At 63.2% G+C, this 228,382-nt stretch carries 204 protein-coding genes; 97 read left to right on the top strand and 107 right to left on the bottom strand.

Annotated elements, in window-relative coordinates; genetic code table 11:
• Positions 1 to 15: 15 nt before the first annotated feature.
• The 7 genes from ACP7DW_RS13610 to rpsF all read right to left on the bottom strand — a co-directional run bounded on the left by ACP7DW_RS13610 (position 16) and on the right by rpsF (position 4,817).
• Positions 16 to 1,026: an inorganic phosphate transporter gene (locus ACP7DW_RS13610; RefSeq protein WP_298401638.1), complete on the bottom strand. Its 1,011-nt coding sequence runs from the start codon at positions 1,024 to 1,026 to the stop codon at positions 16 to 18.
• 41 nt (positions 1,027 to 1,067) lie between these two features.
• Complete coding sequence (locus ACP7DW_RS13605) at positions 1,068 to 1,694, bottom strand: DUF47 domain-containing protein (RefSeq protein ID WP_010400015.1); 627 nt, start codon at positions 1,692 to 1,694, stop codon at positions 1,068 to 1,070.
• Between the two features lie 93 nt (positions 1,695 to 1,787).
• Positions 1,788 to 3,173: a replicative DNA helicase gene (locus tag ACP7DW_RS13600; protein ID WP_071076107.1), complete on the bottom strand. Its 1,386-nt coding sequence runs from the start codon at positions 3,171 to 3,173 to the stop codon at positions 1,788 to 1,790.
• Between the two features lie 135 nt (positions 3,174 to 3,308).
• Positions 3,309 to 3,764, bottom strand: coding sequence for a 50S ribosomal protein L9 (gene rplI / locus ACP7DW_RS13595; RefSeq protein ID WP_034783456.1), 456 nt, complete (start codon positions 3,762 to 3,764; stop codon positions 3,309 to 3,311).
• Between the two features lie 27 nt (positions 3,765 to 3,791).
• The gene (gene rpsR, locus ACP7DW_RS13590; protein ID WP_010400024.1) at positions 3,792 to 4,082 is read right to left on the bottom strand and encodes a 30S ribosomal protein S18; all 291 of its coding nucleotides are present in this window, start codon (positions 4,080 to 4,082) and stop codon (positions 3,792 to 3,794) included.
• A gap of 25 nt (positions 4,083 to 4,107) precedes the next feature.
• Positions 4,108 to 4,407 (bottom strand): primosomal replication protein N, encoded by a 300-nt coding sequence (gene priB / locus ACP7DW_RS13585; RefSeq protein ID WP_034783455.1) that lies wholly within the window; start codon positions 4,405 to 4,407, stop codon positions 4,108 to 4,110.
• A 20-nt stretch (positions 4,408 to 4,427) separates the two neighbouring features.
• Complete coding sequence (rpsF, locus tag ACP7DW_RS13580) at positions 4,428 to 4,817, bottom strand: 30S ribosomal protein S6 (protein ID WP_034750499.1); 390 nt, start codon at positions 4,815 to 4,817, stop codon at positions 4,428 to 4,430.
• A 276-nt stretch (positions 4,818 to 5,093) separates the two neighbouring features.
• Between rpsF and lexA the strand changes: the two genes are divergently transcribed.
• Positions 5,094 to 5,729, top strand: coding sequence for a transcriptional repressor LexA (gene lexA / locus ACP7DW_RS13575; protein ID WP_035821024.1), 636 nt, complete (start codon positions 5,094 to 5,096; stop codon positions 5,727 to 5,729).
• Positions 5,730 to 5,799: 70 nt separating this feature from the next.
• Here lexA and ACP7DW_RS13570 read toward each other — a convergent pair whose 3' ends face one another.
• The 16 genes from ACP7DW_RS13570 to leuC form a co-directional block, all read right to left on the bottom strand.
• The gene (locus ACP7DW_RS13570) at positions 5,800 to 7,041 is read right to left on the bottom strand and encodes a cystathionine gamma-synthase family protein (protein ID WP_426055520.1); all 1,242 of its coding nucleotides are present in this window, start codon (positions 7,039 to 7,041) and stop codon (positions 5,800 to 5,802) included.
• A gap of 43 nt (positions 7,042 to 7,084) precedes the next feature.
• On the bottom strand, positions 7,085 to 8,608 hold the full coding sequence (gene purF / locus ACP7DW_RS13565) for an amidophosphoribosyltransferase (RefSeq protein ID WP_071076105.1): 1,524 nt from the start codon (positions 8,606 to 8,608) through the stop codon (positions 7,085 to 7,087).
• 39 nt (positions 8,609 to 8,647) lie between these two features.
• Complete coding sequence (locus ACP7DW_RS13560; RefSeq protein WP_071076104.1) at positions 8,648 to 9,136, bottom strand: CvpA family protein; 489 nt, start codon at positions 9,134 to 9,136, stop codon at positions 8,648 to 8,650.
• 20 nt (positions 9,137 to 9,156) lie between these two features.
• On the bottom strand, positions 9,157 to 10,167 hold the full coding sequence (locus ACP7DW_RS13555) for an SPOR domain-containing protein (protein ID WP_426055521.1): 1,011 nt from the start codon (positions 10,165 to 10,167) through the stop codon (positions 9,157 to 9,159).
• A 24-nt stretch (positions 10,168 to 10,191) separates the two neighbouring features.
• Positions 10,192 to 11,490 (bottom strand): bifunctional tetrahydrofolate synthase/dihydrofolate synthase, encoded by a 1,299-nt coding sequence (gene folC, locus ACP7DW_RS13550; protein WP_426055522.1) that lies wholly within the window; start codon positions 11,488 to 11,490, stop codon positions 10,192 to 10,194.
• A 108-nt stretch (positions 11,491 to 11,598) separates the two neighbouring features.
• A complete protein-coding gene (accD, locus tag ACP7DW_RS13545) occupies positions 11,599 to 12,471 on the bottom strand; it encodes an acetyl-CoA carboxylase, carboxyltransferase subunit beta (RefSeq protein ID WP_010400390.1) in 873 nt (290 codons plus the stop codon).
• A 197-nt stretch (positions 12,472 to 12,668) separates the two neighbouring features.
• A complete protein-coding gene (trpA, locus tag ACP7DW_RS13540) occupies positions 12,669 to 13,466 on the bottom strand; it encodes a tryptophan synthase subunit alpha (protein ID WP_289945065.1) in 798 nt (265 codons plus the stop codon).
• A gap of 88 nt (positions 13,467 to 13,554) precedes the next feature.
• Positions 13,555 to 14,805 carry a tryptophan synthase subunit beta gene (gene trpB, locus ACP7DW_RS13535; RefSeq protein WP_133989951.1) on the bottom strand — a complete coding sequence of 417 codons (1,251 nt, stop codon included), beginning with the start codon at positions 14,803 to 14,805 and terminating at the stop codon, positions 13,555 to 13,557.
• Positions 14,798 to 15,481: a phosphoribosylanthranilate isomerase gene (locus tag ACP7DW_RS13530; protein ID WP_298401763.1), complete on the bottom strand. Its 684-nt coding sequence runs from the start codon at positions 15,479 to 15,481 to the stop codon at positions 14,798 to 14,800. Before ACP7DW_RS13530 ends, trpB begins: the two co-directional genes overlap by 8 nt.
• A 34-nt stretch (positions 15,482 to 15,515) precedes the next feature.
• A complete protein-coding gene (gene truA / locus ACP7DW_RS13525) occupies positions 15,516 to 16,346 on the bottom strand; it encodes a tRNA pseudouridine(38-40) synthase TruA (protein WP_426055523.1) in 831 nt (276 codons plus the stop codon).
• 47 nt (positions 16,347 to 16,393) lie between these two features.
• Positions 16,394 to 18,883 carry a FimV/HubP family polar landmark protein gene (locus ACP7DW_RS13520; RefSeq protein ID WP_426085212.1) on the bottom strand — a complete coding sequence of 830 codons (2,490 nt, stop codon included), beginning with the start codon at positions 18,881 to 18,883 and terminating at the stop codon, positions 16,394 to 16,396.
• 261 nt (positions 18,884 to 19,144) lie between these two features.
• Positions 19,145 to 20,272: an aspartate-semialdehyde dehydrogenase gene (gene asd / locus ACP7DW_RS13515; RefSeq protein ID WP_426055525.1), complete on the bottom strand. Its 1,128-nt coding sequence runs from the start codon at positions 20,270 to 20,272 to the stop codon at positions 19,145 to 19,147.
• 45 nt (positions 20,273 to 20,317) lie between these two features.
• Complete coding sequence (gene leuB / locus ACP7DW_RS13510; RefSeq protein ID WP_298401774.1) at positions 20,318 to 21,388, bottom strand: 3-isopropylmalate dehydrogenase; 1,071 nt, start codon at positions 21,386 to 21,388, stop codon at positions 20,318 to 20,320.
• A 10-nt stretch (positions 21,389 to 21,398) separates the two neighbouring features.
• Positions 21,399 to 22,046 (bottom strand): 3-isopropylmalate dehydratase small subunit, encoded by a 648-nt coding sequence (gene leuD / locus ACP7DW_RS13505; RefSeq protein ID WP_426055526.1) that lies wholly within the window; start codon positions 22,044 to 22,046, stop codon positions 21,399 to 21,401.
• A gap of 51 nt (positions 22,047 to 22,097) precedes the next feature.
• Positions 22,098 to 22,220 (bottom strand): lipoprotein, encoded by a 123-nt coding sequence (locus ACP7DW_RS13500; RefSeq protein WP_010400408.1) that lies wholly within the window; start codon positions 22,218 to 22,220, stop codon positions 22,098 to 22,100.
• Between the two features lie 68 nt (positions 22,221 to 22,288).
• On the bottom strand, positions 22,289 to 23,692 hold the full coding sequence (gene leuC, locus ACP7DW_RS13495) for a 3-isopropylmalate dehydratase large subunit (RefSeq protein ID WP_426055527.1): 1,404 nt from the start codon (positions 23,690 to 23,692) through the stop codon (positions 22,289 to 22,291).
• 136 nt (positions 23,693 to 23,828) lie between these two features.
• On the opposite strand from leuC, the gene ACP7DW_RS13490 reads away from it, so the two are divergent.
• Positions 23,829 to 25,145, top strand: coding sequence for a S41 family peptidase (locus ACP7DW_RS13490; RefSeq protein ID WP_426055528.1), 1,317 nt, complete (start codon positions 23,829 to 23,831; stop codon positions 25,143 to 25,145).
• A gap of 88 nt (positions 25,146 to 25,233) precedes the next feature.
• Here ACP7DW_RS13490 and ACP7DW_RS13485 read toward each other — a convergent pair whose 3' ends face one another.
• Together ACP7DW_RS13485 and ACP7DW_RS13480 are read right to left on the bottom strand one after the other, a co-directional pair.
• Entirely contained in the window at positions 25,234 to 27,120 is a 1,887-nt protein-coding gene (locus ACP7DW_RS13485; protein ID WP_426055529.1) for a chemotaxis protein CheA, read from the bottom strand.
• On the bottom strand, positions 27,120 to 27,965 hold the full coding sequence (locus tag ACP7DW_RS13480; RefSeq protein ID WP_426055530.1) for a protein phosphatase CheZ: 846 nt from the start codon (positions 27,963 to 27,965) through the stop codon (positions 27,120 to 27,122). The genes ACP7DW_RS13485 and ACP7DW_RS13480 overlap by 1 nt, the downstream gene beginning before the upstream one ends.
• Positions 27,966 to 28,431: 466 nt before the next feature.
• Here ACP7DW_RS13480 and ACP7DW_RS13475 point away from each other — a divergent pair, with 466 nt between their 5' ends.
• From ACP7DW_RS13475 to ACP7DW_RS13450, 6 genes are all read left to right on the top strand, one after another.
• Complete coding sequence (locus ACP7DW_RS13475; protein ID WP_298401796.1) at positions 28,432 to 28,899, top strand: universal stress protein; 468 nt, start codon at positions 28,432 to 28,434, stop codon at positions 28,897 to 28,899.
• A gap of 159 nt (positions 28,900 to 29,058) precedes the next feature.
• Positions 29,059 to 29,703: a response regulator gene (locus ACP7DW_RS13470; RefSeq protein WP_034750556.1), complete on the top strand. Its 645-nt coding sequence runs from the start codon at positions 29,059 to 29,061 to the stop codon at positions 29,701 to 29,703.
• Between the two features lie 328 nt (positions 29,704 to 30,031).
• On the top strand, positions 30,032 to 30,838 hold the full coding sequence (locus ACP7DW_RS13465; RefSeq protein ID WP_426055763.1) for a Crp/Fnr family transcriptional regulator: 807 nt from the start codon (positions 30,032 to 30,034) through the stop codon (positions 30,836 to 30,838).
• A gap of 233 nt (positions 30,839 to 31,071) precedes the next feature.
• The gene (gene hemP, locus ACP7DW_RS13460) at positions 31,072 to 31,269 is read left to right on the top strand and encodes a hemin uptake protein HemP (RefSeq protein ID WP_071076091.1); all 198 of its coding nucleotides are present in this window, start codon (positions 31,072 to 31,074) and stop codon (positions 31,267 to 31,269) included.
• A gap of 86 nt (positions 31,270 to 31,355) precedes the next feature.
• A complete protein-coding gene (locus tag ACP7DW_RS13455; RefSeq protein WP_426055531.1) occupies positions 31,356 to 31,682 on the top strand; it encodes a hypothetical protein in 327 nt (108 codons plus the stop codon).
• 38 nt (positions 31,683 to 31,720) lie between these two features.
• Entirely contained in the window at positions 31,721 to 32,950 is a 1,230-nt protein-coding gene (locus tag ACP7DW_RS13450; RefSeq protein WP_426055532.1) for a DUF2325 domain-containing protein, read from the top strand.
• Between the two features lie 14 nt (positions 32,951 to 32,964).
• On the opposite strand, the gene ACP7DW_RS13445 is transcribed toward ACP7DW_RS13450, so the two are convergent.
• Genes ACP7DW_RS13445 through ACP7DW_RS13425 form a run of 5 tightly spaced genes read right to left on the bottom strand, consistent with a single transcriptional unit; the run spans position 32,965 to position 37,433 of the window.
• Positions 32,965 to 34,329: a sulfite reductase subunit alpha gene (locus ACP7DW_RS13445; RefSeq protein ID WP_426055533.1), complete on the bottom strand. Its 1,365-nt coding sequence runs from the start codon at positions 34,327 to 34,329 to the stop codon at positions 32,965 to 32,967.
• Positions 34,330 to 34,341: 12 nt separating this feature from the next.
• Complete coding sequence (locus ACP7DW_RS13440; protein ID WP_426055534.1) at positions 34,342 to 35,370, bottom strand: FAD:protein FMN transferase; 1,029 nt, start codon at positions 35,368 to 35,370, stop codon at positions 34,342 to 34,344.
• A gap of 26 nt (positions 35,371 to 35,396) precedes the next feature.
• Positions 35,397 to 36,221, bottom strand: a complete 825-nt coding sequence (locus ACP7DW_RS13435) for a DUF4198 domain-containing protein (RefSeq protein WP_426055535.1) — start codon at positions 36,219 to 36,221, stop codon at positions 35,397 to 35,399.
• Between the two features lie 10 nt (positions 36,222 to 36,231).
• A complete protein-coding gene (locus ACP7DW_RS13430; protein ID WP_034783417.1) occupies positions 36,232 to 36,747 on the bottom strand; it encodes a DUF2271 domain-containing protein in 516 nt (171 codons plus the stop codon).
• 32 nt (positions 36,748 to 36,779) lie between these two features.
• Positions 36,780 to 37,433 (bottom strand): PepSY-associated TM helix domain-containing protein, encoded by a 654-nt coding sequence (locus ACP7DW_RS13425; protein ID WP_426055536.1) that lies wholly within the window; start codon positions 37,431 to 37,433, stop codon positions 36,780 to 36,782.
• Between the two features lie 262 nt (positions 37,434 to 37,695).
• On the opposite strand from ACP7DW_RS13425, the gene ACP7DW_RS13420 reads away from it, so the two are divergent.
• Positions 37,696 to 38,193 carry a pyridoxamine 5'-phosphate oxidase family protein gene (locus tag ACP7DW_RS13420; protein ID WP_426055537.1) on the top strand — a complete coding sequence of 166 codons (498 nt, stop codon included), beginning with the start codon at positions 37,696 to 37,698 and terminating at the stop codon, positions 38,191 to 38,193.
• A gap of 116 nt (positions 38,194 to 38,309) precedes the next feature.
• On the opposite strand, the gene ACP7DW_RS13415 is transcribed toward ACP7DW_RS13420, so the two are convergent.
• The 12 genes from ACP7DW_RS13415 to ACP7DW_RS13360 all read right to left on the bottom strand — a co-directional run bounded on the left by ACP7DW_RS13415 (position 38,310) and on the right by ACP7DW_RS13360 (position 52,924).
• The gene (locus ACP7DW_RS13415) at positions 38,310 to 38,582 is read right to left on the bottom strand and encodes a hypothetical protein (protein ID WP_298401829.1); all 273 of its coding nucleotides are present in this window, start codon (positions 38,580 to 38,582) and stop codon (positions 38,310 to 38,312) included.
• Positions 38,583 to 38,756: 174 nt separating this feature from the next.
• On the bottom strand, positions 38,757 to 39,128 hold the full coding sequence (locus tag ACP7DW_RS13410) for a KGG domain-containing protein (RefSeq protein ID WP_426055538.1): 372 nt from the start codon (positions 39,126 to 39,128) through the stop codon (positions 38,757 to 38,759).
• 193 nt (positions 39,129 to 39,321) lie between these two features.
• On the bottom strand, positions 39,322 to 39,996 hold the full coding sequence (gene pdeM, locus ACP7DW_RS13405; RefSeq protein WP_426055539.1) for a ligase-associated DNA damage response endonuclease PdeM: 675 nt from the start codon (positions 39,994 to 39,996) through the stop codon (positions 39,322 to 39,324).
• Entirely contained in the window at positions 39,993 to 42,458 is a 2,466-nt protein-coding gene (locus ACP7DW_RS13400) for a ligase-associated DNA damage response DEXH box helicase (RefSeq protein WP_426055540.1), read from the bottom strand. Before ACP7DW_RS13400 ends, pdeM begins: the two co-directional genes overlap by 4 nt.
• Complete coding sequence (locus ACP7DW_RS13395) at positions 42,455 to 44,086, bottom strand: ATP-dependent DNA ligase (RefSeq protein ID WP_426055541.1); 1,632 nt, start codon at positions 44,084 to 44,086, stop codon at positions 42,455 to 42,457. The genes ACP7DW_RS13400 and ACP7DW_RS13395 overlap by 4 nt, the downstream gene beginning before the upstream one ends.
• A complete protein-coding gene (locus ACP7DW_RS13390; RefSeq protein ID WP_426055542.1) occupies positions 44,079 to 45,119 on the bottom strand; it encodes a ligase-associated DNA damage response exonuclease in 1,041 nt (346 codons plus the stop codon). The genes ACP7DW_RS13395 and ACP7DW_RS13390 overlap by 8 nt, the downstream gene beginning before the upstream one ends.
• A gap of 160 nt (positions 45,120 to 45,279) precedes the next feature.
• Entirely contained in the window at positions 45,280 to 45,678 is a 399-nt protein-coding gene (locus tag ACP7DW_RS13385; protein WP_099762835.1) for an MAPEG family protein, read from the bottom strand.
• Positions 45,679 to 45,725: 47 nt separating this feature from the next.
• The gene (locus ACP7DW_RS13380; protein WP_426055543.1) at positions 45,726 to 49,124 is read right to left on the bottom strand and encodes a PAS domain S-box protein; all 3,399 of its coding nucleotides are present in this window, start codon (positions 49,122 to 49,124) and stop codon (positions 45,726 to 45,728) included.
• On the bottom strand, positions 49,121 to 50,245 hold the full coding sequence (locus ACP7DW_RS13375) for a hybrid sensor histidine kinase/response regulator (RefSeq protein ID WP_426055544.1): 1,125 nt from the start codon (positions 50,243 to 50,245) through the stop codon (positions 49,121 to 49,123). The genes ACP7DW_RS13380 and ACP7DW_RS13375 overlap by 4 nt, the downstream gene beginning before the upstream one ends.
• Before the next feature lie 106 nt (positions 50,246 to 50,351).
• On the bottom strand, positions 50,352 to 50,960 hold the full coding sequence (locus ACP7DW_RS13370) for a chemotaxis protein CheB (RefSeq protein WP_426055545.1): 609 nt from the start codon (positions 50,958 to 50,960) through the stop codon (positions 50,352 to 50,354).
• A gap of 1 nt (position 50,961) precedes the next feature.
• On the bottom strand, positions 50,962 to 51,807 hold the full coding sequence (locus ACP7DW_RS13365) for a CheR family methyltransferase (protein WP_426055546.1): 846 nt from the start codon (positions 51,805 to 51,807) through the stop codon (positions 50,962 to 50,964).
• A gap of 130 nt (positions 51,808 to 51,937) precedes the next feature.
• A complete protein-coding gene (locus ACP7DW_RS13360) occupies positions 51,938 to 52,924 on the bottom strand; it encodes an aldo/keto reductase (RefSeq protein WP_426055547.1) in 987 nt (328 codons plus the stop codon).
• Between the two features lie 85 nt (positions 52,925 to 53,009).
• Here ACP7DW_RS13360 and ACP7DW_RS13355 point away from each other — a divergent pair, with 85 nt between their 5' ends.
• Both ACP7DW_RS13355 and ACP7DW_RS13350 read left to right on the top strand, forming a co-directional pair.
• Positions 53,010 to 53,900 carry a LysR family transcriptional regulator gene (locus tag ACP7DW_RS13355; RefSeq protein WP_426055548.1) on the top strand — a complete coding sequence of 297 codons (891 nt, stop codon included), beginning with the start codon at positions 53,010 to 53,012 and terminating at the stop codon, positions 53,898 to 53,900.
• 67 nt (positions 53,901 to 53,967) lie between these two features.
• Positions 53,968 to 54,477 carry a GAF domain-containing protein gene (locus tag ACP7DW_RS13350; RefSeq protein WP_426055549.1) on the top strand — a complete coding sequence of 170 codons (510 nt, stop codon included), beginning with the start codon at positions 53,968 to 53,970 and terminating at the stop codon, positions 54,475 to 54,477.
• 4 nt (positions 54,478 to 54,481) lie between these two features.
• On the opposite strand, the gene ACP7DW_RS13345 is transcribed toward ACP7DW_RS13350, so the two are convergent.
• Both ACP7DW_RS13345 and ACP7DW_RS13340 read right to left on the bottom strand, forming a co-directional pair.
• On the bottom strand, positions 54,482 to 55,078 hold the full coding sequence (locus ACP7DW_RS13345; protein WP_426055550.1) for an O-methyltransferase: 597 nt from the start codon (positions 55,076 to 55,078) through the stop codon (positions 54,482 to 54,484).
• Between the two features lie 37 nt (positions 55,079 to 55,115).
• Complete coding sequence (locus tag ACP7DW_RS13340; protein WP_426055551.1) at positions 55,116 to 56,006, bottom strand: DMT family transporter; 891 nt, start codon at positions 56,004 to 56,006, stop codon at positions 55,116 to 55,118.
• A gap of 96 nt (positions 56,007 to 56,102) precedes the next feature.
• On the opposite strand from ACP7DW_RS13340, the gene ACP7DW_RS13335 reads away from it, so the two are divergent.
• Both ACP7DW_RS13335 and ACP7DW_RS13330 read left to right on the top strand, forming a co-directional pair.
• Positions 56,103 to 56,882 carry an AraC family transcriptional regulator gene (locus tag ACP7DW_RS13335; RefSeq protein ID WP_426055552.1) on the top strand — a complete coding sequence of 260 codons (780 nt, stop codon included), beginning with the start codon at positions 56,103 to 56,105 and terminating at the stop codon, positions 56,880 to 56,882.
• An 81-nt stretch (positions 56,883 to 56,963) separates the two neighbouring features.
• Entirely contained in the window at positions 56,964 to 59,426 is a 2,463-nt protein-coding gene (locus ACP7DW_RS13330; protein WP_426055553.1) for a hypothetical protein, read from the top strand.
• On the opposite strand, the gene ACP7DW_RS13325 is transcribed toward ACP7DW_RS13330, so the two are convergent.
• Genes ACP7DW_RS13325 through ACP7DW_RS13310 form a run of 4 tightly spaced genes read right to left on the bottom strand, consistent with a single transcriptional unit; the run spans position 59,423 to position 61,948 of the window.
• Complete coding sequence (locus tag ACP7DW_RS13325; RefSeq protein ID WP_426055554.1) at positions 59,423 to 60,073, bottom strand: FABP family protein; 651 nt, start codon at positions 60,071 to 60,073, stop codon at positions 59,423 to 59,425. The two genes, ACP7DW_RS13330 and ACP7DW_RS13325, sit on opposite strands and share 4 nt — an antisense overlap.
• Before the next feature lie 56 nt (positions 60,074 to 60,129).
• Positions 60,130 to 60,528, bottom strand: coding sequence for a hypothetical protein (locus ACP7DW_RS13320; protein WP_426055555.1), 399 nt, complete (start codon positions 60,526 to 60,528; stop codon positions 60,130 to 60,132).
• Positions 60,529 to 60,530: 2 nt separating this feature from the next.
• Positions 60,531 to 61,334 carry a type I methionyl aminopeptidase gene (gene map, locus ACP7DW_RS13315; RefSeq protein ID WP_071076071.1) on the bottom strand — a complete coding sequence of 268 codons (804 nt, stop codon included), beginning with the start codon at positions 61,332 to 61,334 and terminating at the stop codon, positions 60,531 to 60,533.
• A gap of 14 nt (positions 61,335 to 61,348) precedes the next feature.
• The gene (locus tag ACP7DW_RS13310; RefSeq protein ID WP_426055556.1) at positions 61,349 to 61,948 is read right to left on the bottom strand and encodes a TetR/AcrR family transcriptional regulator; all 600 of its coding nucleotides are present in this window, start codon (positions 61,946 to 61,948) and stop codon (positions 61,349 to 61,351) included.
• A gap of 112 nt (positions 61,949 to 62,060) precedes the next feature.
• Here ACP7DW_RS13310 and ACP7DW_RS13305 point away from each other — a divergent pair, with 112 nt between their 5' ends.
• The gene (locus ACP7DW_RS13305; RefSeq protein ID WP_426055557.1) at positions 62,061 to 63,575 is read left to right on the top strand and encodes an AMP nucleosidase; all 1,515 of its coding nucleotides are present in this window, start codon (positions 62,061 to 62,063) and stop codon (positions 63,573 to 63,575) included.
• 7 nt (positions 63,576 to 63,582) lie between these two features.
• On the opposite strand, the gene ACP7DW_RS13300 is transcribed toward ACP7DW_RS13305, so the two are convergent.
• The 4 genes from ACP7DW_RS13300 to ACP7DW_RS13285 form a co-directional block, all read right to left on the bottom strand.
• Entirely contained in the window at positions 63,583 to 64,053 is a 471-nt protein-coding gene (locus ACP7DW_RS13300; protein WP_426055558.1) for an RES family NAD+ phosphorylase, read from the bottom strand.
• Positions 64,050 to 64,526 (bottom strand): antitoxin Xre-like helix-turn-helix domain-containing protein, encoded by a 477-nt coding sequence (locus tag ACP7DW_RS13295; protein WP_233516225.1) that lies wholly within the window; start codon positions 64,524 to 64,526, stop codon positions 64,050 to 64,052. Before ACP7DW_RS13295 ends, ACP7DW_RS13300 begins: the two co-directional genes overlap by 4 nt.
• A 134-nt stretch (positions 64,527 to 64,660) precedes the next feature.
• Positions 64,661 to 65,131, bottom strand: coding sequence for a DUF1854 domain-containing protein (locus ACP7DW_RS13290; protein WP_426055559.1), 471 nt, complete (start codon positions 65,129 to 65,131; stop codon positions 64,661 to 64,663).
• Between the two features lie 2 nt (positions 65,132 to 65,133).
• Positions 65,134 to 67,416: an ABC transporter ATP-binding protein gene (locus ACP7DW_RS13285; RefSeq protein ID WP_426055560.1), complete on the bottom strand. Its 2,283-nt coding sequence runs from the start codon at positions 67,414 to 67,416 to the stop codon at positions 65,134 to 65,136.
• A 467-nt stretch (positions 67,417 to 67,883) separates the two neighbouring features.
• Here ACP7DW_RS13285 and cphA (ACP7DW_RS13280) point away from each other — a divergent pair, with 467 nt between their 5' ends.
• From cphA (ACP7DW_RS13280) to ACP7DW_RS13250, 7 genes are all read left to right on the top strand, one after another.
• Positions 67,884 to 70,061: a cyanophycin synthetase gene (cphA, locus tag ACP7DW_RS13280; RefSeq protein WP_426055561.1), complete on the top strand. Its 2,178-nt coding sequence runs from the start codon at positions 67,884 to 67,886 to the stop codon at positions 70,059 to 70,061.
• 74 nt (positions 70,062 to 70,135) lie between these two features.
• On the top strand, positions 70,136 to 72,706 hold the full coding sequence (cphA, locus tag ACP7DW_RS13275; RefSeq protein WP_426055562.1) for a cyanophycin synthetase: 2,571 nt from the start codon (positions 70,136 to 70,138) through the stop codon (positions 72,704 to 72,706).
• Between the two features lie 192 nt (positions 72,707 to 72,898).
• Entirely contained in the window at positions 72,899 to 76,042 is a 3,144-nt protein-coding gene (locus tag ACP7DW_RS13270; protein ID WP_426085152.1) for an EAL domain-containing protein, read from the top strand.
• 224 nt (positions 76,043 to 76,266) lie between these two features.
• Positions 76,267 to 78,933 (top strand): TonB-dependent receptor, encoded by a 2,667-nt coding sequence (locus tag ACP7DW_RS13265; protein ID WP_426055564.1) that lies wholly within the window; start codon positions 76,267 to 76,269, stop codon positions 78,931 to 78,933.
• 170 nt (positions 78,934 to 79,103) lie between these two features.
• The gene (locus ACP7DW_RS13260; protein WP_426085211.1) at positions 79,104 to 79,388 is read left to right on the top strand and encodes a hypothetical protein; all 285 of its coding nucleotides are present in this window, start codon (positions 79,104 to 79,106) and stop codon (positions 79,386 to 79,388) included.
• 44 nt (positions 79,389 to 79,432) lie between these two features.
• Entirely contained in the window at positions 79,433 to 80,317 is an 885-nt protein-coding gene (locus ACP7DW_RS13255) for a MurR/RpiR family transcriptional regulator (RefSeq protein WP_426055566.1), read from the top strand.
• 81 nt (positions 80,318 to 80,398) lie between these two features.
• The gene (locus tag ACP7DW_RS13250; RefSeq protein ID WP_426055567.1) at positions 80,399 to 81,721 is read left to right on the top strand and encodes an aspartate aminotransferase family protein; all 1,323 of its coding nucleotides are present in this window, start codon (positions 80,399 to 80,401) and stop codon (positions 81,719 to 81,721) included.
• Here ACP7DW_RS13250 and ACP7DW_RS13245 read toward each other — a convergent pair.
• From ACP7DW_RS13245 to ACP7DW_RS13230, 4 genes are all read right to left on the bottom strand, one after another.
• The gene (locus ACP7DW_RS13245) at positions 81,718 to 81,981 is read right to left on the bottom strand and encodes a PAAR domain-containing protein (protein ID WP_426055568.1); all 264 of its coding nucleotides are present in this window, start codon (positions 81,979 to 81,981) and stop codon (positions 81,718 to 81,720) included. The genes ACP7DW_RS13250 and ACP7DW_RS13245 overlap by 4 nt on opposite strands.
• A 28-nt stretch (positions 81,982 to 82,009) precedes the next feature.
• A complete protein-coding gene (locus tag ACP7DW_RS13240; RefSeq protein ID WP_426055569.1) occupies positions 82,010 to 83,353 on the bottom strand; it encodes a hypothetical protein in 1,344 nt (447 codons plus the stop codon).
• Positions 83,354 to 83,427: 74 nt separating this feature from the next.
• Entirely contained in the window at positions 83,428 to 84,639 is a 1,212-nt protein-coding gene (locus ACP7DW_RS13235) for a hypothetical protein (RefSeq protein WP_426055570.1), read from the bottom strand.
• Complete coding sequence (locus tag ACP7DW_RS13230; RefSeq protein WP_426085215.1) at positions 84,623 to 84,889, bottom strand: type VI secretion system baseplate subunit TssF; 267 nt, start codon at positions 84,887 to 84,889, stop codon at positions 84,623 to 84,625. Before ACP7DW_RS13230 ends, ACP7DW_RS13235 begins: the two co-directional genes overlap by 17 nt.
• A gap of 191 nt (positions 84,890 to 85,080) precedes the next feature.
• On the opposite strand from ACP7DW_RS13230, the gene ACP7DW_RS13225 reads away from it, so the two are divergent.
• The 7 genes from ACP7DW_RS13225 (at position 85,081) to ACP7DW_RS13195 (ending at position 97,100) form a co-directional block, all read left to right on the top strand.
• The gene (locus ACP7DW_RS13225) at positions 85,081 to 87,321 is read left to right on the top strand and encodes a protein kinase domain-containing protein (protein WP_426055572.1); all 2,241 of its coding nucleotides are present in this window, start codon (positions 85,081 to 85,083) and stop codon (positions 87,319 to 87,321) included.
• Positions 87,318 to 87,887: a hypothetical protein gene (locus ACP7DW_RS13220; protein ID WP_131687475.1), complete on the top strand. Its 570-nt coding sequence runs from the start codon at positions 87,318 to 87,320 to the stop codon at positions 87,885 to 87,887. The genes ACP7DW_RS13225 and ACP7DW_RS13220 overlap by 4 nt, the downstream gene beginning before the upstream one ends.
• A gap of 6 nt (positions 87,888 to 87,893) precedes the next feature.
• Complete coding sequence (locus ACP7DW_RS13215) at positions 87,894 to 88,061, top strand: hypothetical protein (protein WP_426055573.1); 168 nt, start codon at positions 87,894 to 87,896, stop codon at positions 88,059 to 88,061.
• 1,402 nt (positions 88,062 to 89,463) lie between these two features.
• Positions 89,464 to 90,771, top strand: a complete 1,308-nt coding sequence (locus tag ACP7DW_RS13210) for an HlyD family secretion protein (protein WP_426055574.1) — start codon at positions 89,464 to 89,466, stop codon at positions 90,769 to 90,771.
• 28 nt (positions 90,772 to 90,799) lie between these two features.
• Positions 90,800 to 92,935, top strand: a complete 2,136-nt coding sequence (locus ACP7DW_RS13205) for a peptidase domain-containing ABC transporter (RefSeq protein WP_426055575.1) — start codon at positions 90,800 to 90,802, stop codon at positions 92,933 to 92,935.
• A gap of 422 nt (positions 92,936 to 93,357) precedes the next feature.
• On the top strand, positions 93,358 to 96,060 hold the full coding sequence (gene mutS / locus ACP7DW_RS13200; RefSeq protein ID WP_426055576.1) for a DNA mismatch repair protein MutS: 2,703 nt from the start codon (positions 93,358 to 93,360) through the stop codon (positions 96,058 to 96,060).
• Positions 96,057 to 97,100 (top strand): hypothetical protein, encoded by a 1,044-nt coding sequence (locus ACP7DW_RS13195; protein ID WP_426055577.1) that lies wholly within the window; start codon positions 96,057 to 96,059, stop codon positions 97,098 to 97,100. Before mutS ends, ACP7DW_RS13195 begins: the two co-directional genes overlap by 4 nt.
• 54 nt (positions 97,101 to 97,154) lie before the next feature.
• On the opposite strand, the gene ACP7DW_RS13190 is transcribed toward ACP7DW_RS13195, so the two are convergent.
• A complete protein-coding gene (locus ACP7DW_RS13190; protein ID WP_071075954.1) occupies positions 97,155 to 97,700 on the bottom strand; it encodes an FKBP-type peptidyl-prolyl cis-trans isomerase in 546 nt (181 codons plus the stop codon).
• Positions 97,701 to 97,793: 93 nt separating this feature from the next.
• Between ACP7DW_RS13190 and ACP7DW_RS13185 the strand changes: the two genes are divergently transcribed.
• A complete protein-coding gene (locus ACP7DW_RS13185) occupies positions 97,794 to 98,915 on the top strand; it encodes a cupin domain-containing protein (RefSeq protein ID WP_099762772.1) in 1,122 nt (373 codons plus the stop codon).
• 353 nt (positions 98,916 to 99,268) lie between these two features.
• Complete coding sequence (locus tag ACP7DW_RS13180) at positions 99,269 to 99,526, top strand: hypothetical protein (protein ID WP_426055578.1); 258 nt, start codon at positions 99,269 to 99,271, stop codon at positions 99,524 to 99,526.
• 159 nt (positions 99,527 to 99,685) lie between these two features.
• On the opposite strand, the gene bamC is transcribed toward ACP7DW_RS13180, so the two are convergent.
• The 8 genes from bamC to ACP7DW_RS13140 form a co-directional block, all read right to left on the bottom strand.
• Positions 99,686 to 100,879 carry an outer membrane protein assembly factor BamC gene (gene bamC, locus ACP7DW_RS13175; protein WP_426055579.1) on the bottom strand — a complete coding sequence of 398 codons (1,194 nt, stop codon included), beginning with the start codon at positions 100,877 to 100,879 and terminating at the stop codon, positions 99,686 to 99,688.
• An 80-nt stretch (positions 100,880 to 100,959) separates the two neighbouring features.
• Positions 100,960 to 101,838, bottom strand: a complete 879-nt coding sequence (dapA, locus tag ACP7DW_RS13170; protein WP_426055580.1) for a 4-hydroxy-tetrahydrodipicolinate synthase — start codon at positions 101,836 to 101,838, stop codon at positions 100,960 to 100,962.
• Between the two features lie 84 nt (positions 101,839 to 101,922).
• Positions 101,923 to 102,495: a class I SAM-dependent methyltransferase gene (locus ACP7DW_RS13165; RefSeq protein WP_099762769.1), complete on the bottom strand. Its 573-nt coding sequence runs from the start codon at positions 102,493 to 102,495 to the stop codon at positions 101,923 to 101,925.
• A 43-nt stretch (positions 102,496 to 102,538) separates the two neighbouring features.
• The gene (locus tag ACP7DW_RS13160; RefSeq protein ID WP_219136849.1) at positions 102,539 to 103,216 is read right to left on the bottom strand and encodes a site-2 protease family protein; all 678 of its coding nucleotides are present in this window, start codon (positions 103,214 to 103,216) and stop codon (positions 102,539 to 102,541) included.
• Positions 103,217 to 103,309: 93 nt separating this feature from the next.
• Positions 103,310 to 103,933: an L-threonylcarbamoyladenylate synthase gene (locus ACP7DW_RS13155; protein WP_298402406.1), complete on the bottom strand. Its 624-nt coding sequence runs from the start codon at positions 103,931 to 103,933 to the stop codon at positions 103,310 to 103,312.
• 36 nt (positions 103,934 to 103,969) lie between these two features.
• Positions 103,970 to 104,854 (bottom strand): protease HtpX, encoded by an 885-nt coding sequence (gene htpX, locus ACP7DW_RS13150; protein ID WP_426055581.1) that lies wholly within the window; start codon positions 104,852 to 104,854, stop codon positions 103,970 to 103,972.
• 92 nt (positions 104,855 to 104,946) lie between these two features.
• Positions 104,947 to 105,780 carry a 3',5'-nucleoside bisphosphate phosphatase gene (locus ACP7DW_RS13145; protein WP_101482317.1) on the bottom strand — a complete coding sequence of 278 codons (834 nt, stop codon included), beginning with the start codon at positions 105,778 to 105,780 and terminating at the stop codon, positions 104,947 to 104,949.
• Positions 105,781 to 105,870: 90 nt separating this feature from the next.
• Positions 105,871 to 106,746 carry an alpha/beta fold hydrolase gene (locus ACP7DW_RS13140; protein WP_426055582.1) on the bottom strand — a complete coding sequence of 292 codons (876 nt, stop codon included), beginning with the start codon at positions 106,744 to 106,746 and terminating at the stop codon, positions 105,871 to 105,873.
• A 219-nt stretch (positions 106,747 to 106,965) separates the two neighbouring features.
• On the opposite strand from ACP7DW_RS13140, the gene ACP7DW_RS13135 reads away from it, so the two are divergent.
• The 5 genes from ACP7DW_RS13135 (at position 106,966) to ACP7DW_RS13115 (ending at position 112,594) form a co-directional block, all read left to right on the top strand.
• Positions 106,966 to 107,490 carry a gamma carbonic anhydrase family protein gene (locus tag ACP7DW_RS13135; protein ID WP_426055764.1) on the top strand — a complete coding sequence of 175 codons (525 nt, stop codon included), beginning with the start codon at positions 106,966 to 106,968 and terminating at the stop codon, positions 107,488 to 107,490.
• Positions 107,491 to 107,494: 4 nt separating this feature from the next.
• Entirely contained in the window at positions 107,495 to 108,475 is a 981-nt protein-coding gene (hslO, locus tag ACP7DW_RS13130) for an Hsp33 family molecular chaperone HslO (RefSeq protein WP_141170363.1), read from the top strand.
• 140 nt (positions 108,476 to 108,615) lie between these two features.
• Positions 108,616 to 111,018, top strand: a complete 2,403-nt coding sequence (locus ACP7DW_RS13125) for a TonB-dependent receptor (RefSeq protein WP_426055583.1) — start codon at positions 108,616 to 108,618, stop codon at positions 111,016 to 111,018.
• Between the two features lie 23 nt (positions 111,019 to 111,041).
• A complete protein-coding gene (locus tag ACP7DW_RS13120; RefSeq protein WP_426055765.1) occupies positions 111,042 to 112,160 on the top strand; it encodes a glycerophosphodiester phosphodiesterase in 1,119 nt (372 codons plus the stop codon).
• Positions 112,161 to 112,312: 152 nt separating this feature from the next.
• On the top strand, positions 112,313 to 112,594 hold the full coding sequence (locus tag ACP7DW_RS13115; protein WP_071075942.1) for a hypothetical protein: 282 nt from the start codon (positions 112,313 to 112,315) through the stop codon (positions 112,592 to 112,594).
• A gap of 292 nt (positions 112,595 to 112,886) precedes the next feature.
• Here the strand turns inward: ACP7DW_RS13115 and ftsB are convergent, their stop codons facing one another.
• From ftsB to ACP7DW_RS13100, 3 genes are all read right to left on the bottom strand, one after another.
• Positions 112,887 to 113,210, bottom strand: coding sequence for a cell division protein FtsB (gene ftsB, locus ACP7DW_RS13110; protein ID WP_071075941.1), 324 nt, complete (start codon positions 113,208 to 113,210; stop codon positions 112,887 to 112,889).
• A 61-nt stretch (positions 113,211 to 113,271) separates the two neighbouring features.
• Positions 113,272 to 114,555: a phosphopyruvate hydratase gene (gene eno / locus ACP7DW_RS13105; protein WP_010400536.1), complete on the bottom strand. Its 1,284-nt coding sequence runs from the start codon at positions 114,553 to 114,555 to the stop codon at positions 113,272 to 113,274.
• Positions 114,556 to 114,695: 140 nt separating this feature from the next.
• Positions 114,696 to 116,348: a CTP synthase gene (locus ACP7DW_RS13100; protein WP_426055584.1), complete on the bottom strand. Its 1,653-nt coding sequence runs from the start codon at positions 116,346 to 116,348 to the stop codon at positions 114,696 to 114,698.
• Positions 116,349 to 116,595: 247 nt separating this feature from the next.
• Between ACP7DW_RS13100 and ACP7DW_RS13095 the strand changes: the two genes are divergently transcribed.
• A complete protein-coding gene (locus ACP7DW_RS13095) occupies positions 116,596 to 117,003 on the top strand; it encodes a PRC-barrel domain-containing protein (protein ID WP_071075939.1) in 408 nt (135 codons plus the stop codon).
• 109 nt (positions 117,004 to 117,112) lie between these two features.
• Here ACP7DW_RS13095 and ACP7DW_RS13090 read toward each other — a convergent pair whose 3' ends face one another.
• The 5 genes from ACP7DW_RS13090 to ACP7DW_RS13070 form a co-directional block, all read right to left on the bottom strand.
• Complete coding sequence (locus ACP7DW_RS13090) at positions 117,113 to 119,371, bottom strand: TonB-dependent receptor domain-containing protein (RefSeq protein WP_426055585.1); 2,259 nt, start codon at positions 119,369 to 119,371, stop codon at positions 117,113 to 117,115.
• Between the two features lie 32 nt (positions 119,372 to 119,403).
• The gene (locus tag ACP7DW_RS13085) at positions 119,404 to 120,183 is read right to left on the bottom strand and encodes a TonB family protein (RefSeq protein WP_426055586.1); all 780 of its coding nucleotides are present in this window, start codon (positions 120,181 to 120,183) and stop codon (positions 119,404 to 119,406) included.
• On the bottom strand, positions 120,180 to 120,608 hold the full coding sequence (gene exbD / locus ACP7DW_RS13080) for a TonB system transport protein ExbD (protein WP_426055587.1): 429 nt from the start codon (positions 120,606 to 120,608) through the stop codon (positions 120,180 to 120,182). The genes ACP7DW_RS13085 and exbD overlap by 4 nt, the downstream gene beginning before the upstream one ends.
• Before the next feature lie 3 nt (positions 120,609 to 120,611).
• Entirely contained in the window at positions 120,612 to 121,367 is a 756-nt protein-coding gene (gene exbB, locus ACP7DW_RS13075) for a tonB-system energizer ExbB (protein ID WP_426055588.1), read from the bottom strand.
• A gap of 105 nt (positions 121,368 to 121,472) precedes the next feature.
• The gene (locus tag ACP7DW_RS13070; protein WP_426055589.1) at positions 121,473 to 122,405 is read right to left on the bottom strand and encodes a ChaN family lipoprotein; all 933 of its coding nucleotides are present in this window, start codon (positions 122,403 to 122,405) and stop codon (positions 121,473 to 121,475) included.
• 188 nt (positions 122,406 to 122,593) lie between these two features.
• Between ACP7DW_RS13070 and ACP7DW_RS13065 the strand changes: the two genes are divergently transcribed.
• Positions 122,594 to 124,003, top strand: a complete 1,410-nt coding sequence (locus tag ACP7DW_RS13065) for an FAD-binding oxidoreductase (protein ID WP_426055590.1) — start codon at positions 122,594 to 122,596, stop codon at positions 124,001 to 124,003.
• Here ACP7DW_RS13065 and ACP7DW_RS13060 read toward each other — a convergent pair whose 3' ends face one another.
• Positions 124,004 to 124,486, bottom strand: a complete 483-nt coding sequence (locus ACP7DW_RS13060; RefSeq protein ID WP_426055591.1) for a GNAT family N-acetyltransferase — start codon at positions 124,484 to 124,486, stop codon at positions 124,004 to 124,006.
• A 36-nt stretch (positions 124,487 to 124,522) separates the two neighbouring features.
• Positions 124,523 to 127,663 carry an error-prone DNA polymerase gene (locus ACP7DW_RS13055; protein ID WP_426055592.1) on the bottom strand — a complete coding sequence of 1,047 codons (3,141 nt, stop codon included), beginning with the start codon at positions 127,661 to 127,663 and terminating at the stop codon, positions 124,523 to 124,525.
• Positions 127,664 to 127,760: 97 nt separating this feature from the next.
• Between ACP7DW_RS13055 and ACP7DW_RS13050 the strand changes: the two genes are divergently transcribed.
• Together ACP7DW_RS13050 and ACP7DW_RS13045 are read left to right on the top strand one after the other, a co-directional pair.
• Positions 127,761 to 128,546 carry a PhzF family phenazine biosynthesis protein gene (locus ACP7DW_RS13050; RefSeq protein ID WP_426055593.1) on the top strand — a complete coding sequence of 262 codons (786 nt, stop codon included), beginning with the start codon at positions 127,761 to 127,763 and terminating at the stop codon, positions 128,544 to 128,546.
• Positions 128,547 to 128,724: 178 nt separating this feature from the next.
• Positions 128,725 to 131,127, top strand: a complete 2,403-nt coding sequence (locus ACP7DW_RS13045) for a TonB-dependent receptor plug domain-containing protein (protein ID WP_426055594.1) — start codon at positions 128,725 to 128,727, stop codon at positions 131,125 to 131,127.
• A gap of 77 nt (positions 131,128 to 131,204) precedes the next feature.
• Here the strand turns inward: ACP7DW_RS13045 and ACP7DW_RS13040 are convergent, their stop codons facing one another.
• Positions 131,205 to 131,594 (bottom strand): GNAT family N-acetyltransferase, encoded by a 390-nt coding sequence (locus tag ACP7DW_RS13040; protein ID WP_426055595.1) that lies wholly within the window; start codon positions 131,592 to 131,594, stop codon positions 131,205 to 131,207.
• A gap of 127 nt (positions 131,595 to 131,721) precedes the next feature.
• On the bottom strand, positions 131,722 to 132,270 hold the full coding sequence (locus tag ACP7DW_RS13035; RefSeq protein WP_426055596.1) for a hypothetical protein: 549 nt from the start codon (positions 132,268 to 132,270) through the stop codon (positions 131,722 to 131,724).
• Positions 132,271 to 132,393: 123 nt separating this feature from the next.
• Here ACP7DW_RS13035 and ACP7DW_RS13030 point away from each other — a divergent pair, with 123 nt between their 5' ends.
• Together ACP7DW_RS13030 and ACP7DW_RS13025 are read left to right on the top strand one after the other, a co-directional pair.
• A complete protein-coding gene (locus tag ACP7DW_RS13030) occupies positions 132,394 to 134,592 on the top strand; it encodes an OsmC domain/YcaO domain-containing protein (protein WP_426055597.1) in 2,199 nt (732 codons plus the stop codon).
• 15 nt (positions 134,593 to 134,607) lie between these two features.
• Positions 134,608 to 135,204, top strand: a complete 597-nt coding sequence (locus ACP7DW_RS13025) for a 2-hydroxychromene-2-carboxylate isomerase (protein ID WP_426055598.1) — start codon at positions 134,608 to 134,610, stop codon at positions 135,202 to 135,204.
• A gap of 6 nt (positions 135,205 to 135,210) precedes the next feature.
• Here the strand turns inward: ACP7DW_RS13025 and coaD are convergent, their stop codons facing one another.
• The 6 genes from coaD to ACP7DW_RS12995 all read right to left on the bottom strand — a co-directional run bounded on the left by coaD (position 135,211) and on the right by ACP7DW_RS12995 (position 141,097).
• Complete coding sequence (coaD, locus tag ACP7DW_RS13020) at positions 135,211 to 136,356, bottom strand: pantetheine-phosphate adenylyltransferase (RefSeq protein ID WP_426055599.1); 1,146 nt, start codon at positions 136,354 to 136,356, stop codon at positions 135,211 to 135,213.
• 94 nt (positions 136,357 to 136,450) lie between these two features.
• Positions 136,451 to 137,785, bottom strand: a complete 1,335-nt coding sequence (locus tag ACP7DW_RS13015; RefSeq protein WP_099379071.1) for an ATP-binding protein — start codon at positions 137,783 to 137,785, stop codon at positions 136,451 to 136,453.
• Between the two features lie 2 nt (positions 137,786 to 137,787).
• On the bottom strand, positions 137,788 to 138,447 hold the full coding sequence (locus ACP7DW_RS13010; protein ID WP_010400558.1) for a response regulator: 660 nt from the start codon (positions 138,445 to 138,447) through the stop codon (positions 137,788 to 137,790).
• A gap of 31 nt (positions 138,448 to 138,478) precedes the next feature.
• Positions 138,479 to 139,990, bottom strand: coding sequence for a Do family serine endopeptidase (locus ACP7DW_RS13005; protein WP_426055600.1), 1,512 nt, complete (start codon positions 139,988 to 139,990; stop codon positions 138,479 to 138,481).
• Between the two features lie 266 nt (positions 139,991 to 140,256).
• Positions 140,257 to 140,715, bottom strand: coding sequence for an Hsp20 family protein (locus tag ACP7DW_RS13000; protein WP_099762738.1), 459 nt, complete (start codon positions 140,713 to 140,715; stop codon positions 140,257 to 140,259).
• A 160-nt stretch (positions 140,716 to 140,875) separates the two neighbouring features.
• On the bottom strand, positions 140,876 to 141,097 hold the full coding sequence (locus ACP7DW_RS12995) for a helix-turn-helix domain-containing protein (RefSeq protein ID WP_165829521.1): 222 nt from the start codon (positions 141,095 to 141,097) through the stop codon (positions 140,876 to 140,878).
• A 286-nt stretch (positions 141,098 to 141,383) separates the two neighbouring features.
• Between ACP7DW_RS12995 and ACP7DW_RS12990 the strand changes: the two genes are divergently transcribed.
• From ACP7DW_RS12990 to ACP7DW_RS12970, 5 genes are read left to right on the top strand one after another with little or no spacing between them, the layout of a single operon-like run.
• Positions 141,384 to 141,992 carry an RNA polymerase sigma factor gene (locus ACP7DW_RS12990; protein ID WP_426055601.1) on the top strand — a complete coding sequence of 203 codons (609 nt, stop codon included), beginning with the start codon at positions 141,384 to 141,386 and terminating at the stop codon, positions 141,990 to 141,992.
• Positions 141,985 to 142,599 carry a hypothetical protein gene (locus tag ACP7DW_RS12985; protein ID WP_426055602.1) on the top strand — a complete coding sequence of 205 codons (615 nt, stop codon included), beginning with the start codon at positions 141,985 to 141,987 and terminating at the stop codon, positions 142,597 to 142,599. The genes ACP7DW_RS12990 and ACP7DW_RS12985 overlap by 8 nt, the downstream gene beginning before the upstream one ends.
• Entirely contained in the window at positions 142,596 to 144,272 is a 1,677-nt protein-coding gene (locus ACP7DW_RS12980; RefSeq protein ID WP_426055603.1) for a caspase family protein, read from the top strand. Before ACP7DW_RS12985 ends, ACP7DW_RS12980 begins: the two co-directional genes overlap by 4 nt.
• Complete coding sequence (locus tag ACP7DW_RS12975) at positions 144,269 to 147,472, top strand: CHAT domain-containing protein (protein ID WP_426055604.1); 3,204 nt, start codon at positions 144,269 to 144,271, stop codon at positions 147,470 to 147,472. Before ACP7DW_RS12980 ends, ACP7DW_RS12975 begins: the two co-directional genes overlap by 4 nt.
• Before the next feature lie 42 nt (positions 147,473 to 147,514).
• Positions 147,515 to 147,865, top strand: a complete 351-nt coding sequence (locus tag ACP7DW_RS12970; protein ID WP_071076056.1) for a hypothetical protein — start codon at positions 147,515 to 147,517, stop codon at positions 147,863 to 147,865.
• A 67-nt stretch (positions 147,866 to 147,932) separates the two neighbouring features.
• On the opposite strand, the gene ACP7DW_RS12965 is transcribed toward ACP7DW_RS12970, so the two are convergent.
• The 4 genes from ACP7DW_RS12965 to imuA form a co-directional block, all read right to left on the bottom strand.
• A complete protein-coding gene (locus ACP7DW_RS12965; RefSeq protein ID WP_099762723.1) occupies positions 147,933 to 148,691 on the bottom strand; it encodes an alpha/beta hydrolase family protein in 759 nt (252 codons plus the stop codon).
• A gap of 69 nt (positions 148,692 to 148,760) precedes the next feature.
• Positions 148,761 to 149,465 (bottom strand): glutathione S-transferase N-terminal domain-containing protein, encoded by a 705-nt coding sequence (locus tag ACP7DW_RS12960; protein ID WP_426055605.1) that lies wholly within the window; start codon positions 149,463 to 149,465, stop codon positions 148,761 to 148,763.
• Positions 149,466 to 149,544: 79 nt separating this feature from the next.
• Positions 149,545 to 151,032, bottom strand: a complete 1,488-nt coding sequence (locus tag ACP7DW_RS12955; RefSeq protein WP_426055606.1) for a Y-family DNA polymerase — start codon at positions 151,030 to 151,032, stop codon at positions 149,545 to 149,547.
• Positions 150,962 to 151,672 (bottom strand): translesion DNA synthesis-associated protein ImuA, encoded by a 711-nt coding sequence (gene imuA, locus ACP7DW_RS12950; RefSeq protein ID WP_426055607.1) that lies wholly within the window; start codon positions 151,670 to 151,672, stop codon positions 150,962 to 150,964. The genes ACP7DW_RS12955 and imuA overlap by 71 nt, the downstream gene beginning before the upstream one ends.
• A gap of 206 nt (positions 151,673 to 151,878) precedes the next feature.
• Between imuA and ACP7DW_RS12945 the strand changes: the two genes are divergently transcribed.
• Entirely contained in the window at positions 151,879 to 153,144 is a 1,266-nt protein-coding gene (locus ACP7DW_RS12945) for a putative Na+/H+ antiporter (protein WP_426055608.1), read from the top strand.
• Between the two features lie 34 nt (positions 153,145 to 153,178).
• Here the strand turns inward: ACP7DW_RS12945 and ACP7DW_RS12940 are convergent, their stop codons facing one another.
• The 3 genes from ACP7DW_RS12940 to ACP7DW_RS12930 all read right to left on the bottom strand — a co-directional run bounded on the left by ACP7DW_RS12940 (position 153,179) and on the right by ACP7DW_RS12930 (position 157,996).
• Positions 153,179 to 155,218 carry a GNAT family N-acetyltransferase gene (locus tag ACP7DW_RS12940; RefSeq protein WP_426055609.1) on the bottom strand — a complete coding sequence of 680 codons (2,040 nt, stop codon included), beginning with the start codon at positions 155,216 to 155,218 and terminating at the stop codon, positions 153,179 to 153,181.
• An 89-nt stretch (positions 155,219 to 155,307) separates the two neighbouring features.
• Positions 155,308 to 156,522, bottom strand: a complete 1,215-nt coding sequence (locus tag ACP7DW_RS12935) for an MFS transporter (protein WP_426055610.1) — start codon at positions 156,520 to 156,522, stop codon at positions 155,308 to 155,310.
• 280 nt (positions 156,523 to 156,802) lie between these two features.
• The gene (locus ACP7DW_RS12930; protein WP_426055611.1) at positions 156,803 to 157,996 is read right to left on the bottom strand and encodes an extracellular catalytic domain type 1 short-chain-length polyhydroxyalkanoate depolymerase; all 1,194 of its coding nucleotides are present in this window, start codon (positions 157,994 to 157,996) and stop codon (positions 156,803 to 156,805) included.
• 239 nt (positions 157,997 to 158,235) lie between these two features.
• Between ACP7DW_RS12930 and ACP7DW_RS12925 the strand changes: the two genes are divergently transcribed.
• A complete protein-coding gene (locus tag ACP7DW_RS12925) occupies positions 158,236 to 158,805 on the top strand; it encodes a PRC-barrel domain-containing protein (RefSeq protein ID WP_426055612.1) in 570 nt (189 codons plus the stop codon).
• Positions 158,806 to 158,913: 108 nt separating this feature from the next.
• On the opposite strand, the gene hrpA is transcribed toward ACP7DW_RS12925, so the two are convergent.
• A complete protein-coding gene (gene hrpA, locus ACP7DW_RS12920) occupies positions 158,914 to 163,104 on the bottom strand; it encodes an ATP-dependent RNA helicase HrpA (protein ID WP_426055613.1) in 4,191 nt (1,396 codons plus the stop codon).
• A gap of 57 nt (positions 163,105 to 163,161) precedes the next feature.
• On the opposite strand from hrpA, the gene argA reads away from it, so the two are divergent.
• Positions 163,162 to 164,472, top strand: coding sequence for an amino-acid N-acetyltransferase (argA, locus tag ACP7DW_RS12915; RefSeq protein ID WP_046685875.1), 1,311 nt, complete (start codon positions 163,162 to 163,164; stop codon positions 164,470 to 164,472).
• Positions 164,473 to 164,520: 48 nt separating this feature from the next.
• On the opposite strand, the gene kdsA is transcribed toward argA, so the two are convergent.
• Entirely contained in the window at positions 164,521 to 165,366 is an 846-nt protein-coding gene (gene kdsA / locus ACP7DW_RS12910; protein WP_071075913.1) for a 3-deoxy-8-phosphooctulonate synthase, read from the bottom strand.
• Positions 165,367 to 165,585: 219 nt separating this feature from the next.
• On the opposite strand from kdsA, the gene ACP7DW_RS12905 reads away from it, so the two are divergent.
• Both ACP7DW_RS12905 and ACP7DW_RS12900 read left to right on the top strand, forming a co-directional pair.
• Positions 165,586 to 165,858, top strand: coding sequence for an oxidative damage protection protein (locus ACP7DW_RS12905; RefSeq protein WP_034750797.1), 273 nt, complete (start codon positions 165,586 to 165,588; stop codon positions 165,856 to 165,858).
• Entirely contained in the window at positions 165,777 to 166,556 is a 780-nt protein-coding gene (locus ACP7DW_RS12900; protein WP_426085156.1) for a DUF6622 family protein, read from the top strand. The genes ACP7DW_RS12905 and ACP7DW_RS12900 overlap by 82 nt, the downstream gene beginning before the upstream one ends.
• Positions 166,557 to 166,592: 36 nt before the next feature.
• Here ACP7DW_RS12900 and rpiA read toward each other — a convergent pair whose 3' ends face one another.
• Positions 166,593 to 167,270 (bottom strand): ribose-5-phosphate isomerase RpiA, encoded by a 678-nt coding sequence (rpiA, locus tag ACP7DW_RS12895; protein ID WP_426055614.1) that lies wholly within the window; start codon positions 167,268 to 167,270, stop codon positions 166,593 to 166,595.
• Positions 167,271 to 167,476: 206 nt separating this feature from the next.
• Between rpiA and ACP7DW_RS12890 the strand changes: the two genes are divergently transcribed.
• The 19 genes from ACP7DW_RS12890 (at position 167,477) to ACP7DW_RS12800 (ending at position 184,099) form a co-directional block, all read left to right on the top strand.
• Positions 167,477 to 167,845 (top strand): response regulator, encoded by a 369-nt coding sequence (locus tag ACP7DW_RS12890; protein ID WP_071075910.1) that lies wholly within the window; start codon positions 167,477 to 167,479, stop codon positions 167,843 to 167,845.
• 2 nt (positions 167,846 to 167,847) lie between these two features.
• Positions 167,848 to 168,474, top strand: a complete 627-nt coding sequence (locus tag ACP7DW_RS12885) for a chemotaxis protein CheC (protein WP_426055615.1) — start codon at positions 167,848 to 167,850, stop codon at positions 168,472 to 168,474.
• A gap of 5 nt (positions 168,475 to 168,479) precedes the next feature.
• Positions 168,480 to 169,451 (top strand): diguanylate cyclase, encoded by a 972-nt coding sequence (locus ACP7DW_RS12880; RefSeq protein ID WP_426055616.1) that lies wholly within the window; start codon positions 168,480 to 168,482, stop codon positions 169,449 to 169,451.
• Between the two features lie 150 nt (positions 169,452 to 169,601).
• Positions 169,602 to 171,269, top strand: a complete 1,668-nt coding sequence (locus tag ACP7DW_RS12875; RefSeq protein WP_426055617.1) for a sensor histidine kinase — start codon at positions 169,602 to 169,604, stop codon at positions 171,267 to 171,269.
• Positions 171,266 to 171,976: a response regulator gene (locus tag ACP7DW_RS12870; RefSeq protein WP_426055618.1), complete on the top strand. Its 711-nt coding sequence runs from the start codon at positions 171,266 to 171,268 to the stop codon at positions 171,974 to 171,976. The genes ACP7DW_RS12875 and ACP7DW_RS12870 overlap by 4 nt, the downstream gene beginning before the upstream one ends.
• Positions 171,977 to 172,219: 243 nt before the next feature.
• Positions 172,220 to 172,366 (top strand): hypothetical protein, encoded by a 147-nt coding sequence (locus tag ACP7DW_RS12865; RefSeq protein WP_157751248.1) that lies wholly within the window; start codon positions 172,220 to 172,222, stop codon positions 172,364 to 172,366.
• A gap of 80 nt (positions 172,367 to 172,446) precedes the next feature.
• A complete protein-coding gene (locus tag ACP7DW_RS12860; RefSeq protein ID WP_096237373.1) occupies positions 172,447 to 172,617 on the top strand; it encodes a Flp family type IVb pilin in 171 nt (56 codons plus the stop codon).
• Positions 172,618 to 172,685: 68 nt separating this feature from the next.
• The gene (locus ACP7DW_RS12855) at positions 172,686 to 172,859 is read left to right on the top strand and encodes a Flp family type IVb pilin (protein ID WP_426055619.1); all 174 of its coding nucleotides are present in this window, start codon (positions 172,686 to 172,688) and stop codon (positions 172,857 to 172,859) included.
• Complete coding sequence (locus ACP7DW_RS12850) at positions 172,856 to 173,914, top strand: phosphatase PAP2 family protein (protein ID WP_426055620.1); 1,059 nt, start codon at positions 172,856 to 172,858, stop codon at positions 173,912 to 173,914. Before ACP7DW_RS12855 ends, ACP7DW_RS12850 begins: the two co-directional genes overlap by 4 nt.
• Positions 173,911 to 174,498: an A24 family peptidase gene (locus ACP7DW_RS12845; RefSeq protein WP_426055621.1), complete on the top strand. Its 588-nt coding sequence runs from the start codon at positions 173,911 to 173,913 to the stop codon at positions 174,496 to 174,498. The genes ACP7DW_RS12850 and ACP7DW_RS12845 overlap by 4 nt, the downstream gene beginning before the upstream one ends.
• A 41-nt stretch (positions 174,499 to 174,539) precedes the next feature.
• On the top strand, positions 174,540 to 175,160 hold the full coding sequence (locus ACP7DW_RS12840) for a methyltransferase (protein WP_426055622.1): 621 nt from the start codon (positions 174,540 to 174,542) through the stop codon (positions 175,158 to 175,160).
• A gap of 36 nt (positions 175,161 to 175,196) precedes the next feature.
• Positions 175,197 to 176,543: an ATP-binding protein gene (locus ACP7DW_RS12835; RefSeq protein WP_426055623.1), complete on the top strand. Its 1,347-nt coding sequence runs from the start codon at positions 175,197 to 175,199 to the stop codon at positions 176,541 to 176,543.
• Positions 176,540 to 177,373 (top strand): Flp pilus assembly protein CpaB, encoded by an 834-nt coding sequence (gene cpaB / locus ACP7DW_RS12830; protein ID WP_426055624.1) that lies wholly within the window; start codon positions 176,540 to 176,542, stop codon positions 177,371 to 177,373. The genes ACP7DW_RS12835 and cpaB overlap by 4 nt, the downstream gene beginning before the upstream one ends.
• 43 nt (positions 177,374 to 177,416) lie before the next feature.
• Positions 177,417 to 179,240, top strand: a complete 1,824-nt coding sequence (locus ACP7DW_RS12825) for a type II and III secretion system protein family protein (RefSeq protein ID WP_426055625.1) — start codon at positions 177,417 to 177,419, stop codon at positions 179,238 to 179,240.
• A gap of 9 nt (positions 179,241 to 179,249) precedes the next feature.
• Positions 179,250 to 179,540: a hypothetical protein gene (locus tag ACP7DW_RS12820; protein WP_426055626.1), complete on the top strand. Its 291-nt coding sequence runs from the start codon at positions 179,250 to 179,252 to the stop codon at positions 179,538 to 179,540.
• A gap of 45 nt (positions 179,541 to 179,585) precedes the next feature.
• Entirely contained in the window at positions 179,586 to 180,776 is a 1,191-nt protein-coding gene (locus ACP7DW_RS12815; protein ID WP_426055627.1) for an AAA family ATPase, read from the top strand.
• Complete coding sequence (locus ACP7DW_RS12810; RefSeq protein WP_426055628.1) at positions 180,773 to 182,158, top strand: CpaF family protein; 1,386 nt, start codon at positions 180,773 to 180,775, stop codon at positions 182,156 to 182,158. The genes ACP7DW_RS12815 and ACP7DW_RS12810 overlap by 4 nt, the downstream gene beginning before the upstream one ends.
• 11 nt (positions 182,159 to 182,169) lie before the next feature.
• Positions 182,170 to 183,147 (top strand): type II secretion system F family protein, encoded by a 978-nt coding sequence (locus ACP7DW_RS12805; RefSeq protein WP_426055630.1) that lies wholly within the window; start codon positions 182,170 to 182,172, stop codon positions 183,145 to 183,147.
• A 19-nt stretch (positions 183,148 to 183,166) separates the two neighbouring features.
• Complete coding sequence (locus ACP7DW_RS12800) at positions 183,167 to 184,099, top strand: type II secretion system F family protein (RefSeq protein ID WP_426055631.1); 933 nt, start codon at positions 183,167 to 183,169, stop codon at positions 184,097 to 184,099.
• Positions 184,100 to 184,388: 289 nt separating this feature from the next.
• Here ACP7DW_RS12800 and ACP7DW_RS12795 read toward each other — a convergent pair whose 3' ends face one another.
• From ACP7DW_RS12795 to edd, 6 genes are all read right to left on the bottom strand, one after another.
• A complete protein-coding gene (locus ACP7DW_RS12795; RefSeq protein ID WP_426055632.1) occupies positions 184,389 to 185,789 on the bottom strand; it encodes a vWA domain-containing protein in 1,401 nt (466 codons plus the stop codon).
• Positions 185,790 to 185,825: 36 nt separating this feature from the next.
• Entirely contained in the window at positions 185,826 to 186,407 is a 582-nt protein-coding gene (locus ACP7DW_RS12790; RefSeq protein ID WP_426055633.1) for a TadE/TadG family type IV pilus assembly protein, read from the bottom strand.
• Complete coding sequence (locus tag ACP7DW_RS12785) at positions 186,407 to 186,886, bottom strand: TadE/TadG family type IV pilus assembly protein (protein ID WP_426085155.1); 480 nt, start codon at positions 186,884 to 186,886, stop codon at positions 186,407 to 186,409. The genes ACP7DW_RS12790 and ACP7DW_RS12785 overlap by 1 nt, the downstream gene beginning before the upstream one ends.
• Before the next feature lie 207 nt (positions 186,887 to 187,093).
• Positions 187,094 to 187,573: a Rhs element Vgr protein gene (locus ACP7DW_RS12780; RefSeq protein ID WP_426055635.1), complete on the bottom strand. Its 480-nt coding sequence runs from the start codon at positions 187,571 to 187,573 to the stop codon at positions 187,094 to 187,096.
• Between the two features lie 96 nt (positions 187,574 to 187,669).
• Positions 187,670 to 188,299, bottom strand: a complete 630-nt coding sequence (gene eda / locus ACP7DW_RS12775) for a bifunctional 4-hydroxy-2-oxoglutarate aldolase/2-dehydro-3-deoxy-phosphogluconate aldolase (RefSeq protein ID WP_070222407.1) — start codon at positions 188,297 to 188,299, stop codon at positions 187,670 to 187,672.
• Positions 188,300 to 188,302: 3 nt separating this feature from the next.
• Positions 188,303 to 190,216 carry a phosphogluconate dehydratase gene (gene edd / locus ACP7DW_RS12770; RefSeq protein WP_426055636.1) on the bottom strand — a complete coding sequence of 638 codons (1,914 nt, stop codon included), beginning with the start codon at positions 190,214 to 190,216 and terminating at the stop codon, positions 188,303 to 188,305.
• Positions 190,217 to 190,552: 336 nt separating this feature from the next.
• Here edd and pgi point away from each other — a divergent pair, with 336 nt between their 5' ends.
• Together pgi and ACP7DW_RS12760 are read left to right on the top strand one after the other, a co-directional pair.
• Positions 190,553 to 192,217 carry a glucose-6-phosphate isomerase gene (gene pgi, locus ACP7DW_RS12765; RefSeq protein ID WP_426055637.1) on the top strand — a complete coding sequence of 555 codons (1,665 nt, stop codon included), beginning with the start codon at positions 190,553 to 190,555 and terminating at the stop codon, positions 192,215 to 192,217.
• Positions 192,218 to 192,231: 14 nt separating this feature from the next.
• Entirely contained in the window at positions 192,232 to 193,128 is an 897-nt protein-coding gene (locus ACP7DW_RS12760; protein WP_426055638.1) for an SMP-30/gluconolactonase/LRE family protein, read from the top strand.
• A 4-nt stretch (positions 193,129 to 193,132) separates the two neighbouring features.
• Here the strand turns inward: ACP7DW_RS12760 and ACP7DW_RS12755 are convergent, their stop codons facing one another.
• Together ACP7DW_RS12755 and ACP7DW_RS12750 are read right to left on the bottom strand one after the other, a co-directional pair.
• The gene (locus ACP7DW_RS12755; protein ID WP_426055639.1) at positions 193,133 to 194,539 is read right to left on the bottom strand and encodes a methyl-accepting chemotaxis protein; all 1,407 of its coding nucleotides are present in this window, start codon (positions 194,537 to 194,539) and stop codon (positions 193,133 to 193,135) included.
• A 320-nt stretch (positions 194,540 to 194,859) separates the two neighbouring features.
• Complete coding sequence (locus ACP7DW_RS12750; RefSeq protein WP_426055640.1) at positions 194,860 to 195,813, bottom strand: chemotaxis protein; 954 nt, start codon at positions 195,811 to 195,813, stop codon at positions 194,860 to 194,862.
• A gap of 549 nt (positions 195,814 to 196,362) precedes the next feature.
• Here ACP7DW_RS12750 and zwf point away from each other — a divergent pair.
• The 5 genes from zwf to ACP7DW_RS12725 all read left to right on the top strand — a co-directional run bounded on the left by zwf (position 196,363) and on the right by ACP7DW_RS12725 (position 203,310).
• Positions 196,363 to 197,835, top strand: a complete 1,473-nt coding sequence (gene zwf / locus ACP7DW_RS12745) for a glucose-6-phosphate dehydrogenase (RefSeq protein WP_100874099.1) — start codon at positions 196,363 to 196,365, stop codon at positions 197,833 to 197,835.
• Between the two features lie 111 nt (positions 197,836 to 197,946).
• Entirely contained in the window at positions 197,947 to 198,801 is an 855-nt protein-coding gene (locus ACP7DW_RS12740) for an SIS domain-containing protein (RefSeq protein ID WP_034750862.1), read from the top strand.
• Between the two features lie 274 nt (positions 198,802 to 199,075).
• Positions 199,076 to 200,011, top strand: coding sequence for a transaldolase (gene tal / locus ACP7DW_RS12735; RefSeq protein WP_426055641.1), 936 nt, complete (start codon positions 199,076 to 199,078; stop codon positions 200,009 to 200,011).
• A 232-nt stretch (positions 200,012 to 200,243) separates the two neighbouring features.
• A complete protein-coding gene (locus ACP7DW_RS12730) occupies positions 200,244 to 201,983 on the top strand; it encodes a methyl-accepting chemotaxis protein (RefSeq protein ID WP_426055642.1) in 1,740 nt (579 codons plus the stop codon).
• A 151-nt stretch (positions 201,984 to 202,134) separates the two neighbouring features.
• A complete protein-coding gene (locus ACP7DW_RS12725) occupies positions 202,135 to 203,310 on the top strand; it encodes a tetratricopeptide repeat protein (RefSeq protein ID WP_426055643.1) in 1,176 nt (391 codons plus the stop codon).
• Here ACP7DW_RS12725 and hemW read toward each other — a convergent pair.
• The 3 genes from hemW to rph form a co-directional block, all read right to left on the bottom strand.
• Positions 203,307 to 204,581: a radical SAM family heme chaperone HemW gene (hemW, locus tag ACP7DW_RS12720; RefSeq protein ID WP_426055644.1), complete on the bottom strand. Its 1,275-nt coding sequence runs from the start codon at positions 204,579 to 204,581 to the stop codon at positions 203,307 to 203,309. The two genes, ACP7DW_RS12725 and hemW, sit on opposite strands and share 4 nt — an antisense overlap.
• Positions 204,578 to 205,162, bottom strand: coding sequence for an RdgB/HAM1 family non-canonical purine NTP pyrophosphatase (gene rdgB / locus ACP7DW_RS12715; protein WP_426055645.1), 585 nt, complete (start codon positions 205,160 to 205,162; stop codon positions 204,578 to 204,580). The genes hemW and rdgB overlap by 4 nt, the downstream gene beginning before the upstream one ends.
• Positions 205,163 to 205,300: 138 nt before the next feature.
• Positions 205,301 to 206,029, bottom strand: coding sequence for a ribonuclease PH (gene rph / locus ACP7DW_RS12710; protein WP_070259333.1), 729 nt, complete (start codon positions 206,027 to 206,029; stop codon positions 205,301 to 205,303).
• A gap of 277 nt (positions 206,030 to 206,306) precedes the next feature.
• On the opposite strand from rph, the gene ACP7DW_RS12705 reads away from it, so the two are divergent.
• The 4 genes from ACP7DW_RS12705 to ACP7DW_RS12690 all read left to right on the top strand — a co-directional run bounded on the left by ACP7DW_RS12705 (position 206,307) and on the right by ACP7DW_RS12690 (position 210,600).
• Positions 206,307 to 207,197 carry a YicC/YloC family endoribonuclease gene (locus tag ACP7DW_RS12705; protein ID WP_034787070.1) on the top strand — a complete coding sequence of 297 codons (891 nt, stop codon included), beginning with the start codon at positions 206,307 to 206,309 and terminating at the stop codon, positions 207,195 to 207,197.
• A 136-nt stretch (positions 207,198 to 207,333) separates the two neighbouring features.
• Positions 207,334 to 207,972, top strand: coding sequence for a guanylate kinase (gene gmk / locus ACP7DW_RS12700; protein WP_077407781.1), 639 nt, complete (start codon positions 207,334 to 207,336; stop codon positions 207,970 to 207,972).
• Between the two features lie 59 nt (positions 207,973 to 208,031).
• Positions 208,032 to 208,235: a DNA-directed RNA polymerase subunit omega gene (rpoZ, locus tag ACP7DW_RS12695; RefSeq protein ID WP_010400723.1), complete on the top strand. Its 204-nt coding sequence runs from the start codon at positions 208,032 to 208,034 to the stop codon at positions 208,233 to 208,235.
• Positions 208,236 to 208,317: 82 nt separating this feature from the next.
• On the top strand, positions 208,318 to 210,600 hold the full coding sequence (locus ACP7DW_RS12690) for a RelA/SpoT family protein (RefSeq protein ID WP_426055646.1): 2,283 nt from the start codon (positions 208,318 to 208,320) through the stop codon (positions 210,598 to 210,600).
• A gap of 55 nt (positions 210,601 to 210,655) precedes the next feature.
• On the opposite strand, the gene ACP7DW_RS12685 is transcribed toward ACP7DW_RS12690, so the two are convergent.
• Positions 210,656 to 211,297 (bottom strand): transposase, encoded by a 642-nt coding sequence (locus ACP7DW_RS12685; RefSeq protein ID WP_426055647.1) that lies wholly within the window; start codon positions 211,295 to 211,297, stop codon positions 210,656 to 210,658.
• Between the two features lie 69 nt (positions 211,298 to 211,366).
• Positions 211,367 to 211,936 carry a transcription elongation factor GreB gene (gene greB, locus ACP7DW_RS12680; protein ID WP_426055648.1) on the bottom strand — a complete coding sequence of 190 codons (570 nt, stop codon included), beginning with the start codon at positions 211,934 to 211,936 and terminating at the stop codon, positions 211,367 to 211,369.
• 115 nt (positions 211,937 to 212,051) lie between these two features.
• On the opposite strand from greB, the gene ACP7DW_RS12675 reads away from it, so the two are divergent.
• From ACP7DW_RS12675 to ACP7DW_RS12620, 12 genes are all read left to right on the top strand, one after another.
• Complete coding sequence (locus tag ACP7DW_RS12675) at positions 212,052 to 212,639, top strand: hypothetical protein (RefSeq protein ID WP_426055649.1); 588 nt, start codon at positions 212,052 to 212,054, stop codon at positions 212,637 to 212,639.
• Between the two features lie 17 nt (positions 212,640 to 212,656).
• A complete protein-coding gene (locus ACP7DW_RS12670) occupies positions 212,657 to 214,147 on the top strand; it encodes a histidine kinase (RefSeq protein WP_426055650.1) in 1,491 nt (496 codons plus the stop codon).
• A 52-nt stretch (positions 214,148 to 214,199) separates the two neighbouring features.
• Positions 214,200 to 214,847 (top strand): response regulator, encoded by a 648-nt coding sequence (locus tag ACP7DW_RS12665; protein WP_034753998.1) that lies wholly within the window; start codon positions 214,200 to 214,202, stop codon positions 214,845 to 214,847.
• A 198-nt stretch (positions 214,848 to 215,045) separates the two neighbouring features.
• Positions 215,046 to 216,617 carry a diguanylate cyclase gene (locus ACP7DW_RS12660; RefSeq protein ID WP_426055767.1) on the top strand — a complete coding sequence of 524 codons (1,572 nt, stop codon included), beginning with the start codon at positions 215,046 to 215,048 and terminating at the stop codon, positions 216,615 to 216,617.
• Positions 216,618 to 216,987: 370 nt separating this feature from the next.
• Positions 216,988 to 218,445, top strand: a complete 1,458-nt coding sequence (locus tag ACP7DW_RS12655; RefSeq protein ID WP_426055651.1) for a flagellin — start codon at positions 216,988 to 216,990, stop codon at positions 218,443 to 218,445.
• 93 nt (positions 218,446 to 218,538) lie between these two features.
• On the top strand, positions 218,539 to 218,916 hold the full coding sequence (locus ACP7DW_RS12650) for a flagellar protein FlaG (RefSeq protein WP_426055652.1): 378 nt from the start codon (positions 218,539 to 218,541) through the stop codon (positions 218,914 to 218,916).
• Between the two features lie 119 nt (positions 218,917 to 219,035).
• Positions 219,036 to 221,033, top strand: a complete 1,998-nt coding sequence (gene fliD / locus ACP7DW_RS12645) for a flagellar filament capping protein FliD (RefSeq protein WP_426055653.1) — start codon at positions 219,036 to 219,038, stop codon at positions 221,031 to 221,033.
• A 30-nt stretch (positions 221,034 to 221,063) separates the two neighbouring features.
• A complete protein-coding gene (fliS, locus tag ACP7DW_RS12640; protein ID WP_426055654.1) occupies positions 221,064 to 221,519 on the top strand; it encodes a flagellar export chaperone FliS in 456 nt (151 codons plus the stop codon).
• 3 nt (positions 221,520 to 221,522) lie between these two features.
• A complete protein-coding gene (locus ACP7DW_RS12635) occupies positions 221,523 to 221,849 on the top strand; it encodes a flagellar protein FliT (RefSeq protein ID WP_099762582.1) in 327 nt (108 codons plus the stop codon).
• Between the two features lie 26 nt (positions 221,850 to 221,875).
• Positions 221,876 to 223,060: a flagellar hook-length control protein FliK gene (locus ACP7DW_RS12630; protein ID WP_426055655.1), complete on the top strand. Its 1,185-nt coding sequence runs from the start codon at positions 221,876 to 221,878 to the stop codon at positions 223,058 to 223,060.
• Positions 223,053 to 223,379, top strand: coding sequence for an EscU/YscU/HrcU family type III secretion system export apparatus switch protein (locus ACP7DW_RS12625; protein WP_099764446.1), 327 nt, complete (start codon positions 223,053 to 223,055; stop codon positions 223,377 to 223,379). The genes ACP7DW_RS12630 and ACP7DW_RS12625 overlap by 8 nt, the downstream gene beginning before the upstream one ends.
• 25 nt (positions 223,380 to 223,404) lie before the next feature.
• Positions 223,405 to 224,151: a flagellar brake protein gene (locus ACP7DW_RS12620; protein WP_426085210.1), complete on the top strand. Its 747-nt coding sequence runs from the start codon at positions 223,405 to 223,407 to the stop codon at positions 224,149 to 224,151.
• 110 nt (positions 224,152 to 224,261) lie between these two features.
• On the opposite strand, the gene fliE is transcribed toward ACP7DW_RS12620, so the two are convergent.
• The gene (gene fliE / locus ACP7DW_RS12615) at positions 224,262 to 224,564 is read right to left on the bottom strand and encodes a flagellar hook-basal body complex protein FliE (protein ID WP_243420430.1); all 303 of its coding nucleotides are present in this window, start codon (positions 224,562 to 224,564) and stop codon (positions 224,262 to 224,264) included.
• Here fliE and ACP7DW_RS12610 point away from each other — a divergent pair.
• From ACP7DW_RS12610 to ACP7DW_RS12595, 4 genes are all read left to right on the top strand, one after another.
• A complete protein-coding gene (locus ACP7DW_RS12610; RefSeq protein ID WP_243136610.1) occupies positions 224,461 to 224,817 on the top strand; it encodes a hypothetical protein in 357 nt (118 codons plus the stop codon). The two genes, fliE and ACP7DW_RS12610, sit on opposite strands and share 104 nt — an antisense overlap.
• A gap of 84 nt (positions 224,818 to 224,901) precedes the next feature.
• Positions 224,902 to 226,617, top strand: coding sequence for a flagellar basal-body MS-ring/collar protein FliF (gene fliF, locus ACP7DW_RS12605; protein ID WP_426055657.1), 1,716 nt, complete (start codon positions 224,902 to 224,904; stop codon positions 226,615 to 226,617).
• Positions 226,610 to 227,608, top strand: coding sequence for a flagellar motor switch protein FliG (gene fliG, locus ACP7DW_RS12600; RefSeq protein WP_071075865.1), 999 nt, complete (start codon positions 226,610 to 226,612; stop codon positions 227,606 to 227,608). The genes fliF and fliG overlap by 8 nt, the downstream gene beginning before the upstream one ends.
• A gap of 43 nt (positions 227,609 to 227,651) precedes the next feature.
• A complete protein-coding gene (locus tag ACP7DW_RS12595; RefSeq protein ID WP_426055768.1) occupies positions 227,652 to 228,353 on the top strand; it encodes a flagellar assembly protein FliH in 702 nt (233 codons plus the stop codon).
• The last annotated feature ends 29 nt before the right edge of the window (positions 228,354 to 228,382 follow it).

Genomic DNA, 228,382 nt, shown 5'->3' with positions numbered 1-228,382 from the left:
CGTGACGGTACGTCATCACATGATATGGTGGCCAATCCACCAGGCGACCGCGGCGACAAACGCCGAAGCGGGAATCGTGAAGATCCAGGCCCAGACGATGTTGCCCGCGACACCCCAGCGCACGGCCGACATCTTTTGTGCCGAACCGACGCCGACGATGGCGCCCGTGATGGTGTGCGTGGTCGACACGGGAATGCCCAGCGCCGTCGAGACGAACAGGGTGATGGCACCGCCCGTTTCGGCGCAGAAGCCGCCGACGGGTTTCAACTTGGTGATCTTCTGGCCCATGGTCTTGACGATGCGCCAGCCGCCGAACAGCGTACCGAAGCTGATGGCCGTGTAGCACGAGATGATGACCCACAGCGGTGGCATGGCGTCGGCCGCGTTCGAGTAGCCGGCGGCGATCAAGAGCATCCAGATGATACCGATGGTCTTTTGCGCATCATTGCCGCCGTGACCCAGGCTGTAGGCGGCCGCCGATGCCAGTTGCAGCCGGCGGAACCATTTATCGACCTTGCGCGGCGTCGAGCGCACGAAGATCCACGACACCATCAGCATCATGATCGAGCCGAATACAAAGCCCAGCACGGGTGCGATGACGATGAAGGCGACGGTTTTCCACAGGCCGGCCGCGACCAGCGCGCCCGTGCCGGACTTGGCGACGGCGGCGCCCACCAGGCCGCCGATCAGGGCGTGCGAGGACGACGATGGAATGCCGTAGTACCAGGTAAACAGATTCCAGAAGATGGCGCCCATCAGCGCGCCGAAGATCACGTACTGGTCGATCACCGTCGGGTCAATGGTTCCTTTTCCCACCGTGGCGGCCACGGTCAGCTGGTGGAACACGAAGATGGCGACGAAGTTGAAGGTGGCGGCCATGGCAACCGCGGTCTGCGGTTTCAATACGCCCGTCGAGACCACCGTGGCGATCGCGTTGGCGGCATCGTGGAAGCCGTTCATGAAGTCAAACAGCAGCGCGAGGACGATCAACATGCCTAGCACGTAGATGCTGATTTGTATGGTCATTGTAGTTTCTTTTCTGATTCTGGTTCAGGACAGCCCAACGCTTACGCGTTCTCGACGATGATGCCTTCGATAATATTGGACACATCTTCGCAACGGTCGGTCACGGTTTCCAGAATTTCGTAGATCGCTTTCAGCTTGATCAGGTTGCGCACGTCCGGTTCGTCGCGGAACAGTTTGGACATGGCGGCGCGCATCACGTGGTCGGCGTCCGATTCCAGGCGGTCGATCTCTTCGCAGATGGCGACGATCTTGCGCGAGTTGTCCATGTTGTGCAGCATGGCGACGGCGTCGCGCACTTTTTCGGTACAGGCCAGCACCAGTTCGGCCAGGCGCTTGGCTTCCGGCGTGACGGCTTTCAGGTCGTACAGCGAGACGGTTTGCGCCGCATCTTCCAGCAGGTCGAGGATGTCGTCCTGGCGCGTGATCAGCTGATGGATGTCGTCGCGGTCGATCGGCGTGATGAAGGTCTTGTGCAGCATTTCCACGGTGGCGTAGGTGACTTTGTCCGCCTGTTTCTCGATGCTTTCGATCGCATGCACGCGGTTTTCCAGGTCATCGAAATTGGTCATCAGGCCGAGCATTTCTTTAGCGCCCTTGACGCACAGTTCCGCGTGCTGGTTAAACAATTCAAAAAACTTGCCCTCAGTGGGCATCAAGCGTCCAAACATGTCATTCTCCGTTAAGCATTGAGTCGTGTTATTTACTACAGAAAGCCGCCCCGTATGAGGGGGCGGCCAATGGAATATCAGTGCTGCTGAGTCTTAGTCGCCTTGGTAAAGCGCCAGGCCACCACTGTAATTGCCAAATTTGGTGTACTGCCCCATGAAGGTGAGGCGGATGCTGCCGATCGGACCGTTACGTTGTTTACCGATGATGATTTCGGCCGTTCCCTTGTCCGGCGAGTCGGGGTTATACACCTCGTCACGGTAAATGAACAGGATCACGTCGGCATCCTGTTCAATAGCGCCCGATTCGCGCAAGTCCGACATCACGGGACGCTTGTTCGGCCGCTGTTCCAGCGAGCGGTTCAGCTGCGACAACGCGATCACGGGGCAACCGAGTTCTTTCGCCAGGCCTTTCAAGCCCCGTGAAATCTCGGAAATCTCCGTGGCGCGGTTATCGCCCGGGCTATTGGCCGACATCAGCTGCAAGTAATCGACGATGATCAGGCCGAGCTTGCCGCATTGACGCGACAAACGGCGCGAGCGGGCGCGCAATTCGATCGAATTCAAGGCCGGCGTTTCATCGATGTACAACTGGGCGTCGTTCATCTTTTGAATCGCATTCGTCAGGCGTGGCCAGTCTTCGTCGTTCAGACGGCCCGTGCGCAGACGGTGCTGGTCGAGCTGGCCGACGGAACCGAGCATACGCATGGCCAGCTGGGCGCCGCCCATCTCCATCGAAAACACGGCCACGGGCAAGCCGCTGTCGATGGCCACGTTTTCGCCGATGTTGACGGAAAACGCCGTCTTGCCCATCGAAGGACGGCCCGCCACGATCACCAGATCGCCCGGCTGCAGACCGGAGGTCATGCGGTCGAGGTCGATGAAACCGGTGGGCACGCCCGTGATTTCACTCTGGTTGTCGCGGCTGTACAGCTCGTCGATGCGTTCGACCACCTGCGTCAGCAGGGGCTGGATGGCGGTCCAGCCCTGGGCGCCGCGCGCGCCTTCTTCGGCGATGGCGAAAATCTTCGATTCGGCCTCGTCAAGCATCTGCTTGACTTCCTTGCCTTGCGGGCTGAAGGCCGTGCCGGAGATATCGTCGGCGACGGTGATGAGTTTGCGCAGCACGCCGCGGTCGCGCACGATCTCGGCATAACGCCGGATGTTCGCGGCCGATGGCGTGTTTTGCGCCATGGCGTTCAGGTAAGCGAGTCCGCCCACATCATCGGCCTTGCCGAGCTGGGTCAGGGTTTCAAAAACAGTAATGACATCGGCCGGCCTGGAGCCGTTAATCATCTTGACGATTTGCTCGAAGATGATGCGATGGTCATAGCGATAGAAATCCTCCGCATGCATGAAGTCGGCGATGCGGTCATATGCTGCATTGTCGCGCAACAGACCACCGATAACGGATTGTTCTGCTTCGATCGAATGCGGCGGAATACGGAGGGAATCCAGTTGCGGATCAGAGGGGGCGTTCATGGCGCGAATTATACCCGCTTCGGCGTGCTGGCAAAAATAAAGGGCTGAAATTGAGCGAAAAAAAGGCCACAAAAAAGCCGGGCGAACCCGGCTTTTCATCGTGCGGCAATGCTTGCGGGCCAGGCCCGCAGACAATTACGCGTTCGCGTCTGGTACGACAGCGATAACAACTTCCACGACCACGTCGGTGTGCAGAGCAACCGAAACGTTGTGTTCGCCAACGATCTTCAGCGGGCCGGTAGGCATGCGGATTTGTGCTTTTTCAACAGCAAAACCTTGCTTGGTCAGCGCTTCAGCGATGTCGAAGTTGGTGACGGAACCGAACAGACGGCCATCAACACCAGCTTTTTGAGCAACTTGAACGGTCAGGCCGCTCAGTTTTTCGCCCTGGGCTTGCGATGCGGCCAGTTTGGCGGCAGCAGCTTTTTCCAGTTCGGCGCGCTTGACTTCGAATTCAGCCACAGCGGTTGCCGTGGCACGACGTGCCAGGCGTTGCGGGATCAGGAAGTTACGTGCGTAACCGTCTTTGACTTTGACGACTTCGCCGAGGTTACCGACATTAACAACTTTTTCTAACAGAATGATTTGCATAGTTCTTCTCCAGGAATATCTGACCGATTAAGCGTGGTGCAGATCGGTGTATGGCAGCAGCGCGAGGAAGCGAGCGCGCTTGATTGCGGTGTCGACTTGGCGCTGGTAGTGCGCTTTGGTACCGGTCAGGCGTGCTGGCATGATCTTGCCGTTTTCTTGGACGAAGTCTTTCAGCGTGTCGACGTCTTTGTAGTCGACTTGCTCAACGTGAGCTGCGGTGAAGCGGCAGAACTTCTTGCGTTTGAACAACGGGTTTTGCTGTTTGCGTTTTTCTTTAAGCTTGAGCTTATTTTTGTCGAACTTTTTACCGAATGCCATGTCAGGCTCCTGTATCTAAAATGCGCTAGTCAGAATTGACTGCACTAAAATCAATGATGTGAAACACCAAACTCTTGCTGTTGCGGCTCTTCCTGGCCAGGAAACCCGTGAACTGATATACCCCGCCCAAGCTTGCCTGGCTGAACCTGCCTGAAATTTCGCCAGCGGCTAGCGCGGCAACATCAAACTCGGTCAAACGGGCAATTCCTGCTTCCATCTGCTGCGAACTGTGTTGCAATACTGCATTCACAATCGGCAACCCTGCCGGGGTGTAGCGCAATATTTCGCGCTCGGCAATGATGGCGGTTACTTGTAGCTGGTTCAGCGCACGATCCTGGTCAAGAATTAAGCTGCTGCTGCGGCAGGAGCGGCTGCTGGTGCTTCGGTGCGGTGGCTTTTGGCCGCGTCTTCGCGTTGTACCGATTTCATCATCGGCGAAGGAGCTGTTTCAGCTTTCTTCATTTTAACGGTCAGGTGACGCAACACGGCATCATTGAATTTGAATGCTGTTTCCAACTCGACCAGGGTCTCGTTGTCGCATTCGATGTTCAGGCAGATGTAGTGTGCTTTAGGCAGCTTTTGGATCGAGTAAGCCATTTGACGGCGGCCCCAATCTTCCACGCGGTGAACCGAACCGCCGCGGGTGGTTACGCTGGCTTTGTAGCGTTCGATCATCGCGGGCACTTGCTCGCTTTGGTCCGGATGGACGATAAAGACTATTTCATAATGACGCATGCAAACTCCTTCAGGTCGGATTGATAATCGCCCACCCCGGCGTCAAGACGGGTGTGGGAAGGTCAGCCGAAGATTATAACCGCCTTTTGCAAACGTTTCAATCATTCCTTCAACAAGCGGCCCGCGCACGGGGCAGGCCAGGCGTTTTTTCCTGCCCATTCCAGTATTTCGCACGAAATTCGCGCAAATCACCGAAATCCCCTTGCATAGTGGGCGATACTGTACAAAAATACAGACTGTTCATATAGACAGCATTTTAGTATGCACCCACCGCTCATGATCAAGCTGACAGCACGACAAGAACAAATCCTGAACCTGATCAAGGACGCGATTGAAAACACGGGTTTTCCTCCCACCCGTGCCGAAATCGCCAATGAACTGGGTTTCAAATCGGCCAATGCGGCCGAAGAGCATTTGCAGGCCCTGGCCCGCAAGGGCGCGATCGAGATTTCGCCCGGCACCTCGCGCGGCATCCGCCTGATCGGTGCGGCCGCCGAAGCAGCGCCATCGAAGGTGCCGGCAGCGCTGCTGATGTCGCTGCCCCTGATCGGCCGGGTGGCCGCAGGCTCGCCCATCCTGGCACAGGAAAACCTGGAAGCGAGCTACAACGTGGACCCGGCCCTGTTTTCGGCCAAGCCCGACTTCCTGCTGAAGGTGCGCGGCTGGTCCATGCGCGACGCCGGCATCATGGATGGCGACTTGTTGGCCGTCAAGAAGGTCGACAGCGCCAAGAACGGCCAGATCGTCGTGGCCCGCATCGGCGACGAAGTCACCGTCAAGCGCTACAAAAAAACAGGTTCCGTCATCGAACTGCTGCCGGAAAACCCCGACTTCAAGGTGATTACCGTGTCGCCGGAAGATGAGTTCGCCCTGGAAGGGCTGGCGGTCGGCTTGATGCGCAGCTGGCATTAAATCACTGCGCTGAAAGAAAGGGCCGCGACAGCACGACTGTCGCGGCCCTTTTCACATGGCGCGCGGCCGCTTATGCGTCCAATGCGTTGCTGAAATCCTCGAGCAGATCGGCCTCGTCCTCGATACCCACCGACACACGGATCAGCGATTCGGCAATGCCCATGCTGGCCCGGCGCTCGGCACCCATCTCATAAAAGATCGTGTGGGCGACGGGGATGACCAGGGTGCGCGTGTCACCGAGGTTGCTCGCTGGAATAGCCAGATTGAGGCGATTGAGGAAATCGAAGCAATCGATGCCATCGTTTAATTCAAAGCTGAACAGCGAGCCATAGCTGCGGAACAAGTCCGTCGCCAGCGCGTGCTGCGGGTGCGACGCCAAGCCCGGGTAATGCACGGCCGCCACGCGCGGGTCGGCGGCCAGCATGCTGGCCAGCGCCAGGGCGTTCGAGCAGGTGCGGTCCATGCGCAAGGCCATGGTTTCCGCGCCGACGGCGATATGGTGCGCCGCTTCCGGGCCCAGCGATGCGCCGAAATCGCGCAAGGCCTTGGCGCGGATTTGCGCGATGCCCCACTGCGCTGGCGCCGCCTTTTTATAATTCTCAAAAATGTTCGGGTACTGCGTCCAGTCGAACACGCCCGTGTCCGTCAAGCTGCCGCCCAGCGCATTGCCGTGGCCGCCGATCGATTTCGTCAGCGCATTGACCACCAGGCCCGCGCCCACCGCTTTCGGGCGGAACAGGTAAGGCGTCGTCATGGTGTTGTCGACGATGTACAAAATGCCGCGTTCCTTGCACAAGGCGCCGATCTTTGCCAGGTCGGCGATCTGCGTGCGTGGATTGGCGATGGTTTCCACGAACACAATCCGCGTTTGCGGCGTGATGGCGGCCGCCACGTTGGCCACCTCGGTGGCGTCGACAAACGACACGGCGATGCCCTGCCCCGTCACCGTTTGCCACAGGCTGTTGGTATTGCCAAACAAAAAGGCCGACGACACCACATGGTCGCCCGCGCGCAGCAGCGACTGCACCACGGCGCCGATGGCGCCCATGCCGGTCGCGAAACACAAGGTGGCCACACCATCTTCCATCTTGTTGACCTTGTCTTCCAGCGCGGACACGGTCGGGTTGCCCTGGCGGCCGTAGCGGAAACCGGGCTCCTTGCCCTGGAACACGGAAGCGAGCTGGCGCGCGTCGCTGTAGCCGAAGGCGACGGAGGTGTGCACAGGCTTGTGCAGCGAGCCGTGCTCGATCCCCTTGCGGCGGTCGTTATGCAGGATGGTGGTGGTAAAGCCGTAGTTTTTTTTATCGTTCATGATCGCGGAGAAAAAAAAGCCCGGCATCGGCCGGGCAAGTTACTTATGCTTCTGTCGTTGCCAGGTTCAGGTTCAGCTGGGAACGCGGCGTATCTTCCGGCGCTGCCGCCTTCGGATGGTGGCGCGCATATTCCAGGCGGTCCAGATACTCCTGCGACACGTCGCCCGTCACGTACACGCCATCGAAGCACGAAGCCTCGAAGTTCGTCAGTGCCGGATTGACGTCGGCAATCGCCTGCTTCAACGCGCCGATATCCTGGTACACCAGGTAATCGGCCGTGATTTCGCGGCACACTTCTTCCGTCGTGCGGCCATAGGCGATCAGCTCATCGCGCGTCGGCATATCGATGCCGTACACGTTCGGGTAAATCACCGGTGGCGCGGCCGAGGCGAAGATGACTTTCGTCGCGCCCGCTTCGCGTGCCATCTGCACGATTTCACGGCTGGTGGTGCCGCGCACGATGGAGTCGTCGACCAGCAACACGACTTTATCCTTGAATTCGGACGGGATCGCGTTGAGCTTCTGGCGCACGGATTTCTTGCGCGCCGCCTGGCCCGGCATGATGAAGGTACGGCCGATGTAGCGGTTCTTGATGAAGCCTTCGCGGTATTCCAGGTTCAGCGCCAGTGCCAGCTGAATGGCGGCCGGACGAGAGGAATCGGGAATCGGCATGACCACGTCGATATGCACGTCCGGCAATTCGGCACGGATCTTTTCAGCCAGGTATTCACCCATTTTCAGGCGCGTGGCGTACACCGAGGCGCCGTCGATGACGGAGTCGGGACGGGCCAGGTAGACGAATTCGAAGACGCACGGATTCAGGCTGGCATTGTCGGCGCACTGAGCGCTGTGCAATTTCTTGTCGGCATCGATGAAGACGGCTTCGCCGGGACCGATGTCGCGCACGAAGCGGAAGCCCATGCCTTCCAGGGCCACGGATTCGGAGGCGATCAGGTATTCGGGGCCTTGCTCCGTTTCATTGATGCCCAGGCACAGCGGACGGATGCCGTGCGGGTCGCGGAAGGCCAGCAAGCCCACGCCGGCGATTTGCGCCACGGCGGCGTAGCCGCCCTTGACGCGGCGGTTCAGCACGGTGATGGCCTTGAAGATGGCTTCCGGGTCCAGGTTCAGGCCCGTTGTCGCTTCCTGGATTTCATGCGCCAGCACGTTGAGCAGCACTTCCGAATCGGAATCGGTATTGATGTGGCGGCGGTCGTTCTTGAACATTTCCTGTTTCAACTGTTCCCAGTTAGTCAGGTTGCCATTGTGCGCCAGGGTGATGCCGAACGGCGCATTCACATAAAACGGTTGTGCTTCCTCTTCGCTCGACGAACCGGCCGTCGGGTAGCGGCAATGGCCGATGCCCGTCGTGCCTTGCAGCGAACGCATGTTGCGCGTACGGAAGACGTCACGCACGAGGCCATTGGCTTTGTGCATGGAAAACATACTGCTGTGATTGGTCGCAATCCCTGCCGCGTCCTGACCGCGATGTTGCAAGAGCAACAATGCATCATAGAGCAATTGATTGACAGGTTGATGGGAAACGACGCCGACGATGCCACACATGGTGTGCTCCTAAACTGTGCTACTGATTTTAAAAAAAATTCAAAATTTCACATGCTGCGCGTAAGCGGCTGGCAGATAAGGCTTGATGGCGCGCGCGCCCTGCTCCGCGAACGGGCTGAGCAACGCGTTTTTCCAGAATGACTGCTGCGGTATGGACGTCATGCCGCACAAGATGACGGCGGTCAGCACGATCACAAGGCCCCGCGCCACGCCGAACAGGCTGCCCAGGGTGCGGTCGGCCAGGCTCAGGCCCGTCACCTTGACCAGCGCGTCGACCGTCATGGAGAGCAATCCCATCAAAATGCGCACGCCGATGAACAGCACCACGAAGGCCAGCAACAGGCGGACGGCTTCGCCCGGCACGGCTTCGGGCAGGAATTTCGCCAGGGTGGCGCCATACGCGTTGGCAATGACGAACGCCACGATCCAGCTGACCAATGACAGTATTTCCTTGACCAGGCCACGCATCATGCTGATCAGCACGGACGTCACCAGCACGAACAGCACCAGGTAATCGAAGATCGTCACGCGCGTTCAGCCTTGCAACATCACGCCGGCACCAGCGAACCGCCCAGGCCCAGCTTCTGCAGCTTGGCGCGGGTCTTTTCGGCGTCCTCGCGGCTGCCGAACGGGCCCACGCGCACGCGGATGCGCTCGCCTGCCGGGCTGGAGACTTTCTGCGTATAGGACTTGATGCCCGCTTCGCGCAGCTTGTCCTGCAATTCATCGACCTTGTCCTGCGTCGCCAGGGCCGCCACCTGCACCACGAACTTGCCGCTGCCGGCATCGTGCGCCTTGTCTTGTGCTTTCTCTTGCGGCTTGTCGAGTGGCTTGCCTTCCAGAATCGCCATGGCGCGCGCGGCATCGTCGGCCGATTGCGCCGGCTTGGCAGGCTTCGGTTCAGGCTTGGCTTCCGGTTTTACCTCATGCTTGGGTTCCGGCTTCGATTCCAGCTTGACCTCGTGCTTCGGTTCCGGCTTGGCTTCGTGTTTCGGCTCAGGCTTCGGCTCCACCTTGACCGGCTTGGGTTCAGGCTTGGGCTCGGGTTTCGCTTCCACATAGGCCGGCTTGGCAGGCGCAGGCTGGACGGCGGCCAGCACGGGTGCCGGTACCGCTGCTGGTGCCGGCGCGGGCCTGGCCGCAGGCGGCAGGGGCGCGTCGATGATTTCCTCGGACTGGTCCAGGCCATTGTGCGCTGCCCCCTGAGCGGGCACGGCCGGCACGGGTGCCGGTGCAGGCGCAGCGGCCTTTTCCTTCGATGGAATGTCGATGGCGATATCGTTGAAAGGCGCTTTCGGCTCGGAATCGAGCAGCATCGGCAAGCCGACAGCCACACCCAGGGCCAGGGCGATGGCACCGACCAGGCGGCGGCGGGCGCGCTTTTTTTCAGGCAAGACCGGGTCCGGCGCTTCCTTCCCGCCACGGCGTGAACCGCCGCCACCGGAGGTGTTGGCGGCGCGTTTGCGGGTCGGCGACTGTGCTTCGCCAGGGACATAAAAGCCGCTGTCTTCGCCAGAGGATTCTTGCTTGTTTTTAAACAGTTTCGAGAACAAGCCCATGCGTGATTTTCAGTCGAGTGCGTTTCAGTGAAGTGAGGATTTTCGGGCCTTCATCACGCCGGCGACGGTGAGGAAAGAACCAAAGACCACAATTCTATCATTCTCACCGGCCCGGCTCATTGCATTTGCAAAAGCTTGTGCCGGATCATCGAAAATAGACACAGTATGCTCGCTGCTGTCAGGCTTATCTTCCAGCATGATCTGCACCTTGGCCGCCAGCTCGGAAGCCGTGGCCGCGCGCGGCGACGGCAGGCCCGCCAGGCACCAGTGGTCGACATGTTCGCTCATCGCGGCCAGCACGCCATCGATATCCTTGTCGTGCATGGAGCCGAACACGGCATAGGTGTATGGGTGAAAACCCATGTTGCCCAGGTTCTGGTTCAGCGCCGCGGCCGCGTGGGGGTTGTGTGCCACGTCGAGGATCACGCTGGGGCGGCCCGGCAAGACCTGGAAGCGGCCAGGCAACTCCACCGTCACGAGGCCCGTGCGCACTTCCTGCGCGCCCACGGGCAGTTTCAGCCTCAGCACTTCCAGCGCGGCCAGCACGGCCGTCGCATTCAGGATCTGGTTGGCGCCGCGCAAGCTCGGGTAGGCCAGCGAATTGCGGCGCTGCTCGCGCCCGCCGTAGTTCCACTGCTGCTTGTCGCCCGAATAGTTGAAATCACGGCCCATCAGCCACAGGTCGGCGCCGATGGCGGTCGCATGGTCGATCAGCGACTGCGGCGGCACGGGGTCGCTGCAGATGGCCGCCTTGCCTGGACGGAAGATGCCGGCCTTTTCAAAGCCGATCGCTTCGCGCGTGTCGCCCAGGTAATCCGTATGGTCGATGTCGACGCTGGTGACGATGGCCACATCGGCGTCGATCACATTGACGGCATCGAGGCGCCCGCCCAGGCCCACTTCCAGGATGGCCACGTCCAAGTTGGCTTGCGACAGCAGATGCAGGATGGCCAGGGTGGTGAATTCGAAATACGTCAGCGGCGTGTCACCGCGCACGGCTTCGACGGCATTGAAGCTGGCAACGAGCTGTTCGTCGCTGGCCATCTCGCCCAGCACGCGCGCGCGCTCGTTAAAGTCGAGAAAGTGCGGCTTGATGTACAGCCCCACTTTGTAGCCGGCACGCAACAGCACCGATTCCAGCATGGCACAGGTCGACCCCTTGCCATTCGTGCCCGCCACCATGATCACGGGGCAAGTAAACGCCAGTTGCATGCGCGCCTTGACGGCTTGCACGCGGTCCAGTCCCATGTTGATCTGGGTTTCCGAATGACGGGTTTCCAGCATGGCGAGCCAGTCTGGCAATGACGTAGGGAGGTTTTGCATGGGAGACTTCTTGAAGGATGCGATGCGCAAGGCGCAGAAGAGATATAACGAGGCAGGACGATGTAGGTCGGGTTAGGCCAAAGGCCGTAACCCGACGCCAGCGGTAAATTAAGCCAGCACTTCCACAGCCTGGTTCTGCAACAAGGCCAGCAGACGCGCGATTTCTTCGCGCATCTTGCGGCGGTCGACGATCATGTCGACGGCGCCCTTGGTGACGAGGAACTCGGCGCGCTGGAAGCCTTCCGGCAATTTTTCGCGCACGGTGTTTTCAATCACGCGCGGGCCGGCAAAGCCGATCAGCGCTTTCGGTTCGGCAATGACGACGTCGCCCATGAAGGCGAACGAGGCGGACACGCCGCCCATGGTCGGGTCGGTCAGCACGCTGATGAAGGGCAATTTCTTTTCCGACAGCTTGGTCAGCATGGCCGTGGTTTTCGCCATCTGCATCAGCGACAGCAAGCCTTCCTGCATGCGCGCGCCACCGGTGGCGGTGATGCAAATGAACGGCACTTTCTGTTCCAGCGCGATCTGCGCGCCGCGCACGAAGCGCTCGCCCACGACGGAGCCCATGGAGCCGCCCATGAATTCGAATTCGAAGCACGCCACGACGACTGGCAAGCTCATGATGGCGCCGCCCATGACGACCATCGCATCGGTCTCGCCCGTCGCTTCCATGGCGGACTTCAGGCGGTCCGGGTATTTCTTGCTGTCCTTGAACTTCAGGGTGTCGACGGGCAGGATTTCCTGGCCGATTTCATAGCGGCCGCCCGCGTCGAGCAGGCTGTCGAGCCGTTCACGCGCGCGGATGCGCATGTGGTGATCGCATTTCGGGCACACGTGCAAATTCGATTCCAGGTCCGTACGGTACAGCACGGCTTCGCACGACGGGCACTTGACCCACAGGCCTTCCGGCATGGTCTTGCGCGCGGCGGCATCAGAACGCTGGATGCGCGGTGGCAGCAGTTTTTCCAACCAACTCATATTTTCTCCTTGGGCCCTTGTAGGGGTAGCGTCGGTGGACGCCCCCGGCAGACGGTCAACGGCGACGCCCCGCAGGGTGCCACCAAAAATTTTATCTATTGCACAATAACAGGCAAATCAGTGGCCGAAGTGTAGCCGTTTATCGCCGGGCTGTCGAACTTTGCCGTCAACGCATCTTGCGTAAACGGCAAGCTTGCTCAGGCATCCAGGGCGGCGCGGATGCCTGCCGTAAAGCTGCGCACGGCGTCCACCGCGCCGCCTTCCGGCGCATTTTCTATCTCCTGGATGATGCGGCTGCCGATCACGACGGCATCGGCCACCTTGGCAACGGCCTTGGCCGTGGCGCCATCGCGGATGCCGAAGCCCACGCCGATGGGTAATTTTACATGCTGGCGGATGGCCGCGAGACGTTCCGCCACCTGTTCCGTATCAATGTTACCGGCACCCGTGACGCCCTTGAGCGACACATAATAGCTGAAGCCGCCGCCAACCTTGGCCACTTGCGCGATGCGCTCTTCGGTCGAGGTGGGCGCCAGCAGGAAGATCAGGTCGAGGCCGGCTTCGCGCATGGCGGCACCAAACTCCTCGCACTCTTCCGGCGGATAGTCGACGACGATGGCGCCATCGGCGCCGGCCGCTTGCGCTGCCGCAATGAAGGCGGCGCTGCCGATGCGCTCGATGGGATTCGCATAGCCCATCAGTACCACGGGCGTCGTCTGGTTCGTTACGCGGAACTGGCGCACATAGCCGAACACATCGTGGATACCGACGTTGAATTTCAAGGCGCGCTCGCAGGCGCGCTGGATGACGGGGCCTTCGGCCATGGGATCGGAAAACGGCACGCCCAGCTCCAGTATGTCGGCGCCGCCCTCGACGAGCGCGTGCATCAAGGGCACGGTGGCGTCAGGGCCGGGGTCGCCGGCGGTGATGAAGGTGACCAGGCCGGTCTTGTTGTTGGATTTTAAATTGGCAAAGGTGGTGGCGATACGGGACATGGGGTGCTTTCGTGTAATTGCTGAGAAATGTCGGCTTACGCGCTGGCGCGCTAAGCCGACCTACGCGTTATTGAAAATTGACAGTTATTTAACTGAAATTCAATCCCATGCGCTCCGCCACGGTATGCATGTCCTTGTCGCCACGGCCCGACAGGTTGGCCAGCACGATTTGATCCTTCGGCAAGGTGGCCGCCAGCTTGGCCGCGTAGGCCAGCGCGTGCGACGATTCCAGGGCGGGAATGATGCCTTCGATATGGCAGCAGTCGTGGAAGGCCTGCAGCGCCTCGTCATCCGTGATGGACACGTATTGCGCGCGGCCCAAGTCTTTCAACCACGCATGTTCCGGACCCACGCCGGGATAATCGAGGCCGGCCGAGACGGAATGCGTCTCGATGATCTGACCGTTTTCATCCTGCAGCAGATAGGTGCGGTTGCCATGCAGCACGCCCGGGAAACCGGCCGCCAGCGAGGCCGAGTGCTTGCCCGTATTCAATCCTTCGCCAGCCGCTTCCACGCCGATCAGTTTCACATCCTTCTGGTCGATGTACGGGTAAAAGATGCCCATGGCGTTCGAGCCGCCGCCGATGCAGGCGACCACATAGTCGGGCTGGCGGCCCGTCATTTCCGGCATCTGCACCAGGCATTCCTCGCCGATCACGGACTGGAAGTCGCGCACCATCATCGGGTAAGGATGGGGGCCGGCCACGGTGCCGATGATATAAAAGGTGTTTTCGATGTTGGTGACCCAGTCGCGCATGGCTTCGTTCAGCGCATCCTTGAGGGTCTTCGAGCCCGATTCGACCGGTACGACGGTGGCGCCCAGCAATTTCATGCGGTACACGTTCTGCGCCTGGCGCTTGACGTCTTCGCTCCCCATGTAGACCACGCATTCGAGGCCGAAGCGGGCGCAGATGGTGGCCGTGGCCACGCCGTGCTGGCCCGCGCCCGTCTCGGCGATGATGCGCGGCTTGCCCATGCGCTTGGCCAGCAGAGCCTGGCCGATCACGTTGTTGATCTTGTGCGCGCCCGTGTGGTTCAAGTCTTCGCGCTTGAAATAGATTTGCGCGCCGCCCGCCATCTCGGACCAGCGCTTGGCGTGGTAGATGGGCGATGGACGGCCGACGAAGTGCTTGAGCTCATAGCGGAATTCTTCGAGGAATTCCGGATCCGCGCTGTAGCGGGCATAGGCGTCTTTCAGCTCGGCCAGCGCATGCGTGAGGGTTTCGGCAACAAACGCGCCGCCATACGGGCCGAAGTGGCCGCGCAGGTCTGGGAATGGGTAATCGGTGGCGTGGAACAATGCGGCGGCGGCGCCGGGCGCTGTGGTGTGGTCATTCATGGTGGTTTCCTCTGGCAATGATGGCATCGGCATCCTGCACCGCGGCGATAAACGCGCGGACACGGGACGCGTCCTTGATGCCCTTGGACGCTTCGACACCACTGCTGATGTCGACGGCGTAAGGGCGCACGCGCACCACTGCGTCAGTCGCGTTTTGTACGCTCAAGCCACCACTTAAAACGACCCGAGGCGCGAGTTCTTCTGGAATGAGGGACCAATCGAATACCTTTCCTGCACCGCCATACGCATCCACATAGGTATCCAGCAACAGGCTGGCAAACAGGGGACTGGCGGCGCGATAGCGCTGTTCGTATTCTAGCAAATCTTCACGGGAGGTGTCAGGTTTGACGCGGAACACTTGCGTAAACGGCGTATTGACGGCCCAAGCGAGCGCGGCGCTGTGTTGCGGCGTCTCGTCGCCATGAAATTGCAGCAGCGATAGAGGCGCCACGGCCCTGGTGGCCCGCACGTCTTCCACGCTGGCGTTGACGAACAGGCCCACCGTCGTCACGTAAGGCGGCATGGCGGCGATCAGCGCCGCCGCCTGCTCGGGCGTCACATAGCGGGGGCTTTTCGGATAAAACACGAAGCCGATGGCGTCGGCGCCCGCCGCCACGACAGCGGCAATGTCTTCGACACGGGTCAGGCCGCAGATCTTGATGCGTGTGCGTGGCATGCTATTCCTTGAGGTTATTACATGAGGTAAAAAGTCAGAACCAGGGCAAAGCGCTGCTGCTGTCTTGCGGCAACGCCCACTTGGGGTCGTAATCGATCTGCGCCAGGTACAAGCCGTCCGGCATGAAGGTGGGCGCGGCAGCATGGCGGTCTTTACTTTCCAGCAAGTGCCCCAGCCATTCCGGCTTTTCCCGCCCCATGCCGATGTAGACGAGCGAGCCGACCAGGTTGCGCACCATGTGGTGCAAAAAGGCATTCGCCGTGATCGTAAAAATCACACAATCGCCGCGCCGCTCGATGCGGATGTCGTGCATCAGCTTGACGGGCGACTTGGCCTGGCATTGCGCGGCGCGAAAGGCCGTGAAGTCGTGCCAGCCCAGCAGCGGCTGCACGGCCTGGCGCATCAGTTCCACGTCCAGCGGACGGAAAAAGAAGCCGGCGCGCCCTTCCACCAGCGGCGAACGGGTGGCGTTGTTGTACAACACATAATGATAGGTGCGCGCGCGCGCGCTGAAGCGGGCGTGGAAGAAATCGTTGACCGTCGGATCGCCTTCGAGTTCCTTGGCCCAGCGCACGGCGATCGATTTCGGCAGGAAGGCGTTGACGCCGCGCACCCACGAGTGCACGTCGCGGTTCAGTTCCGTATCGAAATGCACCACTTGCTCAAGCGCATGCACGCCCGTGTCCGTGCGGCCGGCGCAGGTGGTGGCCAGGCGCACGCGGGCAAACTGCTCCAGCGCGTTTTCCAGCTGGTCCTGCACCGTTTGCCCATCTTCCTGTTTCTGGTATCCATGCCAGGCCGTGCCGTCATACTGCAGGCCGAGGACGATACGCTTGAATGGCGTTGCTGTCGTAATATTTTGCATCGAAGCATTATACCGGCGCCGTGGGCCTGCTGCGCCGCCGGGTATTGCTAGCTAAGGAGTGCCTTCATGGTATTCGCCTTGGCGACCTGCTCTTCGCTGCCGCCTTTGATGACCTCATCGATCAACTCACGCGCGCCTTCCTTGTCGCCGATTTCCTGATAAGCGATCGCCAGGTCCAGCTTGGTATCCATTTCCATGTGGATGGCCGACAGCGGGTCATCCACGCCCACGCTGGCCGTCTTGCCATCGTTGAGGTCCAGGTCGATGCCGGACAGATCGAATTCTTGTGCGGGCGGTATGGATTCCGGCAAGGTCGCTGGCGTTTGCGCATCGTCAAACAGGCTGTCGATGGACGGCTCGGCCGCCGCGACCGGCGCGGCAGCGGGCGCCACCGGCTCGTCGAGGTCGAAATGGGCCAGATCCACGTCTTTCAACGGGTCAGGCAAAGGCGTCAAACCGGCGCCCAGGCCATTCACGGGGCCGGCTGGCGGCTCCAGGTCGAGGCCGAAATCCATGCTGGCGTCATACTGCGCCTCCTGCGGAGTGGACTGCGGCTTGCTGTCCGGCCCCGGCATGACGATCGGATCGCTGGTGGAGACAGGCTCGAAATCGAGGCTGTCGAGGTCAAAATCGAGGGGCTCGCGCGCATCGCTGGCGCTCACGGAGGACACCGACGCTGCCGGCGCCAGGTCGGCCGATGGGGCAGGCAGATCGTCGGGCAAGTCCATGCTCTGGCCATGCAAGTCGTCGCCGACGCCCTTGCTCAGGCTGACGACGGCATCGTCTTCCGTGTCGCCATACAGGGGATTGGTGGGATCGAGCGCCAGGCCCAGCGCGGCCGCCTGCGGCCACTCTTCGCCCTGGCCGCGCGTCAGGCTGTAGAGCTCGCTGGCCTGGTCTTCAAACGCGCGCACATCGCTGCGGGCCGAATAGATTTCCAGCAACTTCAAGCGGGCCGCATGGCGCTCGGGGTGGATGCGCAAGGCTTCCTTGAGGATATCTTCCGCCTGGCCATCGCGGCCGTAGGCGATATACACGTCCGCTTCGGCGACGGGGTCCGTTTCATTCGCATCGAGCATGCTGGCGCCCGCTGCGGCAGCCACGCCGGCTGCGGCAGCGGCGCCCGTACCGAACAGGTGGTTGCTCGCTTCGGACTGCTGGTCTTCCGGCGCCAGGCCCGATGGCGGCGTCACCGGCGCTTCCGGTTCAAGCACGGGCGCCACGTTCTCTGGCGCAGGCGGCGCGTCCTTGCGGCGGCGCGCGATCACCAGCGCGGCCACGGCGGCCAGCAATGCGGCCAGGCCGATGCCGATGGCCCCCAGGTGGTCGCTGATCTTGTCGGTGATGGTCGGCTCCAGCGGCGATGGTTTTTTCACCAGCGGCACCGGTTTCGCTTTCGGAACGGGCGGCTGCGCTTCGGCTGGTGCGCTGGCGACGGCGCTGGCCGCAGCACTGGCAGGTACGCTGGCCGCCGCGCTGGCTGCGGCCTCGGCCGGTTTGGCGGGCGCCGGCGCGCTCTTGTCGGCCATGGCCTTGCTCTTGACCGCCATCAGCTTTTCCAGGTCGCTGACGTTCTTTTCCAGCTCCTTGACACGCGCGGCCGCTTCATCGACCTGCTTCGCCTTGGCAATCTTGTCTTCCTCGCTGGCGACGGCGCTCTTGCCGGCCGACTTGGCCGCCGGCTCCGCCTTCGACAGTTTCAGCTTGTCTTGCGATTCGCTCACGGCCGTCGGCTTTTCCTGGACCTTGGTCGCGCCGATCTTGCCGGCCGTGCTTTGCGTCGCCTGCGCCGCCTTGGCCGGCTTGCTTTGCGATACCTGCCCCGCCAGCTTGTTGCGGTAGGCTTCGAAATCGATGGCGTGCGCCGTCACGACGCTCTTCGCTTCGGCCGCATCGGTGGCGCGCACGGCATCCGCGCCCGGCACGGCCAGGATGCGCCCCGCCTGCATGCGGTTCATGTTCTCGCCCCTGAAGGCATCGGGATTGGCGCGGTACAGGGCGACGAGCATCATGTCGAGCGACACGCCCGATGGTTTCAGTTCGCTGGCGATGCGGCTCAGGGTGTCGCCCGCCTTGACCTTGTATTCGCCAGCCGCCTTTTTCGCCGGCGCGGTATCAGCCGCCGCCACGGCCGGCTTGCCCTTGCCTGGCTGCACCGGCGCCGTCACCTGCGCGCCGCGCGTCTGGCGCGCCTCGGGTGTGTCGAGCACGAACGCATATTCGCGTACCTGGCGCCCGCTCTTGCTGCTCAGTTCCAGCAGCAAATCCACCATCGGTTCGGCCACGGCTTGCGCCGAGCTGATACGGATGAAGGACTTGCCGTTGCGGTTTTCCACGGCAAACGTCAGCGCGTTCAGGGCCGGATTGAATTCCACGTTGGCCTGGCGATACGCATCCGGCGGCGCCAGCTTGGCCAGCAGGCTGGCTGCCTCGCCTGGCTTGACGGCCGACAATTCGACCTCGGCGCGCAGCGGCTGGCCGGCGGCGGACAACACGGTAATCTTGCCCAGCTCGGCTGCGGATACCGCCGGTGACAATAACACCGCACAGGCGACAGCGCTGCTGAGTGTTTGAATGGCAAGGGAGGCGACCCGGGGACGAGTATGTACAGGCATAGTTGGCGGCATCTTAGTTGACATGGGAAAACTGTTACTTTTCCAGAGGTATCAACATATCATCATGCCCAGAGCTATGCAAGCTCCGCATGGTTGAGCCTTGACGGGCTCAGGGCGAAAAAAAAGCCGGGAAAACAGCCCCGGCTTGATCTGCATCAGCGATTGATTGCTGATTGATTGCTGTTACGCATCGAGCAAAATACGCAGCATGCGGCGCAGCGGCTCGGCCGCGCCCCACAGCAATTGGTCGCCCACGGTGAAGGCGGACAGGTATTCGCCGCCCATGCTCATCTTGCGCACGCGGCCCACAGGAATCGTCAGGCTGCCCGTGACGGCTGCCGGCGACAGGTCGCGCACGGACGCTTCGCGCGTGTTCGGGACCAGCTTGACCCATTGATTGTTGCTGGCGATGATGTCGTTGATTTCATCGAGCGGCACGTCTTTTTTCAGCTTGATGGTCAGCGCTTGCGAATGGCAGCGCATGGCGCCGATGCGCACGCACAGGCCGTCGACAGGAATTTCTTGGGTGCCAAAGTCGATGCCGCGACCGAGGATCTTGTTCGTTTCCGCGCCCGCCTTCCATTCTTCCTTCGACTGGCCGTTGCCCAGGTCCTTGTCGATCCACGGAATCAGGTTGCCGGCCAGCGGCGCGCCGAATTGCTTGATTTCATCCGGGGAATAGCCGTGCTGGGTGGCCAGCACCTGGCGGTCGATTTCCAGGATCGCCGAGGCCGGGTTTTCCAGCAGCGCCTTGACGGAGCTGTTGATGGTGCCAAATTGCGTCAGCAGTTCGCGCATATGCTGCGCGCCGCCGCCCGATGCCGCCTGGTACGTCATCGACGTCATCCAGTCGATCAGGTCGTGCTGGAACAGGCCGCCCAGGCCCATCATCATGCACGAGACGGTGCAATTGCCGCCGATGTAATTCTTGACGCCCTTGCCCAGCGCATCCTTGATGACGTGCAGGTTGACGGGGTCGAGCACGATGACGGCGTCTTTTTCCATGCGCAAGGTCGAGGCCGCATCGATCCAGTAGCCATTCCAGCCGCTGGCGCGCAGCTGCGGGAAGACGGCGCTGGTGTAGTCGCCGCCCTGGCAGGAAATGATGATGTCGCACTTGGACAGTTCGGCGATGTTGTTGGCATCCTTGAGGATGGTTTCATTCTTCGCCATGGCCGGCGCCGCGCCGCCCGTGTTCGAGGTGGTGAAAAACACCGGTTCGATGTGGGCGAAATCGCCCTCTTCCTGCATGCGCTGCATCAGGACCGAACCGACCATACCGCGCCAACCTACCAAGCCAACTAATTTCATTACCATTCCTCAAGATGAGACGGCGACTGCCGTCATTAGACTATTTTATCCCAGTGCTTTTACAACTGCATCACCCATCGCCTCGGTACCGACTAAAGTCGTGCCCGCTTCATGGATATCGGCCGTGCGCAGCCCCTGCGCCAATACTTTCTTGACAGCACCCTCGATGCGGTTTGCCTGCTCTTCGCGGTTGAGCGAATAGCGCAGCATCATGGCCGCCGACAAAATCGTCGCCAGCGGATTGGCGATGCCCTTGCCCGCGATATCGGGCGCCGAACCGTGCGACGGCTCGTACAAGCCCTTGTTGTTGGCGTCCAGCGAAGCGGACGGCAGCATGCCGATCGAGCCCGTCAGCATGGCGGCCGCGTCCGACAAGATGTCGCCGAACATGTTACCGGTCACCATGACGTCGAATTTCTTCGGCGCCCGCACCAGCTGCATGGCCGCGTTGTCGACATACATATGATCGAGGGCCACGTCCGGGTATTCCTTGTGCACGTCGGTGACGATGTCTTTCCAGAACTGGAAGGTTTCCAGCACGTTGGCCTTGTCCACGCTGGTCAGGCGCTTGTCGCGCTTTTGCGCCGCCTGGAAAGCGACGTGGGCGATGCGGCGGATTTCGCCTTCCGCATAGCGCATGGTGTCAAAACCTTCGCGCTGGCCCTTGAACGGACCGTCCGGGCACTCGCGCACGCCGCGCGGCTGGCCGAAATAGATGTCGCCCGTCAATTCGCGGATGATCAGGATATCGAGGCCGGAGACCACTTCCGGCTTCAGGGTCGAGGCGCCCGCCAGTTCCGGGTACAAAATGGCCGGACGCAGATTGGCGAACAGGCCCAGGTTCTTGCGCAAGCCCAGAATCGCCTGCTCGGGACGGAACTGGCGCTCCAGCGTATCGTATTGGTAGTCGCCGACGGCGCCAAACAGCACGGCATCGGCCGCTTTCGCCAGCGCCAGGGTAGCTTCCGGCAGCGGGTGGCCATGGGCCGCATAGCCGGCGCCGCCCACGGGTGCCGTTTCCAGTTCGAACGATTCGCCGAGCACATTCAAGACCTTGACGGCTTGCGCGACGATTTCAGGACCGATGCCGTCGCCGGGTAAGATTGCAATTTTCATATTTTTCCGATTAGATGACGTTGGCGAGCCACGGTTGGGTGGCGAGATGACGCTCTTCGAAGGCGCGGATATCGTCGGCATGGCGCAGGGTCAGGCCGATATCGTCGAGGCCATTCATCAGGCAATATTTGCGAAAGGCGTCGATCTCGAATGGATACGAGACGGAACCATTGCTGGTGCGCACGCACTGCTGCTCCAGGTCCACCACCAGCTTGTAGCCGGGGAAGGCCTTGACTTCATTGAACAGGTGCTCGACCTGGCTTTCCGACAGCACGATGGGCAGCAAGCCGTTCTTGTAGCAGTTATTGAAGAAGATGTCGGCAAACGAGGGCGCGATGATGGCGCGGAAACCATACTGATCGAGCGCCCACGGCGCGTGCTCGCGCGAGGAGCCGCAGCCGAAGTTCTTGCGCGTGAGCAAAATGGACGCACCCTGGTAGCGCGCCTCGTTGAGCACGAAGTCGGGGTTCAGCGGGCGGCGGCTGTTGTCCTGGCCCGGTTCACCATGGTCGAGGTAGCGCCATTCGTCGAACAGGTTGGGGCCGAAACCGCTGCGGTGGATCGACTTCAGGAATTGCTTCGGGATAATCGCGTCGGTGTCGACGTTGGCGCGGTCCAGCGGGGCGACCAGGCCTTCGTAAATCGTAAATTTATCCATGCTGTTTCTACTCGGTAGGACGGGCGGCGCCAGGCGCCGGCACGTCACGGTTTATTTTCCGCCGGCGCCAGTGACGACCTGGCCGACTTTCTGCACATCGCGGCCGATGCCGGAGACGGTGTTGCAGCCGGACAAGATGACGGTGGCGATGAGGAGGGCGAAGAGTTTTTTCATGATGATTTCTTGATAGTAAGTAAGGGACCGGAAACGCTAGTGTACGCCAGCGGCGCCGGTCCCTGCCCTCATCGCAAAGCCCGCACGTCGACAAAGTGCCCGGCGATACCCGCCGCCGCCGCCATCGCGGGCGACACCAGATGGGTACGGCCGCCCTGCCCTTGCCGGCCTTCGAAGTTGCGGTTCGAGGTCGAGGCGCAGCGTTCGCCCGGCTCCAGGCGGTCCGCATTCATGGCCAGGCACATGGAGCAGCCCGGCTCGCGCCACTCGAAGCCGGCATCCTTGAAGATGCGGTCCAGTCCTTCGCGCTCGGCCTGGTCCTTGACCAGACCGGAACCGGGCACCACCAGCGCCAGCGTGACGTTCGAGGCGCGGTACTTGCCGCGCACCACGGCGGCGGCCGCGCGCAAATCCTCGATGCGCGAATTGGTGCAGGAACCGATGAAGACCTTGTCGATGCGGATGTCTTCGATGGCGGTGTTGGGCTTGAGGTTCATGTAGACCAGCGCCTTTTCCATCGCATCGCGCTTGACGCTGTCTTTTTCCTGGTCAGGATCGGGCACGCGGCCATCGATACCGATCACCATCTCGGGCGACGTGCCCCAGGTCACTTGCGGCACGATGTCTTGCGCGTTGAGGGTGACGACCAGGTCGAAGCGGGCGCCCGGGTCCGAATGCAGGGTGCGCCAGTAGGCGACGGCGCGCTCCCAGTGCGGACCGGCCGGCGAAAACGGACGGCCCTTGACGTAATGGATGGTGGTGTCGTCCACGCCGATGATGCCGGCGCGCGCGCCCGCCTCGATGGCCATGTTGCACACCGTCATGCGTCCTTCCATCGACAGGGCGCGGATGGCCGAGCCGCCGAACTCGATGCAGTAGCCCGTGCCGCCAGCCGTGCCGATCTTGCCGATGATGGCCAGCACGATATCCTTCGCCGTCACGCCGGCCGGCAAGGCGCCGTCGACCTGCACCAGCATGGATTTGGATTTCTTTTGCAGCAAGGTTTGCGTGGCCAGCACGTGTTCCACTTCGGACGTGCCGATGCCGTGCGCCAGCGCGCCAAAGGCGCCGTGCGTCGACGTGTGCGAGTCGCCGCAGACCACCGTCATGCCGGGCAGGGTCGCGCCCTGTTCAGGGCCGATCACGTGCACGATACCCTGGCGCTTGTCGTTCATGTTGAAGTAGGTCAAGCCGTAGTGCTTGGCGTTCTTATCCAGCGTCTCGACCTGCAGGCGCGAGACCGGGTCGGCGATGCCGTCGACGCGGCTGGTGGTGGGCACGTTATGGTCGGCCACGGCCAGGTTGGCGGAAATGCGCCACGGCTGGCGGCCCGCCACGCTGAGCCCATCGAAGGCTTGCGGGCTGGTGACTTCGTGCAGCAGGTGCCGGTCGATATACAAAATTGTCGTGCCATCATCTTCGGCCCGAACAACGTGGGATTCCCAGAGTTTGTCGTAAAGCGTCTTCATCATGATTTATGCAGCGTTGCCACAGCCTGTTTAAGTGATCAAGTGATACCAAGTCATACGGTGATCCACAAGGATTATGCCATATATTGGCCAACACAGAACCGAAACAGGCAAAATCGTGGGATTGGCGATACAAAGTTTGGCCACACTGTTGGATATGAGCTGGAAATTGCCGATATCGACACATTGGCGGCATGCCGGCCCCATCCGCAGGCGGGCTGCCGAACGAGTCACGGTGGCGGCAGAAATTGATATTTTTTCCTCAACCTTTCGTGTATTGTATTTCGACAATAATGACGGCGCGCACGCGCCACCACACTTGGGAACCTCGATGAAACTGAACTTGTTGGCGCTGGCCGCCCTGACCCTGGCCGCGCTGCCCTTGGCCGGCGCCCATGCGGCGGCGGCCACGCCAGGAGAAACCTGCATGCAGGACTTGCGCGCGATTGCGCCTTTCCTGCTGGAAAACGATACGGGCGCGCGCCAGCACCTGGAGCAAAAGGGACAGGCATATTTCGACCTGGCGCTGGCAAGCGCAAGCGATGCCGCGAAAAACACTAATGATGAGTCTGCTTGTAATGTCGTACTGGCTAATTATCTGAGCAAGTGGCGCACAGGCCACCTGCAAATCGTGCCCAGCACGGCATTGAAGCACAGCAAACCGGCGCCACCCTCCGCGCCAACAGCAGATACTGACCAAAGAGAGCCGTCGCTGCAGCTCCTGTCACCTCGGACCGCGTTACTGACACTGCCCAGTTTTTTTCCTCGGTACAGCAAGGCAATCGCCGATCTGCTGACAAGCAAGCGCCACGATCTTGCCACCCGCCCCAACTGGATCATTGATGTCAGGCTCAATAATGGCGGCAGTGATAGCACTTATGCGCCACTACTGCCATGGATCAGTTCAGGCGAGATCGTCAGCGTTGGTGGCGAATGGCTGTCCACGCCAGCCAATATCGCCGGACAGGAAGGCATCTGCGCTCTGTTCGCCCCCGGTGATGCCTCGTGCACGACAGACAGTGAGCAAGCCGTCGCCCGTATGCGCAGCGTCCAATCAGGCCAGTTCGTGACGCAGCAAGCCGATGGCCCTGTCCGCTATGGAAGTTTTCCCAGAAAGAAAACGCAGCCGGCCCGCGTAGCGGTGCTGGTCGATCGTGATTGCGGGAGCTCCTGCGAAGAATTCCTGCTAGTGGCGCGGCAAAGTTTTCGTGTCAAACTGATAGGGCGCAACAGCCATGGCTCCCTCGATTACTCAAATGTACGCCTGCATGCCCTGCCCTCAGGAATACGCCAGTTAATGTACGCCACCTCGCGCTCGGCCCGCTTGCCGCAGCTGCAGGTCGACCTGGGAGGCATCATGCCCGACATCTACCTGCCGCCACCGAAGGACGAGGCGGAGCGCGCCCAAGAAATCGTGCGCGTGCAGCGTTGGCTGGAAGGCGGCACTTTACGTTAATAGCGGCAGTGAATCGACCGTGTGATTCAGCAATAAAAAAGCCCGCTGCATATCGACGCAGCGGGCTTTGATAGGAGCAAGCGCAGACTCAGGCAGCTAAACGCACACTACCTCTACACCCGTCCATCAGGAACGACAGACCGACTACCAGCACCAGCTCGCCTTCAGCCGAGCGGGCGGTACCGGTAATGCCCTCCACGGTGATGGCCGTCATCGGCTTGATCACCAGGTCGGCCGTGCCGTCGACGGCTGCCACGGCGAGAATGTATGGCTGTGGCGCGGCGACAACAATGCCCACGCGTTCGCTGCACGCTTCGTAACCCAGGGAGCCGGCGAGCGAGCGCACGGGCAATGGACGACCCTGGTCTTTCAGCACGGGCGCGCCACCCACTTCCATGAAGGTTTCCGGCAATTCGACGACGCGCTGCACCACCGCCATCGGCAACGCCAGCGCGGCGCCCGAGGTGGACACCAGCATGGTCGGCACGATGGACAGCTCGATCGGCAGGCGGATGGCGAACTTGGTGCCCTTGCCCAGCGTCGACTCGATGTGGATGGCGCCGCGGTTTTTCTCCACGGCCGTCTTCACCACGTCCATGCCAACGCCGCGTCCGGAGACGCTGGATGCGACTTCCTTGGTCGAGAAGCCCGGCAAGAACACCAGCTGGAAGCATTCGTCGTTGCTCAATTGCGCGTTTTCGCTGATCAAGCCCTTTTGCTGCGCCTTGCTGCGCAGGAAGGCCGGGTCCATGCCCTTGCCATCATCCTGCAGCACGATCATGACACTGTTCGCTTCCTGCCAGGCCTTGAGCGAAATATACGATTTGGCGGGCTTGCCGGCGGCCAGGCGCGCTTCCGGCGATTCGACGCCATGGTCGAGCGAGTTGCGCAGCATGTGCACCAGCGGATCGTACAGGCTGTCGACCACCACGCGGTCGACTTCCGTCTCCGCGCCTTCGATGGTCAGCTCGACATCCTTGCCCAGGTCTTTTGCCAGCTCGCGCACCAGGCGCGGGAATTTCTGGAACAATCGGCCCACGGGCTGCATGCGCGTGGCCAAGGTGGCCCGCTGCAGTTCCGTCGAGTAGCGCGACGCGCGTTCCAGGGTTTCCGCCAGGGTCGCCATCAGGGTGGCGGCCTGGCCTTCGAATTTGAATTGCAGCAAGCGCTCGAGCAGCACGGCAGCCTGGTTGGCGGCCTGTACCGACTCTCCGGCCACTTCCAGCAGCGCGTCGAGCTTGACGGCGTCGACGCGGATGCTGTCTTCCTTGACGGGCGCGGCATGGCGTACTTCCGGACGCTCGTCGCGGCGTTCCGCGCCATCCCAGGCCTTGGCGGCCGGCTTGGCGGCGGCAGCGGCAGGCGCGGCGGCCACGGCGACAGGCGCAGCGGCGACGGCGGAGGCCGGTGCGGCAGCGACCTGGCTGCCGGCCGGCACGACGGCGTTATACATGCCTTCCCAGTCCAGGCCATCGGCGCTGACGGTGGCTGTGGAGACGGCGGCAGCGGCTGGCGCCGCCACGACCACCTCGGCAACCACCACGGCGACTTCCGCCACCACGGCAGCGGCCGGCGCGTGTGCGTCCATGCCCTTGCCTTCGATGGCGTTCGTCAGGATGTGTTCCAGCTCTTCCGGCATGGCCGGCAAGCTTTCCGGCGCGGCACCGTTGGCCAGTTCCGTCAGCTGGTCGGCGACGAAACCGGACGCTTGCAGCGCCGCCTCGATGGCGATCGGGGTCACCGGCGCGGCGCCCGTGCGCAGGGCGTCGAACAGATTTTCCGTCAGATGGCAGGCCGCCACCAGTGCGGGCAGGCCCATGAAGCCGGCGCCACCCTTGATGGTGTGGAAGGAACGAAACACGGCATTCAGTGTTTCCTTGTTGTCAGGATCACGCTCGAGGCGCAATAAGTGCTCTTCAACATTAACCGCAAGATCCATCGCCTCAACGACGAAATCCTTGAGCATATCGTCCATTAGAATCCCAAATCCGCAAGAAGGTCGTCTACATTATCCTGGTCCAGCGCCACCGACGGCACGGACGGGCCCTGCATCAGCGGCACCGGCTTTTGCGCCAGTTTTTCGCGCACTTCGGCCGGCGCGTTGTCGCGCAGCAGCTGAGCCAGCTCGTGCTCCACTGTCTTGGTGATGTTGACCACTTTTTTGATCAGCTGGCCCGTGATGTCCTGGAAGTCCTGCGCCATCATGATTTCCAGCAAGCGCGCTTTTTCCGCTTCCGTTGCCTCGGCAACGGCTTGCGCGAACTGGCGCGAATCGCCGGCCAGGGCCTTGAACTCTTCCAGGCTCAGCTTGCCATCGAACAGCGCCGTCCAGCGGCTGTCCATGTCCTTGGCTTTCTTCGACAGCACATCTTGCGCCGGCATGCCTTCGTCGAGCGTATTCAGGACCTTGTTGGCGGCCTGTTCCGTCAGGGTGGCGACATATTCCAGGCGGTCCTGCGCGTCGACGATCTGCGACGACGCTTCCGTCAACGCCTTGTCGTAGCCCAGTTCGCGCAGCGAATCGTGCAGCAGGCGCACGATGCCGCCCAGGCGTTCGAACATCGGCTTGTCGGACTGGTCGACAGGATCGGCCGCTTCGCCAGGTACGCCTGCGGCAGCCGCGGGCGGCGCTTCCGGCGCGGCGGCGACTGGCGCGGCAGCTGGCGGCACGGCGGCGCTGGCCGACACCGAATCGAACAGCGCGTCAAAATCGTCGTCCGCGATCACGGCTGCGGGCGCGGCGGCAGGCGCGGGAGCGGCCGCACTTTGCGCAGATACTTCATCGAATAATGCATCGAAATCATCAGCGGCGTTGGTCATATCCCTGCTTCTCCATAATTTGTCAAAATTCCGCCTGAACTGTGCGTTTTACAGACTGATACCCACAATTTCTCGATTAAGATGATTTGAGGCAATACCGCTGCGATGGTGCGAGTGTAGCAGGGCGCCGCCCTGTTGGTAAATCTCAAAACGCGCTTCCTGGTGTAAAGCTGGCCCACAAGAGCTTTTCCGTGAGGAAATAAGTGTTCCTGCTGTTGTATTTTGAAATACTACCATTGGCGTGCGTGCAAGACCACGCGGCGCACAAGAAATCCTGCTCGCGGGCGGCTGCGCAACAGTATTCATGGTGATCGTTGCGGCTAAAACACGATCTTTCTGCCAACGTTGTCTATACTGAAGGTGCAATAGTATTGATAATTATCAAGTCTTTACATGAATACCATGCTGCCGCCGCGCCTACAATAAGGGGCGTTGCACGCGCTGAGTCACCGCCAAAGGACCTGCCATGTATAAGAAAATTCTGATCGCCACGGACGGCTCCGCCGTCTCCAACCACACGGCCTGTGCCGGCGTTGCCTTTGCCGAACAGATGCAAGCCGACATCCTTGCCGTGTACGTGGCGCCCGAGTACCAGTACCCGGTGTACATCGAAATCATTCCACCGAGCTATCCCAGCGAAGAGGAGTACCGCATCGCCATGCGCAAGGCGGGCGCCGACCACTGGCAGCCCATCCTCGACGCGGCCGCCAAGCGGGGCCTGGAAGCGACGGGCCTGACCGCCTTTTCCGACAGCCCGGCCCTGAAAATCGTGGAAGTGGCGCAGTTGCAGCACTGCGACCTGATCTTCATGGGCTCGCATGGCCGCAGCGGCTGGGGGCAATTGCTGCTCGGCAGCGTGACCAACAAGGTGCTGTCGCACTCAACATTGCCGGTGCTCGTGCACAGGCTGATCAAGGAACCCCCATCCAAATAAAGGGTCACATGGCCACGCAGGCCGCCGCATCCCGCAGCGCGGGTAAAAGGCAACACTGCGGCCTTTTCAGTTAAAATGACAACGTTTCTCGTTTCTTAACACCTGGCCGGCCACCACGAAACGGCCAGGATACATTCCACGCTTCCAGATTGCGCGCCTATGATACGTATTGTGATTGCCGATGACCACACCATCATGCGGGAAGGATTGAAGCGCATCCTTGACGGCGCGCCGGATATCGACATTGTGGGCGAAGCCATCGACGGCTTTGAAGTACTCAACCATGTGCGCCAGGGCGGCTTCGACCTGTTGCTGCTCGACCTGTCGATGCCGGGCCGCAGCGGCGTCGACCTGATCCGGCAAATCCGCAGCGAAGCGCCCAAGCTGGCCATCCTGATCCTCACCATGCACGAGGAAGAGCAATATGCGGTGCGCGCCATCCGCGCCGGCGCGCAAGGCTATCTGACCAAGGAAAGCGCGGGTACCCAGCTGGTGGGCGCCATCCACAAGGTGGCATCGGGCCGTCCCTACATCAGCGCCGAGGTGGCAGAGCAGCTCGTGCTCAACATCATGATGCCGAATGAAAGCCTGCTGCACAAACAGCTGTCGGACCGCGAGTTCGAAGTCTTTTCCCTGCTGGTGGCAGGCAAGTCGATCACGGAAATCGCCAACAATCTGCACCTGAGCGTGAAAACCGTGAGTACGCACAAGACGCGCATCATGCAAAAGATGGGCATGAGTTCGCTGTCGGAAATGGTGCAGTATGCCGTGGCACACCGCCTGCTATCCCCCTTCAAGACCTGAGCCGCCCGCGCCCGCCGCCCGTAGGAACAATCCTACATCACCTGCCATAGCTCCTACTGCCATATTCAGCCACTGCTGATATTAATTGCATACGGTTGTTGGCATACTGAAACCAGTCATCAAGTTGCTGGGAAGTTATTTCATCACACAGCAAGTCTTCAGCGCATTGAGATTTACCCGCCTGGACGCGCGCCGCCCCTTCCTTGCCCGCCGCCCTGTGCACCTTGTCATTCAACTCTGAACTACCTGTCACCAGGAGATGAACATGCTGTCCACGCAAACGCCTGAAACCCGCGCTGCCGCTCCATCGCTGCCCCCCTCCTCTCCGATGGAAGCGGGGCGCCAGCGCCAGGGGCGGCTATGGTCGAACCTGAAAGAGGTGTGCGACCTGCTGCATATCTCCAGTGCCTGCACCATCGCCGCCGACGAACTGCTGTTCCAGCACGTGCAATTCAAGACGGGCCAGCGCGTGCACACCATCGGCCAGCCCTTCGACACCCTGTACATCGTCAATTCGGGCTTCCTGAAAACCGTGCTCATCGATGAATTCGGCAATGAGCAGGTACTCAGTTTTCCCATGAAGGGCGACATGCTGGGCGTCGACGGCATCCACTCGCGCCATTACTCCTCGGAAGCGGTGGCGCTGTCCGACTGCGACCTGATCCTGCTGCCGTTCAAGAAGCTGACGGCGCTGGGCCGCGTGCACCTGGAACTGGAAAATGTCATGTACGGCGTGATGAGCCGCGAACTGGTGCGCGAGCAAGCCATGATCGGCATGCTGGGCGCCCTCAGCGCCGAAGCCCGCGTGGCGCGCATCCTCGTCTCGCTGGCCGACCGCTTCGCGCAGATGGGCTACTCGAGCAAGCTGTTCAACCTGCGCATGACGCGCCATGAAATCGGCAGCTACCTGGGCCTGACCCTGGAAACGGTCAGCCGCACCCTGTCCGCCTTCAATGAAATCGGCCTGATCACGGTCGACCAGCGCACCATCGGCATCAAGGACCCGGATGCCCTGAAAACCCTGCGCCGCCTGCCGCCCTCGCGCTCGCGCGCCAAGCAGCTGGCCGCCGCCAAGCTCAAGGCCGACACCACGGCGGCCGCCACCGCCTCGGCGCAATTGCTGGCCACCATTTAACACCACCCGATTCCTTCAAGCTTGGCACAGGCTTGACCCGGCCAAGGCACATCGCCTTGCCGGGTCTTTTTTGCTGTCCACCCCTTCTCCAGCGCGCGCCACGCCCACGGCACTGCCCTCCCCTGCAGTCAAAAAAAAGCCTGCATCGGGCACAAATAAGCCTTGCTTTTCGGGCCACATTCAACAATAATGCAAATACGAATCATTCTCAACTGAGACAAAGAAAGCCCAACATGCACAGCTCAAAACCAGCCTTGATCCAGGATGCCGCTACTGCCCACGTCCGTCCTCCCGTCAGCATGGCCCAGCCGGCGCGCCGCATCACCAGCGAAGCGCTGCTGCAGCAGGGCCGCGAAGTGGAAATTGAGCACAGCGGCAAGATCTATCGCCTGCGCGTCACCCAATTGAACAAGCTGATCCTGACTGCCTGAAGCAGCACGGCAGCCAGTCACCACACTCGCCAGCCAGTCGCGCCCCGTGCGCGCAGCCAGCCAAACCACCCGCACAGGAGTGTTTGATGGCGAACGACCGACCTTCCCCGATGTTTCCTTCCCCGCAAGGCCAACAGCCTGAATTGCTGCTGTCGGCCGTGCTGCACCTGATGTCGCACTACCATGCGGGCAGTCCCTGCGAGAAACTGGCGGGCGTGATCGAACGCCACCTGCAAGTGCTGTCCAGCTCGCCTGGCCTGGGCCCCGTGCTGCAAGCGACCTGCCAGCAACTATCGCAGCAATGGGCCGCCCTGGTGGCGCTGCACCGGCCTGCGCCGCCGAAGACCACCTTGTTCGAGCGCCTGGTACGCCTGCTGAGCGCCAGGCGCCCTGCCTCGCCCCTGCCGCAATAATTTCTCTTCAATACCCCACCGCCCAACAGGATATCGCCATGTGTGACAAAGACCAGTCCCTGCCCGTGATCAGCAATTGTTCCAGCGGCGAGGCCGAAACGGCCGCGCTCGCTTCGCGCCGCCGCCGGCTGTGGGAACTGTCGCACACCTGCCATTGTCCGCTGGTCGGCGTGGGTTTGCCATTGGGCTACCTGCGCAAGCTGGTGGGCAAGATGACGGGCGGACGCGTGCTGGCCGACGACTACGAAGTGCATGTGGGCGCCGTGACGGAATGCGGGGTGCGCAACCGCCTGTCCGAAGCCTTGCAAAAGGAACTCGAACGCCGCTACGCGCCCGTCATCCTGCGCTTTCGCGGCGCCAAGACCACGGAGCAGGTAGCGCAACTGTGGCGCACGGCCGTCGCCAACGGCGACGTGTCGGGCGCCTTCTGGGCCGGCCTGACGCACCCGCGCTGCGACGCCGAGCTGGAAGAGCAGATGTGCCGCGACTTGCACATGATCCAGCACCAGGCCGGCGCCTGCGTGCGCGCCGACATGGGAAAATTTACCGCCTTGCAGGAAGACAATGCGCGCCTGACGCACGAACTGGCCAAGCTGCAACAGCGCAGCCAGGCCATGCTGATGGAAAAGACGGGCGAACTGGAACGCCAGGAAGCCGTGCTGCTGCGCACGCGGTTTGACTCGATCAGCAAGGACAGCGTCATCGAGGAGTTGCGCCTTGAGCTGGCGCAATTGCAGGCCGCCATCCCGGCGCTGGAATCGCGCACGCGCCTGGTCGAACGCCTGGCGCAAATGGATGAGCGTGAGAAAGAATTACGCCAGCAAATCGCGGAATTGAAGCAGGCCCAGCCACGCCCGGCCGCCGCCGTGCCGCCACCGGCACCGAAGCTGGAAGTGCCGACGGGCGGCAAGCTGAAAATGCCGATCCGCCTGGTCGATCAAAGCGTCTTGTGCGTGGGCGGGCGCAGCGGCAATGTCGCCACCTACCGCGCCCTGATCGAGCGGGTCGGCGCACAGTTCGCCCACCACGACGGCGGCCTGGAAGACAATGCCAACCTGCTCGATTCGAGCCTGGCGGCGGCCGACCTGGTGATTTGCCAAACGGGCTGCATCAGCCACAGCGCCTACTGGCGCGTCAAGGATTACTGCAAGCGCACGGGCAAACGCTGCGTCTTCATCGACAACCCCAGCATTTCCAGCCTGGCGCGCGGCTTGCAGGAAGTGAGCGGCGAGATGGCAGCGACGCCGCTGGCCGCGATCCAGCCGTAAGCAACCCTTCTGTATCAATACACGTCGCGCCGGTAGCGCCCTTCGGCCGCCAGCGCATCGAGCGCGGGCCGGCCCAGCATCTCCTGCAGGGCCTGGTCGACGCTGCCGGCCATGCCGGCCAGGCTGCCACAAATGTAGATGGCCGCGCCCTGCTGCAGCCACAATGTGATTTCATCGGCATTGCCGCGCAGGCGGTCCTGCACGTAGGTGCGCTCGGCCTGGTCGCGCGAAAACGCCAGATCCAGGCGCGGCAAGTCACCGCTGGCGTGCCAGCCTTCAATTTCTTCGCGATAATGGAAATCGTGGGCCGCGTTGCGCTCGCCAAAGATCAGCCAGTTGCGCCGCTGCCCAGCCAGCACGCGGCTTTTCAAATGCCCGCGCAAGCCGGCGATGCCGCTGCCGTTGCCGATCAAAATCAACGGCCGCTGGGCATTCTCTTCCAGGCGAAAGCGTTTGTGCTGGCGCAGGCGCAGTTGCACCACGTCACCGACTGCGGCTTGCGCCGTGAGCCAGCCCGAGGCCAGGCCCAGGCTGCCGTCGGGATGCGCATGCTGGCGCACCAGCAAATGCACGCTGCCATCGCGCGGAATCGAGGCGATCGAATATTCGCGCGGTTGCGATGGGTCGGCCGGCGCGGCCACTTGCACCAGGTCGCCCGACTGCCAATCGGGCAAGCTGCCCGACACGGGCGCCAGTTCCACATGATAGATGGCGCCACCGGCGCTGCCCGGATTGAGCAACTGCCGCTGCATCAATTTCCAGTCGCCGAAGGCGGGGGCGCTCCAGTCTGGCGCGTCGCTGGTGCCGGCCAGGTGGCTCAGGTGCTGGAACCATTGTTCGATGGCGGCGCTGGCGCTGCGGTCGACCTCGATGCGTTCGAACAGGCGCGAGGCGCCCTGCGTGGCCATCCAGGCATCGAGCGCGCGGCCGAAGCCGCAAAACTGGCCATAGCTGCGGTCGCCCAGGGCCAGCACGCCATAATGCAATTGCGGCAGCGCCAGCTCACCCGTCATCAGGCGGCCCATGAAGGCGGCCGCATTGTCGGGCGCATCGCCTTCGCCATAGGTGCTGACCAGGAACAAGGCGCGTTCCGCTTGTTGCAGATCGCTGGCCGTGAGTTCGGCCAGCGCGCACAGGCGCACGGGGATGCCGGCCAGTTGCAGGCTCTGCGCCGTTTGCGCGGCCAGTTCCTCGGCATTGCCCGTCTGGCTCGCATATGCCACCAGCCAGGCGGGATGGTTGGCCAGCGCAGCCCTGGCGGCAGCGGACGCGCGGCGCCTGGTGCGGGCGCGCAGCCAGGGCGCCAGGCATACGCCCGCGTAGCTGAGGGACAAGGCGGCCAGCAACGCCAGCCGCGTCGTATCGTGCGTAAAAATCATGGAATTAATCGTTCATTCGTCGAGCATGGCCAGCATGTGGCTGCTCAGCGTTTCATGGTAGCCATCGCCATCGCGCCGCAGGAAGCGCGCGGCCAGGCCCTGCTCTTCGGCCAGCGCCATGCCGGCGTCTGGCCCCAGCACCGTCAGGGCCGTCGACCAGGCGTCGGCCGCCATGCATTGCGCATGCACGACGGTGACGGAAGCGAGTTGATTGGCGATCGGCATGCCGCTGCGCGGATCGATCGTATGGGAAAAACGCACCGTGCCGTCCTCGAAGAAACGCCGGTAGTCGCCCGAGGTCGCCACGGACAAGCCGTGCAGCGCCAGCAACAGTTCCGGCGGATGCTTGGTGGCATCGGCGCCATCGACCTGTTCCAGCATGACCCACCACGGCTGGCCATCGGGCTTGCTGCCGGCGCCGCGCAGCTCGCCGCCCACTTCGACCAGGTAATGGCCGATGCCCTGGCTGTCCAGGTAGCGGGCCAGGCGGTCCACGCCATAGCCCTTCGCCACGGCCGACAAATCGAGTTGCAAGCCACCGGGCTGGCGCGCGCGGCGGGCCGGCAAGTCCAGCTGCAGGCGGCGGCGCTGGCGCTGCGACAGCAGCAGCGCCAGCGTATCGTCTTTCGGCGGCAGGAAGCCCGGTTCGTCGTAGCGGTGCCGGGGGCCGAAGCCCCACAGGTTGACGAGGGCGCCCGCGCACGGGTCGTACGCGCCGCCGGACGCTTGCGACACGTGCATGGCAAAGCCCAGCACCTCGCAAAACGCGGCGGGCAGGCTGTGCCAGCTGCCCGGCTCGGCCCGGTTGAAACGGCCCAGGTCGGACGCGTCGTTCCAGTGGCTCATTTGCGCCACGACCAGGTCCAGCTGTTGCTGCAAGCCCTGCTGCAGGTCGGCGCTGCCGGCGCGCCCCGGCATGACGGACTCGACCAGGCGCACCGACCAGCTGGTGCCCATGGTCAGGCCGCGCAAGTCCCGGATCGCGGCGCCGGGCGGCGCGACCTGATCGGAAATATGCTGCGGCAGCAGGACGCGGCGCATCGGCGAGCTCGTGAAGAGGCCGCCGCTTACTGCGGCAGCACTTCCACGGTAGCCGCGTACGTCATGCGGCGCTCGGGCATGGCTGGCGGCTGGCCGGCCACGGCCGGTGCGGCCGCCGGCCAGGTGCTGCTCAGGTAATACATGCCCGCCGCCGGCACCGTAAACGTGATCTCGCCCTTGGCATCGGTGCTCTGGCGGATTTCACCGAGCACGCCACGGTAGCGCACGCCTCCTGGCACCAGGCTGAAGGCCTGGTTCGCCGCCGGCTTGCCGTCGACCAGGAAACGCCAGGTGGCTTTTTCGCCCGCGCGCAAGTCGTTCGGGTGCGTCACGGGCACCAATTCCAGGCCCACGCCCGTCGGCTTGAACACTTCCGTGCTGGTTTCGCCATTGCTGAAGAAAGTTTCCAGGCGGCTGGCCGTGCGCGTGACTTTCACGTCTTGCGCATCGGCCGGCAGGTCTTTCTTGAAGGTTTCCTCGTTGCCACGGAAACGCTTCTGCTCGCCATTTTGCTTGTAGCTGGCCATCACGTTTTGCGACACGATGGCCGCCTTGTACGTGCCCGGCTTTTCCATCTTCACGTCGAAGACGCTGCGCAAGCGGCCCGTGACGGTGTTCGCCGGCGCCACTTTCGCGCCATCGGGACCGATCACTTGCAGCGCGTCCAGGCGCAGCGGCTGGTGGTCGATCTCGAACAAGCCATCGGAGACGGCCGCGTCCACCGTCACCCAGGCGTCCTTGCTTTCCACCATCGTGCTCGAAGGCACCATCCAGCCGCGGTGGGCGTGGGCGTTCATGGCCAAGCCGGCCAGGGCCAGGGCGATCAGCGGTTTATTGAATTGCTTGAACATGATGTGCGCCTTATGGTTTGAGTTGGACGACGACATTGCCGAGTTCTTCCTTGCCTTTGGCGGGCACGGACTGGGCCGATTTCAGCGGCCACTGGAACGGCACGCGCACCAGTTCGCGTCCACCCGCTTCGCGCGCCGCTTCCACCACCACCTGGTATTCGCCGGCCGGCAGCTTGTCGAGCAAGGCCTTGGCGCCGGGGAACGTCAGCGTATGCTCGCCCGGCGCACGCGTGGCGCCGCTGACGCCGTCGACGGGCATGGCCAGGTCGCGGCCGCTCTTGCGCCACCATTGACGCATGTCCTTCAGCCATTTCTCGCCTGCCTTGTCCTTCTTTTTCACGTCATACAGCACCGTCAGGTTGCCGACCACCTTCTGGTCCGCCGTTTCCAGCCACGCCGCCACGTAGGGACGGTGGTATTCCGCCACGTTCAGTTGCGGAATCTCAATCTTGAGGGCCAGGTCGGCCGCCATCGCCGACGTACCGATCAGGGGAAGGCCAAGCGCCAGGGAGTAGCGTAATTTCATGGTGTGCCTGTAAAAAGGAAAAATAAAAACGATCAGTGAATAAACAGCAAGGCGATCGCGCAAGGTATCAAGATACCGAGGCCAACCATCGGCCAGGTAAATGGCCGGTTGGCCGCGTGGAACTTCAAAATCAAGAGCCCCGTCAGGCAAAACACGATGCAGGCGCCGGCAAAAATGTCGATGAACCAGCTCCAGGCCACGCCCGTGTTGCGACCCTTGTGCACATCGTTGAGCCAGGACACCCAGCCGCGATCCGTCAATTCATATTCGGCGGCCCCGTCTTCCAGGCCGATGCGTACCCAGGCGTCACCGCCCGCCTTGGGCAGCGGCAGGTAGACTTCGTCGACGCTCCATTCGGCGGGACGGCCACCCGCATTGAGCGACCATTGCTGCTTGAGCCAGGTCTCGGCAGCGGCCGGCATGGGTGCATTGGCGCCATCGTGCTGGGCGGCATATGCGGCCAGTTGCGTGACCAGAGGGGCCGGCAACGTCGCCTGCTGGCGCGTGATCGCCGGCTTGGCCTCGATCTGGCCAGCGTGGTTCAGGGTGATGCCGGTGATAGCGAACAGAAACATGCCCAGCAGGCAAAGCGCCGAGCTGATCCAGTGCCATTGATGCAAGTTCTTCAGCCAGACGGCGCGGCTGGCGTTGTGCTTGGCCTTGTCTGCGGCGCCCGCATTACCCATAGCTCGCTCCCGGCAAGGAGCGGGCCAGGTGGCGCGACAAGTCAGTGTGCTTCATTCCCATCCTTCAATCAAAGTGCATGCTGATATTTTCAAACAAATGATAATGATTATCATTTATTAAGTCAATACATGGAACGCTCGGCCGGGCCAGCGTTTTGTAACAGCTTTGAAACAAAGCTTCGCCGCTACGTAAGCTGCCGTACAGAGCCGTTTGCCGCACCCGCCTATGCTGTTGTTCAGGACAACCAACAAGGGGCACCCCATGCAATCGTATTCCAGCGAACAACTGGCCAGCATCGCGGCCAGGATCAAGGACGTCAAATTCGGCATGCTGACCACCAGCGACGACATGCGCACCCTCACCAGCCGGCCACTGACGCAGCAGCAGGTCGATAATGAGGGACAAATCTGGTTCTTTGTTTCGGACGAGGCCGCCTACACGCACGACTTGCCGAACAATCCGCAAGTCAATGTCAGCTTCGTCGACACAGGCGACAGCCTGTATGTGTCCGTCTGCGGCCATGCGCAGTTGCTGAAGGATCGCGCCAAGGCGGAGGAATTGTGGAATCCGCTGGTGAAAGCCTGGTTCCCGGGTGGGCTCGACGATCCGAAGCTGTCGCTGATCAAGGTGACGATCCAGTCGGCCGAGTACTGGGATAGCAGCGCCAGCAAGATGATGCAATTCTATGCAATGGCCAAGGCGGCCATCACGGGCGAGCCGCCGATGGACCTGGGCGAACACGGCCGGGTCGAACTGTAGCAGAGCGTTCTGATTTATTGATTTATCCGCGCGCATGCAGGCATGGCCAGCCGGCGTGCGCGAACACGCCTGACGGCTGACCCTGCGGGGGTGATCAGGCAAGCAAGAAAGGCAGCTCAGACGCCAGTACTGCCCGTGGTGTCGGGTGCATCGTCGGCACTCTGCCGGCTCTGCCCGGCGGAACCGGACTGATGATGCGGCAAGCGGTCGGCGCGCCGTACTTCGCCGATGGAAAACAGATCATCGCCGATATCGAGACCCTGCTCGCTATCGACCAGCACAAAGTTCTCGGCCGACTCGGCCGTGCTTTGCTTGTTGCCCGGCGTGGACGGCATGGACGGCGTGCCGCCGTGTCGATTGCCGGGCTGCGGCGTAGTGGAGTTACCCATCATCTTCCCCCTGATCGTGAGTGCGAGTCGATTGCAGATTGACTGCGGCTTGGCCGTCGCCAGCGCCGCTATTTCATCATAGTGCATGCCTGCTGCATTGCATCAAAATTTTGCGGCTGGCCGGCGGCAATGCGCGATTCCCGCCGGCCAGACGCGCCTAGCTACTGCGTCCCCTTACTTGTTGCGCGAACCGGACGATCCCGCCCCTGAACCTGAGCCGCCGCTTTGCTTGTTACCACTGTCGCGGTTGCCTTCCTGGGTCATGCTGGCATGCTCGCGCGACCCGCCGGAGCTGGCGGCGCTTTGCCGGCTGGCATCGTTCTTGTGGCTTTGGCTGCCTGCGCGGCGCGCCTCTTCCGACGTGAATTCATGGGCCGTGCCCTTTTCATGCGCGGCACGTCCGCCTTCGCTGGCGATTTCGCGCTGCTGGGCGGGGTCCATGGAAGCGAAGCCACGCTTGCTGGTATCACTTTGCTTGTTGCCGCCGCTGCCGCTGCCGCTACTGGTTTTACTACCTTGCTGTTTATTGTCGCTCGATGTGGCCATGATGATCTCCTTGATCGATGGAATCAGAAACAGTGAAAACCATGCAATTCTTCCCCCTCGCATGGCAAGGGAACCCTCATCTTAGTGCGCACATGGGGCGCAAGAAATAGGAGGATGGCAAGAGCGCATGTAGGATGAGTCCCGCCCCTGGTGGCGCAGTTACTATTAATTTTCCACCAAAAGTACCAAACACTCAGCAGTTGGCGGGTAGCGGAAAAATCGCCGCGTCGGCCGTCACATACACGCGCTCGCCAGCGGCAGGCCGCAGCGCATGGCCGCCCGTAAAGGCGCCAAACGCGGGCAGGATGGCGTGCGATGGCCCCAGCAGGAAACACGGCAGGCGCAGGCCGTCCCCATCAGCGCGCAAGTGAAACACGGGATGCACATGACCGGCCAGCACATAGCCGGGCGCCACGGTATCCGGGTGATGGCAGAACGACAGCTTGCCGACGCTGTGCGGTTCATCGACCATGCGGATGCCCAGCGCGGCGGCCGGATCGCCTGCATGCGCATCGTGGTTGCCGCGCACCACCGTCAGGCGCACGTCCCGATGGCGCGCGCGCCAGGCCAGCATGGCGGCCACGGTGGCGGCCGCATGCGCGGCGCGCGCGTGCAGAAAGTCGCCGAGAAAGACGATTTCCTCACAAGCGTAACTTGCCAGCAAGGTGTCGAGCGCCAGCAGGTTTTGCGTGGTGGTGCCGCGCGGCACGGGCACGCCCAGCGCACGAAACGCGGCCGCCTTGCCGAAATGGATGTCGGCGATAATCAGCATCTTGCGCGCCGGCCAATAGATGGCCTTGGACGCCAGCAGCCACAGCTGTTCACCGGCCAGTTCCACCACGCAGTGCGCTGGGCGCAGGCCGCTCATGCGGCCGCCTTTTCCAGCGCGCTGACCAGCCGCGCCACCCGGTCCGACAGCTTTTCCGTCGTCAGCTGTTCGCGGAAGCGCTCGACCATCAGGCCAAAGGCAAATGGCGAGGCGCGCTGCAACGCTTGCAGGGCAATCTGCCGCCCATGCAACTCGCGCAAGGTGGCGCGCAAGCGCGTCAGTTCCAGCTCCTGTTCCAGCACTTCGCGCTGCGCCTGCGTGAGCAGCAAATTGGCCGCATCGTGCTTGCGGAACACTTCAAAGAACAGCGAGGACGAGGCCTGCAACTGGCGCGCGCTTTTCGGCTGGCCCGGATAGCCCTGGAATACGAGGCCAGCGATGCGGGCGATTTCACGGAAGCGCCGCTGCGACAATTCCGTCGCGTTCAGGCTGGCCAGCACGTCTTCCAGCAAGTTGTCCGTGCTGAACAGGGCAATATCGGCGCCGCTGGCGCCCGTCAGCAGCGGCGCAAATGCGATGTCCTCCGCGCCCAGCAATTCAAAGCCGTAATCGTTGACAGCGATCGACAAGGTGGCCGGCTGCACGCGCGCGATGCGATAGGCCAGCAGCGATGCCAGTCCCAGGTGCACGGAGCGACCGGCAAACGGATACACGAACAGGTGCTGGCCTTCGCGGCTGGACAAGGTTTCCACCAGCAGGCTGGTGCGCGTAGGCAGGCTGGACCATGTCTGCTGGATGGCCAGTAGCGGCGCCAGCGCGCGCATTTCCGGTCCGCTGGCCTTCCCTTCTTGCGCCAGCTGCAACTGGTCCAGCACGGCGTGCGCCAGTTCCGACGACAGCGGCATCTTGCCACCCTGCCAGCGCGGCACGGCGCCGCGGCTGCCTGTGGCGCGCCGGACATACGCCGTCATTTCATGCACGCGCACGAATTCCAGGATGCGTCCGCCGAACAGAAAATGGTCGCCCTGCTTCAGGCGCGCGATGAACGATTCCTCGATGCTGCCGATCCGTCCGCCGCCGAGGAACTTGACCTGGATCGCCGCCTCCGAGACGATGGTGCCGATGCTCATGCGGTGGCGCCGCCCCAGCGCCACGTCCGGCACGCGGTACACGCCCTGTTCGTCCGGCAGCACGCGCCGGTACTCCGGATACACGGTCAGGCTTTGCCCGCCGCGCGCGACGAAGTCGAGCGCCCATTGCCATTCTTCCAGGCTCAGGTGGCGATACGACCAGGCCGCGCGCACTTCCTCGTACAGCGCGGGCGAGGCAAAACCGCCGCCCAGCGCGATCGTCACCAGGTGCTGCACCAGCACATCGAGCGGTTTGTCCGGCACGGGGCGCGCTTCCAGGTGGCCCTGCGCCAGGGCAGCGCGGGCGGCGGCCGCCTCCAGCAATTCCAGGCTGTTGGTGGGCACCAGGGTGACGCGCGAAATGCGTCCCGGCGCATGGCCGCTGCGTCCGGCCCGCTGCACCAGGCGCGCGATGCCTTTCGCGCTGCCGACCTGCAGCACGCGTTCGACGGGCAGGAAATCGACGCCCAGGTCCAGGCTGGACGTGCACACGACGGCTTTCAGCTCGCCCGTTTTCAGGTGCTGCTCGACCCACTCGCGCACCTCGCGGTCCAGCGAACCGTGGTGCAGCGCGATCAGGCCCGCCCAGTCGGGCCGCGCATCGAGCAGGTGCTGGTACCACAGCTCGGCCTGCGAACGCGTATTCGTAAACACCAGGGTGGTGGCGCTGTCCTCGATCTCGGCGATCAGCGGCTGCAGCATCTGGATGCCCAGATGCCCGCCCCAGGGAAAGCGCGTCGGGTTGACGGGAATCAGGCTGTCGACAAGGATGCGTTTTTTAATTTTGCCTTCCACCAGCACGCCGGCGTTTTGCTCGCCCAGCAAGACGTCCTGCGCTTGCCGCAAGTTGCCCAGGGTGGCCGACAGGCCCCACGTCATCAGGTTTTCCTGCCAGCGGCGCAGGCGGGCCAGCGCCAGCTGCACTTGCACGCCGCGCTTGCTGCCCATCAATTCGTGCCACTCGTCGACGATCACGCTTTCCAGCAGGCTGAAGCGTTCCTGCGCGTCCGCCTGGCTGAGCATCAGGGACAGGCTTTCCGGCGTCGTCACGAGTATCTCGGGCCAGGCCTTTGCCTGCCGTGCCCGCTGCGCGGCGCTCGTGTCGCCCGTGCGCGCCTCGATGCGCCAGCCGGGAGCGAGCTCGGCGCCAGAAGCTTGCAGGGCGCGCACGGTGTCGGCCGCCAGCGCCCGCATGGGCGTGATCCACAGCACGCGCAAGCCCTGCCTTTTCCCCTTGCGCGCCAGGCGCTCGGCGCGCAGCAAGGCGCCGAACCAGACGGCATACGTCTTGCCGGACCCCGTACTCGCATGCAGCAGGCCGGACTTGCCCTGCGCGCCAGCGCGCCAGACCGCGCGCTGGAAGGGAAAAATCGTCCAGCCGCGCGCGGCAAACCACGCGTCGATGCGCTGCGCCAGCATGCTTTTGCTCATGTGGTCTGGGCCAGCATGGCCTTCAGGGTGGCCAGGGTATCGGCGTCGGCGATGGTCTTGTCTTCGCGCCGGCGCAAGATGCGGGGAAAGCGCACGGCGATGCCCGCCTTGTGGCGGCCGGAGGCGGCGATGCCTTCGAAGCCGATCTCGAACACCATCGTCGGCTGCACGCTGCGCACGGGGCCGAATTTTTCGATCGTCGTCTTGCGGATGGCCGCGTCCACTTGCGCGATTTCCGCATCCGTCAAGCCGGAATACGCCTTGGCGAACGGCACCAGCTTGCGTTCTTCCCCCCCGTCTTCATCCCATACGGCAAACGTGTAGTCCGTGTACAGCGACGCGCGCCGGCCGTGGCCCGCCTGGGCGTAGATCAGCACGGCATCGATGGCATACGGGTCTATCTTCCACTTCCACCAGGTGCCCACGTCTTTCGTGCGGCCCACGCCATACGCGGCCGAGACGGCCTTGAGCATCATCCCTTCCACGCCGCGCGCCCGCGATTCCTCGCGGATGGCCGCCAGCGCGTCCCAGCCTGCCGCCGCGATGCGTGGCGACAGGCGCAGCGCGGGCGCATCTACCTGCGCCACGATGCTTTCCAGCAGCGCGCGCCGTTCCAGCTGGGGCAACTGGCGCACGTCCACGCCATCCATTTCCAGCATATCGTAGGCCACCAGTACGGCGGGCAGCTCGGCCAGCAGCTTGGATGACACGCTCTTGCGGCCCATGCGTTGTTGCAAGTCGGCAAATGGCGCCGGCACGTCGCCCGGCTGCCAGACGAGGATTTCGCCATCGAGCACGGTACCCTCGGGCAAGGCCAGTTGCGCCAGTTCGGGAAAGCGCTCCGTGATCAATTCCTCGCCGCGCGACCACAGCCAGTTCACGCCGTCGCGGCGCAGCAGCTGCGCGCGCATGCCGTCGTATTTCCATTCGACCAGCCAGGCGCCGATGTCGCCCAGTGCCGCCGGTTCCGCCGGCAAGGGGTGCGCCAGGAAGAAGGGGTAAGGCTGGCCGCCGCGCAACGCGTGTTCGCCCTCCGATGGCGCGGCGATCAGTTTCAAAAATCCCGCCCCCGTGGGGCTGACCTTGCCATCGGTCCAGCCCATCAGGCGTTGGGCGATCAGCTTGCTGTCGACGGCGGCGATGGCGGCCAGCGCGCGCGTCACCAGCAGTTTGGACACGCCCACGCGAAAGCCGCCGCCGATCAGCTTGATGAGTAAAAAACGTTCGCGCGTTTCCAGCTCGTCCCAGTAGGCCAGCAAGTCGGCGCGGATGGTGTCGGGCGCGGCGCCGCGCAAGGGCGCGATGCGCCGCTCGACCCACTCGGCCAGACCGATGTCGCTGCGCCTGACGGGCGCGGGCAGGATCAGGGCGATGGTTTCGGCCAGGTCGCCCACGGCGTGATACGCCTCGTCGAACAGCCAGGCATCGAGGCCCGCCCGTTCGGTGGCATACTCGCGCAGCAGTTTGGTGGGCACGGCCTGGCGCGGCTTGCCGCCGGCCAGGAAATACACGGCCCAGGCCGCGTTCTCGGGCGAGGCGCCGCTGAAATAGGCTTGCAGCGCCGCCAGCTTGCGGCTGGTGGAGGTGGTCTCGTCGAGCTCCGCGTACAGCCGGGCAAAGTCACGCATGGGCGACGTCCCCCGCCGCCGTGGTCGCACCAAGCGCACCGTCATCAGCCTCGTCATCGCCATATTCCGTCTCGAAGCCGCCCGCCTGCCAGCCGTTTTGCCGCAGCCAGCGCACCATCACGGGAATCGCGCCATGCGTGACGATGATGCGCTCGGCTTGCGTGGCCCGGATGGCCTGCATCAGGCCGGGCCAGTCGGCATGGTCGGACAGGACGAAACCCCGGTCCACGCCGCGCCGCCGCCGCGCGCCGCGCAGCAGCATCCAGCCGCTGGCGAACGCATCGCTGTAATCGCCGAAGCGCTTCATCCACGGCGAACCGGCCGCCGATGGCGGCGCGATCACCATCGCCGTCTTCAGCGCCGCCTTGTCCGTCACCTCATCCACCATGACGGTGGCGGGCAAGGCCACGCCGGATTCGCGGTAGACCTGCGTCAAGGCCTGCGCCGCGCCATGGCAGATGATGGGGCCGATGCCGGCGTCCAGCCCCGCCAGGATGCGCTGCGCCTTGCCGAAGGCATAGCAGAACAGCACGCTGGTGCGCCCTTCTGCCGCATTCCTGCGCCACCACTGGTTGATGTCGTCATACACTTCCTGCGGCGCCTGCCAGCGGTAAATGGGCAGGCCGAAGGTCGATTCCGTGATGAAAGTGTCGCAGCGCACGGGCTCGAACGGCGCGCACGTGGGATCGGGCTGCAGCTTGTAGTCGCCCGACGCCACCCATACTGCGCCGTCATATTCCATGCGCACCTGGGCCGAACCGAGCACGTGGCCGGCCGGATGCAGCGACACTTGCACGCCATGGTGTGCGATGCTGTCGCCATAGGCGAGGCACTGGATGGACACGGCGCCCAGGCGCGCGCGCAACACCTGCTCGCCCGGCGCGGCGCACAGGTAATGCCGGTGCCCGACGCGCGCATGGTCGGCATGCGCATGCGTGATGATGGCGCGCTCGACGGGACGCCACGGGTCGATGTAGAACTGACCCGGCACACAGTACAAGCCTTCCTTGCGCACCACCACCATGTCTGCCATGTCCCGCTCCCCACGTAAAAACCGCATTGGAATGGGCTGATTCTAGCGCTCTTGCGCCAGATCACTGTTCGACAGCGCACCATGGTCTGATGCGGGGATGACAAACTCGGCCATGAAGGTGCGCGTGGTGTTTTCCGGAAAGGCGGTGGCGACCTGGAATTCAGGAAGCGAACAGGATGGCCCAGAACAGCATCAGCAAGCCGGCAATCGACACGCACCACACGAGCGTACGCACGACGGGCACGCCAAACGCGTACAGGGGCAAATACAAGACGCGGGCGGCCAGGTACAGGGCCGCGCCGTACAGGGTCAGCGCGCTTTCCTGCGCCGTCACGTGGGCGATCAGCACGGCGGCGGCGAACAGGGGCAAGGTTTCAAACAAGTTCGCCTGGGCCCGCTGCAAGCGGCCCGTGATCTTGCCCACGGGCGGCCCGTCGCCGTCGCGCGCGCTGACGTTATACGCCGTGCCCGTTTCGCGCGTGCGAAACAGCGCGGGCAGCAGGATTTGCACCAGCGCCAGCACCAAAGTACAGCCCAGCATGGTCAGTTCAGGAGTCATCTTTACCTCTGTGGATGGGATAGGCAAGCCGTGCCGGCGCGCGCCCGTCAGGGTTGGTCGAGTGCCGCTTGTAATTCCGTCAAATCATACGGCTTGCGCAAGACACTGGCGGAAAAGCCCAGTTCATCCATCGATTCCTTGCCATAGCCCGTGGAAAAGATGATGCGCATGTCCGGTTTATCGCGCAGCACCATGCGTGCCAGCGCGATGCCGGACATGCCGGGCAGGCTGACATCGGTAAACAGGATATCGAAGTCTTGCTCGTTGAGCAATTTCCACGCCGCCTCGCCATCGGACACGCCGCTGACCGTGTGGCCCAGCATGCCCACCAGTTCGCACACCATCAGTTGGGAATCGAGATTGTCTTCCACCACGAGTATCTTCATCGATGTCGGCATGTCCCCCTGTGGTTCGGGCGCATGGCCAGTCAGGTCGAGCCCCGGCGTACCGCCACCCAGCACGCTGGCCGCCGTGCTGCCGCTTGCCGGAGAGCCGGCCACCGGCGCGCCGGACCGTTCAAACTGACGCGCACGCATTTGCTGCTGGCGGTTGGCCAGCACATGGCGCAGCTTGCGCGCCAGCTCTTCGCGCCGGTATGGCTTGCTGAGCAATTCCACGCCGGCGTCAAGCCTGCCCTCATGCACGATCACATCCTGCGCGTAGCCCGAGGTAAACAAGACGGCAATATCGGGCTGCAATTCGCGCGCCTGGCGCGCCATCTCCGTGCTGCTGACGGGACCTGGCATGATCACGTCCGTAAACAGCAAGTCGATCTGCGCGCCGCTGTGCAGCACGGCCAGCGCGCTTTCGCCATCTTCAGCCTTGAGCACCGTATAGCCGAGCGCACCGAGCATGTCGACCACGGTGGTGCGCACGCCCACGTCGTCTTCCACCACCAGTACGGTTTCCGTGCCGCCCGTGACGACGCCGCTCAACTCCAGCTCCTCGTCCGCCTCGGCCATCAGGGAACGGGGCAAATAGATTTTGACTCCCGTACCCACGCCAGGTTCACTGTAGATGCGGATATGGCCGCGGCTTTGCGTGACGAAACCATACGCCATCGACAGGCCCAGGCCCGTGCCCGCGCCTTCCGGCTTGGTGGTGAAAAACGGCTCGAACGCGCGCTGCAGCACGGGGCCGCTCATGCCGCGGCCCGTGTCCGTCACCGACAGCATCACATACTGGCCCGCCGGCACATCGACCAGCTTGTGCACATACTGTTCGTCGAGCACGACACTGCCCAGCTCGATGGTCAGCTTGCCCGCGCCATCCATGGCGTCGCGCGCATTGATGGCCAGGTTCAGGATGACGTTCTCGATCTGGCTGCGGTCGACCAGGGTGTTCCACAGCCCGCCGCCGCCCACCAGCACGATGTCGATCGCTTCGCCCATGGCGCGCCGCAGCAGCGCATCCATATTGCGCACCACGCGGGCCAGGTCGGCCACCACCGGTTTCAACGGTTGACGCCGCGCAAACGCCAGCAGGTGCGACGACAGCTTGGCGCCCCGCTCGACGGCGGCAATCGCCGTGTCCAGGCGCTGGCGCATGAGGCCATCCGAGCCCGTCAGGTGGTGCAGCAAATGCAAATTGCCGGAGATGATTTGCAGCACGTTGTTGAAGTCGTGCGCGATGCCGCCCGTCAGCTGGCCCACGGCTTCCATCTTTTGCGCCTGGCGCAAGGCCTCCTCGGCCTTGGTGCGTTCATTCACTTCCTGTTCGACACGGTGTTCCAGCGTTTCGTTCAATTCATGCAGCGCTTTTTCCACGCGGCGCCGGTCCGTGATATCGGTCTTGACGGCGATCAGGGAACGCGTATGACCCTGCTCGTCCAGCAGACGGCTGACATTGCTCGACACCCACACCTGCGAGCCGTCGGGCTTCAAATAGCGTTTTTCCAGCGAGAAAGACTCGCCCGTTTCCACCAGGCGCCGGAACAGTACGCTGTTGCCGGGCACATCCGCCGGATGCATGATGTCGTTCATGTTCAGGCTCAGCAGCTCTTCGGCCGAGCGGCCCAGCATGCGGCACAGGGCCCCGTTAACCCTCTGAAAACGGCCATCGAGGCCCAGCTCGGACAAGCCCACGGAGGCCTGGCCGAAAATGGCTGCCATGCGCTCCTGGCTGGCGTGGAGCTCATCCTCGATCTGGCGCCGCTCCGTCACGTCGAACGAAACGCCCACGTAGCGGCGCTGGCCCGGCATGCGGCCGGGCACCACCTCGCCCTGGCGCGCAATCCAGCGCAACGCGCCGTCGGCAGGGCGGCGGATGCGGTATTCCACGTATTCGAGGGGATTGGGCGTCAGGTCCAGTTTGCTGGGTCCGACCTTTTGCTGGTCGCGTGCATCGACCAGGCTCACCAGCAGCCGTTCCGTCACTTCCGCCTCGTCGGCAAGACCCCACAGGCGGCGGAAGGTAGGCGACACCAGCATCGCGCCCGTCTCGGGGAACCATTCGAAGGTGCCGATGCCGCCCGCCTGCTGGGCTAGGCGCAAGCGCTCCTCGCCTTCCATGCGCTCGGTGACATCGATGCCTTCCACCAGAATGCCCGTGACCACGCCCTCGTCATCCTTGATGGGCTGGTACACGAAATCGATCTGGCGCTGGCAAGTGCGCCCATCCGCCGTCTGCAAATCCACTTTGACCTGGCGCCCCTCGTAAGGTTCACCCGTGCGGTAGACCTGGTCGAGCAGTTCGATGAAGCCTTGTTCCTTGACTTCAGGCAAGACCGATTCGACAGTCTTGCCCAGTAAATCGCGGTGCCCCACCAGGCGCAGATAATGTTCATTCGCCAGCTCGAACACATGCTGCGGCCCATGCAGCAGGGCCATGAAGCTGGGCGCCTGCTGGAACAGGGCGCGCAGCAGCGCGCGCTCCTCGCCCAGGCGGCGGTTGGCCGCGCGCACGGCCTCGCTCTCCGCCAGCAAGGTGGTGTTGAGTTGGCCCAGCTCGGCCGTGGCCAGCTTCAGCTGGCGCCCCTCTTCCATGCGCGCCGTCAATTCCAGCGCCGTGCACAGCACGCCGTCCACCTGGCCGTCGGCGCCATGCACGGGCGCATAAAACAGGTCGAAATAAACATCCGTCGGTTTTCCATCACGCAACAGCGGCAAACAGCGCTCGCGGTGCACCTGCGTCTCGCCGCGCAGTCCCGCTGCGAGGATGCGCGCGTTCCAGTCCCAGATTTCGGGCCAGACGGCGGGCACCGTGCCGCCCAGCGCCGCCGGATGGCGCGCGCCGGCGATCGGAATGTAATCGTCGTTGTAAATCATGACGTGCTGCGGGCCCCACATCAGCACCATCGCCATCGGCGAATTGAGCATGATATCGACGCTGGTGCGCAAATGGGCGGGCCAGCCCTCAAGCGCGCCCAGGCTGGTGGAAGACCAGTCGTGCTGGCGCACCAGTTCGCCCATGCTGCCGCCGCCGGACGGCCAGGCTGGCGCGCTCATGTGGCCAGTCCCGCTTGCACGCGCACCTGGCACTGGCGCGGGATGCGCACCGTCGCCAGCGTGCCCTGCGCGGCCGTGGAACTGAGCTCGAGCGTGCCGCCGTGGGCCTTGACGAACATGTTCACCGTGTACAGGCCCAGTCCCAGGCCCTGCCCCGTCCGGCGCTTCTCGCCCGCTTGCTGGAACGGTTCGAACAGGGTCGGCAGCAAGGCGGCGGGAATCACGCCACGGTTGGCGATGCGCAGCTCAATGCAGTCGGCGGCGCGCCCGTCGAGGGCCAGTTGCACCGGCGTGCCCGCCTCGCCATGTGTGATGGCATTGCACAAGAGATTCGAGATGACTTGCGACAGCAAACCCGCATCGCATTGCCCGTGCAGCTCGCCGACACTGCTGACTTCGACCAGCGGGGCCTGGCCGGCCGTCTCGCATTCCTCGACGATGGCGCGCGCCAGCGCCAGGTAGTCATGCGTGCTGCTGCGTAACTCCATCGTGCCGGAACGGATGCGCGCCAGGTCCAGCAACTGGTCGACCATGCGCGCCATGCGCTTGGCGCTGCTTTCGATGCGCTGCGCCGTGACGATCACCTTCGGGTGGTCGCTCATCATCGGCAACAGCATGGCGCCGTTCATCACCACCGACAGCGGCGTGCGCAAGTCGTGGCCGAGCACGGCCGTGAACAGTTCATTGAGGTGCAGCGCATGCTTGAGTTCATCGAGCTGGGACGACAATTCGCGCTTTTGCTGGAACAGCTGCACCAGCACCGCCACCTTGCTTTGCAAGGCTTTCACGTCGATAGGCTTGTACAGGAAATCGACGGCGCCCGCCTCGTAACCACGGAAACTGTAGCTCGGTTCGCGCGACGCGGCCGTGAGGAAAATCAGGGGAATGCCGCGCGTGCGTTCGCTGCCGCGTATCAGTTCGGCCAATTCAAAACCGTCCATCTGCGGCATTTGCACGTCGATCAGGGCCAGGGCCACTTCATGCGTCAACAGCAGTTCCAGCGCTTGCGCGCCCGAACTTGCTTTCAGGATCACAATACCGGGCCGTGCCAGCACGGCTTCGGCGGCGACCAGGTTTTGCGCGATGTCGTCAACGACGAGGATATGGATAGGAGCGGTCACGGAATCATCTTCAGGCATCGCAACGGCAAGATGCCATCGTGTTTCGATATGAACATCAACATTGTTTCAATTCTCACATATATTACACGCACTGCCCCACTCCCATTCACTTGTGTTCGCCATCACCGAGCAAGGCCAGGCTGGCGGCCATCTGCGGCAAATCGAGCACGCGGTCGGCGCCGGCCAACTTGAGCGCGGCGGCCGGCATGATGCCACAACTGGCCCGTTGTGGATCTTGCACCCAGGCAGCGCCGCCCAGTTGCCGCACGCGCGCCAGTCCCGCCGCGCCATCGGCCGAGGCGCCCGTCAGGATGATGGCCAGCATGGCGCGCCGGTAGGCATACGCGGCCGTTTCCAGCAAGACATCGATGGACGGGCGCGAAAAATACACGGGCGCTTCCTGCGACAGGGAAAAACAGCCATCGGGTTCGATTTGCAGGTGGTAATCGGGCGGGGCGAAATACACGACGCCGGCTTGCAGCGGTTCCTTGTCCTGCGCTTCGCGCAAGGGCAGCGCGCAGCGCGCCGCATACAGCTGCGGCAACTTGCTGGAACGCCCCTGCGCCAGGTGCAGCACCACCACCACGGCCGCGCCGCAGGTGGCGGGCAAGGCGCGCAGCACGATGCCCAGCGCCTCCACGCCGCCGGCCGAGGCGCCGATGGCGATCAGGCGCAGGCCGGCGGGCGGCGGCGCCACGTCGCAGGTCGGCAGCATGTCAGGCACGCTGGAAGATGCGTTCAGCCGGGCTCAGCTCGTTGAAGCTGGCAGAGTGGCGGCTGAAATGCAGGCTTTCCTTCATGCCCAGGCCCAGGAAGCCACGGTTCACCAGCGCTTCGTGGAACAGGCCCAGGCTGCGGTCTTGCAAGTCTTTATTGAAGTAAATCATGACGTTACGGCAGGAAACCATGTGCACCTCCGAAAACACGCTGTCCGTCGCCAGGCTATGGTCGGCGAAGATGAACTGGCGCCGCAGGCGCCGGTCAAAGATGGCGCCCTTGTAGGCGGCCGTGTAATAGTCGGACAGCGAACGCTTGCCGCCGGCCAGCTGGTAGTTCTCGCTGAACTGGGCGATGCGCTCGACCGAATAGATGCCCGCTTCGGCGGCGGCCAGCGCCTCGACATTGATGTCGGTCGCATAAATCATGCAGCGCTCCAGCAAGCCTTCCTCTTCCAGCAAGATGGCCAGCGACCACACCTCTTCGCCGCTGCTGCAACCGGCTACCCAGATCTTGATGGAGGGATAGGTGTGCAGGACGGGCACGACTTTTTCGCGCAAGGCGCGGAAATACGCGGGATCGCGGAACATCTCGCTCACTTGCACCGTGAAAAACTGCAGCATCTGCGCGAACATGGCCGGTTCGTGCAAGATGCGGTCCTGCAATTGCGACAGGCTGGCGCAGCCGAAGCGCTCCATGGCCTGGCGCATGCGCCGGCGCAACGACGCCACCGAATAATCGCGGAAATCGTGCTGATAGCGCAGCAGTATTCCCTCAAGCAATAATTTCAGTTCGATATCGAAAATATCATCATCTAGCAATTTGACATCCACCCTTCTATCCATGCTGCATCCCCCGGCCCCGCACCACTTGGCGGGCGCATGGGGCCAGCGGGAATGCTAGCAGATCACCGGGGAGTATCGCGCAGCTAAAGCGCCAGTTAGGTACGCTGGCGTACGCTCAGCCCACTTTTTTTCAGGCATCCACGCCCTTCATGCCCTCGTCCGTATAACGCGCGCCCGCCGCCATGCCCAGAGGAAAGGCGGCGTGCATCGCCGCCAGGTCGGCCGCGTCCAGCCGCACGGCCAGCGCGCCGAGGTTGTCATGCAGGTAGGCGATGCGCTTGGTGCCGGGGATGGGAATGATGTCATCGCCTTGCGCCAGCAGCCAGGCCAGCGCCAGCTGGGCCGGCGTGCAGCCTTTCGCGCGCGCCAGTTGCCGGACATGCGCGACGATGGCCTGGTTGCGCGCCAGGTTGTCGGCCGCGAAACGGGGATTGAACTGGCGGAAATCGCCCGCGTCGAGACTGGCCGCATCGGCGATGGCGCCCGTCAGGAAACCGCGCCCCAGCGGGCTGTAGGCAAAGAAACTGGCGCCCACGTCGCGGCAGGCGGCCAGCACGCCCTGTTCCGGTTCGCGCGTCCACAGCGAATATTCGCTCTGCACGGCCGCCACGGGGCAGAGCGCCGCCGCGCGCCGCAAGGTGGCGGCGCTCACTTCGCACAGGCCCACGGCGCGAATTTTTCCTTCTTGCCGCAGTCGCGCCAGCGCCCCCATCGATTCTTCCAGTGGCGTATCGAGGTTCAGCCGGTGCAGGTAGAACAGGTCGATGGCCTCCACGCCCAGGCGCGCCAGCGACGCCTCGCACGCCTGGCGGATGTAGGCAGGGGAATTGTCGACGCGGCGCGCATAGCTGCCCGCCTCGCGCGCCAGGCCGCACTTGGTGGCGACCAGGGCCTGGCCGCGATGGCTGGCCAAAAACCGTCCCAGCAATTGTTCGTTGTGGCCGAAGCCGTAGGCGTCGGCCGTGTCGAACAGGGTCACGCCCGCCGCCAGCGCCGCTTCCAGCGTGGCCAGCGATTGCGCCTCGTCCGTGGCACCATAAAATTCCGACATGCCCATGCAGCCCAGGCCCAGTGCCGAGCTGCTCAAGCCGCTATGGCCGATGCGTCGTTGTTGCATGTTGATCTCCATCACGTGTCAAGACGGCCAGTCTAGGCCGCGCCGGCTGGCGGGGGAATGTGCGATTTCGTGATACCTTTCTGGTATGAGACCCCTCGATACGCATGCCCTGAGCCTGTTTTGCGCCGTCGCCCGCTGCCTGAATTTCCGCCAGGCGGCGGAGCAGTTGCACATGACGCAGCCGCCCCTGTCGCGCGCCATCCGGCTGCTGGAAGAGCGGCTGGGCACGCGCTTGTTCGAGCGCGACACGCAGGGCGTGGCCCTGACGCAGGCGGGCCGCACCCTGCTGCCGCAGGCGCTGCACATCCTCGATCTGCTGGATAGCGCACAAGCGTCACTGCGGCAGGACAGCGCGCCCGCGCGCCTGCGCCTGGGCCTGACCAGTTCGGTGGAAGCGGGCCTGTTCCGCCCCCTGCTGGCGGCATTGGACAAGCAATTGGGCGCCATGCGCCTGGAACTGACGGCGGCACCGTCGCCGCGCCTGGTGGCCTCCGTGCGCAAGGGCCAGCTCGATGCTGCCCTGCTTGCGCTGCCGAGCGCCACCTTCGAGCTGGCCGTGCAGCCGCTGGCACGCCAGCCCATGATGCTGGCCCTGCCCGCAGGGCATCGGCTGGCGAAAAAGCGCAAGCTCAGTCTGAGCGACATCGCGGCAGAACCGATTTACTGGTTCGAACGGGCGCGCCAGCCCGCCTTCTTCGACCATTGCCAGCAGGTATTTCGCCGCCATGGCTTCGCGCCAGCGTTCCTGCGCGAAGCCGTGGACCACCATGTGCTGCTCAGCGATGTGGCGGCCGGCAAGGGCATGGCGCTGCTGGCCGATTCGTTCCGCGCGCTGCGCCTCGCTGGCGTGGCCTACCGGCCATTGCTGGAGGGCGAGGAGCTGGCGGCCGGCATCGGCCTGGCCTGGCGCGAAGAGCACGGCCATGCGGCCCTGCCCCTGCTGCGCCAGCTGGGACTGGAACATCTGCAAAAGTGAACGCCGCACGTGAACAGGCCAGACGCGCTACCATGACGCCTTCCCCATTTTGCGCGCCACCACGACCATGACGTTTTCCCTCAACGACGCCGCCTACGGCACCGATACCCCCGCCGCCAAGCAAGCCATGTATGCGGACCTGCGCTCGCAGCTGCAAGGCTTGCTGTCGGGCGAGAGCGACTTCATCGCCAATACAGCCAACTTCAGCTCGCTGGTCTTCCACACCATGCCGGGCCTGAACTGGGCCGGCTTTTATTTCCTGAAAGGCGAGGAACTGGTGCTGGGGCCGTTCCAGGGCAAGCCGGCCTGCATCCGCATCAAGAAGGGACGCGGCGTGTGCGGCACCACCGTGGTCGAAGGCAAGTCCATCGTCGTGCACGATGTCCATGCGTTTCCCGGCCACATCGCCTGCGACGTCAATTCCCGCTCGGAACTGGTGGTGCCCGTCTTTGCGCAGGGCCAGATCATCGGCGTGTTCGACCTCGATAGTCCCCTGGTCGGCCGCTTCGACGAGGTCGACGCGCAAGGCGTCGAATCGCTGGTGCGCGTGCTCGAAGCGGCTATCGTCGCAGAGTAATGACTCAGTTGCCGGACTTGACGGCGATGAATTCGCCCTTGCCGACCGTCGCCAGGCACGTCGTGTAGCGGCTATCGGCGCGGATGGCCTCGATAAACTGCGCCATGTCCGCGTAGTGCGAACTGGCGTTGTCGACCACCAGCACGCCGCCGGCCGCCAGCGCGCGGTCCAGCTGCGGCCACCATAGGGCGTATTGCTGGCGCGCGGAATCGAGGAAGATAAAATCGTAGGCGCCGTCCGCCGCATCACGCAGCACGTCGCCCGCGTCCGCCAGCAGCTGGCCGATCACGCCCTGCAGTTGCGCGCGCACAAAGTTGGCATGCGCCATGTCGAACTTGTCCTGCGCCTTTTCCACCGTCACCACGCTGCCGCCCAGCGAGCGCGCCGCGCGCGCCAGCCACAGGGTGGAATAGCCGTTCGAGGTGCCGATTTCCAGCACCCGACGCGCGCCGCGCGCATGCACCAGCACGGCCAGCAACTCGCCCGTGTCGCGGGTAATGTTGAGCATGCGGCTGGCGCGCTCGGCATGTTCAGCATCATTGGCCAGACCGAACGCTTCCAGTTCGTCCAGCAGGGTATCGATGGTATCGGCGCTTGCCATGATGGCTCCTTTGCAAAATACCAGCATAGCAAAAATACTACGCTGATGCGCGCCTCAATGGACGTTTCAGGGTTTGCACCATCAGCACGCCCAGCAGCGTCACGCCGCCACCGATCACATCGTAGCTGTGCAAGGTTTCACCCAGGAACAGCATGGCGATGATCACCGTGAACACGGGCAGCAGATTCATCAAGGTGGTCGCGCGGCTGGGGCCCAGCTTGGCCAGGCCATGCATCCACAAAAACGGCGCGATGATCGAGGCGGGAATGCCGGCAAACAGCACCAGCGGCAAGCCGGCGCCGGTGACGGGCGGCGCGGACTGGCTCAGGTAATACACGAACAGCACGGGCACGGCGCACCAGACCTGGATCAGCAAGGAATGCCAGTTATTCATGGGCATCTTCCAGCGCTTGAGCAGCACGCCGTAAGCCGCATACGACAGGCAAGCGAGCAGCATCAGGGCGTCGCCCACGGCCGCGCCATGGGCGAGCAGCGCGGCCGGGTCACCATGGCTGAGCAGATAGCCGAGTCCCAGCAAGGACACGATGCCGCCGAACACGCCGCCCACGGTGGGCGCCTCTTTCAACACCAGTACGGACAGGCCCACGGCCAGCAACGGCATCATCGACGCCAGGATGCCCATGTTGGTGGCCGTCGTCGTCTGCGCGGCGATGTAGGCCAGGCACTGGTACATGACCATGCCCAGCATGCCCAGCACAAACAGTTTGCCCAGATACGGCTGCACCACGGCACGCTGCTTCCAGACGGGGCGGGCAAACACGAACGCCAGCAGCACGCCGGCCAGCAGCCAGCGGTAGAACGAGATGGCGGCCGGGTCGATCACGCCGACAGCCATCTTGCTGACGATGGTATTGATCGCCCAGATCAGCACGGCAATTACGGGAAACAGATAATGCTTGGCTTTCATGCAAGTAACTCCACTATTCAATGACGGCCATTTTCGCATGGTCCGATTCCATGGATATAATGAAAACCGGACAAACGATGCGAAGAACAGGACAAGATGGCCAGCAACCAGCATTTCCCCGCCGTTTCCGACACCCTGCCCTACCCCGTGTACTTTCGCCTCGACGATTATCACGCGCACCAGCAGTTCGATTACCAGAGCCATCCCTGGGGCCAGCTCACGTATTGCTCCACGGGCGTGATGGAAATCATGGTGGCGGGCCAGCGCTACCTGTCGCCACCCCAGTACGCCGTGTGGATACCGCCCGAGACCTTGCACGACGGCTATATCCGCCAGGATGTCGTGTTTCACTCGGCCTACATCGACGCCAGCCTGTGCGACCGGCTGCCGGCGCAACCGTGCGCGCTGGTATTGAGTCCCTTGCTCAAAGCCATACTCGGTGACTTCGCCGGTCGGGGCGTCACCACGCCCGCCACCCTGGCCGACCAGCGCCTGGCGCAAGTGCTGGTCGACCAGTTGCAGCTGGCGCCGTGCAGCCGCAACTACCTGCCTGGCAGCGACGAGCCCGTCATCGCGGCGCTGCTGGCCGCCCTGCAGGCGGAGCCGGGGAGTAACCGCTCACTGGCCGAGTGGGCCGCGCAATTGCATGTAACCGAACGCACGCTGGCGCGCCGCTGCCAGCGCGAACTGGGCATGCCATTCGGCGAATGGCGCCAGCGCCAGCGCTTCCTGGCGGCCCTGCCGCTGCTGGAACAAGGCGACACCGTGCAGGCGATCGCGCTGGAACTGGGCTACAGCACGGCCTCGGCCTTCATCGCCATGTTTCGCCGCCAGAGCGGCGGCACGCCGGACCAGTTCCGCCGCGGCCTGCGCTGAAAAAGCCGGTCCGCTTTGTCATGGTTTGTCATATTGGGATGCTAAAATCCAAACATCTTTCCAGAGAGCAAAAGGACGCGCATGAACCCCAGCACCGAGACGGCCCGTGACACCCCAGGCAGCGACGATGCGCCGCAGGTGACGGAGACGACCGTGACGGCGCCAGCGCCCATCCGCCTCGACAAGGAAGACATCCCCACCGTGCTGGGCAAGCTGCGCACGCTGGTGCAGGACAAGACGCGCTTCGAGCCGCAGGACATCACGCCGCTGGGCGAGGAAGATGCCTTGCAGGATTTTTCGCTGCAGGCGAACTACGCGCTCGAAGCGCGCTTCGAACAGCGCGTCATCAATGGCTACTTCACGCCGGCGGGCAATGACTGCCGCTGTGGCTCGCATGAGGTGGGAGCGCTCGCTCACGCGCAGGAGAAGGAACGCCTGCGCCGCGCGGCGGGCAAGCTCGACAATGCCTTGCGCCAGGCGGGCCAGGCCTACAATGGGATCGAGGCGGGCGTCTACCTGCCGCACGCCGTCAAGTACTGGCACCTGGACACCTGCAACAACTGTCATGGAAAAGGCCGCATCAGCTGCCACACCTGCCACGGCTTGACCACGGAAACGTGCTGGAGCTGCCATGGCGGGCGCACCGTCAGCTGTGACGCGTATGGCTGCTACGGCAGCGGCAAGGTGTCATGCTCGTATTGCAGCGGCAGCGGCTCGGTCGCCGAGCAAGTCACCGATTACGTCACGGTGCAGGTGCCCACGACCACCTACAGCAACGGCAGCTCGCACACCAGCTACCACAGCGAAACGCGCACGCAATACCGCACCGAGCATCGCAATTGCTACCATTGCAGCTACGGCAAGGTCACGTGCAACAGCTGCCACGGTTCCGGCAACATCAATTGCGGCACTTGCCGCGCCAGCGGCAGTGTCACCTGCCGTACCTGCAGCGGCGTGGGCGACTTGCGCTGCAACCCCTGCGACGGTTCCGGCAAGGTGGGCAAGGCGGCCTGGGTCGATGTGCACGTGGCGCCCGGCTACAGCGTCAGCCTGCCCAAGCAGGCGCCCGACGACGCACGCCGCATCCGCGACAAGGAGAGCGTGCACTCACTGGCGGCCATTGCCAGCAGCCTGGCCCTGGCAAAAGTGAGCATTTACAATGAAGACCAGCCGCAGGAAGTCGACGCCCTGTATGGCGGCAAGCTGCGCATCGTGCGCCTGGACGCATCGTGCAACGCCGAAAAGCACCACCTGGTGGCGTACGGCACCGACTTGCGCTGGCTGACCCTGGACGACATCGTGGAAAAGCTGCTGCGCGGCGACCTTAAGGCGCTCAGCGACGCGCTGGCCGGCAGCGCCGACGACGGCCTGTTCTCGGCCCATGTGCAAGGGCTGTTGACGCCGCTGCGCGACGTGGCCGCCTCGGAACTGAATGCGGACGTGATCGAGTCTGTCCTCGGCGGCGACGCGGACCACGCGCACGTCGATGTCGTCTCCGCCGAATACGCGCAGAACGTGCGCACCTGCGTGCTCGGTGCCTTGCGCCAGGTCTACACGCGGCTGGCCAAGCAATTCTGGTGGAAAAGCGCGCTGGCCGCGCTGGCCGCCGCCGTCGCCACCTGGTTCTTCGCCGGACGCGGGGCCGCCGCCGTCGCCGGCCTGCTCGTCACGAGCGCCGGCTACTGGCTGTTCAACCGCAAGGTCAAAGCCGTGCTGAGCGAGGCGCTGGGCGGCGAGCAGCAAGCCGAACGCGCCATGCGCATCGCCGGCAAGGGTCGCCGCAACCAGCTGGCGCAAGTGCTGGTCCTCGCCCCGGCCAGCCTGGCCGTGCTGGCCGCCAGCTATGGCTTGCCCGTGCGCATGCGCCCCGCTGCCCCGCCGCAGCACACGGCCATGGCCTCGGCGCCCGTCGCGCCCCATGCGCCGGCCGCCGTGCCGCAGGACGCGAGCAGCACCAAGGCCGTCAAGTTGTACGAAAATGGCGACAAGGTGCAGGCACTGGCCATGCTGGAAAGCCTGGTCGGCAAGGGCGACGCCGGCGCGTATGGGCTATATGGCTGGATGCTGCTGATGGGCGAAGGCAAACCCGGCCCCGCCACCGCGCCAACGGCGCAGCAGCGCGCAGCGCGCCAGGTGGCCGCCAAGCCCCTGGTCGGCAAGGGCTTGCTGAAAAACGACAGCTATGCGCTGACGGCGAAGGGCGTGATGCTGGCCGAAGGCTGGCAAGAGCCGCGCAAGATGGCGCGCGGACTCGACTTGCTGAAACAGGCGGCCAACAAGGGCAATGCGCAAGCCATGCACTTGCTGGGCCTGTACCACGTGCGCGGCTACCAGATCCCCGTCAACCACAAGGAAGCGCGCAAATGGTTCACCCTGGCCGCCGACAAGGGCAGCGCGGGCGACATCTATAACCTGGGCTTGATGGACTGGGAAGGCGCTGGCTTGAAAAGCCCGGACCGCGCCAGCGCCATGCAGCGCTGGAAGATCGCCGCCGCCATGGGCGAGGAACGCGCCGTCAAGGCCGTCGCGCAGGGACAGCCTTAGGCGGCGGCTGCCGCCAGCGCCTGCAAGGCCATCGGGTTCGGCGTCGGCTCGGCGATTTTTGTCAGCAGGTTGCGGTCCGTGTGGTGGAACGGTTCGTCCTTGCCGCGGATCAGCATGACCGTGTCCTCGTCGTAGCCCCAGGTGCCGTCGGCGTGGATATCGACCTTGATGCGGTATTCGACGGTGGTGAACGCGTGTTCGAGGAAGGGGTTCGAGCAGATGCCGTAGGCCGTCGAATCGCGCTGGGCCACCAGTTCGAAACTGGTGGCGTCCGCCGTTGTCGTGCCCGACGCCATGGCGATCTGGCCGCGCGGGATGGCCAGGGTCTGGATCACGGCGCCCGTGGCCGGCTCCCACAGCCAGTAACCGACCTGTTCATGATACGTTTTGACCTGGTCGGGCTTGGTGATGTGGATGTAGTAGCGCAAGCCGTAGAACAGTTGCGGGCCGTTGGTGACGGGGTCGATCGGCTGCAGTTCGATGCGCTCGACGAAAGCCTGCTTGCGCGGACCGTCGGCTTTCGGCTTGACGTCCAGGCCGCGCGTGCCCGTCCAGATGCCGGCCATGCCGGTCAAGGGGCCCAGGTTGTTCAGGGTGTGCACGTCGGCGGACGGCTCGGTGTAGATATCGTCGGGAAAATCGCTCATGCGGAAGTCTTCAAAATGGGGCAACAGTGCTTGCCGCCATTGTAAGACGCAGGCCGCTATATCGGAAAGAGCGCGATGTGGCGTTCGATGAGCGAGATCAAGGCCTGGGCCAGCGCGGGGCGCTGCGCCTCGAACACGGCTGCGTCGCGCGTTTGCAGCAGGTTGGCGGCCACCTCGGGCAGCAGCAAGTCATCGGCGATCAGCCCCGCCACCGCCCCGATGTTCGCGTACAGCGCGCTGTCAAAGCCTTCCCAGTCCACGTAGGCCAGCCACTCGGCCAGCGTCACCACGCCAGCGACGGGCGGCGCCAGGGCCGCGATGCGCGCGGCACGCAGCACGCTGTCGTCGCGGATGCCTTCCTGCTGCAGCACGGCCAGCGCCACCTGCTGCAGCGCGTCCTCGGCGTCGTGCCGGTGCTGGTTCAGCAGGCGCTGCGTCAGGCTGGCGCTATCCATCGTCAGACCAGCGGATCGGTCGAACCGGTCAGGGTGAAGATTTCAAAGCCCGTTTCCGTCACGGCCAGCGAGTGCTCGAACTGCGCCGACAGCGAGCGGTCTTTCGTCACCGTCGTCCATTTGTCGGGCAAGACCTTGACCTGGTAGCTGCCCACGTTAAGCATCGGTTCGATCGTGAAAATCATGCCCGGTTCGAGCACGATGCCCGTGCCGGCGCGGCCATAGTGCAGCACTTGCGGCGTGTCGTGGAAGACCTGGCCCACGCCATGGCCGCAGAAGTCGCGCACGGAAGAAAAACCCTGCGCCTTGGCCACCGCCTCGATGGCGGCGCCCACGTCGCCCAAAGTGGCGCCCGGGCGCACGGTGTGGATGCCGGCCATCATGGCGTCATACGCCGTGTTGACGAGGCGGTTGGCGAGGATGGAGACGGCGCCCACCTTGAAGGTGCGGCTGGTGTCGCCAAACCAGCCCTGGAACTTCGGCGTCACGTCGATGTTCAGGATGTCGCCCACTTTCAGGATTTTCGTTTCCGACGGGATGCCGTGCGTGACCACGTGATTGACGGAGATGCAGCTGGCGTGCTTGTAGCCGTGGTAGTCGATGGTGCCGGGGATGGCGCCGGCGGCGCGCATGAATTCTTCGCACAGGGCGTCGAGTTTGGCCGTCGAGACGCCGGGTTTGACGAACGGCGCGATGTAGTCGAGCGTGTCGGCGGCGATGCGGCCGGCCGCGCGCATGCCGATGAAGCCTTCTTCGTCGTGCAGGGGGATTTTCTTGCCGTGTTCAAGCTGGGTGGAATAGCGCATGGATATCTTCTTGGTTAATGTGATGTGGAATGCAAGGCCCAGCCGCGCACGGCGTCGTGCGAGGCGCGCAGCATGGCGTCGACGCTGGCCGGTATCGGCCGCTCCTGGGTCAGGTAAGGCTTGACGACGGCCACCGGGGCGTCGATCAGCACGAATTTGAGCAGCATGTGATCGAGGTCCAGCTGCGTGGTGGCGGGCATGGCTTCGGCGCAGCGCACGAAGCAGGCGTCGAGCGCCGCCTGCTCCTCTTCCACCGCGGCCAGCAAGTCCTCGCTGAGGCCACTGCTGAAATCGGGGCTGTCCGCGCATTGCAGCAGGAAGCGCGCATACACGGGCTTGCGCCGGCACCAGTCCAGCAAGCCGTGCACGCCGGCCCAGGTATCGCCGCCGAGCCAGCGGCTGGCCACTTCCTCGCGGAAGTCGCTTTTCACGCGCAGCCAGGCGCGCGCCAGGATGGCGTTGCGCGAGTCGAAGCGGTGATACACGGAACCGATGGGCGCACCGGCCTTGACGGCGATGGCGGCCATCGACACGGCACCCACGCCGCACTGGGCGGCGACGGCAATCGCGCTGTCGATGAAGTTGTTTTCGTTGAATTTGGCGAGTCTGACCATTCAAATAGAATACAGATTCTATTTGAATCCGTCAAGCGGCCCCAGATGCACCGACAAGAGATGCCGCGCTGCCTTACAATGGTATGCACGAACCGCTACAAGGAGAATCCGCTTGCTTACGCCCCCCTTCATCGCCTCCTCCCGCTTCGACGATCCACGCCTGGCTTTGGCCCAGGTGCAAGCCATTTACCGCAGCAGCATCGAACACCTGCGCGATGCGCTGCAGCGCTTTGTCGCCGGCGAAGACATGCACGAAAGAGTGCGCGCCTGCTACCCCTTCGTGCGCATCCAGACCGACACCGTGGCGCGCGCCGACTCGCCGCTGGCCTACGGCTTTGTCGCCGGTCCCGGCGTATTTGAAACCACCCTGACGCGCCCCGACCTGTTCGGCGACTATTATCTCGACCAGTTCACCCTGCTGCTGAAAAACCATAACAGCGGCCAGAATGTCCACCTGGAAGTGGGCGTGAGCGCCCAACCCATCCCCGTGCATTTCTCGTTCGCCGAACATGACCATATCGAAGGCAATATGGATGCGGGCCGCCGCCTGGCCATGCGCGACCTGTTCGACCTGCCCGACCTGTCGGCCATGGACGACGGCATCGCCAACGGCACGCACGAACCGGCGCATGGCGAAGCGCAGCCGCTGGCCCTGTTCACGGGACCGCGCGTCGATTACTCGCTGCAGCGCCTGCGCCACTACAGCGGCACCTCGCCGCAGCATTTCCAGAACTTCGTCCTGTTCACCAACTACCAGTTCTACATCGACGAATTCATCCGCCTGGGCCACGCCATGATGGACCGCGCGCCCGATGCTGCCGTGCCCTCGGACGACGACGGCTACATCGCCTTCGTCGAACCGGGCAACGTGGTCACGCGCCGGGTCGGCCAGACCGTGGAAAGCGACGATGCGCTGGGCGCCGCGCCGCCGCGCCTGCCGCAGATGCCCGCCTACCACCTGCTGCGCGCCGATGGCAGCGGCATCACCATGGTCAATATCGGCGTGGGACCGGCGAACGCCAAGACCATCACCGACCACATCGCCGTGCTGCGCCCGCACGCCTGGCTGATGCTCGGTCATTGCGCCGGCCTGCGCACCACGCAAAGCCTGGGCGACTACGTGCTGGCGCATGCGTATGTGCGCGAAGACCACGTGCTCGACGAAGACTTGCCGCTGTGGGTGCCGATCCCGCCGCTGGCGGAAATCCAGCAGGCGCTGCAAACGGCGGTGGCGGAAATCACCCAGCTGACGGGGCATGACTTGAAACACATCATGCGCACGGGGACGGTGGCCAGCACGGACAACCGCAACTGGGAACTGCTGCCGCAGCGCACGCCGGAACGCCGCTTCAGCCAGAGCCGCGCCATCGCGCTGGACATGGAAAGCGCGACGATCGCCGCCAACGGCTTCCGCTTCCGCGTGCCGTATGGCACCCTGCTGTGCGTGAGCGACAAGCCGCTGCACGGCGAAATCAAGCTGCCCGGCATGGCCAACCACTTCTACCGCGAACGGGTCGACCAGCATCTGCGCATCGGCATCCGCGCCGTGGAACTGCTGCGCCGCCAGGGCGTGGACCGGCTGCACAGCCGCAAATTGCGCAGCTTTGCGGAAGTGGCGTTTCAGTAAGCGTGCATCAAGGGAAAAAGCGAGGATCGTAGCTCCACCGCCGGACGGTGCTGGCGGTGACCGCCGCGGCATCGGCATGGCGGGGATTGAGCAAGACATTGTATTCGTCGGGCACGATCACGGAAGGCACCAGCAGCAAGGCGGATTTCCCCGCTGCAATCCAGCCATCGCCGGCCCGCTTGCCCGCCAGGCCGGCCGGTATGGCGTCCCAGCCACCGGGAAATGGATCGAGTACCTGGCGCGCATTCCATACGCCATCGGGAATGGCGATACGTACCAGGTAACGGTTGAACGGCAGGCCGCCACCGCGCAGGTAATGCACGGTTTCCAGGGTGGCCAGGGCGATACTCGTCGAGCAATACACGATGGGGGCGCCCTTGCTGTTCCAGCGGCCGCCCGTGATCCTCGCGCCGGTGCCGCTCAGGTCACTGGCGGGATAGGCTGGCGTCTCGACGGCAATACGCCAGAGCACATTCATGCATAGGCTCCGCTCTGCGTCATGGACAGCAATTCCGCCACCAGTTTTTGTCCCTCGAAGGTATCCATGTAGCTGGCCGGCGTTGCGCCCGCCAGCGCAGGCAGCGGCTTGCTCAGCCAATCGGAGACCCAGCGCGCCGCGTCAAAGCCGGCAGGATCGCCCGATTGTTCGACCATCGCCTGCACCATGCCGATCAGGGTTTCAATCCCCAGCACGCGTTCCGACTCATCCTTCGACAGCAAGCTGGCGTCTTTCTCCTTGCGGCTGATGGTGGCGCGCGACAACCCCAGGCTGGACAACAGAAATTCCTTGCTCATGCCCATGCGCGCGGACAAGCGGCTGATCGTCGAAGCTGGAATGCCTCGCCGTATCAGCGCAATGCGCGCATCAGTATCGAAACCGTACAGCGCCATGCCTTCGTACAGCGTCCTCGCTTGCTGGGCCGGGACGGGAGCATCAATGTGCCGTTCCATAGCCACCTCCTTTAAGACGGTAGTATAGCTCAAATGAGGCAAATCACAATGAAAGCACGCGGTCAAAAAAAATGCCGCCCAGCGCAAGCTGAACGGCATGAGCGGCGGCACTGCACCGCATTCCAGGGTGTTTATTACAGGAAGCGATCCAAAATTTTCCGCGTCGTCTTGTCGATATTGAACATGTCGCGTATCAAAAAGTGAATGCCGTGGTTATCGGCGATCAGCAGCGACGCGGCGCCGATGCGGCGGATGTCTTCCTCGCCCTTCAGCACGAATTGCGTCTCGCCCCGGTCCGTATCGACATGCCAGGTGCACGGCGTGGCGAAGCTGGAAACGCTTTTCACGCGCGCGATCTCGGGCATGAATTCGCGCCCTTCCAGCTCTTCCTGCAGCAGGCTGCGCGCCGGCTCCGGCAAGGTGTCGAGGCGCTCGATCCACGCCACTTCCTTGCCATTGCCCAGCACCAGCGAAATGCCTTCGTCGGGCGACTGGATGGGGAAGGCGCGCACGGGTGCCACGCCTTCAAAGACCTGGCCGTCGTCGGCCGTCATCACCAGCTTGCCGAAGGGGTCGCGGCTTAATGTAAAAGTTGTACTGGCCATGCTTATTCCTTGTCATCCAGGGCGAGTTCGTTGTTGCGCGCCTGTGCTTCGTAGAGGCGGAAATAGGCGCCCTCTTTCGCCATCAGTTCATCGTGACTGCCCACTTCGACGACCTGGCCGCGATCCAGCACCACCAGGCGGTCGGCCCGGTGCAAGGTCGACAGCCTGTGCGCGATGGCGATCGTCGTGCGGCCCTGCACCAGGTTGTCCAGCGCCTTCTGGATCTCTTTTTCCGTTTCCGAATCGACCGACGATGTCGCTTCATCCATGATCAGGATGCGCGGGTCGATCAGCAGCGCGCGGGCGATCGAGATGCGCTGGCGTTCGCCGCCGGACAAGCCCTGGCCCCGCTCGCCCACCATCGAATCGTAGCCTTGCGGCAGGCGCAGGATGAATTCGTGGGCATGCGCGGCGCGCGCGGCGGCGATGATCTCCTGGCGCGTCGCGTGCGGCTTGCCGTAGGCGATATTTTCCGCGATGGTGCCGAAGAACAGGAACGGCTCCTGCAGCACCAGGCCGATGTTGCGGCGGTAGTCGGACACGGCGAACGAGCGGATATCGACGCCGTCGAGCAAAATCGCCCCTTCCGACACGTCATAGAAGCGGCAGATCAGGTTGACCAGCGTACTCTTGCCCGAACCGCTGTGCCCCACCAGGCCAATCATCTCGCCCGCCTTGATGTTCAAGGTGATGCCGCGGTTGACGGCCCGGTTGCCATAGCGGAAACCGACTTCGCGCAAATCGATCCTGCCTTCGATCTTCTCCAGTTTCACGGGTTGCGCCGGCTCCGGCACGCTCGACACGTGGTCGAGGATGTCGAAGATGCGCTTGGCGGCGGACGCCGATTTCTGCGTCACGGAGACGATGCGGCTCATCGAGTCGAGGCGGCCATAGAAGCGCGTGCTGTAGGCGATGAAGGCGGTCAGCACGCCGACGGTGATTTCGCCGCGCGACAATTGCCAGATGCCGAAGCACCAGATGACCAGCAAACCCATCTCCGTCAGGAACGAGACGGTGGGCGAGAACAGCGACCAGACCTTGTTCAACTTGTCGTTGACGGCCAGGTTGTGCGCATTGGCGTCGCGGAAGCGGGCCGCTTCGCGCTTTTCCTGCGCAAATGCCTTCACCACGCGAATGCCGGGTATCGTATCGGCCAGCACGTTGGTCACTTCGCTCCACACGCGGTCGATCTTTTCAAAGCCCGTGCGCAAGCGGTCGCGCACCAGGTGGATCATCCAGGCGATGAAGGGCAGCGGCGCCAGGGTCATGATGGCCAGCCACGGGTTCATCGACCACAGGATCACGCCCGTCATGATGATCATCAGCACGTCGGAGGCGAAATCGAGCAGATGCAGCGAGAGGAAGACGCAAATGCGGTCGCTGCCACTGCCGATGCGCGACATCAGGTCGCCCGTGCGCTTGCCGCCGAAAAATTCCAGCGACAGCTTCATCAGGTGTTCATATGTGGCCGAACGCAAATCGGCGCCCATGCGTTCGGACACCAGGGCCAGCACATAGGTCTTGCCCCAGCCCAGCAGCCAGGCCAGCAGGGCCGAACCGAGCAGGCCGCTCATGTAGTACACCACCAGCCACGGGTCGATGTGCTTGCCGTTTTGATACGGGATCAGCACATTGTCCATCAGCGGCGCCGTCAGGTAGGGCGGAATCATGTGCGCGGCGGTGCTCAGCAGCATCAGCATGAAGCCCAGCGCCAGCTGGCCACGGTAAGGGTGGGCGAAGCGCCACAGGCGGAACAGGGTCCAGGTCGATGGCGGCGTGTACAGCACCTTGGCGCAGATCGGGCACTCTTCCTGCTCCGGCGCCAAAGGCGCCTTGCAACTCGGACACACTTCCTGCTCCGCTTGCAGCACGGGCTGGCCCGTCAGGTGGCTGTCGAGGCGCTCGACGAACTGTTCCAGCACGCGGATCGCATGCAGGTTCTGGCCCAGGGTGAAGCGCCACGCCGCCAGGCGGCCGTGGTCATCGAACAGTTCCAGGTGGCCGACACCGGCGTGGTCGTGGTGCGCCAGGCGCAATCCAGGGCGGAAAGACCAGCTTTTCCAGTCGCTATCGCCCGGTGAACGGGCCAGCAAACGCTTCTCGGTGACAACAATTATGCCTTTTGTGAAACGTAATCGCGCATCGAGGTCAACCTCAACGCTACTTAAAACGTTCTCCCCTGGAGAAAGCTTGCTCTCCACCTCCACCAGCCAGGCTTCTGCTACCGGCGCCGGCAGCGAGGTGAGGGGAATAGTTGTTGCAGGAACACTCGTTTCAGTTGTCATCGTAAAGCATACTCCGGCTCGAGGCCAAGCCCTTCAGGGCGGGATTTGGGGGATGGGGCAGACGCCCGATCAATGTTTGTGTACTGCGCGATGGCGAGGTAGATGCACCAGTGGCAATTTCCTGTATTGTATCGAATGGATGCCTGCCGGTAAGGAATGATGGCAAAACGGCGCAAAAAAATGCGCGGCCATCGACCCGCGACAAGTATACAACAGCGCGCTGTTGCGCAAATGCTCCAGCTTGGCCCGGAGTCGGTATCTTTATAACAAGTACAGCAACAATTAGTAACAATTAGAATGACAACAGCAGCAGAATACGAGAAGCAAACGCGACAGGAGGCCGCTAAAAGTGGCACACTGCGCATACCCGGGATAAAGAACCAAGCACGAGCCTGAAAAGACTCTGTAGAGCCACCATAAAGTATCTGGCGCCCAGACGCCTGGCTTGTTATCAAGAAACCACTTACATGATCAAGAAGAAGAACATCGAATTTGCCCGCGTCACCCACTTGCGCGGCCCCAACATCTGGACGTATCGCCCGGTGATTGAAGCCTGGGTCGACATCGGCGAACTGGAAGACTATCCATCCAATACCCTGCCCGGCCTGTACGAGCGTCTGGTGGCATGGCTGCCCGGCATGATCGAACACCGCTGCGGCGTGGGCGAGCGGGGCGGCTTTTTCGAGCGCCTGCGCGAAGGCACCTGGTCGGCGCACATCCTCGAACACGTGGTGCTGGAATTGCAAAACCTGGCAGGCATGCGCACCGGCTTCGGCCAGACGCGCTCGACCAGCCAGCGCGGCGTCTACAAGATGGCTTTCCGCACGCGTGAAGAGCACGTGGGCCGCGCCGCCCTGGCCGCCGCGCGCGAACTGCTGATGGCCGCCATCAACGATGAAGCCTACGACCTGGAAGCGGCCCTGGCGCCCCTGCGCGACATGGTCGATGCGCGCTGCCTGGGCCCGAGCACGGCCAGCATCGTCGATGCGGCCACCGAGCGCGGCATCCCTTCGCTGCGCCTGAACGACGGCAACCTGGTGCAACTGGGCCACGGCGCCGCGCAGCGCCGCATCTGGACGGCCGAAACGGACCGCACCAGCGCGATTGCCGAAGGCATCGCCAGCGACAAGGACCTGACCAAATTCCTGCTCAAATCGTGCGGCGTGCGCGTCCCTGAAGGCAGCCTGGTGCGCAGCGCCGAAGCGGCCTGGGAAGAAGCGCAAGACATCGGCGTGCCTGTCGTCGTGAAACCGTATGACGGCAACCATGGCCGCGGCGTGTCGCTCAACCTGATGACGGAAAGCGATGTGAAAGCAGCCTACGAACTGGCCGCGCGCAAGGGCGACAGCTCGGCCGTGCTGGTGGAAAGCTTCATCACGGGCGACGAACACCGCCTGCTGGTGGTCGGCAACAAGCTGATCGCGGCCGCCAAGGGCGAATCCTTGTGGGTCGACGGCGACGGCGTCTCCACCGTGCTGGAACTGGTCAACACGCAGATCAATACCGACCCGCGCCGCGGCGAAGGCGAAGATTTTCCATTGGGTACCGTCAAGCCGCACGAATCGGGCGAAATCATCCTCGAACTGCAGCGCCAGGGCATGACCGCCCTGTCCGTGCCGCAGGCCGGCCAGAAAGTGCTGATCCAGCCGAACGGCAACGTGGCCATCGACGTCACGGACGACGTGCATCCGTCCGTCGTGCATGCGGCGCTGCTGGCCGCGCGCGTCGTGGGCCTCGATATCGCCGGCATCGACCTGGTCACCACCGACATCACGCGTCCTTTGGCAGAGCAGCGCGGCGCCATCATCGAAGTCAATGCCAGTCCCGGCCTGCTGGCGCACATCAAGCCGGGCGTGGGCCAACCCCGCCCTGTCGGCGCGGCCATCGTCGACCACCTGTTCGCCGCCGAGGAAACGGGCCGTATTCCGCTGATCGGCGTGACGGGCACGCGCGGCGCCAGCCTGATCGTGCGCATGCTGTGCAAACTGCTCAACCTGTCGGGCCTGCACACGGGCGCCGTCTGCAGCGAAGGCATGTACCTCGACCAGCGCCGTGTCGTCAGCAGCGATTGCGTGAACTGGGACGCGGGCCAGCGCCTGCTGCTCAACCGCACCGTGCAGACGGCCCTGTTCGAGAGCAATCCACGCATGATCCTGGCCGAAGGCCTGGCCTATGACAAGTGCCAGATCGGCATCGTCACCGACATGGGCAGTGTAGAGAGCGTCAAGGATTTCGACGTGCTCGACGAAGCGGGCCTGTACAAGGCCGTGCGTAGCCAGGTCGACGTGGTGGTGCCGACGGGCGTGGCCGTGCTCAACGCCGCCAACGCCCACGTGCTGGAGCTGGCCGCACTGTGCGACGGCACGGTGACCCTGTATGCGCAGGATGGCAGCTTGCCGGCCATCGCGGCGCAACTGGCCGCCGGCCAGCGCGCCGTGTTCGTGCGCGGCAACCACATCGTGCTGGCCGAAGGCGGCATCGAAACGGTCTTGCTGTGCCTGGACCTGCTGAAACCGGCCACGGCCGGCAATGTCGACAGCGTGCTGGCCGTGGCGGCCGCCGCCTGGGCCTTGAACCTGCCCGTCGACCTCATTTGCGCGGGTTTGCGCACGTTTGACGCCGCACCCGGCTGCATCGGCAACTAAGAGCACAGGCAAAGCAGCACTCAAGCCCGGCTACGGCCGGGCCCACAAGAACACAACAGGATTACGGTTTAATTATGGAAGTATCTCGCGTACGGGCCTTGCGGGGCCCTAACCTCTGGAGCCACGACACCGCCGTGGAAGCCATTGTTTCCTGCACCACGCAGGAACTCGACATCGCCCAGTTGCCCGGCTTCGAAGCCCGCCTGCGCGCGCGCTTTCCGCAACTGAGCCCGCTGCAACCGCTGGGCAACTACAACGCCGCGCCGATGGCGCAGGTGCTGGAACTGGCGGCGCTGGGCCTGCAGGCGCAAGCCGGCTGCCCCGTCACCTTCAGCCGCACCACGCCGACCCTGGAAACGGGCATCTTCCAGGTCGTCGTCGAATACTCGGAAGAAGCCGTCGGCCGCCTGGCCCTGGAACTGGCGCAGCAGCTGTGCCGCGCCGCGCTCGACGATGCACCGTTCGACCTGGCCGGCGCCCTGCACCAGCTGCAGGAACTCGATGAAGACGTGCGCCTCGGCCCCTCCACCGGCGCCATCGTCAACGCCGCCGTGGCGCGCAACATCCCGTTCCGCCGCCTGACCGAAGGCAGCCTGGTGACGTTCGGCTGGGGCAGCAAGCAGCGCAAGATCCAGGCCGCCGAAATGGACGGCACCAGCGCCATTGCCGAAGCCATCGCGCAAGACAAGGAACTGACCAAGAAGCTGCTCGATTCGGCCGGCGTGCCGGTGCCGCACGGCCGTGTCGCCATCGACGCGGACGACGCCTGGGCCGCCGCCTGCGAGATCGGCCTGCCCGTCGTCGTGAAACCGAAGGATGGCAACCAGGGCAAGGGCGTCACCGTCAACGTCACCACGCGCGACCAGCTGACGGCCGCCTTCCTCGCGGCGCAGGAATTCCGCGACGATATCCTCGTCGAGCGCTACCTGCCAGGCCACGATTTCCGCTTGCTCGTCATCGGCAACAAGATGGTGGCGGCCGCCCGCCGCGACCCGCCGCAAGTGGTGGGCGACGGCCAGCACACGGTGCGCGAACTGGTCGACCAGGTCAACCTGGACCCGCGCCGCGGCAGCGGCCACGCCACCTCGCTGACGAAAATCCGCTTCGACGACATCGCCCTGGCCAGCCTGGCCAAGCAAGGCTATGTGGCCGAATCCGTGCCGCCCGTGGGCCAGCGCGTGGTTTTGCGCAATAACGCCAACCTGTCGACGGGTGGCTCGGCCACCGACGTCACCGTCGACGTGCACCCGGAAGTGGCGGCGCGCGCCGTCGCCGCCGCGCACATGGTGGGCCTGGACATCTGCGGCGTGGACGTGGTCTCGGAAAGCATACTGAAACCGCTGGAAGAGCAGAACGCCGGCATCGTCGAAGTGAACGCCGCACCGGGCCTGCGCATGCACCTGGCGCCGTCGTTCGGCAAGCCACGCCCCGTCGGTGAAGCCATCATCGCCGCCATGTTCGCCGAGGGCGACGATGGCCGCATTCCTGTCGTCGCCGTCACCGGCACCAACGGCAAGACCACCACCGTGCGCCTGATCGCCCACCTGCTCACCACCTCGGGCCTGCGCACCGGCATGACCAACACCGATGGCGTGTACATCGAAGGACGCCAGATCGACAGCGGCGACTGCAGCGGTCCGCGCAGCGCACGCAACGTGCTGCTGCACCCGGACGTGGACGCGGCCGTGTTCGAAACGGCGCGCGGCGGCATGCTGCGCGAAGGCCTGGCCTTCGACCGTTGCCAGGTCGCCGTGGTGACCAACATCGGCGCCGGAGATCACCTGGGCCTGAACTACATCACCACCGTGGAAGACCTGGCGGTACTGAAACGCGTGATCGTGCAGAACGTGGCCGACAGCGGCGTGGCCGTGCTGAACGCCACCGACCCTGCCGTGGCGCGCATGGCCAAAAATTGCAGCGGCACGGTGACCTTCTTCGCCGCCGACAAGACGCATCCCGTGATGGCCACGCACCGCGCCCAGGGCAACCGCGTGGTGTACGTGGAAGACGGCATGCTGGTCGCCGCACAGGGCACGGAACGCCACGAAATCGCCCTGTCGCAAGTGCCGATCACGCGCAACGGCGCCATCGGTTTCCAGGTCGACAACGTCATGGCGTCGCTGGCCGCCGCCTGGGCCGTGGGCCTGGACTGGAAAACCATCGCGCTGGGCCTGAAAACCTTCGCCAATGAAGCCGACAATGCGCCCGGCCGCTTCAATGTGTTCGATTACAAGGGCGCTACGCTGATCGCCGACTATGGCCACAATCCGGACGCCATCCTGGCGCTGGTGCAGGCCGTCGAAAGCATGCCGGCCAAGCGCCGTTCGGTGGTCATCAGCGGCGCCGGCGACCGCCGCGACGAAGACATCCGCCAGCAGACGGAAATCCTCGGCGCCGCCTTCGACGACGTGCTGCTGTACCAAGACCAGTGCCAGCGCGGCCGCGCCGACGGCGAAGTCGTGGCGCTGCTGCGCCAGGGCTTGAACGGCGCCAAGCGCACCAGCCATATCGATGAAATCAACGGCGAATTCGTCGCCATCGACAAGGCCCTGGCGCGTTTGAATGAAGGCGATCTGTGCCTGATCCTGATCGACCAGGTGGAAGAAGCGCTGGCGCACATCGCCAGGCGCGTCGCCGAAGCGTAAGCACCACGTCACTGCGCACGAGGGCGGCCTGCGGGCCGCCCTTTTTCATGGGCGCGCGCCGCCTCCCTACGCACCGGCATGGTGCAAAAGCCCCCTTGCAAGCTTGTAAATTCAGGCATGAAAATTGCTCATAAGAAAACATAAATGAGCTGACGAGAAGGTGGGGCACGCATGGTGGGCAGAATCTCGCGCATGATCGGGAAATTGACGGTGGGGCGCAAACTGGCGCTGATCTATTTGCTCGACCTGTCCGCCGTCATCTTCATTTCCGGCATCCTCATCAACGAAAAATACATCGCCATCGATTTCTCGCGCAAGGAGATGGCGGGCAATGCCTACATCGCCGCCATCCGCGATGCGCTGCTGCCTGTCACGCGCGGCACGGCGCAAGCGGACGCGCAAGCCGCCGCCATCGAGCAGGCCGAGCGCCAGTTCGGCGCGGGCATGCGCAGCGCGCAATTGAGCGGGCAATTCGCCACCCTGCTGCGCCAGGCCGGCGGCACGCCAGCGGCACATGACGGCCTGGCGCCCTCGCCCGCCTTCGTGGCCGGACGCGCACTGCTCACGCGCGTGGGCAACCAGTCAAACCTGATCCTCGACCCGGACCTGGACAGCTACTACACCATGTCGCTGGTGATCCTGCGCTTTCCCGAACTGCTGGAAGTGATCAACAGCACGCACGCCCTGGCCCTGCGGCTGGCGACAGCCGAAGGCGCGCAGCGCCAGCGCCTGCAGACGCAGTTCCTGATCCTCGAAGGGCGCATGGACGCCACCATGGGCGGCATCGGCAGCGACTACACGGAGGCGTTCGCGGCCAGCACGCCGCTGCTGCGCCGGCACCTGGACGGGTCGCGCGCGGCCCTGCAGCAAGCCGTGGCGCAGTTTCGCGCCAGCGCCCAGGCGCTGGCCGGCACGCCGGCCCATGCCGATGGCAACGCCGCGCTGCTGCGGCACGACGCGGCGGCCGTCGCGGCCCTGCAGCAGGCCTGGCACGCGGCGGAAAATGAATTGCACCGCCTGATCCAGCTGCGCGTGGACGGCTTTTTCACGCGCATGTGGCTGCACCTCGGCACGGCCGTGCTGCTGCTGGTGATGATATTGGGCCTGGTGTTTTTCGTCGCGCGGCAGATCGCCCTGCCGATCCGCCGCCTGGCGCGCGTGGCGCAGGAAGTGCGCGAAACGGGCGACCATAGCCTGCGCGCCATCTGGGACAGCGAGGACGAGACGGGACGCCTGGTCAGCGCCTTCAATACCATGCTGCAGCAGCTCGACTTCCAGCGCATGGCGCAGCAGGACCTGGTGGCGCGCGCCAGCGCGGCCGACGCGCAGCGCCAGCTGGTCGACGCCATTCCCATCCCGCTGATGGTCACCTCGATCCCGCATCACCAGGTGCTGCACGCGAACCAGGCCGCGCACGCGTGGCAGGGCAGCCTGGAGCTGGACCCGTGGGTGGGTGGCATGCATCCGCAGGCCCGTTCGCGCTTCTTCCAGCGCTTGAGCGACCTGGGTGCCGTCGATGAATTCGAGGTGTGCTGGAGCGGCGGCGGCACGCCCACCTGGGCCTTGATTTCCGCGCGCCTGATCGACTACCAGGGCCAGCGCGCCGTGCTGTCGACCTTTACGCCGATCAACAAGATGAAGCTGATGGAATCGCGCCTGGAACTGTGGGCCAAGGTCTTCGAGGCATCGGCCGAAAGCCTGATCGTGATGGATGCCGACATGCGCATCATTACCGTCAACCAGGCCTTCCGCCGCCATTCGCTGTACGACATGGTGGAGCTGATCGGCAAGCGCCCGGCCTTCCTGCTGTCGCCGGACAACCCTCCCGAGCAGCTCGACAGCCTGCGCCAGACCCTGGCGCGGCGCGGCTACTGGCAGGGGGAAATCTCGGTGCAGCGCAAGTCGCTGGAAAGCTATCCCGCCTGGCTGGTGATGAACGCCGTGCGCGACCTCGATGGCGTCACCACGCATTTCATCGCCAGCTCGCTCGACATCAGCGAACGCAAGGCCAGCGAGCGGCAGATCGAGCACATGGCCCACCACGACGCGCTCACGGGCCTGGCGAACCGCCACGTGTCGAAACTGCGCCTGGCGGCCGCCATCGCGCAGGCGCGCCGCAGCGGCGAAAAAGTCGGTGTGCTGTTCGTCGACCTGGACCGCTTCAAGCACGTCAACGACGCGCTGGGCCACCATGTGGGCGACGCGCTGCTGCAATCGGTCTCAAAGCGCCTGCTGCAGCTGGTGCGCGAAGGCGACACCGTCAGCCGCCTGGGCGGCGATGAATTCGTCATCATCCTCAACGGCATCGGTGACGCGGAGGCCATCGGCGCGCTGCTCGACACGCGATTGATACCGGCCATGCGCCAGCCGCACCAGGTGGAAGGCAGCGCGCTGTATGTCTCGTGCAGCGTGGGCGTGGCCGTCTATCCGGACCACGGCGACGACATGGATACCCTGATGCGCCACGCCGATGCGGCCATGTACCAGGCCAAGAGCGGGGGACGCGACCATGCGCGCATGTTCACGCCGCAGATGCAGGAGCAGCAATTGCAGCAGCTACACCTGGAAAGCGATCTGCGCCACGCCATCGAACGGCAGGAACTGGTGCTGTACTACCAGCCGCGCATCGATGCGCAGAGCAGCCGCCTGAATGGCGTGGAAAGCCTGATCCGCTGGCAGCACCCGCAGCACGGCCTGATCGCGCCCGACAGCTTCATACCCGCGGCCGAGGAATCGGGCCTGATCGTCGCCATCGGCGCGTGGGTCATCCGCGAAGCGTGCCGCCAGCAGCTGGCCTGGCGCGAGTCGGGCGCGGGCGACATCGCCGTGTCGATCAACCTGTCGGCCATCCAGTTGAAAAGCGGCACCCTGGTGGCCACCTTGCGCGAGGTGCTGCGCGAGTTTCCCGTCACGCCGGGACAGATCGAATTCGAACTGACCGAATCGATCCTGATGGACAATGTGGACGACACCATCGCCACCCTGCACGCCATCAAGGCGCTGGGGTTTGCGCTGTCGATCGACGATTTCGGCACCGGCTATTCGAGCCTGAACTACCTGTGCCGCTTCCCGCTCGACAAGCTGAAGATCGACATGAGCTTCGTGCAGGACATCCACGGTTCGCCGCAAAACCTGGCCGTGACGAAAACCATCATCGGCCTGGGTCATACCCTGGGCTTGACGGTCACCGCCGAAGGCGTGGAAAGCGCGGCCGATGCCGACGTGCTGCGCCACGCCGGCTGCGATGAATTGCAAGGGTATTACTTTGCCCGCCCCATGCCGCAGGCGCACTTCATGGCCTGGCTGGCGCACAGCGACGCGCGCTGCGCCGCCTGACACCTCCTGTGGAGCGTCCGCAACGCGCACGCGGATTCGACAACACGCAGTGCGCCGCCAGGGCGCATGAATGCTGCAGGGATACCGGAATTGGTATTGACATCGCAAAAGAAGTCATTTGTGGGGCAAAGTCATTCCCCCTACCATGTTTCCTGAGCAAGTTTCAGCTCTGGCGGCGACTGCCGCAGCGTTCTCAACATAACTACAATACAGGTGGAGACAAGATGAAGCAATGGATGGCAACGGGCGCCGGCACGCCCAGGCAAAACACACGGTTGACCTTGAAGGCCACGGTGGCCGCCCTGGCCGGCGCAGGCCTGCTGAGCAGCGCTTCCGTCTGGGCACAACAGGCGCCCGCCGTGGAGACACCGGCGGCAGAAGTGGCAGAAACAGCGCCGGCGGCGGCACCAGCCGACAGCGGCATCGCCGTCGTGGCCGTCACGGGCGTGCGCCGCGCGGCACAAAGCGCGCAGACGATCAAGAAGAACAACGACCAGGTGGTCGACTCCATCGTCGCCGATGAAATCGGCAAATTCCCCGACAAGAACGTGGCCGAAATCCTCGGCCGCGTGACGGGCGTGCAAATTCGCCGCGAAGGCGGCGAAGCCGGTTCCGTCATCATCCGCGGCTTGCCCGGCGTGGTGACACTGCTCAACGGCCGCGAAATGTTCACCTCCGTGGGCCGCAGCCTGTACCTGGCCGACATCCCGACGGCCATGCTGCAGCGCGTGGACGTGTACAAATCGCAGGGCGCCGACATGGTCGAAGGCGGCACGGCCGGCGTGGTCGACGTGCGCACCAATCGCCCGTTCGACTTCAAGGGTTTTACCGCATCGGGCAACGTGCGCGCCGAGCACCGCGACAAGTCCGGCTCGACGGACCCGAACGTCAGCGGCATGGTCTCGAACCGCTGGAAAACCCCGTACGGCGAATTCGGCGCCCTGCTCGGCCTGTCCTACCAGCGCAGCAAATACTATGACGAGACGATCTGGAACGCCGAACCGGTCAAGCGCCCGGACGCGGGCAACATCACGGGCCCGGACTCCGTCGGCATGATCCCCACCGTGGGCGACCGCAAGCGCTATGCGGCCAATGCCGCCTTCCAGTGGCGCCCGAACTCGCAGGTGGAAGTGTATGCGGAAGGCATGTCGACCCTGATCAAGCACGCGTTCGACAGCCAGTTCTTCGTCGGTTCGCTGCCCTGGGGCCAGAATCCGGACATCACCCTGATCCCCGGCACCAACCAGGCGGCCACGGTGGGCAAGATCGACGGCCCATGGTCGCCGTTCACGCTCGGTTCGACCCAGGCGCGGCGCGACCGCTCGATCGGTTCGCAAGGCGCCATCGGCGCGCGCTGGGACATCACGCCGCAGCTGCGCGCCACCACGGAACTGGCGCGCACGGTGAGCAACTTCGAGCGCGAATTTCCCATCCTCGACTTCCTCGCGCATCCGACCAGCATCATCGGCAGCACGAACGTGAACGGCGGCGCGCAGATCAGCTACCCCGGCTACAACATGCTGGACCCGAAGAACTACACGCTGCTCGGCTTCTACGATAACCACAGCCACGACGAAGGCAGCTCGACCGACTGGCGCGCCGATGTCACCTACGACCTGGACAGCACGGGCTTCTTCCGCGAATTGTCGGGCGGCGTGCGCCTGGCCAAACGCAAGGCCGAATCGATCCGCGAAAAAAATGGCCAGGGCGGCCTGACGTCGACCATGTACGCCGATGCCCTGCCCGGCCTGGCCTGTACCTCGCACCAGAACACGGGCAACTTCGGCCTGCAAAGCTGGCTCACGCCATGCCGCGACTTCATGCTCAACAACACGGACACCTTGCGCCAGCTGTTTACGGGCAGCAGCGCACGCAGCCCCGACGATCCGATGACCCACTTCAAGGATGTGGAAAAAACCAATGCCATCTACGGCAAGGCGCGCATCGGCTTTGACCTGGCGCAAGTGCCGGTCGATGGCACCCTGGGCGTGCGCGTGGTGCAGACCAAGCAGGACTTGCAAGGCAATTCCTCGCAAAACGGCATCATCACGCCGGTGCGCGTGAAAACGTCGGACACGGACGTGCTGCCCAGCCTGACCCTGAAAGCCATGCTGCGCCAGGACCTGATCGCCCGCCTGACTGCCGGCAAGGCCGTACAGCGCCCGAACTTCGCCGACTTCAATCCCGGCGTGACCCTGGGCCAGAGCCTGGAAATGGTGCGCCCGACGGGCAGCGGCGGCAATCCCGACCTGAAACCCGTGGAAGGCAAGAACCTCGATGCGGCGCTGGAATGGTATTTCGCGCAGACGGGCTCCGTCACGGCCACCGTGTTCCGCCACAACTTCAAGCATTACATCCTGTCCGGCTCGGCCAAGGAAACGTATGGCGGCATCGTGTACGACATCACGCGTCCGCGCAACACGTCGAAGGGGCATCTGCAAGGCATGGAAATGGCCTACCAGCAGTTCTACGACAAGCTGCCCGGCTGGATGGGCGGCCTGGGCCTGCAGGCGAACGCCACCTACATGACGGGCGAGCTGGAAGAATTGAATGGCAGCGCACATCCTTTCACGGGCATGTCGAAATGGTCGGCCAACATCGTCGGCCTGTACGAACAGGGACCATGGTCGGCGCGCCTGGCCTACAGCTGGCGCGACAAATATGTGGACGACTACAACTACCGCGGCAAGGGCATCCACCTGACCGTGGCGCCGACGAAAACCCTGGACGCGTCGGTGTCGTACAAGCTCAACGCGCACACCACGCTGACGCTGGACGCCAACAACCTGCTCGACTCGACCTACCGCGACTACCACGACACGCCGGACTATGTGCGCGATGTGCGGCGCTATGACAAGGTCGTGGGCTTGTCTTTGCGCTGGAGCTACTAGCCCGTCCCCCACCCTTTCTTCCTTCGAGGGTTTTCAGCGCCAGCCGGCAACGGTTGGCGTTTTTTTTGCTCTATGGAATCTATCCGCCAGTGGAATTGATTTAACGCAAAATGGTGGCGCCCGGGTGCTTTTATGCTGGCAGCTTGACTAGCGAACCCGGCGGGGACAGCATGCGCAATGCACGGCCCATCGACATCCACCTATTCCAGCCCGACATCCCGGTGCGGCTCGACATGCGCACGGCGGCGCTGGTCGAACATGCGCTGGCCTTGCAGGAAATGGCTGGCACGGGCGCCGCCGCCCTGTTTTTGCATTGCCACGACGTGCCGCTGCCCACCGCCTTGCGCGTGCTGACGACGGGTCCGCGCCGCAAACCGGCCGGACCGCACCTGTTTGCCCGCCTGCGTCCGCGCACGGCCGCCCGGGTGCAAGCGTCGCCGCTACCGGCGCGCTGACGAATCCTGTACCATCGCCGCAACCTATTGACTGAGGCACGGCGATGCAGGCAGCGACACCCCACTCCTATGCGGCACTGATGGACCTGATCAAGGCGCGCCATGCGCAGCTGAGCCCGCAATTCCAGGCCGGCGCGCGCTACCTGGCCGACCATCCGGACGACGTGGCCGTGTCGTCGATGCGCAGCATCGCCGCGCGCGCGCAAGTGCAGTCGGCCGCCCTCGTGCGTCTGGCGCAGCAACTGGGCTTTGCCGGCTGGCCGGAACTCAAAGCCATCTTCGTCGAACGCCTGCGCGCGGGACCCGCCGGCTACGCGGCAAAGGCGGGCGCGCTGGCCGGCAAGGAAGGAAATCTTGTCACCGAAGTATTCACGGTGCAGCAGCGCAACCTGGCCGCCACGGAAAGCGTCAACCATAACGCCCTGGATGCGGCCGCCAGCCTGCTGCAGGCGGCGCCGCGCGTCCACGTGGCGGGCTTTCGCGCCGCCCACCCGATCGCCTACACCCTGCACTACCTGTACCGGCTGCTGCGCCCCAGCGTGCAGCTGCTGAGCGGCCAGGGCGGCACGCTGGAGATGGATTTGCGCGCCCTGCAGGCCGGGGAGGCCGTCGTCGTCGTCAGCTTCGCACCGTATTCGAGCGAAGCGCTGCTGGTGGCGCAGGCGGCGCGCCAGGCCGGTTGCCCGGTGGTCGCCATCAGCGACAGCGCCATGTCGCCACTGGCCCTGCAGGCCGACGCCAGCATCGTCATCGCCGTCGACAGCCCCTCGTTCTTCCCCTCCATCGTGGCCGGCGTCGCGGCCGTGGAAAGCCTGGTGGAATTGCTGGTGGCGCGCGCGGGGCCCGATGCCGTGCAAGCCATCGGCGCGGCGGAAAAGCAATTGCAGGCGCTGGGCGCCTACGCAAAAACATCAAATGATGTAAATTAATAGCAAATGCATCAATCGTTGCATTGTGGTGCAGCGCATCCTATACTCGGCCATCTCCCTTGCCGACAAGAAAGCGATGCCATGAGCCATGTCTTCCACCGCAGCCTGACCGCCACTTACCCTGTCGCCACTGGCGGCGATGGCCCTTACCTGATCGACGCCGACGGCAAGCGCTACCTGGACGCCTGCGGCGGTGCGGCCGTCTCTTGCCTGGGCCATTCGGATGCGGCCGTCATCGCCGCCGTGCAGCAGCAGATTGCCACGATGGCGTATGCGCACAGCGCGTTCTTTACCAGTGAGCCGATGGAGCAACTGGCCGATTTTCTCGTCGCCCGGGCACCAAACGGCATCGACAGCGTGTATTTCGTCTCGGGCGGCTCGGAAGCGGTGGAAAGCGCGTTGAAAATGGCGCGCCAGTATTTCGTCGAGCGTGGCCAGCCGCAGCGCCGCCATGTCATCGCGCGCCGCCAAAGCTACCACGGCAACACCCTGGGCGCGCTGGCCACGGGCGGCAACGCCTGGCGCCGCCAGCAGTTCGAGCCGCTGCTCATTGGCGTCACCCATGTGTCGCCCTGCTATGCCTGGCGCGACCAGCAGGCCCATGAAACGGATGCTGACTACGTGGCGCGCCTGGGCCAGGAGCTGGAAGACAATATCGCCGCACTGGGCGCGGACAACGTCATGGCCTTCATCGCCGAACCCGTCGTCGGCGCCACGGCTGGCGCCCTGCCCGCCGTGGCCGGCTATTTTGCGCGCATGCGCGCCATCTGCAAGCGCCACGGCATCCTCTTGATCCTCGACGAAGTCATGTGCGGCATGGGCCGCACGGGCAGCCTGTTCGCCTGCGAGCAGGAAGCCATCACCGCCGACCTGATCTGCATCGCCAAGGGCCTGGGCTCCGGCTACCAACCCATCGGCGCCGTGATGGTGTCAAAAGACATCCGCGACACCATTCGCGCCGGCACGGGCTTCTTCCAGCATGGCCACACGTATATCGGCCACGCCACGGCCTGCGCCGCCGCCCTGGCCGTGCAGCGGCAGATCGAGGAACGCGATTTATTGGCCAACGTACGCGCCATGGGCGACTTGCTGAAAGAGCGGCTGCAGGCGCGTTTCGGCGAGCACCCGCATGTGGGCGACATCCGCGGCCGCGGCCTGTTCCTGGGGCTGGAACTGGTGCAGGAGCGCGCCAGCAAGCAACCGTTCGACCCGGCCCGCCGCCTGCACGCGCGCATCAAGGCGCACGCCATGCAGGGCGGGCTGATGTGCTACCCCATGGGCGGCACCATCGACGGCCTGCACGGCGACCACATCCTGCTGGCGCCGCCCTACATCATCAACGCCAGCCACGTCGACGAGATCGTCGACAAGCTGGGCATGGCTATCGACGCCAGCCTGCGCTAGCCGCGCCCGCTGTTGCCCACGGTGGACATCAGGCTGGCGCCGCAGCTTGTCTTGTGCCCGTCAAAGGCCACGGGCACGCCATCGATCAGCACTTGCGGATCGCCCTCGGCGATCACGCAGCGCACGTGGCCCTTGATCGGACACACGCAAGGGTCGCCCTTGCGCGCCACGGCCAGGCCCAGCACCGTACTGTTCGGCGCCGCCCCCACCACCTTGCCGCCATGGCTGGTGGGGTCGTTCAAACGGATCACGCCACGCATGCTCTTCTCCCTGGGTAAGTACGGTGCTTCACTGCGAAAACCCCTGGTAATACTCGGGCGCATCGTGGCGCAAGCCCCACCAGGGCAGGTACGCATGGTTGCCGCTGCGCGCGCGGAACCATGGCTTGTCGGCCCGGATCGGCCGCACGACGGCGGGCGGCGCCACCACCAGCGCCACGGGGGCAAGCAGGTCGCTGGTGCCGGCCACCAGCACGGGTTTACCAAAATGGTGCGCGTAGGCGATGCCCAGCGCCACGTTCGTCAAGGCCGTTCCCGCGCCTGTCTCGCCCAGCACGGCCGTCAGATTGAAGCTTTGCTTGAGGAAATCGAATTCCGGCAATTGCAGGGTGAGCGTCTGCGCCAGCGCGCCGAGCCGTGCGGACGAATCCTGGTGCGTATTGCCGGCGTCGTGGATGAGATAGCCGATGTCGGTATCAGGTTTATTCGCCTTCGCTGCGGCCTCTTCGATGGCCGCCGTCCACGCCTGCACCAGGCGCGGCGGTTCACCCTTTTTGACTTCAAAATCCGCCATAGCCTTGCTGCTTGGATAGCCGAGCCACGCCAGCGGCGCCCGCTCCGTCTTGTAGTCAGGGCCGGCCAGCACCAGCAGTACCAGGTTCTCGTTGATCTGCCGGTCCAGGGGCCGGCTGGGCGCATCCCAGTTCATGGCCCAGACGGTTTCCTTGGGGTGAGTTTGCAGATAGTCGAGCGCGGCGGAAAGTGAAGTAAAGCCGGCATTGGGGCCGCCCGTGGTGATGCGGACGTCGGGGAGCGTAGAACGCGTCCAGAGGGTAGGAAAGTTGGGGTTACCAATGGTAAAGGTACGACGAACATAGTCCTGCACGAAGGCTCCTGCATCCGCAGGATCGAGTTTCCCTTCAGGAATAGCGTATTCGATATGGATGCCAGCTAGCTCACGCCAGCGTGAACGATTCTCGGCTGAATGAACGTTATAAAAGTATTCGGGGTCGGAATAATAAATATCATGAAACAAATTAAATACCTTCCGAATGTATTTACGATGATATCCAACAAACGTTTCCGCACCATCACTCCCTCCAGCGATCGGCGAAATAGCTTGCAAGCTGGAATATTTTTTGGGATTTTCCTTGACCATGTCATCGTCAGAGTTTGGCGGTACCAGCCCTAAAGTCCACAGCAACTGCCATTGGGTGGGGTAGTCACGGCGCTGCAAGGGATTCAGCCACTGCACAGCGACAACTTGTGCCATATAGGGGTGTGTTTTAGTGTCAGGTGCTGCGGCAACGGTCTTTTCCGGCGTAGGAGGCGATGAACGAAGACGCGCACAGGCTGTCAGGAAAATCAACGCCAGAAAAATCATCAAAGCATAAATAAAAAAGGATTTCGTCATATTGAATTCTCCATTTTTAAAACATATCTTGAATACAGCATCCTGATATAACTGGAAGAGCAATCAACACAATGTCACCCATGGGCGCGCTCACCAGAGTTTGGTTTGGCGTCCGGTGGAGAATTCTCACGCTTGTCGACTATCAAACTAGGCATACTGGCCGGTCCGCCTTCTCTACCTGCCCAAACGGTTATCTTTAATTCATCAATGGTGGCACTTGCGAAATATTGCTCAAAAGTCTTTGCAGAATCGGGCTCGTCCACCCACTCCAACAACCTCCAATCCGCCGCCACCCTCAACTTGCGCAACTGGTCGGCCTTGATGCGGCACACGCCCACCGCCACGTCATACGCGAGCGCCCGCTCCGCGTGCATGGGGTTGGTCAGGATGGTGGAATGGTCGGTGGCGTAGGCGCCCGCCTGGCTGGACATCATTTTCTCAATCCGCGTGCTGCGCCATGCTTGGTATTCGGCGTCGGGCGTGGCGTTGGGCATTTCCTGCTGCACTTTTTGACCTGCGGGACTTTTCCCTTCCCGTATGGCCTGGGCGCGTATCACCGCGCGCTGCTCGAATCGCAGGCGCGCCTCGTCATCGGCCGTGCCCCTGGCGCTGTCCATGCGTTTGGCTTCGCTTTTCGCCGCCTGCCCCTGCAGGCCGCCGGGCGGAATCTCGTGATCGGCAAGGTAATCGTCGCCGGGCGCGCGCTGCTTTCCCGCCTGGCGCGATTCGCCGGGCGGCTCGTAGCCTTCGTCGAATTGCTCGCTGGTCTGGCCAAAGCGCAAGGACTGCGGCTTGAAGGGCAGAGCCAAGTCGGGTGCGTTCAGTTCGATTTTCCAGTCTTTGTGGGGCAAGGCATTGCAAGGGCTTTGAGCCAGGCCCGTTGCCACGATAAACAAGGGGGCAAACCCGACCGTCAGGATGGTGGAAAAGGCGTCCTCGCTGGCCTCGACGCCCTGCTTGATGGAATACGACGCATATTTCTGCGCCGGAAACCAGAAGTCCTTGCCGCCCGGCGCAGGCTTGCGCCAGTGATCGCTCCAGTAGTGATAGCTGCCCTGCTTGCCCACCTCAAACCTCTGGGCAAACACGCGCTGCACGCACACGCCTGCGGCCTCGGTGGCAGCCAGCTCGCCGCCGGGCGCAGCACCGGCAATCCCATATTGATCGAGGTCCGCAGCGGCGGACAAGCCGTGCTGCGCATTGGCCATCGAGCGGTCGATTTCCTCGTTTGTCTGCGCCATGCCCAGACTGGCGCGCTGGCGGATGATGTCAAAGAAGTTTTTCAAGGTGGTTATGCGCGCCTGCACCCTGCCCGTGCTGCCGTCCCACGATGCCCAACGCGCCAGCGATGGCCGGATAGCGCCGGGCAAACGCCTGATTGTGGGCATGCAAGGTGCCCAGTTCGCGCTCGTAATGCTGCAGCAACTCATCCATGCCCGCTCCCATCGCCTGATCGGCACATGCCGGTACAGCCTCGTCTGCATTATTGAGGAAGCGGGGAATAGGAAAATTGAGTTTGAACAAGATTGCATGCATCAGCAAGGAATGTCATCCCGGCGCTGGCACAGCAATTTTCGTTCACTCTTTGCCAATATTAATTGACTTATTCGAAACAATCGTTTTAAATCAGGAAGTTACTCAAAATCAATCATCTTGGGCACTCAAGCATCGCATTGACCCTTTTCGATGCTTGCCGTCCACGCTGATGCACTCTGAAGCCAAGGTATATGGAACTGCTCGACTCCCTGCGTCAGACCCCGTCGCAAGACGACACGATCAGCGGGCACTACGAAGTGCGCCGCTTGCTGGGCGAAGGCGGTTTCGGCCATGTATTCGAAGCCTGGGATGCCAAGCTGTGCCGCAGCGTGGCGCTGAAGCGGCTGAAACCGCAAGCCGACGTGCTGCATCCGGAAAAACTCATCAATGAAGCGCGCCTGGCCGCCTCGCTGCGCCATGCCGCCTTCGTGCGCATCTTCGCCATCGAGGGCCAGGGCACGAGCCAGTCCATCGTGATGGAACTGGTCGAAGGCCAGACGCTGGGGCAATTCATGCACAGCGGCAAGGCTGACCTGCAGGCGGCGCTCGACATCGCCTACCAGATCGCCGACGCCATGGACGAGGCGCACGCGATGGACCTCGTCCATGGCGACCTGAAACCGTCGAACCTGATGCTGGAGGCAAGCGGCAAGGTGCGCATCCTCGACTTCGGCCTGGCGCGCCACATCGACCCGCAAGCGACGCAGACGACCACCCTGTGCGACTTGCAGGGCACCATCGCCTACATGGCGCCCGAACGCCTGATGGGCCGCCTGCCCGACACGCGCGGCGACGTGTATGCCTTGGGCGCCATGCTGTACGAAATGCTGGCCGGCCAGCGCCACTTCGCCCACCTGAACGGCCTGGCCCTGGCCGCCGCCCACATGCAGGCGACGGAACCGTGGCCCGACCTGCCGGAAACCGTCCCGCCCACCATCAACGCCCTCGTGCGCGCGATGACGGCGCACGACCCGGCCGAACGGCCACGCACCATGCGCGATGTGCGCGAGGCGATAGGGGCGCAGCGCGGGGAACCGCTCACCTTGGCTGCACCCCTTGCTGACGAGACGCCCGCGAAGGAAGAACCTCCCGCCAGCGTCTCCATCCGCCTGCCCCTGCCCCGCAAGCGCACCCTGCAGTGGGGCGCGGGCGTGGCGCTGCTGGCGATACTGACAGGATGGCAACTGCCCAATATCATTCCTGCCGTCAAGTCGTTCGTCACGGGCGAGAAAGCACCCGCGCCGTATTCGGAAATGGCCAGCATGGCGGCGGGGATGGAAGCGTTGCGGGTGTTTGACCGCGATAGCAGCCAAGCACAGGCCATCGAGCACTTCAAAACGGTGCTCAAACACAATCCAGCCAGCGCTGCCGCTTCGGCTGGCCTGTCACTGGCTTCCAGCCTACGTTATATCGGCAATGGCCGCGACGAAACTTGGCTGCAGCGCGCGGATGCAGGCGCGCAACAGGCGCTTGCGTTGGACAATCAATTGGCGTTGGCTCATGTGGCGCATGCCTGGGTTCTTGAATTTCAAGGAAAACGGGAAGAAGCACTGAGTACATCGGCAACGGCCCTGAACTTGGATCCACAGAACCTGCTAGGACTCGTCGGCAAAGCACGCCAGTTGATTCATCTTAAAAAATTTGATCTGGCAAAAACAGTACTCGACAGCGCGACCGTACTGTATTCCAAGGAGCGCATGTTTTCAACGTTGCTGGGAATGATGCTATATCGACAAGCCGATTACGCGGGCGCGGAGCAGGCATTTCGCAAAAGTATAGCGCTCGATCCTCAATCGACCAGTGCCTATGCCTACCTGAGCGCCGTCCTATTGCGCCAGAACCGGAATGACGAAGCGTTGCGTGTGCTGCAGCAAGGCTTGCAGGTCCAGCCTCACTGGGAATTATATGACAACCTGGGAACGTCTCTATTTGCCAAAGCAGACTATCTGGGCGCCGTACAAGCATTTGAAAACGCCGTGTCATCCAGCAAAGGCAGCCCAAACACTTATCAATTATGGGCCAATCTTGCTGATGCCCAACGTTGGGTACCAGCACAGGCCGAGGCCTCGCAGCACTCCTACCAGCGTGCAATCGAACTGCTCACCCCCATTCTGGCACGCATGCCAAACGACGCCATGTTCAATTCACGTATGGCATTGTATTCAGCCTATGTGGGCGCAAAAAAAGAAGCCGGGGAGAAAGTCGCTAGGGCCCTTGCCATCGCCCCGGGTCTACCTGATGTCCAATTCCGGGCGGCCTTGACACACGAGCTTATCGGCAACCATGACGCAGCCATGACTACGTTGCTCGAGGCCGTCAGGCTTGGCTACCCTATCAATCTGATCGAAACTGCACCCGATCTGTTGAATCTCAGGCGAGATGTTCGCTACCAACAATTTATTATCAACATAAAAAGAGATCGTAAAACATGACTCCTGTCAGCCCTTGGATGAAATTATCCGTACATTTTGATGTAGATCAGATCACAAACCAACTCGACTACAACTTCACTTCATGCGACGGTACGGCCGATCCGCGCCACGGTCCCTACATGGGCGGCGTGCACTTCCAGCAAGGCCAGCATGTGTACCTCGACGTCACCTGCTGCGGCTCCAAGGAGAGTGGTTTCACGTCATTCCAGATCGTCGACTGCTGCATCATTACTGTGCCGCAATTGGCGCAAATCGGCCCGACTGTCCCGACCGTCTACGCACCGCCGTCACCATTCCTGCAAGCTGTGGGCGCCAGCTACAACTTCCCACTGGATTTCGAAGCCCAGGTATTGCTAGGCGAAGCAGAAAACACCGCCTTACCGCCACTGCGCCGCATACGCCAGGAATGGAAACACAATCTCGACGTTGGCTATGCAACGGGCCGCTGGGAAATCTCTTTCGTCATTACCGTTCGTATCATGCGTGGCGAAGGCGTCCAACCAGAACTGCGCGTCTTTTCCTTCGACCCAGAAGGCTCGGTCGGTGGGTCATTGGATTGGAGCTAGCCTGCCATGCATGGCGACCTCGTCAGCGGCGTGCACCATGCTCCTGAACTTCATGAATTAACTTTCAACATTAAGGTGAATAACATGCAAGAATTGAACTTTGAAGAAATCGAGATAGTATCCGGTGGCAATATGCCTGAAGCCTCGGTGGGTGGCGACTCCGACTGGGGCTAAGCGAGCGAGCCAGATTACATCTTAAAGGTAGGGACAAAGAAAGACTGAGATCTTTCTGCCTCATCTTGGCATCGCAAGAAAACCATCTTGTGATAAATTTAATTTCGCAAATCCACCTAAAAATGGAGCAACAGAGATGCAAGAATTAAACTTTGAAGAAATCGAAGTAGTCTCCGGCGGAGTCATGCCTGAAAGCTCGGTCGGTGGCGATATCATGATGTAATCCCTATTTTCCGAGCTAAATCAGCAACTCGCCGTACTGGATCGGTGGATCAGCAGAATTACAAGCTACACCTCCGGCAACGGCTGCCGAGGTTGGAATTGCCTGGATCAATCTGTAACATTGAAGTAAACAACATGCAAGAATTAAACACATACGAAATCGAAGAAGTATCCGGAGGCAACATGCCGGAGAGTTCCGTAGGTGCGGCGCTAGGTCTCGATTAATACTATCATGTACGGCGATCTTTCCAGCGAAAAGAACCAAGCACCAAGCACCAAGCACCTAAAAGTCATAACTTAATTTCCAACATTAATGCGAATAGCATGCAAGAATTAAGCGTTAACGAAATCGAAGCTATAGCAGCTGGAAATATTCCTGAATCTTCAGTTGGCGGAACGACGGGTTGGAATTAATATTCTCCAGCATGCGAAATGGCTTACCGCACGCATCATTCCATATGAAAAGCAACTTCATCAGCAAGGAAACAACATGCAAGAATTAAACACACACGAAATCGAAGAAGTATCCGGTGGAAACATGCCTGAAAGCTCGGTCGGCGATTCATTGGGTTTGGGTTGATATTATCCAGTGCGAGTAATTTCCCATATACATCATTCCACATAAAAACAACGTAATCAGCGAGGCTACAATATGCAAGAATTAGAAATCCATGAAATCGAAGTAGTATCCGGTGGGAACATGCCGGAAAGCTCAGTTGGCGGAAGCACCACCATGTAAAGTGGCTCCAGCAAGGCAGCACTTTGCTGCCGCAAGCTAGACCTCTATCCAGAGCCGCTCCGATATTTACCGGCGTGGCTCTTGTTTTATCACCTGGCAACAATGGCGATAAGCTGCATCAGCGGCTGGAAGGAAACTCTTGCACTAGCACCTGCCACAATAAATCTATGCTTTTTTTAACAATTGCTTTACGATGTTGTTGTTTCGAAAACGTAAATCTTATGACATTATTAAGGAGCAGACCATACAAGAATTAAACACGAACGAAATCGACGCAGTGGCAGGCGGCCTGCTGCCGGAAAGCTCTGTTGGCGGCGATATCAACTGGTAAGCCAGAGGCCCAAGCCATACCCTTGCAGATAACTGCGCTGGCGAACTGCAAGCCTGCCAATACCACGGCTGACGTTATTACAGCCCTCATTACCTGAAAAGTCCATCATCTTGCGTGATCAACCCAGCGTCCCTGCTGCCACCACCAGCCCAGCCCCACCCGTCCAGCCCCTGTTTCGCCAGCAAGCAATCGAGCATCTGGGCAACAAGCAATACGGCACCGTATTGCTGGTGCGGCCCGTCAGCCATCTCTTCCTGACCTGGCTGTTCCTGGCCATTGCGCTGGCCATCGTCGCTTTCTTCATCTTCTTCAGCACCACGCGCAAGGCGCAATCGCAAGGCGTGCTGTTGCCGACCAGCGGCGTGATCCGCATCATGCCGGGCCAGGCTGGCGTCATCGCCGGGGTGCGCGTCAAGGAGGGGCAGGCGGTGCGCGCGGGCGAGGTGCTGTTCGTGCTGTCGGGCGAACGCAGCAGTGCCAATGCGGGTGCGCCCCAGCAAGTCGTTTCGGACTTATTGAAAAGCCGGCGCGACAGCTATGACGCGGAAATGCAGCAGTCGCGCCTGCAATCGCGTCAGCGCATGGCGGCGGGCCAGCGCCGCGCCAGCGACCTGGCGGCGGAAATCGGTCGCATGGACGACCAAATTTCACTGCAACAGCGCCGCATTACCCTGGCGGAACAGTCGTACCAGCGCTACAGCGACCTGAATGCCACCAATTACATTTCATCCGCACAACTGCAGGATAAGCAGGCCGAGCTGCTGGACCAGCACCAGCGCCTGGCGGAATTGCAGCGCATCAAGTCGGCCAGCGGCCGCGACCTGGCCACCACGGAAGCGGACGTTCGCGACTTGCAGGTGCAGGCGCAGCGCGATACGCAAGACTTGCAGCGCAACGCAACGGAGATCGAGCAGGAACTCACCGAAAACGAAGCCCGCCGCGAAATCCTCGTGCGCGCGGCGCAGGATGGCATGGTCACGGCTATCACCACCGAGCTGGGCCAGACGGTGGCGGCCAACAGCGTGCTCGCCTCTGTGCTTCCGGCAGGCGCCCAGCTGGAGGCGGAAATCTATGCGCCTTCGCGCTCGGTCGGCTTCATCAAGCCGGGCATGACGGTGCTGCTGCGCTACCAGGCGTATCCGTACCAAAAATTCGGCCAGTATCCGGCGCTGGTGCGCGAAGTGGCCAGCACCTCGCTGCGCCCCGAAGAGCTGGCGGTGCCGGGCGCCGTCAGCGGCACCGGCAATGAACCCTTGTATCGCATTCGCTTGAGCTTGCAGCGCCAGAGCGTGCAGGCGTATGGCGAAACCCTGCCCCTGAAGTCGGGCATGCTGGTCGACGCCAGCGTGCTGCTGGAACAGCGGCGCCTGTATGAATGGGTGCTCGAACCCCTGTTCAGCATTTCCGGGCGGCTGTAAGCGCCCATATTAATTTTTCAGAGTACTCATGCATCTTCACGATCTCGCTCACCTGTCCTTCTGGCGCAGCCAGCGCCTGCCCATCCTGCTGCAAACGGAAGCGGCCGAATGCGGCCTGGCCTGCCTGTGCATGGTGGCCAGCTACTGGGGCCACCAGACCGATATTTCCAGCATGCGCCGGCGCTTTTCCGTCTCCCTCAAGGGCGTGACCCTGAAAGGGTTGATGGCGATGGCGCAAGGTCTGGCGCTGCACACTCGGCCACTAAAACTCGACATGCAGCATCTGCCCGAGCTGAAGCTGCCCGCCATCCTGCACTGGGACTTGAACCATTTTGTCGTCCTCAAATCCGTCTCCGGCAGCCATGCCGTGATCCACGACCCGGCCGTGGGCGAGCGCCGCCTGGCGCTGGCGGAAGTGGCGAAACACTTTACGGGTGTGGCGCTGGAACTGACGCCCACCGCCGAGTTCAAGAAGGCCGAGGAAAAACAGCAGTTTTCCCTGCTGTCGCTGATGGGGCGCGTGGTAGGCCTGAAGCGCGGCCTGCTGCAATTGCTGGTGCTGGGCCTGGCTCTGCAGGTATGCGCGCTGGTGGCGCCGTTCTACATGCAGTGGCTGGTCGATGAGGCGCTGCTGGCCGCCGACCGCGACCTGATCACCGTGCTCGGCTGCGGTTTTTTGCTGCTGGTGCTGGTGCAGACGGCCATCGGCGCCGTGCGTTCCTGGATCACCACGGTGCTGGCCACGAATCTGAACTTGCAATGGCTGGGCAATGCCTTCGCCCATCTATTAAAGCTGCCGCTGCCGTACTTCGAGAAGCGCCACACGGGCGACATCGTCTCGCGCTTCAATTCCATCCAGACCATGCAGCGCAGCCTGACGACGCAATTCGTCGAAGGCGCCATCGACGGTGTGCTGGTGCTGGCCACCCTGGGCATAATGCTGGTCTACAGCCCGCTGCTGGCGGGCGTGGCCTGCATCGCCGTGCTGCTGTATGTCTTGCTGCGCTGGGCCCTGTTCAAGGCCATGCGCGAGGCGACGGCCGAACAGATCATCCACGCGGCAAAACAGCAGACGCATTTCCTGGAATCCGTGCGCGGCATCCAGAGTATCCGTTTGTTCGGTCGAGCCGCCGAGCGCCGCGCCAGCTGGACCAATGCGCTGGCCGACCAGTTCAATGCCGACCTGCGCATCGCCAAGTTATCCGTGTCCTACCAGACGGCCAATACCTTGCTGTTCAGTGCCGAACGTGTGATCGTCATCTGGATGGCGGCGCTGGCCGTGCTGGACAACCGCTTTTCGGTGGGCATGCTGTTCGCCTTCATCAGCTACAAAGACCAGTTCAGCCAGCGCATGGCCAGCCTGGTCGACAAACTGTTTGAATTGCGCATGCTGCGCCTGCATGGCGAGCGCGTGGCCGACATCGTCCTGACCAAAGCGGAAGAAGACGGCAGCGACGTCGAGGTGGACATGGACGATATCTCGCCATCGATCGAGATACGCAATCTGACGTTCCGCTATGCCGACAGCGAACCGAATGTGCTCAATGGCCTCAATCTGAGCATTCCCGCCGGCCAGTGCATCGCCGTGACCGGCCCTTCCGGCTGCGGCAAGACGACCCTCATGAAGCTGCTGCTGGGCTTGCTGGAACCGACGGAAGGCGAAATCCTCATCGGCGGCATCAAGCTGGGCAGCCTGGGCTTGACGAACTACCGGCAATTGCTGGGCACGGTCATGCAGGAAGACACGCTGTTCGCCGGCTCGATCGCCGATAACATCAGCTTCTTTGCGCCCTCCCCCAATTACCAGCAGGTGCAAGCCTGCGCGCACCTGGCGGCCGTGCATGCGGAGATCGCCGCCATGCCGATGGCTTTCAATACCCTGGTGGGCGACATCGGCAGCGGCCTGTCCGGCGGCCAGAAACAGCGTATCCTGCTGGCGCGCGCCTTGTATAAGAATCCGAAACTGCTGGTGCTTGACGAAGCGACCAGCCACCTGGATACGCACAACGAGCAAACCGTCAACGCCGCGATCCGGAAAATCCAGCTCACGCGCGTGATCGTCGCGCATCGCCCGGAAACCATCGCCATGGCGCAACGGGTGGTGGTGCTGCAGCAAGGAAACATCGTGCAGGATGTGATGCAGGAAACACAGGCAGCCGCTTAACTCTTGGCATGCAGCAAGAATTGTTTTACGATGGATTAGGTTTGCAATTTCGCAAGTCTTAATTGTGAGGTGACAGCTATGCAAGAATTAAACGGCAGTGAAATCGAAGAAGTATCTGGTGGGTTGATGCCGGAAGGCTCGGTCGGCGGCGCCACCGACCTGGGTGCGATGTAATCCAAAGGCAGCAACGCCGTCAGGCCAGCATTACTGTTTCGCCAACGAGCAATATCGAAGCCGCGCCACCTCCACCGGCGCGGCTTTTTCACATCCACACGCAATACGCCGCCCCGCCTGCCGAAAGCGGTAAAATGACGGCCTTGAAGCCAAGCTCCGCCTCCTGGCGCGGCCTTGAACGCACACAGCACCACCCACAGCCCGGCAGGCACGCATTTTCCGGCCGCCGGACCAACGACAAAGAACACATGACCACCGTCCCAAAAGAAATCAACGCCGCCGCGGCAAAGAAAAATTCGGCTGAAAAGCTCACGCCCATGATGCAGCAATATCTAGGCATCAAGGAAAATCACCCGACGATGCTGGTCTTCTACCGCATGGGCGATTTCTACGAGCTGTTTTTCGAGGATGCGGAAAAAGCCTCGCGCCTGCTGGGCATTACCTTGACGGCGCGCGGCGTGGCCAGTGGCAACCCCATTAAAATGTGCGGCGTGCCGTTTCATTCGCTCGATGGCTATCTGGCCAAGCTGGTCAAGCTGGGCGAGTCGGTGGCCATTTGCGAGCAGATCGGCGACCCGGCCACCAGCAAGGGTCCCGTCGAGCGCAAGGTCATGCGTGTGGTCACGCCGGGCACTCTGACGGATGCGGACTTGCTGCCAGAGAAGGCCGAGCGCCCGCTGCTGGCCATGTGCAGCATCACGCAGCGCAAGACGGTCACCACGGGCCTGGCCTGGCTGTCGCTGGCCAGCGGTGCGCTGAAACTGATGGAGTTTTCCGGCGACAGCAGCACCGTGGCCGTGCGCCTGCAGCAGGAGCTCGAACGCATCGTGCCGGCCGAAATTCTCAGCGGCGACAATGGCAACCTGTTCGACGACTACGCGGGCACGCACATCAACCGCGTGCCGGACTGGCATTTCGACGTGGTGGGCGGCCACAAGGCCCTGCTCGACCAGCTGGGTGTGGCGACCTTGACCGGTTTTGGCGCCGATGGTCTCGGCGCCGCGTTCGGCGCGGCCGGCGCACTGCTGCGCTATGCGCAATCGACGCAGGGTCGCGGCTTGCAGCACGTGCGCTCCCTGACGACGGAAACGGAAAGCGAATTCATCGGCCTGGACGCGGCCACGCGCCGCAATCTGGAATTGACGGAAACCATCCGCGGCCAGGAGTCGCCGACCTTGTTTTCCCTGCTGGATCATTGCCGCACGGCCATGGGTTCGCGCATGCTGCGCCACTGGCTGCACCATGCGCGGCGCGACCAGAACGTGGCGCGCGCGCGCCATGAAGCCATCGCCGCGCTGGCGCAAAGCGAAGCGGCGGGGCCATTGGCCGCCACGCTGGCGCAAGTGCCCGACATCGAACGCATTACCACGCGCATCGCCCTGCTGTCGGCGCGTCCGCGCGACCTGGCCGCCCTGCGCGACGGTTTATTGCAACTGCCGGCCCTGCGCGGCGACGTGGTGCGCTGCTATAGGGGTGACCAATGCGGCCAGGGTGGCGAAAGCGGTTTGCTGGCCGCCATCCACGCGGCACTGGCGACACCGACGACCTGCCTGGACTTGCTGGTGCGCGCCGTGGCGCAGGAGCCGGCTGCCATGGTGCGCGACGGCGGCGTCTTCGCCACCGGCTTCGACGCCGAACTCGACGAACTGCGCGCGCTGTCGGAAAACGCGGGCCAGTTCCTGCTCGACCTGGAAACGCGCGAACGGGCGCGCACGGGCATCGCCAACCTGCGCGTCGAATACAACAAGGTGCACGGCTTCTACATCGAAGTCACGCACGGCCAGACGGACAAGGTGCCGGACGACTACCGCCGCCGCCAGACCCTGAAAAACGCCGAGCGCTACATCACGCCTGAACTGAAGGTGTTCGAAGACAAGGCCCTGTCGGCGCAAGACAAGGCCCTGGTGCGCGAAAAGCTGCTGTACGACCTGCTGCTGGCCGAGCTGGCGCCGCACATCGGTACTCTGCAGACGATTTCGCAGGGCCTGGCCCAGCTCGACACCCTGAACGCGCTGACGGAACATGCGCAGCAGCACAACTGGGCCGCGCCGCAGCTGGTCGACGAGCCGTGCATCAACATCGTCGAAGGCCGCCATCCCGTGGTGGAAAAGCAGATCGAACGCTTCATCGCCAACGATTGCCGCCTCGTCAACGAGCGCCGGCTGCTGCTGATCACGGGCCCGAACATGGGCGGTAAATCGACCTTCATGCGCCAGGTGGCCCTGATCACCCTGCTGGCCTACGTGGGCAGCTACGTGCCGGCCGCGTCCGCCACCATCGGCCCCATCGACCGCATCTTCACGCGCATCGGCGCCACCGACGACCTGGCGGGCGGACGCTCGACCTTCATGGTGGAAATGACGGAATCGGCCGCCATCCTGAACGGCGCCACCGAGCACTCGCTGGTGCTGATGGATGAAGTCGGCCGCGGCACCTCGACCTTCGACGGCCTGGCCCTGGCGTGGGCCATCGCGCGCCATCTGATCGACAGCAGCCGCAGCTTCACCCTGTTCGCCACGCACTACTTTGAGCTGACGCAACTGCCGGACAGTCACCCAAGCGCCGCCAACGTGCATCTGTCGGCCGTCGAGCACAAGGACAGCATCGTCTTCCTGCACGCCGTGCAAGCCGGTCCCGCCTCGCAAAGCTATGGTTTGCAGGTGGCGCAACTGGCCGGCGTGCCGCAGCCCGTGATCAAGGCGGCGCGCAAGCACCTGGCGCGCCTGGAAGCGCAGGCGCTCGACGCCACGCCGCAGCGAGACCTGTTCGCGCTGCCTTCCGCCGATCCGTATGCGCAAGAGGAAGAAGACGCAGCGGCGGCGCCGCTGGCCGCGCTGAACGAAGCGCAGCAAGCCTTGCTCGACGCCATCGCCGACCTCGATCCCGACGCGCTCACGCCGCGCGACGCGCTGGAACAGCTGTATCAGTTGAAACGGCTGGCCGCCGCATGACGATACGGCGCAGCATCGTTAGCCTGCGCCTGCTGGCTGCCGGCCTGCTGGTCGCCAGCCTGCCATGGCAGGCGGCGCTGGCCGCCCCCGCCGACCAGGCCGGCTTCGAGTTTGCCGTGCTGGGCCATTCCTTCAACGCGGGGCCGGACGACGGTCCCCTGAAAAAAGCCATCGCGGAAACGAGCGCCTTCAATGCCTCGTTCGTCGTGGCGACCGGCATCAAGGCCGCCAGCGAGTCCTGCAGCGACAAGCTGTACAGCCAGCGCAAGGACGTGCTGGACGCCAGCGGGCCGCCGCTGATCGTCTCGCTGTCGGCCAGCGACTGGGCCAACTGCCGCAATTCGCGCGGCAGGGTCAACGCGATCGAACGCCTGAACCGCTTGCGCGACGTGTATTTTGCCGACGACCAGAGCCTGGGCCAGCGCAAGCTGACCCTGTCGCGGCTGTCCTCGACGGCGAAGTTCCGCAGCTATGCGGAAAACGCCCACTGGGAATACGGCGGCGTGCTGTTTGCGACCGTCAACCTGCCCGCGAATAACAACCATTTCCTGCCAGAAGCAGGACGCAACAGCGAATTCGAAGACCGGCTGGTCGCCAACCGCTCCTGGCTGCAACGCCTGTTCGCCATGGCACAGCGCAAGCAGCTCGACGGCATCGTACTGTTTTCCGATGGCGACGTGGGCGTACTGGACGAAGACGACAATTCGCTGCTGCCCAGCTTCAGTTCGAAACAGGATGGCTTTGCCGGACCGCGCAAGCAGATCCGTACCCTGGCGAAGAAATTCAGCGGCAAGGTGCTATTGGTCGATACGCAGCGCGCTGGCGAGGCGGACGGCAAGGAGGGGAAAAGTAAAAAAGCCGCGGCCAGGGCTGGCGGGCCGAAAATCAGCTGGAAAGGCAACCTGGGCCACGTCAGCATCGACAACGACTGGTCCGCCATCGCCGTACGGCCAGGCAAGACGCCATTCTTTGAGGTGCGTCAACGTGCCGTCAGGCCATCGGCGCAAGCGCGCGCCAAAGCGTCGACCGTGCGCCGTTAATAACAGCGGCACAAACGAACAGGCCGGCATGTAGCCGGCCTGGAACAAGCGATATTAGTGAATCGGATGCGAACGGAAGTGATCGCCTTCGTCACCCTCTTCTTCATCATCGCCATGGTCATGGCCGTGTGCGCCATGCACGTGGCCATGGGCGATTTCTTCGTCGGTGGCTTCGCGCACGTCAGCGACGGTCAGCGAGAAGCGCAGCGCGATGCCGGCCAGTGGATGGTTGCCATCCAGCACGACTTTGTCGTCGGCGATATCGGTGACCGTGAAGATCATCGCTTCTTCGTCCGGCGAATCGCTTTCCGGCATGCCTTCGAACTGCATGCCCACTTCCAGCGGCTCAGGCAGGCGATTGCGCGGCTCGACCTTCACCAGGGCTGGATCGTATTCACCGAAAGCATCATCCGGTTCGATCTGGATCGTGTTGGAATAGCCAACTTCCTTGCCGTCGAGCTCTTCTTCGATCTTCGGCAGGGTGTTTTCATAATCACCGTGCAGGTAGACCATCGGCTGACGGCCGTCTTCGATCAGATTGTCTTGCGCGTCTGACAGTTTGTAGTTGACAGTCACGACCGTATTTTTGGCAATCTTCATTATGCTTCCTTTCATTGTATAAGCTGGCAAATTATACCTTCACGCCGCCAACGACAGGCGCATTCCTGCATTTCCGGTTGTTATAATGGGCGCATGAAAAAATTAACTCTCCTCGGCGATATCACGCCGGCGCAATTCCTGCGCGACTACTGGCATAAAAAGCCCTTATTGATCCGTCAAGCTGTGCCTGGCTTCAAGGCCCTGTTCGATATCAAGGCCCTGGCCGAGCTGGCCACCCTCGACCACGTCGAATCGCGCCTGGTCAGCCATGTGGATGGCCACTGGAACATGCAGCAAGGTCCGTTGACCAGCCTGCCCTCGCTGAAACAGAAGGAATGGACCCTGCTGGTGCAGGGCGCCAATCTGCACAGCGCCAAGGCCGATGCCCTGCTGCGCCAGTTCCGTTTCCTGCCGGACGCGCGCCTGGACGACCTGATGGTCAGCTTCGCCACCGATGGCGGCGGCGTGGGCCCGCATTTCGATTCCTACGACGTGTTCCTGCTGCAAGGCCAGGGCAAGCGCCACTGGCGCATCGGCGCGCAGAAGGACCTGAGCCTGATCGACGGCTTGCCGCTGAAAATCCTCAGCAACTTCACGCCCAACGAAGAATTCACGCTGGAACCGGGCGACATGCTGTACCTGCCACCCCACTACGCGCACGACGGCGTGGCCATCGGCGATTGCCAGACGTATTCGATCGGCTTCCGCTCACCCACGTTCCAGGAACTGGGCGAAGCTTTCCTGCAATTCATGGCCGACTCGATCGACTTGCCGGGCATCTACAGCGATCCCGACTTGAAAGCCTCGGGCAAGCCGGCGGAAATCCCCCGTGAAATGCTCAGCACCATCACGGAAGAAATCAACAAGGTGCGCTTCACGGAAGAAGACGTGACCATTTTCCTGGGCGAACACCTGTCGGAACCGAAACACAATGTGTTTTTCACGCCGCTGTCCAAGCCGCTGACGGTGGGCCGCTTCGCGGACGCCGCCCAGAAAAAAGGCGTCGTGTTGTCGCGCAAGACGCTGATGCTGTATCGTGGCAAGAATGTCTTCATCAATGGCGAATCGTTTGCCATTGGCAAGGCCGATAAAACGGCTCTGGAAACTCTGGCCAACGAACGCGCGCTCGATGGCGCCGCCGTGGCCCAGGCTTCCGATGATGTGATGGATGCCTTATATACGTGGTACCAGGATGGCTGGATCGAACTGGCTTGAATGGGTGCGGCTTAGCAAAGTGGTATGACAGCAGGTAAAAAGACAAGCTCTGCGCTAACACAATGAAACATATTATTTTTATATCGTTTTGTCGTGCTTTCGCAAATCGCTTACACTTGCTTGCAATTTGCTTCGGCAAATATTGCGATATCACAAAATAGTTGCGAATTTGCCTCTTGCTCCTATTGCGACGCACCAAAAATCGCTATAATATTCGGTTAGGAAGTTTCCGTTGTCTGGCAGGCACCACCTGGTACGAAAAGCCTTCGAAGACGACCTAACGAGCGATAATTACCGGTAATTATTCATCGCAACAATATTGATTTATTTTTTGAAATAATTAAGGAAAACAAATGAAAAAATCCCTGCTGATCGCCTCCCTGATGGTTGTTGCTCTGGCTGCTTGCAGCAAAAAAGAAGAAGCTCCTGCACCAGCACCAGTAGTTGAAACCCCAGCAGCTGCTCCAGCAGTTGAAGCTGCTCCAGCTGCTGCTGCTGCTGACGCTGCTGCTTCGGCCGCTACCGAAGCTGCTGCTGCTGCTTCGGTAGCCGCTTCGGCTGCTGCCGACGCTGCTACGGCTGCTTCGGCTGCCGCATCGGCTGCTAAGTAATTTAGCACCCTGCACTAGAGAAAGCCGGCCTTCGGGCCGGCTTTTTTATTGGACGTTGCAAGCACCTATTGCGTACGCCAAAACAAAAAGGCTGACCCGGTTTCCCTGGTCAGCCTTTTCTAATATGCGGCAGGCTTTTCACCTGCCGCTCAAACTACCTTATTTCAACTGCTCGTTCAGCAAGCCCAGGATCTTCTCGGCCACTGGCGAGACATCGGGCTGGCCTTCGTTGCTGAGGATGCTGACCAGGCTGGTCGAGCCATTGCCGGCCTTGACCAGGACGCGGTAGCGCTGCGCTTCCTTATCCTTGTCGGACGACGAGCCCCAGCTGAACAGTTTCGAGAAGAAACCATCTTTCTTGACGACATCGGGATCGACGTAACGCACGAAATACGTGCCTTGCGTGCGGTCGCGGTCTTCCACCGTGAAGCCGACGCGGTCCAGGGCCAGGCCGACACGGCGCCAGGCGCGGTCGAAACCTTCATCGACTTCGATGGCGCGCGCCGGCGTGGCGGCTTGGCCCACCAGCTTGGCGTGCTGCGGCTGCACGATGGCGGCGTCGACGGCCGTCTTCGCCTGCGCATCGTCGCTGGCCGCGCCCAGGCGCGTCATCAGCTTGGCCAGGAATTGCGCTTCCAGGCCCGGATCGTTGGGACGCGCGGTCCAGGTGGTGGTTTCCTTGTCGCGGCCCGTAACGACCTCTTCCACGCCACGGTGGCTGATGTAGATCTCGGTCGAACCGTCGGCCAGGCGTTCCACGCGGGTGCGGAACTTGTCTTTCTCGCCCGTCGAATACATCGAATCGAAGGCCTTGCCGATGGTGTTGCGGATAAAGTCCTGCGGCAGCTTGGCGCGGTTTTCGTTCCACTCGGTTTCCATGATGCCAGCGGTCGGCTGGTCGATGGCGACGGTAAAGCCCGAATCTTCCCAGAATTGCTTGAGCTGCGGCCACAGCACTTCAGGCGACTGCTTGACGACCAGCCAGCGCTGGTTGCCCGCGCGCTCGACCTTCACGCCACCGGCCGTGACAGGCACGACGCCCACCACGCCGTCGGCGCCCACGATGACGGGCGTACCGGCCGTGGCGTTGCGCTGCGCGTTGTAGCCGGAAGCCGTGGCCACGCCATTCTTCGCATCCGGCAGGGAGTAGCGGTTGTCCTGCTGCAATTGCGTCAGGTCAGGCGGCACGTCCAGGGTGCTGGCTTTCTTGACCGACTTGTAGTCGACCTTGTCGCCGCCGACTACCGAACTGATCATGCCACAGCCCGCGAGGCTGGCTGCGACGGCGCCGATGACGATGCCGCGGACGGCGATGGTGGCAGGCGCCGGTTTGGTTTTCTTGCAATTAGTCATGTCGTAACTGGATAAGAAGCTAAGTAGCAGCTGGAATCAGGGAAGGTCCGGACTGGTCAAGCCCGGGCTTGAAGTTCGGCTTAAGACAGGATGCCAGCGTCGCGCAAGGCCTCGCGCACGGTGGCATGGCAATTTTCAGCCAGCGGCACCAGTGGCAAGCGTATGCCGGCTGGCATCATGCCCATTTCGGCCAGCGCCCATTTGACGGGCACCGGGTTGGGCTCGACAAACAATTTCTGGTGCAGGGGGAAAACTTTGTTATTGATGGCGATCGCCGTGGCGCGCTCGCCCGCCATGGCTGCGACGCACAGTTCGTGCATGGCGCGCGGCGCCACGTTGGCCGTCACGGAGATGTTGCCGTGGCCGCCGCAGAACATCAGCGCCATGGCCGTCGGATCGTCGCCCGAGTACACGGCGAAGTCGGCTGGCACCAGGCGCAGCAGGTCGATGCCACGGCCGATATTGCCGGTCGCATCTTTCACACCGACAATATTCGGGATGGCGGACAGGCGCACGATGGTTTCGTTGCTCATGTCGGCAACGGTGCGGCCAGGCACGTTGTACAGGATGACGGGAATGTCGACGGCTTCGGCGATGGCCTTGAAGTGCTGGTACATGCCTTCCTGGGTAGGACGGTTGTAGTACGGCACCACTTGCAAGACAGCATCGGCGCCCGCTTCTTTCGCATAGCGCGTCAGTTTGATGGCCTCGGCCGTGGAGTTGCCACCGGCGCCGGCGATGATAGGAATGCGTCCCTTGGTGTGCTCGACGGTCAACTTGATCAGTTCGCAGTGTTCTTCCACGCTCACTGTTGCCGATTCGCCCGTGGTGCCAACGATGACGATGCTGTCCGTACCCTCGGCGATATGCCAGTCGATCAGCTTGCGCAGACCTGGAAAGTCCAGACTGCCGTCAGCGTGCATCGGGGTGACGATTGCTACAATGCTGCCCTTGATCATAGTAAGTTTATAGCGCCGATAAATAAAACAACGATTGTAGCGGATAGCCCGCGCCTGTGGTGCATTCTGACATAGTATGGCCGCTCAAAACGTCGGCAGCAAGGCTGCCAACCGTGGAAAATCCGGCCTGACGGCACAAATTCGTTGCACCAGAGCAGCTTTTGGCTGTTCCACGCGCCCATCCTCGTACGCTACCACACGCAAGCCGTGCTGCACCGCCCAGGTCAGCAGTTCGCCTTCCTTGAGCAGGAATTTCGGATTCGACGGCTTGCCGAACTGTTCATTTCCTTCGGCAAAGGTTTCATACAGCAGCACGCCATCGGGCGCCAGGCTGGCGACCATCGCTTCGAGCAAAGGCCGGTGCAGATAATTGGTGACGACGATGCCGGCAAAGCGGCCAGGCGCGAACGGCCATACGGCACCGGGCGCCTCCAGGTCTACCAGCGAGGTGGTGATGCCCGTGCCGGCCGCCTTTTCCAGCATTTCCGGATCGTGGTCGAGCGCGATCACGGGGTGGCCCAGGCTGACCAGGTGGCGCGCATGGCGGCCGGCGCCACAGGCCAGGTCCAGCACTTCGCCGCCCGGGATCAAGGGCGCCCAGCGGCGCAGCCAGCCCGAAATCGCTTCAGTTTCTATTGTTGGTTCAGTTACTTGCATCGGTACTTCCATCAGTTAATTGCGTGCATCAGCTTGCGCGGCATCAAGTCAAGATGGCCGTCAGGGGCGTGACCAGGGTGACAAAAATGCCGATGACAAATTCGATCGCCGCCAGCAACGCGCGGTTCAAGATGCCCGTGTACATCAGCAGCACCAGGGCGCCGAAGACATACAGGCTGTAGCGCTCGATGCTGGCGTAAGGACGCGCCAGCGACATCGGCAACAAGCCCGTCATGATGCGCCCGCCATCGAGCGGCGGCACGGGAATCAGGTTAAAGACAAACATGGCCGCATTCACGCTGACGCCGGCACCGGCCATCTTGCGGAAAAACATGCCCATTTCCGTCGGCGGCAGGACACTCAGGACGACAAAGGCGATCATCCAGCCGAAGCCCATGACGAAATTGGCGCCAGGCCCGGCAAACGCCACCCAGGCCATCTGCTTCTTCGGATTGCGCAGGCGGCTGAAATCGACGGGCACCGGCTTGGCATAGCCAAACGGTACCTGGATCGTGAAATACAGTATCAAGGGCAGCAGTATCGTGCCGAAAGGATCGATATGCCGGATGGGATTGAGGCTCAGCCTGCCCTCGTTCGAGGCCGTGGGGTCGCCGAAATAGCGGGCGGCGTAGCCGTGCGCCGCCTCGTGCAGGGAAATGGCAAACAGCACCGGCACCAGGTACACCGCAACGGTCTGGACTATCGTATTGAAATCGCTCATGACCGCGATTCTACCAGAGGCGTCCTGGACACTTTCTTACGTTGCTGTTAAAGACAGGTAAATTTCGGCGCCGGGATGGACGCGCGATGCCGCCTACAAGCCCAGCACGGCCGGGTCGCCGCGTCCCACGCGCACCACTTCCGGCTCCGCTCCCGTCAGGTCGATCACGGTGCTGGGGCCATGCGCGCAAACGCCGCCATCGATGATCAGGTCGACCAGCTTTTCCAGCCGTTCGCGGATCGTGTCGGCATCCGTCAGGCTGTCTTCATCGCCGGGCAGGGTCAGGGTCGCACCCAGCAGGGGCTGGCCCAGTTCTTCCAGCAGGCTTTGCACGATGCGGTGCTGCGGCACGCGCAGGCCGATGGTCTTGCGCGAAGGATGGCTGAGGCGGCGCGGCACTTCCTTGGTCGCCTCCAGGATGAAGGTATAGGCGCCCGGCGTGCCCGCCTTGAGCAGGCGGAACTGGCGGTTGTCCACGCGGGCATACACGCCCAGTTCGCTCAAGTCGCGGCACAGCAGGGTCAGATGATGCTTTTCATCCACGCCACGGATGCGGCGCAGGCGCTCGACGGCGCCCTTGTCGTCGAGCTGGCACACCAGCGCGTAGCAGGAATCCGTGGGCAAGGCCACCACGCCGCCGGACTGAATGATCTGCGCCGCCTGTTTGATCAGGCGCAATTGCGGATTCTCGGGGTGAATCTGGAAAAATTGACTCATGGTCTACGTATTCTTAGTTATTGGCATTAGTTATTATTATTGCACGCCACGCAAGGCAGCGATGCGTTGCTCGATCGGCGGATGGGTGGCGAACAGCGCGCCCCAGCCGCCATTGCCGCCGCTGATGCCCAGCGCCTGCATCGATTGGGGCAGTTCGCCCGGCGGCACGCCGCCCAGGCGGGCCAGCGCATGCATCATCGGCGTGGGACTGCCCAGCAGCTTGGCCGAACCGGCGTCGGCGCGAAATTCGCGCTGGCGCGAGAACCAGGCGACGATGATGGAAGCGAGCAAGCCGAAGATGACTTCGCACACCATCACGGTCACAAAGTAACCGATGCCGCGTCCGCCGCCTTCGCGGTTGTTATTTTTCAGCAGCACATTGTCGACAAAGAAACCCACCACGCGGGCCATGAAGACGACAAAGGTATTCACCACGCCCTGGATCAGGGTCAAGGTCACCATGTCGCCGTTGGCGACGTGGGCGATCTCGTGGCCCAGCACGGCTTCGACTTCATCGCGGTTCATGCTTTGCAGCAAGCCGGTCGAAACGGCCACCAGCGCCGAGTTTTTAAAGGCACCCGTGGCAAATGCATTCGCGTCGCCTTCGTACACGGCCACCTCCGGCATCGCGATGCCGGCCCGCTCGGACAGTGCGCGCACGGTATTGACTAGCCACAATTCCGTCGACGAGGTGGGGTTGTCGATGACGCGCGCGCCCGTGCTCCACTTGGCCATCGGCTTGCTGATCAACAGCGAAAAGATCGACCCGGTAAAACCCACCACCAGCGAAAACACCAGCAGGCTGCCCAGGTTCAGGGTACTGCCGCGTGCCGGATTGCCCACGCCCAACAAGCTGAGGACGAGCGACAGCACCAGCATCACGGCCAGGTTGGTGGCAATAAAAAGGACGATACGTTTCATGGGCGATGGCTCCAGAATGAGAGTAATAGCTAAAAGATAAGCATGCAGTGGCAAATTTCAAGCCTGCGCGGCAGGCGCAGGCCAGCCGCGCCCTAGAACCAGTCGTGCCAGATCGGGGTCACATTGGCAGGTAAAGGCGGCAGCTTGGCAAAATCCACGCGCGACTCGCCCGGCGCATGGAAATCCGTGCCGCGCGAGGCAAGGAAGCCATAAGCGTTGGCCAGCTGCGCGTATTCGGGATACTGGTCCGGACTGTGACTGCCCGTGACGACTTCGATGGCCACGCCGCCGAGTTGCTTGAATTCATCGAACAGCACGCCTTGCGCCATGTCGCTGAAGCGGTAGCGGCCCGGATGGGCGATGACGGCCACGCCGCCCGCGCCACGGATCCAGCCCACGGCCTCGGCCAGGGTGGCCCAGCGGTGCTCGACGTAGCCCGGCTTGCCTTCCGACAGGTATTTCTTGAACACGTCAGGGATGTTCGCGCATTTCCCCGTTTCCACAATGTAGCGGGCAAAGTGCGTGCGCGACATCAGATCCGGGTTGCCGACAAATTTCAAAGCCCCTTCATAAGCGTCGGGAATGCCGGCCAGGTCTAGCTGGCGGGCGATTTCGCGGCCGCGCGCGTCGCGCCCGGAGCGCGTCTGGTGCAAGCCCTGCACCAGGCCCGGATTGTTTTCATCGACTTGCAAGCCCACGATGTGCACGGTCTGGCCGGCCCAGGTGATGGAAATTTCCACGCCGGCCACGAAACGCATGCCCAGGTCCAGCGCGGCCGTGCGCGCGGCGGCGACGCCGGACACTTCATCGTGGTCCGTCAGCGCCCATACATCGACGCCAGCCTTGCGCGCGTACGCAGCCACAGCGGCGGGCGCGAGCACACCGTCGGAGATATTCGAATGACAATGCAGGTCGACTTTAAGCATGTGAAAACAATACCCTGCACGGGCTCAGCATGGAAGAAGTTTTCATTGTACGCTGCTTGGCCAATCGCGCTGCAGCGTTCCCGACACACATCAGGCCAAAAAGGCTTCCACCAGGCGCGCCAGCTCCGCCGGCTGGTCATGGTGCAGCATGTGGCCCGCGTCGGCCATCATCTCGCAGCGCACATCCTTGATGCAGGCCAAACGCCGGTCGATTTCGATGCGCGCCTCTTCCTTCGGCCCCATCCATTGCCACATATTCGTCTCATCGGCTTCCACCCACAGCACCGGCGCCGTGATGCGGCGCCAGCACGCCATCACTTCTTCCACCTGGTACAGGATGGGATTGACCCGCTTGTGCTGCGGGTCGCCCAGGATGTCCCACTCGCCCGCCTCATTCTGCGCCGACCAGTGCTCGGCCAGGAAGGCGGCGCGCGCGTCGGGCAGGCGCGGATTGGTCTTTTGCAGGCGCTCGGCCACGGCCTGCTGGCTCGGATAGCTGCGCATCGCGGGCGGCTCGCGCAATTCAGCTAGCCACTTGGCGTAGCGGCCCGGCGCCTGCTCCGGCTTGGTCGCCATCATGCCGAAGCCTTCCAGGTTGATGAAACGGCTGATGCGCTCGGGCCGCACGCCCGCGTACAGGCCGGCCACATTGGCGCCCATGCTGTGACCGAGCAGATTGACGGGGGCATCCGGCGAATAGTGCGCCAGCATGGCGTCCAGGTCGGCCAGGTAGTCGGGGAACCAGTAAGTGTCCGATTGCGTGTAATCGCTCAGGCCAAAGCCGCGCCAGTCGGGCGCGATCACGTGCCAGTCGCCGGCAAGCTCGTCGACGACGAACTGGAACGAGGCGGCCACGTCCATCCAGCCGTGCACCATGAACAGGATGGGCGCGCCTTTGCGGCCCCAGTGGCGCACATGCGTGCGGGCGCCGCGGATGTTGATGAATTCGGAACGGGAAAGTTTCATGGGTTTCATCTGATTGCCTGCCTTGAAAGTGGCGCGGATGGCGCCACATGCTGTGTCTGTAGATAGGGTGCGCATAAAAGTACGACCGTTCTATTATTATACCGGATTAGCGCCGGGCGCCAGGACTTGTCCTGCAACAGCGTAAAATAGCGTACACAACACAGTAAAACTTCAGCGTCCGGCCCAGCCCGGCGCTTCCACCACCGCCACAGGCTAATGATGACACTCTACCAATTGGGCGCCGATGCGCCACAGATTGACGCTTCCGCTTTTGTTGCCGACACGGCCAACGTGATCGGCAAGGTGACCCTGGAAGCGAACACCTCCGTATGGTTCGGCGCGACGCTTCGCGGCGACAATGAACGCATCACCGTGGGCGCCAACAGCAATGTGCAGGAAGGCGCCGTACTGCACACGGACCCGGGCTACCCGCTGGACATCGGCCAGGACGTGACCATCGGCCACCAGGCCATGTTGCATGGGTGCACGATTGGCGATGGCGCCCTGATCGGCATCCAGGCCGTGATCCTGAACGGCGCGAAGATCGGCAAAGGGTGCCTGGTCGGCGCGGGCGCCCTGGTCACGGAAGGCAAGGAATTTCCCGACAATATGCTGATCATCGGCTCGCCGGCAAAAGCCGTGCGGCCCCTGACGGCAGACGATATCACCAAGCTACAAGGCAACGCCGTGAACTATGTGCAACGCGGCCAGCTATTTAATACGCAACTCAAGAAGATTGGATAAAAGAATGACGACTGAAACCACCGGCGCAGTCAGCGCAGCCGTTAGCGGCCAGGATACCCTGCAAAAATTTATTTTCGACAACGCCGCCGTGCGCGGCCAGTTCATCGACGTTTCCCACACCTGGCAGGAAGTGGTATCGCGCCACGCCTATCCGACGGCCGTGAAAAAAGTGCTGGGCGAAATGGTGGCCGCCGCCGCCCTGCTGTCGGCCAACCTGAAATTCAACGGCTCCATCATCATGCAAATCCACGGTGACGGTCCCGTGCGCCTGATGGTCGTCGAGTGCGACTCCGACCTGCGCCTGCGCGCCACGGCCAAGCTGGACCCGGACGCCACCATCCCCGACGTCGCCACCGTGCCGCAGTTGCTCAACGCCACGGGCAAGGGCCGCTTCATCATCACCCTGGACCCGGCCGACAAGGTGCCGGGCCAGCAGCCGTACCAGGGCATCGTGCCGCTGGACGGCGACGACATGGCGACCGTGATCGAAAACTACATGTTGCGTTCGGAACAGCTCGACACGCGCCTGTGGCTGGCCACGGACGACAGCGTCTCGCGCGGCCTGCTGCTGCAAAAGCTGCCCCACCATGGCGGCAAGGCCGAAGCGACGCCCGTCTCGGAAGAAGTTGCGCTGGACACATGGCACCGCGCCGTGATGCTGGCGTCGACCCTGAAAGAGGAAGAAATCCTTGCCACCGACATCGAGACCCTGATGCAGCGCCTGTTCTGGGAAGAAACCATCCGCGTCTTCGAGCCGCTGCACCCGAGCTTCCATTGCAGCTGCACGCGCGAAAAAGTGGGCAATATGCTCAAGATGCTGGGCGAGGAAGAAGTCAACGGCACTCTGGACGAAGTGGGACAAGTGGGCGTGAACTGCGATTTCTGCGGCCAGCACTATACCTTCGACAAGGTCGATTGCGCGCAGCTGTTCATCACGGATGCGCCGGCCGAAGTACTGATTCCGCCAGCCGCCAGCATTAACTAATTGTAATTCCCTCCGCGCCGCCCCTCAGGCGGCGCCATTGTTTCCACTGTCATCGTTCCGTCATCAGTCCGTCATCAGCCCGTCACGCGCCGCCGTTACGCTGCGCAGCTTGTATTACCCACACTACTTTCCACAGGCTGATGATGACCACCCACTTGACGCTGGCCCTGCGCCGCCATTCCTTTCATGTTTTGCTGGGCGCCTGCGCCGCAGGCCTCTCCCTGCCGGCCCTGGCGCAAACGGCCGTGGCCGCCGCCGTGGCGTCCGCCGCCACCGAGATGGCCGCGCCCGTTGACGACAATGCACCGATGGCCACGGTGGAGATTTCCTCGCGCAAGACGCGCTCTTCGGTCGCCCTGAGCAAGAATGAAATCCAGAAAATCCTGCCCGGTACGAATCCGCTGAAAGCCTTGCAAACCTTGCCTGGCGTCAGCTTCCAGACGGCCGATCCATGGGGCAACAACGAGCAGAACTTGTCGCTGTTCGTGCATGGCTTTTCCGGCCAACAACTCGGCTACACCATGGATGGCGTGCCGCTCGGTGACCAGCAGTACGGCAACTACAACGGCCTGTCGCCGCAGCGCGCCGTGATCAGCGAAAACGTGCGCAGCGTCGTGCTGTCCTCGGGCGCGGGCGACCTGGCGACGGCCTCGACCAGCAACCTGGGCGGCACCATCGAAACCTATTCCAGCGACCCGCTGGCCACGCAAGGCGCCAGCGTGCAGCAAACGGTGGGCAGCCACCGCACCTCGCGCACCTTTGCACGCTATGACACGGGCGCCTTCGGCGACGGCAGCAGCGCCTACTTTTCCATCCTGCACCACGAAGCGCGCGCCTGGGACTTCGATGCGCGCCAGGGCGGCGACCAGTTCAATGCCAAATACGTCAACCGCAGCGAGGCGGGCAAGCTGACCCTGTTCTTCAATTACTCGGACAAGATCGAGCCGAACGAAGACAGCACCGTGCACGTGAAGGGCGAGACGAGCGCCCCGTACACGCGCCCCTTCCTGTACCCGGACTTCAAGGCGGCCTTGAATTACCTGTCGCCGACGGGCGCCACGCCGGCCGCGGACGGCAACAATTACCGCAATTACTACAGCGATGCGCAGCGCACCGATTACCTGGCCTACGCCAAGTTCGACGCCAATTTATCCGAAGGCATGACCTGGTCCAACCAGGTGTATTACCACAAGGATGACGGCGCGGGCGTGGTAGCCGGCCCCATCGGCGTGGCCGGCTTGCCTGGCCTGTTCAGCGTGTACTACCCGAAACAGAACCTGAAACAGGTGTTCGGCAACTCGGGCTATGCCGTCCGCACGACGGAATACGACATCAAGCGCGGCGGCTTCATCTCCACCCTGCGCAAGGAAATCGGCCATCACCAGCTGGAAGCGGGCCTGTGGCTGGAACAGAACCGCTCGTCCGCCTACCGCCGCTGGTATGCGCTGAACGTCAACAACCCGACTTCGCCGTATGACCGCCCCAGCAATCCATTGATCACGCAGTACGGCAGCGAGATCGACAACAAGGTGGTGCAGCTGCACTTGCAGGATGAATGGCGCATCCACCCCGACGTCGCCCTGCAGGCCGGTTTCAAGTCCAGCCTGCAGTTTGCCGATGGCCAATTCCCCGTACAGCCGGCCAAGGGCGCCATTTCCGGCGGCTCGACGGCCTTGCCGGTCGGCACCATCAACACGAAAAAATGGTTCCTGCCGCAAGTGGGCGCGCGCTGGGACTTCACGCCGCAAGACCAGCTGTACTTCAATATCCAGAAAAACATGCGCCAGTTCGTCACCTACGGCGGCGGCGGCGCCTCGCCCTGGAGCTTGTCGAGCCAGGCCGCGTTTGATTTGTTCAAGCGCGACGCCAAGCCGGAAACGGCGCTCACCTATGAAGTGGGCGTGCGCGGTAGCCACCCGTTGCACTTGGGCGCCATCACGGCCATCGATGGCCAGGTCAACGTCTACCACGTCGATTTCAGCAACCGTTTGCTGCAGATCAGCCCGACGCCCGTGATTTCCTCCATCATCGGCGGCAACCCCGTGCTGGCCAACGTGGGCAGCGTGCGCACGGACGGCATCGACATCGCCGGCACCGTTCACTTCGGCAATAATTTTTCGTTCTACAATGCCCTGTCGTACAACCGCTCGCAGTACGCGGACAACTACAACAATGGCGCCGCGCTGGTATTGACGGCCGGCAAGAACGTGCCGGGCTCGCCGGAATGGCTGAACAAGTTCGTGGCTTCGGCTACGTTTGGCGATATCGAAGTGCAACTGACGGGTGACTATGTGGGCAAGCGCTACGCGACGTACACCAACGATTTGTCCGTGCCCAGCTATTTCCTGATGGGCCTGGGCGTGTCGGGCAAGCTGCCGGCCATGGCCAGCTGGCTGAAAAACCCGCGCTGGCGTGTGAACGTCAGCAACCTGGCCAACCGCGAAGGTTCGCTGAACGTGGTGGTGGGCGCGGCCGACAAGACGTACAACACCTTCCCGATCGCCCCGCGCCAGGGCTTTTTGACCCTGACGGCGGATTTCTGATGCGCACGCCGCATCTCGCCCCTGTGCTGCCGCAACGGCACTTTTCGCGCCGCAACTTCGTCCAGGCGGCCGTGGGTGGCCTGGCCCTGGCCGCCGCCCCCGGCTTTGCCGCCGGCCTGCTGGCCCCGCCTCCCGCGCGTCCGCTGGTGTTCGCCCACCGCGGCGCCAGCGCCCTGCGCCCCGAGCATACGCTGGCGTCGTACGCCAAGGCCATCCTTGATGGCGCCGATTACGTCGAGCCCGACCTGGTCGCCACGCGCGACGGCATCCTCGTGGCGCGCCACGAAAGCAATCTGGTCGACACCACCGACGTGGCGCGCCGTCCCGAGTTTTCCAGCCGGCGCGGCAAGAAGCTGGTCGACGGCGAATGGCACGAAGGCTGGTTCGTCGACGACTTCACCCTGGCGGAACTGAAAACCCTGCGCGCCATCGAACGGCTGCCGAAAGTACGCACCGGCAACACCTTGTACGATGGCCAATTCCAGATCCCCACCTGGGAAGAAATCATCGATTTTGTTGCAGCGCAATCTGCCGCCAGCGGACGCGTCATCGGCCTCGTGCCCGAGCTGAAAAGCTCGACGTATTTCCGCGATGCGGGCCTGGCGCTGGAAGACCGTTTCCTGTCGACCATGCTGGCGCACGAATACACGCGCCGCGCGCCGATCGAAATCCAGTCCTTCGAAGTGGCCAATCTGAAGTACCTGCGCGAGAAGCTGGGGCGGCGCGCCAACGTGCGCCTGATGCAACTGGTGGTGGGCGGCGATATCCGCCCGATGGACGTGGCCAGGGCCGGTGGCAAGCTGACCTTCGGGCAGATGATCACGCCGGCCGGCTTGCGCGACATCGCCGCCTATGCGGACGTGGTGGCGCCGCCCACACGGGGCGTCATCGCGCTGGGCGCCGATCAGCGCCTGGCTGCGCCCACGACCATCGTCGACGATGCGCACCAGGCGGGCTTGCTGCTGCACACGTGGACCTTCCGCCCGGAAAACCGTTTCCTGGCGGCCGACTTCCGCGATGGCAATGGAGACAATGCGCGCAACGAAGCGGGATCCGTGGCGGAAATGCGGCGCTATATCGAAACGGGACTGGACGGCTTTTTCAGCGACGATCCGGGCCTGGGACGCATCGCCGCCGGATAAACATTTCGTAACAATTTTAATTTCAGGGCGTGGCCGGCAGCTACGCCCTTATTATTCGTTTCTTGAATTTCTGAAATTGGAATTTGAAATTGGACGCATATCGCCAACTCCATTATTGTGCAATGCAACAACAGACCATTCATGGAGGGCATATGTCCACTTTTACCAACACCTACAGCAACGACAACGATAACTACTTCAGCAACCTGGGCCGCGCCACGCGCGCCTTTCTGGGTGCCCTGCTCGCTTCCAAGCCGTACAGCGAACTGGCACAGAAGGAAGTCATCGCCACGAACACCAGCAGCGCCGAAGAACAGCGCTATGTGCGCCCAAGCAAGCGCGACATCGCCCTGCTGAACTCGGAAGCGGCCCGTTATGAGCACCTGATGCCGAATCTGGCCTCGGAACTGCGTTTCCTGGCGTCGCGCGGATAAAAAAGCCCAGGGCGGCATTGCCTGCGCCTCGCCCTGGACGTTTTTTAAGCCCACTACATACTGACAAGGATTTTTATATGATATTTCTCGAAACCGTACTGGTGAGCGTGGCCATCGTGGTGACCAGCATCCATTTTTACCTGATCTCGACCGGCAAGGCGCGTTTCTGATCAGCAAGAAGCCAGCAGCAAGGCAATCGCGTGCAGCAGTGCAGAGTAGCAAATACAGGGTAGCAATGTGACGGGTCAGCCTGGCAATCGGTCCAGGCTGGCAAGCGGGAAGTCGTACTATCTTAATGGGGCGCAGCAGCGTCCACCGGTGTTTCCAGCAGTGGCGGGGTCTGGCCCTTGCGCACGATCTGCACGAAAATCTCATTCTGTTTGACCATGCCCAGCTCATAGCGGGCACGCTCCTCGACGGCGCCGGTACCATCTTTCAGGTCGCGCACTTCGGATTCGAGCTTGGCGTTTCTCGCCTTCAATTCCACATTCTTCTTGTTGGCCAGCGCCACTTGGGCTTCCATGTCGGCAACACGCAGCCAGCCGCCTTTACCCAGCCAGAGGGGAAATTGGATCAGCAGCAGCAGGGCTGCCAGGGCGAGCGTAATGAGGCGCATGGGACATTCAGTTAACAAACCGGCCGGATATCTCCGGCCGGCCAGTGGGTTTTACATCAGCTTACTTCAGATTATAGAACGCATCGCGGCCAGGGTAGCTGGCGATGTCGCCCAGGTCTTCCTCGATACGCAGCAGCTGGTTGTACTTGGCCATGCGGTCCGAACGCGACATCGAGCCGGTCTTGATCTGCAGGGCGTTGGTGGCAACGGCGATATCGGCGATGGTCGAGTCTTCCGTTTCGCCCGAGCGGTGCGAAATGACGGCCGTGTAGCCGGCGCGCTTGGCCATTTCAATGGCGGCGAAGGTTTCCGTCAGGGTGCCGATCTGGTTGATCTTGATCAGGATCGAGTTGGCGATGCCTTTCGAAATGCCTTCTTTCAGGATCTTGGTGTTGGTGACATACAGATCGTCGCCGACCAGTTGCACTTTCTTGCCCAGTTCCGCCGTCAGAATCGCCCAGCCGTCCCAGTCGCCTTCGTGCATCGCGTCTTCGATCGAGATGATCGGGTACTTGTCGCACCAGGTCGCCAGCAGGTTGGTGAACTCGGTGGCCGTCAGGCTCAGGCCTTCGCCCGCCATTTCGTACTTGCCGTTCTTGTAGAACTCGGACGCGGCGCAATCGAGGCCGATGGCGATCTGCGTGCCTGGCTCGTAACCCGCTTCTTCGATGGCCTGGATGATCAGCTTGATGGCTTCTTCATGGTTGGCCAGCGATGGCGCGAAACCGCCTTCGTCACCCACGTTGGTGTTCAGGCCCTTCTTGTGCAGGATCTTTTTCAGCGTGTGGAACACTTCCGCGCCGTAGCGGACGGCTTCCTTGAACGACGGGGCGCCCACGGGAATGATCATGAATTCCTGGATGTCCAGGTTGTTGTCGGCGTGTGCGCCGCCGTTGATGACGTTCATCATCGGCACTGGCATCTGCATGGCGCCCGAACCGCCGAAATAGCGGTACAGCGGCAAGCCCGCTTCTTCGGCGGCAGCCTTGGCGACAGCCATGGAGACGGCCAGGATGGCGTTGGCGCCCAGGCGCGATTTGTTTTCCGTGCCGTCCAGGTCGATCAGGGTACGGTCCAGGAAAGCCTGTTCATTGGCGTCCAGGCCCATGATGGCTTCGGAGATTTCGGTGTTGATGTTTTCGCATGCTTGCAGCACGCCCTTGCCGAAGTAGCGCTTGGCGTCGCCATCGCGCAATTCCACGGCTTCGCGCGAACCGGTCGAGGCACCCGACGGTACGGCCGCACGGCCCATCACGCCCGATTCCAGCAACACATCGCATTCGACGGTCGGGTTACCGCGCGAGTCCAGGATTTCGCGACCGATAATATCAACAATAGCACTCATGTCATTCTCCAAAGTTAAGCGTAACAGGGGCTGCACACTGCGTTCTGATGCGCAATTGCACAAAGGGGGCAAAGAAACTCCCGGCGGGAACCATCTGGCCGGGAGCTGTCTTACGGGTAATACTGTCGCAATCGACCGCGTTATTGCGCGGCGGCGTTGGCTTCCTTGTGCGCCAGCGCTGCCTTGATGAACGAGGTAAACAACGGATGGCCAGTGCGTGGCGTCGACTTGAACTCGGGATGGTATTGCACGCCCATATACCATGGGTGGGCATTTTCACCCGTGCGTGGCAATTCCATGATTTCGCACAAATCTTCGCTCGGCGTGCGGGCCGAGACGATCATGCCAGCCGCTTCGACACGGGCCAGGTAATGATTGTTGGCTTCGTAGCGATGACGGTGACGCTCGGTCACCACGCTGCCGTAGATCTCGGCAGCCAGGGTGCCCGGATTGACGGCGCAGGTCTGCGCGCCCAGGCGCATGGTACCGCCCAGGTCCGAGTTTTCATCGCGCAACTCGACTTTACCATCGTGGTTTTGCCACTCATTGATCAGTGCAACGACAGGTTGATCCGTATCAAGGTCGAACTCGGTCGAATTCGCGTTCGGCATGCCTGCCTTGTTGCGCGCGTATTCGATCAGGGCCACTTGCATGCCCAGGCAGATGCCCAGGTAAGGGATCTTGTGTTCACGGGCGAACTGGGCCGCCTTGATCTTGCCTTCCACGCCGCGCTTGCCGAAGCCGCCCGGTACCAGGATGGCATCGTACTTGGCCAGGTTCTCGCAACCGGTCGTTTCGATTTCTTCCGAATCGATGTACTCGATGTTGACGCGGCTTTCCGTGTGGATGCCGGCGTGGCGCAACGCTTCGATCAGCGACTTGTACGACTCGGTCAGCTCGACATACTTGCCGACCATGCCGACGGTCACTTCCGCCTTCGGGTGCTCCATCGTGTAGATCAGCTTGCTCCAGATCGACAGGTCGGCCGGTGCCGGATCGAGGTCCAGCGCTTCGCAGATGATCTTGTCGAGGCCCTGGTCGTGCAGCATTTGCGGCACTTTGTAGATGGTGTCGACGTCCCACACGGAAATGACGGCATGCTCTTCGATATTCGAGAACAGCGAGATTTTCGCGCGCTCGTCTTCCGGGATGGCGCGGTCGGCGCGGCACAGCAGCGCGTTCGGCATGATGCCGATTTCGCGCAGCTTTTGCACCGAGTGCTGCGTCGGCTTGGTCTTCAGTTCACCGGCCGAGGCGATGTAAGGCACCAGGGTCAGGTGGACGAAGGCCGTGTTCTTGCGGCCGGCGCGCAGGCTCAGCTGACGCGCCGCTTCCAGGAAGGGCAGCGATTCGATATCGCCGACGGTGCCGCCGATTTCGCACAGGGCCACGTCGTAGCCTTCGGCGCCACGGCGGATGTAATCCTGGATTTCATTGGTGATATGCGGAATCACCTGCACGGTCTTGCCCAGATATTCGCCCCGGCGTTCCTTGCGGATCACCGATTCATAGATCTGGCCAGTGGTGAAGTTATTCACCTTTTTCATGCGGGTGGAGATGAAGCGCTCGTAGTGACCGAGGTCGAGGTCGGTTTCGGCCCCGTCGTCGGTGACGAATACTTCACCGTGTTGCATAGGGCTCATCGTGCCAGGATCGACGTTGATATACGGGTCGAGCTTGAGCATGGTGACTTTAAGGCCGCGCGATTCGAGGATCGCGGCGAGGGAGGCGGCGGCAATCCCTTTACCAAGGGAAGACACAACGCCACCAGTGACGAAGACAAATTTGGTCATTGCAGATGGTGCCGAACGGCACGTGCGGGAAATTGAAATTATACACTAAAGCCCGCCTGCGGCGCTCTCCACGCGCGGAAATTTGCGCCAAATGTCGACGATCACCCCCGCTCCTGCGGTCTACGCACAACAAAATTACTCAATAGTAATAATTAAAATATTTCTAACTACATACTTTGTGTGGGAGAACGAACAGACCCTGCCGCGCTCCGGCCGCAGACTGGGATTTTTCAACAGGAGGTCTATCATGAGCTACGAAGAACGCGACGCCTACGGCATGTATGTCAACCGCGGCCATAAAGGCCCCGGCCCTGAACTGATGGGTGCCGACACCCTGATCGGCGACCATGTGCACAACGCCAAGGATGAACACCTGGGCGAAATCAAGGAAATCATGATCGACATGCGCAGCGGCAAGATCGCCTACGCCGTCATGTCGCACGGCGGTGTCTTCACCATCGGCGAAAAGCTGTTCGCCGTGCCGTGGGAAGCGCTGCTGCTCGACACCGTCAACAAGCGCTTCACGCTCAACGTCGACAAGGAGCGCATCGAAAACGCGCCCGGCTTCGACACGGATAACTGGCCGAACATGGCCGATACCACGTGGGCCCAGTCCATCCACAGCTATTATGGAACGACACCGCGCGAGTATTAATTAACCCCTAAGCGGAAGGCTGGGGTCGTACCCTGCAGGGGGAATCCGGCCCAATGGGCCGGATTCCGATTCCGAAGGAAACGACCCCAGTATTTGCACTGGGGTTTAACTAAAAGCGGAACTCCAACCCCGCCACATACGTCCTGCCCCGCGCCGTGCTCAGCGGCGTGTTGTCCTGCGACTGCGACGGCATCGAGTTCAAGCGGTTCAGCGCTTCCGAAAAATCCTTGTTCATGGCGTTCTGCACCGACAGGCGCAGGAACAGATTTTTTGACACCTGCCAGCTCGCATATAAATCGATCACGGCCGGAATCTTCGGATTGTCGGCCTTGAGCACTTCGCCCGTCGCTTCGTCGGCTGCATTGTCCGGCGACAGGCGGCGGTTCGAGCCCGTGTGCTTGACGATGGCGCCAACTTCCAGTTTATTGTCCAGCAGGCGCGTGCCCACATCGAGGTTGTAATACACGCTGGGCAGCTCGCTGATGTCGGCCGCGCCGAACCAGGCGCTGGCGATCGAGGTCGGCTGGCGCGTCGTTTCGCGCGTGTACGACAGGCGCGCATACGCCGGTCCCAGCTGATATTGCGCTTCCAGTTCCCAGCCGCGCGAGTACACGGGCGTGGCCGAGTTGATGTAGATATACATATTCGTCACGTACTCATCCACATTCTGCCAGTCATTGGCGAGCACTTCCGCGATATTGCACTTGCGGCCGCTGTCGCACACCAGGAAGGACTGGCTGGTGATGTAGCCGTCGATCTTGCTCTTGAAATACAGGGCCTTGAAATTCAGCACGTCATTCTTGCTCAGCAAACCATGCAGGCTGGAATTGAAGCCCAGCTGATAAGTGCTGGCCCGCTCGCCCTTCAGGAAGGGATTCATCGAGGCGCCGCCATCGTTGGAAAAGAAGACTTCCTGCGGATTCGGCCCGCGCATGGTGCGCTCGGCGCTGGCAAACGGCTGGAACCATGGCGTCACTTGCGCGGAAACAAGCAGCGATGGATTGATGCCATGCTCTTTGAGGGCGATATTGCTCGCCCCTTGCGGGAAACATTTCACCCGCGCGTCGCAAGCGGGCTTGTAGCCGGTCAAATCAAAGTGCGTGGTGTTGAGGCCCGCATTAACCTGAACAATCCCACGGTTGTATTGCAGGCCCGCATACAGGCTGCTGATCTTTTGCACACCCTCGGGGCCGAACGTATTGTTTTCAATCGATTGCTGGTTCGCGTCCGGGTTGTCCGGGTCATCGACCAGGCTTTCCACGTGCTTGCTGTACTTATTGCGCATCAGCTTGCCGCCGACGGTCACCAGCGCATCGCCGCCGGCCAGCCTGAAGCTGCTGGTGTTATTGATGTCAAAGGCATCGGCGCGGTTGGCCGCATTCGTGTTGATGAAATTGGTCAGCGCCTCGGGCATGTATTTCTGGTTGCCGCGGCTGCTGCTGGCCACTACATTGAGGTCGATCAACTCCGAAAACGGCGTGTAGTGATATTTGACGTAGTAGTCATCGCTGTGGATGTCGCGGCGCGTAAAGGTGCTGCGGTAATCGCGCGCCGACAGTTCCAGCGCGTGGAAGTCGCTCAATGTGAGGTCCAGCTTGAGCAGTTGCGACTTGGGCTTTTGCTTGTAATAGCGGTTGTAGCCGAAACCGAATTCCTCGCTGTTGACGCCCTTGGCATTCTTGTAGTTGTTGCCGATCACACTCGCGCTGGTGGCCGCCATGAAGCCCACGCTGCCGCCATCGAAGGCCGGATTTTTCATGGCCACGGCCAGCATGGCGCTGCGTCCCACGCCATTATTTCCGGTTGACATCTTCGTGCGCGCCCCGGTTTTTTCACCGGCAAAGACGACGTCATCGACGCCGATGGTGCGAAAGTTGCTGCTGCCGGCCAGCGCATTGACGCCGTCGCCACCGACGACATTGCCACGCGACACATCCACGCCGATGATGAAATTCGGGTCGATCAGGGCGCCGAACTGGCTACTGGGCACGCCGCCGTGCGAGACGGACGAAGGCGCGCTGCCATAGTAATTCTGGCTCACGCCATCGACCATCATGTTCACGCGGCCCAGGCCCGACAGGCCGCGGATATTGACGCTGACGGCGCCCTGCGCCGGGTCGATCTGGGTAAACGTGCCCGGCATGCTGCGCACGATCTGGTCCACGCTCTGCAAGCGCGTGTCCGGTCCGCGCGCGCTGACGGCGCCCGGTTTTTCCAGCGCCTGCTGCTCGGCCGAAACAGCCTCGCCCGATACATTCAGCGGCGACAATTCCACCTTGCCACTGTCTTGCGCTGGTTGCGCCCATGCCTGCTGCGCCAGCAAGGCCAGGCAAACGCCCACGGCCTGCGTCATTGTCTTGATATGCATACACCCTCGATTTGTTATGTGATTGAAAAAATTCAGCTGGCGCCGTGACCGTTCCCGGCATCGAGCTTGAACGACACGGGCAAGGTCACCGTCACCGAGCCCTGGCGCAATAAGCTGGCCGGTGGCGCCGGTAACGGTTGCGCGCGCTCAAGCACTTGCAAGGCTTCGCGGTCGAGCAGCACCGTGCCCGACGAGGTGACCAGTTCGCTGGCCAGCAGCTTCCCGTCACGGTCCACCTGGAAGCGCACCCAGGCGGCGCCGGCCCGCTTGCGCTGGCGCGCATCACCGGGATAGCGCTTGAAGTGGGCCAGATGGCCAAGCACGCGGCTTTGCCAGCTGGCCGGCGCCGCGCTGGTCGATGGCATGTCGCTGTCGAACGGTGCCGCCTGTGGACCGCGTACGGGGCTTGGCGCCGGTGTGGCGCTGCTGCTGGCCTGCGCGGGCAATGACGCTTCCTTGGCGGCATCCTTGCCGGGATCTGGCGACGGAGCGGTTTCTGCCTTCGCCTCTTTTTCCGCGGCGACGATCTGCGGCGCGGCGGCACGCGCCAGCACGGGCAGCGCCTCTTGCCTGATTGCACTCTTTGGCGGACGGGCGGCGCTGGAGGCGGCCGACTGGCGCGCGCCCACGGCGTGCGCCACCTGAGTCTCTGGCGACATCGCCTGCGCGGCAAACACCAGCATCACGCTGGCGGCCGGATTGGCGGGCGCCACGCTGACGGGCCGCCAGGCCGCCCACAACAGCAGGGCCAGCGCCGTAGCCACCACCAGCGACGTGGCGATGCCCCAACTCCATATCGGACGCGGATTCACCCGCCCCCCTCGCGGCCCACCAGGCCCACTCTCAGGTAGCCGGCCTGGCGCAGGGCATCCATCACGCCCAGCACGTCTTCATACGCGGCTTGCTTGTCGGCCTGGAAAAACAGCGTGCGCTGGCGGTCGCCGCCCGTCTCGGCATCGAGCAGGCGGCCCAGTTGCTCGCGCGCCACGGGCGCCTCGCCCAGGTACAGGCTATGGTCGGCTTTCAGGGAAACGAACAGGGGCTTGTCGGGGCGCGGCTCGGGCTGGGCCGTGGCGGCCGGCAAGTCGATCTTCAGGTCGACGGTGGCCAGCGGCGAGACCACCATGAAAATGATCAACAGCACCAGCATCACGTCGATGAAGGGCGTGACATTGATCTCGCAGAGCTCCGGCATGTCGGCCGTGTCGTCGTCCGGTGACGGAAACAGGGAAGCCATGCGTCAGGCCTGCTGGCGCGTGTCGAGGTCGCGGCTCAGCATCAGCAGCACTTGCGCGGAAGCGGCGCGCAACTGCGCCTTGTACTGGTTGATGCCACGACTCAAGACGTTATAGATGACGACGGCGGGAATCGCCGCCACCAGGCCCAGGGCCGTGGCCAGCAAGGCTTCCGCGATGCCGGGCGCGACGGTGGCCAGGTTCGTGCTCTGGCTGACGGCGATGCCGATAAAACTGTTCATGATGCCCCACACGGTGCCGAACAGGCCGACGAAGGGCGCCACGGCGCCGATGCTGGCGAGCAGGCCAATGCCTTGCGTCATGGCGCGCACCTGGTGCGCGATGAACTGCTCCTGGCGGAAACCGGCCCGCTCTTTCAACGCCGCCGCCGGTGCGTTCGCGTGCGACAAGCTCAGTTCCTGCTGCACATCATCGAGCAACCGTTGCGCCAGCGAAGTGCTGCCTGCGCCCTCCACTTTGACGGCCGCGTCGGGTAGCGAGGTCGCCGACTTCAGCATGGCGACGGCTTGCGCCGCCGCGCGCCGGGCCGTCAGCAAGCTGGCGCCCTTCACCAGCAAGACCACCCAGGTGGCCAGCGCGGCGACCAGCAAGCCGATGAGCACGCTTTTCACGACCTGGTCGGCGGCGAAAAACATGCCCAGCGGCGACATGTCGTGCGGCAGCGCGGACGCTTGCGCGCCGGAATGAAAGATGAAAAGAAACACGCCGCCGGCAGCGGCTTTGATACAGGAAATACGCATGGAAGCTTCAACAGGTAAGAAAAAATCGGACGGACTACCTGGCTGCTGCGAAGAAGCTTGCTGGGGAAGAGTGCCGGGCTGAACGCCCGGCGGCAGTACAAGGAATTACTTGGCGCTGGCGACGACGGGTGCCGCCACCGGCGTGAACCAGACGAAATCCGCCTGCGGCGCCAGCACCGTGGCGCCGCGCTGCGCCAGCACCAGCACCAGCGGTGCGGGGCCGCCCGTCAAGTCCTGCACGTGCAGCGGCACGCCCAGGTCCTTGTGCGCATGGTAGGCGCCGGCGATCAGCACGGCCGGCGCGGGCGCGGCCAGCAGGCGCTCGGCCATGCGGCGGTCGCGCTGCTGCTGCACCGACAGCATGGCGGCCAGGCGCGGCGCGTCGATCTGGTTGTCGTGCATGACGCGGATGATATCTTTCAGTTTGTCATGTACCTTGCCATCGTTGGCCAGGTTCGAATGCTTGCCCTGCACGGCCGGCTGGTCGACAAACAGTTGCTTGATCTCGCTGCGGTCCAGGTTGGCCGACCAGACCGGGTATGGCGCGCGCATCACGGTCATGACCAGGTCGCCATATTGCGCCCACTTCCAGCCCGGTTGCCAGGCCAGCAGTTCAGCCACGTGTTCGGGACGCACGACGGGGTCCGTCTGCAGCCACGGCTTGACCTTGTCCACCTTGGCTTGCTGGTCCGGATTCAGCATTTCCAGCAGCACGCTGCCTTGCGGGCGCTGGCCTTGCAATTGCTGCAGCAGCCATTGCTCGATCCGGTGATGGCTGAGCTGGTCATGCTGTTCGCCGACGATCACGCGCGGGGCGGCGGCCAGCTGGGCCAGCAATTGCTCGGCGCTCAGGCGCTGGCCGCTGCGCAGGTCGATGATCTCGCCCAGTTGGCGCACGTCTTGCGCAGAAGCGGGCGCGGCGGTCGTGGCGGCGGCCGTGCCAGTGGCGGGTGCAGTGGCTGGTACGACGCTGCTGCAGGCGCTCAGCGCCAGCACGCAGGCGGGCAGGACGGCGGCGAGGGACAGGGGGAATTTCATGGCATGGCCTTTCGGGTGGAAGCGCGCATTGCAAAATAACTACTGGCGGGCATTCTAATAGAAATGATTCTCATTTACAACCAGTACACAGCAAACCCTGCGGATTTTTTACCACTGGCAAAAAATCAATATGGTGCTTCGGTAAAATCCCCGGGCGCGGAGTAGAATAAAAAAAACGGAGGACTCGCGTGAATCAAACTGACCAGTTGGCGGTACTGAAACAACCGCTGCCAGACTCTCTTGCTGCCGTACTTTCCCTGATCTTTGCCGACCGCTTTTCCATGACGCAAGCCATGCGCGCTCACCATGGCCGCGACGAGTCGAGCTATCCGCCCATGCTGCCCGACGCCGTCATCTTCGCCCATTCCACCGAGGAAGTGGCGGCCGCCGTCAAGCTGTGCAGCGCGCACGACGTGCCCGTCATCGCCTATGGCAGCGGCACTTCGCTCGAAGGCCATGTGCTGGCCCTGCATGGCGGCGTGACGATTGATCTGTCGCAAATGAACCAGATGGTAGCCGTGCATGCTGAAGACTTGACGGCCACCGTGCAGGCGGGCGTGACGCGCAAGCAACTGAACGAGGAGCTGCGCGACACGGGCCTGTTTTTCCCCATCGACCCGGGCGCCAATGCGTCGCTGGGCGGCATGGCCGCCACGCGCGCCTCGGGCACGAACGCCGTGCGCTACGGCACCATGCGCGAAAACGTGCTGGCCCTGACGGTGGTGACGGCCGATGGCCGCATCATCAAGACGGGGACCAGGGCGAAAAAATCCTCGGCCGGCTACGACCTGACGCGCCTGTTCGTCGGCAGCGAGGGAACGTTGGGCATCATCACGGAAGTGACGGTGAAACTGTACCCGCTGCCGGAGGCGATCTCGGCTGCCGTGTGCTCGTTCCCCGGCACGGGCGAAGCCGTCAGCGCCGTGATCCAGACCATCCAGATGGGTATTCCTGTGGCGCGGGTCGAGTTTCTCGATGAAAACGGCGTCAAAGCCATCAACGCCTACGACAAGATGGCGCTGCCGCAAAAGCCGCTGTTGCTGTTTGAATTCCACGGCACGCCGGCCAGCGTGGCCGAGCAGGCGCAGCTGGTGCAAGCCATCACGGCGGAACACGGCGCCAGCGATTTCGAATGGGCCAGCCGCCCGGAAGAGCGCTCGCGCCTGTGGGCCGCGCGCCACAACGCGTATTTCGCCCTGCTGCAGATGCGTCCCGGCAGCCGCGCCATTTCCACCGATTGCTGCGTGCCGATTTCGCGCCTGGCCGAATGCATCCTCGCCACCAAGGCCGATTGCGAGGCGCAGGGCCTGGTCTACGCCATCATCGGCCACGTGGGCGACGGCAACTTCCACGTGCAGATGCTGGTCGATCCCGATGACCCGGCCGACATCGCGCGCGCCGAAAAGGTCAACAGCGACATGGTCACGCGCGCCATCGGCATGGACGGCACCTGCACGGGCGAGCACGGCGTGGGCATGCACAAGATGGCTTTCCTGGTGGAAGAACATGGTGCAGGCGCGATCGACACCATGCGTGCCGTGAAACACGCGCTCGATCCGAAGAACCTCATGAATCCAGGGAAGATCGTGCGCTGGTAATCAGGCTGTCCATTCCATGCGCATCGGCACAAACACGATGCCGCCCGTCTCCACCTTCGGCCCCGTGGCGACAAAGCCCAGGCTTTCATACAGGGGCAAGGCGTAGGCCGAGGAGTTGACGGTAAACGCCGTGACATTCCCCCTGGCCAGCGACGCATCGCGGGCCGCCTGCCACAAACGGCGCGCCATGCCGCGCCGGTGCAGCGCGCGCGGCACGAACATGTGGAACAGATGCGTGTTGTCGCGCATGGCCACCACGCCGGCCAGTGCGCCATCGATATGCGCGAGCTGATAGGCGTAATTGGGCAGCGACAGATAGTTTTCGATGGACGGCTGGCGGCAATGTTCGATGAACTTTTCCGCCCCAGCGCCATCAGGGTGCAGGGTCAGAAAGGGCATCAGGTCGTCGATCAGGGCGACGATGGCGGGCGCGTCGGCGACCAGGGCGGGACGCAGTGTCGGTTCGGGCAAGGTTGTCATCATCAAATAATGCCATGCCCTCCTCCCCGCCGGCAACTTTCAACAGAAATCGCGGCTGCTGGTCCTCAACCGCCCCAGCAGATGCGACATATCGACCAGGCGCTTGGCCACCAGGTTGCGCACGATGCCTTCCCTTTGCCACACGCCGTACACGCCCAGCAGCGGCGCGCTCAGTACTTCGCGCCGCTGGCTTTCCACAAGGTCCGGCCAGACGATGACGTTGACCGTGCCTGTCTCGTCTTCCAGTGTCATGAAGATCACGCCCTTGGCCGTGCCCGGCCGCTGGCGCACGGTGACGATGCCGCAGGCGCGCGCCAGCTGGCCATGCGTGTAGCTGGCCAGCGCGGATGCGGGCAGAAAGCGCTGCTCCAGCAACTGTGCGCGCAGCAGCGCCAGCGGGTGGCGCCCTAGGGTCAGGCCTTGCGAACGGTAATCGCTGACGATGCCCTCGCCTTCCGTGGGCGCGGCCAGCACGGGCAGGTCTTCCTCTTGCGTGGTGATGCGCAACAAATCCCTGTCGGGCACGGCGCCGGCCGCCTGCCACAGCGCCTCGCGCCGGTGGCCGGCCAGCGCGTGCAGCGCGTTGCCGGCGGCCAGCACCTGCAAATCATGACGATCCAGACCGCCACGCCGCGCCAGGTCAGATACGTCTATGAAGGCGGCGATGGCGCGCGCATCCTCGATGCGTTGTGCCGCCTCGGCGCGCATGCCGAACAGGCTGTTCAAGCCCAGGCGCACGGCGGGCGCGGCGCCCATCTCTTCTTCCAATGCCGCTTCCCAGCCGCTGACGGCCACATCGACGGGCAGCACGGGCACGCCATGGCGGCGACCATCCTGCACCAGTTGCGAGGGACTGTAAAAGCCCATGGGCTGGCTATTGAGCAAGGCGCACAGAAAGGCGGCCGGTTCATGGCATTTCAGCCAGGAACTGGCGTACGTCAGCAGGGCGAAACTGGCCGCGTGCGACTCGGGAAAACCGTATTCCCCAAAGCCCTCGATCTGGCTGAAGATGGCCTCGGCAAACTCCTTGTCATAACCATTGTCGACCATGGCATCGACGATGCGGTCATGGTAATTGTTCATGCCGCCCTTGCGTTTCCAGGCCGCCATGGCGCGCCGCAACTGATCCGCCTCACCGGGCGTGAAATCGGCGGCGATGATGGCCACCTGCATCACTTGCTCCTGGAAAATCGGGATGCCCAGGGTGCGCCCCAGCGCCTTTTCCAGGCCCTTCGGATAGTCGACCGGCTCCTTTTTCTGGCGCCGCTGCAAATACGGATGCACCATGCCGCCCTGGATGGGGCCGGGGCGCACCAGCGCCACCTCGATGACGAGGTCATAGAATTGGCGCGGACGCAGGCGCGGCAACATGCTCATCTGCGCGCGCGACTCGATCTGGAACACGCCGATGGTGTCGGCCTGGCACATCATGTCGTAGGTGGCGGGGTCTTCGGCAGGAATATCCTGCAAACGAAATTCCTCGCCGCGCCGCACACTGACCAGTTCCAGGGCGCGGCGCAAGGCCGACAGCATGCCCAGCGCCAGCACGTCGACCTTCATCAAGCCCAGCTCCTCCAGGTCGTTCTTGTCCCACTCGATGACGCTGCGCTCGACCATGCTGGCGTTTTCGATCGGCACCAGGCGCGACAATTTTCCCTGAGCGATGACAAAGCCGCCCGGATGCTGCGACAGGTGGCGCGGAAAACCCAGCAACTGCTGCGCCAGGCCAGCCCACTGCTGCGACAATGCCGCTTCCGGGTCGAGCCCGCATTCGGCCAGGCGCTCCAGCAGATCGTGCTTGCCGTCGAACCAGCGATGCGCCTTGGCCACCTTTTCCACGATGGCCAGGTCGATCCCCAGCGCCCGGCCGCTGTCGCGCAAGGCGCTCTTGGGCCGGTAGCTGATCACCACGGCCGCCAGCGCGGCCCGCTCGCGCCCATATTTGCCATAGATATATTGAATGACCTCTTCGCGCCGCTGGTGCTCGAAATCGACGTCGATGTCGGGCGGCTCGTTGCGCTCGCGCGACATGAAACGCCCGACCAGACAATTGCCGCGCGCCGGGTCCACTTCCGTGATGTGCAGGCAATAGCAGACGGCCGAATTGGCGGCCGAGCCGCGCCCCTGGCACAGGATGTTGTGCGCGCGCGCAAAGCGCACGATATCGTAGACGGTCAAAAAATACGCTTCATACGACAGCTCGGCGATCAGTTCCAGCTCCTGCTCGATCTGCTGCTGCACGTTGGCGGGAATACCCAATGGAAAGCGGATGCGCGCGCCCGCATAGGTTTCCTCGCGCAAATAGGTCGCCGGCGTGTGGCCGTGCGGCACCAGTTCGTCGGGATAGTCATAACGCAGGCTGTCGAGGGAGAACGTACACAGCCCCGCGATGCGCACGGTTTCCGCCAGCGCTTGCGGCGGATACACATTGGCCAGGCGCAAGCGCGCACGCAGATGCTGCTCCGCATTTTGCGCCAGCGCATAGCCGCACTCGCCCACGGGTTTACCCACGCGGATGGCGCACAGGGTGTCGAGCAAGGGTTTGCGCGAACGCACGTGCATGCACACATGGCCGACGGCCACCACGGGCAAGCCCAGCGCCTGCGCCGCCTCTTGCACGGCACTGCGGTGCGCGTCATCCTGCGCCCGCTGCAGCAGGTTCAGGCCGATCCAGCTGCGCTCGCTGCCAAAGGTGGACGCCATCCACGCACCCTGCGCGCGCACGCTTTCCGGCTGGGCCGGATAGCTGGGCAGCAAGATCATCAGGCAGCCGGGCAGCCCCCGCAAATGGGCAAACTGCGCCGATGGCGCGCTGAAATCGTCAAGCGTCAGCAGATAACGCCCCTTGGCCGACCGCGTGCGCGCCATGGTGATCAGTTCCGACAAGTTGCCGTAACCATCGATATCGCGCACCAGCGCCAGCAGGGACAAGGCCGCGCCGCCGTCGGCCCGCGTCAAATGAAAATGCGCGCCGATAATCAGGGGAAAGCCGGCCCGCTTGGCCACCGCATGGGCGCGCACGACGCCGGCCAGCGAGCACTCGTCGGTAATCGCCAGCGCCTTGTAACCGAGCTGGACAGAACGTGCCACCAGCTCTTCCGCATGCGAGGCGCCATGCAGGAAGCTGAAATTGCTCAGGCAGTACAACTCAGCATACTCGGGTAAGACTGCGCCCCACATGATCTACCTCAATACTGTATATAAACACAGTATATTATACTCATCTGAAAACGGCCATCTCAGTTATGCTGGGGTTTTACCTTTTATCTCGACCGCCATGATCGTCCACTTATTACAATGTTTCGGCGCCGCACCCGGTGGCGGCAATGCGGCGCTGGTCGTGGAAAACGACCATGGCAGCGAAACGGCGCGCCAGTCCTTCGCCCGCGAACGCCAGGTCAGCGCCTGCGTCTTCATCGACCGGCAAGCGAACGGCGCCATCGTGCTCGACTATTTTTATCCGCACACGCGCAGCCCCCTGTGCCTGCACGCCACCCTGGCCGCCGCGCATGTGCTGCTGACGGCGCCCGGCGACCCGGCGGCGCTGACGGTGACAACCGCCATGCATGGGCAAGCCCTGCAGCTGGTGCGCCGCGCAGAGGGATTATTCATCGGCCTGGCGCCGCAGCCGGCGCCGGCCGTCATGCTGGAAAAATATGTGCCGTCTGAACTCATGGGCCAGCACATGCACTTGCTGTCGCCGCCCGTCATCGCCTCGGTCGGCAGCCCGAAGCTGCTGCTGGAAGTGGCCGACAGCACCACCCTGCGCGCGCTGCGGCCGAACCTGGAACTGATCGCCGACTGGAGCGCCTTGCATCAGGTCAATGGCTGCTATGCGTATTGCCGCACGGGCGAACACGAGTTTGAAGGGCGCAACTTCAACCACCTCGACCCGGCGCTGGAAGACAGCGCCACGGGCGTGGCGGCGGGCGCGCTGTCAGCGCACCGACAGCAGTCGCTGCGCCTGCATCAGGGCCACGTGACGCAGCAACCGTGTCTGATCGAGGTGCAATACAGCGCGCAGGCAATCTGGGTGGGCGGCATGGTGCAACGCAGCACCTGAATGGTGCATGCTGCACCAGCATAAGGCAAGCCGGGCGGTGGCCAAAAGATAATCAACCAGGAAACAACAGTTACAGCGAATTTGTAATAACAAAACAAAGTATCGCTGGTGAATGCCGAAATGATGGCACTAGAATCAAGTCACGAATTTTTGCTCATCAGCCACTTGGAGATACTGCGTGCCGACCCTCACCACCTTGCGTAAAGCCATCCTCATCAGCCTGTACGGCAGCGCCGCCCTGGCCGCATTCACTCCCGCCGCCATGGCCCAGAGCACGGAAGCGGGAGCCACGGACGGTCCCGTGCAAACGGTCAGCGTGGTCGGCTCGCGCCGGGTCGCCAGTTCCGCCACCGACACAATGGTGCCGGTCGATATCATCCCGATTTCCAGAGTCGCCGAGCAAGGCGGTCAGTTTGACCTGGCGCAATCGCTGCAATACATCTCGCCCTCGTTCAACTCCACGCGCCAGACGGGCGCCGACGGGGCCGACCTGGTCGATTCGGCCGCCCTGCGCGGCCTCGGTTCCGACCAGACGCTCGTGCTGGTGAATGGCAAGCGGCGCCACACGACGGCCCTGGTCAACCTGTTCGGCGCGCGCAACCGCGGCAACACGGGCACGGACATGAATGCGATTCCTTTGCTGGCAATCAAGAACGTGCAAGTGCTGCGCGACGGCGCCGCCGCCCAGTACGGCTCGGACGCCATTGCCGGCGTGATCGACATCGAACTGAAGAAAAGCCTGGGCTGCGAAGCGGTGGCCGGCTACAGCCAGTATTCCGAAGGCGACGGCAAGAATTACATGACCTCCGCCTATTGCGGCATCGCGCTGGGCGACAAGGGCACCTTGGCCATCACGGGCGAATACCTGGACCGGGGCCGCTCGAACCGCGCCGACGCGGACAGCATGCGCATCATCGGCGACACCAAATCGCAAAACAAGACGCTGTACCTGAATGGCGACTACGCCACCAGCGGCACGGGCAAGCTGTACTTCACGGCCGGCGCGCAGACGCGCGATGCGTCGAGCGCCGCGTTCGGTCGCGGCGGCATCGGCAGCGACGACATTCCGTCGCGCAATTCGGCCGCCATGTATCCGAATGGCTTCGTACCCTTCATTAACGGCAAGATCGACGACCAGTACGCCACCGTCGGCCACCGCAGCCAGATCGGCGAATGGCATGCTGACTTTTCGCAAACCTATGGCTACAACAAGATGCGCTACGACATCAGCCATACCCTGAACGCCTCGATCGCCAACCTCGACCTGATGAACGGTGGCAAGGGCGTCAGCGCCAGCAGCTACGACGCGGGCGGCTTCTCGTTCCAGCAGCTGACCAGCAACGCCGATTTCAGCCGCTACTACGACACGGTGATGAGCGGCATGAACGTGGCCTTCGGCGCCGAATACCGCAGCGAGGAATACAAGATCATGGCCGGCGAACCGGGCTCCTACAGCGACGCCGACGGCGTGGGCGTGGGCGGCAATGCGGGCAGCCAGGGCTTTCCCGGCTTCCAGCCCGGCGACGCCACCAAGGCCAAACGCCACAGCATCGCCGCGTATGGCGACGTGGAACTGGACTGGACGGATCGCCTGAAAACCCAGGCTGCCCTGCGCTATGAAAAATTCAGCGATTTCGGCTCCACCGTGACGGGCAAGCTGGCCGCCAGCTATAAAGTGGCACCCAATGTGCTGCTGCGCGGCTCGGCCAGCACGGGCTTCCGCGCGCCGTCGTTGCAGCAAGTGTATTTCTCGTCCACCTTCACCGACTTCATCGGCGGCGTGCCCACCGACGTGGTACTGGCGCCGAACGGCGGCGCCGTCGCCAACGCGGCCGGCATTCCCAAGTTGAAAGAGGAAAAATCCACCAGCTTCACGTTTGGCACCACCTGGACGCCGACGCAAGCCATTTCCGTCACGGCCGACCTGTACAACATCAAGATCAAGGACCGCATCGTGCTGTCGGGCCGCTTCAATGCCGACAACTATCCGGACCTGGCGGCGCGCCTGGCCCTGTTGGGCGTGGGCGAGGCGCAATTCTTCGTCAACTCCATCGACACGCGCACGCGGGGACTGGACCTGACGGCCTCGCACAAGGGTGAACTGGCCGGCAACCGCCTGAACACCTTCCTGGCCTTGAACTTGAGCAAAACGGAAGTGACGAAAGTCAAGACGCCCGCCTCGCTGACGGGCTTCGAGGATGTCTTGCTGTCCGAGCGCGAACGCCTGTTCATCGAACAGGGCGGCCCGCGCGCGAAAGCCACTCTGGGCTTCGACTACATCACGGGCAAGCTGGAATCGGACCTGCGCATCATCTACTTTGGCCCGCAAACCCTGGGTACCTTCAGCGGCACGGCTGAAGGCGTACCGAACGCCCGCTACGCGGCCAAGACCTCGGCCGACCTGAGCTTCACCTACAGCATCAACAAGAACACCAAGCTCACTTTCGGTGGCAACAACATCTTCAACGTCAAGCCCACCACGCAAAACGCGGACGAGACGGACAACGGTTTCAAGTACGACAGCGTACAGTTCGGCCTGAACGGCGCGTCCTACTTTGGCCGCTTGTGGGTGAAGTTCTGATCTGAACTCACTCTTCGCATAAAAACAGCGGCTGCGCCAGTACGGGCAGCCGCTGGTTTTTATGTCGGCATCACCATTCAGTGCTCATCGCCTGCATAGATCCACATGGGCTCTGTTTTTCCCGCGCGCACGAAGCCCACGGATTCGTAGAACGCGATGGCCTTGCCGTCCGCTGTCAGCATTTGTTGGTGAAACCCTGCGTATTTTTCCAGCATGGCCGCCATCATCCTCCTGCCCACGCCTTGGCCTTGCGCCATCGGATCGACGAGCATATGCGGGAAGTAGACCACCAGGTGGCCATCGGAAATGGCATTGCCGATACCAATTAATTTTCCAGCTGCGCGGGCCGTCACCAGGCTGTGGGAATTGCGCAGCGCGGCCATCAATTCTTTTGGTTTTTCTGCGGACGACCAGTGATTGGCCTTGTAGATGGCTATCACTTCTTGCTCAGCGATCACATCATTCATGGAAATTTGCATCGGCACGATCTCTCATATGGACGGCGCTGACCTTCGCCATGGGAAGGTCCAAGCGTTTCGACGACATCAACATCTATTGTATCGATCCACGCCCCACCAGTTTCACAGCTCATTTTCACAACTCATACACGCCCATGCTCCAGTACCGGCTGCCTTGCCTGTTGCTGGCAAGCCAACCCAATGCCTGCAACTCCTTGCCGATCAGGCGATTCATGATGCCATGTCCGACCAGCAGCACAGGCCCCTTGGCTGCCAGCGCGACAAGCCGCTCGGCGGCAGCCCTGGCGCGCCGCCGGCTTAGCGTCAGCGAATCGGCTCCGCGCGCATAACCGAACAACCAGAGCAGGCGAAAAATCGCTGCCCAGGCTGCAGGCGGCAGCCAAGGTGCTCTCCAGAGCGCAAAAGGCAGCCCGGCCTCGGTAAAAATCGCCTCTTGCATGAACGGCAAGTCACCCAGTGCCCTGGCCGACGAGCATGCCCTCGGTGCCGTGCTGGCCACGATAGTCGACGCCGATAGCGCCGCCATGGCGCACTCTGCAGGTATGCCATTGTCTTTGATGAGCGATTGGTTGTAGCGATCAATCCACGCTCCCATTTGCTTGGGCGCTATCCAGCCCCCCTTGGCGAGGCTAGGCTCGCCGTGACGCATCAGTGTTATTCGCATGTAGTCAGATCACCTCGCATATTTATCAGTCTGTTCAGCACGGCCGCAGTGAACAATCTTTGCCCTGCGGCGGAAAGCACGGATAATAGCGGCTAACTCATAAGCACAGTATTGGATTACCTCATGGAAATTAAAGTCAACTTTCTCGACAAGCTGCGTCTCGAAGCCAAGTTCGACGATTTTACCGTCATCGCCGACCAGCCCATCCGCTATAAAGGCGATGGCTCGGCGCCTGGCCCGTTCGATTACTTTTTGGCATCATCGGCACTGTGCGCGGCGTACTTCGTGAAATTGTATTGCGATACGCGCAATATTTCCACTGAGAATATCCGCCTGTCGCAAAACAATATCGTCGATCCGGAAAACCGTTACCAGCAGATTTTCAAGATCCAGGTCGAGTTGCCGGCCGATATCTCGGCCAAGGACCGCCAGGGCATCCTGCGCTCGATCGACCGTTGCACGGTGAAGAAAGTGGTGCAAGCGGGGCCGGAGTTCGTCATTGAAGAAGTCGCGAACCTGGACGCCGATGCGCAGGCCTTGCTGGCCCTGAATCCGGCCCCGGGCGCGAATACCTATATCGTGGGCAAGGATTTGCCGCTGGAACAGACCATCGCCAACATGTCGGGCCTGCTGGCGGGCCTGGGCATCAAGATTGAAATCGCCTCGTGGCGCAACATCATTCCCAACGTGTGGTCGCTGCATATCCGCGACGCGCATTCGCCCATGTGCTTTACCAACGGCAAGGGCGCGACCAAGGAAAGCGCGCTGGCGTCGGCCCTGGGCGAGTATATCGAACGGCTCAGCAACAACCATTTCTACGCCGGATCGTTCTGGGGCCAGGACATCGCCAACGCGGACTTTGTCCATTACCCGAACGAGCGCTGGTTCAAGCCGGGCCGCAAGGATACGCTGCCGAAGGAAATCCTCGATGCGTACAGCCTGGAGATCTACAACCCCGATGGCGAGCTGCGTGGCTCGCACCTGGTCGACACCAACTCCGGCAATGCGGAGCGCGGCATCTGCTCGCTGCCGTATGTGCGCCAGTCCGATGGCGAGGTCGTGTATTTCCCGTCCAACCTGATCGAAAACCTGTACGTCAGCAATGGCATGAGCGCCGGCAATACCCTGGTCGAAGCACAGGTGCAATGTCTGTCGGAAATTTTTGAGCGGGCCGTCAAGCGCGAAATCATCGAAGGCGAAATCGCCCTGCCCGACGTGCCGCAGGACGTGCTGGCGAAATACCCGGGCATCCTGGCCGGCATCGCCGGATTGGAAGAGCAAGGCTTTCCCGTACTGGTCAAAGATGCGTCGCTGGGCGGCGTGTATCCGGTGATGTGCGTCACGCTGATGAACCCGCGCACGGGCGGCGTGTTTGCCTCGTTCGGCGCGCACCCTAGCCTGGAAGTGGCGCTCGAGCGCAGCCTGACGGAATTGCTGCAGGGGCGCAGCTTCGAAGGCTTGAACGACTTGCCGCAGCCGACGTTTGCCAGCGAAGCCGTCACCGAGCCGAACAACTTCGTCGAACACTTCATCGATTCGAGCGGCATCGTCTCGTGGCGCTTCTTCAGCGCGAAAGCCGATTACGATTTTGTCGAGTGGGATTTTTCCGGCCACGGCGAAAACTCGAATGCCGAGGAAGCGGCGACCCTGTTCGGCATCCTCGCCGGCATGGGCAAGGAAGTGTACACGGCCGAGTACGACCAGCTGGGTGCCACCGCCTGCCGCATCCTCGTGCCCGGTTATTCGGAAGTGTATCCGGTCGAAGATTTAATCTGGGACAACACCAACAAGGCGCTGCTGTTCCGCGCCGACATCCTGAACCTGCACGGCCTGGATGATGCCAGCCTGGAAGACTTGCTCGAGCGCCTGGAAAACAGCGAGCTCGACGAGTACGGCGACATCGCCACCCTGATCGGCATCGAGTTTGACGAAAACACGGTGTGGGGCCAGCTGACGACACTGGAACTGAAGCTGCTGATTCATCTGGTTCTGCAGCAATTCGAGGAAGCGAAGGAGCTGGTGGAAACCTTCTTGCAGTACAACGACAACACGCTCGAACGCAAACTGTTCTATCAAGCCTTGAACGTGGTGCTGGAAGTGGAACTCGATGACGAACTGGAGCTGGACGATTACGTCGTCAATTTCCGCCGCATGTTTGGCGACGCCCGCATGGACGCGGTGCTGGGTTCGGTGGACGGCAGCGTGCGCTTCTTCGGCCTGACGCCGACCAGCATGCAACTGGAAGGCCTCGACCGGCACCAGCGCCTGATCGACAGCTTCAGGAAATTGCACGCGGCGCGCGCCAAGGCGGCCGCCGCCTGACTTGGGAGCGCCACCATGGCCACACTGGAATTCTGGTTCGATTTCGGCAGCAACTACAGCTATCTGAGCGCCATGCGCATCGACGCGCTGGCGCGTGAAAAGAAGGTGCAGGTCATCTGGAAACCCTTCCTGCTGGGCGTCGTCTTCAAGGCGCTCGGCTGGAAGACCTCGCCCTTCGTCTTGCAAAAGATCAAGGGAGACTACACGTGGCGCGACATGGCGCGCCAGTGCGAAAAATACGGCTTGCCGTGGCGCCAACCGGGCGCCTTCCCCCGCACGGCCCTGCTGCCCATGCGCGTAGCTATGGTCGGCGCGGACCAGGGCTGGATCGCGCCGTTTGCGCGCCGCATGATGGCGATGAATTTCGCCGCGGACCGCGATATCGACAACCTCGAGGCCGTCAGCGAGGTGTTGGCGGAACTGGGCCTCGATGCACGCGCCATCGTGGCGCTGGCGTTGACACCGGACAACAAGCTGCGCCTGCGCCGCCAGACTGAGCAGGCGCAAGCGTTAAACCTGTTCGGCGCGCCCAGCTTCATCAGTGACGGTGAACTATTCTGGGGCAACGACCGGCTGGACGATGCGCTGGCGCATGCCGCCGCCAGCGCCTGACGGCCATCAACCGGCCAGCGCCGCGATCTCCTTCTGCATGTTTTCAATGGCCCGCGCGTTGTACTGGTCGGCGAAATACGCATCGCCAAACAGCTGGCCCGCCTGCGCCTTGCCGCATAAATGCTGCAGCGCCAGGCCCCGCTGCTGCTTGAAGCGCACGGGGTCCACATGCGCATATTCAAGGCCGATGGCTTGCGTGTAGGCGTGATATACCTCTTCATCCTGCCCCAGGATGGCCAGGTCGGCGCTGAGCATGGCGTCCTTCAGCACATGGCTGATGCCGGGGCCCTGGAAATGGTCGGTGGCGCGTATCAATTGCGCCACATCCTGGTTGTCGCCCGCATCGAGGCCGCTGGCCAGCCACATCTGGGCGCTCGCCTCTTCGCTCGAATACAGGGCCTCGTCGTCATGGCTGTAGACGGCGTCGTGGAACCAGAAGGCCTTCTTGACCAGCGCGCTGTCGCGTTTGGGCGCATAGGTATTGTCGGCCCACACGCGGATTTCGGACAAGCCGTGTACCAGGTGGTCGAGGTTGTGATAGTGGCGGTCCGCGCCGCCATATGCCTGCGGTCCCGTCAGGTGCGCGAACCAGTGGTCCGCCAGCGCGACGTCGGCTTGCGAAGCGGTGGCGTAATGCCACAGCGCTTCCCACTCCTTGCGCAGGCAGTCGAGTATCCACGCGTGGTAGGCCGGACCGGGGACGAATTTTTTCATGGTCCAGTTCCAGCCCACCGGGCCTTCCAGCGCCTTGACGAAGCTGGAGCTGACGGAGCCGAGGTCGCGCGGCGGCATGACGAAGATCGTCTTGGCGCCAGCAAGCACGTCCACATTGGTTTGCTGGATCAGGTTTTCATAGTCGAAATCGGCCGTCGTGCGGATGCCGCGGATCAGGTAGTCGCAGCCATGCTTTTTCGCCGCGCGCGCCGTGTAGTCGCCCTTGACGATGACCACCTGGACATTGTCCCAGCCGCACTCGCGCGCGCTCTGCTCAATGATGCGCTTGCGGTCTTCGGCGGGAAATTGCGGCTTCTTGGCGGGGTTTTGCGACAGGAAGACGATCACCTCGTCGGCGAGCGAACGCGCTTCGCCGATCACCCACATGTGGCCGTTGGTGATGGGGTCGAGGGTTCCTGAAAATCCGATTCTCTGCATGTGCGCTCCGTGGTCTGGTTCTGCTTGTTTCGCAGACAATATAGGGCCACGGCGCGCGCGTCAATGCAACATGCCAAAGATCATGATCAAAACGTTATTTTTTCACGGCTTGCGGGAATTCCACGCGCACGCATAGGCCGCCCAGGCGCTCGGACTTGTCCAGCACCAGGCGCGCCCCGTGGCGCTCGGCGATGGCCTTGATGATGGCCAGCCCCAGGCCGCTGCCGTTGGCGTCCGTGCCGGGCACGCGGTAGAAGCGGCTGAAGACGCGCTCGCGCTCCTCGGGCGGGATGCCGGGACCGCTGTCTTCCACCGACAAGGTCACGCCGACGGGGCTGGCGCGCAGGTCGATGTCGACCGTGCCGCCCTGCGGCGTGTACTTGATGGCATTGTCGACCAGGTTGCGCAGCATGATGTTGAGGGCGTCGGCCTGCCCCGCCACCTTGGCCGGGTCCATGTGGTGCAGGCCCAGGTCGATCTTGCGCGCCTGCGCGATGCCGGCCATGTCGCCCAGCGCGCGCTTGACGACGTCGTTCAAGTCCACCGCCTGCAGCTGGTCGCCGCTGGCGGCGCTCGCCTCCTGGCGGGCCAGCACCAGCAACTGCTCGACCAGGCGCGTGGCCCGCTCGATGCCGGCGCTCACGCGGGAAATGGCCAGGCTGCGCTTTTCTTCCGATTCGGCCCGCTCCAGGCTGAGTACCTGCAGTTTCAGCGCCGCCAGCGGCGTGCGCAATTCATGCGCGGCGTCGGCAACAAAGTGCTGCTGCGCGTCGAACGCCGTTTTGACGCGCCCGAACAGCAAATTCAATTCATGCACCAGCGGGCGCACTTCATCGGGCAAGCCCGCTTCCGAGACGGGCGACAGATCGTCCGCCTGGCGCGCCGCCACCTGCTTGCGCACGCGCGAGACGGGCGCCAGCGAACCGCTGACCACCCACCACACGACCAGCATCAGGATCGGTGCCATCAGCGCGATGGGACCCACCGTGCGCAGCGCGAGGCTGCCGGCCATACGCTTCCTGACGGCCATGTCCTGCGCGATCTGCACGGTCTGGGAACTGGTTTGCACGGAGAAGATGCGGTAAGTCGTGCCGTTCGCCTTCACGTTGGAAAAGCCCAGCACGGCGCGCTGCGGCAATTCCGCGCGCGTGATCGAGCGGAACACCTGCACGCCGTCCGGCGTCCACACCTGCACCACCATGTCGTTGTTGACGGGGTCGGCCGGCAAGGCTTGCGCATGGTTGGCCAGCGGCGCGCCGGAGCGCAGCGACAGGGCCATCTGCTGCATGTGATAGTCGAAGATCTGGTCGGCGTCGTACAGGGCGCTGCGGTAGGCGATCGAGGCCTGCGCCAGGGCCGCCATGATGATGGCCGCCAGCAAAAACCACAGCAGGCGGCCGCGCAGCGAGTGCGTCACCGTGACCTTCATCCTCATGCCTTGGGCACCATGTAACCGAGGCCGCGCACGTTCTGGATCAAGTCGCTGCCCAGCTTCTTGCGCAAGCCGTGGATATACACTTCCACGGCATTGCTGTTGACTTCATCCTTCCAGCTGTACAGTTTTTCTTCCAGCTGCGCGCGCGACAGCACGATGCCCGGGCGGGCGATCAGCGCTTCCAGCACGGCCCACTCGCGCGCCGACAGGTTGACGGGATGGCCCTCGGCGATCACTTCGCGCGTCAGCGGATTGATGGAGACGCCCTGGTGCTCGAAGATCGGTTCCGGCCGCCCCGAGGCGCGCCGCAGCAGGGCACGTATGCGCGCCAGCAGTTCGTCGAGATCATACGGCTTGAGGACGTAATCGTCGGCGCCCGCGTCGAGGCCGGCGATGCGCTGCTCGACGGCGTCGCGCGCCGTGGCCACCAGCACCGGCGTGTCGAGCTTGCGCAGACGCATCGAGCGCAGCACATCGAGACCATCCTTGCGCGGCAAGCCCAGGTCCAGCAGCACCAGGTCATAGGTCTGCGTCTGCAGGGCCGTGTCGGCCATGTCGCCATCCTTGACCCAGTCCACCGCGTAATGCTCGGCGCGCAGCAAATCGAGCACCACCTCGCCGATCATCGTATCGTCTTCTACCAGCAATAAGCGCATGGCTTGCCTTTCTGTTTCGTTATTCTTGCACTCAACCCAAACGCACGGGGATGAAGATCTTGTCGGGGCCGCGCTGTATCAGCAAGGCCACCGACTTGGCGGATTTTTCCACCACGTCGCGCACTTGCTCGACCGTGTTGACGGGACGGCCATTGACCGACAATAACACGTCGCCCGGCTGCACTCCGGCATTCGCGGCGGCACCGCCGGCGTCTTCCACCAGCAGGCCGGCGCTGATGCCCGCCTCGCGTTTTTCATCCGATTGTAACGGACGCAGGGCCAGGCCCAGCTTTACCTTGCCGGCCGCGCCGTCGCTCTTCGCCACTTCAGCCACCTTGTCGGCCGCATTGCCCAGCGTTGCCGTCAGGCTGACGATCTTGCCGTCACGCCAGACATCGAGGCTGATCTTGTCGCCTGGCAAGGACGTGCCCACCAGCGCCGGCAAGTCTGCCGAGGCAACGATGCGCTGGCCATTCACCTTGCGCACCACGTCGCCCGACTTCAGGCCCGCCTTGTCGGCCGGGCTGCCGCGCTCGACGTTGGCCACCAGCGCGCCTTCCGGCGTGGCCAGCTTGAACGAGTCGGCAAAGCCCTGGTTGACTTCCTGCACCGTCACGCCCAGCTTGGCGTGGCTGGCCTTGCCGGTGGCGACGATCTGGTCCTTGATGCGGCCGGCCAGGTCGATCGGGATGGCGAACGACAGGCCCTGGAAGCCGCCCGTCTGGCTGTAGATCTGCGAATTGATGCCGACCACTTCGCCGCGTGTATTGAACAGCGGACCACCCGAGTTGCCGGGGTTCACCGCCACGTCCGTCTGGATGAACGGCACGTTGCTGTCGTCGGGCAGCGAGCGGCCCTTGGCGCTGACCACGCCCGCCGTCACCGTGCTGTCAAAGCCATAAGGAGAACCGATGGCCAGCACCCACTCGCCCACTTTCAGGTCGCTCGAATGGCCGAGCGGCACGATGGGCAGGTTGTTGGCGTCGATCTTCAGCACGGCGATATCGGTCTTCGGATCCGTGCCCAGCACCTTGGCGCGGAATTCGCGGCGGTCGTTGAGCTTGACGGTCACTTCGCGCGCATCGCGCACCACGTGGGCATTCGTCATGATGATGCCGTCCGGGCTGACGATGAAGCCGGAACCGAGGCCGTGCGTGGGCACGTCGCGGCCACCGCGCTGGCCGCCTTGCGGACCCTGGAAGCGGCGGAAGAATTCGAAGAAGGGATCGTTGCCGAAGTCGTCGTTGCCGGCCTGGGCCGATGGGTCATAGGCCACCTTGGTGCTGCCCGTGACGCTGATGTTGACGACGGCCGGGCTGTTGCGCGCGGCGATCTGGCTAAAGTCGGGCAAGGCCACCAGCGGCGCGCTGGCGGCAGGCGCGACAGCGGCAGCCACGGGGGCGGCGGGGGGGGCGGCAGTATTCGCGCCGGCATTATTCTGATGCATGACCATGGCGCCACCGGCGCCCAGCACACCGATCGCGGCCAGCGCGGCTACGGTGCGTTTGATTTTCAGCGATGTGGTATTCGTTTGCTGTTCCATGAATTGCTCCTCATTCAATGAGATTTTGATGTATGCAATAGTGGGCCACGAGTCTTAGGCGGTGCTTAACATTTTTTCATTTGGAAACAGGCGTTGGCACCTTTAAGCATCGCTTAATCTGGCGCGCCGCATGGCGGGCGATGGAGGGGCATGCAGGGCCTGGACGTGACACTGGCCGGATCAACCGGCCAGTATTTTACTGCATGGGAGGTTCCCCTCCTGGCTGCCCGGGCGCCCGAGGGGCGCCGCGGTCAGCTCAGCTCAGATCAGGCTGCCTGGCGCTGTTCCAGCACGCTGACAGTGTCGCTGCCGGTGCCGATCTCGATCTTGCGCGGCTTCAGCGCTTCCGGCACTTCACGCACCAGGTCGATGGTCAGCATGCCGTTTTCAAACGTGGCGCCCGTGACCTTCACGTGGTTGGCCAGCTGGAAACGCTGTTCGAAATCGCGGGCAGCGATGCCGCGGTGCAAGAACGTGCGCTCGACGCCATCTTTCTGCTTGCGGCCCGTGACGTGCAGCGAGTCGCGTTCGGTGATGATGTCGATCTCTTCGCGCGAGAAGCCGGCCAATGCCATCACGATGCGGTATTTATCTTCAGATACCAGTTCGATGTTGTACGGCGGATAGCTCGGTTGCGCATCGGCGCGCTGTTCATTGAGTAGCTGTGCCAGGCGGTCAAAGCCAATGGCGGAACGATACAGGGGAGCAAGGTCAAAAGTACGCATGATAAATATCCTTTTCAAATGAAGCGATAAGAGGGGCGGACCTCACCGTGAGCATCCGCCTGCTACCAATCTAAGGACGATCAAGCGGCCTTCAAGGCCTTGAAAAAGACGATTTTTGCCCCAGTAGCGAGAATATGTTGGAGGCTTGCCGCGCGGCACTCTAGTCGTCGGTGCGCAAGGCGCAGGACAGCGCCGTCCGGTTGCTCACGCCGAGCTTGCGGTAAATCATATGTAGCTGGTTGCGTACGGTGGCTGGCGACTTGTCGAGCGCGCGGGCGATGGATTTGTAGGGCGTGCCGCGCATGGCCATGGCCGCCACCAGCCGCTCGGCCGGCGTCAGGCGCTGCATGGCGACGTTGCCGGAGAGCATATTTTCATGCATGGTCTGGCTCCCCGCCCCTGCTGGCATCGCGCAAGGTCTTGCCGCGTTTTCTCATGATGGGACTGTCCTTTTCGGTTTGGCGGACCAGCTGCAATGCGGCCCTTCATGCTCTTGTTCGCAACGCATCGCCATCCGGTTCAATCTTTTTGCAATGACATTGCGCCAGCCCCTGCGCCCACGCCTTTGCTGGCCTCCCTCTTACCAATACGGCACTATTTCCCCGATGCTATAATTGCCACGACGCAAATGCCTGCCGTCCCATTCAACCTGCCCCTGCCCCGCTACCATGAGCGCATTGCCTGTCAATCCCGCCGAACTGCTCGCTGCCATGGCATCGGGCGACCAGCGCGCGCTGGACGCCCTGTACCGCGCCTGGTCGCCGCGCGTGCGCGTGTTTGCGCGCCTGCAGCTATCGGGCTCGGGGCTCGATGTGCACGCGGTCGCCGACGAAGTCACGGTGGACGTGTTCCACGATATCTGGCGCGCGCCCATGCGCTACGACGGCCGGGTGGCGTTCGGCACCTGGCTGCTGACCCTGGCCCGCAACAAGGCGGTCGACCAGATCCGCCGCCATGGCAAGCGCCTGGCACGCGAAGTGCCGCTCGACAGCGATAGCGAGGAGCAGGAGCAGGCGGAACACGATCCGGGACCACAGGTGGCGAGGGAAAGTCTGCAACGGCGCCATGCCGTGCTGAAATGCCTGCTGCGTCTGCGCAACCCGATGCAGCGCGAAAGCCTGACCCTGTGGGCCCTCGACGACCTGTCGGTGGCCGATATTGCCCATATTCAACAAGCACCGGAAGGCACCGTCAAGACGCGCTTGTTTCATGGCCGCATCAACTTACGCCAGTGCATACAGCGCTGGTTTGCTCAGGAAGGCGGCCGCCATGGCTGAGTCCATCGATCCTCAGGAACAGGCGCTGCGCGAGATGCTGCCCGATTACCTGAATGGCCATGCCCCCGCAGACGTGGCCAGCCGCATCGCCGCCAGGCTGGAACACGATCCGCACTGGGCCGCCGATGCCGACTGGCTGGGCGAGATCCGCGCCGCCATCGAGGCCGAAGCGGCCAGCATGGATCCCGCCGCAGGCCTGGCTCAACTGCATCGTCGCCTCGAACGCCCCGGCTTCTGGCGCCGCTGCTGCCAGCGCCTGGCGCAGCCGGCACTGGCGCCAGTGGCCATCACGGCACTGGCCAGCCTGTGCATAGGCCAGGCATGGCTGCTGTGGCAGCAACCTGCCCCGGCGGATCAACTGCGCTGGCGCAGCGTGCCGGGCGCAGTGGCGCCGCCGGCCAGCCTGCGCGTGCAATTCCTGCCTACCGCCAGCATGGCCCAGGTCGCGGCTGCGCTGGAGCAGGCACAGGCAGGCATCGTCGCCGGCCCCCTGCCTGACCACGGCTATCTGCTCGATGCGGCCGATCCGCCCGCAGCCCTGCAAAGCCTGCGGGCCAGCGGCGTGGTGGCTGCGGCATCGCTCGCCAGCGCGCCAGGGGCGCCATGAAAAACAGGCGGCGCTGGGGGCGCGCACTACTGCTGAGTTACCTGCTGAGCGGCGCGGCGCTGGCCGGCGAACGCCACGCGCTGCTGATCGGCGTGGGCGCCTTGCCCGCCATGCCGCGCGGCAGCTGGCTGGCCGGTCCCGCGGCCGACGTGAACGCCATGCGCGCGGCGTTGCGGCAACAGGGTTTCGCCGATGAACATATCTACAGGCTGGCCGATGATGCGGGCGCCAGCCAGGCGCCCACGCGCGCAGCCATCCTGACGCGCCTGGCGCAGCTGGAAAAGACGCTGGGCAAGGACGATGTCCTGCTGCTGTACTGGTCGGGCCACAGCGTGCTGCTGCCCGTCTATCCGGGCCAGGCGGCCGCGCCGCAAGGACGGCGCACGCGCTTGCTGACGCGCGACAGCCAGGTCAGCCACCAGGGGCGGCAGCTCGATGGCGGCATCGGCAGCAGCGAACTGGGGCGCGCCATCGATGCGTTTGCCGCGCGGCAGACACAGGTCGTGGCCATATTCGATACCTGCCATGCGGCGGCGGGCACGCGCAGCGGCGACGGCCTGGCGTGGCGGGGGCTGGCGGCGAGCGACATCGGCTGGCGCCCGGCCCCTGGCAAGGGCACGCCACCAGACGAACCGCAGGCGCGGCCCCGTTATGTCGCCTTTTTCGCCGCCGAAGCCCAGCAGCGCACGCCGGAAGCCGCTGCGGCCGCCACGCCGGGCCTGGCTGCGGGCTTGTTTACCCGGGCCGTCATCGCCGCCTTGCAGCGCCAGCCACACACCTATGCCATGTGGGCCGGCGGCGCCACGCAGCAATACAAGAGCGCATTGCAGGCTTACCAGCTGCCCCGCTCCGCCTGGCCTTCGCCCGTGTATGCGGGGGCGCTCGACGCACCGCTGTGGCAGGGTGGCGCTAGCGGCCCTGCGCCGCTGTGGCCCGTGCAGCGCGATGCGCAGGGCTGGCATGTGCCGTATGGCCTGCTCGACGGCATACGCGAGGGCGACCTGTTCCGGCAGGCCGGTGCGCACTGGCGCGCCGCCACGGTCGGCTGGGGAGAAACGCGGCTGACGCTGCTACCGGACAGTGTCGGCGCCGCAGCGGGCTGGGCCAGCCGCACGCCCGCGCCGCTGCCTGCGGGATCGATACGTCCGGGCCGTCTCGCCGCCCTGCTGGCGCTGCCCGCCACGCCTGGCCCGCCCCTGCTCGACGCGCGCATCGAACTGACCCTGCCGGGCAAGGCGCCGCGCCAGCTGGCATTCGCCGATGGCGACCTCGGCGTGCTGCCGGCCGGCACGCGCATCCGCCTCAGCGTGGAAAACCGCAGCGCCGTTTCCGTCGACCTGGGCCTGGCGCACTTGCCGCTGGACGGCCCCGCCACGCGCATCTATCCGGCCCTCGACGGCGACAGCAACCGCATGCCGCCCGCCATCGGCGCCGGCATCAGCCGCTTCGAGCGCAGCTTCGTCGTCAGCGGCCCCCACTATGGCGTGGAATGGCTGGCGCTGGTGGCGGCGCCGGCGGCAAATGGCACCCTGCCGCGCCGCTTCGCCATCCTCGAAGCGTTGCCGGCCCTGCCAGCCACGCGCGGCGCGGCCAACGTTGCGGTTCCCGTGGCGGAAGCGGGCAATCCCGACCAGGCCCAGGTGGCCCGGCTGTCCTGGCGCTCCGTCCGATGAGGCGCCTCGTCCTGGGCCTGCTGCTGGCCGTATCGGCCTTGCCGCAAACGGCATCGGCCGGCACCTGCCAGGCCGTCATCGCGCCATGGCTGGCGCAGGCCAACGACGCCAATGACAAGGAACAGCCGGCCGTCTCGCTGCCCCTGTTCCAGCGCAGCGTGGCCGCCTGCCGCGCGGCGGACGACCGGGCCGGCATCGCCACCGGCCTGCTGGGCGTGGGTCAGAGCCTGCACATGCTCAACCGCTACGCCGAGAGCGAACAAGCCTTGCTGGAAGGCTGGGCCATCCGCCAGGCGCTGGACGACGGCGATCCCGGACGCGAAAACATGTACTACCCGAGCGAACTGATGTACCTGTACCGCCAGTGGAGCCGCTTCGACCTGGCCTGGCAATGGGGCGACATCGCGCTGGCGGCGAAAGCCCGTCTGATCGGCAAGGACACGGTATCGTATGGCACCAGCCTGTCCAACCTGTCCGGCGTGGCGCTGCAGACCAAGGAATATGCGCGCGGCCTGCCGTATGCGCGGCAAGCCATGGAAACGTGGGCCCGCACCTCGGGCGAGGACAGCACCGACCATGCGTGGGGCATGCGCGACGTGGGCGTGCTGCTGCTGCGCATGGGCCGCATGGAAGAAGCCTACGGCTATCTGGAGCGCGCCTACCGGATACGCCTGGCGGCCTTCGGCGAAAACCGCACCGAGACGCAAACGAGCGTGACCGACATGGCCAACTGGTACACCCTGAGCGGCAACGACCGCCAGGCGCTGGCGTTCGCCCAGCGCGCGCTGGCCATGGCGGTGCAGCGCTCGGGGGCCGACTCGATGCAGGCCAGCGTGGCCCTGAACCGCCTGAGCGGCATCCACCTGCGCCTGGGCGAAAGCGGCAAGGCATGGCAGGAGGCGGAGGACGGCCTGCGCATCCGCCGCGCCCTGTTCGGCGACCGCCATGCCAACACCGTCAGCGCCTGGCAGGACGTGGCGCTGACGGCGCTGGCGGACAATCAGCTGGGCCGCGCGGAAGTGGCCGCCGCCGCCGCGCTCGAACATTGCCGCGCCGTGTATGGCGAGGCCGCCGCCACCTGCGCCGCGCACCAGCTCGCGCATGGCGGCACGCGCATGGCATTGGGGCAGTACCAGCAGGCGCTGGAAGCGGCGCAGGCGGCGGCGCGGCTGGCCATGTCCGGCGGCCAGGCGCTGCCGGCCGACGAAGCCGATGCGCTGCTGCTGGCGGCGCAGGCACAGGCCGCGCTGGGACTCCAGGACGCGGCGGAAACGGCACTGGCCGGCCTGGAGGCGCGGCTGCTGCAAACGCCTCCCGCCACGGCCGGCATGCTCGACACGGTGCGCCAGGCGCGCCTGCAGGCGCGCGCGGAGCACCCCGGCATCGGCGCGGCCGAATTGCAGGCGCTGGCGCGCGAGGCGGGCGCCATGGCGCAGCAACTGGCCGCCTCGCGCGGCGCGGCCCATCCCGCCCATGCACAGGCCTTGCTGGACGCGGCCGGACTCAATGCGCGCGCGGGCGATACCGCCACGGCGCGGTCCCAGGCGGCACGCGCACTGGCCATCGGCATGGCGCATGAACAGAGCATGCTCGAAGCGCGGGCGGCGGCGCAGCTGGGCGCGCTGGAACCGGACGCGGCCGGCATTTTCCTCGGCAAGCAGGCGGTCAATGCGCTGCAAGCCACGCGCGCCGGCACGGCCAGCCTGCCGGTGCCGCTGCGGCAGGGCTTTGTGCGGCAAAAACGCGCCGCCTACGGCCAGCTGGCGGACCGCCTGCTCGACCAGCGCCGCATCCACGAAGCGGAAACCGTGCTGGCCATGGTACGCGAGGACGAATTCCACAGCCTGGTGCGCAGCGCCCCCGATCCGCGCGCCACGCGCCTCGGCTACACGGGCGCGGAGGGCGAATGGCAGCGCCAGCTCGAAGCGCACGCCGCCGCCCTGCGCGCAGGCGCCCAGGCGCTGGCCGCGGCGCGCGAACGCCAGGCACAGGGCGTGGCGCAAGCCGACGACGCATGGCGGCGGGCAAACGACGCCATGGCGCTGCTGCTCGATGGCGCCACCGAGGCGCTGGCGGCGCTGCCTGCCGGCAGCGTGGCCACGCCCGCACCGGCAGGCAAGGCTGGCATGGCGCGGGCCGAACCGCTCAAGCGGGGCGTGCTGCACCTGACTTACCTGGTTACCGACACGCGCCTGCGCATCGTCGCGCAGCGCGGCGGACGGAGCGGCAGCACCATCCACGACGTGGCCATCGACGAGCGCGCGCTGGCGCAACGCATCGCCCGCCTGCGCCGCAGCGCGCAAGATCCGGGACTTGACGCGCGCGCCGATGCGCAGGCGCTGTATGCGCTGCTGCTGGCGCCGGCCAGCCGGGAACTGGACGGCGCCACCTCGCTGTCGCTGTCGCTGGGCGGCGTCTTGCGCTACCTGCCGTTCGCCATGCTGCATGACGGGCGCCGCTGGCTGGTCGAACGGCTGCCCGTCTCGCTGCATGGCGAACAGGCCGGCGCGCAAGCAGCGCCGCGCCGCGCGCCATCGCTTGCCCTGTTCGGCCAGACGCGCGCCAGTGGCGAACTGCCGGCCCTGCCCTTCGTGCAGCGCGAACTGCGCGCCGTGCAAGCGATCGGACACGCGGCGCGCATCCCCAGCCAGATCTACCTCGATGGCGACTTCACCGGCGCGGCGCTGCAGCGCGCACTGCCCGCCAACAGCAGCGTGCACATCGCCAGCCATTTCGTGCTGCGCTCGGGCGCGGGCGCGGACTCCTACCTGCTGCTGGGCGATGGCGGCAAACTCAGCCTGGCGGAACTGGCGCAGGACGGCTACCGCTTCGCCGGCCTGGACCTGCTCACCCTGTCGGCCTGCGAAACGGCCGTGCCGGCCGGCACCGATGCCACCGGACGCGAACTGGAAGGCCTGGCCTGGCTGGCCCGCCAGCGCGGCGCGCGCAATGTGCTGGCCAGTTTGTGGCGCGTGTCGGACCAGTCGACGGCTACTCTGATGGGCGATTTTTATGCGGCGCTGGCGCAAGGCAAGGGCAAGCCGCAAGCCTTGCGCCAGGCGCAGTTGCGGCAGATCCGCGCCTCCCGGCACGCCGTCACGGCGACGCGGGGCCTGACGCCGCTCGACGCTGCCGGCGGCAGCGGCCAGACGCGCGGCCATCCCTTCTACTGGGCCGGTTTCATCCTGCTCGGCTCCTGAGCGCCGCACGACGGAAGGCCGTTTTTGGTGTATGCTGGCGGCATGAACAATGACACCGACATCCAGCTCAGCGGCCCCTTCAAGGCCATCGACGGCTCCGGCCGTGCCCACGACATCAAGGCCATCCGCATCTTCGACGAAGGCTACGGCATCATCGACGTCTACGTCGATTTCGCCGCCCCGCTCGAAGCGGGCGCCTGCAAGGACAAGACCCTGGTCGGCCACATCCTGGCGCGCCTGCGCAGCCTCGGCTACGTGGGCCCCGATTTCGGCCACGGCGACCTGGGCTTGCAAGACAAGAAACTGATCGTCCTGGAAGCACCCGAGGAATTTTCGGCCTTTGCAATCAGTAAAGGCTGGAAGGATCTTTCGGCCGAATTTGACGAAGACTGATCCTCTTTATCCCCCATCTGCGCCGTACCCGCGACTTGCCGGTACGGCGTTTTTCATGGGCGGCGATTTATGCCAGGTAGCGCGCGCTCCAGGCCGCGATGACGTTGGCAACATAGGCCGCATCATCGCGCCCCGTCAATAAATGGTCGGCATCGTCGAGCGAGACAAAACTTTTCGGGTGCTTGGCGGCCGTAAAGATATCCATCGCGTTCGACAGGCTCACCGTCGTGTCGTTCGGTGCGTGCATCACCAGCAAGGCGCGGCGCAGGCCGGCGATGTGCGCCTTCAGGCTGTGGCTGCCCGCGTCGTCGACGAATTGCTGGCGGATGCGAAATGGCCGCCCTTCCAGTTGCACCAGCGCCTCGCCCTCGGCGGCAATCTGCTCCAGGTGCGCGCTGAACATGCGCGTGACATACGCGGGCGTACTGGGGGCGGCCAGTGTCACCACGGCGGTCGCTTCCGGCACTTGCGCGGCAGCGGCCAGCACGGCGGCGCCGCCCAGGCTGTGGCCGATCAGCAATTGCGGCGCAGCATGTTTTGCCCGCAGGAAATCGGCGGCGGCCAGCAGGTCGTCCACATTCGACGAGAAATTGGTGGCGGCAAACTCGCCCTCGCTGGCGCCCAGCCCCGTGAAATCGAAGCGCAGCACGGCGATGCCGTGCTGCGTCAAGCCTTGCGCGATGCGCCGCGCGGCCAGCACGTCCTTGCCGCAGGTAAAACAGTGGGCGAACAGCGCGTAGGCGCGGATGGCGCCGTCGGGCGCGTCGAGGCGCGCCGCCAGCACATGGCCGTGCGCGCCGGGAAAATCTTGCCGGGTGGATTTCATTGTCTCAGATCAAAGCTGCCGCGCAGCGCGGCCGATGGCGCATTGTAGCGCCGTCAGGCCACAGCTGTTTTAGCCACGCGATGGGATGTCGACGCCCTTGATGACGGCAGGTCGGGCCAGGAATGCGTCCAGCGCGCGCTGCACATTGGGGAAATTGCCAAAGCCGACGAGCTCGCCGGCGCCATAAAACCCCACCAGGCAGCGCACCCACGGGAAGATGGCGATGTCGGCAATCGTGTACTGACTCCCCATGATCCAGTCGCGGCCCTGCAGGCGCTGCTCGAGCACGCCCAGCAGCCGCCTGGCCTCGCCCAGATAGCGTTCCAGCGGACGCTTGTCTGCGTAGTCCTTGCCGGCGAATTTATGGAAGAAGCCCACCTGGCCGAACATGGGGCCGATACCGCCCATCTGGAACATCAGCCACTGGATGGTTTCATAGCGCAGGCCCGCGTCCTGCGGCAGGAACTTGCCCGTCTTTTCCGCCAGGTACAGCAGGATGGCGCCCGATTCGAACAGCGCCAGCGGCTTGCCGTCGGGACCGTCCGGGTCGAGGATGGCGGGAATCTTGTTGTTCGGACTGAGCGACAGGAAGGCGGGCGATGTCTGGTCGTTCTGCTCGAAGCTGACCAGGTGCGGCTCGTACGCCAGGCCCAGCTCTTCCAGCAGGATCGACACCTTGATGCCGTTCGGCGTCGGCAGCGAATACAGCTGCAGGCGCTCGGGATGCCGTGCAGGCCATTTTTCGGTGATGGGGAAGTCGGAAAGTTGGGACATGGAAATCCTTATTCAAGTGGTTGACGCGGCGCAAGCAAGCCAGTATAGCCAAGCATGGCCGTTTCAGCAGGACAGCGCATCAGCCAAACAAGCCATGCAAAAACCAGCGCGGCGCGGCGTCTTCTGCGCTGCCGGCGATGCGTTCGCGGTAGACCCAGTAATGGGCGTGGTCGCGTCCTTCGGCAATAAAATAATCGCGCGCCTGCGACTGGCCCCACCAGCCCGCCTCGATGCGCTCGGCGACGGACACCATTTTCAACGGCGAGCCATAAAAGGGCCGGTGCTCGCGCATCAACAGGGCGATGGGTTGCGCCAGCAGCCAGCCGGGACGGGGCATGCCGGGCAAACCGGGTGGCAAGTCCGGCAGCGCGCTTCTTGAAACGGGCTTGGCCGGCAGCGGCAGCCACTGGTTGGCCGCTTCGGGACGGTAATCGGCGCGCGGCACTGCCTGCAAGACATTCTCGACGCCCAGGCGCGCCACCAGCAATTCCATCAGGCGCTGGCGCTCCTGCGGCGTGCCGCCCGGCTCGGGAAACAGGCTCTCGCTGGGCGGCGCCATCGGCTGCACCTGCAGCGCTTCCAGGGTCAGGCCGATCACGGGTGCGTCCAGCACCAGCTGCGCCAGGCGCTCCTTGAGCAAACGCACCAGATGCTCGTCGCGCCAGACGGCCTCGCCCAGCGCCAGGTCGATGACGGTGGGCGCGCGCGCCACCCTGCCCCGCTCGTGCGCCAGCAACAGCTGTATGCGCTCGACGGCGAATTGCCGCGCGCACAGCCAGCCCGTCATCTGCTGCAGCAGGCGGCGCGCGCCGAACAGCAGCGCGTCGGCGTGCTCCACGCGGTCGAACAATTCCAGGCTGGCGCGAAACGTGGGCGGCGCTTCGAGCCAGACGAACAATTCCGTGCTGTGGCCATGCGCATCGTCGAGCATCTCCAGCACGGCGGCGCCGCAGCGGCGCTGCAAGCCGGGCCGGGGCAAGTGGCGCAGCTGCCCCAGGGTGCGGCAGCCGATGCCCTCGAACCAGTCGAGCCAGGGACGCGCGGGTGGCAGCAGGGCGCACGGCAGGCGGTCGAGAAGGCGCACCAGACTGGCCATGCTCAAGGTCCGGCCCCGGCGCGTGCCGGCACGCGCCAGCAGCCAGGCGCCGCGCGCCGTGGGCGCGCACGACAACTGGGCCGTGTAGCCGAGCGCGCGCAAGCTGGCCGCCATCTGCTGGCACAGGGCGCGCACGCCGCCGAACAGGCGCAGGCTGGCGCCAGCATCGACCAGCAGGGTCGCTTCTTCGCCCTGCGCCACCAGCGGCGAGTATTGCAGCAGCGCCAGCGCCACCGCTTGCAGCGCCTGCGCTTCCAGCTCGGGCGAGCGCTCGTGCAGGCGCGCCTGCGGCGCCAGCATCAGCGCGCCCGCGCGGCGCATGCCCGGCCGGATGCCGGCCGCCCGCGCCAGCGGCGACAAGGCCATCACTTGCTCCTGCTCCAGCACCACGCCGAGACTGTCAGCCGACCAGCGCGGGCAAAATACTTCGAGCGGGAGCCGGGGCAGGCACAGGCCGATCCAGAGTCGCATGGCGTCGCAATAATGAAGGAGGTTGCAGGGGCAGGAACAGGGGCGCGTCGCGCTGCGGTCCCCGGCGCTTGATGAAGCCGATCTCGATGCCGCCGGCGGCCGGGCGCACGGACAGGCGCAGCGGCGCCGGCGACGCATCCTGCGCGCCGTGCAAGGGGCGCAGCATGCAGAACAGGGTGTTGCCGCCTTGCGCGGCCAGGTGCAGCCGGCGCAGGCTGTCGGCGCGCACGTGCGATTGCCAGAACAGCAAGGCGCCGCAACTGCCGCTGCGCAAGATGTTTTCCGCTGCCCATAGGGCATCCTTGCTGCCGGCGCTTTTGAGCCACAGCAGTTGCGACGGCGCCAGACCCTGCGCGGCCAGGGCCAGCGCCTGCGGCGGATGGGGCGGCTGCAGCAGCACGATGGGCAAGCCCGGCAGCTGCGCCAGCGCGGGCGCCAGCAGGCGCAATTCGCCGCTGCCCGGCTGCTGCACCAGCAGATCGATGAGGCTGCCACTGGGCCAGCCGCCGCCGGGCAGTTGCGCGGACAGGGCGGCAAAGCCCGTGTCCAGGCAGCGCGTGGCGCCCTGCCCCAGCTGCGATGCGCGCCATAAAGACGGGTGCAAGGCTTCCGGCGCGGCCATCAATTCGGAATGTTGCATAATTAGATAGAGAGATGAATACTGTATGCATATACAGTACTATCCAGCCCTGCTTTTGGCAAGGATTATCTGTCAGATAGCGTGCCCGGGGCCGCCCCGCCATGTCCGAAAAACCCCGTTTTTGGCATCGATTGCTGTACCATAAGCACTCTCCTTACCGTCTGGCAAAGTACCAGTCGGCCCCCTCCGTCCATAAGGAAACGCATTTGACCACCATCCAACTCATCAGCGCCATCGTCTTCGGCCTTGCGCTCATCCACACCTTCGCCGCCAAGTCGTTTGAAACATTGTCGCGGCGCCATCCCCGCCATGCGGGCCTGCTGCACTTGCTGGGCGAAGTGGAAGTCGTGTTCGGCTTCTGGGCCTTCATCCTGATCATCATCATGGCCTTTGTCTCGGGCAGCGATGCGGCCATCGAGTATGCCGAGTCGCGCCATTACACGGAACCGCTGTTCGTCTTTGTCGTCATGGTGGTGGCCGCATCACGCCCCGTGCTCGACGCCGTGCAGCGCCTGTTGAAAAGCGTGGCGCGCGTGATGCCGCTGCGCACGGAACTGGCCCTCGTCTGGCTGGGCCTGGCGCTCGTGCCCCTGACGGGCTCCCTGATCACGGAACCGGCCGCCATGACCCTGGCCGCGCTGATGCTGGCGCCGCAAATCTTCCGCCCGGGCATCCCTGAATGGCTGAAATACGGCGCGCTGGGTGTGCTGTTCGTCAATGTTTCCATCGGCGGCACCCTCACCTCGTACGCGGCGCCGCCCGTGCTGATGGTGGCCACCACGTGGAACTGGGACAGCGCTTTCATGGCCACCCACTTCGGCTGGAAGGCGGCCATCGCCGTGCTGGTCAATGCCACGGGCGTGAGCATCTTGCTGCGCAAATACCTGCACAGCAACACCTCCGACATCAAGCCGAAAGCCGGCGAAGTGGAAGCGCCGAAAGTGCCGCTGGCCGTCAGCCTCGTGCACATGATCGTGCTGGCCGGCGTGGTCACCCTGGCGCACCATCCCGTGCTGTTCATCGGCCTGTTCCTGTTCTTCCTCGGCTTCGTGCAGGCGTATGAACGCTATCAAAGCCCGCTGATCCTCAAGGAAGGCTTGCTGGTCGGCTTCTTCCTCGGCGGCCTGGTGGTGCTGGGCGGCATGCAGCAATGGTGGCTGCAGCCCATCGTCTCGAGCCTGAAGCCGCTGGCCCTGTTCTTCGGCGCGCTGGGCTTGACGGCGATCACGGACAATGCGGCCCTCACTTACCTCGGTTCGCTGATCGTCGGCATGACGGACGAAGCGAAATACATGCTGATGGCCGGCGCCGTGGCCGGCGGCGGCCTGACCGTCATCGCCAATGCGCCGAACCCGGCCGGCGTGGCCCTGCTGCGCCGCGGCTTCAAGGATGAATCGATCGGCGCCGTCGGCCTGCTGGCCGGCGCCCTGCTGCCCACGGCCGTGGCGGGCCTGGCTTTCCTGGCTTTGTAGTGACCGCAGTGCGGCGGCCAACCTGGCCGCCGCTTTAATCGCCTTCGTACACGAGAAAATGCAGCCGGTCATAGAACAGGCTGTAGGCATAGTCGAACGTGCCCACGCTGCGAAACCCCTTGTGCAGATACACTTGCAGCGCTTCGCTCTTTTCCCACACCGTCAGGGTGATGCGCGCGCAGCCCTTGCGGCTGGCCAGGTCGCGGATGGCATGGAACATCTGCCTGAATAAACCCTGGCCCCGGTATTTCTCGTCGATGGCCAGGCTGCTGACGAAACAGTCGTCGGCGCGCGCGTGCGCGAGCACGAAGGCGTCATACGCATCGTCGAGCGCCTTCATGTCGTCGCGGTAATACGAGACGGCGCCGCAGGCCTGGAACTCGTCCATCGTCGCGGCCGTGAAAAAGCCGATGAAACGCCCGTCCTCGTCATGCAAGCCGTGGATATGCGCCAGGTAAGGGTCGATGTTCTGCCGCCGCTGCAGTTCGACGAACTGCAGATTGAGTTTATTGCCGAACGAGCAGTATTCGAGGTAACTGGTGGCAAACAGCAATTTGGCCATGCGGTTCTTCGCCTCTTCACCCAGCAGCTCGCCCGCCACCAGCGTGAGCGGCGCATGCGACAGCAAGCCCGCCTGAACCTGAACTTCGTCACCCAACGGCGCGGCATCGCCGATGGCCGGCATGCGGCTGCCGTGGCGGCCCACGGTGGGGCGCCAGAAATTGCCGGCGGCAATCTGCTGCGAACGGCGGGTTAGCAGGTAGCGGCAAAAGACGGCATTCACGCGGTCGAGCTGCGGGTCGTCCGACAGCACCGAGTAATAGTGGAAGTGATCGATGTCGGCCCGCAGCTGGGCCGCATACGCCATGCGCGGCACTTCCTCGATGTCGAATACATCGACGATGTCGGGCAGGCGCAAAGGATCGTCGAGTTGCCAGTCGATCTCGTCCAGCCTGGCGACGCAGCGCGCATATGCGCGCCGCTCCTCGTCGCTGAGCGGGATGTGCATCTCGGTAATGATATCGTCCAGCAAGCGCATGCCGCGGATACCGCCCGCCACCGCTTCGCGCGCGCCGTCATACAGCACGCAATAGCGCTGGTAGAACTCGGCATGGCTGAGCAGGGTCACGCCCAGGTTTTTCTTCCATTCGGCATAGAACTGGCCGAACAGCTGCGCCTCGAATTGCGGGCAGGAACGGGGAATTTCCCCACCGATGCGCGCATACGCGAGGTTCACATTGCGCTGGATCACACGCAGCGCCCCATCGTTCTTCTTGGCGATCAGCATGCCCGTTTCATCGAGAAACAGATTCATCCAGCTGACATGCCGGCGCTCTTCGCGGTCATCAGCGTTGCGCTGGAAATAATCGGGCACTTCCGGCTTCATCAGGAAAATCGTCGCCGGATTGTGCGGGATCGTGTCGACATCCATATACATGCCGCCGTATTCGCACATGATAAGGATGCGGAAATAATCGGACAGGGTGGCGAAGTAGCGCTGCGTATGCAGGGTATCGAGTATGCCGAAGCGGGCCGGTGCGAAATCGAGCGCCAGCGCGCGCAGCGAGTTGATATGCAGCGTCGTGCCGCCGATGGCGTAGCGACCTATCGTGTAGCGCCCGGCACCGCCCGTGGGGCTGAAACGCGCATCGTGGCGCAATTGCTGCGCATCCCAGACCCACAGGATGGAGACATACGGCGCGCCGCCGCTGTGCCGCACCTCGTCGAGCGCCGCGCCCCACTGCCCAATCGCTTCACAGGCGATGGCCGGCAGCGGCCCGCCCATCCAGATGCGGTGCAGGTAGCGCTCGTCGTCGCCCAGCGCGCGCGTGGGGATGCAGCTGAGCGAGGAACAGCTTGCCGCATTGAAATACGTAAAATTGCCGGCGACAAAGCTGCGCAGGGCGGCGATGCCCGCCTCGTGCTCCACGGCCAATTGATCCAGGTCGCTACCGGCTGGCCGCACATCGGCCAGGGTGATGTAATCGAGTTTCAGCCGGTGGATGCGGAACTCGTATTCCAGGCTGAAAATCTTTGCTTGATCGTGTTTTGAGGCCAGGTCATCTATTTTCATGGGCGCACCATTTTCCACAGGAGAGTGTCAATCAACGTCGCAGCAGGTAAAACAAGGGCGGGGGCGGGGGCATGCGCAGCGTGGCGCCATCAGTGCCGGGCCAGCCGCACCTCGCTTTCCCGGCGCCCCGCCATGCCCCGCGTAAACAGCAGCAGGCAGGCGGCGATGACCACGATGACGGGGATATTGAGCAGCGCATACGTTTCCAGCGCATAGCCGAAGCGCTGGCACAGCACGTTGTACAACTGCAGCCAGGCGGACAGATAAATGCAGTACAGCAGGCTCATGGCGGCCGTCGTCAGTGTCATCGATTCCTTGCTGGCCGTAATCGCGCTGCGGATCAGGGCGCCATTGAACAGGCCGAAGCCGATGGAATAGACAAACATGCAGGCCGCAAACACATCGACGTGGTGGCGACCCGCGCCGGCGCCCAGCATGCCGGCGGCCGCGATCAGTCCGCCCAGGCGCAGCAGGGAGACGAGGGGGAAATCCTGGCGCAGGCGCTGGATGGCGATGCTGCTGAACACAAAACCGGACAAAATCACGCATTGCAGCGCGATATACGTGGCGTAGGAGGCACCCATCTCCTGCAGCACGAACAGGGGCGAAAAGCCGATCCAGGCCGTCAGGGGCACGGTGGCCAGCCCTGCCGTGAACATGCCGAACATGAAGCGCCCGTTGCTGAAAATGGCGGCATAGCTGCGCACGATGGCGGCCAGGTCCAGGCGCGTGACGGTCGGCGCCGTGCGCGGCATGCTCTTGAACAGGCCCAGCAGGGACAGCAGCGCCAGCAGGCCGGAGAGGAAAAACACGTAGCGCCAGTCCAGCCGGCTGATGATGGCGCTGCCGAGGATGGGGCCGGCCAGCGGCGCGAGGATGGTGGTGCTCGACAGAATGCTGCTGAGCTTGACGGCCGCCATGTCGTCGAACAGTTCATGGATCATGGCATAGCCGATGAAGATGAAGCAGCAACCCATGCCCTGGATGAAGCGCAGGGCGAGAAATTGCTCGATGGAATTGGCAAACGGCACGGCCACGGTGGCCAGCAGGAACAAGGTATTGCCAGTTAGCACCAGCTTGCGCTTGCCGATCGTGTCGGCCAGGGGCCCGAGGAAAATCTGCAGCGAACTGCCGCCCAGCAGATACAGGCTCAGCGACAGGGGGACGAATTTTGCCTCCGCCTGGAACTCGTCGACGATGCCCAGCATGGCCGGCATGATCATGTCGTTCGACAGATAGATATTCAGTTCAAAGACGAGGAAAAACGCAAAAAACCACAGCAATTGCCTGGACTGGATGGACATGGTGCGTTCCGTAACGTGGGTGGCTGCCGTCAGTGCGTGCCGGTCGTCGGGGCATGGGGCGGCGGACACGGATCACACTGAAAACTCATACCAATTGTATACCAGTTAGGATTTTTATCGCCTGTTTTTGTGATTTTTAAATACCGCAGCAATACCACTTAAAAATCAAGGGCAGCACGGCAGGCGCTGCCGGGGCCGAGGAGGGCACGGCCGGCGATGGGGGAAGGCAGAAGCGATGCATACCAGTGCCTGCCGCGCCGTTGCGACGCGGCAGGCTGGCTTAGCGGCGGCGGTGGCTGGCGAAGAAATCGAGCAGCATCTTGCTGGCGTCGGGTTTGGCCTTGTCGTTGAACGGCAGGCTGGCGTCGCCGCCGCTCCACGCGTGTTCAAGGTGCTCGACCTGCGCCACGCGCAGCAGCACCTCCTGGCCCACCTGATAATCGTGCAGCGCGTACGCATGGGCCGGATTGCGCCCGCCCGCCGCGCCGCCCGGCAGGCGCTGCGCCGTCACCAAGGTATCGGCTGGCATGCGGTTCACGCGCACGCTCTGGCGCACCAGCTGCGTCTGGTTGATGGGCCGCACCACCTTGTCGGCCAGCCCTTGCAGCAGGATGGTCGGCAGGCGGGGAAACGCGGGCTGGCGCGCCAGCACCTCATCGATGGCCGCGTCGGCACGGGCGGCAGCGCCATGCTGCATCACGCCCAGCGCGCCGATCAGGTTATGCCCGGCGCCAAACACGGGCCCGGAATGCAGGCCCAGCGCGGCGAACAGATGGGGATGGTTCAGGGCCACGATATGCGCCATGCCGGCGCCGGCGGAAATGCCGCAGATATAGATGCGCGCGCGGTCGATCGCATGGCGGGCCGCCACTTGCTCGATGGCGCCGACGATCAGGCGCACGTCGCCGCCGCCCTCCTGCGTCAGCTTGTCATACCACTTCCAGCAGCGGCGCGCATGCGAACGCAGCGATTGCTGCGGATACAGCACGGCATAGCCCTTGCGCTCGGCCAGGCGGTTCATGCGCGTGCCTTCGGCAAACTGCGTGGCGCTCTGTTCGCAGCCGTGCAGCATCACCAGCAGCGGCCGGCCCCGGCTGCGCATGGCGGCGCTGGGCGCCTTGTCGGGCAGGTACAAAAAATAAGGCAGGCGCCGTCCGGGCAACTGCCCCAGTTCCGGCAACGGCGCATAGTGGGCGGCCAGCCACTTGCCCGGCGGGGGCGCCGTTCGCTTGCGCACGCGCGGCGGCGACAGGGGCGTGGCAAACGGCGCCAGCGCGGGCACGGCGTCGCTGGAGGGCCTGGCGCGCGGCGTCGGCCTGGGCTTGGCCACGGTCTTGCCGCGGGATTTAGGTGTAGGCGTGGGCTTGGCCGGCACAGGCCCGAACAGCACCTTGGCCAGCTTGCTCGCCGTGCGCTGCTGCGCCTTACCAGCGCGCAATAGCCCGCGCAGCCACTTGGTGGCGGGCTTCACCATGGCAAATCGCGCGCGTGTCGTGGTGGAGCGTACCGCCAGTTCATCCCTCTGCAACGTTGCATCGTCAGCATGTGCGGCCTCCTCCGTAGAACGCATAGAGTACCGCAATTGGCTGACAACACCGTTCGTTTGCGCACCGATAAAAGTGCCGCGAACACGATTGAGGCAGATCAAGCGCGACCCGGTACGCCTGCATAATCTGGGGACTCGATCAGCACTTCACACGAGGAGAGAACACCATGAGCTATCTGGACCGCGACATTCTGGGCATGTACCGCAACCACAACGGCCCGGGGCCGGCCCTGATGGGGGCCGACACCCTGCTCGGCGACGAGGTCTACAATCACAACGACGAGGAACTGGGCGACATCAAGGAAATCATGCTCGACATGCGCACCGGCCAGATCGCCTATGCCGTGCTGTCCTTCGGCGGCATTCTGGGCATGGGCGACAAGCTGTTTGCCGTGCCCTGGGAACGCCTGACCCTGGACCCCGTCAACAAGCGCTTCCTGCTCAACGTGGAAAAAAACCAGTTGAAAGACGCCCCCGGCTTCGACAAGAACAACTGGCCCGACATGGGCAGCGAAGCGTGGAACCAGCAGATGGAAGCGTTCTATGGCAGCGGCGCGCGCTACGGCAGCGGCGTCATGGCAGCGGGACGCATGCCATCGGGCAGCGACTTGCGCGGCGGCGCCAGCCTGCAATCGGGCAGCGAAGGCAGCATGTCCGGCACCTCGATGAGCGGCAGCCGCGCCGGCACGGGCAGCGGCCAGGGCGGCTCGCGCTCATCGCTCAGCGATGATGAGTAGGTCGGATTAGCGGCGCAGCCGCGTAATCCGACACCACCAGCGACACCGCACCACCGTCGCGCCAACGATGGCGTCGGATTACGCGTGGCTTCGCCCCGCTAATCCGACCTACCGCTGCATCGACTCCCATACCTTCTGCAAGCGCTTGGCAGAAACCGGCATCGGCGTGCGCAATTCCTGTGCGAACAGGGACACGCGCAGCTCTTCCAGCATCCAGCGGAAGTCGACGAGTTTCGGGTCCGTGTTCTTGCCGGCCTGGCGATCCTTGGCCTGACGCAAATACGGCGCGGCCGCCGATTGCCATTCGGCCATCAACTTGGTGTCGCGCGCGGGGTCGGCGCGCAGTTTTTCCAGGCGCACATTGATCGCCTTCAAATAACGGGGGAAGTGCGCCAGTTGCGTGTACTCGTTTTCCGTCAGGAAGCGTTTATGCACGAGTCCCTGCAGCTGCGACTGGATATCGGCCGCCGCCGCGGCGGGAATATTCTGCAGGCGCTTGGGCAAGCCGTGGAATTCCGTCAGCACTTGCGACAGCAGGCGGGCGATTTCATTGACCAGCAAGACCAGGCGCGACTTGCCTTCCGCCTGGCGCTTGGCAAACGAGGCGGCATCCAGCGGCAGCGGATCTTGCAGGCAAGCGATGTCGAGCGCCTTGTTGATGATTTGCTCGCGCAACTCTTCCTGCGACCCGAGGGCCATGAACTGCATGCCCATCTGTTGCAGGCCAGGGATGCTTTTCTCGACGTATTTGATCTGCTCCTTCATTTGCAGCGCGAACAGGCGGCGCAAACCGATCTTGTGCGTGCGCGCGGCCACGGTCGGGTCGTCAAACACTTCCAGGTCGCAATGCGTGCCCTTGTCGACCAGCGCGGGGAAGCCGATCAGGGTCAGCTTGCCCTGCACGATTTCGAGCAGCTCCGGCAATTCGCCAAAGGTCCAGGCCGTCAAACCCATGTGCTGCGAGACGGTGGCATTCGGCGATGCCGGCGCCGCAGCGGCGGACGCGCCCTTGCCTGCTGCAACTGTAGCGCTCTGTGCCTGCAGCCGCGACGCCACTTGCGCGCCCGCCACCTTGGCACCGGGCGTACCCGTGCCCGACACGCCCGACACTTCGGCCAGTTTCTGGAAACTCTGGCGCGCCTGGCCGCCGAACTCCGCCTGCAGGGTGGCCAGATTGCGGCCCATGTCCAGCTGGCGGCCATGCTCGTCGATCACCTTGAAATTCATGAAGTGATGGGCAGGCGGGGTTTCCGGCTTGAAGTCCGTCGTCAGCACATTGATGGTGATTTGCGTGCGGATGTCTGCGATGATGGCGTCGACAAGATCGCCGCGGCCAAACACGCCCGCTGCATGCACACGCTCGCAGAATTTCGCCGCATAATCAGGCAGCGGCACGCAGTGGCGACGCAGCTTTTGCGGCAACGATTTCAATAGCAGATGCACCTTTTCCTTCAGCATGCCCGGCACCAGCCATTCGCAGCGCTCGCGCGGCAACTGGTTCAGCGCATACAGCGGCACGGACAAGGTTACGCCATCGCGCACGCTGCCCGGCTCGAAGTGGTACGTCAGGCCCATTTCCAGGCCCGTCACGGACATGGTTTTCGGGAACAAATCGGTGGTCACGCCGGCCGCCTCGTGGCGCATCAGCTCTTCGCGGTTCAGATACAACAGCTTCGGGTTCTCGCGCGTGGCTTCCTTGTGCCATTTTTCGAAACCGGCGCCATTGCACACATCGGCCGGCAGCAATTTATCGTAGAAGGCGGCGATCAGTTCATCGTCGACCAGCACGTCCAGGCGGCGCGACTTGTGTTCGAGGTTTTCAATGTCCTTGATCAGCTTGTGGTTGTGCGCAAAGAATGGCGCGCGCGTGTCGAAGTCGCCGCCGACGAGGGCGTCGCGGATGAAGATTTCGCGCGCTTCCGGCAAGTTGAAATTGCCGTAATTGATGCGGCGCTGGCTGTACACCACCAGGCCATACAAGGTCGCGCGCTCGGAGGCCGTCACTTGCGCCGAACGTTTTTCCCAGCGCGGCTCGCCCCACGATTTTTTCAGCAAATGTTCGCCGACTTTTTCCAGCCATTCGGGCTGGATCTGCGCCACGCAGCGCGCGTACAGCCGCGTGGTGTCGACCAGTTCGGCCGCCATGATCCACTTGCCCGGCTTTTTCAGCAGCGAGGAACCGGGCCAGATATGAAACTTGATGCCGCGCGCGCCCAGATACCCGGCGCCCGGCTCGTCCTCGCCCTTGAAACCGATATTGCCCAGCAAGCCGGTCAGCAAGGCCATGTGCAGATTGTCATAGGTGGCCGGTGCCTCATTCAATCGCCAGCCCTGTTCCTTGACGATGGTGAGCAATTGCGAATGCACGTCGCGCCATTCGCGCAAGCGCATCTGCGACAGGAAATTCGTGCGGCAATTGTCCTGCAGCTGGCGGTTGGTTTTCTTGTGCTCGATGGCGGACTCGAACCAGCGCCAGATTTTCAGGTAGCTCAAGAATTCCGACTTTTCATCGGCGAATTTCTTGTGCGCCTCGTCGGCCGCCTGCTGGTGCTCCATCGGACGGTCGCGCGGGTCTTGCACGGACAGGGCCGAGGCGACGATCAGCACTTCCGTCAGACACGCGTTATCGAGCGCGGCCAGGATCATGCGGCCCACGCGCGGATCGAGCGGCAGTTTGGCCAGCTTGTTGCCCAGCGGCGTGAGCTGGTTCACCTCGTCAACGGCGCCCAGTTCCTGCAGCAATTGATAACCGTCGGCCACCGCGCGCGCCAGCGGCGGCTCGATGAAAGGGAAGGTTTCCACGTCCGTCAGGTGCAAGGACTTCATGCGCAGGATGACGGCGGCCAGCGAGGAGCGCAGAATTTCCGGCTCCGTGAATTTGGGCCGCAGCAGATAATCCTGCTCTTCGTACAAACGGATGCACACGCCATCGGCGACGCGGCCGCAACGCCCGGCGCGCTGGTTGGCGGCCGACTGGGCGATCGGCTCGACCTGCAATTGTTCGACTTTATTGCGATAGCTGTAGCGTTTCACGCGCGCCAGGCCCGCGTCGACCACGTAGCGGATGCCGGGTACGGTCAGCGAGGTTTCCGCCACGTTGGTGGCCAGCACAATGCGGCGCGCATTGCTGGTTTTAAACACGCGCTCCTGCTCCTCGGCCGACAGGCGCGCGAACAGGGGCAGAATCTCCACGTGCGGCGGATGGTGCTTGCGCAGCGCTTCGGCGCAGTCGCGGATTTCGCGCTCGCCGGGCAAGAACACCAGCACATCGCCCGAGCCGATGCGGCACAGCTCTTCCACGCCATCGACGACGGCATCCATCAGGTCGCGCTTTTCGCGCGCGGCGGCGGTGCGCTGGCCCGGCTTGTCAGGGTTGGCGGCACCCGGCATGGCCACCTGCTCGCGCTCCACGGGACGGTAGCGCACTTCCACCTGGTACAGACGGCCCGACACTTCGATCACGGGCGCGGGTTTTCCCGGCGTGCCGAAATGGCGCGAGAAGCGTTCCGCATCGATGGTGGCCGAGGTGATGATGATTTTCAAATCGGGCCGGCGCGGCAGCAGCTGTTTCAGATAACCGAGCAGGAAATCGATGTTCAGGCTGCGTTCGTGCGCTTCATCGATGATGATGGTGTCGTAATTTTTCAACAGCGGGTCGGTCTGCGTCTCGGCCAGCAGAATACCGTCCGTCATCAGCTTGACGGAGGCGCCACGGCTCAGGGTGTCGGTAAAGCGCACCTTGAAGCCCACCGTTTCGCCCAGCGGCGTACCGAGTTCCTGCGCGATGCGCTTGGCCGTCGAGGAAGCGGCGATACGCCGCGGCTGCGTATGGCCGATCATGCCCTTCTGGCCACGTCCCAGTTCCAGGCAAATCTTCGGCAGCTGCGTCGTCTTGCCGGAACCCGTCTCGCCCGAGACGATGATCACCTGGTTTTCAGTGAGCGCCTTGGCGATTTCGGCGCGCCGGCCCGAGACGGGCAAGTCTTCCGGATACGTGATCGGCGGCAGCGGATTGCGGAAAGCCTTTTCCGCCTCGCGCGCGGCGCGGGCCGCGTCACGGGCTTCGCGGCTTTCCTGCCCCTCGCGCGGCGGGCGCGCGGCCTGCGGCCGGCCCTCTCCCGCGCGCTGCTGCTGTTGCTGTTTCTGTTGTTCCGCGCGCGGCGGCTGCTGCCTTTGCTGGCTCACGGGCGGGCGCTGGCGGCCCTGCGCAGGCGTGGCGGCAGGCGTGGCAATATCCGCGCTGGCGGGCACGTTTGCAACGTTGGAAAGAGGGGAAGACTTATTGCTGGCTGAAGACATTGTTTTTTTACAGGTATTTTAAGCGCGCACATCGCGCAGCGAATTATAATGCGCTTAATGGAAAACCCTACCCAATTCGTCCAATGGCTGCGCTCCGTCGCGCCCTACATCCACGCCTTTCGCGGCAAGACCTTCGTGGTCGCCTTCCCCGGTGAACTCGTCAGCGCCGGGGCGCTGCAGGTGCTGGCCCATGATTTGTCCCTGCTGCATGCGCTGGACATCAATGTCACCGTCGTCTACGGCTCGCGGCCGCAGGTGGCGGAACAACTGGCCTTGCGTAACGTCGAAGGCCGCTTCCACAACGGCGTGCGCATCACGGACATCGCCGCGCTGGAATGCGCGAAGGAAGCTGCCGGCGAGCTGCGCCTCGATATCGAGGCCGCGTTCAGCCAGGGCTTGCCGAACACGCCCATGTCGCATGCGGCCATCCGTATCATTTCCGGCAACTTCATCACGGCGCGCCCGCTGGGCGTGATCGATGGCGTGGACCTGGAACTGACGGGCATCACGCGCAAGGTCGACGCCGAAACCATCCATTCCATCCTCGGTTCGGACGGCCTGGTGCTGCTGTCGCCACTGGGCTTCTCGCCCACGGGCGAAGCGTTCAACCTGACCATGGAAGACGTGGCCTGCAGCGCCGCCATCGCCCTGCATGCGGACAAACTGATTTTCATCACGGAAACACCGATGATGGAAGACGCCACGGGCGTGGAAATCCGCGAACTGTCGTCGCACCAGGCCGAAGCCGTGCTGATGGCCGGCTTCTTGCCGGACGCCACGGCGTTTTATTTGAAGCATTGCGTCAAGGCCTGCCACAACGGCGTCGAGCGCTCGCACATCGTGCCGTTCTCGATGGATGGCTCGGCCCTGCTGGAATTGTTCACCCATGATGGCGTGGGCACCATGATCAGCCATGAAAACCTGGAAAGCCTGCGCCAGGCCACCATCGAAGACGTGGGCGGCATCATCAAACTGATCGAACCGCTGGAAGCGGACGGCACGTTGGTCAAGCGGGGCCGCGAGCTGATCGAGCGCGAAATCGATTATTTCTCCGTCATCGAGCATGATGGCGTGATCTTCGGCTGCGCCGCGCTGTACCCGTTCCCCGCACAGAAGATGGCGGAAATGGCATGCCTGACGGTCAACCCGGAAGTGCAAGCCCAGGGCGACGGCGAGCGCATTCTGAAACACATGGAAAACCGCGCGCGTGCCGCCGGCCTGAACAAACTGTTCGTGCTGACCACGCGCACCTCGCACTGGTTCAAGAAACGCGGCTTCGTGCCGGCCACCGTCGACGATTTGCCGAAGGACCGCCAGCATATGTATAACTGGCAGCGCAAATCCCAAGTCCTCATCAAGACCCTGTAACACGTGAAAAAGCCCGGCATGCCGGGCTTTTACTTTACTGAAACACCATTACTTGATGTTCAGCGGGGCGAACGATTTCACCAGGTCGTCGAGCGCCTTCAATTGCGCCAGGAACGGTTCGAGCTGGTCCAGCGGCAGGGCGCTGGGGCCGTCGCAGCGGGCGTTGTCCGGGTCAGGATGGGCTTCCAGGAACAGGCCGGCGATGCCGACGGCCAGGCCGGCGCGGGCCAGGTCCGCCACCTGCTGGCGGCGGCCGCCCGAAGCGGCGCCACCGGGGTCGCGCTGCTGCAGCGCGTGCGTGACGTCAAAGATGATCGGCAAGTCGTCGCAGGTCTTCTTCATGACGCCAAAGCCCAGCATGTCGACCACCAGGTTGTCGTAGCCGAGGCACGTGCCGCGGTCGCACAAGATCAGTTGATCGTTGCCCGCTTCCTTGAATTTCTCGACGATATTGGCCATCTGGCCAGGGCTCAAAAATTGCGGCTTCTTGATGTTGATGACTTTACCGGTTTTCGCCAGGGCCACGACGAGGTCCGTCTGGCGCGCCAGGAAGGCGGGCAGCTGCAGCACGTCGACCACCTCGGCCACCTGCTGCGCCTGCCATGGCTCATGCACGTCGGTAATCACGGGCACGCCGAACGCCGCCTTCACGTCCTGGAAGATGCGCATGCCTTCTTCCAGGCCCGGGCCGCGGTAGGAATGGATCGATGAACGGTTGGCCTTGTCAAAGCTGGCCTTGAACACATAGGGAATGCCCAGTTTTTGCGTCACGCGCACATATTCTTCGCAGGCGCGCATGGCGAGATCGCGCGATTCGAGCACGTTGATGCCGCCAAACAGCACGAAGCTGCCGGTATTGCTGACGTCGATGCCATGGACTTTCACTGAGGTCATAGGGATTCCATATTGGTTAATTGCTACTACTTGCTTGGACGAGGCGCAGCCAGCGGCTGGCGTGATAAGGCATCTTACTAGCTAGGGCGGCGCAGATCAAATTTGATCCAGCGCAAGGGCATGGCAAACGGCGCGTGGCCGGGCCGCGACGGCCCCGCGAGGGCAGGCGCAAAGTGCCTTATAATCACGCTTTATCTCTACATTGATTCAGGAGCACAGATGGCCCGCACGATCCACTGCATCAAACTCAACAAGGAAGCCGAAGGACTCGATTTCCCACCATACCCGGGCGAACTGGGCAAGAAGATTTACGAATCGGTATCGAAAGAAGCGTGGGCCGCCTGGCTCAAGCACCAGACCATGCTGGTCAATGAAAACCGTTTGAACCTGGCCGATGCGCGCGCCCGCAAATACCTGGCCACGCAGATGGAAAAGCATTTCTTCGGCGATGGCGCCGATGCCGCCATGGGTTACGTGCCCCCTACCGAGTAAGTTTCAAGCATGCCCGCCCGTGGCCGCCGCGTCACGGGCAGTTTCACCTGCGTTTCACGCCCTGCCCCGCCGTTTCACGGCACCGCCTCCCCGTTTCGTCGCACAGCGCTCGCCGCCCACGCCGCCTGCTGGCACAGTACGTCCATCGACAACCTCACACCAAGGCGGACACCATGTTGCAGCACATCTTCAGCCACACTCCCTTGTACGTCTGGGCCATCCTGGGCTTTCTCGTGTACCGGGGCGTGCTGGCCAGCCGCGCGCGCGAAGTGAGCTTGCGCAAGCTGTGCATCATTCCCCTGGTCATGCTTGCCCTGTCCCTGAGCGGCGTATACGGCAGCTTCGGCTTGGCCGGCAGCGCGCCATTCGCCTGGGCCGCCGGCGCCGTGGCCGGTGCGGCGCTGGCGTGGACGCTGGCCGATGCGCGCAAGATCGTGGCCATTCCCCAACGGGGCAGCGTGCAGCGCCCCGGCAGCTGGCTGCCGTTGATCCTGATGATGAGTATTTTTTGCATGAAATATGCGGTTGCCGTGACCCTGGCCATCGCGCCCGCGTATGCCCATGCGAGCGGCTTCAGCGTGCCCGTCTGCCTCGCCTACGGTGGCTTCAGCGGCATCTTCCTCGGCGGCTTGCTGCGCACGGTGAGCGTGTACCGCCAGGCGCATATGACAAGCGGCCCGCAAGGGGCCGCCGTGTAAGACAGGTGCAAACGCCGGCGAACGCCGGCTATCATCTTAGTAGGCCAGCGTACGCACGCCTTCCGGCATGCCCAGCAGGCAAACATTCGCGCCGCGCACGGCGAACAGGCCGACGGCGATGACGCCGACGATCTGGTTGATCTGCTGTTCCAGCGCCACGGGATCGGCGATCTGCAAGCCCAGCACGTCGATGATTTCGCCACCGTTGTCGGTAATGAAGGCTTCGGTGCTGCCCGCTTTCAGGCGCAAGCGGGGCGTGCCGCCCAGCGCGGCCAGCTGGCGCGAGACGGCGGCGCGCGCCATCGGCACCACTTCCACCGGCAGCGGGAAGGCGCCCAAAGTGCCCACCAGCTTGGAGCCGTCGGCGATACAGACGAACTGCTTCGAGACCGAGGCGACGATCTTTTCACGCGTCAATGCCGCGCCGCCGCCCTTGATCATGGCGCCGCTGGCCGTGATTTCATCGGCGCCGTCGATGTAGACGGCGATCGATTCGACGTCGTTGAGGTCGAAGACGGCAATGCCATGGCCAGCCAGGCGCGCGGCCGTCGCTTCGGACGACGCGACCGTGCCTTTGATGCGGTGCTTGATCTTGGCCAGTTCATCGATGAAAAAATTGGCGGTAGAACCGGTGCCGACACCGATGATTTCACCGTCGACCACATAATCAATGGCGGCGCGGGCTACGGCTTGCTTCAATTCGTCTTGGGTCATGACATTCAGGCTAAAGTGGGGAATGGCGCTATTTTAACGGATTGCCAGCCCGGCTTGCCGGCCATGACGACCGACCATACCATTTGATACAACAGGCGAGCGGGAAAAGTTTGCCATAGGGCAATTCCCCATTCAATTACTCTCTATGGCCTTTAAAATATGCGAAAATGGAATGATCGACCGATATGACGTTCCAGGAATAGCACATGAATCACAGTAAACAGGTACTTGTTGTCGATGACAGCCGGGTTTCACGTTTGATGTCGCATCAGTTCATCCTCAGCAAACATGCCGACTGGCAAGTGATTGAGGCGGCGACGGGTGAAGAAGCCCTGGAAAAAGTCAAGACAGTCAACCCTGTCCTGATATTACTGGATGTCAACATGCCCGGCATGGGCGGTGTGGCGGCGGCGGAACAATTGCGCACGCTGTGTCCGCAAACACACATCATTCTCGTCACGGCGAATGTGCAAAACGCCATCCGCAACCGCGCCAGCGAGCTCGGCGTCGGTTTCATGGAAAAACCGATCACGGAAACCCGCATCCATCAGCTGATCGAATCACTGGGACTGTGAGCATGATCAATCTCTCCGAACTCGAAAACGACGCCCTGGTAGAGATATTCAACATCGGGGTGGGCCATGCGGCCGCCTCGATGAGCGAGATCGTCAATGAAGAAGTGACCATGTCGGTGCCGTCGATCACGTTCCTGAACCGTGCCGACGCGGCCGCCCTGCTGGGCAGCAAGAAAGATGGCGAACGTATCTGCGGCGTCAGCCAGCATTACGATGGCGCCTTCGCCACCGAAGCCATCCTGATGTTCCCGGAAGATAAGAGCCTGGAAATCGTGCGCCTGATGGTGGGCGATGCCATGCCGCTGCAGGAACTGACGGAGATGGAGCAGGAGGCGATGAGCGAAATCGGCAACATCATCCTGAACTCCTGCGTGGGCACCCTGGCCAACCTGTTCGACAGCGAGCTGCATGGTTCGCTGCCCCTGTACCACGTGGGCACCAGCGCGGAAATCCTGTCCTCGTTCGGCAGCCGCGATGACGAAGCCGTCGTGCTGATGCTGCATATCGACTTCGTGCTGTCCAAGCACCAGATCCACGGCTATGTCGCCTTCGTGCTCGACCTGTCCGCCTTGCACGACCTGAAACAGCAGGTCAGCCACTATCTGGCCAAGGTCCTGGGACAGGCGTGACGATCATGCCGGATGCATTACACCGACTCGCCCTGCTCGAAAGCATACTCGGCGCCGTCAACCTGGGCGCCATCGTGCTCGACGAGCAGCACCGCATCGTGCTGTGGAACCACTGGATGGCGCGCCACTCGGCGTGCCGGGCCGACGCCGTGCTGGGGCAGGACTTCTTCGCCGTCTATCCGGAACTGCGGCACAAGCGCATCGATTCGGCCATCACCCAGGCCCTGCGCGACAATTTCCAGTCGCTATTGTCGCAAACGCTGCACAAGGCGCCGTTTGCCCTGTACACGCATGGCGTGGCCGCTGGCACGGCGGAAGGCCAGGAACGCATGCAACAGGCGATCGCCGTCACGCCGATCAATTTACCCGCGTCGCCGCGCCACTGCCTGATCCAGATCAATGATGTCACCATCGCCGTGGGCCGCGAAAAGCTGCTGCGCGAACAGACCATGGTCTTGCGCTCGCAAACGTTTTCCGACGGCTTGACGGGCATTGCCAACCGCCGCCACTTCGACGTGGCGATCGAGAAGGAAATGCGGCGCGCCATGCGCACGGGCAGCCCCCTGTCGCTGCTGATGATCGATATTGATCATTTCAAGGATTACAACGACCATTACGGGCACCAGCAGGGCGACGACTGCCTGATCCGCGTGGCAGCCGAACTGGCCGCCATGCTGCAGCGCCCCACCGACCTGCTGGCACGCTATGGCGGCGAGGAATTTGCCGCCATCTTGCCCGACACGGACGCCGCACAGGCGCTGCGCATGGCCGAGGCGATCCGCGAACGGGCGGCCGAGCTGCGCATTGCGCATGCCAAGACGGACAATGCGGTCAAGCACATCACGGTCAGCATCGGCATCGCCACGCAGCAGCCGCAGCAGCAACTGCCGATCTCCGCCCTGATCGGCGCCGCCGACCGGGCCCTGTACCTGGCCAAGGGCGCCGGGCGCAACCGTGTGATGGTACAGCCCCTGTAGGAAATACAACGCCCGGAAAAGGATTCCAGTAGACATCTTTACGGCGTGTGCGTAGACTCGTAATTGATTGTAGCAACAACAACAAGAATTTATCTTTGGTATCTATCCATGCGCATGGCCTGCCCATGCGGGACACGGCCAGGAGCGCTTGTGAATCTCGATCCTTCCTTCAAATCCGGCTTGCCGGGTGCTGGCATGGATACGACCATGGTGAATGGCATGCGCCTGCTGCTGTCGAGCGCTACCTTGCTGACCCTGTTCATCGACCCCGAAAGCGCCGGCAGGCTGAGCAAGATCACCTGGCTGATCTTTTCCGCGTATACCCTGCACAGCCTGCTGCTGTATGTGCTGGCCGTCCTGGGCCTGAGTTTGCCGGAAGATATTCTGCTCTACTGGCTGGACGTGGCCTGGTATGCACTGATCGTATTCTCCAGCAGCAACCACAACAACCTGTTTTTCCTGTTTTTCTTCTTTGCCATCCTGACCTCGTCGTTCCAGCGCGGCTTCGAGGAAGGCGCGCGCATCACCCTGGCTTCGGCCGGCCTGTTCGCCGCCACCGCCCTGTTCGGCGAAACGGATGCGGAACTGTCGCGCCTGCTGCTGCGCGCCACCTTCCTGCTGGCGCTCGGCTACATGATCGCCTACTGGGGCGGCTCGGCCATCACCCAGCGCAGCCACCTGGCGCTGCTGCGCGATGTCAGCCAGCTGTCCAATCCGCGCTTCGGCGTCGACCAGACCATCAGCTCGGTGCTGGAAAAAACCCGTAGTTATTTTAACGGCCGCAGTTGCCTGCTGGTCATGCAGGACAAGGGCACACACGTCTGGTCGCTGCGCAGCGTACTGCATACGGCAACGGGCGTCGTGCACACCAGCTCGCTCCTCAGCGACGACGCGGCCAGTCCCCTGCTCGCTTTCGCGCACGATAAAATCGCGCTGTACAACCAGCCCGTCAGCCCCTGGCTGCCATGGACAGGCGGCGCGCGCATGCTCGATCCCCACAGCGGGCGCTGGCTGCGGCATGACGCCGCGGCAGCCGCCCGCCTGGCCGAACTGCTCGAAGCGCACGCCTTCATCAGCGCGCCACTGCCCTTGCGCAATGGCAAGGGCCGCATCTTTATCGTCTCCGCCACCAGCATGAGCAAGACCGACGCCCTTTTCCTCAGCCATATCGGCGCGCAGGCGTTTCCCGTCATTGAAAACATCGATCTGCTCGACCGCCTGGCATCGCAGGCGGCCTCGCGCGAGCGCGAAAAGATCGCGCGCGACCTGCATGACACGGCCGTGCAGCCGTATATCGGCTTGCGCCACGGCCTGGCCGCCCTGCGCAATGAAGCCACGCCGGGCAATCCGCTGCTGCCCGAACTGGAAAAACTGATCATCATGTCGGGCCAGGTGATCACCGACCTGCGCAGCTACGCGCGCACCTTCAAGAACGGCCAGGTGCAAAGCGAGCCGGAACTGCTGGTCGCGCTACGGCGTCAGGCGGCACAGATTCACGAATTCTATGGCATCGACATCGCCCTGCATATCGAGGGCGACCTGCATATCAACGACCGCCTGGCGGCCGAGGTGTTCCAGATCGTCAACGAGGGCATGAGCAATATCCGCAAGCATACCTCGGCGCGCCACGGCGCCATCCAGCTGACTTGCGTGCAAGGCGCGCTGCACATCAGCATCGACAATGAATGCGCGGCCGCGCACGTGCCCGATTTCCTGCCCGACTCGCTGGCCGAGCGCGCCGCTGCCCTCGGTGGCAGCGCCCGCGTCACCCACAGCCGCCTGGGCCACACTTCCGTGCAGATCGAGATCCCGATATGACCGACATGAATGAACGCCAGCACGTGCCCGACGTCCACACCAGCATCCGCGTCATGCTGGTCGACGATCACAAGACCATGCTGTGGGGCCTGGAACGGCTGATCGGCGGCGAACACTCGGGCATGCGCGTGGTCGCCACGGCGTCCGACAGTGCAGCAGCGCTGGCACAGGCGCTGGCGCTGCAACCCGATGTCATCGTGCTGGACCTGGACCTGGGCGGCGTCAGTTCGCTGGCCATCCTGCCCGCGCTGGCGCAGTGCGGCAGTACGCGCGTGCTGGTGCTGACGGCCAGCCGCGACCAGGCCACGCTGGACCAGGCCATCCTCAAAGGCGCGCGCGGGATCATCAGCAAGGATGCGCCGGCCGAGATGGTGCTCAAGGCCATCGAAAAGGTCTACCACGGCGAACTGTGGCTGGAGCAAGCCATGCTGGGGCGCATGATGACCCAGCTGACGCAGCCGGGCGGCGCATCGGCGCAGGCCATCGCCGTGGCCAGCCTGACCTTGAAGGAAAGAAAGATCATCGCCGCGCTGGTGCACGGCAGCGGCACGCCAGCCAAGCTGCTGGCGGACCAGCTGTGCATCTCGGAACACACCTTGCGCAACCACCTGACGTCGATCTACCGCAAGCTGGGCGTGTACAACCGCCTGGAACTGTACGCCTACGCCACCAAGCATCAACTGGGCGAATTGCCGCCCGCCAGCTGATCCCCGTTCCCGCAGCCGCATCCCCTCACAGGGCGCCCGCTTTGCCAGCGTAGCGCCAGGCATGCGTTCGGCCTGCGCCTGCGCGTGCCAAGCCCAGCCATGACAATTGTCCCGAAAAAATCGAGCATATCCTCCCTGCCGGAAAGGGAGGTTCTTCTGATGTAGATCAAGCTGCCCACTTCTATATTGGTGTTACCGGAGTGCACATCACACGCCACGGTCCACCACGATACGGAGCACGGCATGCGCCTAGCCAAGTTTCTTCCTGCATCACTGTCCGCCTATTTGCAGGGCAAGGAAAAGGCCGCCTTCTACCGCTATGCCCTGGTCGCCGCACTGCTGGCCGTGATCTGCATCATCGGGCTGCTGGCACTGGGAGTAAGCCCGTAAGGCAGCGTTTCGCGGAAATACCCCTGCAAGACAGCAATGCCGTTTCACCCACCGTAGTTCCTCAACCACCAGGAGTTGTCATGAACCTCATCAAAAACTTTATCCGCGAAGAAGATGGCGTGACCGCCATTGAATATGGCCTGATCGCCGCCTTGATCGCTGTCGTGATCATTGTTGCCGTCAAGCTCATCGGCACGAACCTGAACATCATCTTCAACAAGGTCGCTACTGCCCTGGTTCCCGCCGCGTAACAGACCACAAGCCGGGCTGGCCCTGTGCGGCCCGGCTGTTGGCAATTGTCCAGTTTCCGAGGTACGCCATGAAACGCCTGTTCTCCTGCCTGCATGAAGATGCAGCCGTCACCGCGATCGAATACGCGCTGCTGGCCAGCCTGCTGGCAGTGGCAGTGGTGGCCAGCATCAGCCTGGTCGGCGACCAGGTGCTGCTCATGTACGGCCATATCAAGGACCAGATCATCCTGGCGCTATCATGAACGCCCTGCACAGCCATCGCCCCCTGTGCCTGATCGTGCTTGGCTATGCCGCCGCGGTCACATTACTCCTTGGCAGCCTCTCCATGCTGCGCGACAGCGTGCCGATACTGTCGGGCTTTCTCCTCATTTCGCTGCTGTCCGCCGTGTTTGCGCTATGTGGCTACAGCCTGTATGTGATGCTCATGCTGCGCCCAGATCGCCTGTGCCATTACCTGTATCACGTGCTGCGCCGCTACCTGAGCAGGGAACGCCTGCTGCAGGCGCTGCCCGTGTTGCTGCTCATTCCCATCTTTGCCGCCAGCTTCACCGCCTTCAAGGCGGCCATTCCCCGCTTGCATCCCTACACCTGGGACAGCCGCCTGTCCGCCTGGGATATCGCTCTGCATGGCGGCAGCGCGCCATGGGCATGGCTGCAACCGCTGCTGGGCTATCCATGGATGACGGGCCTGCTGAACGTCAGCTACCACCTGTGGTTCTTCCTGTTCTATGCCACGATCTACTGGCTGGCGCAAGACACGCGCCGCCCGCTGCTGCGCATGCAGTTCCTGCTCAGTTTTGTCCTTTCCTGGATCATCCTGGGCAGCATCGCGGCCATGCTGTTTTCCTCCGTCGGTCCCTGCTACTACGGCCACTTGCACAGCAGCGACCCCTACGCCCCGTTGATGGCCTATCTGCATGAGGCCAACCAGCACTTCCCCATCTGGGCCTTGTCGGTGCAAGACACGCTGTGGCAAGACTACCAGAGCAGGGGCGCTGCGAGCGAACTGGGCATCTCGGCCATGCCCAGCATGCATGTCGCCACCGCCGTGCTGATGGCCTTGCTGGGCTGGCGCGTCAGCCGCAGCGCCGGCGTCGCCCTCAGCGTTTTCGCCATGCTGATCATGCTCGGTTCCGTGCACCTGGGCTGGCACTACGCGCTCGACGGCTATGCCGGTGCGGCCGGCGCGGCGCTGGTCTGGCATGCGGTGGGCCGCATGCTGCGTGCCGGCGGCGTCTGCGTCAGCACGCTGGGCGCTGCGGCGCCATGCATGAGCAAGGGAGGGCTGCTGTCATGAATGCCGCCCTGACCTCGCTGCTGTGCCTGGCCTTGCTGGCCGGCCTGTTGGCTGCAGCCCTGTGGCATGACCTGCGCACGCGGCGCATCCCGAATCGCCTGGTGCTGTGGGGCACGGTGGGCGGCGTGCTCCTGAACAGCATGCTGCCGGCCGGCGCCGGCCTGTTCCAGCAGCCGTTTGGCGGCCTGGGCCTGCTGCAGTCGCTGGCCGGTGCCGCTGCCGGACTGGCCCTGCTGCTGCCCATGTATCTGCTGCGCGCCCTGGGCGCCGGCGACGTCAAGCTGATGGCCATGTGCGGCGCCTTCCTGGGGCCGCTTGCCGTGCTCGAAGCGGTGCTGCTGACCTTGCTCGCTGGCGGCGTGCTGGCCATCGCCGCCGCCCTGCTGGGACGCCGTTTGCGCCAGGTGCTGAAAAACGCCTGTCACATGCTGCTCGGCACGCTGCTGCAAAGTCTCGCCGGCGGCCCCGCTACCGTGGCCGAGCCGCCTGCCGTCACCGGCAAGCTGGCCTACGCGTTTGCCATCGCCAGCGGCACGGGCCTGCAAATTTTCCTGACGTACAACCACCTGTGGAGCTTGCGCTGAACAGCGCATATCCATGACCGCCACCAGAACGGGACGCCATCATGAACGCCATCAGCACCCTGCGCCACTCGCGGCACGCCAGCCTGCTCGGCAACGCCTTCATGGCGGGCATCTGGGCCGTGTTTGCCTATGCCCACGTGCTCGCTTACCTTCACACCCGTGACTGGAGCTATTTGCTGTTCTGCATGACGGAAACCGTCTCGGCCCTGTTTTTCCTGATCCGCACGGCACCGGACAGCGTCTCGACCGACATGCGCGACTGGCTGCTGGCCATCGGCGCCACCTTCGCGCCTTTCTTCTTCAGTCCTTCCGACATGGCGCTCTGGGCCGACGCACGCTACCTGCTGCTGCCGGGCAGCGCCTTGCTGCTCACGGGCCTGCTGTCACTGAACCGCAGCTTCGGCCTGGTGGCTGCCCAGCGCACCATCAAGACCCGCGGCCTCTACCGCGTGATACGCCACCCGCTGTACGCCAGCTACCTGATTTCCATGAGCGGCTACGTGCTGGCCAATACCTCGACCGCGAATCTTCTCATCTACGGCGCGACGATGGCGCTGCTGCTGGCGCGCCTGCTGCGCGAAGAACGCTTCCTGGCTGCCGACGTGCGCTACCGCGCCTACATGCGCCAGGTGAAATACCGCTTGCTGCCTTTCATTTTCTGATCGCCAGCCCAGATCGACCCGCAACCAGGAGCCATCATGCCCGATACCTATCCAGAAGAACGTGCCAACGGCAGCATCACGCCGGCAGCGATGCGCGCGCCGCGCAATGTGGCCGAGACCGGCTTGCCCTTTTTGTTCCTGGTGGAACTGCTGGTGAAGGTCATGTTACTGCGCGGCCAGATCAGCTTGCCGGCCCTATCGGCGCACGTGAAGCTGGGCGCCGGCGTGCTCGAACCGCTGCTGACCTTCATGCGCGCCGAAAAACTGTGCGAGGTACAGCGCACCGGCTACAGCGGCACCGACGCCGACCAGCAGTATCACCTGGGCGACCAGGGACGCCTGCGCGCCGCCGACTATTTGCGGCGCAATGCCTACAGCGGCCCCGCACCGGTCACGCTGGCCGACTACAGCGCGCAGGTGCTGGCGCAAAGCGTGGCTCGCATGCACGTCACGCGCGACACCGTGCTGCAGCAGTTTCACACCGTGGTGGCCAGCGCTGCCGTACTCGACCAGCTGGGCGCGGCCATGAACTCGGGCCGGGCGCTGCTGCTGCACGGTCCCGCCGGCAGCGGCAAGACCTACCTGGCCGAGCGCCTGCATGGCTTGCTCAGCGGCACCATCGCCCTGCCGCATGCGGTCATGGTCGATGGCGAAGTGCTGCCCTTCCTCGACCCCATGCTGCACACGCTGGCCAGCGACGCCGCGCCGCCAGCCGACCCGCGCTGGGTGCGTGCCCTGCGCCCCACCGTGCTGACCGGCGGCGAACTGACGCTCGACATGCTGGACCTGCAATTCGACCAGGGCGCCCGCCTGTACCAGGCGCCGCTGCACCTGAAAGCCAACAACGGCATCTTCATCATCGACGACCTGGGCCGCCAGCGCTGCTCTCCCGTGGAACTGATGAACCGCTGGATCGTGCCGATGTCGCGCCGCGTCGATTACCTGTCGCTGCACACGGGCTACAAGTTTCCCGTGCCCTTCGACGTCATCGTGGTGTTTTCCTCGAACCTGGCGCCGCGGCAGCTGGCCGACGACTCCTTCCTGCGCCGCATCGGCTACAAGATCCATATCGGCGAACTGAGCGGCTACCACTACGAAACCGTATTCCGCCACACCTGCGAACAATTCGGCATGGTCTTCAACCACGCCAGCTACCACTACCTGCTGCAACTGCATGGCCAGCATGCGCGGCCGCTGCTGGCCTGCTATCCACGCGACATCCTGTCCCAGCTGTGCGACGTGGCGTGCTACGAGGGCCGTCCGGCACGGCTGGAAGCCGATGCGCTGCACTGGGCCTGGAACAACTATTTCGGCGCCGCCGACGGCTCCGCCGGCATACAGAACGGATCGGCTTCGGTCCTGCATAAAGGAGTATCAAAATGAGAAACGCACGCGCTCTGACGATGATGGCCTTCGCGGTCATCCTGGCGTTCGTGGCGGTCATCGTGGCCGCGCGCTGGATCAATGCCCAGGCTTCGGGCAATACCAACAAGGTAGCCGTTGCGCTACTCGACATCAGCCTGGGCGCGCGCATCGCGCCTGAAATGGTGCGCATGGTCGACTGGCCCGCCAACGCGCTGCCGCCGGGCGCCTTCAGCGATCCGAAACTGCTCGACGCGCGCGTCACGCGCACCAGCATCCAGCACGGCGAACCGATCATGGAGAGCAAGCTGGCGCCCCCCGGCACCCAGGGCGGCCTGTCGGCCGTGGTCGGCGAAGGCAAGCGCGCCATGACCGTGCGCGTCAATGACGTGGTAGGCGTGGCCGGCTTTGCCCTGCCCGGCAACTATGTCGACATTCTCGTCAACACCCAGGACGAGCTGGCCAAGAATGCCAGCGGACGCGACCCCAGCATTTCAAAGATCGTCCTCGAACGCATCCTCGTGCTGGCGATCGCACAGGAATCGAGCCGCGACGACACCAAGCCCAAGGTGGTCAATGCCGTGACCCTGGAATTGACGCCGGACCAGGCGGAAAAGCTCGACCTGGCGCGCAGCGTTGGCACGCTCTCGCTGGTGCTGCGCAACCAGATCGAAGACAAGCCCGTCAACACTGAAGGCGCCACCAAGACCAGCCTGCTCGACACCAAGGTCGCCGCCCAGGTAGCGGCGCCAGCACCACGCCCTGTCGTGCGCCACCGCGTGGTGCAAGGACCGGTCGGGCCACAAGTCGATGTCATCAAGGGGCTGGAACGCAGCTCCCAACAATTCTGAACAACGCGGATTCCTGCCCGATCCGCACCACGAGGAGCATGCCATGAGCACCATGAGCAAACTGAGCACAGCAAACGGGAGCCGCATCCTGCGCATGGCCCTCGCCATCGCCGCCATCGGCACCCTGATTCCGGCCGCCTATGGCGAAGTGGCCGCCCCGGCGCCACCAGCGGCTTCGCCGGGCCTGTCGCCGACGCCGCCGGGCGCCAAGCCGCAGATGGCTGGCACCTCTGCGACGACCACAGCGACAGCCTCTGCGGCGGCCATCTCGCCGCCGCCAAAAGTGGTGCAGCGCGCACCACGCGCCAAGGCCATCGCGCCGCACGCCATGCCGGAATCGGCCGGCAGCCACACCGACGTCAGCCGGAACATGGCCCTGGCCGAGGGCAAGTCGACCCTGATGCACCTGCCGTTTCCCGTCGCCCGCGTCTCGGTGGGAGATCCGCGCATCGCCGATGTGATCCTGCTCAATACCACCGATGTCTATCTGCTGGGCAAATCCGTCGGCACCACCAACCTGATCATCTGGAACCGCAACAACGAGGCCAGCATCATCGACCTGTCCGTCAGCATCGACAGCAGCCTGCTGCAGGCGCGCCTGAGCACATTGCTGCCGAACGAGAAAGACTTGCATGTGACGGTCGCTGGCGACACGCTGATCCTGTCGGGCATGGTCAGCGATACCGTCAAGGCCGACCAGGCGATGTCGCTGGCGAACGCCTATGCCCAGCGCGGTTCGCGTCCGGCCACCGGCACGGCCGCGGCGGCGGGCGCCGGCGCAGCGCCAGCGCCCGCCGCTGGAGGCCCCGCCGACCCCTCGGGCGGACCAGCTCCCTCGCCGCGCGTGATCAACCTGATGTCCATCGCCGCGCCGCAGCAAGTGATGCTGGAAGTCAAAGTGGCGGAGGTATCGAAAACCCTGGTCGACCAGCTGGGCGCCAGCCTGGGCATCAACAAGACCATCGGCAGCTGGTCGTATTCGCTGCTGTCTAGCCTGTTGAGCAATAATCCCAGCGGCTTGAGCGGCGCCAGCAAGAACAACTTTTTCAATCTCGACGCGCAAAAACGCGATGGCCTGATCAAGGTACTGGCCGAGCCGAACATCATGGCCATCAGCGGCCAGGAAGCCAGTTTCCTGGCCGGCGGCAAGATTTTCATTCCCGTCAGCCAGACCAATAACGGCGGCACGCCCACGATCACGCTGGAAGAAAAAGAGTTTGGCGTGGCCGTCAAATTTACCCCCACCGTGCTCGAAGGGGGGCGCATCAACCTGAAAGTGTCGCCGGAAGTATCCGACCTGAACAAGGAAGGCATCGGCATCACCGCTACGGGCATCTCGACGACCGCCATTCTGCCCTCGTTTACCACGCGGCGCGCCACCACCACGGTGCAACTGTTCGACGGCCAGAGCTTCGCCATCGGCGGCTTGATCAAGAACAATGTCACCAGCAATATCAAGGCCCTGCCAGGACTGGGCGAAGTGCCCGTGCTGGGCGCGCTGTTCCGCAGCACGGATTTCCAGACCGACCGCTCGGAACTGGTCTTCATCATCACGCCGCACCTGGTCAAGCCATTGCCGGCCGACTACAAGCTGCCCACCGACGAGTACATACCGCCGACGCGCGGCGACGTCTTCCTGCAGGGAAAAATGGAAGGCCGGGCGCCAGCACCGCAGCCGATGCCCGTGCCAGCGCCGCTGCCAGCGCCTGCTTCCATGCCGCCCCAGGCAGCCATGCCGGCCCCCGTGCCGCCCGCCATGCCGGTTGCCACGCCGGCGCTGAGCAACGACGACCTGCCGCAATACCGCGCCGTGCCAAAGGCCGATGCGGCCACGCCATCGGCCAGCATCATCGATGATCTCAAATAGGAGCGCCCCATGAAAACCTTGACCTTCACACGCACCCTGCCCCGCTGCCTGTTGTGCGCAGCGGCATCGCTGGCTGGCTGTGCCGCCACGACCACTCCCGTGCTCGACAGCCATTTCGGCGAGGCGGTGACCCTGCTCAAGCAACAGCAGATCCTGTATCCCGCTGCGGCCAGCAATACCAATCCCGTGCTCGGCCTCGATGGCAGGAGCGCCATCAGCGGCTACAAGCTGTACCAGAAGTCGTTCAGCGCGCCCGAACCGCTGCCCGACGTGCTGACGATCGGCGTCAGCAAACGCTGACACTGCCGCCCCGCCCTTTCATCCCATCTACAGCCGGAGCCCGCCGTGAAAATCTTCATTATCTCCAGTAACGAACAACAACTGGCCGGGATGGCGGCGCTGCTGCGCGAGCGCCATGCCGGCGACGATATCGACAGCGCCGTCGGCAGCCTGGAGCGGCTTGCCGGCACGGCCGACATGGCGACGCCCGACGTGCTGCTGCTGGCGCAACCCGTCATCGACGATGCCGACCTGGCGCGCATCGAGCGCCTGGCCAGCCGCCAGCCGGGCATGGCCATCATCCTGCAATGCCAGCACCAGGGCAGCGACTTCCTGCTGAAAGCCATGCGCGCCGGTGTGCGCGAAGTGCTGCCGCAAGCCGACAGCGGCGCGGCCCTGAATGCGGCGCTGCAGCGTCTCGAGGACAAGAGCGCGCGGCACGTGCAGCGCAATGGCAAGGTGATCGCCTTTGCCTCGTGCAAGGGCGGCAGCGGCGCCACTTTCATCGCCGCCAACCTGGCCTATGCGCTCTCGCTGGACAATCAGCGCGTGGCACTGTTCGACCTGAACCTGCAGTTCGGCGATGCGGCGCTGTTTGTCTCGGACCAGAAGCCGACAGCGACCCTGTCGCACGTGGCGCAGCAAATCCACCGCCTCGACGCGTCCTTCCTGGCCGCCAGCATGGTGCAGGTGACGCCCCATTTCAGCATCCTGGCCGCGCCCGAAGATCCGGCCCATTCCAGCGACGTGAAGCCGGAACACATCGACCAGCTGCTGCACCTGGCGCGCAGCGAGTACGATTTCATCGTGCTGGACCTGGGCCGCGGCCTCGATGCCATCAGCGTGCGCGCGCTGGACCATGCCGACATGATCTGTCCCGTCATGCAGGCAACGCTGCCCTATATCCGCGACGGCAAGCGCCTGCTGCAGGCGTTCCAGTCACTGGAGTATCCGACAAGCAAGATTCACCTGATCCTGAACCGCTACGCAGGCGACGATGAAATCCGCCTGCGCGACCTGGAGGCGGCGTATGGCCAGCGCATCTTCCATACCATCGCGAATCACTACGCGGCAGCGGCCGCTTCGGTCAACCAGGGCGTGCCGGTGTTGAAGCTGGCGCCGGGCAGCCCGCTGTCGAAGTCGCTGCAGGAGTGTGCCAGCAAGCTGTCGGGCAGGCGCGCGCCCGTCCCGGCAGGCCTGTTTTCGCGCCTGTTCCAGCGTAGCCGGCCCATTCACCTTCGAGGGGAAACAGCATGAGTACCGATATCCATGGCGGCCATCCCAGCCTGCGTGAACGCCTCGGCAGCGCCGCCGCGCCGAATGGCTACGCGCCGTTCGGCGCCACCCGCGCTGGCAGCGCCGACAATCCCGCCTACCATGAACTCAAGCAGCATGTGCACCAGGCCCTGCTCGACAGGATCGACCTGGAGGGCATGCAGCGCCTGTCGCAGGAGCAGATACGCGAGGACCTGAAAACCCTCGTCGGACGCCTGCTCGATGAAGACAATGTCGTCGTCAACGACATCGAGCGGCGCACGCTGGTGCGCGACATCCAGGATGAAGTGCTCGGCTTCGGCCCGCTCGAACCGCTGCTGGCCGATCCGGAAATTTCCGACATACTCGTCAATACCTACCGCCAGGTGTATGTCGAGCGGCATGGCCAGTTGGAACTGAGCACTATTCGCTTCACCGACGATGCCCACCTGCTGAAAATCATCGACAAAATCGTCTCACGCGTGGGCCGGCGCATCGACGAATCGAGCCCCATGGTCGATGCGCGCCTGCCCGATGGCTCGCGCGTCAACGCCATCATCCCGCCGCTGGCCATCGATGGCCCGGTGATGTCGATACGGCGCTTCTCGGCCCAGCCGCTGCGCCTGGCCGACCTGGTGGAACGGCACAGCCTGACGACGGAAATGGCGCAGATACTGCAAGGCCTGGGCAAGGCCAAGGTCAATATTCTGATCTCGGGCGGCACTGGCAGCGGCAAGACCACCATGCTCAACGCGATTTCCGGCTTCATCAGCACGAGCGAGCGCATCGTCACCATCGAAGATGCGGCCGAACTGCAGATGCAGCAACCGCACGTGGTGCGCCTGGAAACGCGGCCGGCCAATATCGAGGGCAAGGGCGAGGTGACGCAGCGCGCGCTGGTGCGCAATGCGCTGCGCATGCGGCCCGACCGCATCATCCTGGGCGAGGTGCGCGGCGCCGAAGCGCTCGACATGCTGCAGGCGATGAACACGGGCCACGAAGGCTCGATGGCCACCATTCACGCCAATACCCCGCGCGACGCGCTGACGCGGCTGGAAAACATGATCAGCATGGCCGCCTCGATGTTGCCGGGCAAGGCCATGCGCCAGCAGATCAGCGCCGCCATCGGCGTGGTGGTGCAGGTGGCGCGCCTGACCGATGGCAAGCGCAAGGTGGTGTCGATCCAGGAGATCACCGGCATGGAAGGCGAGATCATCACCATGCAGGAAATTTTCACCTTTCGCCAGACCGGCATTGCCCAGGACGGCACCGTCAGCGGACACTTCCAGGCCAGCGGCGTGCGGCCGCAGTTCCTCGACCGCCTGCGCGCCTTCGGCGTCGTCGTGCCGGAAAGCCTGTTCGATCCCAGCCGCCAATACCACTAAGGAGAAGGGCCATGGACTATCGCTATTACGTCTTCGGCGCGCTGATCTTCCTCGCCGTGGTGCTGTTCATTACGGGCCTGTATCACAGCTGGAACAATGCGCGCGGCCCCGAATCGGAGCGGGTGGCGCATCGGCTGCGGGTGCTGTCGGCCGGCGCCCACGCGGGCGAGCAAAACACCACCATGATCAAGCAGCGCCTGCTCAGTGAAACGCCGGCGCTGCAGAAATTGCTGCTGGAGGTGCCGCGCGTGCATGCCCTGGACCGCCTGCTGGAGCAGTCGGGCCTGAAATGGAGCGTGGCCCAGTGGGCCATGCTGGTGCTGCTGACCTTTCTCGTCGCCCTGGTGGCCATCAGCTTCATCAACCTGCACTGGCTGCTGCGCCTGCTGGCGGCGGCCGCCTGCGCCCTGCTGCCCCTGTACTACATCGAACGGGCCAAGGCGCGCCGCCTGCTGCGCATCGGCATGCAGCTGCCCGACGCGCTCGACCTGATGAGCCGCGCACTGCGCGCCGGCCATGCCTTTCCCACGGCACTGAAAATGGTCGGCGATGAAATGACCGCGCCGCTGGCCGAGGAATTTCGCATCGCCTTCGACGAAGTCAATTTCGGCATCGCCATGCCCGATGCCCTGATGAACCTGGCCACCCGCGTGCCCAGCACCGACATGCGTTATTTTGTCATTGCCGTACTGATACAGCGCGAGACGGGCGGCAACCTGGCCGAACTGCTTGAGAGCATCAGCCACATTATCCGCGACCGCATGAAACTGCTGGGCCAGGTGCGCGTGCTGTCGGCCGAGGCGCGCCTGTCGGCCTGGATACTGTCGCTGCTGCCATTCGCCGCGGCGGCCGTGATCCACCTGAGCAATCCGACTTTCCTGGCCGTGCTGTACGACGATCCCGGTGGACAAAAAATGCTGGCCTGTGCTGCGATGCTGATGCTCGTCGGCATCCTCATCATGCGCAAGATCATCCACATCCGGGTGTAGTGTCGAGGGAGAAAACATCATGACTACCGTGCAAATAGGATTTCTGGGCTTGCTCTTCATCGCCGTCTTCGCCGGCGCCATGTTCGTGCTGCTATTGGCCATACCCGACCCGCTACGCCAGCGCCTCGACAGTGTGGGAACCAGCGAACCAGGCAGTGCGCGCCAATGGCTGGCGCAATTCGTCAAGTTCAGCGGACCGCTGGCCCGCCTGTCCTTGCCGGAAGACGGCTGGGAAACGTCCAGGATACGCCTGCGCTTCATGCATGCGGGCCTGCGCCATCCGTCGGCGCCCCTGCTGTACTTCGGCGCCAAGACGGGCCTGGCCATCGGCCTGCCCGTGCTGCTGTTCCTCGGGCTGAGCCTGGCAGGGGTACATAACGACGGCATCGATTTGCTGCTGTGGCTGCTGTTGGCGGCCTGCCTCGGCTACTACCTGCCCAATCTCTGGCTGAACCGGCGCATCCGCCTGCGCCAGCGCGAGATCTTTGAAGCGTTTCCCGACGCACTCGACCTGATGACCGTCTGCGTGGAGGCGGGCCTGGCCATGGATGCGGCACTGGCGCGGGTAGCGGCCGAGATCAGCCTGAAAAGCGGGGTGCTGGCCGAGGAACTGCATTTGCTGACGCTGGAACTGCGCGCCGGCAATTCCAAGGAGCGCGCCTTGCGCAACCTGGGCCTGCGCACGGGCGTCGAGGATGTCGACGCCCTGGTGTCCATGCTGATCCAGGCCGAACGCTTCGGCACCAGCATCGCCTCCTCGCTGCGCGTGCAGTCCGATCAGCTGCGCACCAAACGGCGCCAGCTGGCCGAAGAGCAAGCCGCGAAAATCGCCCTGAAGCTGCTGTTTCCCCTGATCTTCTTCATTTTCCCCTCGCTGCTGGTGGTACTAATGGGGCCAGCGTTCCTGCAAATCTACCGCATCCTGCTGCCAGGCATGGCTGGCGGCAATTAAGACAGCGTTCCCTGCGACTCCCGGCAGCAGCCACTGCCGGGAGCAATGCCTTCCCCGCCAGCATCGCGTCCCTCCCAGCCCTTTCTCGCAGCCTGCCCCTGCCGCCGCACCGCATGCCTGGCCAGTGCTGCGCTGGCGAACCCGAACGACATGTCCGGCTTGGCCGTATGGCGCCAACGACGCGCGTCTGCGTCGCAGGCGCGCGCTTGATGCGGTGAAGGCGTCTGCCGCGATGAACCAAAAAAAGGCCGGACTGCGTGTCCGGCCCTGTTACCTGCCTGGCGAGCAACTACATGCTGATGCGCAAGATGGCCGAGGCGAGCTTCTCGAAGCACGGTTTGAGCTCGGTGGCATTGGCCGCGTGGCAATAGATGCCCACCGGCTGCGTCGGCGTGGCGCAACGCGATGGCGCATCGGTCGTGTTGGCCATGCACTTGAGGATACTCTCGCCCGTGTCGCCAGCGACGGGGCCATTGACGGTGGTCAACTGCGTTCCCAGGCCCAGCGTAAATACATACATGCCTTCCGAGCGTGCCTTGGCGGCCATCGCTTCGAGCAGGTTGCGCGAAGCATTATTGACATTGACCCAGGTCTTGGCATTGGTACTGGTATCGTTGCTTACGGGCCGCAGCGTGGTGCCAGGATAAATGGCGAACTCCTGGTCGGCCAGATTGTGCGCGTTGTACCATTTTGGCAAAGCGGCAGCATCGAGGTTTTTGACGATATCGGTTCCCTGGTAGCACTTCCCCGCAGCCGTCGAACTCTGCATGTTGATCTGCCACAAGCCAGCCGGCGTGCCGGTCGGAGCATCGTTCGTGATCAGCGAGCCGGGCGTGGTGCAATCAGCAGGTTTTTTGAAGGTAAAAACGGAAGAAAAGGTATTCGGCGTGCCGTCGGAAAAAAACACGATGACGCGCAGGCTGGAACGCTGGGCCAGGGGAATGCTGTTGAGCTGGTTGCGCCCATTCCACATGCCTTCGGCGGAATTGGTCAAGCCGTCAAAAACGTATTTGCCGATGTGGGTATTCATGCCCTTGCCGTCCGCCGAGCCGGTCGGCGCATCCGTATCGTTCAGGGCGAAGCCGCGTGAGCTGGTACGTATTGTATTGTCGAGTACCGCGCCATACGAAAAATGAATCAGGGCCATTCGATCGAGGTCCTTGTTAAACTTGGTCAGGAACAATTTCGCACTGCTGATCACGGTCGGCCCCACGGACGCCATCGACCCCGAGGTATCCATCACAAACGCCAGGTCCAGGTCCTTGCGGATGGTTTGCGCCGCTGCGCTGACATTGAGAAAATTGAAGCCCAACACCCGCATCAGGGTCACCGGCACCGATGCCGTGGCCGACGCGTCGACTGTGACCTTGCCCGCGTCAAACGTGACGGTCGGATCGGGAAAGCTGGGCGTGGCACCCAGATAGCCGGAGGGGAAATTTGCGGCAAAGAATTTCCGTGCGGCAGCCTGCGCGCTGGCCCGTTGCGCGGCCTCGCCCACGCCCTGTGTGACGGAACGGGCAGCGGCGATGCTGGCCGCATCGACGGCAGAATTGAGCTTGGAGCGGACAATGAAACCCAGGCCCGAATCGATGGCCAGGCCCACCGTGCCTATCAGCACGACAAGCGACAATGCCACGACAATGAGAACCTGTCCCTTGGCCTGTTTTCCAGGCGTGTTACGTTTTTTCATGATGCCCTCCAGGTACCGGATGATGGCGTCCGGATGTCAGAAGATGGTTTTGGCGTACAGGTTGCCGCTCAGCTGCGGCGTTTTGGCGCCGAAGCCCAGGTTCATGCCGGCAAACAGAATGCTCGAGCGGTAAAGCCCTTCCACGACATAAATCACTTCGCCATCAGCGAGCTGGTTGCTCATGGCGTCATTGATGGCCGAGCCGGCGCTGGGGATGTTGCTGCACTTGCCGCTGCCATCGGTGGCCCAGCTGTTGCAAGTCCATACCCGGCTCGGCTGCTGCGCCCCCTTCGTCCAGCGGTAGTGTTCCAGTATGACGTTCGACTTGCCAGGGCCATTGCCCATGATCTTGCTGATGTACATGCTGCCATTGGTGGCCATGTCCAGCGGCGGCGTCGTCATGGCCAGCGCCGTCATGATGGTCTGGGGGTCTTGCGAGGAGCGCGACGCCAGGTTGGCGCCTTCGCGGCTCAGATTGGTCAGGATCATGTCGCCTTGCACGATGCGCGCCAGGTCGAACACGGGGACGGCCAGCATCAGCAAGAGTGGCAGTACGAGAGCGAATTCCACGGCCGCCACACCCTTCTGGCGCCGGATTGGCAGTTTGCGCGCGTTCATCAGAAAGCCTCGTTACGCATGGTGGCAGCCACGCTGAATGTGTATTGGCTGCGCGAGCCGGCACTGGTCTGGTGGCTGGGGTTGAGCAGCGCCATCAAGCGCCAGGCGGGCGTGACGACAGGCCAGGTGCAGTTCACCTGCAAGACGACGATGTCGCCGGCGGCGCCAAACATATTGTTGTTGTACGCCGATGGCGTTTGCGACACGCCATTGACGACGATGACGGGACTGAGCATGCCATACAGCCCCAGCGAACTATCCTTGATTCTTTGCAATACCGCTTCGTAACGCTGCTTGTTCGCCGTGGCGGGGTCGAGGTTGTTTTGTCCCGTGATGGAATAGCGCGCCCCTTCGCGCACCGCGTATTGCATTGTCAGGTTGACCCAGAACATGACCCCCAGTTCCATGATCATGGCGAGGAGAAAAAAGAGGACAGGGGCGATCATGGCAAACTCCACCAAGGCCGCGCCGCGCGGCATTTTTTTCAGGCACAACTTTCCCTTACAGATGTTTCTAGTCTGCATGATTTACTCGCTTGGACAGGTTGCTCTCGGTCTCGCGCCGAAGTTGCAATAAAGTCAAATAAATTGCTCTTTGTATAATTTAATTTAGGTAATGCTGAGACGAAAGTCAAGGTCTGAATGCGGGTAAATCAGGGGCGCTCGAAATGAGCGGGGGAAATAAAATTAGCGCGGCAGCAGGCTGCGGTCGGCAGGGTTGAGCAGGAAGCCTTGCAGGATGTCCTGCAGTTGCGGCAGTTGCGCCACGTAGGCGGGAATGCCCAGCTGGCGCGCGCCGAAGTAGTGGGCGATGAGGTCGCCCTGCTGCTCCATGTTGAAGTCGGACAGGACGCCGCCGGCCTGCGCGTCGTAGCGGTAGGCGCGCTGCCCGATGTAGCCGCCGCGCAGCGCCAGCAGCGCGCCATGCAGCAGCACGCTGTAGCCGAGCTGGTACTGCCACACGTGCACCATTTCATGGATGAAGAACAGCTTGCCGCCGTGGCCTTCGCGGGAAAAATCGTCGCGGTACTGGGCCGGCATGAAATGCAGGCTGCCGCGCGGCGTCATCGCCGTGTTCTGGTCCTGCAAGCCGAAGGGTAGAAAGGAGCCGCGCACGACGCGCACGCGCGCGTAGTCGATGGCGCCCTGGAAGACGCTGCGGGCCATGGCGGTTTCGCCAATGGTGAGGGGGCGGCGCAAGACTCGCATAGGAAGAAGAGAAGAAAGCGCGGCAGGCAGGCAAGCCTGCCGCGCCGGTACCGCTTACGCCAGGCGAAGACCGCTGGCTGCTTTCGCGATTTCCGTGATGCGGTCCCAGTTGCCGGCCGCGATCGCGTCTTTCGGCGTCAGCCACGAACCGCCCACGCAGGCGACGTTCTTGCATGCCAAAAATTGCGACGCCGTCTCTTGCGAGATGCCGCCCGTCGGGCAGAAGGTGATGTCCGGCAGCGGGCCGTAGATGGCGTTGAGCATGCCGATGCCGCCGGCCGGCACGGCCGGGAACAGTTTCAGCTGCTGGAAGCCGTTTTCACGCGCCGCCATCACTTCGCCGGGCGTCATCACGCCTGGCAGCAGCGGCAGGCCGCTGCTTTTCGCCGCCGCCACCAGGGCCGAGGTCAAGCCTGGCGAGACGCCAAACACGGCGCCCGCATCGCGCGCCTGGACGAATTCCTCGGGGCGGGTGAGCGTACCGACGCCGACGATGGCGCCCGGCACGGCCGACATGGCGCGGATCGCTTCCAGGCCGTGCTTGGTGCGCAGGGTCACTTCCAGCACGCGGATACCGCCCGCCACCAGCGCGCGCGCCAGCGGTACGGCGTGTTCAGGATCGTCGATCGCAATCACGGGGATCACGCTCGACGTGCGCATAATTTCCAGTAGTGTCATGGTCATCTCTTATTTCCTAGCCAAAAAGTCTTCATCGGAACCCGGTACGGTATCACCGACATTGTCGGCGTCGTGCAAGGCGACGGTGGTGGGAATCGGCGACGGCAGACCGAAGGTGGTAGCACCCTCTTCCGCCGCGCTGACGGTGGAACGGAACATGGAAAACAGCTCGCGGCCCATGCCGACGTGGTTCGGCGACAAATCGGCCGTGACCAGCGCACGCGCATGCCAGACATCGGCCGGCACCAGCGCCTCGAGCACGCCGGTAAACGCGTCGAGGCGGATGATGTCGCCGTCGCGCACCAGGCCCAGCGGGCCGCCGGCGAGGATTTCAGGCGAGACGTGGATGGCGGCCGGCACCTTGCCCGACGCGCCCGACATGCGGCCATCGGTGACCAGCGCCACGCGGCGGCCCGCATCCTGCAGGTTGGCCAGCGCGGGCGTGAGCGCATGCAATTCCGGCATGCCGTTGGCGCGCGGGCCCTGGAAACGCAGCACGGCGACGAAGTCGCGGTCCAGGGTGCCAGCCTTGTAGGCATTCATGAACTCTTCCTGCGAATTGAACACCAGGGCTGGCGCTTCGACCGTGCGGTGCTGCGGCTTGACGGCCGAGACCTTCATCACGGCGCGGCCCAGGTTGCCTGCGACGAGGACCATGCCGCCGTCCGGCGCGAACGGGTTTGACGCCGGGCGCAGCACGTTTTCGTCGGCGCTGGCGGCCGGCGCGTCTTTCCAGAAGACCTTGCCGTCTTCGCCGAGGAAGGGCTCCATGCAGTGCGCGCGCAAGCCGTGGCCCAGGATGGTGTTGACGTCTTCGTGCAGCAGGCCCGCATCGAGCAGTTCGCGAATCAAATAGCCCGTGCCGCCGGCCGCGTGGAAATGGTTCACGTCGGCGTCGCCGTTCGGGTAGATGCGCGTGAGCATCGGCACGATGGCCGACAGTTCATTGAAATCATTCCAGTCGATGACGATGCCGGCCGCCTTGGCGATGGCCACCAGGTGCAGGGTATGGTTGGTCGAACCGCCCGTGGCCAGCAAGCCCACGACGGCGTTGACGATACATTTCTCGTCGACGATATGGCCGACTGGCAAGTAATTGGCGCTTTGCGCCGTGATGCCGGCGGCGCGCTGGGCGGCAGCCTTGGTCAGCGCATCGCGCAGCGGCGTGTTCGGCGTGATGAAGGCGGCGCCCGGCAAGTGCAGGCCCATCACTTCCATCAGCATCTGGTTGCTGTTCGCGGTACCGTAGAAGGTACAGGTGCCGGCGCCATGGTAGGCTTTCGATTCGCCTTCGAGCAAGTCTTCGCGCGTGGCCTTGCCTTGCGCATACAGCTGGCGCACCTTGGCTTTTTCCTGGTTCGACAAACCGGAGGTCATCGGACCGGCCGGCACGAAAACGGCCGGCAAGTGGCCGAAGTGCAGCGCGCCAATCAACAGGCCCGGCACGATCTTGTCGCACACGCCCAGGTACAGGGCCGCATCGAACATATTGTGCGACAGCGCCACGGCCGTCGACATGGCGATGGTGTCGCGCGAGAACAGCGACAGTTCCATGCCCGGCTGGCCTTGCGTCACGCCATCACACATGGCGGGCACGCCGCCGGCGAACTGGGCCACGGCGCCCACTTCGCGCACGGCTTGCTTGATGATCTGCGGGAAGCCGTCGAACGGCTGATGCGCCGACAGCATGTCGTTGTACGAGGAAACGATGGCCACGGACGGCTTCTTGTATTCTTTCAGCGACAGCTTGTCGTTGGCGGGAAAGGCGGCAAAGCCGTGCGCCAGGTTGGTGCACGACAGGGCGCCGCGCTGCACGCCCTGGATGCGGGCCGCATCCAGATGCGCCAGATAGGCGCCGCGCGATGGCCGGCTGCGCGCGATGATGCGCGCTGTTACGGATTCGACTACTGGATGCAGCGCCATATGGATTTCCTTAAAAATGAGTATTTCGTGAAATTTTACTACAAAATGCTGAAGAAGAAGCACTCTTGCATGGGTCAACAACAGAAATAAGCCACAAATTGCCGCGTATCAAAGCCAACCCAGGCAATATCGCGTATCCGCAGCCGCCAACATATCTCTTATAGGTGGCTGCCGCAATCGCGAAAAAAAACACGACAAAATCGGCTTCGCGTCACAAACTGTAGTGAAATTACGTTTTTGTGATGTATTATTCTCCTACCAACGCCGGATCCGCTGTTCGCCACGCCGAACGCGCCGCGCTCCTTTCAACCGAGACAAGCACCCAAGCCGACCGCCATGCGCCAGCCAGAACCTACTCCTGCCATCACCGCCACCGCCAGTTTCCAGTCCCTGCAAGCGCACAGCGCCAGCCTGCGCGAAGTGCATCTGCGCCAGCTGTTCGCTCTTGACCCCGCACGCTTCTCGACGATGACGGTCGATGCGGCAGGACTGCTGCTCGATTACTCGAAGAACCGCGTCGACGCCACCGCCATGCGCCTGCTGATGGATCTGGCGCGCGAACGCGGCGTGGAAGCGCAGCGCGAAGCCATGTTCACTGGCGAGAAAATCAATCTTACCGAACATCGGGCCGTTCTGCATACCGCCTTGCGCGCGCCACGCGGCACGAAGCTGGTGGTCGATGGCCAGGATATCGATGCCGACGTGCAAGATGTGCTGCAACGCGTCAAGGCGTTTACGGACAAGGTACGCAACGGCAGCTGGCTCGGCCACACGGGCAAGCCGATTTGCGACATCGTCAACATCGGCATCGGCGGCTCGGACCTTGGCCCGAAGATGGCGTGCCTGGCGCTGCGCTCGTATGCCAACCCGGGCCTGGAAATGCACTTCGTGTCCAACGTCGACGGGCACGACATGGAAGCGACCCTGTCGAAGGTCGATCCGGAAACAACCTTGTTCATCGTGGCCTCGAAAACCTTTGTGACCGCTGAAACCATGCTCAACGCCAATACGGCGCGCGCCTGGTTCCTGCTCGAAGGCGAAGAAAAGGATCTGGCGCAGCACTTCGTGGCCGTCTCGACCAACACGCAAGCCATCGTCGAGTTCGGCATTTCGCCGGACAACATGTTCCCGTTCTGGGACTGGGTCGGTGGCCGCTATTCCGTCTGGTCGTCGATCGGCCTGGCCGTGGCGCTGTCCGTGGGCTTTGAATACTTCAGCGATTTCCTCGCCGGCGCGCATGCGATGGACCAGCACTTCCGCCAGGCCCCGCTGGAACAGAACATGCCCGTGGTGCTGGCCATGGTCGGCTTCTGGAACCGCCAGTTCCTCGATTGCGGCTCCGTCTCCATCGCGCCGTATCACCAGGACTTGAGCCGCTTTGCCGCTTATCTGCAACAGCTGGACATGGAAAGCAACGGCAAGCGCGTCACCAAGGATGGCGTGCCCGTCGACGTGCCGACCGGCCCCGTCATCTGGGGCGATTGCGGCACGAATGCGCAGCACGCGTATTTCCAGCTGCTGCACCAGGGAACCGATATTACCCCCATCGACTTCATCGCCGCCCTGCGCGCCACGCACGACTTGCCGGGCCACCACGACGCCCTGCTGGCCAACTGCTTCGCCCAGTCGGAAGCCTTCATGACGGGCAAGACGGGCGAGGAAGTGCGCATGGACCTGCAGGCGCAAGGCTTGCCGGACAGCGAGATCGAAGCGCTGGTGCCGCACAAGACCTTCCCCGGCAACCGCCCCAGCAACACCATTTTGATGGACCAGCTGACCCCGACCACCCTGGGCGCCCTGATCGCGCTGTACGAACACAAGACCTTCGTGCAGGGCGTCTTGTGGAACGTCAACAGTTTTGATCAGTGGGGCGTGGAACTGGGCAAGGTGCTGGCCAAGAAAATCCAGGCCGAACTGACGGGCGAAGCCCGTCCCGACCACCACGACAGCTCGACCAATGGCTTGATTGCCTTGGCGAAAGCCGCCAAGGCGGCGTATTAACTTAATTGAGGTTTATGAATATTTACGAAATCAAAGTAGTCAGCGACAAGCCCATGCAAGTGGGCGAATGCCCGCTATGGCATGGCAAGGAAGCGGCCCTGTACTGGGTCGACATCGATGGCCGCGCCGTGCACCGGCTGCACCCGGCCAGCGGCAAGCATGAGCAGTGGAGCATGCCGACGGAACCGTCGGCACTGGCCATCAATGCGGGCGGCGGCCTGATCGTGGCCTTGCGCAGCGGCTTTGCCCATCTCGACACGAAGACGGGCAGCCTGGCGCAAATCGCCGCGGCGCCATTCGACATGGCCACCACGCGCTTCAACGATGGCAAGGTCGATCCGGCAGGCCGCTTCTGGGTCGGCACGATTTTCGAGCCGCGCAGCGCCGATGCGGCGGAAATGTTCGTGCTGGAAAAGGGTCAAGTCCGCAAGGTCTGGTCGGGCGGCATGACCGTGTCGAACGGCCTGGGTTTTTCCCCCGACAAGCGCACCATGTACCACGCAGATACCACCACGCACCGCATCGACCGCTTCGACTTCGACGCGGTCACGGGCGCCATTTCCGCGCCGCAACCGTTCCAGCGTTTTTCCACGGACAAGAAAGCGCTTGATTACGGCGGACGCCCCGATGGCGCAGCCGTCGACAGCGAAGGCAATTACTGGTCGGCCATGTTTGAAGGCGGCAAGATCTTGCGCTTCGCCCCCGATGGCCATCTGCTCGGTGAAATTACCGTGCCCGTGCGCTGCCCCACCATGCTGACGTTCGGCGGCCCCGACCTGCGCACCTTGTACATCACCAGCGCCAGCCACAACCGTTCCGCCGCCGAACTCGCCGACCACCCGTTGAGCGGCCACGTGCTGTCCGTGCGCGTGGACGTGGCGGGCCAGCCGGAAACGCCGTACCAGGCTTGAGTATTTACAATCTAAAGGCCAGCACCAGCGCGGCAAGCTGCTGCGCCTGACGCTGCATGGCCGCCGACGCGGCCGCGTTTTCCTGCACCAACTGGGCATTTTCCTGCGTGCTGGCATCAAACGCGGCCACCACTTCATTGATGGCGTGAATGTCGCGCGCCTGTTCGTCCGATGCCGTGCGCAGCTGGCCCATGATGGCCGTCACATGTTGTACGCTGTCGACCACTTGCAAAATGGTGGCGCCAGCACGCTCCACCAGGCCGCTGCCCAGCGCCACCGTCTCCACCGTATTGCCGATCAATGCCTTGATTTCACGCGCGGCGCCGGCCGAGCGCTGCGCCAGCCCGCGTACCTCGGCGGCGACGACGGCGAAGCCTCGCCCCTGTTCGCCTGCACGCGCAGCTTCCACTGCCGCGTTCAAGGCCAGGATATTCGTCTGGAAGGCAATCGCATCGATCACGCCGATGATGTCGACTATTTTCTTCGACGACGCCTCGATACGGCCCATGCTGGCCTGCACCTCGCGCATGGCGCCACCGCCCTGCCCCGCCTCGGCCGACATCCGTGACGCCAGCGCATCGGCCTGTCCCACATGGCCGGCACCGCGCCGCACCGCGTCCGTCAGCGCCTGCATCGCGCGCACCGTCCGCTCGACATCGCTAGCCTGGCGTTCCGTACGGCGCGCCAGCGCAGCGTTATGCATGGCGATCCCGGCGCTCGCTGCAGCGATGCTATCGGTGCCATCGCGCACGCCGGCAAGCGTGCCGCGCATGGTCGCCAGCATGGCCGCCAGCGATTGGCCCAGCGCATTACGGGGTGCCCGCTGCGGCGGCCGCAAATCCATCTGCCCCACATGCGCGCCCAGGGCCAACACCATTTGTTCCAGTTCCTGCCCCTGGCGCGTGCTGGCGCGCAAGGTCACGGCCACATAACACAGCGCCGCCGACTCGACCACGACGAACATGGCGTGCAGGAAAACGATGCCCAGGCCAGGCGTACTAAAACACATCACGCCATAACTTGCTTGTTGCAAATAAAAAAACAGCAAGTGGTGCGCGGCGATCGTCGCCGCGGCCACGATCACGGGGCGCCAGTCGCGGTACAGCACCAGCAGCGCCAGATAGACGAAAATGCCGAAATGCAACTCTGTCAAGCCTGCACCTTGTTCGATATGCAAGGCGGCCATCAGCATGATGGCGACGGCATTGACGCAGCGCGTGGCCAGGCTGCCGGGCCGGGCGAGAAAAAGCAGGGTCGGCAGCAAGGCGACCGGCAAAGCCACCTTGGCAACGAGATGCCAGGTGCCGTACCAGTTCGCAATGCCAGCCGACACCAGGGCCAGCAGCCATAGGACGACCAGCATGGCGCGGTCCGCGCGCACGGCGACCGCCCGCAAGGGAGATAGATACATAATTCACTCTTCATTAATATCTGTCCACGCGTAAAAAGCGCCAGGCAGGCGCCATTCCGGTACGAACAGGATTGATCAGGACAAGCGGCAGGTGCTGGGCCGCAACGACAGGGGCGGCCCGCAAGCCAGTGGTGCGCCAGGCGGCGTGAAAGACGGCCTGCGCAGGAGGACGAAGGGTGGCACAGCAAAGTACGAGCGTGCGGCCCCACGGATCCAGGGAACGCATTATACGTGAATTGTGGCAATACATTGCCACGAGGGAATACTTAAAATGCACCAGGAGCCGCACGCCAGGCGGCGTGCGGCGGTGTCAGCGCACTTTAACGGGCCAGCACTTTGCGGATGGTGTCAGCCAGTTCCGCTGCCACGAATTTCGCCACATACCCATCGGCGCCCACGCCCTTGACGTGGTCTTCGTTGGTCGAACCCGTCAGCGACGAGTGGATCACCACGGGGATGTTGGCGAAGCGGCCATCGTTCTTGATGTTACGCGTCAGGGTAAAACCATCCATTTCCGGCATTTCCAGGTCGGTCAGCACCAGCGCGACCTTGTCTTTCGCCGTCTTGCCTTCGGTCGCCGCCTGGGCCGAGATCGCCTGCAGGCGTTCCCACGCCTCCTTGCCCGTCTTGGTCATGATGAAGGACACGCCCATCGCTTCGAGGCCCTTCTCGATCAGCGAACGCGCCAGCGAGGAATCGTCGGCCGCGAGGATCACGGCGCCGGCAGGCAAGCGCACTTGCGGGCCGATGCTGTTCTTGTCGACGTCAGGGTCGCCCGACGGCAACACGTCGCGCAGGATTTGCTCCACGTCGAGCACTTGCGCCAGGCGCGTCTTGTCCGTGTCGCCATCGAGGCGGGCGATGCTGGTGACGAGGCCGCCACCGACGCTCGATTCGGCCGACAGCACCTGATTCCATTCCAGGCGCACGATTTCATCGACCTCTTCCACGGCAAACGCCTGTGTCGAGCGGGCAAATTCGGTCACCATCAGGATCTTCAAGCCGCTGCTCTTGCAACCGACCGCCATCGGCAAGTCGATCACGGGCACGATCTGGCCACGGATATTGACCACACCCAGCATGTGCGGGTGCGACCCGGCCACCGCCGTAATGGCCGGCATCTCCATGATTTCACGTACCTTGAACACATTGATGCCGAACAGTTCGCGGCTGGTCGAGTGATCGCTGGTGCCCAGCTTGAACAGGAACAGTTCGAATTTGTTATTGCCTGTCAGGCTGGTGCGTTCATCGACATCTTGCTGCATTGAATTCATTGTGTCCCCTTAAGCCGTCTTGTAAAGTTAAGTCTGCCTGCCCGTGATGCTGCGAACAGTGCGGACTGCACGTCGCACGGACGTCGGATGGCGGGTTCGGGGCATGGCCGGCGCTAACGGTGCAGTGTAGTACAACCAATAGTTGCTATCGATTTCAGCTTGAATTATACGTTTTTTTACTTTCCTTAAAGCTACTTTACGCTGCTATCGGCGATCCTGACAGCATTTCTTGATTTGCTTGTTGCTACAGCGCAAATGATGATGGAGAGAACCGAAAATTTCCCTGGCAACCATGGTTGCTTTGAAAAGCCAGGCGCCAGGCGTGACGGCGCACCTGCGCCAGCGAACGGCATATAATGGTCGTGCCAGCGCCGCCTGCCAGCATACCGGGCAAAACTGCGACGCCAATGAATGGAATGTAGTAAAATTTCTTGCAATTGCCTGTTCTACGTAGTAAATTTACACCACGAATATAGTAACGACAGACTGGCACTTCCGGTCGGCCTCCTCCCCGCTCCGGCTCTTTTACTTTTGCGACGACACTCACTTATGGCACTTACCGATTTTGACCTGGTCCTGTTTGGCGGCAGCGGCGATTTAGCAATGCGCAAGTTGCTGCCTGCAATGTATGCGCGCGACGTCGCGAACGATTTGCCGCCGACGGCGCGCATCATCTGTGTGGGCCGCCAGGACAGCGGCCAGGATGCCTTCCTGAAGATGGTAGAGACCAACTCGCGTCCCCACATCAAGGCCAGCACCCTGAATGCCGCCACCTGGAGCAAATTTTGCGCGCGCATCGTGTATGTGTCGCTCAACGCCAGCGATGCGGCCACGTACGCGCCGCTGGTCGAAGCGCTGCGCGGCGATGCCGAGCTGACGCGTGTGTACTACCTGGCCACGCCGCCGCACTTGTTCGCCTTGATCTGCGACAACCTGGAAGACAACGGCCTGGTCACGCCGAATTCGCGCGTGGTGCTGGAAAAGCCGCTGGGCCGCGACCTGGCCAGCGCCAAGCAGATCAATGCCGAAGTGGGCAAGGTCTTCCAGGAATCACAGATCTACCGTATCGACCATTACCTGGGCAAGGAAACCGTGCAGAACTTGCTGGCCCTGCGCTTCGGCAATATCCTGTTCGAACCGCTGTGGCGCCGCGAATGGATTTCCGACGTGCAGATCACCATCGCCGAGAAACTGGGCGTGGGCAACCGCATGGGTTACTACGACACCTCCGGCGCGCTGCGCGACATGCTGCAGAACCACTTGCTGCAACTGCTGTGCATCGTCGCCATGGAACCGCCGACCTCGATCGCGCCGGACGCCGTGCGCGATGAAAAACTGCAAGTGTTGCGCTCGCTGAAAAAATTCACGCCCACCACCCTGGCGCAAAACATCGTGCGCGGCCAGTATCGCGCCGGCCACGTCGATGGCGCCACCGTGCCGAGCTACCGCGACGAGCCGGACGCCCCGGAACATTCGCGCACCGAAACCTTCGTTGCGCTGAAGGCGGAAATCGACACCTGGCGCTGGGCCGGCGTGCCGTTCTACCTGCGCACGGGCAAGCGCATGGCCGACAGCCTGGCTGAAATCGTCGTGCGCTTCAAGCAGATTCCGCACTCGATCTTCAACCAGCCCACGTCGAGCTTCCAGCCGAATTGCCTGGTGATCCGTTTGCAGCCGGACGAAGGCTTGCGCATGAACCTGATGGCGAAAACCCCGGGCGACGGCATGCGTTTGAAACCGGCGGAACTGGAACTCGATTTCCGCGAATCGTTCAAGACGCCGCGCATGGACGCCTACGAGCGATTGCTGCTTGACGTCTTGCGCGGCCAGCTGACCCTGTTCATGCGCGGCGACGAACTGGAAGCGGCCTGGGAATGGGTCGAGCCGATTCTCGACAACTGGGAACAGAACGACAGCGCGCCGATTCCGTACACGGCCGGCACCTGGGGCCCTGCGGCCGCCAGTGCCCTGATCGGCCGCGATGGCTTGCAGTGGCGTGAAGAAGCCTTGCCAGAGGACTAAGCTAGCAAGGCAAGGAGCCTGCCCATGCATGGGCAGGCCGTTACGCAGGCGCAGAGCTTTGCTCCGCGAATTCCCTGCTTCACCGCTTCCCGAAAACAAAAGACTAATTTAATGCTGCTTGACTCCATCCGCACCCAGCTCGATTCGCTCTCCAAGTCGGAGAAGAAGGTCGCGCTGGCCGTGCTTGACCAGCCGAACCAGACGGTCAGCCAGAACATCACGGCGCTGGCGAAAAGCGCGCAGGTGTCGGAACCGACCGTGGTGCGCTTTTGCCGCACGCTGGGCTATGACGGCTGGCATGAATTCAAGCTGAAACTGGCGCAGGGCCTGGCCCTGGCCATGCCGGGTGCGAACGAGCAGCCGGCGCAGGACGACCTGGCGGCCGACCTGGTCAATAAAATCTGCAGCCGCTCGATCAACACCCTGCTCGACCTGCGCAACAACCTGAACCCGGAAGCGATCCAGCGCGCGCTCGACATCCTGTCGCGCGCCAGCAAGATCGAATTCTATGGCCAGGGCACCTCCGGTATCGTGGCGGCCGACGCGCAGCACAAGTTCTTCCGCTCGGGCGTGCCGACGGTGGCCTACAGCGATCCGAACATCCACAGCATCGCAGCAGCCCTGCTGCGCGGCGGCGACTGCCTGGTGGCCATCTCGCAGCGCGGCAACAGCCCCGCCCTGGTGCGCTCCGTGAAACTGGCGCGCCGCGGCGGCGCCGACGTCGTCGTGCTGGCCCCATCGGGCACGCCGCTGGCCGACCTGGCGACGGTGCTGATCCCGATCGACCTGGTCTTCAACACCGACCCCTACACCCCGATTTCAGCGCGCCTGGCCTACCTGGTGGTGATCGACGTGCTGGCCGTGGGCCTGGCCCTGCAGCGCGGGCCTGAATTCCGCAAGAAGATGCAGAATGCACAGAAGGCCTTGCAGGAATTCGACATGCAGTTCGATTCGTTTATTGGCTAAAAAGCGGCAATCCGGGGTCAGTCACTGCGTGATCGGAATGCGCCTCACTGGGGCGCATTCCCCCGCCGGGTCTGACCCCGGCACTCAGTTTTGGGGTGCAAGACAAGCATTCCCTCCCGCCACGGATACCGCCTGCTTTACCCCAAAAGCCACAACTGGGGTCGGACCCTGAGGGTCCGACCCCGGCACTTTAGCCCTTGGGTTAAAAGCGCCGCCGCCGTCCCGCATTCGGTACAATACCCCGGCAAGCCCATTCACTCTTTCCCGTGCAGCCATGAACCAACTCGAACAACTGAAGCAATTTACTACCGTGGTGGCCGACACCGGCGACTTCCAATCGATTCAGGCCTACACGCCGCGCGACGCGACGACGAACCCGTCGCTGATCCTCAAGGCCGTGCAGAAGGATGAATACAAGCCGCTGCTGGAAAAGGCCGTGCGCGACCATCCGCACGCCTCCAACGCCGAAATCATCGACCGCCTGCTGATCGCGTTTGGCGAGGAAATCCTGCAAATCATCCCCGGCCGCGTCTCGACCGAAGTCGATGCGCGCCTGTCGTTCGACACGGAAGGTACAGTCGCCAAGGGCCGCGACCTGATCGCCCTGTATTCGAACGCCGGCATTGCCCGCGAGCGCGTGCTGATCAAAATCGCCTCCACCTGGGAAGGCATCCGCGCCGCCGCCATCCTGGAAAAGGAAGGCATCCGCTGCAACATGACCCTGCTGTTCTCGCTGGCGCAGGCCATCGCCTGCGCCGAAGCGGGCGCGCAACTGATTTCGCCCTTCGTCGGCCGCATCTACGACTGGTACAAGAAATCGACGGGCATCGATTACATGGGCGCGGAAGACCCGGGCGTGCAGTCGGTCCGGCGCATCTACAACTACTACCGCAAGTTCGGCTACAAGACCGAGGTGATGGGCGCGAGCTTCCGCAACACCTCGCAAATCCTCGAACTGGCCGGCTGCGACCTGCTCACCATCAGCCCCGACCTGCTGCAAAAGCTGGCCGACAGCGATGCCCCCGTGGAGCGCAAGCTGAGCGCCGAAGCGGCGCCATCGACCAACATCGTGCACATGTCACTCAACGAAGAAGCCTTCCGTTTCATGATGAATGAAGACGCGATGGCGACGGAGAAGCTGGCCGAAGGCATCCGCGCCTTCTGCGTCGATTCCGGCAAGCTGAAACAGATGATCGCGGCGCTGCGTTAATCGCCTATGCCCCCGCAAGAAGCGGCGTACGTGCATTGCACGGCGCCGCTTTTTTTCGTTTCGCCCTCGCCCGCCCGCGTGGAAGCGAGCGCCAGGCGGGCGATCTGTTGCACGTGCGTGGCTGCAACAGTGAGCAAAAACAGGCCATTTTTTCGTTTACCTCTTGGTCACTTATCAGTGCATACTATGTCGCACAGGCAACCTTAATCCCTCTGCGACAGGAGTTATGACCATGCATGCCCTCTCCCACCTTCGTATCGGCACCCGCCTGGCGGCAGGCTTCGCGCTGGTACTGCTGCTGTCCGTGATTTCCACTTCCTACGCGCTGTACAGTGCCCATGTGAATGCCGAAGCGACGCGGGAAATGATGGAAAAACCGCTGGCCAAGGAACGTCTGGTATCGGACTGGTATGTACTGATTTACTCGGCCATCGCGCGCACCTCGATGATCGCCCGGAGCACGGATGAAACCCTGTCGGGCGTGTTTGCCGAGACCATCGCCGACAGCACCAAACAAGGCGGCGAGCTGCTGAAGAAAATCGAAACGTTGCTCGTCAGCGAGGAAGAAAAGGCCATCTTCAAGGCCTCCATCGCGGAACGCGTCAAGTACCAGGATGCCAAGACCCTGGTGATGGACGCGCGCAAGGGCGGCAATGCGGCCCTGGCGGAAAGTGCTTACCGCGACAGCTTTGCGCCCGCCGCCACCAGGTACCAGAACAACGTCAAGGCCCTGCTGGCGCAGCAGCGCCAGGCCATCGACGCCACGGCGCACGCGATCGAGGCGGCCAACGGACGCAGCTTCACCCTGTTGTTGCTGCTGTGCGCGCTGGTGGTGATCCTGGGCAGCGTGTGTGCCTGGCTCATCACGCGCTCGATCACCGCGCCCCTGCAGGCGGCCGTGAAGGTAGCCGAGACGGTCGCCGCGGGCGACTTGCGCACGCATTTCGGCACGGCGGCCAGCGATGAAATCGGCGACCTGATGCGCGCGCTGCACGGCATGAACGAGGCGCTGCGCAAGGTGGTGTCGGAAGTGCAGACGGGTACCAATGCGATTGCCACGGCATCGGGCGAGATCGCCGCCGGCAACCAGGATCTGTCGGCGCGCACGGAGCAGCAGGCCAGTTCGCTGGAAGAGACGGCGTCGTCGATGGAAGAATTGACCAGCACCGTGAAGCAGAATGCGGACAATGCGCGCCAGGCCAACCAGATGGCGGTCGCCGCGTCCAGCGTGGCCGAACGGGGCGGCGACATCGTCAGCCAGGTGGTCGACACCATGGGCGCCATCGACACGGCGTCGACGAAAATCGTCGACATCATCGGCGTCATCGACGGCATCGCCTTCCAGACGAATATCCTGGCCTTGAACGCGGCCGTCGAGGCGGCGCGCGCCGGCGAGCAGGGGCGCGGCTTTGCCGTCGTGGCCACGGAAGTGCGCAGCCTGGCGCAGCGTTCGGCGGCAGCGGCGCGCGAAATCAAGACCCTGATCGGCGACTCGGTGGAACAGGTCAACAACGGCACGCGGCTGGTACAGCAGGCTGGCAGCACCATGAGCGAAGTGGTCGACAGCGTGCGCCACGTCACCGACATCATGGCCGAGATCACGGCCGCCAGCGCCGAGCAAAGCATGGGCATCGACCAGGTCAACCAGGCCATCGCGCAGATGGACCAGGTAACGCAGCAAAATGCGGCCCTGGTGGAGGAAGCGGCGGCGGCGGCCGAAAGCATGCAGGACCAGGCGGCGCGCCTGGCGCAGGTGGCGGCCGGCTTCCAGCTCGAACACGTGACGCCGGCAGCGGCGCCGGTACGCGCCGCGCGGCCGGCCAGGACCGCCAGCGCCGCCCCGCCGCGGCTGGCAACGCGGCGCCCGCCCCAGGCGCCGGCCAGCAAGCCGGCCGCACCCAAGGCTGCCGGTGCTGCGGCGCGAAAAACCCCATCGCCCGTCGCCGGCGAGCAGGACTGGGAAGAGTTTTAAGCCCGCGGTGTTAAACCCTGCTTCAAGCGCCATGCAGGCGGCAAGGCGCTTGAAACTATTTGACAGCGGCGCCAGGCGCGCCGATACTGGTTTCAGGTGGGACTGGCGCGCCACCGCGACATGAGACAGCCGGCGCCTTCAGGGAGAGACCATGCGTCCCTATCTTGTTTGCGCCGCTTGCGTCATGCGCCTGCTTGCCGCCCTCCTCTGCGCCGCGCTGGCCGGCTGCGCCGCCACACCGCCCGTCAGCTTGCATCCCATCTTCAACGATAGCGATTTTGCGCCGGCCAGCGCCATCGATGCCGGCCAGGTCTTCGCCCTCAGCGACGCCATGCGCCAGTATGTGCAGACGCAAGTGCGGCACACGGCGCGCAACGGCAATCCCCGCGTGGCGCTGTACCAGGCGCTGTACGACAAATCCAGGCTGAAACTCGAATACGATGCGGCCAAGACCCGCAATGCGCGCGAAACGTTTGAGGCGCGCAGCGGCAACTGCCTGTCGCTGGTGATCATGACGGCGGCGCTGGCGCATGAATTGGGCTTGCAGGTGCGCTACCAGGAGGTACTGGGCGAAGAAAGCTGGAGCCGCAGCGGCGACATGTATTTTGTCGCCGGCCACGTCAACCTGGTACTGGGCCAGCGCCTGGGCGAAAACGGGAATAACTACGACGCCAAGGGCTTGATGGTGATCGACTTCCTGCCGTCCGGCGACGTGGCGGGCTACCGCACGCGCGAAATCAGCGAAGCGACCGTGCTGGCCATGTACATGAACAACCGCGCCGCCGAAACCATGAGCGAGGGCCAGCTGAACCAGGCGTATTGGTGGGCCAGGGCGGCGCTGCTGCAGGATCCCTCGTTCAACGGCGCCTACAACACCCTGGGCGTGATCCAGTTCCGCCATGGCGACCTGGCGCAAGCGCGGCGCACGCTGGCCCATGCGCTGCTGCGCGCGCCGGACAACACGCTGCTGCTGTCGAACCTGGCGCAAGTCCTGGAAGCGTCCGGCCTGCCCGATGAAGCGCTGCCGCTGCGCCGGCGCCTGCTGGCGCTGCAGCCGCAGCCGCCGTTCCACTACTTCAACCTGGGCAAGGCGGCCATGCAGCAAAACGATTACGTACAGGCGATCCGCCTGTTTTCACGCGAAATCGCGCGCGACCCGTACTACCATGAATTCCACTTCTGGCTGGCGCAGGCGTATGCGCGCCTGGGCCAGCTCGCGCAGGCGGACCGGCAACTGGAACTGGCGATGGACAACAGCACCACGCGCAGCGAGCACGGGATGTATGCGGCCAAGCTGCAGCGCCTGCGCGCCACCACCGCGCATTAATCTTCCAGGAACATCTGCTGCAGGTCATTCAGGAAGCACAATCCCCGTTCCGTCGGGCGGATGAGCTGGTGGTCGCGGAACAGCAAGCCTTTGGCTTCGGCCGCATTGAGCGGCTGCTCGATGGCGTTGATGGCCAGGCCCGTGCGCTCGGCGAACAGGTTCGGCGAGAAACCCTGCGTCAGGCGCAGGGTATTGAGCATGAATTCAAACCCCATCTCCTCGCGCGCCAGTTCGCGCTCTTCCTGCACGGGATTGCCGGCCAGTACCGCGTCCATGTAGGCGCGCGGCTGCTTGTAGCGGGCCTGGCGCAAGACGCGGTGCGGGAACGAGATTTTACTGTGCGCGCCCGCGCCGATGCCCAGGTAGTCGCCAAATTCCCAGTAATTGCGGTTGTGCCTGGCCTGGCGGCCCGGCTGCGCATAGGCCGACACTTCGTAGCGGCCGTAACCGGCCTGCGCCGCGCGCTCAGCGACCATGTCGGCGATGTCGGCGCTTGCGTCGTCGTCCGGCAGCGCGGGCGGATACTTGGCGAACAGGGTGTTCGGTTCCAAGGTCAGGTGATACAGCGACAAATGCGGCGGCGCGAACGACAGCGCCGTTTCCAGGTCCTGCCGCGCCTCGGCCAGGGTTTGCGTGGGCAGGGCGTACATCAGGTCGAGATTGAAATTGTCGAAATTGGCGTGCGCGATGTCCACCGCGCGGCGCGCTTCGTTGTCGTCATGGATGCGCCCCAGCGCCTGCAAATGGCGCCCATTGAAGCTCTGGATGCCGATCGACAGGCGGTTGATGCCGCTGGCCCGGTAAGACTTGAATTTTTCCGCCTCGAAGGTGCCCGGATTGGCTTCCATGGTGATTTCGCAATCGGGCTCCAGAGGCAGCAGGGTGCGCACGTCCGACATCAGCCGGTCCAGCCCCGCCGCCGACATCAGGCTGGGCGTGCCGCCGCCGATGAAAATGGTGTGGATCTTGCGGCCCCAGATCAGCGGCAGCGCCATTTCCAGGTCCAGCCTCAGGGCCGCCAGGTACTCCGCTTCCGGCAAGTCACCGCGCACCTCGTGCGAATTGAAATCGCAATACGGGCATTTTTTCACGCACCACGGGAAATGGATGTACAGCGACAGCGGCGGCAGGGCCGTCAGGTTCAGCGCGCCCGGCTGCAGGTATTTCAGGGCCGCCCCGGCCGCGCCGGAAATGCCTTCCTGCGGCGCGGCAGCGGTATTCGGCCTGGCTGCCGACTTGGCAACGGCGCCCACCAGTTTGATCGGGATCATCGCAGCTTTTCCACCAGCGCGCGCAGGGCCTGGCCACGGTGCGACAGCGCGTTCTTTTCATCGGACGTCAGTTCGGCCGCGCACTTGCCCAGCGCGGGAAGGTAGAAATGCGGATCGTAGCCGAAGCCGCCGTTGCCGCGCGGAGTGGTGATCATCTCGCCATTCCAGCGGCCGTCGGCGATCACCGGCTGCGGGTCGTCCGCATGGCGCACGTACACCAGCACGCAGTAGTAATAGGCGGACTTGTCGGCATGCGCTTCCAGGTCGGCGATCAGTTTGGCGCTGTTGCCGGCATCCGATTTCGGCTCGCCCGCATAGCGGGCCGAATACACGCCGGGCGCGCCACCGAGCGCATTGACGCACACGCCCGAATCGTCGGCCAACGCCGGCAAGCCCGTCAGGCGCGACGCGTGGCGCGCCTTTTGCAGCGCGTTTTCAACGAAGGTGTGGAATGGTTCGTCGCTTTCCGGCACGGCGTACTCGCCCTGGGCATGGACGGAAAAACCGATGGTCGAGAGCAGCTCGTTGAATTCCTTGAGCTTGCCGGCGTTATTCGAGGCGAGGATGAGGCGTTGGGTCATGTCAGTAGTCCGGTTGAAGTGCCGACATTGTAAACCTTTTGCGCCCCCCTCACCGCGCCCCGCCGCTGCCGCCAGAAGCGGCAGGTGTGGGTTTTTTGCCCCGCGCGGCGGGCCAGCGGATGTAAATCTATGTAAAGATCAGATTCCCAATGCTTGCTTCTGCATGGCGATCAGGTCGGCGATGCCGCCCTGTGCCAGATCGAGCAAGCGGTTCATGCCGGCGCGGTCGAACGCGGCGCCTTCGGCCGTGCCCTGCACTTCGATGAAGTGGCCCGCTTCCGTCATCACGACGTTCATGTCCGTGTCGCAGCCCGAGTCTTCCACATAGTCCAGGTCCAGCACCGGCATGCCCTGGTAGACGCCCACCGAGATGGCGGCGACAAAGCTTTTCACGGGGATGGCGGCGATCGCGCCGCGCGCCTGCAGCTGGGAAAACGCGTCATACGCGGCCACCATGGCGCCCGTGATCGAGGCCGTGCGCGTGCCGCCGTCGGCCTGGATGACGTCGCAATCGAGATGCAGGGTGCGTTCGCCGAACGCCTGCAGATCGAAGGCGGCGCGCAGCGAGCGGCCGATCAGGCGCTGGATTTCCTGCGTGCGGCCGGACTGCTTGCCGCGCGCCGCTTCGCGGTCCATGCGCGTGTGCGTCGAGCGCGGCAGCATGCCGTACTCGGCCGTCAACCAGCCCTGGCCCTTGCCCTTCAGGAAACCCGGCACCTTGTCTTCGATGCTGGCGGTGCAGATGACCTTGGTGTCGCCGCACTCGATCAGCACCGAGCCTTCGGCATGCTTGGTGTACTGGCGGGTGATGCGGATGGCGCGCAGCGCGTCGACGGCGCGGCCGCTCGGGCGGGATTCAAATGTCATGGGGTGTCCTGTGTGATTGGGGTTGCGGCCGCGATTTTACCACCGCGGCGCCATGCCACGGCGCAGGGCGGCCCGCGCACAAGATCCCTACAATCCTGCCCCGCCAAACACAATTTTCTTTACAATGCCGTAAAACGCACACTATTCAGCAATTTTCAGGCCATCGCGCACGTCAGTCCTGTTTTGCGGCGCGGGCGGTATTGCCTGCGCTGGCTGATTAAGTGTATAAGTGACTGTATACAAGACCAAATCGGGGAATCCTTTGAGCATTTCAAGCATGACAGGCTACGCGGTTGCCACCAGCGAAGGTGCTGCAGGCACACTGACAATTGAAATCAAGAGCGTCAACTCGCGCTTTCTCGACCTGCAATTCCGTATCAACGACGATCTGCGGGCGCTGGAGCCTGACTTGCGCGCCGCCGTCATGTCCGCCATCACGCGCGGCAAAGTCGAGGTACGCCTGAGCTTTGGCCGCAAGGCCGCGACCGCCGGCACGCAGGCGCTGAACCTGCCCCTGCTGGCCGAACTGGCGCGCCTGCAAAACGAAGTGGGCCAGCATTTTGTCTCCGCCCCCGTCATGACGGTGGCCGAACTGCTGCGCTGGCCGGGCATCATCGAAGAAGCACAAGTGGGGCAAGAGTCCTTGCAGGCGGACGTGGGCGCGCTGACCAAACGCACCGTGGCGGCCTTCGTCGACAGCCGCAAGCGCGAAGGCGCGGCGCTCGAAGCGGTGCTGGTGTCGCGCATCGAAGCGATGGAAGCCATCGTCAAGCGCATCACGCCCTTGATTCCGCAGGTGGTGGCGGCGTTCCAGCAAAAAGCCATCGAGCGCATGCAGGATGCGCTGGGCCTGGCCAGCCAGGGCTCGAATTCGGCCCTGTCGCGCCAGGACGCCATGGAGCGCATCCGCCAGGAAGTCATTTTGTACGGCATCCGCATCGATGTGTCGGAAGAACTGGCGCGCCTGTCGGCCCACCTGGGCGAAACGCGCCACATCCTCACCAAGGGCGGGCAAGTGGGCAAGCGCCTCGACTTCATGATGCAGGAACTCAATCGCGAAGCCAACACGCTGGGCGCCAAGGCGTCCGTCAAAGAACTGGCCGACGCCTCGATGGACTTGAAGCTGCTGATCGAGCAGATGCGCGAACAGGTGCAGAACCTGGAGTAAGCCGCCAGCCACGCCAGGCGCCGGCCATGCCGGCCTGTTTGGGACTGGCTCACAGCCTTGCCTCTTGGTAAAATACCGGATTGGGCGCCGCCTGCGCGAGCATCGGCGCCAACAACACGACTATTGAAAGATCCGCATGAGCCACCCTACCGCCTTCTCCGGCAGCCTGTTCGTGGTCGCCGCACCATCGGGCGCCGGCAAATCGACACTGGTCAATGCATTGCTGGCGCAAGAGCCCGGCATCAAACTGTCGATTTCGACCACCACGCGCGCGCCCCGTCCGGGCGAGCAGCACGGCCGCGAATACTACTTCACGACAGCGGAAGACTTTGTCGCGCGCGCCGACCAGGGCGAGTTCCTGGAATGGGCGGAAGTGCATGGCAATTACTATGGCACCTCGCGCATCATGGTGGAACAGCAAATGCTGGCCGGCACCGACATCCTGCTGGAAATCGACTGGCAGGGCGCGCGCCAGGTGCGCAAGCAATTCCCCCGCGCGGCCGGTATTTTCATCCTGCCGCCATCGATCGATGCGCTCGAAGAGCGCCTGAACAAGCGCGGCCAGGACGAGCCGCACGTGATCACGCGCCGCCTGCTGGCGGCCGGCGGCGAAATCGCACACGCTCCCGAGTTCGAGTATGTTATTATCAATGAAGAGTTTACGGTCGCTTTGTCCGAACTGAGCGCGATCGTGAGAGCGGCCCGTTGCCGGTTTGCGCAACAAGCGGCCCGCAACGCATCGCTATTCGCCCAGCTGGGCCTGCACGCAGAGTAATTCGTCTGCACGCCAGTTCACACAGCGCCACGCACCACGCATAAAATTGAGGAGTTACTATGGCCCGTATCACAATCGAAGATTGCCTGAAGCAGATCCCTAACCGTTTCCAGCTGACCCTGGCTGCAACGTACCGCGCACGTCAGTTGTTGCAAGGCCACACCCCCAAGGTGGAAGCCAAGGACAAGCCTACCGTTGTCGCACTGCGTGAAATCGCTGCCGGTAAAGTCGGCATCGAAATGCTGAAAAAGGTCCCGATGTAATTGGGAAACCGCGTGCCGGAACAGTGCTGACCCCTGGTTCTACCGTATCGTTTATTCACACTGTAAAGCAACGCGACGTTTTATGAGTCTGACTCCAGCCGACACGACTTCTGCAGCACTGCCGCCCCTGGCCCCGCGCCAGGCGGCAAAATCGCAGGGCGCTTCCGCGTCCGGCGCCGGCACGTCCGGCAGCAACATCCCCGCAGCACCGCCAGCGCCCGCCTTGGGCGTGGCCTCCGTCAGCCATCTGGCCGACAAGCTGGCCGAATACCTGTCCCCCGCCGACCTGAAAAAAGTCAAGGAAGCCTACCGCTTCTCCGACGAAATGCACCTGGGCCAGATGCGCCGCTCGGGCGAGCCGTATATCTCGCATCCGATCGCCGTCGCGGAAATCTGCGCCGACTGGAAACTCGACGCGCAAGCCATCATGGCCGCCCTGCTGCACGACGTCATGGAAGACCAGGACGTCAAGAAGGAAGAATTGATCGAGCGCTTCGGCGCGCCTGTGGCGCATCTGGTCGATGGCCTGTCGAAGCTGGAAAAGATCGAATTCCAGAGCCAGATCGAAGCGCAGGCGGAAAACTTCCGCAAGATGCTGCTGGCCATGGCGTCCGACGTGCGCGTGATCCTGATCAAACTGGCCGACCGCCTGCACAATATGCGCACGCTGGACTTCATGACGGCGGCAAAAAAACGCCGCATCGCCAGCGAGACCATGGAAGTGTATGTGCCGATCGCGCACCGCCTCGGCCTGAACAACATCTACCACGAGCTGCAGGACCTGTCGTTCTCGCACCTGTACCCGATGCGCTACCGCACCCTGGCGAAAGCCGTCAAGGCGGCGCGCGGCAACCGGCGCGAAGTGGTCAACAAGATCATGGAAGCGGTGAAAAGCACCTTGTCCATGGCCGAACTCGAAGCCGACGTCACGGGCCGCGAAAAGACGCTGTACGACATCTATAAAAAGATGCGCAGCAAGCATTTATCGTTTTCGCAAGTGCTGGACGTGTACGGTTTCCGCGTGGTGGTGGGCAGCTTTGCCGACTGTTACGTGACCCTGGGCACCCTGCACAGCCTGTACAAGCCCATGCCGGGCAAGTTCAAGGATTACATCGCGATCCGCAAGCTGAACGGCTACCAGTCGCTGCACACGACCGTCATCGGCCCGTACGGCACACCCGTCGAATTCCAGATCCGCACGCAGGAAATGCACCGCACGGCCGAATCTGGCGTGGCGGCGCACTGGCTGTACAAGAGCGGTGAATCGAACCCGTCCGACCTGCAGCAGCGCACGCATGCGTGGCTGCAGTCGCTGCTCGACATCCAGCAGCAGACGGGCGACTCGGCCGAATTCCTCGAACACGTCAAGGTCGACCTGTTCCCCGATTCCGTCTACGTGTTTACGCCGAAGTCGAAGATCATCGCCCTGCCGCGCGGCGCCACGGCCATCGACTTCGCCTATTCGATCCATACGGGCATCGGCGACCAGACCGTGGCGGTGAAAATCAACAACGAAACCTCGCCGCTGCGCACCGAGCTGCACAATGGCGACATCGTCGAGATCATCACCGATTCCTCGTCACGCCCCAGCCCGACCTGGCTGTCGTTCGTGCGCACCGGCAAGGCCCGTTCAGCCATCCGCCACCATTTGCGCACGATCAACCTGCCTGAATCGATCGCCCTGGGCCAGCAACTGCTGTCGCAGGCGCTGCACGCCCTGAACATCGACGCCGACCTGCCAGCGCCGCTGGTCGAACGCCTGCTCAACGAATCGAGCGCCAATTCCATGGACGAGCTGTACGCGGACATCGGCATCGGCAAGCGCATGGCGACCCTGGTGGCGCGCCACATTTTTGGCCTGATCGGCGGCGAAGCGGCCAGCATGCCGGTGGAACACAACAGCGGCAGCGAGCTCGACCCCGTTACCATCTGCGGCAGCGAAGGCGTCTCGGTGCAGCTGGCACCGTGCTGTTTGCCGATTCCCGGCGACCAGATCATCGGCCAGCTGCGCCGCGACCAGGGTTTGCTCGTGCACACGAGCGACTGCTCGCAGGCCAAGCGCCAGCGCGCCAAGGAACCGGACCGCTGGATCGCCGTGCGCTGGGGCACCGAACTGAACCGCCGCTTCGACTGCCGCATCAAGGTGCTGATCAACAGCGAACGGGGCATCCTGGCCCGCGTGGCCGCCGAAATCGGCGAATCCGACGCCAACATCATCTATGTGGGCATGGACGAAGACAAGGACAACGTCCTCGACCAGTTGCGCTTCACCGTGCAGGTGAAAGACCGCGTCCACCTGGCCGCCCTGCTGCGCAACGTGCGCCGGGTCGCTGGCGTGAACCGCATCCTGCGAGAGCGGAATTAAGAACTAACCCAAGAGCAGAGACTGGGGTCGGACCCTGAGGGTCCGACCCCAGCCTTTAAGCTTTGCGGGTTTGATTTTCTTGCACGAAGGCGCTACTTCCGACAACAGCATTGCCACGACTAGCGTCACGCAATGCTTGGAACGCAAGCGCATCTTCTGCCTGGAACAAAGCAGCATACGCCTGCTGTCTGTCACCCGGACTGTTGCCAAGATCAAGATAAAGCGGATGCGGCTCAATCAACGGATCGATTCGCCCTTCAGCATTGCAACGGTAGCTGGACCACTTGTAATTGCCCGGATACTGCACCATGCCGGCGCGAACCGGATTGAGTTCTATATAGCGCTGGCAAACCAGCAGATAAGTCGCATCCTGTACCACACAGGATTTGTAGCGCCCATCCCACAAGGGGCCGGTACGATGGCGGCGCCAGTTGATGTAATGCGCATATTCCTGTCCCAACGACTTCATCAACTGAGAAACGGCCTCGACTTTCGCCGCAGACAGCAGCAGATGCACATGATTGGTCATCAGGACATAGGCATGCAACTGGACCTTGTGCGCCAGACAGTGGCGCTGTAACTGCTGCAGATACCAGAGATAATCGCCTGCCTCGAAAAAGCAGATCCGCCTGTCAGCGCCACGCTGCACCACATGCAAAGGCATGCCGGGCACAAAAAAACGCTGGCCGCGGGCCATGGCCGCTCTCCTGTAAAGGAAAGTCCCAGCGTGACAGACTTATCAAGACTAACCCTGCGTCACCGCAAACTACCCCTCCCCCGGCGCCGGATACGTCACTTCCAGCAACTCCAGCTCCTGTTCGCCCTGCGGCGTGTTGAGGGTGATGAGGTCGCCTTCGCGCGCCTTGGTGATGGTGCGCGCCATCGGCGAGACCCAGCTGATCTTGCCGTTCAGGGGGTCGAATTCATCGATGCCGACGATGGTGATGGTGTGCGTCTCGCCGTCGCTGGTGCGATACCTTACCGTGGCGCCGAAAAACACCTGGTCGTTGCCATGGTGCACGCTGGGGTCGACGATGGCGGCCAGGTCCATGCGCTTGGTGAGAAAACGGATGCGGCGGTCGATTTCGCGCAGCCGGCGCTTGCCATAGATATAGTCGCCATTTTCCGAACGGTCGCCATTCGACGCCGCCCAATGCACGATGCGCACCACTTCCGGACGGTCGACGTCGATCAGCTGCAGCAGCTCTTCCTTGATGCGCTGGTAGCCGGCCGGCGTGATGTAGTTCTTGGCGCCGGCCGGAATGGCCAGCGCCAGCGCCGCCGCTTCTTCATCGTCGTCGTCGTTGTCCGATTCTTTTACAAAGGCTTTATTCATCCGCCTATTGTAGCCCCGCCAGGGAGTCACAGGCACACCGGATGCGGGGGCGGCCGGGCTTTTTTGACGTATCATCGTGGCAATCGCGGCAAACCTGCGCCGCACACGGAGACGGATGAAAAAATTCTACAGAGTCAGGCGCTGGCTGTTTGCGCCGCTGGTCTACCTGGCGGCCATCTGCCTGCTGATCGAGGAATGGCTGTGGGCGACGGGCGCGCGCATCATGCAGGTGGTGGCGCAATTTCCGCCCCTGCATGCGCTCGAAGCGTGGATCAAGCGCCTGCCGCCGTACTGGGCGCTGGCCATCTTCGTGCTGCCGGCCGTGCTGCTGTTTCCCGTCAAACTGCTGGCCCTGCTGGCGATCGCGCGCGGCCATGCGTTTTCCGGCATCGGCGTGATCGTCATCGCCAAGCTGGGCGGCGCGGCCGCCGTCGCGCGCCTGTACAAGCTGACGCGCCCTACCCTGCTCAGTTTGCCGTGGTTTGCGCGCTGGCACGGTTTATTTATGGAAACCAAGGACCGCTGGATCGCCCGCCTGCGCGCCACGCGTCCATGGCGCCGGGTCAGCCGCCTGTCGGCCGCGCTGGGCCGCGCCCGCCGCGCCTGGTGGCAGCGCTTGCGCAAGGGCACGCCAGGCCGTCATCATTCCCGCCCGGCCAGGGTGCTGCGCCGCTTCGCCGCTTTTTGGCGCGCCCGCCGCTGATGAAGAAAGGCCATCCCATGCACGATACTGCCCGGCTCGCCCCCGCCCTGCGCGCGGCGGCGCCGGAAATCTACCTGTACGACGCGTCCAGCTTGCAATTGCTGGACGCCAACGATGCCGCCTGCGACAACTTGCAGTACGCGCGCAAGGAGTTGCTGGCGATGACGCCCTTCACCCTGGCGCCGCAGCTCGACGCGCAGCAGCTGGCCGCCGTGCTGGCAACCCTGGACGACAGCATCGGCGCACAAGCCTTGCTGCACGTGCAGCAGCGCCGCCGCGATGGCAGCCTGTATTCGCTCAGCCTGCACCTGTCGCGCGCCAGCCGCCAGGGCCGCGCCCTGCTGCTGGCCGAGGGCGAAGACTTGCGCACGCCACAGGCGACGGCCGCCGCCCTGGCGCAGGTGCAGTCGCGCTTCAACGCCATCGTCTCGAATACGCCGGGGCTGGTGTACCAGTTCTGCCTGCACGTCGATGGGCGCGCCGCCTTCCCCTACCTGAGCGATGGCTGCCAGGCCTTGCTGGGCCTGGAGCCGGCACGGCTGCACGCTTGCCCGGAACTGTTCTACCAGCTGATCCTGGCCGACGACCGCGCCTCGTATCTGGAATCGATGCAGACCTCAAAAAACGCCTTGTGGAGCTGGAACTGGGAAGGCCGCATCTGGATCGATGCCTGGAAGGATGTCAAATGGATCAACCTGCGCTCCACGCCGCGCGCGCTGGCCGACGGCACGGTGCAGTGGGAAGGCATCATGACGAATATCACGGAAAGCCGGCTGGAACAGATCGAAGTGCGCCAGTCGCGCGCCCGCCTGGCCGAGCTGACGGCGCATATCGACAAGGTCAAGGAACACGAACGCACGCGCCTGGCGCGCGAACTGCACGATGACCTGGGTGGCAATTTGACGGCGATCAAGATGGCGCTGGCCATGCTGGCGCGCCGCCTGCCGCCGGACGACCCGCTGCTGCAGGACAAGGCCGACTATGTCGATGCCCTGGTCGACCGCAGCATCGACGCCGTGCACCGCATTTCGCTGGACTTGCGCCCCTCCATGCTGGACCTGGGCCTGGTTGCCGCGCTGGACTGGCAGGTGAAGGAATTCGCGCGCCAGGCCGGTATCGAATGCCAGTTCATGTCCAACCGCCAGCATATCGAACTGGAACTGGACCAGGCGACCAGCCTGTTCCGCATCGCTCAGGAAGCGCTGACGAATATCGCCAAGCATGCGCAGGCCAGCAAGGTCAGCGTGCGCCTGGCCCGGCAGCGCCAGCATCTGAGCCTGTCGATCGCCGACAATGGCGTCGGCATGCGCCTGTCCGACCGCGCCAAGCCGCAGTCGTTCGGCATCCGCGGCATGGCCGAACGCGCCAGCGCGCTGGGCGGCACCCTGAGCCTGGTCGATGGGCCCGATGGCGGCACTCTCCTGAGCATAAAAATACGGCTGACCACGCCGCGAGAGGCGATAATAGCGGCTGCAGCCAGCGCACCAGCGCAAAGCGGATCGCCATAAGGCCACAGGGTCGCCGCAGGGCGCAGGGATTCAGATAGGAAACAACGCAGTCATGAAAGAAAAAGCCACCATCCGGGTATTCATCGCCGACGATCATGCGATCGTGCGCGAGGGCTTGAAGCAAATCCTCGCCGACACGAAGGACATCATCGTGGCCGGCGAGGCTGAAAATGGCCACGACGCCATCAAACTGTTCCGCGGCTCGAAATGCCAGGTGTTGCTGCTCGACATCTCCCTGCCCGACCGCAGCGGCATCGAGGTGCTCAAGCAGATCAAGAAGGAAAAGCCGGAACTGGCCGTGCTGATGCTGTCCATGCACCGCGAGGACCAGTACGCCATTCGCTCGCTCAAGGCGGGCGCGGCCGGCTACCTGACGAAACAGAGTGCGCCGCGCGAACTGGTCACGGCCATCCGCCAGGTGGCGCAAGGCTTGAAGTACATCAGTGCCTCGCTGGCGCAGGAACTGGCCAACACGGTGGGCGAAGACCACGAGACGGCCTTGCACGACACCCTGTCGGACCGCGAATACCAGACCCTGGTCATGATCGCCTCGGGCAAGGCCGTGGGCGCCATCGCCGAAGAACTCAAATTGTCCGTGAAAACCGTCAGCGAGTACCGCGCGCGCTTGCTGGTCAAGATGAAACTCAAGAACAGCGCTGAACTGACGCATTACGCCATCCGCAACCAGCTGGTGGATTGACGCCAAAGCGGCATGCCCGCTGGCATCGGGCGAATTGACAGGACTTCTCCTTGCTTCTCGCACAATAAGTTCTTTGCCAACTCGCCTATCATGGGGATAATAAGAAATATCTGAAAAGGCTGTGTCTACATGTCCAGTAAATTGCCATCTTCACCAGCAGGCGCGCCCGCTGGCGCCACGCATACCGCCGCCGCGGCGATGAATCCCGCCGATATCGCCCGCGAAGCGTTTCGCCGCCTGGCCACGCGCCGCATCGCCCCGACACCGAGCGCCTACCGCGATATCTACAATGAAATCGCCGGCATCAGCGAACCGGCGGAGTCGCCTGCCGCCCCGGCAGCCGTGCTGGCCGCCAGCGCTCCCACGGAGAGCGGCGCGGAAAACGTCCTGACGCAGTTTGCCGCCAAGATGAGCGAATCGGCGGGCGAACTGGGCGACTTTGGCCGCCGTTTCCAGCGGGCACTGAAGGCGCGCGACTGGGACAGCTATGCGCGCACCCTGGCGCAGCTGGCGGAAAAACAGGTCAAGAAAGGCGGCGGCATCGAATTGCCGCCCCTGCCGGACGGCGAACAGACGCGCACCCTGCGTGAATTGCTCAGCCGTACCTTGGGCTTTGCCGTCGCCACCTTGCTAACGGGCACGCCCGCGCTGGTGGAAGAAGCAGAATCGCTGGGCACTGCCATCAAGCTGGCGCACACGGAAGAGGCGCTGAACGAAGCGGCGCTGCGCCTGAAGCAGCTGTGCTACCAGATCGAACTGAAAAGCGGCGATACGGCCGAGCAGCAGGAATTGCTGCTGCGCCTGTTCAAGTTGCTGCTGGACAACGTCAGCCAATTGCTCGACGACGACAGCTGGCTGCGCGGCCAGGTCGATGCCGTGCAAAACCTGATCGCCGGCCCGCTCGACCAGCGCGCGCTGGAAGACGCCACGCGCAGCCTGAAGGAAGTCATCTACAAGCAAAGCCAGCTCAAGCACAGCCTGTCCGACGTCAAGCTGACGGTCAAGAACATGATGATGACCTTCATCGACCGCCTGGGGCAAGTGGCGGCCAGCACGGGCGACTTCCATGAAAAGATCGGCGGCTATTCGGAAAAGATCAGCCAGGCGGAAAATATCAGCGAATTGAACAGCGTTCTCGACGAAGTCTTGCGCGAAACGCGCATGGTGCAGAACGAAGCCCTGCGCGCACGCGACAAGATGGTGCTGGCGCGCCAGGAAGTGCAGGATGCGGAACAGCGCATCCACACCCTGGAAGCGAAGCTCCAGCATATGAGCGAACTGGTGCGGGAAGACCAGCTGACAGGCAGCCTGAACCGCCGTGGCCTGGACGATGTGTTCGAGCGCGAGACGGCCCGTTCCGACCGCCGCGGCACGCCGCTGTGTATCGCCATGCTGGACCTGGACGATTTCAAGCGCCTGAACGACACCTACGGCCACCTGGCCGGCGATGCAGCCTTGAAACACCTGGTCAAAATCGTCAAGGAAACCCTGCGCTCGATGGACGTCATCGCCCGCTTCGGCGGCGAGGAATTCCTCATCCTGCTGCCGGAAACCACGGTCGAAGCGGCCTCATCGACGATGACGCGCTTGCAGCGCGAGCTGACCCGGCATTTCTTCCTGCACGACAACGAAAAAGTCTTGATCACCTTTTCCGCCGGCGTGGCCCTGCGCCTGCCCAACGAAGACCAGGCCGAGCTGGTCAAGCGCGCCGACCGCGCCATGTACCAGGCCAAGCAGACGGGCAAGAACCGCGTCGTGGTGGCCGACTGAACGGCAACTTGCAGGCTGTCGCACTCCATGCCCACCTTACGGTGGGTTTTTTTTGGCCTGCGCCCGGCACGGGCGTACGGCGGCGCTGCAGCGGCCCACATGACTGCCCCACGTGGCAATCTGAAGATACTGAACATTATTTCTTATATTTAATTATTTACCACCCTAAAGTTTCGCCAAAGCGTGCCGTCTATGCGTCCTCGTCCATGGCAACTTGAGGGGCAAAACAAAAAATATACTCGCTGTATTTCCCTAAACTTTCCAAGGCCCACTCCGTTAATGAATATAACTGCGGTGTGAGTGTCCCGGAAGGCAGGGGCAGACCAAGGTACAAGGCACATAGCCAAAACATATAGCAAGGAGCTTCAAAATGGCCTCAGTCATCAATACCAACACCGCGTCACTGAATGCGCAACGCAACCTGAGCACATCGCAGTCCGCCCTGTCCACGTCATTGCAACGCCTGTCTTCGGGTTTGCGCATCAATAGCGCAAAAGACGATGCTGCTGGCCTGGCGATTTCCGAGCGCTTCACCTCGCAAATCCGCGGTCTCGATCAAGCCAAGCGCAACGCCAACGACGGTGTGTCGCTGCTGCAAACGGCCGAGGGTTCGCTCGCTTCGACCGGTAACATCCTGCAACGCGTCCGTGAATTGTCGGTACAGTCGTCGAACGCCACCAACTCGGCTGGCGACCGCAAGGCAATCCAGGCTGAGGTAGGCCAGTTGCTGTCGGAAGCTGACCGCATCTCGCAAACGTCGGAATTCAACGGCTTGAAACTGCTCGACGGTTCGTTCGGCACGGCATCGTTCCAGGTGGGCGCCAACGCTGGCCAGACCATCCAGGCCACGACCGCCAACTTCCGCACGAGTAACTACGGCAACAATCAGGTATCAACCACGGCCCCCGCCACGGTAACAACTGGTACGGCGTACTCAGCAGGCACGTTCGACATTCAAGGCTTGCAGTCCAAGACCATCAACGTCAAAGCAACGGACACGGCACAATCGCTGGCCGCAACCATCAATGGTTCGACTGACGCAACTGGTGTCACGGCATCTGCCACCACCACCGAGTCAGCAGCGTTTGTTGCTGACAAGGTCTACTCGCTGGCCGTCAAATCCGACAATGCCACCACGGCAGCCAACGTGACCTTCACGGTCGGCGCAGCGCTGAACGCATCTGGCCTGGCTTCGGCTGTCAGCGCGTTTAACGATGTATCATCGACCACCGGCGTGACTGCCAAGCTGAACTCCAACAACGATGGCCTGGTGCTGACCAATGCTTCAGGCAACAACATTACGCTGACAAACAACAGCACCGATGCTACCTCGCTGATCACTGCAGCATCGATCAACGAAGCTGGCACCGTTGGCGCGACCGCATCGATCGCCGCCAGTGGTGGTTCGGCCGTCACGATGGGCTATATTTCGATGAACTCCGACAAGGGCTTCTCGATCGGTGGTACGGTAACGGCCAACAACGGCATTACAGCAGGCGCCGCCAGTCTGAAAGCGGTCGCTGACATCGACGTATCGACCGTCAAGGGATCGACCGATGCGTTGAAGATTCTTGACGCAGCCCTGTCGAAGGTCAACAGCCAGCGCGCTTCCTTCGGTGCCTTGCAGTCGCGTTTTGAAACGGCTGTCAGCAACCTGGAATCGACCTCGGAAAACCTGTCGGCTTCGCGTAGCCGCATCCAGGATACCGACTTCGCATCGGAAACGGCCAAGCTGACGCGCGGCCAGATCCTGCAACAGGCTGGTACGGCAATGTTGGCCCAGGCCAACTCGCTGCCTAACGGCGTGCTGTCGCTGCTGCGCGGTTAATCTCCGCCCCGTAGTACCGTAGCTTAGCCCTCCCCGGCCGATCCAGATATTGCATCTTGATCCGCCGGGGATTTTCCGTTAGAGGACACCATCATGGATATCCAGGCAACAAACGGCCTCGCGGCCCCGCAGCCGCAGCGCACTGCGGTCACGCCAGGCAGCACCACGGCAGCCAAACAGGCGGCACCAGCAGCCACGGACAGCAAGCCCACCGGCAAGGCCGCCAGCAAGGAAGACGCGCAGGCCGAGCTGAAAGAGGTCAAGCAGGCCGTCAGCGACATCAACAAGGCGATGCAGTTCATGTCGCGCCAGCTGGAGTTTTCAGTCGATACCGACAGCGAGCGCACCATCGTCAAGGTGATCGACCAGCAAACCCGCGAGGTCATCCGCCAGATGCCCACCAAGGAAGCGCTGGAAATCGGCAAGGCGCTGGAAAAAGCACAAGGTTTGCTGATCAAGCAAACGGCGTGAAACGGCCCTGTGCCACTTCCTTCGTGGCATAGGGCAAACAGCTGGCCGAATACCCCTCTAAAGTCTCGATGGATTATGCCGTTAACCAGTTATATTCATGCATTCTCTAGGAGGTCATTGTGGCTGTCTCATCCCTCAGTACTGGTGGCGTCCTCGACGTAAATAGCCTGGTCAGTCAACTGATGACCGTGGAAAGCCGCCCCTTTGTCGCCATGCAGAACAAAGAGAAGGCCATCACCACCCAATTATCCGCCTATGGCACCCTGAGCGGCGCCGTCGGCGCATTCCAGACCACCGTCACCGCCCTGGCCGATTCCTCCAAATACAAGGTGGCCAACGCCACCACCTCGGACGACAAGGTCCTGACCGCCACCGCTGGCAAGGATACCGTCAAGGGTAACTACAGTGTCAACGTGACCCAGCTGGCGCAGGCGCAAACCATCAGCGCCGCCGGACAGGTCAGCACCAGCGCGCTGATCGGTTCTGGCGCCAGCACCGTGCTCACTTTTGACTTCGGCAGCGTCACGGGCGGTACCCTGGCAGACGGCAAGTATACGGGGGCCACTTTCGATCTCGATGCGACGCGCACAGCCCGCACCGTCACCATCGACAGCAGCAACAACTCGCTGCAAGGCATCCGCGACGCCATCAACAAGGCTGGCGTCGGCGTGACCGCCAGCATTATTTCCGACGGTAGCAGCACGCCGAACCGCCTGGTGCTGACCTCGGACAAGAGCGGCGAAACGTCGAGCATGCGCATTTCCGTCGCTGGCGACCAGGACTTGAGCGATTTATTGTCCTACGCGCCGAATGGCACGCAGAACATGAAGCAAAGCAATGCTGGTCAAAATGCCAAACTGACCGTCAATGGTGTGGCCATCACCAGCCCGACCAATAACGTCGACAACGCCGTGCCTGGCGTGACGATGTCGGTACTGAAGATCGGCGCCAGCAATGTCGGCGTCAGCATGGACACCTCCGGCATCAAGACGGCCCTGAGCAACTTCGTCAAGGCCTACAACGAGCTGAACACGACCATCAACGGCCTGACGGCCGTCACGCCGGACCAGAAGCCGGGCGCGGCGCGCACGGGCGGCCCGCTGGTGGGCGACTCGACCACGCTGAGCCTGCAGGCGAGCTTGCGCAAGATGTTTTCCAGCAACGTGCCTGGCTTGTCAGGTAGCGTGACGAGCCTGAGCCAGCTGGGCGTCGCCTTCCAAAAGGATGGCACGCTCAAGCTCGATACGGGCAAGCTGCAAACGGCCATCGACAAGACTCCGGACGACGTCATCAAGCTGCTGGCCACCTCCGGTTCGACCAGCGACAGCCTGGTCAGCTTCGTCAGCTCGACCAGCAACTCGACGGTCGGCACCAAGGCCATCTCGATTTCCAAGCTGGCCACGCAAGGCACCCTGGCGGCCAGCGCGCCAGCGGGCCTGACCATCATCGCCGGCGTCAACGACAACCTCTCGATGACGATCAATGGCGTCAGCAGCAAGGCCACGCTGGTGCCGGGCACCTACACGGCGGACAGCCTGGTCAGCCATCTGCAGTCGCTGATCAATGGCGCCTCCGCCAGCACCGACAAAACTGTCGGCGTGACGGTCAAGCAGGAAAACGGCATCATCAGTATTACCTCGAACAAATATGGTAGCGCGTCGAAGCTGGAAATTACCGGCAACGGCGCCGATGGGCTGTTTGGCACCCCGACCATGACCACCGGCGTGGACGTCGCGGGCACCATCGACGGCGCCGTGGCCGTCGGCAGCGGTCAGACCCTGACCGGTTCGGCCGGCTCCGGCAGCGCCGGCATTGCGGTGCTGATCAACGGCGGCCAGCTGGGCGGCCGGGGCACGGTGAATATTTCGAAAGGCGTCAGCGCGCTGTTTGCCGGCACGACCGACAGTTACCTGGGCACGACGGGCCTGATTCAAAACAAGAACGATGGCTTGAACAAGAGCATTGCCGATATCACTAAGCAGCGCAATGCGCTCAATAGCCGCCTGACCCTGACCGAGGCGAGGCTGCGCAAGCAATACAGTTCGCTCGACGTAAAGCTCAGTTCGATGAACAGCACCACCAATTATTTGACTCAGCAACTGGCGAAGCTGTCTTAGAGTTAACGCATATCTACTAGAGGAAAACGAATGTTTGGATCATCAAACAAAGGCGCGCAATCCTACGCCAAGGTTGGCCTGGAAACGGGCATAGGCGCCGCTTCCCCGCACAAGCTGATCGCCATGCTGTACGACGGCGCCCTGGTAGCCGTGCTGAGCGCGCAGATGCACATGAAAGCTGGCAATATCCCTGAAAAGGGCAAGTCCATTTCACGCGCCATGCAGCTGATTGACCAGGGACTGCGCGCCAGCCTGGACAAGAATGCGGGCGGCCAGATCGCCGAAAACCTTGATGCGCTGTATGAATACATGGGCGCGCGATTGCTGACGGCCAACCTGAAAAATGACCTGAACATCCTCGAAGAGATACAGCGCCTTCTGACCGACCTGCGCGACACCTGGAACGCCATCGGCACGCCTTCCGGCATGAATATTGCCGCCAGCGATGCATCTGTTACCAGCATCTCCAACTATGCGAGCGCCTGAGCCATGATGACCAATCAAGAAGTCCTGACCACGTATGAAACCATGCAGACCCTGACGGGCCGGATGGTGACGGCCGCCAGCAACGCCGACTGGGACGCGTTCGAAGCGCTGGAGCAGCAAGTGAGCGCGCACGTGGAAGCGCTGAAAGCGAATGAAGCAAAAGTCGTGCTGGAAAGCGCCGGCCGCCAGCGCAAGGTTGCCCTGATCAAGCAGATCCTGGAAGATGACCGCAAGATCCGCGACCTGACCATGCCGTGGATGGCGCATTTGTCCAAGCTGATCAACAGCACGGGCACCGAACGGCGCCTGGCCAACGCCTACGGCGTCTAAACGCCCGCGGGGCGAGGTCACCTATCATGTTGCCGAAGATGGATGCCATCGGCATGCCGCCCCTGACCCCGGTCAAGGGCGCGCGCCCGGCCGACGCCGTCGCCGACCCGCGCCAGGCCGAGTTTCAGCGCTCGCTGCAGGGACTGATCGGCAAATCCATGCAGGGCCAGGTGCTGGCGCGCATGGGCGATGGCAGCTACCTGGTGCGCGTGGCAGGTACGCCGGCCCGCATGCAGCTGCCCGCCGGCGCCCAGCTGGGCACCGAGATTCCCCTGACCCTGATCGGCATCAATCCCCGCCCCTCGTTTCAAATCGGCAACAACCGCGACCAGCCCGCCAGCGCCCTGCTGACGTATGCCGACGCGGAAGCCGAGCCCGAAACCGACCTGCGCGGCCCCCAGGCCGGTGCCGCCCAGGCGGGCACGCGCGCCAGCGGCACGGCCGCCCCCCTGCTCAGCCGCGCCCCCCTGACGCCGGCCAACTTGCTGCCCGCCCTGGCAAGCGACACGCCGGCGCCGGAACTGAGCACCACCGCGCGCGCCATCAGCAGCGTACTCAGCCAGGCGGAAAGCGTGCCCGGCGCCCCCCTGGCGCTGGTCGGCAAGACGCCGCTGATGGCCGCGCCGGGAGCCGATCCGGCCCAGGTGGCGCAAAAGCTGCGCGACACGGTCGGCAGCAGCGGCTTATTCTATGAATCGCACGTGGCCGAATGGGCCGAAGGCAAGCGCCCGCTGGCCTCGCTGCTGCTGGAACCGCAAATGCAAAAGGCCGCAGCGGGCGAGACGCCCAGAACGGGCACCGACCTGGCCTCGGCGCAGCTGATCAATTTACAGCTGCATACGCACGAGCAGGCGCGCGTGCAGTGGCAGGGCGAAGCCTGGCCCGGCCAGAAGATGCAGTGGGATATCAGCCAGGATGCGCCGGAAGGGCAGCAGCACGCTGGCAGCGACGGCGATGAGGAAGCGACGGCCTGGCGCAGCAATGTGCGCTTCCAGTTTCCCCTGCTGGGCGACCTGGCCGCGCACGTGGTCTTGCAGGGCGGCCGGGTGGCCATCCAGTTGCAGGCCGGCAGCGAGGCCAGCGCCGATACCTTGCGCCAGCATGCGGCGCGGCTGGAAGCGTCGCTGGACGCCGCCGGCTGGCCCCTGTCGTCATTGACGATCGCCGGCCAGCCGGAGGCGGCCGGGCCAGCGCAAGCAGATGATGCTTGACGACACCAAGCGCAAGGTGCCGCAGACGGCCGTCGCCCTGGCCTACCAGAGCGGCACGCCGGCGCCCAAGGTGGTGGCCAAGGGCAGCGGTCTGATCGCGGACCAGATCATCAGCACGGCGCGCGAACACGGCGTCTTCGTGCATGAATCGAAGGAATTGGTGGCGCTGCTGATGGATGTCGACCTGGACCGCCAGATTCCGCCCGGCCTGTATCGGGCGATTGCGGAACTGCTGGCCTGGTTATATCATATTGAATCTGCGAATGGCGGACCGATCCCGCCGCCGCCCGACACCAGCGTCCACCTCACCGATACATAGACAGGCATCAATGCAAGCACATATTATGGATTCCGGCCTCGAAAACTGGCATGACTTTGAAGTGGAATCGCGGCGGGAAATCATCGCCTTGCTGCGCAGCATCAGCGAAAAGAATCAGCTGATCCGCATGCTGATCCACGGTGAATCCGATGTGTGCGTCACCTCCATCCTGGAAGTCGATGCCGACCACAATACCGTCATCCTCGACCGTTCCGTGAACAACGACCAGAATCGGCGCATGCTGGCCGCCAAGGGCATCTCGTTTGAAACGTCGCTCGACAAGATCCGCATCCTGTTTGCCAGTGCCCAGGTGCAAGCGTGCAATTACGGCAGCACACCCGCCTTGAAAATTGCCATTCCAGAAACATTGATCCGCCTGCAGCGGCGCGAGTATTACCGCATGACCACGCCCGTAAGCAATCCCGTGCGCGTCTCGATTCCCCTGCCGCCCTCGCTGGGCGGCGCCGACGCCCCGTTTCCGCTGGCCGACATCAGCTGCGGCGGCATCGCCATCCTGGACAATAAACTGATACTGGGCGAGACCATCGGCAGGGACTACCCCGGTTGCCGCATCGACTTGCCTGACGTCGGCATCGTCAGCGCCACCTTGCAAATTCGCAATTCGCTGGACATGACCCTGCTGAACAACAAGCTGAACCGCCGCCTGGGCTGCCAGTTCGTCGACCTGCCGCGCAGCATGCTGGCGCACGTGCAACGCTATATCACGCGGCTGGAGCGGGAGAGGAATGCGCGCATGGCGGGACTCAGCTGATAACCCAGCCGAAAGCTGGGGTCAGACCCGCCGGGGGAATGCATTCCAATGGGATGCATTCCGATTCCTTGGGAACTGACCCCGGAATTTGCCTTTGGGGTAAATTAAACTTAAACCTGCATATTCATGATCTCGTGATACGCCGATACGAGCTTGTTGCGCACCTGCACCGTCGCCTGGAATTCGATGCTCGATTTTTGCATCGACACCATCACGTCCGACAGGCTGACCTTTTCGTCGCCCATGGTAAAACGCTGGCCCATCGCCGACGACGCCTTTTGCGCGCCGCTCACGGAATCGAGCGCGCTCTTGAAGGCATCGGCAAAATTCACCTTCGCTGCCGGCATTTCGGTCTGGATCGCCGGTATTTTCGCCTCCGGCCGCGTGGCCGCCGACTTCAGTTGCGCGATCATCGCCTCGATCCTGCTGCTATCGATACCGCCTGTTTTCACTTTGCCTCCCGATTCTGGTCTGCTTCATATCTGTTCCATGCCTGTTGCACCCAGAGAACAAAACCCTGGCTTGCAAGGCAACGACGGGTACAATAACTTCCGTCACATGTTGCCAGGGTTCCACAATACCAGCGCCAACGCCAGCCGCTCGGCCGAGCAGGCGGCAAAAGCGCCTTCTGTTTGGACGATTGAAGCGCGTGACAGTGGCGGATAATTCTGCATATCGCCCCTCCTCCCGAGGAAGCGGCCCCCACGCACCACCCAACACCCGTCAAACCACACGCCCTGGAAGGCAATCATGGCTGTAGCCGAAGAAATCGATGTGAACCGCATACCGCCGGAACCGGCACCTGCCCGCTCGCCCGTGGAGTCCGTGCAAGCGTTCGCCAAGACGCCGATGGGCAAGAATTTCCTGCGTGGCCTGGGTGTGGCGGCACTGATTGCCATCGGCGTGGCCCTGTACATGTGGAACCAGCCACCCGAGTACAAGGTCCTGTTTTCCAATTATACGGACCGCGACGGCGGCGCCATCACCGCGTCGCTGGACCAGCTGGGCATCAAGCACAAGTTTTCCGAAGGCGGCGGCGCCATTCTCGTGCCCACCGAGCAAGTCCACGATGCGCGCCTGAAACTGGCGGCGCAAGGCTTGCCGAAGGGCGGCAACGTGGGCTTCGAGCTGATGGAAAACCAGAAGCTGGGCGTGTCGCAATTTCTGGAACAGGTCAATTTCCAGCGCGCGCTCGAAGGCGAACTGGCGAAATCGATCGAATCGGTGTCCGCCGTCGACACGGCGCGCGTCCACCTGGCCCTGCCCAAACCGTCCGTCTTCGTGCGCGAACAGCAAAAACCGACCGCTTCCGTGCTGCTGAACCTGCATCCGGGCCGCGGCCTGGACCAGTTGCAGGTCAGCGCCATCGTGCACCTGGTGGCGTCCAGCGTGCCGGAATTGCTTCCAGTCAATGTCACCGTGGTCGACCAGGCCGGCAACCTGCTGTCGAACCAGGAAAAGGACAAGGACCGCGCCAACGGCATCAAGAGCCTGGACCCGAACCAGTTAAAGTACGTGCAGCAATTGCAGCAAAGCGTGATCAAGCAAGTCGAATCGATCTTGCTGCCCATCGTCGGCGAAGGCAATGTACGCGCCGAAGCGACGGCCGATGTGGATTTCTCGCAAAGCGAGCAGGCGGCCGAAACCTACAAGCCGAACTCGCCACCGGAAGCGTCCACCATCCGCAGCCAGCAAACGAGCGAATCGACGGGCGCCGGCAATGCCAACCCGTCCGGCGTGCCGGGAGCCCTGTCGAACCAGCCGCCGGGCGTGGCCACGGCGCCGTTGACGGCCGAGGCGCCAGGCGCACCGGGCGGCGCGCCGACGGCACCGAGCCAGAAGGAATCGACGACGAATTACGAAGTTGACAAGACCGTGCGCTACGAGCAGAAATCCATGGGCGGCCTGCGCCGCCTGTCGGTGGCCGTCGTCGTCAACTACCGCCGCAGCTTCGACAAGGATGGCAAGGTCACGGTCAAGCCGATTTCGCCTGCCGAAATGGTGCAGATCAATAACCTGGTCAAGGAGGCGATGGGCTACAACAAGGAGCGCGGCGACAGCTTCAGCGTGGCCAACTCGCCCTTCGACGGCATCGACCGCGCGCCGGAAGGCAAGCTGGAGTGGTGGCGCGACCCGGCCAACCTGCCGCTGGCCAAGGAACTGGCGAAGTTCCTCATCACGGCCCTGATCCTGCTGTATATCTTCATTAAGATCGTGCGCCCGATGCTGCGCCCCGTGATGCGCAAGATCGACGATTTCGGCGCGCCACCGCCCGTCATCGAGCCGGAACTGGCCAAGGACGGCGCAGAAAACGAAGTCCTGCTCAGCGAAGCGGAACTGGAAGAACTGGAAGAAGATACGGCCCGCGGTTATCGCGAAAACCTGGCGATGGCGAGGAAACTGGCACAGGACGACCCACGCGTGGTGGCCAACGTAATCAAAGCATGGATAGGCAATAATGAGTGAGACAACGGGACTGCAAAAAGCATCGATCCTGATGCTGGCACTGGGCGAGAGCGAAGCGGCCGAGGTCATGAAATTCCTCGGTCCGCGCGAAGTGCTGAAACTGGGCGCCGCCATGGCCACCATGAAGGGCATCGCGCACGAGCAAGTGGTCGAGGTGCTCGACGACTTCCGCGCGCAGACGGAACTCAATTCCACCGTCGGCCTCGATTCGGACGAATACATCCGCCAGGTCCTCACCAAGGCGCTGGGCGACGACAAGGCGTCCGTGCTGCTGTCGCGCATCCTGGGCGGCAAGGATGCGTCCGGCATCGAATCGCTGAAGTGGATGGATTCGCAATCCGTGTCCGAGCTGATCCGCAACGAACACCCGCAGATCATCGCCACCATCCTGGTCCACCTGGAACGCGACCAGGCGTGCGAAATCCTCGGCCATTTCACGGACCGCCTGCGCAACGACGTGGTCTTGCGCATCGCCACCCTGGACGGCGTGCAGCCGGCCGCCTTGCGCGAACTCAACGATGTGCTGACGAAACTGCTGTCGGGTAACGAAAATATCAAGAAATCGTCGCTGGGCGGCGTGCGCGCGGCGGCCGAGATCCTCAACTTCATGAGCGGCGAGCAAGAAGGCTCCGTCATGGACAATATCAAGAACTACGACAACGACATGGCGCAAAAGATCATGGACGAAATGTTCGTGTTCGACAACGTGATCGACATCGACGACCGCGGCATCCAGCTGCTGCTGCGCGAAGTACAGTCGGAAATGCTGATCATCGCCCTGAAAGGCGCCTCGCAAGAGCTGCGCGACAAGATCTTCAAGAACATGTCGCAGCGTGCCGGCGAGATGATGCGCGAAGACCTGGAGTCGAAAGGCCCCGTGCGCCTGTCGGAAGTGGAGTCGCAGCAGAAACAGATCCTGCAGATCGTGCGCCGCCTGGCGGACGAAGGGCAGATTGTCTTAGGTGGAAAAGGCGAGGATTCGTTTGTCTAATTTGATTCCCAAAGAGCAGCAAACCGCTTACCAGCGCTGGGAAATGACCTCGTTTGGCGACGAGCGTCCCAGCGTGGTGGCGGCGCGCAAGCTGCTCGAACCGGAGCCGGAACCGGAGTTCGACCCATTTGCAGAGCTGCACGAGGAAGAGCCGGCCGCGCCGCTCGAGTATCCGACGCAGGAGGAACTCGACGCCATCCGCGAGGAAGCGCGCGCCAACGCCTTCGATGAGGGCCGCGCCGCCGGCTATGCGGAAGGCCACGCGGCCGGGCATGCCGACGGCCATGCGCAATCATATGCGGAAGGCAAGGCGGCGTCCGCCGTGGAACTGGCGCACCTGCAAACCATCGCCGTCGACTTCGGCACGGCCGTGCACCAGGCCGATGAACTGATCGCCAACGACGTCATGGAACTGGCCCTGCAACTGGCCAAGGGCATGCTGAAGACGGCCTTGCCCGTGCGCCCCGAGCTGATGCTGCCGCTGGTGCGCGACGCCATCGAATATTTGCCTGTGCTGCAACAACCAGCCTTGCTGATGCTCAATCCGGAGGATGCGCAAGTAGTGCGCGACGGCATCGGCGATGAGCTCGACAAGGGTGGCTGGAGGGTCATCGAAGACCCGTCCGTGGAACGCGGCGGCTGCAAGATCGACACGGCCAGCAACCAGATCGATGCGCAAAGCTCCACCCGCTGGCAGCGCCTGACGCATGCGCTGGGCAAGGACCTGGACTGGCTGGCGCCGTGAGTGAACCCGTCAAAGGCCCCGCTGCCCAT

Origin of the sequence: Janthinobacterium sp. PSRC1-1 (assembly GCF_049897525.1) — a bacterium.
Lineage (GTDB): Bacteria > Pseudomonadota > Gammaproteobacteria > Burkholderiales > Burkholderiaceae_D > Janthinobacterium > Janthinobacterium tructae.
The sequence above is the reverse complement of the archived record's forward strand: the minus strand, read 5'-3'. Positions and strand labels throughout refer to the sequence as shown.

What these genes read in the sequence shown, in the direction of transcription:
- ACP7DW_RS13610 (WP_298401638.1), bottom strand. Translation starts at nt 1,026, where the DNA reads ATGACCATACAAATCAGCATCTACGTGCTAGGCATGTTGATCGTCCTC.
- ACP7DW_RS13605 (WP_010400015.1), bottom strand. Translation starts at nt 1,694, where the DNA reads ATGTTTGGACGCTTGATGCCCACTGAGGGCAAGTTTTTTGAATTGTTT.
- ACP7DW_RS13600 (WP_071076107.1), bottom strand. Translation starts at nt 3,173, where the DNA reads ATGAACGCCCCCTCTGATCCGCAACTGGATTCCCTCCGTATTCCGCCG.
- rplI (WP_034783456.1), bottom strand. Translation starts at nt 3,764, where the DNA reads ATGCAAATCATTCTGTTAGAAAAAGTTGTTAATGTCGGTAACCTCGGC.
- rpsR (WP_010400024.1), bottom strand. Translation starts at nt 4,082, where the DNA reads ATGGCATTCGGTAAAAAGTTCGACAAAAATAAGCTCAAGCTTAAAGAA.
- rpsF (WP_034750499.1), bottom strand. Translation starts at nt 4,817, where the DNA reads ATGCGTCATTATGAAATAGTCTTTATCGTCCATCCGGACCAAAGCGAG.
- lexA (WP_035821024.1), top strand. Translation starts at nt 5,094, where the DNA reads ATGATCAAGCTGACAGCACGACAAGAACAAATCCTGAACCTGATCAAG.
- ACP7DW_RS13570 (WP_426055520.1), bottom strand. Translation starts at nt 7,041, where the DNA reads ATGAACGATAAAAAAAACTACGGCTTTACCACCACCATCCTGCATAAC.
- purF (WP_071076105.1), bottom strand. Translation starts at nt 8,608, where the DNA reads ATGTGTGGCATCGTCGGCGTCGTTTCCCATCAACCTGTCAATCAATTG.
- ACP7DW_RS13555 (WP_426055521.1), bottom strand. Translation starts at nt 10,167, where the DNA reads ATGGGCTTGTTCTCGAAACTGTTTAAAAACAAGCAAGAATCCTCTGGC.
- folC (WP_426055522.1), bottom strand. Translation starts at nt 11,490, where the DNA reads ATGCAAAACCTCCCTACGTCATTGCCAGACTGGCTCGCCATGCTGGAA.
- accD (WP_010400390.1), bottom strand. Translation starts at nt 12,471, where the DNA reads ATGAGTTGGTTGGAAAAACTGCTGCCACCGCGCATCCAGCGTTCTGAT.
- trpA (WP_289945065.1), bottom strand. Translation starts at nt 13,466, where the DNA reads ATGTCCCGTATCGCCACCACCTTTGCCAATTTAAAATCCAACAACAAG.
- trpB (WP_133989951.1), bottom strand. Translation starts at nt 14,805, where the DNA reads ATGAATGACCACACCACAGCGCCCGGCGCCGCCGCCGCATTGTTCCAC.
- ACP7DW_RS13530 (WP_298401763.1), bottom strand. Translation starts at nt 15,481, where the DNA reads ATGCCACGCACACGCATCAAGATCTGCGGCCTGACCCGTGTCGAAGAC.
- truA (WP_426055523.1), bottom strand. Translation starts at nt 16,346, where the DNA reads ATGCAAAATATTACGACAGCAACGCCATTCAAGCGTATCGTCCTCGGC.
- asd (WP_426055525.1), bottom strand. Translation starts at nt 20,272, where the DNA reads ATGAAATTAGTTGGCTTGGTAGGTTGGCGCGGTATGGTCGGTTCGGTC.
- leuB (WP_298401774.1), bottom strand. Translation starts at nt 21,388, where the DNA reads ATGAAAATTGCAATCTTACCCGGCGACGGCATCGGTCCTGAAATCGTC.
- leuD (WP_426055526.1), bottom strand. Translation starts at nt 22,046, where the DNA reads ATGGATAAATTTACGATTTACGAAGGCCTGGTCGCCCCGCTGGACCGC.
- ACP7DW_RS13500 (WP_010400408.1), bottom strand. Translation starts at nt 22,220, where the DNA reads ATGAAAAAACTCTTCGCCCTCCTCATCGCCACCGTCATCTTGTCCGGC.
- leuC (WP_426055527.1), bottom strand. Translation starts at nt 23,692, where the DNA reads ATGATGAAGACGCTTTACGACAAACTCTGGGAATCCCACGTTGTTCGG.
- ACP7DW_RS13485 (WP_426055529.1), bottom strand. Translation starts at nt 27,120, where the DNA reads ATGGACGATATGCTCAAGGATTTCGTCGTTGAGGCGATGGATCTTGCG.
- ACP7DW_RS13480 (WP_426055530.1), bottom strand. Translation starts at nt 27,965, where the DNA reads ATGACCAACGCCGCTGATGATTTCGATGCATTATTCGATGAAGTATCT.
- ACP7DW_RS13475 (WP_298401796.1), top strand. Translation starts at nt 28,432, where the DNA reads ATGTATAAGAAAATTCTGATCGCCACGGACGGCTCCGCCGTCTCCAAC.
- ACP7DW_RS13470 (WP_034750556.1), top strand. Translation starts at nt 29,059, where the DNA reads ATGATACGTATTGTGATTGCCGATGACCACACCATCATGCGGGAAGGA.
- ACP7DW_RS13465 (WP_426055763.1), top strand. Translation starts at nt 30,032, where the DNA reads ATGGAAGCGGGGCGCCAGCGCCAGGGGCGGCTATGGTCGAACCTGAAA.
- hemP (WP_071076091.1), top strand. Translation starts at nt 31,072, where the DNA reads ATGCACAGCTCAAAACCAGCCTTGATCCAGGATGCCGCTACTGCCCAC.
- ACP7DW_RS13455 (WP_426055531.1), top strand. Translation starts at nt 31,356, where the DNA reads ATGGCGAACGACCGACCTTCCCCGATGTTTCCTTCCCCGCAAGGCCAA.
- ACP7DW_RS13450 (WP_426055532.1), top strand. Translation starts at nt 31,721, where the DNA reads ATGTGTGACAAAGACCAGTCCCTGCCCGTGATCAGCAATTGTTCCAGC.
- ACP7DW_RS13445 (WP_426055533.1), bottom strand. Translation starts at nt 34,329, where the DNA reads ATGATTTTTACGCACGATACGACGCGGCTGGCGTTGCTGGCCGCCTTG.
- ACP7DW_RS13440 (WP_426055534.1), bottom strand. Translation starts at nt 35,370, where the DNA reads ATGCGCCGCGTCCTGCTGCCGCAGCATATTTCCGATCAGGTCGCGCCG.
- ACP7DW_RS13435 (WP_426055535.1), bottom strand. Translation starts at nt 36,221, where the DNA reads ATGTTCAAGCAATTCAATAAACCGCTGATCGCCCTGGCCCTGGCCGGC.
- ACP7DW_RS13430 (WP_034783417.1), bottom strand. Translation starts at nt 36,747, where the DNA reads ATGAAATTACGCTACTCCCTGGCGCTTGGCCTTCCCCTGATCGGTACG.
- ACP7DW_RS13425 (WP_426055536.1), bottom strand. Translation starts at nt 37,433, where the DNA reads ATGGGTAATGCGGGCGCCGCAGACAAGGCCAAGCACAACGCCAGCCGC.
- ACP7DW_RS13420 (WP_426055537.1), top strand. Translation starts at nt 37,696, where the DNA reads ATGCAATCGTATTCCAGCGAACAACTGGCCAGCATCGCGGCCAGGATC.
- ACP7DW_RS13415 (WP_298401829.1), bottom strand. Translation starts at nt 38,582, where the DNA reads ATGGGTAACTCCACTACGCCGCAGCCCGGCAATCGACACGGCGGCACG.
- ACP7DW_RS13410 (WP_426055538.1), bottom strand. Translation starts at nt 39,128, where the DNA reads ATGGCCACATCGAGCGACAATAAACAGCAAGGTAGTAAAACCAGTAGC.
- pdeM (WP_426055539.1), bottom strand. Translation starts at nt 39,996, where the DNA reads ATGAGCGGCCTGCGCCCAGCGCACTGCGTGGTGGAACTGGCCGGTGAA.
- ACP7DW_RS13400 (WP_426055540.1), bottom strand. Translation starts at nt 42,458, where the DNA reads ATGAGCAAAAGCATGCTGGCGCAGCGCATCGACGCGTGGTTTGCCGCG.
- ACP7DW_RS13395 (WP_426055541.1), bottom strand. Translation starts at nt 44,086, where the DNA reads ATGCGTGACTTTGCCCGGCTGTACGCGGAGCTCGACGAGACCACCTCC.
- ACP7DW_RS13390 (WP_426055542.1), bottom strand. Translation starts at nt 45,119, where the DNA reads ATGGCAGACATGGTGGTGGTGCGCAAGGAAGGCTTGTACTGTGTGCCG.
- ACP7DW_RS13385 (WP_099762835.1), bottom strand. Translation starts at nt 45,678, where the DNA reads ATGACTCCTGAACTGACCATGCTGGGCTGTACTTTGGTGCTGGCGCTG.
- ACP7DW_RS13380 (WP_426055543.1), bottom strand. Translation starts at nt 49,124, where the DNA reads ATGAGCGCGCCAGCCTGGCCGTCCGGCGGCGGCAGCATGGGCGAACTG.
- ACP7DW_RS13370 (WP_426055545.1), bottom strand. Translation starts at nt 50,960, where the DNA reads ATGCTGCCGACCTGCGACGTGGCGCCGCCGCCCGCCGGCCTGCGCCTG.
- ACP7DW_RS13365 (WP_426055546.1), bottom strand. Translation starts at nt 51,807, where the DNA reads ATGGATAGAAGGGTGGATGTCAAATTGCTAGATGATGATATTTTCGAT.
- ACP7DW_RS13360 (WP_426055547.1), bottom strand. Translation starts at nt 52,924, where the DNA reads ATGCAACAACGACGCATCGGCCATAGCGGCTTGAGCAGCTCGGCACTG.
- ACP7DW_RS13355 (WP_426055548.1), top strand. Translation starts at nt 53,010, where the DNA reads ATGAGACCCCTCGATACGCATGCCCTGAGCCTGTTTTGCGCCGTCGCC.
- ACP7DW_RS13350 (WP_426055549.1), top strand. Translation starts at nt 53,968, where the DNA reads ATGACGTTTTCCCTCAACGACGCCGCCTACGGCACCGATACCCCCGCC.
- ACP7DW_RS13345 (WP_426055550.1), bottom strand. Translation starts at nt 55,078, where the DNA reads ATGGCAAGCGCCGATACCATCGATACCCTGCTGGACGAACTGGAAGCG.
- ACP7DW_RS13340 (WP_426055551.1), bottom strand. Translation starts at nt 56,006, where the DNA reads ATGAAAGCCAAGCATTATCTGTTTCCCGTAATTGCCGTGCTGATCTGG.
- ACP7DW_RS13335 (WP_426055552.1), top strand. Translation starts at nt 56,103, where the DNA reads ATGGCCAGCAACCAGCATTTCCCCGCCGTTTCCGACACCCTGCCCTAC.
- ACP7DW_RS13330 (WP_426055553.1), top strand. Translation starts at nt 56,964, where the DNA reads ATGAACCCCAGCACCGAGACGGCCCGTGACACCCCAGGCAGCGACGAT.
- ACP7DW_RS13325 (WP_426055554.1), bottom strand. Translation starts at nt 60,073, where the DNA reads ATGAGCGATTTTCCCGACGATATCTACACCGAGCCGTCCGCCGACGTG.
- ACP7DW_RS13320 (WP_426055555.1), bottom strand. Translation starts at nt 60,528, where the DNA reads ATGGATAGCGCCAGCCTGACGCAGCGCCTGCTGAACCAGCACCGGCAC.
- map (WP_071076071.1), bottom strand. Translation starts at nt 61,334, where the DNA reads ATGCGCTATTCCACCCAGCTTGAACACGGCAAGAAAATCCCCCTGCAC.
- ACP7DW_RS13310 (WP_426055556.1), bottom strand. Translation starts at nt 61,948, where the DNA reads ATGGTCAGACTCGCCAAATTCAACGAAAACAACTTCATCGACAGCGCG.
- ACP7DW_RS13300 (WP_426055558.1), bottom strand. Translation starts at nt 64,053, where the DNA reads ATGAATGTGCTCTGGCGTATTGCCGTCGAGACGCCAGCCTATCCCGCC.
- ACP7DW_RS13295 (WP_233516225.1), bottom strand. Translation starts at nt 64,526, where the DNA reads ATGGAACGGCACATTGATGCTCCCGTCCCGGCCCAGCAAGCGAGGACG.
- ACP7DW_RS13290 (WP_426055559.1), bottom strand. Translation starts at nt 65,131, where the DNA reads ATGGCCAGTACAACTTTTACATTAAGCCGCGACCCCTTCGGCAAGCTG.
- ACP7DW_RS13285 (WP_426055560.1), bottom strand. Translation starts at nt 67,416, where the DNA reads ATGACAACTGAAACGAGTGTTCCTGCAACAACTATTCCCCTCACCTCG.
- cphA (WP_426055561.1), top strand. Translation starts at nt 67,884, where the DNA reads ATGATCAAGAAGAAGAACATCGAATTTGCCCGCGTCACCCACTTGCGC.
- cphA (WP_426055562.1), top strand. Translation starts at nt 70,136, where the DNA reads ATGGAAGTATCTCGCGTACGGGCCTTGCGGGGCCCTAACCTCTGGAGC.
- ACP7DW_RS13270 (WP_426085152.1), top strand. Translation starts at nt 72,899, where the DNA reads ATGATCGGGAAATTGACGGTGGGGCGCAAACTGGCGCTGATCTATTTG.
- ACP7DW_RS13265 (WP_426055564.1), top strand. Translation starts at nt 76,267, where the DNA reads ATGAAGCAATGGATGGCAACGGGCGCCGGCACGCCCAGGCAAAACACA.
- ACP7DW_RS13260 (WP_426085211.1), top strand. Translation starts at nt 79,104, where the DNA reads ATGCGCAATGCACGGCCCATCGACATCCACCTATTCCAGCCCGACATC.
- ACP7DW_RS13255 (WP_426055566.1), top strand. Translation starts at nt 79,433, where the DNA reads ATGCAGGCAGCGACACCCCACTCCTATGCGGCACTGATGGACCTGATC.
- ACP7DW_RS13250 (WP_426055567.1), top strand. Translation starts at nt 80,399, where the DNA reads ATGAGCCATGTCTTCCACCGCAGCCTGACCGCCACTTACCCTGTCGCC.
- ACP7DW_RS13245 (WP_426055568.1), bottom strand. Translation starts at nt 81,981, where the DNA reads ATGCGTGGCGTGATCCGTTTGAACGACCCCACCAGCCATGGCGGCAAG.
- ACP7DW_RS13240 (WP_426055569.1), bottom strand. Translation starts at nt 83,353, where the DNA reads ATGACGAAATCCTTTTTTATTTATGCTTTGATGATTTTTCTGGCGTTG.
- ACP7DW_RS13230 (WP_426085215.1), bottom strand. Translation starts at nt 84,889, where the DNA reads ATGCATGCAATCTTGTTCAAACTCAATTTTCCTATTCCCCGCTTCCTC.
- ACP7DW_RS13225 (WP_426055572.1), top strand. Translation starts at nt 85,081, where the DNA reads ATGGAACTGCTCGACTCCCTGCGTCAGACCCCGTCGCAAGACGACACG.
- ACP7DW_RS13220 (WP_131687475.1), top strand. Translation starts at nt 87,318, where the DNA reads ATGACTCCTGTCAGCCCTTGGATGAAATTATCCGTACATTTTGATGTA.
- ACP7DW_RS13215 (WP_426055573.1), top strand. Translation starts at nt 87,894, where the DNA reads ATGCATGGCGACCTCGTCAGCGGCGTGCACCATGCTCCTGAACTTCAT.
- ACP7DW_RS13205 (WP_426055575.1), top strand. Translation starts at nt 90,800, where the DNA reads ATGCATCTTCACGATCTCGCTCACCTGTCCTTCTGGCGCAGCCAGCGC.
- mutS (WP_426055576.1), top strand. Translation starts at nt 93,358, where the DNA reads ATGACCACCGTCCCAAAAGAAATCAACGCCGCCGCGGCAAAGAAAAAT.
- ACP7DW_RS13195 (WP_426055577.1), top strand. Translation starts at nt 96,057, where the DNA reads ATGACGATACGGCGCAGCATCGTTAGCCTGCGCCTGCTGGCTGCCGGC.
- ACP7DW_RS13190 (WP_071075954.1), bottom strand. Translation starts at nt 97,700, where the DNA reads ATGAAGATTGCCAAAAATACGGTCGTGACTGTCAACTACAAACTGTCA.
- ACP7DW_RS13185 (WP_099762772.1), top strand. Translation starts at nt 97,794, where the DNA reads ATGAAAAAATTAACTCTCCTCGGCGATATCACGCCGGCGCAATTCCTG.
- ACP7DW_RS13180 (WP_426055578.1), top strand. Translation starts at nt 99,269, where the DNA reads ATGAAAAAATCCCTGCTGATCGCCTCCCTGATGGTTGTTGCTCTGGCT.
- bamC (WP_426055579.1), bottom strand. Translation starts at nt 100,879, where the DNA reads ATGACTAATTGCAAGAAAACCAAACCGGCGCCTGCCACCATCGCCGTC.
- dapA (WP_426055580.1), bottom strand. Translation starts at nt 101,838, where the DNA reads ATGATCAAGGGCAGCATTGTAGCAATCGTCACCCCGATGCACGCTGAC.
- ACP7DW_RS13165 (WP_099762769.1), bottom strand. Translation starts at nt 102,495, where the DNA reads ATGCAAGTAACTGAACCAACAATAGAAACTGAAGCGATTTCGGGCTGG.
- ACP7DW_RS13160 (WP_219136849.1), bottom strand. Translation starts at nt 103,216, where the DNA reads ATGAGCGATTTCAATACGATAGTCCAGACCGTTGCGGTGTACCTGGTG.
- ACP7DW_RS13155 (WP_298402406.1), bottom strand. Translation starts at nt 103,933, where the DNA reads ATGAGTCAATTTTTCCAGATTCACCCCGAGAATCCGCAATTGCGCCTG.
- htpX (WP_426055581.1), bottom strand. Translation starts at nt 104,854, where the DNA reads ATGAAACGTATCGTCCTTTTTATTGCCACCAACCTGGCCGTGATGCTG.
- ACP7DW_RS13145 (WP_101482317.1), bottom strand. Translation starts at nt 105,780, where the DNA reads ATGCTTAAAGTCGACCTGCATTGTCATTCGAATATCTCCGACGGTGTG.
- ACP7DW_RS13140 (WP_426055582.1), bottom strand. Translation starts at nt 106,746, where the DNA reads ATGAAACTTTCCCGTTCCGAATTCATCAACATCCGCGGCGCCCGCACG.
- ACP7DW_RS13135 (WP_426055764.1), top strand. Translation starts at nt 106,966, where the DNA reads ATGACACTCTACCAATTGGGCGCCGATGCGCCACAGATTGACGCTTCC.
- hslO (WP_141170363.1), top strand. Translation starts at nt 107,495, where the DNA reads ATGACGACTGAAACCACCGGCGCAGTCAGCGCAGCCGTTAGCGGCCAG.
- ACP7DW_RS13125 (WP_426055583.1), top strand. Translation starts at nt 108,616, where the DNA reads ATGATGACCACCCACTTGACGCTGGCCCTGCGCCGCCATTCCTTTCAT.
- ACP7DW_RS13115 (WP_071075942.1), top strand. Translation starts at nt 112,313, where the DNA reads ATGTCCACTTTTACCAACACCTACAGCAACGACAACGATAACTACTTC.
- ftsB (WP_071075941.1), bottom strand. Translation starts at nt 113,210, where the DNA reads ATGCGCCTCATTACGCTCGCCCTGGCAGCCCTGCTGCTGCTGATCCAA.
- eno (WP_010400536.1), bottom strand. Translation starts at nt 114,555, where the DNA reads ATGAGTGCTATTGTTGATATTATCGGTCGCGAAATCCTGGACTCGCGC.
- ACP7DW_RS13100 (WP_426055584.1), bottom strand. Translation starts at nt 116,348, where the DNA reads ATGACCAAATTTGTCTTCGTCACTGGTGGCGTTGTGTCTTCCCTTGGT.
- ACP7DW_RS13095 (WP_071075939.1), top strand. Translation starts at nt 116,596, where the DNA reads ATGAGCTACGAAGAACGCGACGCCTACGGCATGTATGTCAACCGCGGC.
- ACP7DW_RS13090 (WP_426055585.1), bottom strand. Translation starts at nt 119,371, where the DNA reads ATGCATATCAAGACAATGACGCAGGCCGTGGGCGTTTGCCTGGCCTTG.
- exbD (WP_426055587.1), bottom strand. Translation starts at nt 120,608, where the DNA reads ATGGCTTCCCTGTTTCCGTCACCGGACGACGACACGGCCGACATGCCG.
- exbB (WP_426055588.1), bottom strand. Translation starts at nt 121,367, where the DNA reads ATGCGTATTTCCTGTATCAAAGCCGCTGCCGGCGGCGTGTTTCTTTTC.
- ACP7DW_RS13070 (WP_426055589.1), bottom strand. Translation starts at nt 122,405, where the DNA reads ATGAAATTCCCCCTGTCCCTCGCCGCCGTCCTGCCCGCCTGCGTGCTG.
- ACP7DW_RS13060 (WP_426055591.1), bottom strand. Translation starts at nt 124,486, where the DNA reads ATGATGACAACCTTGCCCGAACCGACACTGCGTCCCGCCCTGGTCGCC.
- ACP7DW_RS13055 (WP_426055592.1), bottom strand. Translation starts at nt 127,663, where the DNA reads ATGTGGGGCGCAGTCTTACCCGAGTATGCTGAGTTGTACTGCCTGAGC.
- ACP7DW_RS13050 (WP_426055593.1), top strand. Translation starts at nt 127,761, where the DNA reads ATGATCGTCCACTTATTACAATGTTTCGGCGCCGCACCCGGTGGCGGC.
- ACP7DW_RS13040 (WP_426055595.1), bottom strand. Translation starts at nt 131,594, where the DNA reads ATGAATGATGTGATCGCTGAGCAAGAAGTGATAGCCATCTACAAGGCC.
- ACP7DW_RS13035 (WP_426055596.1), bottom strand. Translation starts at nt 132,270, where the DNA reads ATGCGAATAACACTGATGCGTCACGGCGAGCCTAGCCTCGCCAAGGGG.
- ACP7DW_RS13030 (WP_426055597.1), top strand. Translation starts at nt 132,394, where the DNA reads ATGGAAATTAAAGTCAACTTTCTCGACAAGCTGCGTCTCGAAGCCAAG.
- ACP7DW_RS13025 (WP_426055598.1), top strand. Translation starts at nt 134,608, where the DNA reads ATGGCCACACTGGAATTCTGGTTCGATTTCGGCAGCAACTACAGCTAT.
- coaD (WP_426055599.1), bottom strand. Translation starts at nt 136,356, where the DNA reads ATGCAGAGAATCGGATTTTCAGGAACCCTCGACCCCATCACCAACGGC.
- ACP7DW_RS13015 (WP_099379071.1), bottom strand. Translation starts at nt 137,785, where the DNA reads ATGAAGGTCACGGTGACGCACTCGCTGCGCGGCCGCCTGCTGTGGTTT.
- ACP7DW_RS13010 (WP_010400558.1), bottom strand. Translation starts at nt 138,447, where the DNA reads ATGCGCTTATTGCTGGTAGAAGACGATACGATGATCGGCGAGGTGGTG.
- ACP7DW_RS13005 (WP_426055600.1), bottom strand. Translation starts at nt 139,990, where the DNA reads ATGGAACAGCAAACGAATACCACATCGCTGAAAATCAAACGCACCGTA.
- ACP7DW_RS13000 (WP_099762738.1), bottom strand. Translation starts at nt 140,715, where the DNA reads ATGCGTACTTTTGACCTTGCTCCCCTGTATCGTTCCGCCATTGGCTTT.
- ACP7DW_RS12995 (WP_165829521.1), bottom strand. Translation starts at nt 141,097, where the DNA reads ATGCATGAAAATATGCTCTCCGGCAACGTCGCCATGCAGCGCCTGACG.
- ACP7DW_RS12990 (WP_426055601.1), top strand. Translation starts at nt 141,384, where the DNA reads ATGAGCGCATTGCCTGTCAATCCCGCCGAACTGCTCGCTGCCATGGCA.
- ACP7DW_RS12985 (WP_426055602.1), top strand. Translation starts at nt 141,985, where the DNA reads ATGGCTGAGTCCATCGATCCTCAGGAACAGGCGCTGCGCGAGATGCTG.
- ACP7DW_RS12980 (WP_426055603.1), top strand. Translation starts at nt 142,596, where the DNA reads ATGAAAAACAGGCGGCGCTGGGGGCGCGCACTACTGCTGAGTTACCTG.
- ACP7DW_RS12975 (WP_426055604.1), top strand. Translation starts at nt 144,269, where the DNA reads ATGAGGCGCCTCGTCCTGGGCCTGCTGCTGGCCGTATCGGCCTTGCCG.
- ACP7DW_RS12970 (WP_071076056.1), top strand. Translation starts at nt 147,515, where the DNA reads ATGAACAATGACACCGACATCCAGCTCAGCGGCCCCTTCAAGGCCATC.
- ACP7DW_RS12965 (WP_099762723.1), bottom strand. Translation starts at nt 148,691, where the DNA reads ATGAAATCCACCCGGCAAGATTTTCCCGGCGCGCACGGCCATGTGCTG.
- ACP7DW_RS12960 (WP_426055605.1), bottom strand. Translation starts at nt 149,465, where the DNA reads ATGTCCCAACTTTCCGACTTCCCCATCACCGAAAAATGGCCTGCACGG.
- ACP7DW_RS12955 (WP_426055606.1), bottom strand. Translation starts at nt 151,032, where the DNA reads ATGCGACTCTGGATCGGCCTGTGCCTGCCCCGGCTCCCGCTCGAAGTA.
- imuA (WP_426055607.1), bottom strand. Translation starts at nt 151,672, where the DNA reads ATGCAACATTCCGAATTGATGGCCGCGCCGGAAGCCTTGCACCCGTCT.
- ACP7DW_RS12940 (WP_426055609.1), bottom strand. Translation starts at nt 155,218, where the DNA reads ATGAAAATAGATGACCTGGCCTCAAAACACGATCAAGCAAAGATTTTC.
- ACP7DW_RS12935 (WP_426055610.1), bottom strand. Translation starts at nt 156,522, where the DNA reads ATGTCCATCCAGTCCAGGCAATTGCTGTGGTTTTTTGCGTTTTTCCTC.
- ACP7DW_RS12930 (WP_426055611.1), bottom strand. Translation starts at nt 157,996, where the DNA reads ATGGTGAAGCCCGCCACCAAGTGGCTGCGCGGGCTATTGCGCGCTGGT.
- ACP7DW_RS12925 (WP_426055612.1), top strand. Translation starts at nt 158,236, where the DNA reads ATGAGCTATCTGGACCGCGACATTCTGGGCATGTACCGCAACCACAAC.
- hrpA (WP_426055613.1), bottom strand. Translation starts at nt 163,104, where the DNA reads ATGTCTTCAGCCAGCAATAAGTCTTCCCCTCTTTCCAACGTTGCAAAC.
- argA (WP_046685875.1), top strand. Translation starts at nt 163,162, where the DNA reads ATGGAAAACCCTACCCAATTCGTCCAATGGCTGCGCTCCGTCGCGCCC.
- kdsA (WP_071075913.1), bottom strand. Translation starts at nt 165,366, where the DNA reads ATGACCTCAGTGAAAGTCCATGGCATCGACGTCAGCAATACCGGCAGC.
- ACP7DW_RS12905 (WP_034750797.1), top strand. Translation starts at nt 165,586, where the DNA reads ATGGCCCGCACGATCCACTGCATCAAACTCAACAAGGAAGCCGAAGGA.
- rpiA (WP_426055614.1), bottom strand. Translation starts at nt 167,270, where the DNA reads ATGACCCAAGACGAATTGAAGCAAGCCGTAGCCCGCGCCGCCATTGAT.
- ACP7DW_RS12890 (WP_071075910.1), top strand. Translation starts at nt 167,477, where the DNA reads ATGAATCACAGTAAACAGGTACTTGTTGTCGATGACAGCCGGGTTTCA.
- ACP7DW_RS12885 (WP_426055615.1), top strand. Translation starts at nt 167,848, where the DNA reads ATGATCAATCTCTCCGAACTCGAAAACGACGCCCTGGTAGAGATATTC.
- ACP7DW_RS12880 (WP_426055616.1), top strand. Translation starts at nt 168,480, where the DNA reads ATGCCGGATGCATTACACCGACTCGCCCTGCTCGAAAGCATACTCGGC.
- ACP7DW_RS12870 (WP_426055618.1), top strand. Translation starts at nt 171,266, where the DNA reads ATGACCGACATGAATGAACGCCAGCACGTGCCCGACGTCCACACCAGC.
- ACP7DW_RS12865 (WP_157751248.1), top strand. Translation starts at nt 172,220, where the DNA reads ATGCGCCTAGCCAAGTTTCTTCCTGCATCACTGTCCGCCTATTTGCAG.
- ACP7DW_RS12860 (WP_096237373.1), top strand. Translation starts at nt 172,447, where the DNA reads ATGAACCTCATCAAAAACTTTATCCGCGAAGAAGATGGCGTGACCGCC.
- ACP7DW_RS12855 (WP_426055619.1), top strand. Translation starts at nt 172,686, where the DNA reads ATGAAACGCCTGTTCTCCTGCCTGCATGAAGATGCAGCCGTCACCGCG.
- ACP7DW_RS12850 (WP_426055620.1), top strand. Translation starts at nt 172,856, where the DNA reads ATGAACGCCCTGCACAGCCATCGCCCCCTGTGCCTGATCGTGCTTGGC.
- ACP7DW_RS12845 (WP_426055621.1), top strand. Translation starts at nt 173,911, where the DNA reads ATGAATGCCGCCCTGACCTCGCTGCTGTGCCTGGCCTTGCTGGCCGGC.
- ACP7DW_RS12840 (WP_426055622.1), top strand. Translation starts at nt 174,540, where the DNA reads ATGAACGCCATCAGCACCCTGCGCCACTCGCGGCACGCCAGCCTGCTC.
- ACP7DW_RS12835 (WP_426055623.1), top strand. Translation starts at nt 175,197, where the DNA reads ATGCCCGATACCTATCCAGAAGAACGTGCCAACGGCAGCATCACGCCG.
- cpaB (WP_426055624.1), top strand. Translation starts at nt 176,540, where the DNA reads ATGAGAAACGCACGCGCTCTGACGATGATGGCCTTCGCGGTCATCCTG.
- ACP7DW_RS12825 (WP_426055625.1), top strand. Translation starts at nt 177,417, where the DNA reads ATGAGCACCATGAGCAAACTGAGCACAGCAAACGGGAGCCGCATCCTG.
- ACP7DW_RS12820 (WP_426055626.1), top strand. Translation starts at nt 179,250, where the DNA reads ATGAAAACCTTGACCTTCACACGCACCCTGCCCCGCTGCCTGTTGTGC.
- ACP7DW_RS12810 (WP_426055628.1), top strand. Translation starts at nt 180,773, where the DNA reads ATGAGTACCGATATCCATGGCGGCCATCCCAGCCTGCGTGAACGCCTC.
- ACP7DW_RS12805 (WP_426055630.1), top strand. Translation starts at nt 182,170, where the DNA reads ATGGACTATCGCTATTACGTCTTCGGCGCGCTGATCTTCCTCGCCGTG.
- ACP7DW_RS12800 (WP_426055631.1), top strand. Translation starts at nt 183,167, where the DNA reads ATGACTACCGTGCAAATAGGATTTCTGGGCTTGCTCTTCATCGCCGTC.
- ACP7DW_RS12795 (WP_426055632.1), bottom strand. Translation starts at nt 185,789, where the DNA reads ATGAAAAAACGTAACACGCCTGGAAAACAGGCCAAGGGACAGGTTCTC.
- ACP7DW_RS12790 (WP_426055633.1), bottom strand. Translation starts at nt 186,407, where the DNA reads ATGAACGCGCGCAAACTGCCAATCCGGCGCCAGAAGGGTGTGGCGGCC.
- ACP7DW_RS12785 (WP_426085155.1), bottom strand. Translation starts at nt 186,886, where the DNA reads ATGCCGCGCGGCGCGGCCTTGGTGGAGTTTGCCATGATCGCCCCTGTC.
- ACP7DW_RS12780 (WP_426055635.1), bottom strand. Translation starts at nt 187,573, where the DNA reads ATGGCCCGCAGCGTCTTCCAGGGCGCCATCGACTACGCGCGCGTGCGC.
- eda (WP_070222407.1), bottom strand. Translation starts at nt 188,299, where the DNA reads ATGACCATGACACTACTGGAAATTATGCGCACGTCGAGCGTGATCCCC.
- edd (WP_426055636.1), bottom strand. Translation starts at nt 190,216, where the DNA reads ATGGCGCTGCATCCAGTAGTCGAATCCGTAACAGCGCGCATCATCGCG.
- pgi (WP_426055637.1), top strand. Translation starts at nt 190,553, where the DNA reads ATGCGCCAGCCAGAACCTACTCCTGCCATCACCGCCACCGCCAGTTTC.
- ACP7DW_RS12760 (WP_426055638.1), top strand. Translation starts at nt 192,232, where the DNA reads ATGAATATTTACGAAATCAAAGTAGTCAGCGACAAGCCCATGCAAGTG.
- ACP7DW_RS12755 (WP_426055639.1), bottom strand. Translation starts at nt 194,539, where the DNA reads ATGTATCTATCTCCCTTGCGGGCGGTCGCCGTGCGCGCGGACCGCGCC.
- ACP7DW_RS12750 (WP_426055640.1), bottom strand. Translation starts at nt 195,813, where the DNA reads ATGAATTCAATGCAGCAAGATGTCGATGAACGCACCAGCCTGACAGGC.
- zwf (WP_100874099.1), top strand. Translation starts at nt 196,363, where the DNA reads ATGGCACTTACCGATTTTGACCTGGTCCTGTTTGGCGGCAGCGGCGAT.
- ACP7DW_RS12740 (WP_034750862.1), top strand. Translation starts at nt 197,947, where the DNA reads ATGCTGCTTGACTCCATCCGCACCCAGCTCGATTCGCTCTCCAAGTCG.
- tal (WP_426055641.1), top strand. Translation starts at nt 199,076, where the DNA reads ATGAACCAACTCGAACAACTGAAGCAATTTACTACCGTGGTGGCCGAC.
- ACP7DW_RS12730 (WP_426055642.1), top strand. Translation starts at nt 200,244, where the DNA reads ATGCATGCCCTCTCCCACCTTCGTATCGGCACCCGCCTGGCGGCAGGC.
- ACP7DW_RS12725 (WP_426055643.1), top strand. Translation starts at nt 202,135, where the DNA reads ATGCGTCCCTATCTTGTTTGCGCCGCTTGCGTCATGCGCCTGCTTGCC.
- hemW (WP_426055644.1), bottom strand. Translation starts at nt 204,581, where the DNA reads ATGATCCCGATCAAACTGGTGGGCGCCGTTGCCAAGTCGGCAGCCAGG.
- rdgB (WP_426055645.1), bottom strand. Translation starts at nt 205,162, where the DNA reads ATGACCCAACGCCTCATCCTCGCCTCGAATAACGCCGGCAAGCTCAAG.
- rph (WP_070259333.1), bottom strand. Translation starts at nt 206,029, where the DNA reads ATGACATTTGAATCCCGCCCGAGCGGCCGCGCCGTCGACGCGCTGCGC.
- ACP7DW_RS12705 (WP_034787070.1), top strand. Translation starts at nt 206,307, where the DNA reads ATGACAGGCTACGCGGTTGCCACCAGCGAAGGTGCTGCAGGCACACTG.
- gmk (WP_077407781.1), top strand. Translation starts at nt 207,334, where the DNA reads ATGAGCCACCCTACCGCCTTCTCCGGCAGCCTGTTCGTGGTCGCCGCA.
- rpoZ (WP_010400723.1), top strand. Translation starts at nt 208,032, where the DNA reads ATGGCCCGTATCACAATCGAAGATTGCCTGAAGCAGATCCCTAACCGT.
- ACP7DW_RS12690 (WP_426055646.1), top strand. Translation starts at nt 208,318, where the DNA reads ATGAGTCTGACTCCAGCCGACACGACTTCTGCAGCACTGCCGCCCCTG.
- ACP7DW_RS12685 (WP_426055647.1), bottom strand. Translation starts at nt 211,297, where the DNA reads ATGGCCCGCGGCCAGCGTTTTTTTGTGCCCGGCATGCCTTTGCATGTG.
- greB (WP_426055648.1), bottom strand. Translation starts at nt 211,936, where the DNA reads ATGAATAAAGCCTTTGTAAAAGAATCGGACAACGACGACGACGATGAA.
- ACP7DW_RS12675 (WP_426055649.1), top strand. Translation starts at nt 212,052, where the DNA reads ATGAAAAAATTCTACAGAGTCAGGCGCTGGCTGTTTGCGCCGCTGGTC.
- ACP7DW_RS12670 (WP_426055650.1), top strand. Translation starts at nt 212,657, where the DNA reads ATGCACGATACTGCCCGGCTCGCCCCCGCCCTGCGCGCGGCGGCGCCG.
- ACP7DW_RS12665 (WP_034753998.1), top strand. Translation starts at nt 214,200, where the DNA reads ATGAAAGAAAAAGCCACCATCCGGGTATTCATCGCCGACGATCATGCG.
- ACP7DW_RS12660 (WP_426055767.1), top strand. Translation starts at nt 215,046, where the DNA reads ATGAATCCCGCCGATATCGCCCGCGAAGCGTTTCGCCGCCTGGCCACG.
- ACP7DW_RS12655 (WP_426055651.1), top strand. Translation starts at nt 216,988, where the DNA reads ATGGCCTCAGTCATCAATACCAACACCGCGTCACTGAATGCGCAACGC.
- ACP7DW_RS12650 (WP_426055652.1), top strand. Translation starts at nt 218,539, where the DNA reads ATGGATATCCAGGCAACAAACGGCCTCGCGGCCCCGCAGCCGCAGCGC.
- fliS (WP_426055654.1), top strand. Translation starts at nt 221,064, where the DNA reads ATGTTTGGATCATCAAACAAAGGCGCGCAATCCTACGCCAAGGTTGGC.
- ACP7DW_RS12635 (WP_099762582.1), top strand. Translation starts at nt 221,523, where the DNA reads ATGATGACCAATCAAGAAGTCCTGACCACGTATGAAACCATGCAGACC.
- ACP7DW_RS12630 (WP_426055655.1), top strand. Translation starts at nt 221,876, where the DNA reads ATGTTGCCGAAGATGGATGCCATCGGCATGCCGCCCCTGACCCCGGTC.
- ACP7DW_RS12625 (WP_099764446.1), top strand. Translation starts at nt 223,053, where the DNA reads ATGCTTGACGACACCAAGCGCAAGGTGCCGCAGACGGCCGTCGCCCTG.
- ACP7DW_RS12620 (WP_426085210.1), top strand. Translation starts at nt 223,405, where the DNA reads ATGGATTCCGGCCTCGAAAACTGGCATGACTTTGAAGTGGAATCGCGG.
- fliE (WP_243420430.1), bottom strand. Translation starts at nt 224,564, where the DNA reads ATGATCGCGCAACTGAAGTCGGCGGCCACGCGGCCGGAGGCGAAAATA.
- fliF (WP_426055657.1), top strand. Translation starts at nt 224,902, where the DNA reads ATGGCTGTAGCCGAAGAAATCGATGTGAACCGCATACCGCCGGAACCG.
- fliG (WP_071075865.1), top strand. Translation starts at nt 226,610, where the DNA reads ATGAGTGAGACAACGGGACTGCAAAAAGCATCGATCCTGATGCTGGCA.
- ACP7DW_RS12595 (WP_426055768.1), top strand. Translation starts at nt 227,652, where the DNA reads ATGACCTCGTTTGGCGACGAGCGTCCCAGCGTGGTGGCGGCGCGCAAG.